At 42.3% G+C, this 230,686-nt stretch carries 224 protein-coding genes, 1 tRNA gene, 1 riboswitch and 5 other annotated features (2 of these 231 cut by a window edge); of the genes, 47 read left to right on the top strand and 178 right to left on the bottom strand.

The features are described 5' to 3' along the window. From ACP7A0_RS06835 to ACP7A0_RS06780, 12 genes are all read right to left on the bottom strand, one after another. Positions 1–281 carry the 5' end (the start) of a peptidoglycan DD-metalloendopeptidase family protein gene (locus ACP7A0_RS06835; RefSeq protein WP_426004644.1) on the bottom strand. The gene continues 511 nt to the left of window position 1, outside the view, so the window shows 281 of its 792 coding nt (coding positions 1–281); the start codon lies at positions 279–281; its stop codon lies beyond the left edge, outside the window. Positions 282–390: 109 nt separating this feature from the next. Further along, complete coding sequence (gene minD / locus ACP7A0_RS06830) at positions 391–1,194, bottom strand: septum site-determining protein MinD (RefSeq protein ID WP_003216504.1); 804 nt, start codon at positions 1,192–1,194, stop codon at positions 391–393. 2 nt (positions 1,195–1,196) lie between these two features. After that, entirely contained in the window at positions 1,197–1,880 is a 684-nt protein-coding gene (minC, locus tag ACP7A0_RS06825) for a septum site-determining protein MinC (protein WP_034661644.1), read from the bottom strand. A 54-nt stretch (positions 1,881–1,934) separates the two neighbouring features. Next, on the bottom strand, positions 1,935–2,453 hold the full coding sequence (gene mreD / locus ACP7A0_RS06820; protein ID WP_106042555.1) for a rod shape-determining protein MreD: 519 nt from the start codon (positions 2,451–2,453) through the stop codon (positions 1,935–1,937). Next, positions 2,450–3,349, bottom strand: coding sequence for a rod shape-determining protein MreC (gene mreC, locus ACP7A0_RS06815; RefSeq protein WP_003216396.1), 900 nt, complete (start codon positions 3,347–3,349; stop codon positions 2,450–2,452). Before mreC ends, mreD begins: the two co-directional genes overlap by 4 nt. Before the next feature lie 27 nt (positions 3,350–3,376). Then, complete coding sequence (locus tag ACP7A0_RS06810) at positions 3,377–4,396, bottom strand: rod shape-determining protein (RefSeq protein WP_012010766.1); 1,020 nt, start codon at positions 4,394–4,396, stop codon at positions 3,377–3,379. Positions 4,397–4,486: 90 nt separating this feature from the next. Next, positions 4,487–5,161: a RadC family protein gene (radC, locus tag ACP7A0_RS06805; protein ID WP_034662037.1), complete on the bottom strand. Its 675-nt coding sequence runs from the start codon at positions 5,159–5,161 to the stop codon at positions 4,487–4,489. A gap of 48 nt (positions 5,162–5,209) precedes the next feature. Beyond that, a complete protein-coding gene (locus tag ACP7A0_RS06800; protein WP_034661651.1) occupies positions 5,210–5,779 on the bottom strand; it encodes a Maf family protein in 570 nt (189 codons plus the stop codon). A gap of 177 nt (positions 5,780–5,956) precedes the next feature. After that, positions 5,957–6,976, bottom strand: a complete 1,020-nt coding sequence (locus tag ACP7A0_RS06795; RefSeq protein WP_426004640.1) for an SPOR domain-containing protein — start codon at positions 6,974–6,976, stop codon at positions 5,957–5,959. Positions 6,977–7,144: 168 nt separating this feature from the next. After that, complete coding sequence (locus ACP7A0_RS06790; RefSeq protein ID WP_426004638.1) at positions 7,145–7,864, bottom strand: prepilin peptidase; 720 nt, start codon at positions 7,862–7,864, stop codon at positions 7,145–7,147. Between the two features lie 147 nt (positions 7,865–8,011). Then, positions 8,012–9,310, bottom strand: a complete 1,299-nt coding sequence (locus tag ACP7A0_RS06785) for a bifunctional folylpolyglutamate synthase/dihydrofolate synthase (protein ID WP_426004636.1) — start codon at positions 9,308–9,310, stop codon at positions 8,012–8,014. A gap of 71 nt (positions 9,311–9,381) precedes the next feature. Beyond that, positions 9,382–12,024 (bottom strand): valine--tRNA ligase, encoded by a 2,643-nt coding sequence (locus ACP7A0_RS06780; RefSeq protein WP_426004634.1) that lies wholly within the window; start codon positions 12,022–12,024, stop codon positions 9,382–9,384. Positions 12,025–12,083: 59 nt separating this feature from the next. After that, positions 12,084–12,313: a binding site (T-box leader), on the bottom strand. A gap of 168 nt (positions 12,314–12,481) precedes the next feature. Here ACP7A0_RS06780 and ACP7A0_RS06775 point away from each other — a divergent pair. Then, complete coding sequence (locus tag ACP7A0_RS06775; RefSeq protein ID WP_003216497.1) at positions 12,482–12,670, top strand: hypothetical protein; 189 nt, start codon at positions 12,482–12,484, stop codon at positions 12,668–12,670. A 46-nt stretch (positions 12,671–12,716) separates the two neighbouring features. Here ACP7A0_RS06775 and ysxE read toward each other — a convergent pair whose 3' ends face one another. The 8 genes from ysxE to hemA form a co-directional block, all read right to left on the bottom strand. Next, positions 12,717–13,748 (bottom strand): spore coat protein YsxE, encoded by a 1,032-nt coding sequence (gene ysxE, locus ACP7A0_RS06770; protein ID WP_342689809.1) that lies wholly within the window; start codon positions 13,746–13,748, stop codon positions 12,717–12,719. 37 nt (positions 13,749–13,785) lie between these two features. Continuing rightward, on the bottom strand, positions 13,786–15,243 hold the full coding sequence (locus ACP7A0_RS06765; protein WP_095285525.1) for a LysM peptidoglycan-binding domain-containing protein: 1,458 nt from the start codon (positions 15,241–15,243) through the stop codon (positions 13,786–13,788). A gap of 133 nt (positions 15,244–15,376) precedes the next feature. Next, positions 15,377–16,669, bottom strand: coding sequence for a glutamate-1-semialdehyde 2,1-aminomutase (gene hemL / locus ACP7A0_RS06760; protein WP_106038030.1), 1,293 nt, complete (start codon positions 16,667–16,669; stop codon positions 15,377–15,379). Between the two features lie 27 nt (positions 16,670–16,696). Beyond that, positions 16,697–17,668, bottom strand: a complete 972-nt coding sequence (hemB, locus tag ACP7A0_RS06755; protein WP_034661673.1) for a porphobilinogen synthase — start codon at positions 17,666–17,668, stop codon at positions 16,697–16,699. Beyond that, positions 17,665–18,456 carry a uroporphyrinogen-III synthase gene (locus tag ACP7A0_RS06750; protein ID WP_034661676.1) on the bottom strand — a complete coding sequence of 264 codons (792 nt, stop codon included), beginning with the start codon at positions 18,454–18,456 and terminating at the stop codon, positions 17,665–17,667. The genes hemB and ACP7A0_RS06750 overlap by 4 nt, the downstream gene beginning before the upstream one ends. Then, positions 18,453–19,388, bottom strand: a complete 936-nt coding sequence (hemC, locus tag ACP7A0_RS06745; protein ID WP_034661679.1) for a hydroxymethylbilane synthase — start codon at positions 19,386–19,388, stop codon at positions 18,453–18,455. Before hemC ends, ACP7A0_RS06750 begins: the two co-directional genes overlap by 4 nt. Before the next feature lie 41 nt (positions 19,389–19,429). Beyond that, positions 19,430–20,260 (bottom strand): cytochrome c biogenesis protein, encoded by an 831-nt coding sequence (locus tag ACP7A0_RS06740; RefSeq protein ID WP_034661681.1) that lies wholly within the window; start codon positions 20,258–20,260, stop codon positions 19,430–19,432. 7 nt (positions 20,261–20,267) lie between these two features. Continuing rightward, positions 20,268–21,635: a glutamyl-tRNA reductase gene (hemA, locus tag ACP7A0_RS06735; RefSeq protein WP_012010780.1), complete on the bottom strand. Its 1,368-nt coding sequence runs from the start codon at positions 21,633–21,635 to the stop codon at positions 20,268–20,270. 242 nt (positions 21,636–21,877) lie between these two features. On the opposite strand from hemA, the gene ACP7A0_RS06730 reads away from it, so the two are divergent. After that, on the top strand, positions 21,878–22,363 hold the full coding sequence (locus tag ACP7A0_RS06730) for a hypothetical protein (RefSeq protein WP_034661687.1): 486 nt from the start codon (positions 21,878–21,880) through the stop codon (positions 22,361–22,363). 45 nt (positions 22,364–22,408) lie between these two features. Here the strand turns inward: ACP7A0_RS06730 and yihA are convergent, their stop codons facing one another. The 14 genes from yihA to ilvE all read right to left on the bottom strand — a co-directional run bounded on the left by yihA (position 22,409) and on the right by ilvE (position 40,754). Continuing rightward, positions 22,409–22,996, bottom strand: a complete 588-nt coding sequence (gene yihA / locus ACP7A0_RS06725) for a ribosome biogenesis GTP-binding protein YihA/YsxC (RefSeq protein WP_034661689.1) — start codon at positions 22,994–22,996, stop codon at positions 22,409–22,411. Beyond that, positions 22,993–25,317, bottom strand: coding sequence for an endopeptidase La (gene lon / locus ACP7A0_RS06720; protein ID WP_095285529.1), 2,325 nt, complete (start codon positions 25,315–25,317; stop codon positions 22,993–22,995). The genes yihA and lon overlap by 4 nt, the downstream gene beginning before the upstream one ends. A 171-nt stretch (positions 25,318–25,488) precedes the next feature. Next, positions 25,489–27,150, bottom strand: coding sequence for an ATP-dependent protease LonB (lonB, locus tag ACP7A0_RS06715; protein WP_426004628.1), 1,662 nt, complete (start codon positions 27,148–27,150; stop codon positions 25,489–25,491). A 136-nt stretch (positions 27,151–27,286) separates the two neighbouring features. After that, positions 27,287–28,552: an ATP-dependent protease ATP-binding subunit ClpX gene (gene clpX / locus ACP7A0_RS06710; RefSeq protein ID WP_012010785.1), complete on the bottom strand. Its 1,266-nt coding sequence runs from the start codon at positions 28,550–28,552 to the stop codon at positions 27,287–27,289. A 251-nt stretch (positions 28,553–28,803) separates the two neighbouring features. After that, positions 28,804–30,078, bottom strand: coding sequence for a trigger factor (gene tig, locus ACP7A0_RS06705; protein ID WP_060596897.1), 1,275 nt, complete (start codon positions 30,076–30,078; stop codon positions 28,804–28,806). A gap of 239 nt (positions 30,079–30,317) precedes the next feature. After that, entirely contained in the window at positions 30,318–31,325 is a 1,008-nt protein-coding gene (gene ddcA / locus ACP7A0_RS06700; RefSeq protein ID WP_034661697.1) for a DNA damage checkpoint antagonist DdcA, read from the bottom strand. Positions 31,326–31,450: 125 nt separating this feature from the next. After that, positions 31,451–32,050 carry a 3-isopropylmalate dehydratase small subunit gene (leuD, locus tag ACP7A0_RS06695; protein WP_095285531.1) on the bottom strand — a complete coding sequence of 200 codons (600 nt, stop codon included), beginning with the start codon at positions 32,048–32,050 and terminating at the stop codon, positions 31,451–31,453. A 13-nt stretch (positions 32,051–32,063) separates the two neighbouring features. Continuing rightward, entirely contained in the window at positions 32,064–33,479 is a 1,416-nt protein-coding gene (leuC, locus tag ACP7A0_RS06690; RefSeq protein WP_034661700.1) for a 3-isopropylmalate dehydratase large subunit, read from the bottom strand. A 40-nt stretch (positions 33,480–33,519) separates the two neighbouring features. Next, a complete protein-coding gene (gene leuB / locus ACP7A0_RS06685) occupies positions 33,520–34,617 on the bottom strand; it encodes a 3-isopropylmalate dehydrogenase (protein WP_095285533.1) in 1,098 nt (365 codons plus the stop codon). Positions 34,618–34,635: 18 nt separating this feature from the next. Next, a complete protein-coding gene (locus ACP7A0_RS06680) occupies positions 34,636–36,189 on the bottom strand; it encodes a 2-isopropylmalate synthase (RefSeq protein ID WP_034661703.1) in 1,554 nt (517 codons plus the stop codon). Beyond that, positions 36,176–37,204 carry a ketol-acid reductoisomerase gene (gene ilvC, locus ACP7A0_RS06675; protein WP_034661704.1) on the bottom strand — a complete coding sequence of 343 codons (1,029 nt, stop codon included), beginning with the start codon at positions 37,202–37,204 and terminating at the stop codon, positions 36,176–36,178. The genes ACP7A0_RS06680 and ilvC overlap by 14 nt, the downstream gene beginning before the upstream one ends. Before the next feature lie 18 nt (positions 37,205–37,222). Further along, a complete protein-coding gene (ilvN, locus tag ACP7A0_RS06670; protein ID WP_034661705.1) occupies positions 37,223–37,741 on the bottom strand; it encodes an acetolactate synthase small subunit in 519 nt (172 codons plus the stop codon). After that, positions 37,738–39,462, bottom strand: a complete 1,725-nt coding sequence (gene ilvB, locus ACP7A0_RS06665; RefSeq protein WP_282068205.1) for an acetolactate synthase large subunit — start codon at positions 39,460–39,462, stop codon at positions 37,738–37,740. The genes ilvN and ilvB overlap by 4 nt, the downstream gene beginning before the upstream one ends. 122 nt (positions 39,463–39,584) lie before the next feature. Then, positions 39,585–39,831: a binding site (T-box leader), on the bottom strand. 8 nt (positions 39,832–39,839) lie between these two features. Beyond that, positions 39,840–40,754, bottom strand: coding sequence for a branched-chain-amino-acid transaminase (ilvE, locus tag ACP7A0_RS06660; RefSeq protein ID WP_003216381.1), 915 nt, complete (start codon positions 40,752–40,754; stop codon positions 39,840–39,842). A 432-nt stretch (positions 40,755–41,186) separates the two neighbouring features. Between ilvE and ACP7A0_RS06655 the strand changes: the two genes are divergently transcribed. Continuing rightward, positions 41,187–42,230: a lactonase family protein gene (locus tag ACP7A0_RS06655; protein WP_066030584.1), complete on the top strand. Its 1,044-nt coding sequence runs from the start codon at positions 41,187–41,189 to the stop codon at positions 42,228–42,230. Positions 42,231–42,311: 81 nt separating this feature from the next. Here the strand turns inward: ACP7A0_RS06655 and ACP7A0_RS06650 are convergent, their stop codons facing one another. The 11 genes from ACP7A0_RS06650 to ACP7A0_RS06600 form a co-directional block, all read right to left on the bottom strand. Then, a complete protein-coding gene (locus ACP7A0_RS06650; RefSeq protein WP_034661711.1) occupies positions 42,312–42,734 on the bottom strand; it encodes a YkvA family protein in 423 nt (140 codons plus the stop codon). Positions 42,735–42,829: 95 nt separating this feature from the next. Further along, positions 42,830–43,996, bottom strand: a complete 1,167-nt coding sequence (gene dltD / locus ACP7A0_RS06645; RefSeq protein WP_066030583.1) for a D-alanyl-lipoteichoic acid biosynthesis protein DltD — start codon at positions 43,994–43,996, stop codon at positions 42,830–42,832. Beyond that, a complete protein-coding gene (gene dltC, locus ACP7A0_RS06640; RefSeq protein ID WP_024423191.1) occupies positions 43,996–44,232 on the bottom strand; it encodes a D-alanine--poly(phosphoribitol) ligase subunit 2 in 237 nt (78 codons plus the stop codon). The genes dltD and dltC overlap by 1 nt, the downstream gene beginning before the upstream one ends. A 21-nt stretch (positions 44,233–44,253) precedes the next feature. Further along, positions 44,254–45,438: a D-alanyl-lipoteichoic acid biosynthesis protein DltB gene (dltB, locus tag ACP7A0_RS06635; protein ID WP_106039622.1), complete on the bottom strand. Its 1,185-nt coding sequence runs from the start codon at positions 45,436–45,438 to the stop codon at positions 44,254–44,256. After that, positions 45,435–46,940 carry a D-alanine--poly(phosphoribitol) ligase subunit DltA gene (gene dltA / locus ACP7A0_RS06630; protein ID WP_106048512.1) on the bottom strand — a complete coding sequence of 502 codons (1,506 nt, stop codon included), beginning with the start codon at positions 46,938–46,940 and terminating at the stop codon, positions 45,435–45,437. Before dltA ends, dltB begins: the two co-directional genes overlap by 4 nt. A gap of 14 nt (positions 46,941–46,954) precedes the next feature. Further along, positions 46,955–47,104 (bottom strand): teichoic acid D-Ala incorporation-associated protein DltX, encoded by a 150-nt coding sequence (locus ACP7A0_RS06625; RefSeq protein WP_024427820.1) that lies wholly within the window; start codon positions 47,102–47,104, stop codon positions 46,955–46,957. 276 nt (positions 47,105–47,380) lie between these two features. After that, positions 47,381–47,716: a DUF4288 domain-containing protein gene (locus tag ACP7A0_RS06620; RefSeq protein WP_060596905.1), complete on the bottom strand. Its 336-nt coding sequence runs from the start codon at positions 47,714–47,716 to the stop codon at positions 47,381–47,383. Between the two features lie 18 nt (positions 47,717–47,734). After that, a complete protein-coding gene (locus tag ACP7A0_RS06615; RefSeq protein WP_060596906.1) occupies positions 47,735–48,205 on the bottom strand; it encodes a hypothetical protein in 471 nt (156 codons plus the stop codon). A 175-nt stretch (positions 48,206–48,380) separates the two neighbouring features. After that, the gene (locus tag ACP7A0_RS06610) at positions 48,381–48,590 is read right to left on the bottom strand and encodes a DUF4241 domain-containing protein (RefSeq protein ID WP_060596907.1); all 210 of its coding nucleotides are present in this window, start codon (positions 48,588–48,590) and stop codon (positions 48,381–48,383) included. Next, complete coding sequence (locus ACP7A0_RS06605) at positions 48,571–49,023, bottom strand: DUF4241 domain-containing protein (protein WP_060596908.1); 453 nt, start codon at positions 49,021–49,023, stop codon at positions 48,571–48,573. Before ACP7A0_RS06605 ends, ACP7A0_RS06610 begins: the two co-directional genes overlap by 20 nt. Positions 49,024–49,359: 336 nt before the next feature. Next, complete coding sequence (locus tag ACP7A0_RS06600; protein WP_060596909.1) at positions 49,360–49,539, bottom strand: hypothetical protein; 180 nt, start codon at positions 49,537–49,539, stop codon at positions 49,360–49,362. 232 nt (positions 49,540–49,771) lie between these two features. On the opposite strand from ACP7A0_RS06600, the gene ACP7A0_RS06595 reads away from it, so the two are divergent. Next, positions 49,772–49,960, top strand: a complete 189-nt coding sequence (locus ACP7A0_RS06595; RefSeq protein ID WP_095285538.1) for a hypothetical protein — start codon at positions 49,772–49,774, stop codon at positions 49,958–49,960. A 154-nt stretch (positions 49,961–50,114) separates the two neighbouring features. Here ACP7A0_RS06595 and ACP7A0_RS06590 read toward each other — a convergent pair. The 10 genes from ACP7A0_RS06590 to ACP7A0_RS06545 form a co-directional block, all read right to left on the bottom strand. Then, positions 50,115–50,188: transfer RNA gene (locus ACP7A0_RS06590), tRNA-Arg, on the bottom strand. Between the two features lie 120 nt (positions 50,189–50,308). Continuing rightward, positions 50,309–50,833, bottom strand: coding sequence for a YfcE family phosphodiesterase (locus tag ACP7A0_RS06585; protein WP_426004619.1), 525 nt, complete (start codon positions 50,831–50,833; stop codon positions 50,309–50,311). Between the two features lie 14 nt (positions 50,834–50,847). Beyond that, the gene (locus ACP7A0_RS06580) at positions 50,848–51,450 is read right to left on the bottom strand and encodes an XTP/dITP diphosphatase (RefSeq protein ID WP_095409231.1); all 603 of its coding nucleotides are present in this window, start codon (positions 51,448–51,450) and stop codon (positions 50,848–50,850) included. A gap of 10 nt (positions 51,451–51,460) precedes the next feature. After that, a complete protein-coding gene (rph, locus tag ACP7A0_RS06575) occupies positions 51,461–52,189 on the bottom strand; it encodes a ribonuclease PH (RefSeq protein WP_060596912.1) in 729 nt (242 codons plus the stop codon). 151 nt (positions 52,190–52,340) lie between these two features. Beyond that, entirely contained in the window at positions 52,341–53,402 is a 1,062-nt protein-coding gene (locus tag ACP7A0_RS06570; protein ID WP_034661739.1) for a GerMN domain-containing protein, read from the bottom strand. A gap of 101 nt (positions 53,403–53,503) precedes the next feature. Then, on the bottom strand, positions 53,504–54,322 hold the full coding sequence (gene racE / locus ACP7A0_RS06565) for a glutamate racemase (protein ID WP_106042597.1): 819 nt from the start codon (positions 54,320–54,322) through the stop codon (positions 53,504–53,506). A 7-nt stretch (positions 54,323–54,329) separates the two neighbouring features. Next, complete coding sequence (locus ACP7A0_RS06560; protein ID WP_003216546.1) at positions 54,330–54,770, bottom strand: MarR family winged helix-turn-helix transcriptional regulator; 441 nt, start codon at positions 54,768–54,770, stop codon at positions 54,330–54,332. Positions 54,771–54,919: 149 nt separating this feature from the next. Continuing rightward, complete coding sequence (gene gerE / locus ACP7A0_RS06555) at positions 54,920–55,144, bottom strand: spore germination transcription factor GerE (RefSeq protein WP_003184172.1); 225 nt, start codon at positions 55,142–55,144, stop codon at positions 54,920–54,922. A gap of 205 nt (positions 55,145–55,349) precedes the next feature. Beyond that, positions 55,350–56,666, bottom strand: a complete 1,317-nt coding sequence (locus ACP7A0_RS06550) for a CitMHS family transporter (protein WP_212040739.1) — start codon at positions 56,664–56,666, stop codon at positions 55,350–55,352. Between the two features lie 151 nt (positions 56,667–56,817). Next, the gene (locus tag ACP7A0_RS06545) at positions 56,818–57,678 is read right to left on the bottom strand and encodes a LysR family transcriptional regulator (RefSeq protein ID WP_060596953.1); all 861 of its coding nucleotides are present in this window, start codon (positions 57,676–57,678) and stop codon (positions 56,818–56,820) included. Positions 57,679–57,814: 136 nt separating this feature from the next. Between ACP7A0_RS06545 and ACP7A0_RS06540 the strand changes: the two genes are divergently transcribed. After that, positions 57,815–58,945 (top strand): 2-methylaconitate cis-trans isomerase PrpF family protein, encoded by a 1,131-nt coding sequence (locus tag ACP7A0_RS06540; protein WP_375566084.1) that lies wholly within the window; start codon positions 57,815–57,817, stop codon positions 58,943–58,945. 27 nt (positions 58,946–58,972) lie between these two features. Here ACP7A0_RS06540 and ACP7A0_RS06535 read toward each other — a convergent pair whose 3' ends face one another. From ACP7A0_RS06535 to ACP7A0_RS06515, 5 genes are all read right to left on the bottom strand, one after another. Next, the gene (locus ACP7A0_RS06535) at positions 58,973–59,692 is read right to left on the bottom strand and encodes a biotin--[acetyl-CoA-carboxylase] ligase (protein ID WP_375566086.1); all 720 of its coding nucleotides are present in this window, start codon (positions 59,690–59,692) and stop codon (positions 58,973–58,975) included. Positions 59,693–59,770: 78 nt separating this feature from the next. Then, the gene (locus ACP7A0_RS06530; RefSeq protein ID WP_426004613.1) at positions 59,771–60,232 is read right to left on the bottom strand and encodes an acyl-CoA thioesterase; all 462 of its coding nucleotides are present in this window, start codon (positions 60,230–60,232) and stop codon (positions 59,771–59,773) included. A gap of 121 nt (positions 60,233–60,353) precedes the next feature. Further along, entirely contained in the window at positions 60,354–61,118 is a 765-nt protein-coding gene (gene sdhB / locus ACP7A0_RS06525; RefSeq protein ID WP_060596956.1) for a succinate dehydrogenase iron-sulfur subunit, read from the bottom strand. Between the two features lies 1 nt (position 61,119). Beyond that, positions 61,120–62,880, bottom strand: coding sequence for a succinate dehydrogenase flavoprotein subunit (gene sdhA, locus ACP7A0_RS06520; RefSeq protein WP_012010817.1), 1,761 nt, complete (start codon positions 62,878–62,880; stop codon positions 61,120–61,122). 37 nt (positions 62,881–62,917) lie between these two features. Further along, entirely contained in the window at positions 62,918–63,526 is a 609-nt protein-coding gene (locus tag ACP7A0_RS06515) for a succinate dehydrogenase cytochrome b558 subunit (RefSeq protein ID WP_047945318.1), read from the bottom strand. 280 nt (positions 63,527–63,806) lie between these two features. Here ACP7A0_RS06515 and ACP7A0_RS06510 point away from each other — a divergent pair, with 280 nt between their 5' ends. Beyond that, entirely contained in the window at positions 63,807–64,250 is a 444-nt protein-coding gene (locus ACP7A0_RS06510) for a YslB family protein (protein ID WP_034661763.1), read from the top strand. Between the two features lie 166 nt (positions 64,251–64,416). On the opposite strand, the gene ACP7A0_RS06505 is transcribed toward ACP7A0_RS06510, so the two are convergent. The 15 genes from ACP7A0_RS06505 to zapA all read right to left on the bottom strand — a co-directional run bounded on the left by ACP7A0_RS06505 (position 64,417) and on the right by zapA (position 81,304). Continuing rightward, complete coding sequence (locus tag ACP7A0_RS06505) at positions 64,417–65,646, bottom strand: aspartate kinase (RefSeq protein WP_060596957.1); 1,230 nt, start codon at positions 65,644–65,646, stop codon at positions 64,417–64,419. A gap of 140 nt (positions 65,647–65,786) precedes the next feature. Beyond that, a riboswitch (Lysine riboswitch) is annotated at positions 65,787–65,964 on the bottom strand. A 63-nt stretch (positions 65,965–66,027) separates the two neighbouring features. Continuing rightward, positions 66,028–67,800, bottom strand: coding sequence for an excinuclease ABC subunit UvrC (gene uvrC, locus ACP7A0_RS06500; protein WP_426004610.1), 1,773 nt, complete (start codon positions 67,798–67,800; stop codon positions 66,028–66,030). A 139-nt stretch (positions 67,801–67,939) separates the two neighbouring features. Continuing rightward, a complete protein-coding gene (gene trxA, locus ACP7A0_RS06495) occupies positions 67,940–68,254 on the bottom strand; it encodes a thioredoxin (protein ID WP_007501629.1) in 315 nt (104 codons plus the stop codon). A 245-nt stretch (positions 68,255–68,499) separates the two neighbouring features. Next, positions 68,500–69,978: an alpha-N-arabinofuranosidase gene (locus ACP7A0_RS06490; RefSeq protein ID WP_066030577.1), complete on the bottom strand. Its 1,479-nt coding sequence runs from the start codon at positions 69,976–69,978 to the stop codon at positions 68,500–68,502. A 75-nt stretch (positions 69,979–70,053) separates the two neighbouring features. After that, complete coding sequence (locus ACP7A0_RS06485) at positions 70,054–71,031, bottom strand: electron transfer flavoprotein subunit alpha/FixB family protein (RefSeq protein ID WP_106036944.1); 978 nt, start codon at positions 71,029–71,031, stop codon at positions 70,054–70,056. 44 nt (positions 71,032–71,075) lie between these two features. Then, complete coding sequence (locus ACP7A0_RS06480) at positions 71,076–71,849, bottom strand: electron transfer flavoprotein subunit beta/FixA family protein (RefSeq protein ID WP_060596961.1); 774 nt, start codon at positions 71,847–71,849, stop codon at positions 71,076–71,078. Between the two features lie 31 nt (positions 71,850–71,880). Next, complete coding sequence (locus tag ACP7A0_RS06475; RefSeq protein WP_060596962.1) at positions 71,881–72,660, bottom strand: enoyl-CoA hydratase; 780 nt, start codon at positions 72,658–72,660, stop codon at positions 71,881–71,883. 26 nt (positions 72,661–72,686) lie between these two features. Continuing rightward, on the bottom strand, positions 72,687–73,271 hold the full coding sequence (locus ACP7A0_RS06470; RefSeq protein ID WP_003216590.1) for a TetR/AcrR family transcriptional regulator: 585 nt from the start codon (positions 73,269–73,271) through the stop codon (positions 72,687–72,689). 168 nt (positions 73,272–73,439) lie between these two features. Then, a complete protein-coding gene (locus ACP7A0_RS06465) occupies positions 73,440–75,161 on the bottom strand; it encodes an AMP-binding protein (protein ID WP_060596963.1) in 1,722 nt (573 codons plus the stop codon). A 101-nt stretch (positions 75,162–75,262) separates the two neighbouring features. After that, a complete protein-coding gene (locus ACP7A0_RS06460; protein ID WP_066030575.1) occupies positions 75,263–75,718 on the bottom strand; it encodes an immunity 63 family protein in 456 nt (151 codons plus the stop codon). A 162-nt stretch (positions 75,719–75,880) separates the two neighbouring features. Beyond that, positions 75,881–76,285: a DUF350 domain-containing protein gene (locus ACP7A0_RS06455; protein ID WP_007501637.1), complete on the bottom strand. Its 405-nt coding sequence runs from the start codon at positions 76,283–76,285 to the stop codon at positions 75,881–75,883. Between the two features lie 14 nt (positions 76,286–76,299). Then, positions 76,300–78,657 carry an endonuclease MutS2 gene (locus ACP7A0_RS06450; RefSeq protein WP_426004748.1) on the bottom strand — a complete coding sequence of 786 codons (2,358 nt, stop codon included), beginning with the start codon at positions 78,655–78,657 and terminating at the stop codon, positions 76,300–76,302. Positions 78,658–78,678: 21 nt separating this feature from the next. Further along, the gene (polX, locus tag ACP7A0_RS06445) at positions 78,679–80,391 is read right to left on the bottom strand and encodes a DNA polymerase/3'-5' exonuclease PolX (protein WP_066030574.1); all 1,713 of its coding nucleotides are present in this window, start codon (positions 80,389–80,391) and stop codon (positions 78,679–78,681) included. A gap of 114 nt (positions 80,392–80,505) precedes the next feature. Continuing rightward, on the bottom strand, positions 80,506–81,039 hold the full coding sequence (locus tag ACP7A0_RS06440; RefSeq protein WP_426004605.1) for a CvpA family protein: 534 nt from the start codon (positions 81,037–81,039) through the stop codon (positions 80,506–80,508). Between the two features lie 7 nt (positions 81,040–81,046). After that, on the bottom strand, positions 81,047–81,304 hold the full coding sequence (gene zapA / locus ACP7A0_RS06435; protein ID WP_012010831.1) for a cell division protein ZapA: 258 nt from the start codon (positions 81,302–81,304) through the stop codon (positions 81,047–81,049). Between the two features lie 179 nt (positions 81,305–81,483). Here zapA and rnhC point away from each other — a divergent pair, with 179 nt between their 5' ends. Continuing rightward, positions 81,484–82,362, top strand: a complete 879-nt coding sequence (gene rnhC, locus ACP7A0_RS06430; protein WP_045210067.1) for a ribonuclease HIII — start codon at positions 81,484–81,486, stop codon at positions 82,360–82,362. Between the two features lie 40 nt (positions 82,363–82,402). Here rnhC and pheT read toward each other — a convergent pair whose 3' ends face one another. The 3 genes from pheT to ACP7A0_RS06415 all read right to left on the bottom strand — a co-directional run bounded on the left by pheT (position 82,403) and on the right by ACP7A0_RS06415 (position 86,987). Beyond that, on the bottom strand, positions 82,403–84,817 hold the full coding sequence (gene pheT, locus ACP7A0_RS06425; RefSeq protein ID WP_106039636.1) for a phenylalanine--tRNA ligase subunit beta: 2,415 nt from the start codon (positions 84,815–84,817) through the stop codon (positions 82,403–82,405). A gap of 15 nt (positions 84,818–84,832) precedes the next feature. Continuing rightward, a complete protein-coding gene (pheS, locus tag ACP7A0_RS06420; protein WP_034661794.1) occupies positions 84,833–85,867 on the bottom strand; it encodes a phenylalanine--tRNA ligase subunit alpha in 1,035 nt (344 codons plus the stop codon). Positions 85,868–86,243: 376 nt separating this feature from the next. Beyond that, a complete protein-coding gene (locus tag ACP7A0_RS06415) occupies positions 86,244–86,987 on the bottom strand; it encodes a TrmH family RNA methyltransferase (protein ID WP_066030572.1) in 744 nt (247 codons plus the stop codon). Positions 86,988–87,100: 113 nt separating this feature from the next. On the opposite strand from ACP7A0_RS06415, the gene sspI reads away from it, so the two are divergent. Next, positions 87,101–87,322 carry a small acid-soluble spore protein SspI gene (gene sspI / locus ACP7A0_RS06410; RefSeq protein WP_003216243.1) on the top strand — a complete coding sequence of 74 codons (222 nt, stop codon included), beginning with the start codon at positions 87,101–87,103 and terminating at the stop codon, positions 87,320–87,322. A 41-nt stretch (positions 87,323–87,363) separates the two neighbouring features. On the opposite strand, the gene cstA is transcribed toward sspI, so the two are convergent. Further along, positions 87,364–89,160, bottom strand: coding sequence for a carbon starvation protein CstA (gene cstA / locus ACP7A0_RS06405; RefSeq protein ID WP_106061209.1), 1,797 nt, complete (start codon positions 89,158–89,160; stop codon positions 87,364–87,366). Positions 89,161–89,512: 352 nt separating this feature from the next. Then, positions 89,513–90,601, bottom strand: coding sequence for a M42 family metallopeptidase (locus ACP7A0_RS06400; protein WP_060596968.1), 1,089 nt, complete (start codon positions 90,599–90,601; stop codon positions 89,513–89,515). Positions 90,602–90,782: 181 nt separating this feature from the next. Between ACP7A0_RS06400 and ACP7A0_RS06395 the strand changes: the two genes are divergently transcribed. Next, a complete protein-coding gene (locus tag ACP7A0_RS06395; protein WP_003216690.1) occupies positions 90,783–91,187 on the top strand; it encodes a hypothetical protein in 405 nt (134 codons plus the stop codon). A 17-nt stretch (positions 91,188–91,204) separates the two neighbouring features. Here the strand turns inward: ACP7A0_RS06395 and ACP7A0_RS06390 are convergent, their stop codons facing one another. The 8 genes from ACP7A0_RS06390 to ACP7A0_RS06355 form a co-directional block, all read right to left on the bottom strand. After that, a complete protein-coding gene (locus tag ACP7A0_RS06390) occupies positions 91,205–91,471 on the bottom strand; it encodes a DUF1294 domain-containing protein (RefSeq protein ID WP_106031200.1) in 267 nt (88 codons plus the stop codon). A gap of 63 nt (positions 91,472–91,534) precedes the next feature. Then, entirely contained in the window at positions 91,535–91,894 is a 360-nt protein-coding gene (rplT, locus tag ACP7A0_RS06385) for a 50S ribosomal protein L20 (RefSeq protein WP_003216409.1), read from the bottom strand. Positions 91,895–91,925: 31 nt separating this feature from the next. Continuing rightward, entirely contained in the window at positions 91,926–92,126 is a 201-nt protein-coding gene (rpmI, locus tag ACP7A0_RS06380) for a 50S ribosomal protein L35 (protein ID WP_003216324.1), read from the bottom strand. Between the two features lie 24 nt (positions 92,127–92,150). Then, on the bottom strand, positions 92,151–92,666 hold the full coding sequence (gene infC, locus ACP7A0_RS06375; protein ID WP_024718649.1) for a translation initiation factor IF-3: 516 nt from the start codon (positions 92,664–92,666) through the stop codon (positions 92,151–92,153). A gap of 71 nt (positions 92,667–92,737) precedes the next feature. Beyond that, positions 92,738–92,869: a sequence feature (ribosomal protein L20 leader region), on the bottom strand. 129 nt (positions 92,870–92,998) lie between these two features. Beyond that, positions 92,999–93,694, bottom strand: coding sequence for an antiholin-like protein LrgB (gene lrgB / locus ACP7A0_RS06370; RefSeq protein ID WP_170966027.1), 696 nt, complete (start codon positions 93,692–93,694; stop codon positions 92,999–93,001). Between the two features lie 14 nt (positions 93,695–93,708). Beyond that, positions 93,709–94,152: an antiholin-like murein hydrolase modulator LrgA gene (gene lrgA / locus ACP7A0_RS06365; protein WP_060596969.1), complete on the bottom strand. Its 444-nt coding sequence runs from the start codon at positions 94,150–94,152 to the stop codon at positions 93,709–93,711. A gap of 137 nt (positions 94,153–94,289) precedes the next feature. After that, positions 94,290–95,027 (bottom strand): LytR/AlgR family response regulator transcription factor, encoded by a 738-nt coding sequence (locus ACP7A0_RS06360; RefSeq protein WP_034661809.1) that lies wholly within the window; start codon positions 95,025–95,027, stop codon positions 94,290–94,292. Beyond that, entirely contained in the window at positions 95,024–96,781 is a 1,758-nt protein-coding gene (locus ACP7A0_RS06355; RefSeq protein WP_106042614.1) for a sensor histidine kinase, read from the bottom strand. The genes ACP7A0_RS06360 and ACP7A0_RS06355 overlap by 4 nt, the downstream gene beginning before the upstream one ends. 175 nt (positions 96,782–96,956) lie before the next feature. Here ACP7A0_RS06355 and ACP7A0_RS06350 point away from each other — a divergent pair, with 175 nt between their 5' ends. Beyond that, positions 96,957–97,736 (top strand): HAD family hydrolase, encoded by a 780-nt coding sequence (locus ACP7A0_RS06350; RefSeq protein WP_106061203.1) that lies wholly within the window; start codon positions 96,957–96,959, stop codon positions 97,734–97,736. A 54-nt stretch (positions 97,737–97,790) separates the two neighbouring features. Here ACP7A0_RS06350 and ACP7A0_RS06345 read toward each other — a convergent pair whose 3' ends face one another. The 20 genes from ACP7A0_RS06345 to ACP7A0_RS06250 all read right to left on the bottom strand — a co-directional run bounded on the left by ACP7A0_RS06345 (position 97,791) and on the right by ACP7A0_RS06250 (position 120,261). Next, positions 97,791–98,711 carry a methyl-accepting chemotaxis protein gene (locus ACP7A0_RS06345; protein ID WP_060596972.1) on the bottom strand — a complete coding sequence of 307 codons (921 nt, stop codon included), beginning with the start codon at positions 98,709–98,711 and terminating at the stop codon, positions 97,791–97,793. Positions 98,712–98,879: 168 nt separating this feature from the next. Further along, complete coding sequence (gene thrS / locus ACP7A0_RS06340; protein WP_034661816.1) at positions 98,880–100,820, bottom strand: threonine--tRNA ligase; 1,941 nt, start codon at positions 100,818–100,820, stop codon at positions 98,880–98,882. Positions 100,821–100,865: 45 nt separating this feature from the next. Then, positions 100,866–101,113 (bottom strand) — a binding site (T-box leader). A 43-nt stretch (positions 101,114–101,156) separates the two neighbouring features. Next, complete coding sequence (ytxC, locus tag ACP7A0_RS06335) at positions 101,157–102,026, bottom strand: putative sporulation protein YtxC (protein ID WP_106061201.1); 870 nt, start codon at positions 102,024–102,026, stop codon at positions 101,157–101,159. Positions 102,027–102,086: 60 nt separating this feature from the next. Further along, positions 102,087–102,725: a TVP38/TMEM64 family protein gene (locus ACP7A0_RS06330; RefSeq protein ID WP_060596974.1), complete on the bottom strand. Its 639-nt coding sequence runs from the start codon at positions 102,723–102,725 to the stop codon at positions 102,087–102,089. A gap of 33 nt (positions 102,726–102,758) precedes the next feature. Next, on the bottom strand, positions 102,759–103,688 hold the full coding sequence (dnaI, locus tag ACP7A0_RS06325; RefSeq protein ID WP_106037010.1) for a primosomal protein DnaI: 930 nt from the start codon (positions 103,686–103,688) through the stop codon (positions 102,759–102,761). A gap of 17 nt (positions 103,689–103,705) precedes the next feature. Continuing rightward, entirely contained in the window at positions 103,706–105,127 is a 1,422-nt protein-coding gene (locus tag ACP7A0_RS06320; RefSeq protein ID WP_106031196.1) for a replication initiation and membrane attachment family protein, read from the bottom strand. A 102-nt stretch (positions 105,128–105,229) separates the two neighbouring features. Next, on the bottom strand, positions 105,230–105,688 hold the full coding sequence (gene nrdR / locus ACP7A0_RS06315; RefSeq protein ID WP_003216720.1) for a transcriptional regulator NrdR: 459 nt from the start codon (positions 105,686–105,688) through the stop codon (positions 105,230–105,232). Positions 105,689–105,692: 4 nt separating this feature from the next. Beyond that, positions 105,693–106,079, bottom strand: coding sequence for a hypothetical protein (locus ACP7A0_RS06310; protein WP_060596976.1), 387 nt, complete (start codon positions 106,077–106,079; stop codon positions 105,693–105,695). A 185-nt stretch (positions 106,080–106,264) separates the two neighbouring features. Further along, on the bottom strand, positions 106,265–106,645 hold the full coding sequence (gene speD, locus ACP7A0_RS06305; protein ID WP_003216492.1) for an adenosylmethionine decarboxylase: 381 nt from the start codon (positions 106,643–106,645) through the stop codon (positions 106,265–106,267). Positions 106,646–106,879: 234 nt separating this feature from the next. Further along, positions 106,880–107,902 (bottom strand): glyceraldehyde-3-phosphate dehydrogenase, encoded by a 1,023-nt coding sequence (locus ACP7A0_RS06300; RefSeq protein WP_426004594.1) that lies wholly within the window; start codon positions 107,900–107,902, stop codon positions 106,880–106,882. 172 nt (positions 107,903–108,074) lie between these two features. Continuing rightward, positions 108,075–108,680, bottom strand: coding sequence for a dephospho-CoA kinase (gene coaE, locus ACP7A0_RS06295; RefSeq protein WP_426004592.1), 606 nt, complete (start codon positions 108,678–108,680; stop codon positions 108,075–108,077). Between the two features lie 14 nt (positions 108,681–108,694). Continuing rightward, the gene (gene ytaF / locus ACP7A0_RS06290) at positions 108,695–109,327 is read right to left on the bottom strand and encodes a sporulation membrane protein YtaF (RefSeq protein WP_426004590.1); all 633 of its coding nucleotides are present in this window, start codon (positions 109,325–109,327) and stop codon (positions 108,695–108,697) included. 174 nt (positions 109,328–109,501) lie between these two features. Next, positions 109,502–110,335 (bottom strand): DNA-formamidopyrimidine glycosylase, encoded by an 834-nt coding sequence (mutM, locus tag ACP7A0_RS06285; RefSeq protein ID WP_106031193.1) that lies wholly within the window; start codon positions 110,333–110,335, stop codon positions 109,502–109,504. A 28-nt stretch (positions 110,336–110,363) separates the two neighbouring features. Then, positions 110,364–113,003, bottom strand: coding sequence for a DNA polymerase I (gene polA, locus ACP7A0_RS06280; RefSeq protein ID WP_095285560.1), 2,640 nt, complete (start codon positions 113,001–113,003; stop codon positions 110,364–110,366). Between the two features lie 255 nt (positions 113,004–113,258). After that, the gene (gene pnpS, locus ACP7A0_RS06275; protein WP_426004587.1) at positions 113,259–115,001 is read right to left on the bottom strand and encodes a two-component system histidine kinase PnpS; all 1,743 of its coding nucleotides are present in this window, start codon (positions 114,999–115,001) and stop codon (positions 113,259–113,261) included. Continuing rightward, the gene (locus ACP7A0_RS06270) at positions 114,994–115,722 is read right to left on the bottom strand and encodes a response regulator transcription factor (protein ID WP_012010858.1); all 729 of its coding nucleotides are present in this window, start codon (positions 115,720–115,722) and stop codon (positions 114,994–114,996) included. The genes pnpS and ACP7A0_RS06270 overlap by 8 nt, the downstream gene beginning before the upstream one ends. 186 nt (positions 115,723–115,908) lie before the next feature. Continuing rightward, on the bottom strand, positions 115,909–116,847 hold the full coding sequence (gene mdh, locus ACP7A0_RS06265) for a malate dehydrogenase (protein WP_034661844.1): 939 nt from the start codon (positions 116,845–116,847) through the stop codon (positions 115,909–115,911). Positions 116,848–116,881: 34 nt separating this feature from the next. Next, positions 116,882–118,153: an NADP-dependent isocitrate dehydrogenase gene (icd, locus tag ACP7A0_RS06260; protein ID WP_008346060.1), complete on the bottom strand. Its 1,272-nt coding sequence runs from the start codon at positions 118,151–118,153 to the stop codon at positions 116,882–116,884. Between the two features lie 149 nt (positions 118,154–118,302). Continuing rightward, the gene (citZ, locus tag ACP7A0_RS06255; protein ID WP_034661848.1) at positions 118,303–119,421 is read right to left on the bottom strand and encodes a citrate synthase; all 1,119 of its coding nucleotides are present in this window, start codon (positions 119,419–119,421) and stop codon (positions 118,303–118,305) included. Between the two features lie 375 nt (positions 119,422–119,796). Next, complete coding sequence (locus ACP7A0_RS06250) at positions 119,797–120,261, bottom strand: DUF441 domain-containing protein (RefSeq protein ID WP_375566111.1); 465 nt, start codon at positions 120,259–120,261, stop codon at positions 119,797–119,799. Between the two features lie 100 nt (positions 120,262–120,361). Between ACP7A0_RS06250 and ytvI the strand changes: the two genes are divergently transcribed. Next, positions 120,362–121,480: a sporulation integral membrane protein YtvI gene (ytvI, locus tag ACP7A0_RS06245; protein WP_375566113.1), complete on the top strand. Its 1,119-nt coding sequence runs from the start codon at positions 120,362–120,364 to the stop codon at positions 121,478–121,480. 25 nt (positions 121,481–121,505) lie between these two features. Here ytvI and ACP7A0_RS06240 read toward each other — a convergent pair whose 3' ends face one another. From ACP7A0_RS06240 to dnaE, 7 genes are all read right to left on the bottom strand, one after another. Next, the gene (locus ACP7A0_RS06240; RefSeq protein ID WP_034661850.1) at positions 121,506–121,895 is read right to left on the bottom strand and encodes an FxsA family protein; all 390 of its coding nucleotides are present in this window, start codon (positions 121,893–121,895) and stop codon (positions 121,506–121,508) included. A gap of 102 nt (positions 121,896–121,997) precedes the next feature. Then, positions 121,998–123,758, bottom strand: a complete 1,761-nt coding sequence (gene pyk / locus ACP7A0_RS06235) for a pyruvate kinase (RefSeq protein WP_066030563.1) — start codon at positions 123,756–123,758, stop codon at positions 121,998–122,000. 27 nt (positions 123,759–123,785) lie between these two features. Further along, positions 123,786–124,745, bottom strand: coding sequence for a 6-phosphofructokinase (gene pfkA / locus ACP7A0_RS06230; RefSeq protein ID WP_012010865.1), 960 nt, complete (start codon positions 124,743–124,745; stop codon positions 123,786–123,788). Positions 124,746–125,086: 341 nt separating this feature from the next. Beyond that, positions 125,087–126,064: an acetyl-CoA carboxylase carboxyl transferase subunit alpha gene (accA, locus tag ACP7A0_RS06225; protein WP_034661852.1), complete on the bottom strand. Its 978-nt coding sequence runs from the start codon at positions 126,062–126,064 to the stop codon at positions 125,087–125,089. Next, positions 126,049–126,924: an acetyl-CoA carboxylase, carboxyltransferase subunit beta gene (accD, locus tag ACP7A0_RS06220; RefSeq protein ID WP_034661853.1), complete on the bottom strand. Its 876-nt coding sequence runs from the start codon at positions 126,922–126,924 to the stop codon at positions 126,049–126,051. Before accD ends, accA begins: the two co-directional genes overlap by 16 nt. 304 nt (positions 126,925–127,228) lie before the next feature. Beyond that, the gene (locus ACP7A0_RS06215) at positions 127,229–128,461 is read right to left on the bottom strand and encodes an NAD(P)-dependent malic enzyme (protein ID WP_034661854.1); all 1,233 of its coding nucleotides are present in this window, start codon (positions 128,459–128,461) and stop codon (positions 127,229–127,231) included. 141 nt (positions 128,462–128,602) lie between these two features. After that, positions 128,603–131,938, bottom strand: a complete 3,336-nt coding sequence (dnaE, locus tag ACP7A0_RS06210) for a DNA polymerase III subunit alpha (protein ID WP_426004581.1) — start codon at positions 131,936–131,938, stop codon at positions 128,603–128,605. Between the two features lie 137 nt (positions 131,939–132,075). Between dnaE and ACP7A0_RS06205 the strand changes: the two genes are divergently transcribed. The 3 genes from ACP7A0_RS06205 to ACP7A0_RS06195 all read left to right on the top strand — a co-directional run bounded on the left by ACP7A0_RS06205 (position 132,076) and on the right by ACP7A0_RS06195 (position 133,212). Then, complete coding sequence (locus ACP7A0_RS06205) at positions 132,076–132,417, top strand: YtrH family sporulation protein (protein WP_034661856.1); 342 nt, start codon at positions 132,076–132,078, stop codon at positions 132,415–132,417. Then, entirely contained in the window at positions 132,414–132,917 is a 504-nt protein-coding gene (ytrI, locus tag ACP7A0_RS06200; RefSeq protein WP_060596986.1) for a sporulation membrane protein YtrI, read from the top strand. The genes ACP7A0_RS06205 and ytrI overlap by 4 nt, the downstream gene beginning before the upstream one ends. 109 nt (positions 132,918–133,026) lie before the next feature. Then, positions 133,027–133,212, top strand: a complete 186-nt coding sequence (locus ACP7A0_RS06195) for a hypothetical protein (protein ID WP_003216400.1) — start codon at positions 133,027–133,029, stop codon at positions 133,210–133,212. A gap of 51 nt (positions 133,213–133,263) precedes the next feature. Here the strand turns inward: ACP7A0_RS06195 and ACP7A0_RS06190 are convergent, their stop codons facing one another. Then, complete coding sequence (locus ACP7A0_RS06190; RefSeq protein ID WP_003216520.1) at positions 133,264–134,205, bottom strand: DHH family phosphoesterase; 942 nt, start codon at positions 134,203–134,205, stop codon at positions 133,264–133,266. A 147-nt stretch (positions 134,206–134,352) separates the two neighbouring features. Here ACP7A0_RS06190 and ACP7A0_RS06185 point away from each other — a divergent pair, with 147 nt between their 5' ends. Then, on the top strand, positions 134,353–134,655 hold the full coding sequence (locus ACP7A0_RS06185; protein ID WP_003216665.1) for a YtpI family protein: 303 nt from the start codon (positions 134,353–134,355) through the stop codon (positions 134,653–134,655). Between the two features lie 67 nt (positions 134,656–134,722). On the opposite strand, the gene ACP7A0_RS06180 is transcribed toward ACP7A0_RS06185, so the two are convergent. The 13 genes from ACP7A0_RS06180 to sppA form a co-directional block, all read right to left on the bottom strand. Further along, complete coding sequence (locus tag ACP7A0_RS06180; RefSeq protein WP_106031188.1) at positions 134,723–136,045, bottom strand: CBS domain-containing protein; 1,323 nt, start codon at positions 136,043–136,045, stop codon at positions 134,723–134,725. 145 nt (positions 136,046–136,190) lie between these two features. Then, positions 136,191–136,874 carry a metal-dependent hydrolase gene (locus ACP7A0_RS06175; protein ID WP_060596988.1) on the bottom strand — a complete coding sequence of 228 codons (684 nt, stop codon included), beginning with the start codon at positions 136,872–136,874 and terminating at the stop codon, positions 136,191–136,193. 66 nt (positions 136,875–136,940) lie between these two features. Beyond that, positions 136,941–137,696: an SDR family oxidoreductase gene (locus ACP7A0_RS06170; protein ID WP_008343153.1), complete on the bottom strand. Its 756-nt coding sequence runs from the start codon at positions 137,694–137,696 to the stop codon at positions 136,941–136,943. A gap of 177 nt (positions 137,697–137,873) precedes the next feature. Next, positions 137,874–139,247 (bottom strand): argininosuccinate lyase, encoded by a 1,374-nt coding sequence (gene argH, locus ACP7A0_RS06165; RefSeq protein ID WP_426004577.1) that lies wholly within the window; start codon positions 139,245–139,247, stop codon positions 137,874–137,876. Beyond that, positions 139,244–140,455 (bottom strand): argininosuccinate synthase, encoded by a 1,212-nt coding sequence (locus tag ACP7A0_RS06160; RefSeq protein ID WP_106050060.1) that lies wholly within the window; start codon positions 140,453–140,455, stop codon positions 139,244–139,246. Before ACP7A0_RS06160 ends, argH begins: the two co-directional genes overlap by 4 nt. 173 nt (positions 140,456–140,628) lie before the next feature. Further along, entirely contained in the window at positions 140,629–141,144 is a 516-nt protein-coding gene (locus tag ACP7A0_RS06155) for a MogA/MoaB family molybdenum cofactor biosynthesis protein (RefSeq protein ID WP_106042642.1), read from the bottom strand. A 106-nt stretch (positions 141,145–141,250) separates the two neighbouring features. Continuing rightward, positions 141,251–142,435 (bottom strand): acetate kinase, encoded by a 1,185-nt coding sequence (locus ACP7A0_RS06150; RefSeq protein ID WP_034661872.1) that lies wholly within the window; start codon positions 142,433–142,435, stop codon positions 141,251–141,253. A 229-nt stretch (positions 142,436–142,664) separates the two neighbouring features. Further along, positions 142,665–143,639, bottom strand: a complete 975-nt coding sequence (locus tag ACP7A0_RS06145; protein WP_212040750.1) for a class I SAM-dependent methyltransferase — start codon at positions 143,637–143,639, stop codon at positions 142,665–142,667. 88 nt (positions 143,640–143,727) lie between these two features. Next, a complete protein-coding gene (gene tpx / locus ACP7A0_RS06140) occupies positions 143,728–144,228 on the bottom strand; it encodes a thiol peroxidase (RefSeq protein ID WP_034321005.1) in 501 nt (166 codons plus the stop codon). A gap of 111 nt (positions 144,229–144,339) precedes the next feature. Beyond that, on the bottom strand, positions 144,340–144,792 hold the full coding sequence (gene ytfJ, locus ACP7A0_RS06135) for a GerW family sporulation protein (RefSeq protein WP_106050062.1): 453 nt from the start codon (positions 144,790–144,792) through the stop codon (positions 144,340–144,342). A gap of 14 nt (positions 144,793–144,806) precedes the next feature. Next, on the bottom strand, positions 144,807–145,496 hold the full coding sequence (locus ACP7A0_RS06130) for a DUF2953 domain-containing protein (protein ID WP_426004573.1): 690 nt from the start codon (positions 145,494–145,496) through the stop codon (positions 144,807–144,809). Between the two features lie 115 nt (positions 145,497–145,611). Continuing rightward, a complete protein-coding gene (locus ACP7A0_RS06125) occupies positions 145,612–146,133 on the bottom strand; it encodes an RDD family protein (RefSeq protein ID WP_426004571.1) in 522 nt (173 codons plus the stop codon). Positions 146,134–146,147: 14 nt separating this feature from the next. Continuing rightward, positions 146,148–147,149, bottom strand: a complete 1,002-nt coding sequence (gene sppA, locus ACP7A0_RS06120; protein ID WP_426004569.1) for a signal peptide peptidase SppA — start codon at positions 147,147–147,149, stop codon at positions 146,148–146,150. A gap of 445 nt (positions 147,150–147,594) precedes the next feature. On the opposite strand from sppA, the gene ACP7A0_RS06115 reads away from it, so the two are divergent. The 8 genes from ACP7A0_RS06115 (at position 147,595) to ACP7A0_RS06080 (ending at position 155,955) form a co-directional block, all read left to right on the top strand. Further along, entirely contained in the window at positions 147,595–148,398 is an 804-nt protein-coding gene (locus ACP7A0_RS06115; RefSeq protein ID WP_003216672.1) for an NAD kinase, read from the top strand. A 99-nt stretch (positions 148,399–148,497) separates the two neighbouring features. Next, on the top strand, positions 148,498–149,940 hold the full coding sequence (locus ACP7A0_RS06110) for a DEAD/DEAH box helicase (RefSeq protein WP_426004566.1): 1,443 nt from the start codon (positions 148,498–148,500) through the stop codon (positions 149,938–149,940). A 187-nt stretch (positions 149,941–150,127) separates the two neighbouring features. Beyond that, positions 150,128–151,183, top strand: coding sequence for a fatty acid desaturase (locus ACP7A0_RS06105; protein ID WP_060596995.1), 1,056 nt, complete (start codon positions 150,128–150,130; stop codon positions 151,181–151,183). Positions 151,184–151,299: 116 nt separating this feature from the next. Further along, entirely contained in the window at positions 151,300–152,436 is a 1,137-nt protein-coding gene (locus tag ACP7A0_RS06100) for a sensor histidine kinase (protein ID WP_060596996.1), read from the top strand. Beyond that, the gene (locus tag ACP7A0_RS06095) at positions 152,433–153,032 is read left to right on the top strand and encodes a response regulator transcription factor (RefSeq protein ID WP_060596997.1); all 600 of its coding nucleotides are present in this window, start codon (positions 152,433–152,435) and stop codon (positions 153,030–153,032) included. The genes ACP7A0_RS06100 and ACP7A0_RS06095 overlap by 4 nt, the downstream gene beginning before the upstream one ends. A 198-nt stretch (positions 153,033–153,230) precedes the next feature. Further along, entirely contained in the window at positions 153,231–154,151 is a 921-nt protein-coding gene (locus tag ACP7A0_RS06090) for an iron-hydroxamate ABC transporter substrate-binding protein (protein ID WP_106039682.1), read from the top strand. A 110-nt stretch (positions 154,152–154,261) separates the two neighbouring features. After that, positions 154,262–154,951: a response regulator transcription factor gene (locus ACP7A0_RS06085; protein ID WP_148660152.1), complete on the top strand. Its 690-nt coding sequence runs from the start codon at positions 154,262–154,264 to the stop codon at positions 154,949–154,951. Continuing rightward, a complete protein-coding gene (locus ACP7A0_RS06080) occupies positions 154,951–155,955 on the top strand; it encodes a sensor histidine kinase (RefSeq protein WP_426004563.1) in 1,005 nt (334 codons plus the stop codon). Before ACP7A0_RS06085 ends, ACP7A0_RS06080 begins: the two co-directional genes overlap by 1 nt. 70 nt (positions 155,956–156,025) lie before the next feature. Here ACP7A0_RS06080 and ACP7A0_RS06075 read toward each other — a convergent pair whose 3' ends face one another. Then, a complete protein-coding gene (locus ACP7A0_RS06075; RefSeq protein ID WP_342689154.1) occupies positions 156,026–157,279 on the bottom strand; it encodes an FtsW/RodA/SpoVE family cell cycle protein in 1,254 nt (417 codons plus the stop codon). Then, positions 157,270–157,614: a PadR family transcriptional regulator gene (locus ACP7A0_RS06070; RefSeq protein WP_060597001.1), complete on the bottom strand. Its 345-nt coding sequence runs from the start codon at positions 157,612–157,614 to the stop codon at positions 157,270–157,272. The genes ACP7A0_RS06075 and ACP7A0_RS06070 overlap by 10 nt, the downstream gene beginning before the upstream one ends. A 323-nt stretch (positions 157,615–157,937) precedes the next feature. On the opposite strand from ACP7A0_RS06070, the gene ACP7A0_RS06065 reads away from it, so the two are divergent. Both ACP7A0_RS06065 and ACP7A0_RS06060 read left to right on the top strand, forming a co-directional pair. Continuing rightward, positions 157,938–158,699 carry an ABC transporter ATP-binding protein gene (locus tag ACP7A0_RS06065; protein WP_012010889.1) on the top strand — a complete coding sequence of 254 codons (762 nt, stop codon included), beginning with the start codon at positions 157,938–157,940 and terminating at the stop codon, positions 158,697–158,699. After that, positions 158,689–160,626 carry an ABC transporter permease gene (locus ACP7A0_RS06060; RefSeq protein WP_106039681.1) on the top strand — a complete coding sequence of 646 codons (1,938 nt, stop codon included), beginning with the start codon at positions 158,689–158,691 and terminating at the stop codon, positions 160,624–160,626. The genes ACP7A0_RS06065 and ACP7A0_RS06060 overlap by 11 nt, the downstream gene beginning before the upstream one ends. 40 nt (positions 160,627–160,666) lie before the next feature. On the opposite strand, the gene ACP7A0_RS06055 is transcribed toward ACP7A0_RS06060, so the two are convergent. Next, entirely contained in the window at positions 160,667–162,019 is a 1,353-nt protein-coding gene (locus ACP7A0_RS06055) for an amidohydrolase family protein (protein WP_106039680.1), read from the bottom strand. Between the two features lie 104 nt (positions 162,020–162,123). Then, a complete protein-coding gene (locus ACP7A0_RS06050; protein ID WP_060597004.1) occupies positions 162,124–162,711 on the bottom strand; it encodes an NAD(P)H-dependent oxidoreductase in 588 nt (195 codons plus the stop codon). Positions 162,712–162,828: 117 nt separating this feature from the next. On the opposite strand from ACP7A0_RS06050, the gene ACP7A0_RS06045 reads away from it, so the two are divergent. After that, positions 162,829–163,275: a MarR family winged helix-turn-helix transcriptional regulator gene (locus ACP7A0_RS06045; RefSeq protein ID WP_106036962.1), complete on the top strand. Its 447-nt coding sequence runs from the start codon at positions 162,829–162,831 to the stop codon at positions 163,273–163,275. Between the two features lie 33 nt (positions 163,276–163,308). Here the strand turns inward: ACP7A0_RS06045 and ACP7A0_RS06040 are convergent, their stop codons facing one another. The 7 genes from ACP7A0_RS06040 to ACP7A0_RS06010 all read right to left on the bottom strand — a co-directional run bounded on the left by ACP7A0_RS06040 (position 163,309) and on the right by ACP7A0_RS06010 (position 169,712). Beyond that, positions 163,309–163,485: a hypothetical protein gene (locus ACP7A0_RS06040; RefSeq protein WP_162839365.1), complete on the bottom strand. Its 177-nt coding sequence runs from the start codon at positions 163,483–163,485 to the stop codon at positions 163,309–163,311. 15 nt (positions 163,486–163,500) lie between these two features. After that, the gene (locus ACP7A0_RS06035; RefSeq protein ID WP_095285575.1) at positions 163,501–164,253 is read right to left on the bottom strand and encodes a hypothetical protein; all 753 of its coding nucleotides are present in this window, start codon (positions 164,251–164,253) and stop codon (positions 163,501–163,503) included. 252 nt (positions 164,254–164,505) lie between these two features. Then, positions 164,506–165,120, bottom strand: coding sequence for a LysE/ArgO family amino acid transporter (locus ACP7A0_RS06030; RefSeq protein WP_106036963.1), 615 nt, complete (start codon positions 165,118–165,120; stop codon positions 164,506–164,508). Between the two features lie 131 nt (positions 165,121–165,251). After that, complete coding sequence (mbcS, locus tag ACP7A0_RS06025) at positions 165,252–166,832, bottom strand: acyl-CoA synthetase MbcS (RefSeq protein WP_106039678.1); 1,581 nt, start codon at positions 166,830–166,832, stop codon at positions 165,252–165,254. 225 nt (positions 166,833–167,057) lie between these two features. Continuing rightward, positions 167,058–167,270, bottom strand: a complete 213-nt coding sequence (locus ACP7A0_RS06020) for an alpha/beta-type small acid-soluble spore protein (RefSeq protein WP_024424829.1) — start codon at positions 167,268–167,270, stop codon at positions 167,058–167,060. A gap of 89 nt (positions 167,271–167,359) precedes the next feature. Then, the gene (thiI, locus tag ACP7A0_RS06015; protein ID WP_106039677.1) at positions 167,360–168,565 is read right to left on the bottom strand and encodes a tRNA uracil 4-sulfurtransferase ThiI; all 1,206 of its coding nucleotides are present in this window, start codon (positions 168,563–168,565) and stop codon (positions 167,360–167,362) included. Positions 168,566–168,569: 4 nt separating this feature from the next. Continuing rightward, positions 168,570–169,712, bottom strand: coding sequence for a cysteine desulfurase family protein (locus ACP7A0_RS06010; protein WP_426004556.1), 1,143 nt, complete (start codon positions 169,710–169,712; stop codon positions 168,570–168,572). Between the two features lie 200 nt (positions 169,713–169,912). Between ACP7A0_RS06010 and brnQ (ACP7A0_RS06005) the strand changes: the two genes are divergently transcribed. Together brnQ (ACP7A0_RS06005) and brnQ (ACP7A0_RS06000) are read left to right on the top strand one after the other, a co-directional pair. Next, the gene (gene brnQ, locus ACP7A0_RS06005; RefSeq protein ID WP_060597010.1) at positions 169,913–171,256 is read left to right on the top strand and encodes a branched-chain amino acid transport system II carrier protein; all 1,344 of its coding nucleotides are present in this window, start codon (positions 169,913–169,915) and stop codon (positions 171,254–171,256) included. 210 nt (positions 171,257–171,466) lie between these two features. Next, on the top strand, positions 171,467–172,810 hold the full coding sequence (gene brnQ, locus ACP7A0_RS06000) for a branched-chain amino acid transport system II carrier protein (RefSeq protein WP_060597011.1): 1,344 nt from the start codon (positions 171,467–171,469) through the stop codon (positions 172,808–172,810). 42 nt (positions 172,811–172,852) lie between these two features. Here brnQ (ACP7A0_RS06000) and ezrA read toward each other — a convergent pair whose 3' ends face one another. Then, a complete protein-coding gene (gene ezrA, locus ACP7A0_RS05995) occupies positions 172,853–174,556 on the bottom strand; it encodes a septation ring formation regulator EzrA (RefSeq protein WP_066030549.1) in 1,704 nt (567 codons plus the stop codon). Positions 174,557–174,896: 340 nt separating this feature from the next. Here ezrA and hisJ point away from each other — a divergent pair, with 340 nt between their 5' ends. Beyond that, complete coding sequence (gene hisJ, locus ACP7A0_RS05990) at positions 174,897–175,712, top strand: histidinol-phosphatase HisJ (RefSeq protein ID WP_060597013.1); 816 nt, start codon at positions 174,897–174,899, stop codon at positions 175,710–175,712. Here hisJ and refZ read toward each other — a convergent pair. Then, on the bottom strand, positions 175,682–176,347 hold the full coding sequence (gene refZ, locus ACP7A0_RS05985) for a forespore capture DNA-binding protein RefZ (RefSeq protein ID WP_060597014.1): 666 nt from the start codon (positions 176,345–176,347) through the stop codon (positions 175,682–175,684). The genes hisJ and refZ overlap by 31 nt on opposite strands. Positions 176,348–176,473: 126 nt before the next feature. On the opposite strand from refZ, the gene ACP7A0_RS05980 reads away from it, so the two are divergent. Next, positions 176,474–176,971: a GAF domain-containing protein gene (locus tag ACP7A0_RS05980; RefSeq protein ID WP_095285580.1), complete on the top strand. Its 498-nt coding sequence runs from the start codon at positions 176,474–176,476 to the stop codon at positions 176,969–176,971. Positions 176,972–177,271: 300 nt separating this feature from the next. Continuing rightward, positions 177,272–177,874 carry a 30S ribosomal protein S4 gene (gene rpsD, locus ACP7A0_RS05975; protein WP_034661940.1) on the top strand — a complete coding sequence of 201 codons (603 nt, stop codon included), beginning with the start codon at positions 177,272–177,274 and terminating at the stop codon, positions 177,872–177,874. Positions 177,875–178,109: 235 nt separating this feature from the next. On the opposite strand, the gene ACP7A0_RS05970 is transcribed toward rpsD, so the two are convergent. The 5 genes from ACP7A0_RS05970 to acsA form a co-directional block, all read right to left on the bottom strand. After that, positions 178,110–179,585 carry a BclA C-terminal domain-containing protein gene (locus tag ACP7A0_RS05970; RefSeq protein WP_426004552.1) on the bottom strand — a complete coding sequence of 492 codons (1,476 nt, stop codon included), beginning with the start codon at positions 179,583–179,585 and terminating at the stop codon, positions 178,110–178,112. A 283-nt stretch (positions 179,586–179,868) separates the two neighbouring features. Next, complete coding sequence (locus tag ACP7A0_RS05965; protein ID WP_060597016.1) at positions 179,869–180,432, bottom strand: cysteine hydrolase family protein; 564 nt, start codon at positions 180,430–180,432, stop codon at positions 179,869–179,871. 381 nt (positions 180,433–180,813) lie between these two features. Then, a complete protein-coding gene (locus ACP7A0_RS05960) occupies positions 180,814–181,392 on the bottom strand; it encodes an esterase/lipase family protein (RefSeq protein WP_374955746.1) in 579 nt (192 codons plus the stop codon). Positions 181,393–181,712: 320 nt separating this feature from the next. After that, positions 181,713–182,981: a tyrosine--tRNA ligase gene (gene tyrS / locus ACP7A0_RS05955; RefSeq protein WP_060597019.1), complete on the bottom strand. Its 1,269-nt coding sequence runs from the start codon at positions 182,979–182,981 to the stop codon at positions 181,713–181,715. 53 nt (positions 182,982–183,034) lie between these two features. Further along, positions 183,035–183,273, bottom strand: a binding site (T-box leader). A gap of 59 nt (positions 183,274–183,332) precedes the next feature. After that, a complete protein-coding gene (acsA, locus tag ACP7A0_RS05950; protein WP_066030543.1) occupies positions 183,333–185,057 on the bottom strand; it encodes an acetate--CoA ligase in 1,725 nt (574 codons plus the stop codon). A gap of 155 nt (positions 185,058–185,212) precedes the next feature. Here acsA and ACP7A0_RS05945 point away from each other — a divergent pair, with 155 nt between their 5' ends. Genes ACP7A0_RS05945 through ACP7A0_RS05935 form a run of 3 tightly spaced genes read left to right on the top strand, consistent with a single transcriptional unit; the run spans position 185,213 to position 187,683 of the window. Next, on the top strand, positions 185,213–185,845 hold the full coding sequence (locus tag ACP7A0_RS05945) for a GNAT family N-acetyltransferase (RefSeq protein ID WP_060597021.1): 633 nt from the start codon (positions 185,213–185,215) through the stop codon (positions 185,843–185,845). Positions 185,846–185,884: 39 nt separating this feature from the next. Then, positions 185,885–186,526, top strand: a complete 642-nt coding sequence (locus tag ACP7A0_RS05940) for a CBS and ACT domain-containing protein (RefSeq protein ID WP_106039675.1) — start codon at positions 185,885–185,887, stop codon at positions 186,524–186,526. Then, positions 186,523–187,683 (top strand): acetoin utilization protein AcuC, encoded by a 1,161-nt coding sequence (locus tag ACP7A0_RS05935; RefSeq protein ID WP_066030541.1) that lies wholly within the window; start codon positions 186,523–186,525, stop codon positions 187,681–187,683. Before ACP7A0_RS05940 ends, ACP7A0_RS05935 begins: the two co-directional genes overlap by 4 nt. Positions 187,684–187,724: 41 nt before the next feature. Here ACP7A0_RS05935 and ccpA read toward each other — a convergent pair whose 3' ends face one another. The 11 genes from ccpA to ACP7A0_RS05880 form a co-directional block, all read right to left on the bottom strand. Beyond that, positions 187,725–188,726: a catabolite control protein A gene (ccpA, locus tag ACP7A0_RS05930; protein ID WP_034665514.1), complete on the bottom strand. Its 1,002-nt coding sequence runs from the start codon at positions 188,724–188,726 to the stop codon at positions 187,725–187,727. A gap of 451 nt (positions 188,727–189,177) precedes the next feature. Beyond that, complete coding sequence (locus tag ACP7A0_RS05925; RefSeq protein ID WP_003217626.1) at positions 189,178–190,254, bottom strand: bifunctional 3-deoxy-7-phosphoheptulonate synthase/chorismate mutase; 1,077 nt, start codon at positions 190,252–190,254, stop codon at positions 189,178–189,180. A 217-nt stretch (positions 190,255–190,471) separates the two neighbouring features. After that, a complete protein-coding gene (gene ytxJ / locus ACP7A0_RS05920; RefSeq protein WP_034665511.1) occupies positions 190,472–190,795 on the bottom strand; it encodes a bacillithiol system redox-active protein YtxJ in 324 nt (107 codons plus the stop codon). Between the two features lie 33 nt (positions 190,796–190,828). Next, positions 190,829–191,299, bottom strand: coding sequence for a YtxH domain-containing protein (locus ACP7A0_RS05915; protein WP_034665507.1), 471 nt, complete (start codon positions 191,297–191,299; stop codon positions 190,829–190,831). A 26-nt stretch (positions 191,300–191,325) separates the two neighbouring features. Continuing rightward, complete coding sequence (locus ACP7A0_RS05910; protein WP_003217556.1) at positions 191,326–191,745, bottom strand: DUF948 domain-containing protein; 420 nt, start codon at positions 191,743–191,745, stop codon at positions 191,326–191,328. Positions 191,746–191,970: 225 nt separating this feature from the next. Further along, a complete protein-coding gene (gene murC / locus ACP7A0_RS05905) occupies positions 191,971–193,269 on the bottom strand; it encodes a UDP-N-acetylmuramate--L-alanine ligase (RefSeq protein ID WP_034665503.1) in 1,299 nt (432 codons plus the stop codon). Positions 193,270–193,572: 303 nt separating this feature from the next. Then, a complete protein-coding gene (locus ACP7A0_RS05900; protein ID WP_426004546.1) occupies positions 193,573–196,323 on the bottom strand; it encodes a DNA translocase FtsK in 2,751 nt (916 codons plus the stop codon). A gap of 196 nt (positions 196,324–196,519) precedes the next feature. After that, a complete protein-coding gene (gene ytpR / locus ACP7A0_RS05895) occupies positions 196,520–197,125 on the bottom strand; it encodes a YtpR family tRNA-binding protein (protein WP_060597024.1) in 606 nt (201 codons plus the stop codon). 16 nt (positions 197,126–197,141) lie between these two features. Continuing rightward, positions 197,142–197,954, bottom strand: coding sequence for a DUF1444 domain-containing protein (locus ACP7A0_RS05890; protein WP_413545073.1), 813 nt, complete (start codon positions 197,952–197,954; stop codon positions 197,142–197,144). A 19-nt stretch (positions 197,955–197,973) separates the two neighbouring features. Beyond that, entirely contained in the window at positions 197,974–198,294 is a 321-nt protein-coding gene (locus ACP7A0_RS05885) for a thioredoxin family protein (RefSeq protein WP_034665496.1), read from the bottom strand. Then, positions 198,281–199,309, bottom strand: a complete 1,029-nt coding sequence (locus ACP7A0_RS05880; protein WP_060597026.1) for a PTS transporter subunit IIC — start codon at positions 199,307–199,309, stop codon at positions 198,281–198,283. The genes ACP7A0_RS05885 and ACP7A0_RS05880 overlap by 14 nt, the downstream gene beginning before the upstream one ends. A gap of 200 nt (positions 199,310–199,509) precedes the next feature. On the opposite strand from ACP7A0_RS05880, the gene ACP7A0_RS05875 reads away from it, so the two are divergent. Beyond that, on the top strand, positions 199,510–199,956 hold the full coding sequence (locus ACP7A0_RS05875; protein ID WP_060597027.1) for a YtoQ family protein: 447 nt from the start codon (positions 199,510–199,512) through the stop codon (positions 199,954–199,956). A gap of 129 nt (positions 199,957–200,085) precedes the next feature. On the opposite strand, the gene ACP7A0_RS05870 is transcribed toward ACP7A0_RS05875, so the two are convergent. After that, positions 200,086–201,159 carry a M42 family metallopeptidase gene (locus tag ACP7A0_RS05870; RefSeq protein WP_060597028.1) on the bottom strand — a complete coding sequence of 358 codons (1,074 nt, stop codon included), beginning with the start codon at positions 201,157–201,159 and terminating at the stop codon, positions 200,086–200,088. 199 nt (positions 201,160–201,358) lie between these two features. Between ACP7A0_RS05870 and ACP7A0_RS05865 the strand changes: the two genes are divergently transcribed. Next, positions 201,359–201,673, top strand: coding sequence for a PepSY domain-containing protein (locus ACP7A0_RS05865; RefSeq protein WP_003217759.1), 315 nt, complete (start codon positions 201,359–201,361; stop codon positions 201,671–201,673). 43 nt (positions 201,674–201,716) lie between these two features. On the opposite strand, the gene ACP7A0_RS05860 is transcribed toward ACP7A0_RS05865, so the two are convergent. The 3 genes from ACP7A0_RS05860 to trmB all read right to left on the bottom strand — a co-directional run bounded on the left by ACP7A0_RS05860 (position 201,717) and on the right by trmB (position 205,094). Beyond that, a complete protein-coding gene (locus ACP7A0_RS05860) occupies positions 201,717–203,414 on the bottom strand; it encodes an NAD-dependent malic enzyme (protein WP_426004544.1) in 1,698 nt (565 codons plus the stop codon). A 73-nt stretch (positions 203,415–203,487) separates the two neighbouring features. Continuing rightward, positions 203,488–204,336: a YtnP family quorum-quenching lactonase gene (locus ACP7A0_RS05855; protein WP_106039670.1), complete on the bottom strand. Its 849-nt coding sequence runs from the start codon at positions 204,334–204,336 to the stop codon at positions 203,488–203,490. 116 nt (positions 204,337–204,452) lie between these two features. Continuing rightward, on the bottom strand, positions 204,453–205,094 hold the full coding sequence (gene trmB / locus ACP7A0_RS05850; RefSeq protein WP_106071938.1) for a tRNA (guanosine(46)-N7)-methyltransferase TrmB: 642 nt from the start codon (positions 205,092–205,094) through the stop codon (positions 204,453–204,455). A 188-nt stretch (positions 205,095–205,282) separates the two neighbouring features. Here trmB and ACP7A0_RS05845 point away from each other — a divergent pair, with 188 nt between their 5' ends. Next, positions 205,283–205,558, top strand: a complete 276-nt coding sequence (locus ACP7A0_RS05845) for a YtzH-like family protein (protein WP_095286138.1) — start codon at positions 205,283–205,285, stop codon at positions 205,556–205,558. Here the strand turns inward: ACP7A0_RS05845 and ACP7A0_RS05840 are convergent. From ACP7A0_RS05840 to thpR, 4 genes are all read right to left on the bottom strand, one after another. Beyond that, positions 205,555–206,355, bottom strand: coding sequence for a phosphotransferase family protein (locus ACP7A0_RS05840; protein ID WP_170938436.1), 801 nt, complete (start codon positions 206,353–206,355; stop codon positions 205,555–205,557). The genes ACP7A0_RS05845 and ACP7A0_RS05840 overlap by 4 nt on opposite strands. A 283-nt stretch (positions 206,356–206,638) precedes the next feature. After that, positions 206,639–207,568: a YegS/Rv2252/BmrU family lipid kinase gene (locus tag ACP7A0_RS05835; RefSeq protein WP_426004541.1), complete on the bottom strand. Its 930-nt coding sequence runs from the start codon at positions 207,566–207,568 to the stop codon at positions 206,639–206,641. Positions 207,569–207,616: 48 nt separating this feature from the next. Continuing rightward, on the bottom strand, positions 207,617–208,552 hold the full coding sequence (locus ACP7A0_RS05830) for a hypothetical protein (RefSeq protein ID WP_034665469.1): 936 nt from the start codon (positions 208,550–208,552) through the stop codon (positions 207,617–207,619). Positions 208,553–208,577: 25 nt separating this feature from the next. After that, complete coding sequence (thpR, locus tag ACP7A0_RS05825) at positions 208,578–209,129, bottom strand: RNA 2',3'-cyclic phosphodiesterase (protein WP_060597034.1); 552 nt, start codon at positions 209,127–209,129, stop codon at positions 208,578–208,580. Positions 209,130–209,223: 94 nt separating this feature from the next. Here thpR and cysK point away from each other — a divergent pair, with 94 nt between their 5' ends. Beyond that, a complete protein-coding gene (gene cysK, locus ACP7A0_RS05820; protein WP_060597035.1) occupies positions 209,224–210,153 on the top strand; it encodes a cysteine synthase A in 930 nt (309 codons plus the stop codon). A gap of 48 nt (positions 210,154–210,201) precedes the next feature. Here the strand turns inward: cysK and ACP7A0_RS05815 are convergent, their stop codons facing one another. Together ACP7A0_RS05815 and pepV are read right to left on the bottom strand one after the other, a co-directional pair. Further along, on the bottom strand, positions 210,202–210,828 hold the full coding sequence (locus ACP7A0_RS05815) for a Type 1 glutamine amidotransferase-like domain-containing protein (RefSeq protein WP_060597036.1): 627 nt from the start codon (positions 210,826–210,828) through the stop codon (positions 210,202–210,204). Between the two features lie 23 nt (positions 210,829–210,851). After that, positions 210,852–212,252, bottom strand: coding sequence for a dipeptidase PepV (pepV, locus tag ACP7A0_RS05810; protein WP_426004537.1), 1,401 nt, complete (start codon positions 212,250–212,252; stop codon positions 210,852–210,854). Positions 212,253–212,346: 94 nt separating this feature from the next. On the opposite strand from pepV, the gene ACP7A0_RS05805 reads away from it, so the two are divergent. Then, complete coding sequence (locus ACP7A0_RS05805) at positions 212,347–213,645, top strand: NCS2 family permease (RefSeq protein ID WP_060597038.1); 1,299 nt, start codon at positions 212,347–212,349, stop codon at positions 213,643–213,645. Between the two features lie 371 nt (positions 213,646–214,016). Further along, on the top strand, positions 214,017–214,238 hold the full coding sequence (locus ACP7A0_RS05800) for a DeoR family transcriptional regulator (RefSeq protein ID WP_008356419.1): 222 nt from the start codon (positions 214,017–214,019) through the stop codon (positions 214,236–214,238). 69 nt (positions 214,239–214,307) lie between these two features. On the opposite strand, the gene ACP7A0_RS05795 is transcribed toward ACP7A0_RS05800, so the two are convergent. Continuing rightward, positions 214,308–215,024 (bottom strand): pseudouridine synthase, encoded by a 717-nt coding sequence (locus ACP7A0_RS05795; protein ID WP_127687082.1) that lies wholly within the window; start codon positions 215,022–215,024, stop codon positions 214,308–214,310. Between the two features lie 16 nt (positions 215,025–215,040). Next, positions 215,041–216,663 (bottom strand): putative polysaccharide biosynthesis protein, encoded by a 1,623-nt coding sequence (locus ACP7A0_RS05790; RefSeq protein WP_034665449.1) that lies wholly within the window; start codon positions 216,661–216,663, stop codon positions 215,041–215,043. Between the two features lie 175 nt (positions 216,664–216,838). On the opposite strand from ACP7A0_RS05790, the gene ACP7A0_RS05785 reads away from it, so the two are divergent. The 4 genes from ACP7A0_RS05785 (at position 216,839) to ACP7A0_RS05770 (ending at position 220,628) form a co-directional block, all read left to right on the top strand. Next, complete coding sequence (locus ACP7A0_RS05785; protein WP_106039666.1) at positions 216,839–218,110, top strand: NAD(P)/FAD-dependent oxidoreductase; 1,272 nt, start codon at positions 216,839–216,841, stop codon at positions 218,108–218,110. Beyond that, a complete protein-coding gene (locus tag ACP7A0_RS05780) occupies positions 218,107–218,304 on the top strand; it encodes a hypothetical protein (RefSeq protein ID WP_375566162.1) in 198 nt (65 codons plus the stop codon). The genes ACP7A0_RS05785 and ACP7A0_RS05780 overlap by 4 nt, the downstream gene beginning before the upstream one ends. Before the next feature lie 140 nt (positions 218,305–218,444). Further along, positions 218,445–219,977, top strand: coding sequence for a glycine betaine transporter OpuD (gene opuD, locus ACP7A0_RS05775; protein WP_106031156.1), 1,533 nt, complete (start codon positions 218,445–218,447; stop codon positions 219,975–219,977). Positions 219,978–220,103: 126 nt separating this feature from the next. Beyond that, the gene (locus ACP7A0_RS05770; RefSeq protein WP_106036982.1) at positions 220,104–220,628 is read left to right on the top strand and encodes a CbrC family protein; all 525 of its coding nucleotides are present in this window, start codon (positions 220,104–220,106) and stop codon (positions 220,626–220,628) included. Between the two features lie 44 nt (positions 220,629–220,672). Here ACP7A0_RS05770 and ACP7A0_RS05765 read toward each other — a convergent pair whose 3' ends face one another. The 7 genes from ACP7A0_RS05765 to ACP7A0_RS05735 all read right to left on the bottom strand — a co-directional run bounded on the left by ACP7A0_RS05765 (position 220,673) and on the right by ACP7A0_RS05735 (position 225,957). Continuing rightward, a complete protein-coding gene (locus ACP7A0_RS05765; RefSeq protein WP_034665546.1) occupies positions 220,673–220,855 on the bottom strand; it encodes a sporulation protein Cse60 in 183 nt (60 codons plus the stop codon). Positions 220,856–220,958: 103 nt separating this feature from the next. Beyond that, a complete protein-coding gene (locus ACP7A0_RS05760) occupies positions 220,959–221,270 on the bottom strand; it encodes a rhodanese-like domain-containing protein (RefSeq protein WP_106061167.1) in 312 nt (103 codons plus the stop codon). A 54-nt stretch (positions 221,271–221,324) separates the two neighbouring features. Beyond that, on the bottom strand, positions 221,325–222,008 hold the full coding sequence (locus tag ACP7A0_RS05755; RefSeq protein WP_106036983.1) for a YesL family protein: 684 nt from the start codon (positions 222,006–222,008) through the stop codon (positions 221,325–221,327). A 24-nt stretch (positions 222,009–222,032) separates the two neighbouring features. Further along, on the bottom strand, positions 222,033–223,322 hold the full coding sequence (locus tag ACP7A0_RS05750) for a Gfo/Idh/MocA family protein (RefSeq protein ID WP_426004530.1): 1,290 nt from the start codon (positions 223,320–223,322) through the stop codon (positions 222,033–222,035). 17 nt (positions 223,323–223,339) lie between these two features. After that, entirely contained in the window at positions 223,340–223,864 is a 525-nt protein-coding gene (locus ACP7A0_RS05745; protein WP_426004528.1) for a lipoprotein YteS, read from the bottom strand. Continuing rightward, a complete protein-coding gene (locus ACP7A0_RS05740; protein ID WP_066030528.1) occupies positions 223,861–224,973 on the bottom strand; it encodes a glycoside hydrolase family 88/105 protein in 1,113 nt (370 codons plus the stop codon). The genes ACP7A0_RS05745 and ACP7A0_RS05740 overlap by 4 nt, the downstream gene beginning before the upstream one ends. Before the next feature lie 18 nt (positions 224,974–224,991). Further along, positions 224,992–225,957, bottom strand: coding sequence for an ABC transporter permease (locus ACP7A0_RS05735; RefSeq protein WP_034665423.1), 966 nt, complete (start codon positions 225,955–225,957; stop codon positions 224,992–224,994). 231 nt (positions 225,958–226,188) lie between these two features. Between ACP7A0_RS05735 and ACP7A0_RS05730 the strand changes: the two genes are divergently transcribed. Next, positions 226,189–228,489 carry a helix-turn-helix domain-containing protein gene (locus tag ACP7A0_RS05730; protein ID WP_106036986.1) on the top strand — a complete coding sequence of 767 codons (2,301 nt, stop codon included), beginning with the start codon at positions 226,189–226,191 and terminating at the stop codon, positions 228,487–228,489. A gap of 37 nt (positions 228,490–228,526) precedes the next feature. Here the strand turns inward: ACP7A0_RS05730 and ACP7A0_RS05725 are convergent, their stop codons facing one another. Further along, entirely contained in the window at positions 228,527–228,898 is a 372-nt protein-coding gene (locus ACP7A0_RS05725) for a winged helix-turn-helix transcriptional regulator (protein WP_003217763.1), read from the bottom strand. A gap of 157 nt (positions 228,899–229,055) precedes the next feature. Here ACP7A0_RS05725 and ACP7A0_RS05720 point away from each other — a divergent pair, with 157 nt between their 5' ends. Together ACP7A0_RS05720 and ACP7A0_RS05715 are read left to right on the top strand one after the other, a co-directional pair. Then, complete coding sequence (locus ACP7A0_RS05720) at positions 229,056–230,243, top strand: MFS transporter (protein WP_426004524.1); 1,188 nt, start codon at positions 229,056–229,058, stop codon at positions 230,241–230,243. Positions 230,244–230,256: 13 nt separating this feature from the next. Next, positions 230,257–230,686: the 5' portion of an aldo/keto reductase gene (locus ACP7A0_RS05715; protein WP_060597047.1), read on the top strand. It continues 410 nt past the right edge of the window; the window shows 430 of its 840 coding nt (coding positions 1–430); it begins with the start codon at positions 230,257–230,259; its stop codon lies off the right edge, out of view.

Below are 230,686 nucleotides of genomic sequence, written 5' to 3'. Positions count from 1 at the left end.
TGACCTTTAAATGAAATGGCTGCAATCAACACAAGGGACGCAGATAATAAACATTTAAGCACAAAAGCATTGGGGTTAAATAACGGATGCCGATATTTCTTCGGCTGGTGAGACAACGACTCAAAGGAAGACGACCCTGAATGCTTTTCTTCCTCTGTCAGCATGACCCATGGAGGGATATCTTCTTTTTTCTTGAAAGTCGTCTTCTTAGGTGGAGCAGCTGGCTGCTTCGTTTTGCGGCGCTGCGCAATTTTCTTTCGGTACTCGTCCACTCTTTTCATGAGATCACCCTTTACATACAAACAGTTTGTACATTTTATGTGACGACCTCATCTGATATGCAACAAAAAGACCGATTCTCATCGAATCGGTCTCATCTTACTTGAATGCTTATGCTCTTACACCAAAAAATGCTTTCAGCTTCGCAAACATTCCTTTGTTTTCATCTTCAAATGATTGAAGCGGAACAGATTCGCCTAGTACACGGCGGGCGATATTACGATACGCAATCGATACTTTGTTTTTAGCATCCATGACAATCGGTTCACCATTGTTTGAAGCCTTAATCACGTCATCATCATCTGCGACAATGCCAAGAAGATCAATCGATAAGTGATGTACAACTTCATCCACATCCATTGAATCGCCACTTTTCGCCATGTGTGTACGAATACGGTTGACAATCAAACGAGGTGGTTCGATATCTTCTTGTTCTAACAAGCCGATGATACGGTCAGCATCTCTCACAGCTGAGATCTCAGGCGTCGTCACGACAATTGCCTTATCTGCACCAGATACAGCATTTTTAAAGCCTTGCTCAATTCCAGCAGGGCAATCAATGACGACATAATCAAAGTCTTGTTTCAATGATTGAATTAATTCTTTGATCTGCTCCGGCTCTACAGCCGTTTTATCGCTTGTTTGAGCAGCGGGTAAAAGATACAAAAGATCCTCGAAACGCTTATCTTTTACAAGCGCTTGGTGAATTTTACATCTTCCTTCTACTACATCGACTAGATCATAAATAATGCGGTTCTCAAGCCCCATCACGACATCTAGATTCCGAAGGCCAATATCGGTATCCACTAGACACACTTTTTTCCCTTGAATTGCTAGTGCTGTGCCTAAGTTTGCAGATGTTGTTGTTTTGCCAACGCCGCCTTTTCCTGAGGTAATCACAATAGCCTCGCCCAATTTCACATTCCTCCCTCAAGCCTTGTCAGATTAGGTCTTATATGAGCCAATTGCTGCAGGCGTTCAATGATCATGTTGCCATCTATATCTAAATAAGCACATTCCATTTCGTTTCCATCTTCTTTTTGATCTGGTGCACGGTTAAACACTTGTGCGATGCGAAGCTGTGTTGGAATCATACGAGATGCCGCAATGACAGCTTGTTTATTCCCATTACATCCAGCATGTGCCACGCCTTTTAAAGCGCCGAGCACAAAAATATTTCCCCCTGCACGAATCGTTCCGCCAGGATTGACATCTCCTATTAATAAGAGATCTCCTTCGACATACAGCACCTGTCCAGAGCGCACAATTTTGGCTACAGAGGTAATTTCGGCCTCTGCTTTTAATCGTCTCGCCTCTTCAGTTGACATGACGTCACTTTCAATGGAGTGAATGACGAGATGTTCATTTTCAGAGACCGCTTCAGTCAAACGCATTTCCTGATCCTCTGTTAAATACCGAAAACCAAGCTTAATATGCACATTGACCTTATGCCCTTCTCTACCATCTGTATATTGCTCAAGTAAAAGAACCTCTCGCAAGCCAGAAAGAAGGTCATCAAACGAACAGTCATCATTTAACTGTAATGTTAATCCGTTTTTTGTACCTTTTATCGTCACATATTGCTGTTTTTGAGTTTTCAAGATGCTCACCTCAACAACATACTCATTTCGCCGTAATTGGACAAACTCCTGCTTTTATTCGTCGATCAGTCCTTGTTTCATATTGATGAAAAAGAGCCTAAGCGGCACAACAAGTATGAGAGACGCAGCAGTATTTAAAAGAATCGTTGGAATAAAGCGTTCGATGACATACGTATTAAACGGCATAATCCCTGATTGAATTGTCGCTTGAACGCCGTATACATAAAACTCCATCACGGAAACAGCAATAATCGACAGAAAGACGACCACTAGCATATTCGTTTGCAGAACTTTAAAGGCTTTCGCTAGCAAATAGCAGAGCGCTCCAAAGCCAAACATATGAACACCAAGTATGCCTGTATACGAAATATCATATAAAAGTCCAAAGATAAAACCGAAAATCACACCATATTTTTGATTCACAAAAGCAGTCATAAATACAAGTGCGAGTAAGATGAAATGAGGAGCTAAAATTTGATTGTCTGAAACAAATGGGAGCTTCACTAGATCGACAAAAATACTGTCAAATACGAAGATAAACAACATGACGAAAGCAAGAAGGACACGTCTCACGAGCCTTCCTCCTTCGTCAATTCAGATGCATCTGCCGTACTTGAGCTGCGATTCACCACAATCACGCGGTCTAAATTGTTGAGTTCAGCCGCTGGTTCTACATAAATGATTTTTGTCAGGCCGTAATGATCTGGCTCGATTTCACTCACCTTACCAATCGTCAAGCCTTGCGGGAATACGCCCCCTGCTCCAGATGTTTCAACAAGATCTCCTTTTTTGACATCTCCATCTGCATCAGATTTCAGAATATTCATTGTCAGCATTTTTTTCTTACTGTCATAACCGTTAATAATTCCGTTGAGTTCTTCTTTGCCCTTTTTCGCAAAAATTTTCGTTGAAATTCTATTATTTTGGTCCGTAGAGCTTAGCAACCTTACAGTTGAAGTAAAATTGTTGAGCTTATCACTTTCAATTTTCCCAATTAACGCACCACTCTCATTTGTGACCGCCATATCTTTGTCAACGCCTTGTTTTTTCCCTTTATCAATCATCACAAAGCTATCCCAAAGGGACGGGTTTCTCGCGATAACCGTTGATAGAATTGGCGTATAATCACGAATAGAGTTCACATATCCGAGCTGCTTGCGAAGCTTTTTGTTCTCATCTTCTAGTTCTTGAAGTTTCGCCTCATATTGAGTTTGTCCATCAAGTTTTTTTCGAAGACGCTCGTTTTCATCATATGTGTTCTTTAAATCTTGTACGTTCCCATAAATACCGGCAATAAATTGTGATGGTTTATGAAAGACACCTTGAAAAAAGCCTGTCGTATCCCCCACTAATTTTTCCGGCCATGAAGCACCTCTGCCGCTTTTCACTGAAAAACCAATCATGGCCACCAGTACGATGACACAGACAAGGAGCAACATTAATCTTTTATTCATAAAAAACTGCGGCATGTCTTACACCTCTTTATTTACGCCCGATTATCGATTATCTTTAGATTTTCCTTTGAACAAATGAATGTGCTCTAGTGCTTTTCCTGTACCGATTGCCACACAGTCAAGCGGGTCTTCAGCAATAATGACTGGCATCTTCGTTTCATCACTAATGACTTTGTCAAGATTACGCAGCAATGCACCGCCGCCTGTTAAAACGATTCCGCGGTCCATAATATCTGCTGCCAGCTCAGGCGGGGTTTTTTCAAGTGTCATTTTCACCGCATCGACAATTGTTTCCACCGTATCGCGAAGCGCTTTTGCAATCTCATCTGCCGTAATAGAGATCGTTTTTGGCAGACCTGTTAAAAGGTCACGGCCGCGAATATCCATCTCATCATGTACATCAGGCTGTGCAGAACCGATTTCCATTTTAATGGCTTCTGACGTACGGTCACCGATCATCAGGTTATACGTTTTACGGATGTAGCTGCTGATCGCATCATCCATTTCATCTCCTGCCACGCGGATCGACTGTGAGGTCACAATGCCGCCAAGAGAAATAATAGCTACCTCTGTTGTACCGCCGCCAATGTCTACAACCATACTTCCTGTTGGCTCCCATACAGGCAGGTTAGCACCGATCGCCGCAGCAAATGGCTCTTCAATCGGGTATGCGTCACGTGCACCAGCTTGTCTTGTTGCATCAATGACTGCACGCTCTTCTACAGCTGTAATACCAGATGGTACACATACCATCACGTAAGGTTTACGAGCAAAAAGCCCTTTGCCTTTTAATGCTTGATTAATGTAATATTTCATCATTGTTGCTGTCGTCTCGTAATCTGCAATGACTCCGTCTTTCATCGGGCGTAGTGCCACAACATTACCAGGTGTACGGCCAATCATGTTTCTAGCGTCATTTCCGACCGCCACTATAGACTTCGTATCAGTTTCCAAAGCTACGACCGAAGGTTCTCTTACAACAATGCCTTTTCCTTTAATAAAAACAAGCGTATTCGCTGTTCCAAGATCTATTCCAAGGTCTTTTGTACCAATTCCAAACATATGTATGTATCTTCCTTTCTTAAACCAAAATTCCCTTTAGGGAAAAACTCATAAACTCTATTATATCGTAAAACATTGAAAAAAAAAGTGTTACAAATACCCTTTTTCCTTCAAACTCACAAATTTTTGATCACCTATGACAAGATGATCAAGCAGCTGTATTCCAATCAGCTTTCCACATTCAAAAAGTCGCTGTGTAACTTCAATATCTTCCCTGCTGGGCGTCGGATCTCCAGATGGATGGTTGTGCACACATATAAATGAGGCCGCCGAACGTTTAAAGGCCTCTTTGAAAATTTCACGCGGGTGAACGATCGATGAATTCAGGCTTCCAATAAACACGGTATGTTTATGAAGAACTTGATTTTTGGTATTGAGATAAAGACAAACGAAATTTTCCTGTGTCAAAAATCTCATATCTTCCATCACAAAGTTCGCTCCGTCTTCTGGTGTGCGGATCACATAGCGGTTATCCGTCGTTTGATGGTGTAATCTAGTGCCGAGTTCTAAAGCAGCTAAAAGAGAAATCGCCTTCGCCTTTCCAACTCCTCGGATCTTCGACATTTCTTCAATTGAGGCTTCTTTTACAGAGCGAAGACCGCCAAATGTTTGCAGAAGTCTTGCGGAAATTTGGAGAACTGATTCTTTTTTTGTGCCTGTTCTTAGAAGGATCGCAACAAGTTCATGATTTGACAAACTGCTGGGCCCGTATTTGATAAATCGTTCTCTCGGTTTTTCATCATGAGGGAAATGCTTTAGCAGCATAGGGAAATCGTTCAGGATGACCACTCCTTTTAGAATTCCTTCCTGTCTTCAAAAAGGGGTGATTCCAAAGGTTTCAAGCACTCTGACTGTTTTCGCAATAGGTAGACCTACAACGGAAAAATAATCACCATCTATTTTTTGAACAAACAGTGCGCCTTTCCCTTGAATGCCATAGCTTCCCGCTTTATCAAGGGGCTCGCCCGTATTGATATAGCGGTCTATTTCATTTTGAGTCAGCGTCCAAAATGTCACTTCTGTCTGTTCATAAAATGTTTCTTTTCTATTCTCTGACTGAACCGTGACACCCGTCAAGACTTGATGTGTCTTTCCTGATAATAATTGAAGCATGAAAGCCGCTTCTTTCTTATCTTTTGGTTTCCCAAGACATTTGCCGTCAATTGCAACAATTGTATCTGCACCAATGATCACAGCTTTAGGATTTAATCTTTGAATATCATTTGCTTTTTGTTCTGCCAACCATTGGACGTTCTCAGCAGGAGAAAGGTTTCGATTTATTTCTTCTTTTAAATGACTTGCTTGAATGTCATAAGAAAACCCTGCTAGATCAAGCAATTCTTTTCTTCTAGGTGATTGAGATGCGAGAATCAATTGGTTCATGTTTGTTCATCCTTTCAGGGTTTAGCCTAAGAAGTAAGATACCCATTCATCCTAGCAAATGTACATCTTACCGACAATCTACGAAAATTCATTTTTCATGTACCTTCATCATTATGTTGGATGTAAAAGAAAAAAACTAGTCATTTTTTGACTAGTTTCGTTTCTAAAAAAATGATTTTACGTATTTAATTGATCAAGCAGTGCCTGCTGAGATTTCCAGCCGTTTTCAGCAGTTGGGTCATTTAATAGCTGCACAGCTTTTAGCAAACTGCTTTTAGCCGATGCGTCCGCTGTTTTGGCACTTTCAAGCTCAGAAACCAGCTGCGTGACTTCCTTTTGATCCACTTCATCGCCGGCAATCACTTTAGAGGATAATACAGATGCCTTTTCTATTAAACTAGTCAGCTCATCCGGTACTTGAAATGAGAGCTCCTTTCCTCCCCACGCCTCAAAGTGCTGATCGATCAGCTTCTTCCCTACAGCGCTTGTCATTCCCTGCTCTGTCGCAAGCCCAGCAATGACATAATATCCATCATCCATTGAGATCTTTTTCCCTGCATACCCTGCATCTTTTAAACTGCCAACTAAGTCATCTGCTCCTTTTTCAGAGGAAAATTTCCCAGCCTGTACAACAAAGGTTGACAAACTGCCAGAGGCACTTTTTTCATCGTTGTTCTCTTTTGATTCATCCGTAGTATCTGCTTTCGGCGCATCCCCGCCGGCTTTCATCGATGATTGATTTCCAGATCCAGATGCCGAGACACTGATATCTCCACCTGATGGACTTGGTGTACCATCTTGACTTAAACTAAGCGCAAACACCCCAAGGCCTGTCCCAAGAACCACCGCAAACACAATCGTTGTCATCACTCTCTTGAAGGGGCCGCGGTTTTTACCAAACTTCTGATCAAAGGAGCCTTTTTTCTTTTGATAAGGCGTGACGACCTTTGGATCAGAATGATAAATATGATCAGCTGCATCATCCCACTGGAAATCTTCTTCTTTCGGTTTAGACGAATCTTCCTGAGAAGCCGCTGTCTCCTGTTCCGACTGCCTCTTTTCCTCCCAATTCGAAAACGTCACTTGATCTTCTTGCTGTTTTGGCGGCTGATGATCATCTTCATGCAGCATTTCTTCCTTGCCATTAATATTGACCTTGAGCCCTTGTTTTTTTGCCTGCCTCTTTTTCACTGTCATTCCCCGCTTTCTGACATGTTTGTAAGAAAGACCTTTCTGTCCAATGAATCAGCGCGAATTTAACCCGTCCTTCTTTCTGTTTCACACTTTAACATAGCAGTAAAAAAAAAGAACAAGACTTTTGTCGGCAGGGCAAAAAAGTGTTCGCCAATTTTTTCATCCCTTCGACTAGTCAAATAGAAACAAGACAGGAGCACCAAAGAGATACAGCCAAAAAGAAAAAGCGATCGCAGGAACAAAGGGGAATGGCTCGTCTAATTGAAAGGAAAAGACCTTCGCATAGACCATTCCAGCGATACATGAGAGAAAAAGCATGAGGAGGAACGGCTTGAAGCCAAAGCAAAACGCAAGCAAACTGAACAGCTTCATATCAGCTCCGCCCATGCTATTTGGCTTAAAATAATCTAGACTAGAAAACAAAAGAATGCAACAAATCAGGGAAGCCGCTCCTTCCCAGTAGATAAGAAGCGGTTCCAGCGTGCGGTATATGACGAAAAGAGGGAAAAAGAAGAGAAACAGCTCGTTCGGCACCTTCATATAGAGAAGATCACTCACGACAGCAATCACGAATAAACTACAAAGAATCACAAGGAAAAGACCTTCAAACGAAAAACCAGCGATTCTATAAATGAACAAAAAAAGACCGCCTGACAGCAGCTCAACCGTTGGATATAGCCAAGACAACCGAGTGCCGCAATGTTTACAAGACCCCCTCCATACAACATAAGAAACGAGCGGGATCATCTCATGCAGGGAAAGCGGCTGTTTACAGACTGTGCAGTGAGAGCGAGGGAAGAGAATAGACCGCTTCACTGGCAGCCTTTCGCCAACGAGATGAAAGAACGACCCCATCGTGATGCCTGCAAGAAACAGAAAAATCTCAATCATATATGGTGCTCCTTCCGGGAATAAGATAGACCGGATTTTACCATGACCCTATCCACTAAAGCATCTAGTGAAAATATGATTTTCCCCCTTTTCTACATATAAAAAGAAAAAGACGCAGGAGGCATCAAAGCCATTTGCGTCTTTTCGTTACCCGATCATACGATTTCGTATATCTGAAATAAAATAAAGAGAGCCTGTCACAAGGAGCACCGCTGAAGGATCATCACTCTTTTTCTGAATCCATTCAAGCACTGCACGAGGATCATCATCATACGATTTTGCCTCTAACAGACTGCACGCATAAAGTTTTTCAGCTGATTCAGCTCTTGGAAAGTCAAACGAAACAAAATGAATAGATGAACTAACAGCTTCAAGCTTTTGAATCATTTGCTTGTACGGCTTATCCTTTAAAGCACTAAAACAAACATGCACTTGTTTACCAGAAAAATGAGCTTGTATCGTTTCAATTAAACGGTCGATTCCCTCTTCATTATGAGCGCCGTCTAAATAAACTGCTGGATGGTCTTTGACTTTTTCAAATCTTCCAGCCCAAACTGCATTCCGAATACCTTCATATACCTGTTCTTCTGTCACACTAATATAGCCTTCTTGCTCCAGCCATTCAATGAGTAGAACGGCAAGAGAAGCATTTTGCCGTTGATGCGTTCCAATTAATCCTGTTTCAAGCTGCGGATACTGCCTTTTTGATGTGTGTAACGTAAACCGTTCGCCTGTTTCTGTTGGCTGCTGCTCACCGAAGGTACAAGTATGCTGTAATGAGATGCATTCCGCATTCTTTTCTTTTGCGATGTTTTGAATGACCCCAAGTGCTTCCGGTTGATGAACTGCGGTGATCATCGGAATATTCTCTTTGATAATGCCCGCTTTTTCAGATGCAATTTGTTCAAGTGTGTCACCTAAAATCGCCATATGATCATGACCAATCGACGTAATCGCTGTTAAGATCGGTACGGCAACATTTGTTGAATCAAGTCTTCCGCCAAGCCCTGTCTCTAATAGGACAAAGTCTACTTGGTGCACATCGGCAAAATAAGCAAATGCACATGCGGTAATGATTTCAAATTCTGTTGCTGCGCCAAGCTCTGTTTGATCTAATTCATCAACAAAAGGCTTGATCTTATTCACCAAACTCAGCCATTCTTCATCCTGTATAGGCGCTCCGTTCACGCTGATTCGTTCATTGAACGTTAAAATAAACGGGGAGGTGAAGGTTCCGACCGAATAGCCTGCAGCCTGTAAAACGGAACGAGTAAACGCAATGGTTGAACCTTTTCCATTTGTCCCTGCAACATGCACCGCTTTTATGCGTTGTTCCGGATGGCCTAGTCTGTTCATCAGCCACTTCATTCTTTCAAGACCCGGTTTTACACCAAAGGCCAGTCTACTGTGAATCCACTCAATGGCTTCATGATAGGTTGTAAACAATGTCATCTCTCATTTCATACGAAATTTTCAAAAAAGACGACTCCATTGTGTTAGGAGCCGCCTTTTCAACCTTATGCTTTCAGCTCTTCAATACGCTTTTGAACAGCTTCGCGTTTTGCGACATAGTCACGTTCTTTCGCACGCTCTTCTTCTACAACACTTTCAGGCGCTTTTTTCATAAAGCCTTCGTTGCCAAGCTTTTTCTGGACGCGTTCTACTTCTTTTGTCAGCTTATCAAACTCTTTTTGCAGACGAGCAATTTCCTCATCTAAGTTAATTAAGCCTTCAAGCGGCAGAATGAGCTCTGCTCCAGAAATAACAGCCGTCATCGCTTTATCACTAGCTGGGACATCTGTGCCAATCTCAAGAACACTTGGGTTCGTGAAGCGCTCAATATATGAACGATTCTTCTCTAAACGTTCTTGTACATCAGATGTGGATGCTTTGATGTAAAGTTCGACTTGTTTGCTCATTGGTGTGTTTACTTCACTGCGAATGTTACGAACAGAGCGAATGAGTTCAACAAGCAGTTTCATGTCAGCAGAAGCTTGCTCATTTGAAAGCTCCGGCTTCACCTCAGGCCAAGCCGCTACAGTAATGGACTCACCTTTATGCGGAAGATGCTGCCAGATTTCTTCTGTTAAGAACGGCATAAACGGATGAAGAAGTCTCATCGTTTGATCTAATACGTACGCAAGGATCGAACGAGTCGTTTTCTTCGCTGCTTCATCTTCACCATAAAGTGGAAGCTTCGCCATTTCAATGTACCAATCACAGAAATCATCCCAAATGAAGTTGTATAAATGTCTGCCCACTTCACCGAATTCATACTTGTCAGCTAGCTGTGTGACACTTTCAATCGTTTCATTTAAGCGGGTTAAAATCCATTGGTCAGCGACTGATTTTTCTCCAGTCAAATCAAGTTCATCATACGTTAAGCCATCCATGTTCATTAAAGCAAAACGCGATGCGTTCCAAATTTTGTTCGCAAAGTTCCAAGTGGATTCAACCTTTTCAAAGCTAAAGCGAAGATCCTGACCTGGTGAGCTTCCAGTCGCTAAGAAATATCTTAATGAATCTGCACCGTATTGATCAATGACCTCCATTGGATCAATTCCGTTGCCGAGCGACTTACTCATTTTACGTCCTTGTTCGTCGCGGATCAGTCCATGAATCAGAACGTCTTTGAACGGTTTTTCTCCTGTGAATTCAAGACCCTGGAAGATCATGCGAGAGACCCAGAAGAAAATGATGTCATAGCCTGTAACAAGCAGGTTTGTTGGATAGTAGCGCTTGAAGTCTTCACTGTCTGCATCTGGCCAGCCCATTGTAGAGAAAGGCCAAAGCGCTGAACTAAACCATGTATCAAGCACATCGTTATCCTGTTCCCAGTTCTCCAGATCTTCTGGCGCTTCCAGTCCAACATATACTTCTTTCGTTTCTTTATGATACCAAGCCGGAATGCGGTGTCCCCACCATAGCTGACGAGAAATACACCAGTCACGGATATTTTCCATCCAGTGTAAATACGTCTTTTCAAAGCGGTCTGGAACAAATTGAACTTGGTCGTCCCCATTTTGAAGGTTGATGGCTTCGTCTGCCAGCGGCTGCATTTTTACAAACCATTGAGTAGATAAATAAGGCTCAACGACAGCTCCGCTTCGCTCACTATGACCAACTGAATGCATGTGGTCCTCAATTTTGAACAAAATACCCTCTTCTTGTAAATCTTTCACAAGCTGTTTACGGCATTCGAAGCGGTCCATTCCTTTGTATTGCAGTGCATTTGCATTCATTGTGCCATCTTCATTCATGACAAGAATACGCTCTAGCTCATGGCGGTTTCCAAGCTCAAAGTCATTCGGGTCATGGGCAGGTGTAATTTTCACAGCTCCTGAACCAAACTCCATATCGACATAGTCATCACCAACGATTGGAATCTCTCGGCCTGTAATTGGTAAGACCACTGTTTTTCCAATCAAATGCTGATAGCGTTCGTCATCAGGGTGCACGGCAACGGCTGTATCCCCAAGCATGGTTTCAGGTCTTGTCGTCGCAATTTCAATTGAACCCGTGCCATCTGAAAGCGGGTATCTCAAGTGATAAAACGCACCTTGAACATCTTTATAAATGACTTCAATATCAGAAAGTGCCGTTTTCGTCGCTGGATCCCAGTTAATGATGTACTCTCCGCGATAGATAAGTCCTTTTTCATACAATTGGACAAACACTTGGCGTACCGCTTTATTCAGACCTTCATCTAATGTAAAACGTTCACGTGAATAATCAAGACCAAGTCCCATTTTCGCCCACTGGCTGCGAATAAAGTCCGCATATTCTTCTTTCCATTTCCACGTTTCTTCCACAAATTTCTCCCGGCCAAGGTCATAACGGCTCACGCCTTCTTCGCGAAGCTTTGCCTCTACCTTTGCTTGGGTCGCAATACCGGCATGGTCCATTCCTGGAAGCCATAGAACATCATAGCCCTGCATCCGTTTCATACGCGTCACAATATCTTGAAGTGTAGAATCCCATGCATGCCCAAGGTGCAGTTTTCCTGTCACGTTTGGTGGAGGAATGACGACTGTATATGGATCTTTCGTTTTGTCATTTTGTGCTTCGAAGAATTTCCCTTCAAGCCAGTACGTATAGCGGTCTTTTTCAATCGCATTTGGATCGTACTTTGTTGGCATTTCTTGATTATTTGTTCCCATTTGTGTAACCTCCACATTTTTTCGGCTGATGAAACATAAAAAAAGCCTTTCCATCCTTATAAAAGGACGAAAAAGCTTTTTCGCGGTACCACCTTTTTTCATGGAACACATAGACGTGTCCCATACACTCTAAAGGATAACGGGGTTCTCCCGAATTTCTCTACTTGTTCATTCAAGAAATTAAGCTCACAGGCGACCTTCCAAACAAGTACATCCTAGGAAACCTTTCAGCTCATGGTCCCCCTCTCTTTAGGGTCTTGCTCGTACTCTTCCTGATCCACGCTTACGATATATCACGTTCATCAGCACATACTCATCTTTTATTTATATTACTAAATGCCTTTTGTTTTCGTCAATCATCTTTTCCGCTTTTCTTCTTCTTTATACAAATTGAGCAGGCACCCTTCCTACCTTTGCCCATATGATAATAACAAAATGAAGAAGGAGGGCGTTTGCTTTGAAGAAAATCAACCCTTACACACTTCCCCCCTGGCTGAGACAAATTCGGGCAGTTGCCTCCCAAGTCGTTCTACCGATTGCGATATTTCAAGGGTTTCGTACGATCATTTTCCCCACGACATTTGACGTCCTCATCCTAGGTATTCTGATTTTTCTCGCCTGCGCCTTTCACCTTGATTGGTTTTAAACACTCGCGCTTATGTACCGGCCAATATGAACACAAAATAACCTCGTCATTCCGCTGATGACGAGGCACTTTGTTCTTCTTCAAGCCGTCTAGCCTGCTCAATCTCATGAATCTTCATGACGATCGGCTCTGAATTTTTCATCTGCCAATACGCTCTTAACAGCCGCTGACAGCTTTCCATTTCATCCTGTCCGCCTGCTTCATAGGCTTTTACTGTATCAAACAGACCTTGCGGATAAGCAAGGTAACTAAGAAACAAATGCAGCTCTTCCTCCCGAAGAGGATTTCCTTTTTGGTACGTATAAAACAAGGAAGTGCATTCAGGACAAGACGTGGGATAGGTTTTGAATGTCCGAAAGTAAAAGGTCAGAAGGTCATAAATGGGGGCGGCTTTTTTAGACCGCTCAAAATTGGTGAAATGTCCTGTGCCCACATCATTATACAAAAAGTGATGAATCGACAGCTGCCCATGATTTAACACAACACGTGTTGTCTCTTGATCTTTCATTTCATCATGCCAATCTTCTAATCGTTCAAGCGCAAATTCGCTGGCAGACATCGCCTCTGAAAAATACATCGCAGCAGCCAGTTCAAATGGCGACATATACCAAGTCTGCTCTGCCCGCTCTATGAATCGTTCATACATGTCTTTCTCTGTTTCCCATTTGGTCTTAATTTGTGTGTAGTGCGCTTCTATCTCTTGCTCTGTGATATCCATCATCACTTCAGTCCGCTTATGAAGTCTTGCAATCTCTTGAAATAAATATTCATGTTTATCGTCCTGCTCTTCTCTCTTTTCATTCGTCAGCCACGGCATGAGATAGTATGCGTACTGGCTTTCTCGATGACTTGAGAAAAAAGAACCGCTCTTCGTCCGATAAATCGGCACAAAAGAGCGATAGCCCTTTGATTCTAGTTCAAGCATTTGCTCTGTAAACTGCATATGTCGACTGGCTTTTACTCGCTTTAGGGCAAATACGCCCTGCTTTGTATATACTTTGACGACAGCAGGACTGACAGGTTCAATGTATTCCGCCTCAAGCCCGTATTCGTATAGGATAGACTGGATTTCATCCACGTTCACTCACCACATTTTCTCGGTCGGTCATCGCTTGTTATGCATTGCTTTTTTGATATTCAGGAATATAAAGAATCTGCCCTTCTTCAAGCTCCGCATCAACCGATAATGAGTTTGTGCGAAGGAGCTGCTGCACATTCAACTGATATCGCTCACAAATAAGATCGACCGTATCTTCTTGCTGAACTATACATATTTTCATGCGAGAAAAATCTTCCTCCTCCTGCTTAGCAAATAGCTTTGTTAAATAAAGAGAGTTCTCACTGCCAGACGTTTCTCTCTCGTCATATTCAGGCTCCTCTTCTTCTTGAGCTGACTCATATACTTTTGGTGCTTCTCGTTCATATAACCGTCCGAGCTGGTTTGTATCATCCTGTTCCTGTTCCTCTTGCTCCTCTTCTACGTGGTAAGTGGGTGATTCAAATATTGGATACGGCTGAACCGTTTCTTCCAGCTCTTCGGCTGCTTCCGGATCTTTTCTCACTTCCACCTCAAAGAACGTATCTTCCCGCTTCTCTTCTTCTAAGAGCTTAGGCGGTTCAAAAAATGGTGGTTCTTGCACCTGATCTTCAGGTAAGGAGCGATAACCAAGCGCCACTTCTTCTTGGCTCTCCGTTTCCTCCAGTTCTTCCGATTCTTCCGGTTCTTCGGTTTCTCCCTCTTCTTCCCTACTCACCAGCTCTATCTCAATTTCTTCTTCCTGTTCTTCTTGCTGTTCTTCTTTCTCGGCGCGTGTGTCATGCTGTAATACAGCCTGTTCCTCATATTCTTGGCTCTCCGTTTCCTCCAGTTCTTCCGATTCTTCAAGTTCTTCGGTTTCTCCCTCTTCTTCCCTACTCACCAGCTCTATCTCAATTTCTTCTTCCCGTTCTTCTTCCTGTTCTTCTTGCTCGGCGCGTGTATCATGCTGTAATACAGCCTGTTCCTCATAGACCTCACGTTCATTGCCTTGCAGCTCTTCTTGTTCCTCATGCTCTGGCTGCAGCTGATAATCGTAGGTCACATCGCCATATTCTTCTTGAGGACGATGGACAAATTCATACGGCTCCTCTACAGGCGCTTGAGGCATTTTCTCGTCTAATAGACCCTCAATCGCCAGATCAGCTTGAATGGTGAGCAAACGATTTTCTGTCAGCTGGTAATCAAACGCATCAATAAACACAAACACATCATTTAAATGACTGATTTTATTCTTAGGGATGGTGATATCGACCGGGAATTGATGCAGAAGCTCCGCCGTTCCGTCTACTCTTACCTTCACCTCATCAGCTTCCCTGTATGATGCATAGGAACTCAATTCACCCAATAGCTCCTCTTGATTTATGTTGTATTCTCCTGTTAGCTCGAGTGAACCTCTAATCGAAACATAATCATTCACTTCTTGAACGAGAATGTCAGGATCGAGAGAAATTGACAGCAGCTCACTGACTTCCTGTCCGCTTTTGAAATAAATGGATTCTTCTACCGAAAACTGTAATCGATTGTTTTGAGACAAGTCGGTGTCCTCCTTTCATCTAATCCTTCAAAATAAAATTAGATGTCAATACAGATGTATGTGAGAGGCAGTGAAAATATGATTGGTTTTCAGCAACACAAAAAAGCCGATATGTCCCCATACCGGCTTTCGTTTATCGACGCAGTTTTTGAAATACCTTTTCCACTGTCTCAATCGTATATTCGATGTCTTCATCTGTATGAGCTGTTGACAGGAACAGTCCTTCGAATTGAGAAGGAGGAAGGAAGATGCCGTGATCCGCCATTTCCTTGTAAAATTCAGCGAATAAAGCGAGATCAGCGGTTTTTGCTTTGTCATAATTGACCACTTCTTCATTTGTAAAGAAGAATCCAATCATCGAACCCGCACGGTTAAACGTTAATGGAATTCCGTGTACTTTCGCCGCTTTTGAAATGCCTTCTTCCAGCCGGTCTCCTTTTCGTCTAAACTCTTCATAAGACTCAGGTGTCAGCTGTTTTAAGGTTTCTAAGCCTGCTGTCATCGCAAGAGGGTTACCAGATAACGTTCCTGCTTGATAAATTGGACCGCTTGGTGCAATTTGTCTCATGATATCCGCTCTTCCGCCATAAGCACCGACCGGGAGACCGCCTCCGATCACTTTACCAAGGCACGTCAGATCAGGTGTGATGCCAAAATAGCCTTGCGCGCAGTGATAATCCACACGGAAGCCAGTCATGACCTCATCAAAAATGAGTAAAGCTCCGTATTGCTCCGTGATGTCTCTCAGCCCTTGTAAGAAACCTTCTTGCGGAGGAACAACCCCCATATTTCCTGCAACCGGCTCGACAATGACACCTGCAATATCGTCTCCAAACTCCTGAAAAGCAACTTGAATGCTCTCTAAATCATTGTACGGCACTGTGATCGTGTTGCTTGCAGTCCCTTCAGGTACACCTGGGCTATCTGGAAGCCCTAGCGTTGCGACACCTGAACCCGCTTTAATGAGCAAAGAATCGCCGTGGCCATGATAGCAGCCTTCAAATTTCACAATTTTATTTCTGCCTGTAAAGCCGCGAGCTAGACGAAGTGCACTCATGGTCGCCTCTGTACCAGAGCTGACCATACGAATGACTTCGATGGAAGGAACTCGCTCTGATACAAGCTTAGCTAATTCATTTTCAACTAACGTGGAAGCACCAAAGCTTGTCCCCTGTTCCGCAACTCGTTGAATACTTTCAACCACACGGTCATTCGTATGCCCTAAAATTAGCGGTCCCCATGATAAGACATAATCGATGTATTCATTTCCATCAATATCATATATCTTGGCGCCTTTGCCTCGTTCCATAAAAATCGGGTCTGTGTTAACTGATTTAAATGCACGCACAGGGCTGTTGACACCACCAGGCATTAAATGCTGTGCTTCTTCAAATGCTTGCTTTGATTTTTCATAGCTACGTCCCATTTCAACGTCCTCCTGTCTATCCGTTCTTTATTCTGAGAGCCATTTGGCTGCATCTTTTGCATGATACGTAATGATAAGCTCTGCTCCTGCACGTTTCATGCTTGTCAGCATTTCAAGAACAAGCTCTTTTTCAGAAATCCAGCCATTTTGAGCAGCGGCTTTGACCATTGCATATTCTCCGCTCACATTGTAAGCAACAACAGGGAGTGTAAATTCATTTTTGACATCACGCATAATATCTAAATAAGAAAGGGATGGTTTGACAATGAGGAAATCAGCCCCCTCTTCTACATCAGACTGCGCTTCTCTGAGTGCCTCTAAACGGTTTGCAGGGTCCATTTGGTATGTTTTACGATCTCCAAACTGCGGTGTGCTATGCGCCGCGTCACGAAACGGGCCGTAAAAAGCACTTGCATATTTCACAGCATATGACATGACAGGTACATGAATAAAGCCAGCTTCATCAAGTGCCTCACGAATGGCCACAACAAATCCATCCATCATATTGGAAGGAGCAATGATATCTGCACCTGCGCGCGCTTGGCTAACAGCTGTTTTCGCTAAAAGCTGAAGAGATTCATCATTTAAAATTTCACCATCTTCAACGATGCCGCAATGTCCATGATCTGTATATTGGCATAAGCAAGTGTCTGCAATGACCACAAGTTCTGGGAAATGCTTTTTGATCTCAAGCGTCGCTCTTTGAACAATGCCATGGTCGTGATACGCCTCACTGCCCACATGGTCTTTATGATCTGGAACACCAAATACAATAATTGATTTGATGCCTAGGTCGACTAGTTCTTGGACTTCTTCTTTTACAAGGTCCACTGAAATGTGATAAACACCCGGCATTGAAGGGACTTCTTTTCGGACATTTTCTCCCTCTACAAAAAAGATCGGATAAATGAAATCAGATGGTCTTAAAAAGGTTTCTCTGACTAATTCTCTCATTCCTGCGCTTGTCCGCAGTCTGCGGTGTCTGTTAAATTTCATCATTGGTTCAACTTCCTTTCAGATAAACGGCACATCAATTCAAGCATTCCGTCTATCGTATAAGTATCTGGGGTTTCAGAAGAAATCCCGTATTGAAGCAGTGCCTCTTTTGTCAGAGGACCGATCGTCACAAAACAGGTGCCAGAAGCAGCCAGCTTCGCTGCATCTGCCTCCATGGCATGCATAAATGAATGGACAGTGGATGAGCTCGTAAATGTAATAAAATCAAATGATTGCTTCGTCATCGCCGTTTTGAGTGCGGCAATACCTTCCTCATCCTTGACGGTTTCATATAAAATCCATTCCTTTACTTCTATGCCAAGCGGAATGAGGGTTTTCTTCACGACATCTCGAGACAGGTGTCCTTTTGCTACAAACACACGCTCTCCTGGACGCACATGGTCAAGTAACGCATCTGCGAGCTCTTCCGCTATGAATCGTTCTGGTACCACATCCACCTTCAAGCCGTGCTGCTCAAGATAGGCAGAGGTTTTCTCACCTACAGCAGCCACTTTCAAATGCGATAAACTCTTATGTAAATGATGGTCCTTTATGTAGCTCAGAAAAAAAGACGCACCATTCACACTCGTGAAAACAAGCCATTGGCTATTTTCTAAGTCCTTTAAAAAGGCCTGCGCTTTTTCTTTTGTGAGCGTAGGCTCAAACCTAATAAGAGAGGTTAAAACAGCATGGCCGTTCAGCTCTTCAATCTTTTGCTGAAACACACCCGCTTGACGTTCATTTCGAGTGACAAGCACCGTCTGTCCGTGAAGCGATTTGCCTATGGTCATTGGGAGGACAGATCCTTTTTCACCTTGTCGATTAAATCCTTTGCTCCCTTATCAGCCATCTGCTTCGCACATGCTGTCCCAATTGCCTCAGGGTCAGTGCCTGATACAGTTTCTCGAATAATCGTGTGTCCGTCAGCAGATGCCACAAGACCCGTCAGTTCAATTTCATCACGCTCATTCATCGTTGCATAGCCAGCGATCGGCACCTGACAGCTGCCATCCATTTGTTTGAGGAAGGCTCTTTCAGCGAGAACCGTTTTCTTCGTATATTCATTCGTAAATTGAGCGAGGAGCTGCAATAGCTCTTCATCATCCCCGCGGCACTCAATCGACAAAGCGCCTTGGCCAACGGCGGGCAGGCAAGTCTCAGGAGATAAAAATTCCGACACAACCTCTTTGCTCCATCCCATTCTGGACAGCCCAGCAGCCGCTAGAATAATGGCATCATATTCTTCATTTTTCAGCTTTTCCAATCTTGTATCAATGTTTCCTCGAATCCATTTAATTTCAAGGTCTGGTCTTTCCTGAAGAAGCTGGGCACTGCGCCGTAAGCTGCTTGTTCCCACAACAGCACCCTTCGGCAGTTCATGAAGACGCAGATGATCCTTCGAAATAAGAGCGTCCCTTACATCTTCACGCTCAGGAATACAGCCAATGACTAAACCTTCAGGAAGAGCAGCCGGCATATCCTTCATACTGTGAACCGCCATATCGATGTCATGATTCAGCATCGCCTGTTCAATTTCTTTGACAAACAGTCCTTTTCCGCCAACCTTTGATAAGGTCACATCTAAAATTTGATCACCCTTTGTCACAATCTCTTTTATTTCAAAAGAATAAGAAGGGTTTAGTTCAGACAGCTTTTGAATAACCCATTTTGTTTGTGTAATTGCAAGCTTACTTCTTCTAGAACCTACTTTAATTGTACGCAATACGTCTTCCTCCCGACAATGCCCTTTAGACTCATCACTATTTATTGAAACCAATGAAAGGTTGATAAGCTACCAAGCAGAAAATAATTGATCATCAGCACAATGAATGAACCGACATTCCACAGTGCCACGATTTTGCCCTGCATATTTCTCACCAATCTGATATATAAGTAAAAGCCGTATAAAAACAGCATAATAAACGAACCAAGCACCTTTGCATCTGTCCAGTACAACGTATCATACGAAATATATGCCCAAATGATGCCAAGAATCAAACTAAGCAAGAGCATTGGCACACCAATAATGTTTAATACGTACGCCATATGATCAAGCTTCGATAAATCTTCAATTCTCAGAAGCCATTTTCCCCATTTTTTCTTTTTCAGCAAACGATATTGAAAGAGATAGAGAAGGGAGAAAGCAAATGAAAGTGAAAAAGCACCGTATGATAAAATCGCCATCGTAATATGAATCACAAGCAGTTCACTCGTCAGCTTCCCCGTTAGTTCTGCTGAGTGGAGATCAGATGGTGTAAAGGTGTGAATCGCCATCATGGAAAAACCGATGACATTTGTAAAAAAGACAATAAATTCAACACGCAATACTTTTGTGAGAACAAGTGAAAGTGTCACAAGCACCCACGTATAAAAATATAAACCCTCTGCTACATTCAACACAGGGAATCGGTCTGTTTCCATCATAATATAGAACATGTAGACTGTTTGCAGCAGCCAGACAATAGAAAGCAACCAGAAAGCCATTTTTCCAGCCTTCCGGTTGTGTTGAAGAAAATCTATGAAATAGAACAAGACACTTAGAGCATAGATCAAGGTCGTCGCTTCGCCTAGTCTCGCTACAATGGATTCCATCATCGCTTAATCACTCACTGGCAACTGTAGCAAAGCCTTGTGCCATATTTGGTTTGAACAGCTGAAATGACCCTTGCTCCACCTGTACAGGCTCCACCTTTTGCTCTTCATCTTCAACCTGTAAATCAAAGATTTCTTTGAAGAGTAAAAGTTTTTCCTCTGCATTCGGCTCCGCGGCAATTTCTTTTGCCTTTAAGATAGGATCTTTCAGCATTTGATTAATAATGCTTTTCGTATGTTTATTTAATAGCTTCATTTCACGGTGTGTGAGGTTCGGAAGCTTTCGTTCAATACTCTGCATCGTATCCGCTTGAATCGTCAGCGCCTTTTCTCTAAGTGCAGAAATGACAGGAACCACACCAAGCGTATTCAGCCATTGCTTAAATTCCACAATTTCTGCTTCAATGAGGAGCTCAACCTGCTCAGCCACCGCACGGCGCTCTTTTAAGTTGGCTGCCACGATGCCCTCAAGGTCATCAATGTCATACAAAAAAGCACCTTCTACTTCAGAAATAGCTGGATCTAAATCACGGGGCACAGCAATATCCACCATAAATAGAGGTCTGCCCTTCCGCTTTTTATTCGCACTTTCGACCATTTCCTTTGTAATGACAAATTGTTTCGCACCAGTGGAGCTAATTAAAATGTCCGCTTCGGATAATGTTTTTTCCAATTGGTTTAAGCTTTTAGGCTCTCCTGAAAAACGACCCGCCAATTCTTTTGCTTTCTCATACGTTCGATTGATGACCGTTACTTGACCAATCCCTTGACCTTGAAGGTTTTGAGCCGCTAGTTCGCCCATTTTACCCGCACCAAGAATCAGGACATGTTTATCAGAAAGACGTCCAAAGATTTTTTTTGCAAGCTCGACAGCTGCATAGCTGACAGACACGGCATTAGACGCAATGTCTGTTTCCGCATGAGAGCGTTTTGCAACGGTGACCGCCTGTTTGAATAAATAATTGAAAACGGTACCAATGGTCTTCTCCTCTTGAGCTACTTTAAAGCTAGAGCGCACTTGACCAAGTATTTGTGTTTCGCCAATCACCATGGAATCAAGTCCACAAGCCACACGGAATAAATGCTCAACCGCTCCATCATTTTCATAGAACTTCAAATAAGGAGAGACATCTTCTTTTTCTAAACCGAACCAATCGGCTAAAAATCTTTTTATATAAAACCGTCCAGTATGAAGCTGATCTACCACTGCGTAGATCTCTGTTCGATTACATGTTGAGATGACGATATTCTCTAGAATGCTTTTTTCTTCTTTAAGCTTGGACATCGCTGTTCCGAGCTCGCTCGGTTCAAAGCTCAGCTGTTCCCGTATCTCAACAGGGGCTGTTTTATAATCTAAACCCACAACAAGAATATGCATAACTTCAGCTTGCACCCCCAACGCCCTGTCTAATTTATAATAATTACAATATAGAATTTATTATTTATAATGATTATAACATATATTCATTTTTAACTGGATGAAAATTGTGAACAGATTTCAAAAATGTTGTGATATAGTAGAAAAATGTTCGACACTAATTATGCCATATCATCACTTCAAGCAATTTACCAGATTTGGCGCGTGCGGACAAATGATCTGCTTAAAAGAAGGTGACATCTTTGAAGAAGAAATCCATTTTGCTGCCGCTCACTTTGCTGGCTGTAGCGCTATATGCCATTCTCTCAGGAGGTCAATTTGACATTTGGAAGGATCAAGAGAAATGGTATACACTCATACTGCTTTTTGGCCTTGCTTTCTTATATCAAGGAAAGAAGGAGCAAGAAAGCGCTCATGTGTTTATCGGTATGCTTATGACGGGCCTTTCGCTACACTTTATTCTTCAGCCAAAATTAGACCACTGGCCAGACACATTTACGATGATCGTATTCATCGTTGGACTTGCACTCTTTGTGAAATCATCTCAGAAAAAAGAATATCGTATTGAAAGTGTTGTTCTCATTGCACTCGGTCTGTTCCTTTATTTCTTTCAGCAAATTACAAAACAGCTAAGTTCCCTTTCGATCCCTACTTCCGGTTTTGAATTGTACTGGCCTTATGTACTGATTGCTGTCAGTCTCCTCTTATTATTTTTAAAAAGGAAATAACTTATACAATAAAAAGGCATCTGTCCATGACAGATGCCTTTTCTTTTAGCTGTTAATCTTCGCAAGGATGGCATTCCAGGCTTCGTCTTTTCCCTTTTTCGTTTCAGAAGAGAACAGGACTAGTTCATCTGATGGGTCAATGTCGAGTGTCTGTTTGACGACTTTCGCATGTTTTTCCCATTTGCCTTTTGGAATTTTGTCCGCCTTTGTTGCGATGACGATTACGGGAACTCCGTAATATTTCAGGAATTCATACATGTTCACATCATCTACTGATGGCTTATGACGCAGGTCCACAATTTGGACGACTGCTTTTAATTCTTCACGCATTGTAATATACGTTTCGATCATTCTCCCCCAGGCTTCGCGCTCTGTCTTTGATACTTTAGCAAAGCCGTAGCCTGGAACGTCCACAAAATGGAGCATATCATTGATGATGTAGAAATTAAGCGTTTGAGTCTTACCTGGTTTAGAAGACGTACGCGCTAAATTTTTACGATTAATCAATGAGTTGATGAACGAGGACTTCCCAACATTTGATCGTCCAGCAAGAGCGATTTCAGGCAGTCCCCCGCTCGGATACTGCTCTGGTTTTACCGCACTAATGACGATATCTGATTTTGTTACTTTCATCTTCCCTCTCCTACCAACGCTTTCTCAAGCACCTCATCTAAATGTGAGACCGGAATAAAGGTTAGTCCTTCTCTCACACTTTCAGGAATATCATCAATATCCTTCTCGTTGTCCTTTGGAAGAATAATGGTTTTCAGTCCTGCGCGATGTGCGCCTAATGCTTTTTCTTTTAGTCCGCCAATTGGAAGCACTCTTCCTCTTAACGTAATCTCTCCTGTCATACCAACCTCTTTTGACACAGGTCGTCCTGTGAGTGCTGATACAAGAGCCGTCGCAATGGTGATACCAGCTGATGGCCCGTCCTTTGGAACCGCACCCTCTGGAACATGGATATGAATATCATGCTTTTCATTAAAATTAGGATCAATGTTCAGTTCATCTGCTTTCGAACGAATATAACTGAATGCCGCCTGTGCAGATTCTCTCATGACATCACCAAGCTTCCCTGTTAACAAGAGCTTGCCTTTACCCGGTGAGAGTGATACCTCAATCGACAAGGTGTCTCCGCCAACAGTGGTATACGCAAGTCCTGTGACAACCCCCACTTGGTCTGTCGTTTCAGCCTGGCCATAACGGTAAAGTCTTTTTCCGAGAAATTCAGATAAGTTCTTTTCCGTCACCGTGATGCGTTTGCGGTCTTCAGCCACAATCGCTCTTGCCGCTTTACGGCATATTGCCGCAAGCTGACGCTCTAATCCACGAACACCCGCTTCTCTTGTGTAATAGCGAATCGTATCATAAATCGCTGCTTCACGAAGCTGCAAGTTCCCTTTCTTTAATCCGTGCTCCTTTAGCTGCTTCGGCAGAAGGTGATCTTTCACAATTTCTGCTTTTTCAACCTCTGTATACCCTGCAATCGTGATAATCTCCATTCTATCACGAAGTGGACCTGGAATGGTTGCTAAATTGTTGGCAGTGGCAATAAATAGCACCTGAGACAAATCAAATGTTTCTTCAATATAGTGATCGCTAAAGTTATGATTTTGCTCTGGGTCTAAGACTTCGAGCATCGCAGAAGATGGATCGCCTCTAAAATCAGAGGACATCTTATCGATTTCATCTAAAAGGAACACCGGATTCATCGTTCCTGCCTTGCTCATCCCGCGAATGATACGGCCAGGCATCGCACCTACATACGTTCTTCTATGTCCACGAATCTCAGACTCATCACGCACACCGCCAAGGGAGATACGGATAAACTTTCGGTCAAGTGATTTGGCAATAGATTTGGCAAGTGACGTTTTCCCTACCCCAGGAGGCCCTGCTAAGCAAAGAATCGGTCCTTTTAATGAATTGGTCAGCTTCTGTACAGCAAGATATTCAAGCACCCGTTCTTTGACCTTTTCCAGCCCGTGATGCTCATCATCTAAAATTTCACTTGCAAGCTTTAAATCTAGACGATCTTCTGTATAAATGCCCCATGGAAGATTGATCAGCCAATCAATATAATTTCGAATGACAGAGCTCTCAGCAGAGCTTGAAGGAATTTTTTCATAACGGTTCAATTCTTTGAGCGCTGTTTCACGAACAGAATCCGGCATGCTCGACTCTTCGATTTTAGACATTAAAGAACTGACTTCGCCAGTTTTCCCTTCCTTGTCTCCAAGCTCCTTTTGAATGGCTTTCATTTGTTCACGCAAATAATATTCTTTTTGCGTACGTTCCATTGAACGTTTCACGCGCTGCCCGATTTTCTTTTCAATCTCCAGTACTTCTTTTTCATTGTGTATTAAGCTGATGACCCGGTTCAGCCGTTTTTTGACATCCACTGTTTCCAGTACTTCTTGTTTGTCCTTTAATTTGAGCGGCAGGTGAGAAGCGACGATATCTGCCATTCTCCCTGGTTCCTCAATATCCGTCACTGTTGCATATGTTTCAGCTGAGATTTTTTTTGAAATTTTTATGTATTGATCAAAGTGATCTAACAATGTGCGCATGAGTGCTTCTGCTTCTGCGTCCTTTAATTCTTCTTCTGCCAATTCTTTTATGTCGACGGACGTATAGTCCTCCAGCTCTACGTATGATTCGATCTGCGCTCGATTCAAGCCTTCAACGAGTACACGAATCGTTCCATTTGGCAGCTTCAGCATTTGTTTAATTTTTGTGTAGGTGCCGACTTTGAAAATTTCCTCTTCACCTGGTTCATCTATTGAAATTTCCCGCTGTGTTGCTAGAAAAATCATATGATCGTTCATCATCGCCTGTTCTAATGCTTGAACAGACTTCTCGCGTCCAACGTCCAAATGCAAGACCATTGTTGGATAAACAAGTAAACCTCGCAATGGAAGGAGCGGAACATTCTTTTTGATTTCATCTGCCATGTTGATTGACACCTCCGTCACTAGTATGAATCATTATAATATACCTGTTTCAGTCTTGTACAATGTAAAAGACTTGAGAAATGTTGATCTTACCGTAGTATACCCTTTCTTTTTATCATGAAAAAGAAAAAAAGATCTATTTCACTAAAAAATCCCCATATGTGATGGGGATTAAACAGATTTACTTTTCATTTCGTCTTCTAGTCCATCTTTCTTCTCGTCTGGCGGGTTGACCAAACACTGATCCAGCACTTCTTGGAAGTGCTTCACAGGCACAATGGTGACCCCTTCAATCTCTTTTAAGATCGACTGCTGGTTGTCATAAGGAATAATGACAGTTGTGGCACCAGCTTGTTTCGCTGCCTTAATCTTCGGTATCACACCGCCGATCGGCTTCACCTGACCCTGCAATCCGATTTCACCCGTCATGGCTGTTAGATGATCGATCGGGATTTGATGTATGGCTGAGAAGATCGCGGTCGCCATGGCAATCCCAGCAGACGGTCCATCAATAGGGGCACCGCCTGGAAAATTAATATGGATGTCATATTCATTTGTCCGAATGCCTAAATTTCGAAGCACCGTTAATACATTTTCAACTGACCCTTTGGCCATACTTTTTCGTCTAATGGATTTCGACTGATTGCCAATGCTTTCTTCTTCTGCAATGTTTGTAATGTTGATACTGCCTTTTTCAAGCGCCTTACAAATGTTCACTTCAATCTCAAGCAGGGCGCCGCTGTTTGGTCCATAAACGGCCAGTCCATTGACTACCCCCACTTTTGGCTTTTCTGGTACTTTTTGTTCATATCTTGGTGTCAGCTGGCTTGAATGAATGACCCATTCTACATCTTCGATCGTGATGTCTTTTCGGTTTTCCGTGACAGCCATACCAGCGGCAATCTGCACCATGTTGACCGCTTCACGTCCATTTTTCACATAGGATGTTAAAAGGTTCAGCCCTTCATCACTTAATTCCTTTTGAATTTTTTGGACAGCCTTGGCAGCGACGATTTTCAGTTCATGCTGGTCAAGGTCCTTAAAGAAAATTTCGAGACACCTTGACCGGATCGCTGGTGGAATTTCGTCAGGTGTTCTAGTCGTGGCACCAATCAATCGAAAATCAGCCGGAAGCCCATTTTGGAAAATATCATGAATGTGATTGGGGATTTGGGTATTTTCTTCACTGTAGTAGGCACTGTCTAAAAAGACTTTCCGATCTTCAAGCACTTTGAGCATTTTGTTCATTTGGATCGGATGCAGCTCGCCAATTTCATCGATAAACAGAACCCCGCCATGAGCATGTGTGACGGCTCCTTGTTTTGGCTGCGGAATGCCTGCCTGTCCCATTGCTCCAGCCCCTTGGTAAATCGGGTCATGCACAGAACCAATGAGCGGGTCTGCGATGCCTCGTTCATCGAATCTCGCGGTTGTCGCATCGAGCTCTACAAAGACCGCATCTTTTTTAAACGGAGAATCAGCGTGACGCTTCGCTTCTTCCATCACAAGACGGGCAGCGGCTGTTTTACCGACTCCCGGTGGTCCGTAGACGATGACATGCTGAGGGTTCGGCCCGCATAGTGCCGCTTTTAGTGCACGAATGCCGTCTTCCTGCCCTACAATATCTTGAAACCCCTTTGGCCGGACTCTCTCTGATAAAGGTTCACTCAGCTTGATTGACCGCATCTTTCTGAGTGCTTCCATTTCTTTCTTTGACTCTTTGTCTATCGTCACCTTTTGTGTGCGCTGATTTTGCAGTAAGTTCCAAAAGTACAGCCCGATGACGATACCAAAGAACAGCTGTATGAATAATACGATTCCTGTCCAGCTCAATCGGTGCTCCCTCCTTCATCTATCGTATGTATTGGTTTCTGTCTGCTAGTATTTCCTAGAGCTGGACGGAATAAACACAACTTCCACGATAAATAAAAAACTCCTGAATCAAAAAGATTCAGGAGTGAGACTACCCTTATGCAGATGTTTTCGTATCTTTATTGACGACTGTGCCGTCCTTTAACACAAGACGCGGCGACTCGCCATCGGCAACCGTTGCACCAGTGATCACACATTTTTCAATATCATCACGTGATGGAAGGTCAAACATCACATCAAGCATGATGCCTTCAATGATTGAACGTAGACCACGAGCTCCTGTTTTACGCTCAATTGCTTTTTTCGCAATTTCGCTAAGAGCATCTTCTTCAAACTCAAGCTCTACATCATCAAGCTCAAGCATTTTTGTATACTGCTTAACGAGCGCATTTTTAGGCTTCGTCAAGATCTCTACAAGTGCTTTTTCATCTAACGGCTCTAGGCTTGCAATAACCGGTAGACGGCCGATGAATTCCGGGATTAAACCGAAGCGAAGCAAGTCTTCTGGGAGTACTTTTGATAGAAGAACTTCTTTTTCAAGATCTTCGATTTTATTTTCCGCACCGAATCCAATGACTTTTTGACCTAAGCGGCGTTTGATGATTTGCTCAATGCCGTCAAAGGCTCCACCACAAATAAAGAGGATATTTGTTGTATCGATTTGAATGAATTCTTGATGAGGATGCTTACGTCCACCTTGAGGCGGTACACTAGCGACAGTCCCTTCAAGAATTTTCAATAGCGCTTGCTGAACACCTTCCCCAGATACATCACGAGTGATAGAAGGGTTTTCTGATTTTCTTGCTACTTTATCGATTTCATCGATGTAGATAATGCCTTTTTCCGCTTTTTCTACATCATAATCGGCTGCTTGGATCAGCTTTAGTAAAATATTCTCTACGTCTTCACCAACATAACCTGCTTCAGTTAATGATGTTGCATCTGCAATCGCAAATGGCACATTTAAAATACGAGCAAGCGTTTGAGCAAGTAAAGTTTTACCGCTTCCTGTTGGCCCAATCATAGAGATATTACTTTTCGAAAGCTCAACATCATCAATCTTGCTGTTGGAATTGATCCGTTTGTAGTGGTTATACACCGCTACAGCTAAGGATTTCTTCGCATTTTCTTGTCCGATGACATATTCATCAAGAATCTCCCGAATTTCATGAGGCTTCGGAACATCCTTGAATTCAACTTCTTCCTCAGTGCCGAGCTCTTCTTCAACTATTTCCGTGCAAAGCTCGATACATTCATCACATATATATACGCCAGGTCCTGCGACCAGTTTACGCACTTGATCTTGCGTTTTTCCGCAAAACGAGCATTTTAATTGACCTTTTTCCTCGTTGAATTTAAACATTCTTTCACCCCTTATTCTTCTTCACTTGCCTGTAGCTAACAGTCAGCTACCTTTCTGGGTCCAGTATGTATGCATTTTACCATACTTTCCTAAAAGACGGTAATGATGTGTTTCTAACACTGCACATTGAGATATGTATAACAGAAAGATGCGACTTACACTATCGTTTCCAAAAGAAGCGATGATAAGTCAAAAATTGTACAAAACAAGGCACGAGTCACTCGCGCCCTGTTTTATTATTATGCACCATATTAACGGTTTTCTACAAGAAAATCAATTGCTTTGCGAACTTTTAGATCTTCTTTCATTGCGTCAGTAGATCCGATCGCTTGTTTGATATTTTCAATTGGCATGTTGTATGCTTCAGCCATTTTTGAAAGTTCTTCTTCTACTTCTTCATCAGACACTTGTAAGTTTTCTGCAGCAGCAATTGCTTCAAGTGTTAGGTTAGATTTCACGCGTTTAGCAGCATCTTCTTTCATTTGCTCTTTCAGCGCATTTTCATCTTGTCCTGAGAATTGGAAGTAAAGCTCAAGGTTCATTCCTTGCATTTGAAGGCGTTGTTCGAATTCTTTCATCATACGGTCTAGCTCTGTGTCAACCATCGCTTGAGGGATGTCAACTTCCGCATTTTCAGAAGCTTTCTCCACTAGCTCTTCACGAAGTTTACCTTCTGCTTCGTTTTCTTTCGCTTCTTCAAGACGTTTCTTCGTTTTTTCAGTTAGTTCAGCAAGAGTTTCTACTTCTTCATCAGCATCTTTCGCGAACTCATCGTCAAGTGCTGGAAGTTCTTTTGCTTTGATTTCGTGAATTTTCACTTTGAATACAGCTGGTTTACCTGCAAGGTCTTCAGCATGATATTCTTCTGGGAAAGTGACTTCTACGTCTTTTTCAGCGCCTGCTTCAAGACCAACTAACTGCTCTTCGAAACCAGGGATGAATGAACCTGAACCTACTTCAAGAGAGTAGTTCTCAGCTTTTCCGCCTTCGAATGCTTCTCCATCAACGAATCCTTCGAAATCAAGAACAACTGTATCGCCGTTTTCGATTGCGCCTTCTTCTTTGACAACAAGCTCAGCTTGACGGTTTTGCATGCCTTTTAACTCTTCTTGTACATCTTCATCAGTGACAGTTGCGTCGTCTTTTTCTACGTTAAGACCTTTGTAGTCACCAAGTTTCACTTCAGGCTTCACTGTTACTTTTGCAGTGAAGATTAAGCTTTCGCCTTTTTCGATTTTCTCAACATCGATTTCAGGGCGGTCAACTGGCTCGATACCAGCTTCATCGATTGCTTTTGGATATTCAACTGGAAGAAGAATATCTAATGCATCTTGATAAAGAGATTCTACACCAAAACGCTGTTCGAAAAGACCACGTGGTACTTTCCCTTTACGGAATCCAGGGATCGATACTTGCTTGACAACCTTCTTAAACGCATCATCAAGTGCTTTGTTAAATGTTTCAGCATCAACTTCTACAGTTAGGACGCCTTCGTTACCTTCTTGTTTTTCCCATTTTACTGACATGTGTGTTTCCCTCCAAAAATCTATTCAGATTGTGCGTTGTTACATTCTAAAGCATCATAAAGACTTCGTCCAATCAAAAACCACGCACGCCGCTCAAGAAGCGGTATTATGTATACAACATTTGACTTGATTATACATATCGTCTTTCAACCGTTGGAATCTACAACTGCACGATATATGCACAAATACAACCATTATATTATAACATAACAAGTCCGTCTTTCAACTAAATCGACAAATTACAAATAAGAAATTTCTTCAATATCTTTCAGCATTGTGCAAGCTTCTCTCAGCTCTCGTTCATTAAATTCATACAATAGATGCAATTCTTCGAGGTCAATCTCAATCCCGTGCATTTCATAGCCGACTTTATGAAGTGCTGCTGCCCAAAGATTCGGATCTGTGTATTTAGGAAGAAATGGATAAAGCACAAATAAGTGCCGGCGCCATAACTCTTCCACGCCTTGGTAAAGGGTTGGGTTCTCATTGCCGAGTGTGTCATCGAGCTTACGAAGGACTTGCTGAAGCAGCGGCATCTGCTCTGGCTTAACAGCCTCAGAAGGAACAAGCGTTAAAGAATCACCGAATTTCGTCACATGAACCGGCTTTGCCACATCATGATCTGACAGAAGCTGCAGGATTAATGATTTGACCAAAGGGTTTCCATCAGGCTTTTGTAAGATCGTATTTAATAGACCCATGTGTGGTGTGATGTTCCGGTCTTTCAACGAATGGATGAACTGCACCTGCTCTTCTGGCCGCTCAAGCATATCATCTATATTGATTTCACCGGCGCCATCCTCATCTTCATCTAAAATCTTTTCAGGTGATTCGATCATTTTTCTGCTAAATTCGAGCAGCTTGTAAAAATGCTCCGCGCTTTCTGCTGGAAGGTGATTTTCCTCAAGTACTGCCTCAATTGTCTGCTTCACTTCTTCATATTCTTTCAGCTGAATTAAGATCGTCATATACACTTGAAGCACGGTGAAGTAATGACCATATCCCTCATGCAACATCTTTTCACAAACACGCTTTGCATCCTGCAGCTCGCCCAGCTCCAGAAAACAAATCGCCATGCCGAGGTGAATATCGGATTCTTCATCGTCATCATAAGATTTTGCTTCTGAAAACAAGTGAAGCGCCTCTTGATACTGTTTATCTTTTAATGCTGCCATTCCTTTTTCAATCAGTCTTTCTTTCAGACCAGGAAACAAAATGACATTATCTTTCTTCTTGTCATGTTTCATGCTTACGTTCCTTTCGGGCGCATATTTTTTATCAGTTTACCAACGAAGGTTAGTAAACACAAGTAACGAGAGGTTTTCATGCAAAAAAGAAGCCGTCACACCTCGGGCGGACGGCTTCTTGTTGTTTACGCACGCAGCCAGCTGCTGCGCTTTTCTTCAAATGCTTGAATGTCATCTTCTAGTAGTAAAGTTAATGAGATCTCATCATAGCCATTCAGGAGCATTTCTCTCCAGTGAGGATCCACATCAAAAGGAGTGATATTCCCTTCGTGATCTTCTATTTGCTGTTTTTCAAGATCAACCGTCATCTCATACCCTTTGTTCTCATATGACGCAGCGAATGTTTTCCACACATCATAATCAAGACGAATCGGAAGCATCCCATTTTTAAAGCAGTTTTGGTGAAAAATATCTGCGAATGATGGTGCGATGACAATTTTGAAACCATAATCATCAAGTGCCCAAGGGGCATGTTCCCTTGATGATCCGCAGCCAAAGTTTTCTCCTGCGATCAAAATGGATGCTCCTTCATAAATCGGCTGATTCAGTTCGAAATCAGGGTTTGGGCTGCCATCGGCTAAATACCGCCAGTCGAAAAAGGCAAACCGGCCATATCCTGTTCGTTCAATTCTTTTCAAAAATTGCTTCGGAATAATTTGATCTGTATCTACGTTGATACGGTTAAGCACAGCGGCTTTCCCTTTGTGTGTGACTAAAGGCTCCATCTATGACAACTCCTTACACGACTGTTTTCTCTTGATTAAACTTCCTGACATCGACAAATCGGCCATGTATTGCAGCCATTGCAGCCATTGCCGGGCTGACAAGATGCGTTCTCGCACCTTTTCCTTGACGTCCCTCAAAGTTACGGTTTGATGTGGATGCGCAGCGTTCGCCTTCTGGTACCACATCGTTATTCATGCTAAGACACATACTGCAGCCAGATTCTCTCCATTCAAATCCTGCTTCAAGGAAGATTTCATGAAGACCTTCTTCTTCTGCTTGCAATTTGACGCTTTGAGAGCCAGGCACGACAATCGCTCTGACATGATCAGCTACCTTTTGTCCTTCTATCATAGAAGCTGCTTGGCGTAAATCAGTCATTCTTGAGTTTGTACATGAGCCGATAAACACATGCTCAATCGTAATATCTTCAATACGCTGATGCGGATGAACACCCATGTATTCGTACGCACGAATCGCTTCTTTTTGATCATCCTCTTGTGCAAAATCCTCAGGCCCTGGGATCGACGCATCTACAGGCAGCACCATTCCTGGGTTAATTCCCCATGTGACCATTGGTGAAATCTCATTCCCATCTAAAACAATCGTTTTATCATAGGTTGCACCTGGATCTGTTTTAAGTTCTTCCCATTCTTTAATCGCTGCTTCGAAGTCTTCTCCCTGCGGTGCATATTTGCGGCCGCGGCAATATTCAAAGGTGACTTCATCAGGTGCAATCAATCCTGCTCTTGCACCTGCTTCAATCGACATATTACAAACCGTCATGCGTTCATCCATCGTCATGTTTCTGAATACTTCCCCAGTGTATTCAATCACATAACCTGATCCGAACTTCACGCCATGCGCACCAATGACTGCTAAAATGACATCTTTGGCCGTTACCCCTTTTTGCAGCTTTCCGTCTACTCTAATTTCTAATGTTTTCGGACGCTGCTGCCAAAGCGTTTGTGTGGAAAGTACATGTTCAACCTCACTTGTACCGATTCCAAAAGCAAGTGCACCAAACGCGCCATGAGTTGATGTATGACTATCTCCGCAAACGATTGTTTTCCCTGGAAGTGTCAACCCAAGCTCCGGTCCAACAACATGGACGATCCCTTGGTCTACACTGTGAAGGTCAGCTAGACGGACGCCAAATTCAGCACAGTTGCGCTCTAGAGCACTCACTTGTTTTTTAGCAATCTCATCTTTGATCACAAATCGATTCACAGTCGGGATGTTGTGATCCATGGTCGCAAACGTGTTTTGAGGTCTTCTCACCTTGCGCCCTTTTTGTCTTAATCCTTCAAATGCTTGAGGTGATGTCACTTCATGCACCAAATGCAGATCAATATATAAAAGGTCTGGTTTCCCCTCGCCGCTTTTGACAACGTGCTGATCCCATATTTTTTCGATGATTGTTCGAGGCATAACCCTTTTCCTCCCTCTACCTAATTCCACAAGATTCTATTTATACAATTGTTTTCACGCGCTGCTTGAGTGCGTCTACAACTGCATGAGTGATTTCTTCAGTTGTTTGATACGTTCCCTCTTTTGCCGATAAGTCCTTTGTTCGTTTGCCAGAGGCAAGAACAGCTTCCACAGCTTCTTCTATTGCAGCCCCTTCTTCTTCTAATGCAAAGGATGTTCTAAGCAAGCTAGCTGCCGACAAAATGGTTGCTAGAGGGTTTGCGACGTTTTGCCCCGCAATATCGGGTGCTGAACCATGAATCGGCTCATATAAATGGAGGCCAGTGCTTGATAGACTGGCAGATGGCAGCATACCGAGTGACCCAGTAATCATTGAAGCCTCATCACTTAAAATGTCACCAAACATATTCTCTGTCACAATGACATCAAATTGAGCAGGCTTATAAATCAGCTGCATGGCGGCATTATCAACGAGCATGTGCTCATATTCGACGTCTGGATATTGAGAAGCCACTTCTTCTACCGCATCCCGCCATAGTTTACTAGAAGCAAGAACATTCGCTTTATCCACAGACGTTACTTTTTTCCGTCTCGTTAAGGCCATGTCGAATGCTTCTTTTAATACACGGACAATCTCTTCCTTTGTATAAAGAAGCGTATCAACCGCAGCTTCTTTTCCTTCTTCATCCGTGTAACGCTCGCTTGGTTCACCAAAATAGAGACCGCCTGTTAATTCACGAACGATGACAAAATCGACTCCGCTAATGTGATCCTGTTTTAACGGTGACGCCTCGCTTAAGCTATCGAACACTTTGACAGGACGGATGTTTGCAAATAAGTCCAGTTGTTTACGAATAGCGAGCAAGCCTTTTTCCGGACGAAGCTCTGGCGGGTTTTGATCCCATTTTGGTCCGCCGACTGCTCCTAATAAAATCGCATCAGCGCTCTTGCATACATCAACCGTTTCTTTTGGGAGCGGATTGTTTTTTTCATCTATTGCGATACCGCCAATGAGCGCCGTTTCGAATTCGAATTCGTGTTGAAATTGAGCCGCTGTCTCTTTGAGGACAGCGACCGCTGATGTCACTACTTCCGGTCCGATTCCATCGCCGGGCAAAAGTGCAATTTTCTTTTTCATGAGAACCTACCTCCTTTCCTATGAAATCGCGTGATGTTTCTCAATTTCAATGAGATTTGATTTAAAGATTAAATGCCTGTTTACTGCATTGACGTAGGCTTTCGCCGATGCTTCCAGCACATCTTGCGCCACACCGCGTCCAGCTGTTTCTTTTCCTTCTATTGAAACAGTGACATATACTTCCGCTAGTGCATCTCTGCCTTTTCCATTCGATTGAATACGGTAGTCTAGCAAATGAATTCTTTCCTCCATACAACGCTCCAGCGTGTTGTACACAGCTTCTACACTGCCTGCGCCTGTAGCTGCTTCTTGAATGACTTCCTGCGTTTCTTGATTTTTCAGAGAGACCGTTGCTGTTGGCATTTGTTCTGTCCCATAGTGCACTTGAAGACTTTCAAATTCGTAGCCAATTTTTCGGTCTGCTACTTTTTCTTCTAATATAATAGAGATCAAATCATCATCAGTTATTTCTTTTTTCTTCTCCGTCAAGTTCTTGAAGGTTTCGAAGAACTTATTGATTTCTTCTTCCGTTAGTTTAAATCCTAGCGTTTTCATACGATCTTTAAACGCATGTCTTCCGGAGTGTTTTCCAAGGACTAGTACATCTGTTGTCACACCGACAAGCTCTGGAGAAATGATTTCATAGGTTGTTTTTTCTTTGAGGAAACCATCTTGGTGAATACCTGATTCATGTGCAAAAGCGTTGTTGCCAACGACTGCTTTATTGCGCGGTACAATCATTCCTGAGTATTTGCTCACTACATCACTTGTACGCTTAATTTCATTCAATTGAATCGTTGATTCGACCTGGTAGAAGTCTTTTCGAATATGAAGAGCGACTGCAATTTCTTCTAAAGCGGCATTTCCTGCACGTTCTCCAATTCCATTAACAGCCGTTTCAATTTGATTTGCTCCATTTTCAATGGCAGCAAGTGAGTTTGCTACAGCCATTCCTAGATCATCATGACAGTGAGCAGACAAGTTGACGCGGTCGATATTTGGAACGTGTTCCTTCATATATTTAAAGATATTGCCGTACTCTTTTGGCGCTAAGTATCCAACTGTATCTGGCAAGTTAATGACACTTGCCCCAGCGTCAATGACCTTCTCTACAATTTCTGCTAAGAAAGCTAGATCTGTACGACACGCATCTTCTGCGGACCACTGGACAACCGGAAAACGTTCTTTCGCGTATTTCACCATTGAGACAGCCTGTTCTACGACTTCTTCACGTGTTTTCTTTAGTTTATGCTTCAGATGAATATCAGAAGTAGCGATAAAGATATGAATTCTTGGTTCCACTCCATCTTTTAACGCTTCCCATGCAGCATCGATGTCACCTTTCACACATCGTGCAAGACCAGCAACTGAACAGTTTTTGATCGTTCTAGCAATTTCTTGTACGCCTAAGAAATCCCCTCGGGATGAAGCGGGAAAACCCGCTTCAATGATATTAACCCCAAGGCGCTCAAGCTGCTTTGCAATGATTAGCTTTTCTTGTGCATTTAAGTTCACTCCTGGTGATTGCTCTCCATCTCGAAGTGTTGTGTCAAAAAAATTAATTTTCCGCACCGACGCTCACCGCTTCCTTTTTCTTTCCTTGTTTGACGAAAGGCATCATTTCACGAAGCTTTCTTCCGACGATTTCAATTTGGTGCTCATTTTCATTTGCATTGATCGCATTGAAACGTGGACGATTCACTTGGTTTTCAACAATCCATTCTTTTGCAAATGTTCCGTTTTGGATATCAGTCAAGACGGCTTTCATAGATTCTTTTACGTTTGCATCCACAACACGCGGTCCTGATACGAAGTCACCCCATTGTGCTGTATCAGAGATTGAATATCTCATGCCTTCTAATCCTTCTTCATACATAAGGTCAACAATTAATTTCAGTTCATGCAGACACTCGAAGTATGCAAGCTCTGGCTGATAACCAGCTTCTGTTAACGTTTCGAAACCTGCTTTCACTAGTGAAGTAAGACCTCCACAAAGGACCGCTTGCTCACCGAATAGATCCGTTTCTGTTTCTTCTTTAAATGTTGTTTCAAGAACGCCCGCTCTTGCTCCGCCGATCGCTTTTGCATAAGCAAGTGCTTTGTCTTTCGCTTGGCCAGATACATCTTGATAGATGGCAAATAGGGCAGGTACACCAGCGCCTTGCTCATATGTTCTTCTCACAAGATGTCCTGGACCTTTTGGAGCCACAAGATACACATCTACGTCACTTGGAGGAACAATTTGATGAAAGTGAACGTTGAATCCGTGTGCGAAAACAAGTGAGTTGCCTGCTTCTAATTGATCTTTGATTTCTTCGTCATATACTTTCTTTTGCTGCTCATCTGGTAGTAGTACCATGACGACATCTGCTTGTGCTGCCGCTTCTTTTACTGTGAATACTTGATGGCCGTCTTCTTGTGCTTTTGTATAAGATCCGCCTTTTCTCACGCCGACGATCACATCTACGCCGCTTTCTTTTAAGTTCAATGCATGTGCATGACCTTGTGATCCATACCCAATGATAGCAACCTTTTGACCATTTAATACGTTTTCTTGAATATCACCGTTATAATATACTTTTACCATTTGACTCTCTCCTTTTGTTTAGACAATTGAAATTGTTTTATTTGATTGCGGCTTTTGCTGATTATCTCTCGCAAAGGCCGTGGTGCCAGTTCTGGCGACTTCTTTAATGCCGTATGGCTTAAGTAATTCAATGAGTGCTTCAATTTTTGAAGACTCACCTGTCACCTGAATGACGACACTCTCTCTGCTTACATCTACAATAGAAGCTCTAAACGGTTCAATGACCCCTGTGATCTCCATTCTAGATGCCGGTGCAGAAACGACTTTTATCAAAGCCAGCTCTCGCTGAACGATTGATTGGTTTGTAATGTCTGTTACTTTCAGAACATCGATTTGTTTGTTCAGCTGTTTTGTCAGCTGTTCGATGTCTTTCTCTTGGTCTACATGGACGACGAACGTGATGCGTGATACATCTTGAATCTCAGAATGGCCGACCGTAATGCTTTCAATGTTGTAGTGTCTTTTGGTAAAAAGGCCAGTGATTCGGTTCAGTACGCCTGATCGATTTAATACAGTCAACACAATAATTCTTTTCAAGGTTTCACCCCCACCATCTCATGAAGTCCTTTCCCCGGTGCGACCATCGGGAATACTTTTTCATCTCTCGCTACATTGACATCGATGAAAACAGGCTCTCTAGAGGTTAACGCTTCTTCAAGCTTTTCTTTCGCCTCTTCGTCTGATGAGATTCTGATTCCTTTAATGCCATAAGCTTCAGATAATTTAACGAAGTCTGGCTGCTCTGAAAATTTAGAATATGAGTAGCGTTCTTCGTAGAAAATTTCTTGCCATTGTCTTACCATTCCAAGGCTGTGATTATTCAGAACAATCACTTTCACTGGAAGGTTCAGCTCACGGATAACGGCAAGTTCTTGCAAGGTCATTTGGAAACCTCCGTCTCCTAAAATCGCCACAACCGTTGCCTCTTGATCAGCCAGCTGAGCGCCAATGGCTGCCGGTAAACCGAAGCCCATCGTACCAAGGCCGCCAGATGTGACCCACTTATCTGCATTTTCAAATGGATAGAACTGCGCTGCCCACATTTGATGCTGTCCGACATCAGTTGCCACAATGGCTTCACCTTTTGTGAATTGATGAATGTATTCAATCAGCTTTTGAGGCTTAAAGCCCTCTGCTTCGTTTTCAACGTACCAGAGTGGATATTCTTCCTTCCACTCATCTAATTGGTTTTTCCATTCATTTGATTCCCCTTGCTTCCCGTCTTGCTTGATCAGCTCTTCAAGGACTAGCTTACTGTCTCCAACAACCGGGATATGGGTATGAATGTTCTTGCCAATTTCCGCTGGATCGATATCAATATGTGCTACCTTCGCATGTTTCGCAAAGTGATTGAGGTTGCCAGTTACCCTGTCATCAAATCTTGCACCGATTGAAATGAGCAGATCACATTGGTGAAGGGCCATATTCGCCGCATATGTGCCATGCATACCAGCCATCCCTAGAAATAGAGGATGCTTTGCTGGGAATCCGCCAAGTCCAAGCAGTGTATGAGCGACTGGGATTTGCTGCTGCTCTACATACTGCCTTAATTCTTCAGATGCTTTGCCATGAAGAACGCCAGCTCCTGCTAGAATGACTGGTTTCTTCGCTCTGCTTACAGCTTCTACTAATTTGCGAATTTGCAAATAGTTCGGCTCGACTTTTGGCTGATAACCAGGTAAATCAATTGGCTGATCGTATTCAAACGTTCCTTCAATGCCTGCCACATCTTTTGGAATATCAATCAAGACTGGACCAGGTCTGCCTGTTGTTGCGATGTGGAACGCCTCTTTAATGACACCCGGTAATTCCTCTGGATTTCTTACTTGGTAGCTGTGCTTTGTGATGGGCATTGTGATGCCGAGCACGTCTGCTTCCTGGAAAGCGTCTGATCCAATGACTGAGGTTGCCACCTGTCCTGTGAAGACAACAAGAGGAAGTGAATCAATCATTGCATCTGCAATTCCTGTGACAAGGTTTGTCGCTCCAGGTCCTGATGTTGCAATGACAACACCCGGTTTGCCAGATACTCTTGCGTATCCTTCTGCTGCGTGAATCGCTCCCTGCTCATGCCTTGGCAGGACATGAAATAAACCAGAATCATAAATTTTATCGTAGATCGGTAAAACCGCTCCGCCTGGATATCCGAAAATGACTTCTACTTTTTCTCTTTTGAGTGCTTCAATTAACATGAGTGCACCGTTCATCGTTTGTGGTGCTTTAGATGTTTCCGTCTCCACTTGTACATTTGTCCCCATTTGATTTCCTCCTCTTTGTCTTGCTTCAGTCAAGTCTTTTCACCCTTTTCTATTCAAGATCGAGATTTTAGACCATATAAAAAAGCCTTCTCACCCCACAATGACACTACTTTTCACTAGGTCAAAGGGGCGAAAAAGCTTTGTTTTTCGCGGTACCACCCTTGTTCACGGCAAAATCTGCTGCCGTCTCATGGACATCTTTCATCCATTTTGGTAACGAGTGAGCAATGTCACTCGGTCTGCCCTACTATCATTTCAAGCAGACACTCAGAGGTGAGTTCACTTTAGAAAGTAACACCGGTTTCCAGCTACCACCGGCTCTCTGTAGATACTGACTCTAAAGCTACTAGTCCTCTTCAACGTTTATCGATATCTATTTAGCTTGCGTGAATGTTTTCATCTGTAAATACGACTTTTTCTCCTTCTTCAACCACTCGCTTGCGGAATTGTTCAAGAAGTTTGTTTGTGTGGACCCCAGGTTTCCCTTCACCGATTGTACGGCCGTCAACCTTTACAACAGCGATCACTTCGGCTGCGGTTCCTGTCAGAAAAACTTCTTCTGCTGTATACACATCGTGCCTTGTGAATGGTTCTTCTTTCACTTCGTAGCCTAAGTCCTCCGCAATCTCCATGATGGCATTTCTTGTGATGCCTTCAAGAGCGCCGATATAACCTGGCGGTGTATAAAGCTTACCTTTTTTATAAATAAACACATTGTCTGCAGAACCTTCTGCCACGTACCCTTGATCGTTCAGCATCAGCGCTTCACTCACACCGGCCATATGGGCTTCGATTCGGACAAGGATGTTATTCAAATAATTTAATGATTTCACTTTTGGGCTCAGTACATCGGGACGATTTCGTCTCGTCGGTACCGTTACAATATCAATACCCGTTTCATATAGGTGCTTTGGAAAGATGGCCAGCGGCTCTACAATGATCACTGTGTTGGCTCTCCCGCAGTTGTTTGGATCTAAACCAAGATCACCAGCTCCTCTTGAGACAACAAGACGAATATAGGCATCCTTTAGGCCGTTCCTTTCAACTGTATGAATCATTTTTTCCGTGAGTTCCTCAAGTGAATATGGAATGTTCAGCATAATGGATCTGGCGGAATCATACAGGCGGTCTAAATGTTCTTTCATTCGAAAGATATTTCCGTTATACACGCGTATCCCTTCGAACACACCGTCACCATATAAGAAGCCATGATCATAAACTGAAATTTTTGCATCCTCTTTTTTCACGAGTTCATCGTTTAAAAAGATCCACTGTTCCTTTTGGTCTTCCATTTTCAGTGAGCACCCTCTCTTTCAAGCAAAAAGTAGTTGAATTTTCAGACACTTTTTATTGAAGCCTCTCACGCTTGCTCTGCGTGTTTGTTTAGCTTTTGTTGAACCCATCTTACGCCGCTTTCCATACAGTGTCAACAGCATTTTTAAAATTATTAGACAATTTAGACTAATCAAAATTAAATGTATACGCTTACACCTTTGCTAGACAAGGAATGAAAAAACTTAAAATTTTTTGTATTTTTTCTTCAATTTATTTAGTTTACCTGAACGCTTTTCTTTTGAGAAAACGTTTGTCATATTTTTTCACATCGTTTTTAATGAATACTGGTAGATTTCAACGCTTTTGATTTTCTTTCGGCATGCCTTTCTAAAGCGTTTTCCTATGAATTTATGATAGAATGAGAGCATCTTATAGAAGGAGGGCAATACATGGCTAACATCAGAGGTTATATCGGAACATATACAAAGGGAGACAGTAAAGGCATTTATACTTTCACATTAAATACGGACAAGCAGCAGATCGAACAAGTAAAAGTAGCTGCTGAACTTGAAAATCCTACATATTTAACCGTCTCAGATTCTCAAAAATTTGTGTATTCTGTTGTGAAAGAAGGATCACAGGGCGGCGTGGCTGCGTATCAAATTGATGCAGAAACCGGCACACTTCGTTTCATCAACCAAGAGCTTGCCGATGGCGCTTCTCCTTGCCACGTCAGCGTGGACAATCAAACAAAAACAGCTTTTACAGCAAACTATCATAAAGGAACAGCAGAGATGTATGAAATCGATGCTGAAAATGGCTCAGTCATCCGCACGCTGTCACAGGCGCAGCATGAAGGAACTGGACCAAACGAAGACCGTCAGGAAAAACCGCACACTCACTTTATGGGTCTGACACCAGATGAACAATTTGCAGTGGCTGTTGACCTTGGGACAGATGGCATTTATACGTATAAGAAAGAGGGCGGCAAACTCGAGCTCGCTCATACATTTGAAACAAAACCAGGCACCGGTCCTCGCCATATCACATTCCATCCAACGAAACCTGTGGCATATGTGATGACAGAGCTAAGCTCAGAGGTGATTGTGCTTCGTTACTTTGAAGATGGTCATTTCGAAGAGATCCAAACGATCGCAACCATTCCAAGCGACTTTACAGAGAACAATCAAGGCAGTGCCATTCACGTCTCTTCAGACGGGCAATTTGTTTATGCAGGAAACCGCGGACATGACAGCATTGCGATTTTTAAAGCAGACGCCGACGGCCAATTAAGTCTTGTCGAGATTGCTTCATCTGAAGGAAACTGGCCTAGAGACTTTGTGCTTGATCCAACTGAAGAATTCCTCGTCGGTTCAAACCAAGAATCTAGCAACCTAGTGTTATACAAACGCGACAAAGAAACAGGACGACTCACTGTCTTACAATCAGACATCACTGTTCCTCATCCAGTTTGCGTGAAATTTTTAGGATAATGAAAAAAGCCTCCGTTTTGGGGGCTTCAGCTTGTTGACAAAGGGCTAAAATGATTTTTATTTTAGCCCTTTGTCTTCTTTTCAGCGTGCAGACGGCATCCCGCCATCTTCAAGCTTTTGATCAATAAGAGACGTATCGGTTTTTTCACCGAACCATTTTGACAGCCTGTCCTTCGCTTTTCCTTTCACATCATCATCAATGTACATCGCTACTTGGAGCAGAGCAAATGTGATCGCTCCTAAATCATCTGTGTAGCCGACACCAATCAATGTATCAGGGATGAGGTCAATAGGAAGGATAAAGTATCCGAGTGCCCCAATAATAAGGGTTTTTGCTTTGACAGGCACTTCGGGTTTTTGCAATGTATAGTAAAGTAATAGCACAGCATAGACAAGAGAGACACCAGCCTTTTGTGCCGTCTTTTTTAACTTTTCCCAAAAGGCATGATCATTAAAATGCTTCTTCGAACGCTTTAATAGTTCTTTTTTCTCAGAACGGTTCATCATATCGCCTCCATCTACAGCATAGCCCTTTTCCCTTCGTTATACAAGATATCCGCCGATTCGACAAACAAAAAGCAGCAGAAAGCTGCTGCATTCTACTGCTCTTTGTAAAACTTTTCGATCGCCTTATCGATGTAGACCCATCCTTTATAAGACACATGAATTGTATCTTTAAAGAAGTAAGGATCGTATTCATGTTTAGTCAAATCTGCGACTTCATACCCATTATCTCGAATTTGACGATTGATTTTCTCATAATACTCTGTACGCCCCTCTTTCGGGAAACCGGTATAATCATACCATTTTCCATTGACAGGAATCGTCACAAACAAAGGCTTCGCCCCTGCCTGTTTTAAAATATCCAGCATGATTTGAAAATCTTTGTATTCTGGTGATTCCGCATAAGAGTGGTCTTCACGAGAATCTTTCATCTTTTTCATGATCGGTTTCAGCTTGCGGTCAAATAGTTTTTGATTAATATAAAACGGGTTGTTCCCTGCTTTTTCCGCACCTAAGACACTTGCTTCTTTTTCAAGCTCAGTCCATGTTTTTCCTTTGACAGAAGGAGACGGATGAAGCTTACGCTCTTTCCCCGATCCAATTGTATAGTACATGTCTTTCTTTTGAAGCATGCCATAATACATTTTTGCAATAGGAGAAATCGCGCCATAAGCGAATTTGTTCCCAGAAAGCTCTGCTTTAAAAAGTTCTGTGATGACCATGTCGTTCTTTACAGCTTTAAACGTCATGATTCTCTTGATCAGCTCTTTTTTCACAGCTGGATCAATTTCTTTATTATAAGCGAGATTAAGCGCTTGAAGCGCTGAATAGTTCGGTGCAAAGTGATTCTCGTCTGATCCCCATTTCACAAACCACTGCGGGGACACGATAAACACAAGCTTCTTCCCTTTTAATTCATCCATATGCGATGCGAAGTTCATCGCATGAATTAATGATTGTGACCCACCTTTTCCAATAAGATAAGGTGTAAACCCTTGAGGATTCTCATGAAAGAAATTCGAAGGGTGATATGGATCAAAACGTGATAGTTCAGAAGATCCATAGATCGGCAAATAAGTTGGATCTTTTAGCATTTCATCTTGTAAATAAAGCCCCTGAAACATCCCTGGATCTAATTCTGTGGCTGACTTTTGTAATTTGTCTTTTGGGATCAGATGTGAGAGCCATGCATTTGGTACAAGAAGAACACCAATGAATAGAACAGCCGCTAAAATAAGCGGCCCAAAAAAACGCTTTTTCATTACTTCATCTCTGCCAGCTGCTCAGCAATGTGATTCGGTGTATCCCACACATCACGATCGAACTCTGTAATCGGAACAGTGATTCCGAGCTGACTTTCAATTGCCATAAGCAGTTCTACTGTACCAAATGAATCTAGAAGACCTTCTTCAAAAATTGCAATCTCTGGATTTTCTTTCACAACGTCGTCCTGACAAACCTCTGCAATAATACCGTATACTTGATTTTTAAATTCCATAATTTTCTACTCCCTTAATGATTAATGATGAAATGGTTTTCCTGAAAAAATATAAAATCCGAAACAAATCACATGGAATGTAATAATGATCGACACAATCATTGTGACCTTATTATCCGGCCACCACTTGTGCTTTTTATTCCATTTCTCAAATAAATTGTAACCGGACATCACAACTGCGTGATATAGTCCGTAAATAATATATTGAAGTGCTAGACCATGCCAAGCACCCATCAATAGAAAGAGGACAAAGTACCCAATATTTGATACAGCCATACGGTTCTTGATCCACTTCTTTTTTGTCATAAAGAACACAAATCTCATAAACACGTAGTCTCTGAACCAGAAGGAGAGGGACATGTGCCAGCGATTCCAGAAGTCTTTAATGTTCCGGCTGATAAACGGTTTGTTAAAGTTTTCTGGTGATTTAATGCCCATCATATAACTCACACCAACAGCAAATGCTGTATATCCAGCAAAGTCAAAGAACAAATACATACTGTACGCATACATATACGTTAACTGTTGAACAAAGTGACTGCTGCTAATGTGATGAATATTCATGAGAATATACGTGTGAATCAGATAACCAATAATGAACTTATATAAGAAGCCGATAAAAATTTTATGAATACCGGCGTATAGAAGATCACTGTACGCTTCCTTTTCAGGCGGCGTATCCATATCCTTTTCAAACCGGCGGTAACGATCAATCGGACCTGATGAAATCGTCGGGAAAAAGACAATGAAATAGACCAAACGATGAATCGGAATTTTCTTCTTAATCAAGCCGTCTCTTGTCTCGATAATTAACTGGACACCTTTAAATGTTAGGTACGAGATTCCTAAAAAGCTCAGCCAGTTCATTGGCGGCGGTTGATGCGGCTGATGAGTTAAAAAGAACGGTAAAATCTTCGATAGCACAAGCGGCAAAATAGATGCCACCACTGCCATATAGAAGACAGACGCTTGATTCGCCTTCAGCCGGTACGAAAGGTACAAGCGGATGATCAAGATTTGCCACACTGTAAACAAGAAGAGCAGCAATGCGCCATGTGCATCCTTTGAGAAAATAAGCGCGAGCGCCACAACCGTTGCAAACATGTTGTAGCCCTGCATTCTTTTGCCGCGAAGACCAAGAATGATCGTCGGCAAAAGAAGAACACCAATTAGAATGAAGAAAAAGAATGAACTAAACGGAATCATAGAAGAACCTCTTTCGCGATTCTTTTACGGTCAACCTTCCCGTTTGGCGTCATGTACAGCTGCTCAAGATAGACAAACTTTCTTGGAATCATGTACGCAGGCAGTGAATCCGCCATTTCTTTCTTAATTGCACTTGTCAGCTGATATTCTTTTTCAAAAGAATGCGCTGCTGGAACAATGGCTGCAATTAAGTACTCCACATGACCGTTTGGCTGGAACGGCACAATCACACAAGCATTGACATACGTTGTCTCGCTCACATGATATTCAATTTCTTCAAGCTCCATTCGGTATCCATGCAGCTTAATTTGATAGTCCAGACGACCGTGGCATGTAATCAAACCATCCTGCGCCACACCTGCATCACCTGTACGGTAAGCAGGGCGTCCTTCGTATTCAAAGAACACTTTATCTGTTAAGGCTTGTTCACCTAAGTAGCCTCTCGTGACGCTTGGCCCTACGATGACAATTTCCCCTTTTTCACCATCAGGAAGGGTCTTGCCTTCTTCATCTAAAATGACGATATCTGTATCCGGTTTGGCGTAGCCGACTGGTAAAGAATCGTGCTGATCAAGAATCGCCTGCGTGACTTCAATCGATGTGATCGCAACAGTTGCTTCAGTCGGACCATACGTATTAAAGACCTGCGCTTTTGGAAAACGCTCAAGGAGCGCACTTGCTACAGATACAGGAAGTGCCTCTCCGCAGAACAAGAAGACTTTCAGCTCTGGTAAAAGCTCCCCTGTAAAGGAAGGGTCCATTAAGCACATTTGCACAAAGGAAGGTGTTGATGTCCACACTTCAACGTCAGATTGACCAAGTGCTGCAAACATATCCTTCGGCTTATTCACTAGATCTTTCACTAAACAGTACAGAGTACCGCCTGATTGAAGCGCTGGATACAAATCCATCACTGATAAGTCAAAAGAAAACGGTGCTTGATTTAAGAATGTGCGCCCCTCACCAATTGGGAAGTCTCGGCACATCCACTCTGTAAAGCTTTCTAAATTATTGGCTGTTACCTGAACGCCTTTCGGTTTTCCGGTACTGCCAGACGTATAAATGATGTAAAAAACATCATCCTGTTGAACCCACTGCGAGGATGGCGGTGCTTCTTTTTCAAGAGCTAAAAGAGATGCCGCACTTTTCACTTCAATGTGTTCTTCTACATCTAGTACATTCTGCTCATTTGCACAAATCAACAGACTGGCTTTTGAGCTTTCAATAATTGAGACGATACGCTCGGCAGGGATTGAGATGTCGACCGGAATATAAGGTCTGCCTGATTTCACACTACCTAAGAAAGAAATCAGCATCTCTGGCTCCATATGACCGTATACAATGACAGGTGCACTGCCAGTTGCGACTGCATCGATCGCACCAGCCATTTGGTCTGATAGATGCCAAAGCTCATCATATGTGATCGAAGCATGTTGAGAAACAAATGCTGGCTGTGTTGGTTTCGTTTGTTGGTATTCATGAATCGTGTGTAATAGTTTCATAGTTTAATCTCCAATTAAAAATCGTTGTAAATGAATGATCCCGTATTTGCTGTATGGAATCCGTAAATAAAGAACAATAATAGCAAAATAAGTAAGTAAAAACTCGTATATCCTATCCATTTTACAGACTTATTTTCTGATAGCTTTTTGAATAGCATATTGATAACCTCTTTTCTTTTGACACTTATAGAGACGCATGAATCATTAAAAGAGTTTCATACCAAAACATAAAAATTTTAAGAAATCATGAAAAAAAGATGTCGAATCGATAAACGTGTCTTTAGGCAAAGCTGTCTTATTGTAACAAAGATTTAATGTATTTGAAATGAAATTCAAGTTTAAATTTGCCTTAAAATTGTTGAAAGCTGTCGAATAAACGTAAAAGCCACCTAGTTTGCCTAGATGGCTTTGATTTCAATTACATTGAATTTGTGCGAATTTTATTTATCTAGAGAATATCTTTCAATAGCTTCTTCTGGAGACGTTTCTTTATCAAACACAAGATAACGACTATAAACTTCTTTTAGATGTACTGATTCTTCTAAATTATCTACTAATTCAAAGGTATCTAAAATTGCAACTACTTTGTTAGTAGTCATTCCACCCTCTGAATTTTCATAAGTTTCTTCTGGAAAGTTTTCGTGTATGATACTTTCAATTTCATCTGGTTTTTTTGTTTTTATTAGAAAAATTCTCTCTTCAAATATTTTTTCAGGGCTTAATCGTGGCGAAGTTGTTGATTCAAATAAAACTTTTACAGAATAAATATCGTACATAAATTATCACCTTTCATTTCATTTTTTCTTAAATCTGTTGTCTGTTAACAGTTTTTTAGCTTTTTTAGCATTCTTTTTTCCCTTTTTTGCGTCTTTGTTGATTTGTTCTATCGTTTTATTTAAGTATTCACTTGGAAACTCTTTTCTGATTGACCCTTTTCTATTCTTAGAGATGAATTGGTCTGCTGTCATTTTATGATGTTTGACAACTTGAGCCTCCCAAGAGTTTGAAGAAAATATCATACCACCTACAATGACAGCACCAGTTGCTAATACTGCAGCTTGTCCTAACCCTGGAATAAAGAAGAAAGGAAGTGGGATGGCAAATTTAGTTTCTGCAAGTTGATCAGGATTTAATTCTCCTTCAGATGATACAAAATCATTTGTGTTAATTACAACAGTTTCATTTTCTGATGCCTTTGCTGGTGCTTGTAAAACAAAGGTAAATACGGATAGAGCTAATAGTGTGGAAATTATTTTTTTCATCATGTTAAATACTCCTTATAGTTTATTAGAAATTTACTTGAATAAAGATATTATATTATATTAATTAGATTTTCAACAATTTTAAGGTAAATTTAAGAAAATTTGTTTTATATTAACGTCTCTGTAAATATTTCCTCCATTATATCTTGATAAAACCCATAGTTTCATGGGTATCTCATCAATCCATTATAAAAAAATCCGTCACAAGACAAGTGGGTTCTCCGTTTTGATCTATCCCCCAAAAGCTTGGATACATCCCGTCACCGAAGCCTGTTGTAAACATGGCAATGTCCACTTTGTCATGAAAACGGGTGACGAGCCAGTCCCATGTGTGCTTGTAGTTTTGCGCAAGAGCTTCTGCAAATTCCTCATAAAGATAAAAAATCATTGTCCTCTTTATATCGCTTATCCTCATAGGCTTGTAAATATAGTGCTGCTTCCGCATCCATGAAACAGCCCATACCCGTATTCACACCGTAGCCGAAGAACTCATCTTTTGTTAATTGAACGGGTTCCTGACCTGCTCTTGTGGCAAGCTCCCATTCTATTGCTTGCTCGTTTGTGAACTTGATTATTGCATAGGCGACGCGTTCGTCACCGCTTTCTAATCGCTTAACCATAAGTAGAATAGGATATTTTCCCGGATGAACCTTCTTAGAAAAAGATTGGTCTCCCTCTGAAACAAAAGGATCACAGACAACGATATGACCGCTTGTGATCTCGATATGTCCTAACTGTTTGACAAATAATTGATCACCTTCTGAGCTGCTTTTGTTCTCTCCATTTTCAAAAATTAAGTTTGTTGGATCGATGTTGTACAAGGGATCATTCCTTTCATTATTTTTCTGAGACGTTTGAGATTATGTATTTTTCAATTTCAAAGCATGATCATCCATAGAACATCCATTTCCAGTATCAACTCCATACCCTGAAAAGAATTTCCCCTGTAAATCGCTTTCTATCTGTCCATTTGATAATGCAAGCTCTCACTTAACACTCGCTTCATCTTCTCCTTCTACTATACACCTTAATTTTTTTAGTTGGAGAAAGAATATTCTCTCTTTTGAATATTTACCGCTTTGCAATGTCTTTTTCATTAGTTAAAAATAAATGGAAGGTTAATTAAAAAACACCCTTCCAATGGAGGGGCTGTGTTATTAACTATTTTCTTTGGAATATTTTTTTATCAATGTTTCGCTAATCCTGCTTACGATATAGATCGCAACCGCTAAAATCAGCATCAACGGAAACATGCTTAACCGATCATCTGCAACATAAACAATGATCCCCACAATCACAGCCACTACGATTGCCGTTAAAAAATGCTTCACCGCCATCTCACCCCTTTGTATAAATCATATACATTTTATTACACAAAAGGTTCAATTGAAATAATTTCCACAAAATCGGATATACGCAAGTCTAGATTGATTTCGACCACAAGCAGCAGTGGGTTTCCTTGTTTCGTCTAAAAGCGTGTTGCTCCCCTTCCTTATATTGTTCGTATAATCTCTATATGCTAAAATTAACTAAAATACCTAAATAATGGATCAACCGAGAGGTCCTTCAATGACACAGCAAAGCAAGCCATCCAAAACGTTATTAATTACTTTACCCGGGGCTATTATTGCCCTTGTGATGATCTTAGGGAAAATTGATACACCTGTAACAAATGTTTTATTTTATATTGTGGCTTTTAGTGTTATGGGTTTAGTGGTTTCGAGCTTAATAAAGGACTACAAGAAAAAGAAAAATTAACTCTTCATCTAGGGAACTGTTGTTTATGCAGCTCCCTTTCTTTTGGTATACACTTTCAAAATTCTAATTTAAAGCAAAAGCTAAACTTAAATTTCAAAACAAAAAAAAGCCTGAAATCCTTTCATACCAAGGATTTCAGGCTTTTAAAATAGTACGTCCCAGGAGAGATTCGAACTCCCGACCGACGCCTTAGAAGGGCGTTGCTCTATCCAGCTGAGCTACTGGGACATGTTGTTATGTAGTGTTCTGGTGGTGAGTACCTCACCGACAAGATTTATTATATTACTATTGTTCTTTAAAGTCAACGGTTTTTCGAAAGTTTTTTCATAAGGGGCAAATGCTGCACCCTTATGAAATACCTTCCAATGTGACAGTATTTTCGAGGTTTTGTATGACCTGACCTTCGTCTGTGAAAAACTGTACGTTCGCTTCGCTTCCATCTAGTGTCAGTATAGCATAGCTGCGCTCTTTACGCATTCTTGGCAGGTGCACGCTGCCCGGGTTAATGAGCAGTTTTCCTCTCAGCAGCTCACTGCCTGGGATGTGCGAGTGGCCAAAGCAGATAATGTCTGCGCCTAGCTCTTCTGCACGGTAGTAGACTTGAAGCAAGGATTGTTTGATGCCATGCAGATGTCCGTGAGTGAGAAATAGTTTTCCGCCTCCATCAAGTGGGAGCAGGAGCTCTTCTTCAAAATCGCCCATAAAGTCACAATTTCCTTTGACGACTTTGTATCCTTCGAGTGCTGGGTGGTTCGTTTCGAGTTCTGAATCTCCGCAGTGAATCATCATATCGACTTCATCCGCGTGCCGTTTGGCAATGGTTTGAAGTTCGTCTGTGAGTCCATGACTGTCACTCATGATGAGTATCTTCATGGCTTCATTCCCCCTTATTCATTTGCGTCTAGCAGTGATGAAAGCTTTTGAAGCGCGACCGCTCGATGGCTGATCTTGTTTTTCTCCTCTGGTGATAATTCGGCCATCGTCTGGTCTTTGTCTTTGACGATGAAAATGGGGTCATATCCGAAGCCGTTTTCGCCGATTGGTTCCTCTGCGATGAAGCCTTCTACTGATCCTTCTACCGTCTTTGTTTCTTTGCCCGGTATGCTGACAGCAAGGGCACATCTGAATCTGGCTGTGCGGTCTTCTTTTTCAATTCCTTGAAGCTCGCTCAGCACTTTTTCCACATTCTCAGCATCGTCTTTATGCTCACCAGCGTATCTCGCTGAATATACGCCAGGTTTTCCGCCAAGATAGTCAATCGACAAACCGGAATCGTCTGCAATGACCATTTCACCTGCTTTGGCTTGAATCGCCTCGGCTTTGATGATGGCATTTTCTTCGAAGGTTTGTCCTGTTTCTTCAATCTCTTCAGTAAAGCCGATGTCTGCTAGTGTTTTGACCGTGAATCCTTTTGGCTCAAGAATGGCTTTGAATTCTTTCGCTTTGCCCGCATTGTGCGTTGCAATGATGGCTGTTTTCATCCTGATCAAACCCTTCTTTTTATTCGATGACTTCTCCTGTCACTGCTTTTTGCTTTTCGATTAATTCTTTGATGCCCTTTTCGGCTAAATCAAGCAGTCCGTTTAGCTGTTCTCTTGAGAATGTCGCTTCTTCGCCTGTCCCTTGAAGTTCAACAAAGCGTCCAGCGCCTGTCATGATGACATTCATATCTACTTCAGCTGAAGAATCTTCTTCATAATTTAAATCTAACAGAAGACCCTGCTGAGAATCAATTCCGACGGATATCGCCGCTAAATAATCAGTGATCGGGTTTTCTTTGATAACTCCTTCTGCTCGAAGCTTTTGAATCGCAAGTGTCATGGCGACAAAAGCACCGGTAATAGATGCTGTGCGTGTTCCGCCGTCTGCTTGAATGACATCACAGTCAATCCAAATCGTGCGTTCGCCAAGCTTTTCTAAGTCAACGACTGCACGGAGTGCTCGTCCAATTAAGCGCTGAATCTCCATTGTACGTCCTGTCACTTTTCCTTTAGAAGATTCTCTCATCGTTCTTTGTGCGGTTGCTCTTGGAAGCATGCTATATTCTGCTGTAATCCAGCCTTTTCCTTCTCCTCTTAAAAAAGGAGGTACACGGTCTTCGATGGATGCGTTACAAATCACCTTCGTATTTCCCGATGAGATTAAGACAGAGCCTTCTGGATGCTTAATGTAGCCTGCCTCTATTTCAACTTTTCTTAATTCGTCATATTGTCTTTCATCTAATCTCATGATTTACCTCCATTACGATATACATTCCGCGCGGGTGCCAGCGGGGTTCTCCTACTAACTTTGACAACCTAGGCTCGTTCTAATCGCTTGGAATAAAAAAGAGGCAGCGAATATGCATGCCTCTTTTTCTCCATTATATCAATGTGTGCCGTTAAAAACTACCTGTATTCACTTGTTCTGGTCTTGAAACCGGCTTTGTCAGCTCTGCTCCTTTTTCGTTCACAAGCTCAGCCTTGCCGTTTACCTTAACCGATACACTTTTGACGTCCGGCAGCTCTGTTAATGTGAGCACAATGCTATCAAGAACTTTTTGTGAAATGACCTTTTTCTTTTCATCTGCACTGCCAAAAATGGATTCGTTGAAATCAAGTGTCACATGTCCGTCTTTTACTTTCGGGACATCATTCAGCTTTACATCTTGATCAAAGTCTGTGAGCAAATGGCTTTTTTTGCTTGGTCCAGAGACGAGCTCATCAATGGCTGCTGTAATCGGATCATCCTCGTCTTTTGGCGCTCTTTTGGTCACAGGAACATAGTACGTCTGTTCATCAGATTCAGCTAAGTAGTAAACCGTCACTGGCTTTGTCGATGTCATATCAGCGGCAGCCTCGTGCTGAATATTTATACCGTCTTCTCTGCTTAAATCATCGGAGATCGGTGTACCGTTCACAGGCATTTCTTTTAGTTCATGTCCATTCATTTTCAATTTGACTTTGGCGACAGAATCAAACTGCGTTAACGTCCAAGTGACAGATTGCAGGATGCGCTGTTCGTCTTCTTTTTTATAGTTTTTAAATTCATTTGAAAAATCCACTACGGCCGTTCCGTCTTTAATGTCGACAGATACGCTCGTGTCGGCCGGCAAAACAGCTCGGAACCCATTTGGCATGAGGTTAGAAATCGGTCCTCCGTCCACGAGATATTCAAGGGTTTGTTTGGCACTTCCTTCGTTTTTCGGCAGCGGAATGGATTGAGAGACGACATACCCGTTTTTATCAATTAAATATAATTCTCTCATGACTGTATCTGCCTTCTTCTCTTCTTTTCCTTCTTTGGCTGTTTGTTTATCTTCTTTATTTTCTTTCACATATGTGACGTTTTGTGGCGGGTCAATCTCTGTTTTCGCTTGGTCTGTTTGAAACAATCCGCATCCTGACAAAAGCATGGCTGACGCGATACACGTCACAGCTGCTGTAGATCCTTTTTTCAGCATACTTCACCCTCCTCTAGTAGTTTGTACTACTATGTATACGAGCTCCTCATGTGGATTAGACCCTTTTCATAAAAAAATAACCCACCTCAAGAAGAAGCGGGTTATTGCTGATAGACCTGTTCAAGTGATACGGTTTCGACCTTCCCTGGGAGGTAGCCAAACCAGTCACGAGCGATGTTTTGAAAATTTTGCTGCTGCCCTGTTGTATAAAATGTATGAACAGGTGCTTCTTGAGAAGTGTTTAACAGCCCTTTATACGAAAGAATCGTACTGGCTTCTCTAGCTGTTTCATCCCCTGATGAAATAATGCTCACATCACTGCCCATAAAGCGCTGAATCGGCTCTTTTAAAATCGGATAGTGCGTGCAGCCAAGAATGAGCGTATCAATTCCTGTTTCTTTCATTGGTTCAAGGGAATCTTTCACCACTTCATCTGCTGTCTGATCTAAAAACGTACCGCTTTCCACAAATGGGACAAGCAGCGGACATGCCAGACTTTGAACCGCTAGTCCTGCTTTTAGGGATAGCAGTGCTTCTTTGTATGCCTCGCTTTTGATCGTATTGGCTGTACCAATGACACCAATCTGCTGATTGTTTGTCACCTTGATGGCTGTACGGGCGCCGGGCTGAATCACGCCAATGACCGGAATATCAAGCGTTGCTTTGATTTCATCAAGTGCGATCGCCGTCGCTGTGTTGCATGCGATGACGAGCATTTTAATATGGTGATGTCTTAATAAGTAGTGTGCCATTTCCCAAGTATATTGAAGAACCTCTTCTTCTTTCCGCGGGCCATACGGACACCGTTTTGTATCGCCTACGTAAATGATCTTTTCTTTTGGCAGTTGTCTCATGATTTCCTTTGCAACGGTTAAACCGCCGACGCCGGAATCAATCACGCCGATTGGTTGATCCAACAAAATCGCCTCATTTTCTTTTCATTTGCTGCTGTAGTTTCGTTAAGGATTGGTTGAAAACGATGGCTTCTTCTTCTGAGAAAGCCCCTAGAAGTTCACTGACGTATTCTTGGCGTTTGACAATCACTTCTTGAATGATCCGCTCGCCTTCAGGTAATAAATGAATGCGAACCACGCGGCGGTCAGAAGGATCTTTTACTCGTTCAACAAGTTCACTTTTCTCCATTCGATCAATTAAGTCGGTGGTTGTACTGCAAGCCAAATACATCTTTTGTGATAGCTCACCTATTGTCATATCTCCGAATTCATAAAGCCACTGAAGCCCTACAAATTGAGGAGGTGTAATCGTATATTGATTCAGGATTTCTCTGCCTTTTTGCTTAATAATTGCAGCAATATGGCGCAATGATTTCTCAATCTCTGCTACATGGTCGAACTCATTCGTTTCCATTTCATTGATACCTCACTATAGCATCTCACTTTGATTAAAACGTACATTCCTATTTTCCTCGTTTTTCAGAGAAAATGCAAGAAGAGACTCATGGAAACCATATAGAAATAACCGGTTCCTCCCTAGTGTGGAAGGAAAACCGGCTGACTTTAGAGCTCTAGCTCACCCATACGCAGAAGCTCGACGACGGCCTGTGAACGACCTTTGACTCCTAGCTTTTGCATGGCATTCGAAATATGATTTCGAACAGTCTTTTCGCTAATAAAAAGCTCGCTTGCAATTTCTTTAGTTGTTTTATCTTGGACGAGCAATTCGAATACTTCTCTTTCTCTTTTGGTTAATAGCGGCTTGGATTGAAACTCTTTCTCCTTCAAGTATTGTAACCCTCCTTGCTAAGGTGAGAGCTCTAGTCTCTATAGAATGGGATTCTGTATAGTCGAGATATCATATGCCGGGTGCCCGAGGTAGGTGACGTTAAAATCGAGAATTCCCGCATATGAGCGTCCAATTTGTGCGCTTTTATCAGCACAAAAAAGGACGAGTCTCCTATCCGAGACATCGTCCTTTTCATACACGTATTTAAAAGATAGAAATGGCTCCTGTTAACAAAGCGATCAATGTTGTAAAAAGGGCTGTTAACACAGTCCACAGCAGTGCGTATTTTTGCAAATCGCCAATATCTTTGTTCAGCATACTGACAAGAAGCAGCGTTGAAGCCACAAGAGGGCTCAGCAAGTGAACAGGCTGTCCTATAATAGAGGCACGTGCAATCTCCACCGGATCAATTCCGTATGCTGCGCCGGCTTCAGCCAAGATTGGCAGCACTCCGAAATAGTAAGCATCATTTGAAAGAACAAATGTAAATGGCATACTCGTTAAAGCGACAATGAGTGGAAAAAATGAGCTGTAGGAATCCGGAATCATGTAAATGACCAAATTAGCAATGGACTCCACCATTTTTGTCCCCGAAAAAATGCCTGTGAAAATTCCTGCTGCAAACACAAGGGTAATGACCGTTAAGGCATTTCCTGCATGCGATAAAATTCGCTCGCGCTGATCTTCAACCTTTGGATAGTTGATCATGAGAGCGATGACAAATCCAATTAAGAAGAGTACAGGTATTGGTATAATATCTAGGACTAGTGTCGCCATCACCGCAATCGTCAAGAAGAAGTTAACCCAAATGAGGTTGGGTCTTTTCATGTCTTCTACTCCATCTTCGATTGACGCTGCCAATTCAGGGGAGATCGAGGCCTCTTCTTTGTACTGAATCTCTGCAACCCCAATTCGTTTCCGCTCTTTTTTTCCAAGCACATACGCAGTAAAAAGAATAAAAAGACCGCCTCCAACCATTGTTGGAAGTAATGGAATAAAAAATTCACCAGCATCTAATCCAAGCGCCGCGATGGCACGGGTTGCCGGACCGCCCCAAGGCGTCATTCCGCTCATAATTCCTAAAGACAATAATGAAATCGTTCCTAAAATTAATGGGTTCATCCCAATTCTTAAGAAAAGTGGCAGCATTGCTGATACGGTAATCATATAGGTTGTTGTTCCATCACCATCTAAAGCAACAAGCATAGACAAAATCGCTACCCCAAAAGCAATTTTGACAGGATCACCTTTCACAATACGTAAAATGAGTTTAATCAGAGGATCAAACAATCCAGCATCCAGCATGACACCAAAGAATAAAATCGCAAATAACAGTAAAGCAGCTGATGGTGCAACAGTTTTCAGTCCATCAAGCATCATGTCCCCTAATCCTTTGTTAAAGCCACCGATCAATGCAAATATGATAGGTACAACGGTTAGAGCCACCACCGGATGCATACGTTTCGTCATAATGAGAAATGTAAATGTCAAGACCATCAAGATCCCTAAAATAGCTAGCACTTTATATCCCTCCATCCTCTTCTTTACGCGATCAGCAAGCGCCCCTTTGCACTTGCGATGAATGTTAGCGCTTTCTATTTCAAGGATATAATAGCTCTTTTTATAATGAAAATATTGATTTTTTCGTATATTCTATAAAATTCTTTTATAATCAACCTTGCTGACTTCTTAAAAACTCAATGAATGCTTTCACAACAGATAAATGAAGGGAGTCTGGCTGGTACATAAGCCATGTATCTCTTAAAACGGGCTGTCCATCTTTATACGAAAGACCTTTTACAAATAGCTCATCACTTGGTCTGAGGCAAATTTCTGGGACAATGGCATAGCCTAAACCATGCTTGACCATCTCTTTTGATGTATCCTGACGGTCTGTCTCCATCGTCACAAGCGGAGGCATTGTGAACGTTTCCTGCCACCATCTGTTAATCAATCGTTTTAATGAACTATCTGTATGATAGTCAATGAGCGGCAGCTTTGGGAGGTCTTTCAGCTGGATTTCTGATTTTGAAATGATACAAAGCCGCTCTTTATCGAGCAAAAACCGCTCTCCATTCCAGTCGTAATCCCCTCTTAAAATCCCTAAATGGACACTTGATGTGCCTAATAAGTCCATGACTTTCGTGCTCCAGCCTGTATTTACCATAAATTGAACATGTGGATACTGCTTAGAAAATTCTTTTAAAATTTCTGGCAGCTTATACTGAGCAAAGTTACTTGAGACCCCTAACCGAATTGTCCCTTTGACCTTTTTTTGCATATTCAGCATGCCATCTTTCGTTTGTTGGAGCTGTTTGAGCATGTCATTTGCGTATTTAGCCAAGTACTCGCCCTCTGACGTAAATTCGATTCCTCGTTTTCTTTTAAAGAAAAGCTTCATATCAAACTCCTCTTCAAGCTGTTTCAATCGATAGCTTAAGGCAGGCTGAGAGACAAATAATTTTTCTGCCGCTTTTGTGATGTTCTTTTCTTCATAAAGCACCTTTAGAAACCGCCAATCTTTTTCATCCATTTTATGCCCTCCTTTTTTACTAATTATAAAATATTTTTATCGATTATTCTCAAAATAATGTATTTAACTTATTTCTTATTATACTTTACCATTTTGATTAGATAAACAGTTCATTAAAAAATTGAGGGTGAGAGTAATGAGAAAAGTTCCAATCACAATCATGCGAGGCGGTACAAGTAAAGGGGTATTCATTCAAGCAAACAATGCACCATTTGAACACGATGAGCTCGAGGCATTTCTACTAGACATTATGGGCAGCCCTGACCGGTTGCAGGTCGATGGAATCGGCGGCGGTAATTCTTTAACAAGCAAAGTGGCCATTATCGATAAAGCCATCCGCCCAGATGTGGATGTGAACTATACATTTGCACAAGTCAGCATTAATGAGAGATTTGTCGACTTTAAAGGAAACTGTGGGAACATCTCATCAGCTGTTGGACCATATGCCATCATTAAAGGACTTGTTCAAGCGGTCGAGCCCATTACGACTGTACGTATCCTCAATACCAACACAAATAAAGTCATTACAGCAGAGGTCGAAGTCGAAAATGGAGAAGTAAAATTTGAGGGACAGGCAGAAATTCCAGGAGTAAAAGGGACAGGTTCTCCCATTTATTTATCTTTTGAAAATCCTGAAGGTGCTGTCACAGGTAAAACCTTTCCGACTGGAAACAAAATTGATACGATTCAAACAAAGTTTGGAGAGATTCCCATCTCGATTGTTGACATTGCAAATCCAATTGCCTTTATTCGTGCCAAAGATATTCAATTAAAAGGAACTGAATTGCCTGAAGAGTTTACAGACGAATTATTGGATGATTTAGAAGAAATTCGTTCTATCGCTGCTGAAATGTGTCACTTTGCACCAAAAGAAAAGGCGACATTACAGTCTCCAGCTGTTCCAAAGCTTGCGCTCATTAGCGAGCCTGCTGATTATGTAGATACTAATGGAATCTTGAGAAGAGCAGCCGATATGGACATCATCGTTCGTATGCTATCGATGCAAAGACCGCACCAAGCACTTGCCATTACCGGCTCTGTCTGCGTGACAGCCAGCTGTTTCTTGGATGAAACGCTTCCGGCTCAGCTGTTTAAAGGGCATGACGACACACTTCGTATTGGGCATCCTGCTGGTATTATGCAAACTGAAATTGACATCTCTCAAAACAGAGTCAAAGTCATTCGAACCGCAAGAGAAATTCTAGACGGGGTTGTCTTTACAAAACAAGACTATATCGTGCAGCCTCAGATCAAAAGAGAAGCCTAAAGCAGACGAGAACATCGTCTGCTTTTTTTAATGTTGAAGCGGGGCATCAATATCTCCAGCAGAATGAGCTTTTATCTGCCCTTTCTCATCTTTTAACTGGAGATGACCGTAGCGATTGACTCCGCAGCAAATGCCTTCTTCCCATGTTTGTTTTTCACGATCTAACGAAATGCGAAGGGGCTTGTTGAGACGATATAACCGTTTGTTATAGAGGGCAGTCAGTGCTTCAAACCCTTCATTCTGCCAGCGTGAATGGTATTTTTCAAAAGCCGCTGCCAGTTCTTTCACTAGCTGATCGGCTTTCACCTCTGTCAGCTCTGATAAGCAAATGGTTTTGTACGGGACATGCTCCGGCTTCGTCTCTACATTGATGCCAACACCGATATAAATGGAACTGCGGTCTGCTTCAATTAATGTGCCGGATACCTTTGCTTCATTAATGAGAATATCATTAGGCCATTTGATCGCCAGCTGATCCTCCGCTCTCATGAGTGGTTTCAGCACATCATAGATTGCTAGTGCTGTCAGCGGGGCGATCGTTGACTGGTTGGAGAGTTCTGCTGGCGGTAAGACTGTCATGGTCACCGCCACATTCCCTAAAGGTGTTTCCCACGGCCTGCCGAGTCTGCCTCTTCCTGCTGTCTGCTGGCGTGCATAGACAGCAAATGAGGGCTTTTCTCCTTGCTGCATGAGCCTTTTCGCTTCATTATTTGTACTATCAATGGTGTCATATTGAAAAATCTTCATGTGTTCTCCTCTTGTTTCTTGTTGATATGATGCTTTTATTATAACAAAATGAAGCGTGCATGTTGATGAGCCAGCATATTACTCATTTCGCTGCGCCTGAAACGTCTCTTTTTCTTCCTCTGTAAACGGGACAGATGCGCCTGTGTCTTTACTAATTTGCACCATGGTGACTGAGCCTGTAAAGCAAGGTTCCTGCTGCTCATTTTCTCCTAAATAATGAAGGATGAGTGAGCTTGATCCGACCTTTTCCGGCTTGACATACACACGAAGCCTCTCCCCAATCTCTACCTGCTTGATGTAATCACATTGCAGGTTTGCGACGACTGTCATGGTCTCTCTCACACGTTTCATCCGTTTATCAACAATTCCCGTCTTTTGAAAAAAGGCAATTCGTGCCTCTTCAAAATACACAAAAGGGGTGACATTGTTCATATGGCCAAACATATCCGTTTCTGAAAAACGAACGGTGGTTTCGACATAAAATCGAAAGGATGCCCTCCACTCTTCAAACGGTTCTTCAATATATGACGGAAATCTCACTTGATCATCTCCTTATTTGGAAACAAAACGCCTCTCCCGTATTGGAAGAGGCGTTTGTTTATATGTTGCATCCAGCCCCTTAAACACTCATCATAATTGGCAAAGAGGACTGAATGTGATGTTATTCTGCGTGATCGCTTCCGAAGAAGTTACGGAATGCTTGTAAAGTTGTATCTCGGTTAAGTGCTGCAATTGACGTTGTCAGCGGGATTCCTTTCGGACAAGCCTGCACACAGTTTTGGGAGTTCCCGCAGTTCGCAAGACCGCCGTCCCCCATAATTTCTTCTAGACGGTCAGACTTATTCATCGCACCTGTCGGATGTGCGTTAAATAAACGGACTTGTGAAAGCGGTGCAGGGCCCATAAAGGAAGACTTATCATTCACGTTTGGACAAGCTTCAAGGCAGACACCACATGTCATACATTTAGAAAGCTCATACGCCCATTGACGTTTTTTCTCAGGCATTCTTGGTCCAGGACCGAGATCATATGTGCCATCGATCGGTACCCATGCTTTCACCTTTTTCAAGGAATTGAACATCCGGCTTCTATCAACCTGCAAGTCTCTCACAACCGGGAATGTCTTCATCGGCTGAAGACGAATCGGCTGATCTAACTGATCGATGAGTGCTGTACATGACTGGCGCGGTGTTCCATTAATGACCATGGAACAAGCTCCGCACACCTCTTCAAGACAGTTCATATCCCAGTTAATCGCTGTTGTTTTTTCCCCTTGTTTATTGACCGGGTTCCGTCTTATTTCCATAAGGGCGGAAATGACGTTCATATTTGGGCGGTAAGGGATTTCGAATTCTTCATCATAAGGCTTTCCATCTGCTGTATCTTGACGTGTGATAATGAATTGAATCGTGTTTTTTTCACTCATCTTATTTCTCCACCTTTTTCTTCGAGTAATCTCGTTTACGAGGTGCAATTAACGATACATCGACGTCCTCATAGTGGAATGCAGGCTTTTGATTTTTCCCTTTGAACGTAGCCATCGTTGTTTTTAGGAATTCTTCATCGTTTCTCTCTGGGAAATCCGGTTTGTAGTGTGCGCCTCGGCTTTCATTCCGGTTGTATGCCCCGATCGTAATGACTCTTGCCAGCTGAAGCATGTTGTCAAGCTGACGTGTGAAGGCAGCGCCTTGGTTGCTCCATGAAGCTGTATCGTTGATGTTAATCTGCTTGTAGCGCTCCATTAATTCTTCGATCTTCTGATCTGTTTTTAAGAGTTTGTCATTGTAACGAACAACTGTGACGTTATCCGTCATCCATTCTCCAAGCTCTTTATGAAGCACGTATGCATTTTCTGTTCCGTCCATGCTGAGGATGTTGTCCCATTTCTCCTGCTCTTTCTTCACAGCGCTGTCAAATGTTGCAGAAGATAGGTCTTCCGCAGATTTTTCAAGGCCGCTAATGTACTTGACCGCATTTGGTCCAGCGACCATCCCGCCGTAAATCGCAGAAAGCAGTGAGTTTGCACCAAGTCTGTTTCCGCCGTGCATAGAGTAATCACATTCTCCGGCAGCGAATAGACCTTTGATATTCGTCATTTGATCATAATCAACCCATAATCCGCCCATTGAATAATGAACAGCAGGGAAAATTTTCATTGGAAGCTTACGCGGGTCATCACCCATGAACTTTTCATAGATTTCAATGATGCCGCCAAGTTTAATATCAAGTTCTTTTGGATCTTTATGAGAAAGATCGAGGTATACCATGTTCTCTCCGTTGATGCCAAGCTTTTGCTCGACACATACGTCGAAGATTTCACGCGTTGCGATATCACGCGGTACAAGGTTCCCGTATGCTGGGTATTTTTCTTCAAGGAAGTACCAAGGTTTCCCGTCTTTATATGTCCAAACACGTCCGCCTTCACCACGAGCCGATTCACTCATGAGACGAAGCTTGTCATCTCCAGGGATCGCTGTTGGGTGAATTTGAATGAATTCTCCATTTGCGTAATGAGCACCTTGCTGATAGACGATGGATGCAGCAGATCCAGTGTTGATCATCGAGTTCGTTGATTTACCGAACACAATTCCAGGACCACCAGTTGCCATGATCACTGCATCTGAACGGAAGGATTCAATTTCCATTGTCGTCAAGTTCTGCGCGACAATGCCTCGGCATACTTCCTCGTCATCTAACACAGCGCCAAGGAATTCCCAGCCTTCATATTTCGTGACAAGCCCTGCTACTTCATAGCGGCGAACCTGCTCATCTAGTGCATATAATAGCTGCTGACCTGTTGTAGCTCCAGCAAATGCTGTACGGTGGTGCTGTGTTCCCCCGAAGCGGCGGAAGTCCAGTAATCCCTCTGGTGTTCTGTTAAACATGACACCCATCCGATCAAGTAAGTGGATAATGGACGGCGCTGCTTCACACATTGCCTTTACTGGCGGCTGGTTCGCTAAGAAATCTCCGCCATACACCGTGTCATCAAAATGCTCATAAGGTGAATCCCCTTCACCTTTTGTATTGACCGCTCCGTTGATTCCGCCCTGTGCACAGACAGAATGCGAACGTTTCACAGGTACGATTGAAAATAGTTTAACAGCTGTTCCCGCTTCTGCTGCTTTGATAGTTGCCATGAGACCAGCTAAGCCGCCTCCGACAACGATGATGCTAGAATTACTCATTGTAGCCCCTCTCCCTCTTCTACTAATCTATTTCCTCTTAAACAAAAGCGAAAATTGCTCTTAGCCCTACATATGAAAGCGCTATAAATATACCTAATGTCACATATGTGGAGATTCTTTGTGAGCGTGGTGAAACAGTAATTCCCCAGCTGACAGCAAATGACCACAAGCCATTAGCAAAGTGGAAAATAGTAGATAAAACGCCGACAATATAGAAGCCTAGCATAAATGGAGAGCTTAAAATATTCGCCATCATGTCATAGTTCACTTCAGCTCCAAGCTGAGCTTGAATTCGTGTTTCCCATACGTGCCAAGTGACAAAAATTAATGTGATGATACCTGAAATCCTTTGCAGTCTGAACAACCAGTTTCTTAAGTAACTGAAGCGAGACGTGTTGTTTTGTGCCGTAAAGGCTATGTACACCCCATAAACAGCATGATAGATCAGTGGTAAGAAAATCACGAACAGCTCAAGTGCATATCTGAATGGAAGCTGTTCCATAAAGTGTGCAGCTTTGTTAAACGCCTCTGGTCCATTCGTCGCAAAGTGGTTAATCACTAAGTGCTGTACTAAAAATAGACCGACCGGAATGACGCCAAGCAAAGAATGCAATCTCCGATAAAAAAATTCTTTGTTCCCCGACATTACTTTACCCCCTAGTAAAAAGTGCAATTGCTGAAAATTGTCTTACCCCCGCTTCTTTCAATTGTAAGCACTTTATTCAAATTTATTGACAATTTCATTTTACTCCTATGTCAAAAAAGCGTCAAGAAACCGCGTACATAAATTAAAATTTTCCGAAATTTAAAAGTTTTAAATCAAAATTCGTTTTACTACAATAAGAATTTCTTAGACTTCAGGGAAAACTCTGTCATCATATGCTTACATAAGCTATAATAAATTGTTGAAAGAGGGGAGCCGTACAATGAATAAATTCGAATCTAACTTAGAACAGCTAAAAGAAATTGAAGTCAATGGATTTGCCTACGAGCTGATACGCGAAGTTCTGCTGCCTGATATTTTGGGTCAGGATCATTCATCTATGATGTATTTTGCGGGTAAACTGCTTGCTCGTAAATTTCCTCAAGAGTCATGGGAGAAGATCCCCGAATTTTTCCATGATGCCGGATGGGGAACGCTCACGATGGTCCATTCGAAAAAACAGGAAATTGAGTTTGAGCTCGAAGGTCCACTTGTATCAAATCGAATCACCTATCAAAAGGAGCCATGCTTTCAGATGGAAGCAGGTTTTATTGCTGAACAAATCCAGCTTCTCAACGAGCACGTGGCTGAATCTTATGAACAAGTGAAAAAGCGTGCTGATAAAGTCATTTTAACCGTTAAATGGGATTTAAGAGACCCTAGCTAACACTCTTTATGAAAGGCGCGGACTTCAGGTCACGCCTTTTTGTTTGCCTTCTTCTATCATAGCATACTTAGTGAATGGGTTTACGCACGTTTTCCTTTCTTGTATGCGGCGGTTTCGAATATAAAAAAGAGGAGCACTCTTTTAAGAGATACACCTCCCTGCCTGTTTAAGAATGGGCAGCTACCTTTGATAAATCAAACGCATCATGCAGCGCTTCAACTGCTTTGACCATATCATCTCGGCCAACCACTGTTGAGACTTTGATTTCAGACGTACTGACCATTTTCACTTGTATGTCTTTTTCCGCTAACACAGCGAACATTTCAGCGGCTACTCCTGGATTTGAGACCATACCAGATCCAACGATAGATACTTTGGCTAATTTACTTTCTGTCTCGATCTGCTCGTAGCCAAGCGCTCCTTTATACTCTTCTAATACTTCAACTGTTTTGGACAAATCATCCGTTTTCACAGAGAAAGAGATGGACGTCTGATTGGTGCTTGTGACGGACTGAATGATGATATCGACATTGATATTTTGCTTCGCAAGCGTCGTAAAGATGGTCGACAATGTGGTGAGGCCGCTTGAAAGACCGCACACCGTCACGCGTGTAATCTGATCCTCAAATGCAATGCCTCTGACGACTAAATTTTGTTCCATGGATGATTCCTCCTCAATTAACGTACCCGATTCATTTTCAATACTAGAACGGACTTCTAGTGGGACTTGATAATTTTTTGCAAATTCAACAGCTCTCGGATGCAAGACGCCAGCTCCTAAATTAGCCAGTTCGAGCATCTCATCGTATGAAATACCTGCAAGTTTCCGCGCGGATGGTACATAACGCGGATCTGTCGTAAACACTCCTGGTACATCTGTGTAAATATCACATTTATCAGCCTTTAATGCGGCAGCAAGTGCCACAGCCGTTGTATCTGATCCACCGCGTCCAAGTGTTGTGATATGTAAGTCATCTGCAATTCCTTGGAAGCCAGCTACAACAACGACTTTCCCCGCACTTAATTCCTCTTTTATTCTTGATTCATCAATATCCACGATTCTTGCGTTACCATGTACTTGCTCTGTTTTCATACCAGCCTGCCAGCCTGTAAAGGAAATGGCATCATAGCCTTTTGCTTGCAGCGCCATCGTTAATAAGGAAATGGTCACTTGCTCTCCAGTTGCGAGCAGCATATCCATTTCTCTTTTGCTTGGATGATCTGTGAGTTCTTTCGCTAGGTCTACTAGAACATCCGTAGATTTACCCATTGCCGACACAACCACAACCACATCATGTCCGGCCTCGCGTTCAGCGATGACTCTCTCTGCGGCATTGCGAATTTTTTCTGTTGATCCAACGGACGTTCCGCCAAATTTTTGTACAATTAGTCCCATGTCTACCACCCTTTTTCAAAAGATCACGTGTGAGAGAAGAGGCAAGAAGCGGCTTTGGAGACTGCCTGCTCACTGCAAATAAAAAAGCAATGAGAGAACAGATCTCCCATTGCTTTAAAATCATCATTAAACGATGCAAACAATGAGATAGCCCTCCAAGAAATATATTCTTGACAGCCCTACATTTCTTCAATGTACAGCCAGCGAATAAAATGAGTGGATTTTATTCACTTCGGCGACGCTCCCCTTTCAGCCCTCTTCCTAGATCCCATCGATCTCTGAAGGCTTACTCTTGAAGTTCGCACCTCTATCTTCAACAAACAACACGTTCATTTATTAAATTTAGTCACAATCTTAACAGACTTTTGGAAAAAGTACAATCTATTTTTTTAATGCTTCCATTAAAAGTTCGGCCGTCTGTTTCGGGATGCCAGCCTCCTGAAAGTCTTGGATAGAGGCTTCTTTCATCTTTTTCACAGAGCCAAAATGTTTAAGAAGCTGTTTTTTACGCTTTTCTCCGATACCTGGTACATCGTCTAAAATAGATTGAAATGCATTTTTTCCGCGCAGCTGCCGGTGAAAGCTAATAGCGAACCGGTGCACTTCATCTTGAATGCGCTGCAATAAATAGAAGGCCTGGCTATTCCGCTCCAGCGCAACAATTTCAAGTGTATCTCCCATCATGAGATTCGAAGTTCTGTGTTTTTCATCTTTCACAAGACCTGCCACTGGGACAGACAGATTCAATTCATTTTCAAGCACATCTATCGCTGCATTGATCTGTCCCTTTCCTCCGTCAATTAAAATTAAATCTGGCAGCGGCAGCTCATCCTTTAACACGCGGGTATATCGCCTTCTAATGACTTCACGCATCGATGCATAATCATCTGGCCCTGTGACGGTTTTAATTTTGTATTTTCGGTATTCCTTTTTATACGGCTTCCCGTCCTGAAAGACGACCATGGCAGAAACCGGGTCTGCACCTTGAATATTCGAGTTATCAAATGCTTCAATCCGGTACGGCATATAAATATTTAGTGCATCCCCAAGCTGCTTCACCGCACCAATGGACCGCTCTTCATCACGCTCAATGAGCGAAAATTTTTCTTTTAAGGCGATTTTGGCATTTTGATGGGCAAGTAAAAGCAAATCCTTTTTCTTTCCTTTTTTCGGCTGATGAACGTTCGTCTCGAGCAATTGTTCAATCATCTCTTGATCTACGCTGTCTGGCACCAAAATTTCCTTCGGCAGAAAGTGATTGTTCTTTGCATAAAATTGCCCCATAAACGTGAGGAACTCTTCCTCAGGGTCTTGATACATAGGAAATAGGCTGACATCGCGTTCAATCAATTTCCCCTGCCTGATGAAGAAGACCTGGACACACATCCAGCCCTTGTCATAGGCATATGCAAAGACATCTCGATCTGATAAATCGCTCATCGTCATTTTCTGCTTTTCCATCGTTGAGTCGATGTAAGCGATTTGGTCTCTCAGTTCTTTTGCCCGTTCAAACTCTAATTGTTCGGCGGCTTCCTGCATCTTTTCGTTTAGTTCTTTTTTGATTTGCTGATGCCCTCCGTTTAGAAACCTTGTGATTTCGTCCACGAGCTGCTTATTCGTTTCTTGAGAAATGTCATATACGCACGGCGCGAGACATTGTCCAAGATGATAATATAGACAGACGCGATCAGGAAGGGTTGCACATTTTCTCAGTGGATATAAACGGTCGAGTAGCTTCTTCGTTTCTCTGGCTGCTTGTACGTTCGGGTATGGTCCGAAATATTTCCCTTTGTCCTTTTTCACATTGCGGGTGACGATCAGCTTAGGATGCCGTTCATTCGTAATTTTAATAAAAGGATACGTTTTGTCATCCTTAAGCATGACGTTGTATTTTGGGTCGTATTTTTTGATTAAATTTAGCTCTAAAATGAGTGCCTCGATATTAGAAGAGGTGACAATGTATTCAAAGTCCTCAATTTCACTGACAAGCCGCTGCGTTTTGGCGTCATGAGATCCCGTGAAATAAGAGCGCACTCTATTTTTTAAGACCTTTGCCTTTCCCACATAAATGACTGTATTTTGTCGATCTTTCATTAAGTAGCAGCCTGGTTGATCTGGCAAGACCGATAGCTTTTCTTTGATCAGTTTGTTCATATTTTCATCCGTCCTTGTTTTCCTCTTTCACTCCTTCTAGTGTATCACGAACATTTGTTTTATACCATGTTGAAAGAAAAGCGGCTCTCGTCTTTACGAGAACCGCTTCAGTGAGTATGCCACTCGGGCATAGACAGGTTTATAGATGTTTGTTGACAAGTTCAGCAAGTGCTTCTTTTGGTTTGAAACCAACAGATGTTTCTACCACTTCACCGTCTTTTAAAACAAGAAGTGTTGGGATACTCATCACGCCGTATTTACCAGCAGTTTCTTGGTTATCGTCTACATCAATTTTTACAATTTTCATTTTGTCGCCCATTTCTTGATCAAGTTCTTCAAGAACTGGAGCAATCATTTTACATGGTCCGCACCATGGTGCCCAAAAGTCCGCAAGAACAACACCTTCTGCAGTTTCTTGTGAAAATGTTGCGTCAGTCGCTTTTACGATTGCCATTATTCATTCCTCCAATGTAAATTATGCTTTTTAGTATAGCATCTACCAATGTGACTTGCGAATGAAATGCTTACGAATCATTTTTTATGAAATGAATTAAAAAACAAACCGTACAATCGCACCAATGACAACAATTGCACCGATAATCATGAGAATCGTTCTAAGCATATAAATAACTCCCTTTCCGCTTCATTTACAATGTATGATGCCCCAACATCCTGCTCATCAAACATCTAAATATGCGATCAAGCCAGATCGACCGTGATCATCACCACCGACATTGGCGGCAGATCTATGGTCAATTCACCGGGTTTTACAGCAAATTGCTGAAACTCTGCTGGCTGGACAGCATGAGGATCGTCAAATGTGTTGTGCGCATTCATGCGGTCCGCTGTCAGCACGCGGCCCGTGACTTTCGTTTGAGCATCCAAACCTTCAATGGCAAGGGATACTTCGTTTTGTTCATGCGGATTCAGGTGACAGAAGCTAATATGCATCTTATCTGACGAACGCGAAGCTGACACACTAACCTGAGGTATTTTTTCTCCTCTGCGTTCATAAGGCGTTGACACAAACTCCACTTCAAGTGCTTCTTCCTCTTGATGCACTTGAAACATGTGAAACACATGATACGTAGGCGTTAGGAGCATCTTTTCGTCTTCCGTTAACACCATTGCTTGCAGAACATTGACCGTCTGGGCAATATTCGCCATATGAATCCGCTGGCAATGACGATGAAATATATGAAAATGCAGAGCACAAACAAGGGCGTCTCTTAGTGTGTTCTGCTGATACAAAAACCCAGGATTTGTCCCTGGCTCTGGGTCATACCATGTTCCCCATTCATCAATAATCATCCCGATTCGCTTGTCTGGATCATAACGATCCATGATCTCTCCATGATCCACGACAAGCCGTTCCATCTCATAGGCTTTTTTCAACGTGATAAACCATTCATCCTCATCAAATTCAGTCGCTGACCCTTTTTTCTCCCATGTACCGGGTACAGTGTAGTAATGCAAACTGAGTCCATCCATCCAAGGTGCGGCCCGCTCCATTAATACTTTTGTCCAATTCACGTCATTTGAATTTGCGCCGCACGCGATTTTGTATATCGTCTGACCCGCAAACTCTCTCACATACGTTTGATAACGTTTATATAAATCAGCATAGTATTCAGGCGTCATATTCCCGCCGCAGCCCCAGCTTTCATTGCCTACACCAACATAGGTCAGCTTCCAAGGTTCTTGTTTTCCATTTTGAATACGCCAATCAGACATAGGTGTTCCCTTTGGAAATGTAATATACTCGACCCATTCTGCTAATTCTTGAACAGACCCGCTTCCCACATTCCCGCAAATATAAGGCTCACATTCAAGCAGCTCACACAATTTCATAAATTCATGCGTACCAAATGCATTGGATTCAACCGTGCCGCCCCAATGAGTGTTCACCATCGGTTTTCGTTCACTGAGATCACCTACACCATTTGCCCAATGATACTCGTCTGCGAAGCAGCCGCCTGGCCACCTAAGCACCGGAATATGTAATGCTTGAAGAGCCTTTAGCACATCCGTACGAATCCCCTCAATATGATCAATCGCTGAATCTTTTCCTACCCAAATCCCGTCATAAATCCCTCTTCCTAAATGCTCTTGAAAGTGTCCATAAATGTGTTTAGAAATACGTCCGATCACGTCATTGACTTTTACTGTCCCCTTCACTTGTCAACCGCTCCTTTGTTTATTGATTACATACAAAAAAACCCAGAATACCTAGGCATTCTGAGTGTATGAGCGTTACGAGTGGATATTCATCTTTTTTAACTCTTCATTCAAAAGCGGTACCACTTCAAACAAATCACCGACGATTCCATAATCGGCAATTTTGAAGATCTCGGCTTCTGGGTCTTTGTTAATCGCCACAATGACTTTACTGTTAGACATTCCGGCTAAATGCTGAATCGCCCCTGATATCCCGCACGCAATATAGAGATCAGGTGTGACGACCTTACCTGTTTGCCCAATTTGCAGGGCATAATCACAGTAGTCTGCATCACAGGCGCCACGCGAGGCACCGACTGCTGCGCCCAGCGTTTCGGCGAGTTCATTCAGTGGTTCAAACCCTTCCTTGCTCTTGACCCCGCGTCCCCCGGCGACGATGACCTTTGCTTCAGATAAATCTACACCTTCTGACGTTTTTTTAATGACTTCCTTCACAATCGTTCGCAGGTTCTGAATATCGACAGAAACCGGTGTAATTTCTCCGCTTCGTGAGGCATCCCGCTCAAGAGGTGCCACGTTGTTTGGCCGTATGGTCGCCAAAAGCAGACGATCTGTTGAAATCACTTTTTCGAAGGCTTTACCAGAGTAAATCGGTCTAGTGAAAACGAGGTGTTCTCCGGTAACGCTTACATCAATCGCATCTGAAATTAGGCCAGTCTGCAAGCGTGCAGCTATTTTCGGCGACAAGTCTTTTCCGATAGACGTATGGCCAAAGAGTACGGCATCTGGGTCAACCTGATCTAATATCGCTTGAAGCGCCTGCGCAAAACCATCTGATGTATAGTATGAAAGGTGCGGATGCTCCACAATCATGACATGATCCGCTCCATAGTAAAGCAGTTCATTCGCTAGGTCTTTGACGTCTTCCCCTATTAACACGCCAATGACTTCACCGCCATCTGCCACTTGATGAGCGGCAGCAATGGCTTCAAATGTCACATTTCTTAATTTACCGTCACGACTTTCTCCAAGTACAACAACTTTTTTACTCATCTTTCAAGTTCCCCCTTGTTCTCGTGATATCGTAAAGCGGATGTTTAGATGACCTTTGCTTCGTTTCTTAGTAGATCTGTCAGTTCTTTGACTTGATCCTGAAGCTCACCGCTGAGCACCTTGCCACCCTCTTTTTTCTCCGGTAAGAAACGTTCAATTGTTTTGATTTTATATGGCACATCGTCTTCATCAAGATCTAAATCATCAAGTTCCACTTCTTCTAAAGGCTTTTTCTTTGCCTTCATAATGCCTGGTAATGATGGATAGCGAGGCTCATTGAGTCCTTGCTGGGCAGTGACGACAAGCGGGAGCTCGGCAGAAATTACTTCCACGTCACCTTCCGCATCTCGTTCAATCGAAGCAGAGCCTCCGTCAATTTGAATACTTGTAATCGTTGTGACATATGAAAAGCCAAGTAATTCAGCAAGACGCGGGGCAACCTGTCCAGAGCCCCCGTCAATTGCCACATTCCCTGCTAAAATTAAGGAAGCCTCTTTGTCTTTTAAATAGTGGTAAAGAATCGTAGAAGCTGAATATTGATCCCACTCTTCTAAGTCGTCTTCCACATTTAATAAAACGGCTTGATCGCAGCCCATAGCGAGCGCTGTTCTCAGCTGCTTCTCCGCATCCTCACTGCCAACTGTCACAACGGTCACTTCTCCCCCGTGCTCGTCACGAAGCTGGATGGCTTCTTCTATGGCGTACTCGTCATAAGGATTAATAATGAACTCTGCTCCATCTTCTTGAATTGCACCAGACTGAATGGAAATCTTCTCTTCCGTGTCAAACGTACGCTTCATCAAAACAAATATATTCATCCATTTCTCCCCCTTGTGTCGTTCTAATCCCTTATTCCCCTTTAAAATTCGGTTTGCGCTTTTCGATAAAGGCTTGGATACCTTCTTTAGCATCATTCGATTGGAAAATCTCACCGAACTTTTTGGCTTCCAGTTTCATTCCGCCATCATATGAATACAATTTTGTTGCGTTCAATAAATCCAGCACATACTCGAGTGATTTTGGGCTTTTCGTTGCAAATTTTGCCGCAAGTGTTTTGGCTTCTTCAAGCGCCTCTTCCTCTGTTTCTGCCAGCTTTGAAACAAGTCCGCAGGCGAATGCTTCTTCACCTGTAATCGGTTCAGCTGTACCCATCATTTCCAGAGCTTTAGCCGAACCAACATAGCGCGGCAGGCGCTGCGTGCCGCCGAATCCTGGAATGATGCCGAGGTTTAGTTCCGGCAGTCCAAGCTTCGCATCTTTTGTTGCGATTCGGATATCACAAGACATTGCAAGCTCAAGGCCCCCGCCTAATGCAGCTCCGTGAATCGAGGCAATGACTGGTTTTGGACATTGCTCAATCCGTTCAAAGACCTGCTGCCCTCTGTCTGCAAGGCTTGAATAGTCAGACTCTTCCTGTAACGTCGTAAATTCCTTAATATCAGCACCTGCTGAGAAAAATCTACCTTCTCCGTGGATCACAATGGCTCTTACTTCTTCATTTTGTTCGAGCTGGTCAAACATGTCATTTAGCTCGGTGAGCAGCTGAGAAGATAAGGCGTTTGCTGGTGGATGCTGAATCGTAATAAGTGCTGTCTGTCCTTCATGATGTAAGGTGAGTATCTTTTCCATGTCAATCATCCTTTTTCAAAATGTCTTTAAGATTGATGTATTCCGTTTAAGAGTAGATCACGTACGTTTTCTGCGAGTGCAGGAAGATCATATTTTTGATCATTCATGACCCATGTTGTAGCGGTCTCATCAATCGTCCCAAATACCATTTGTCTCGCTAAGCGGACATCTAGATTTTGTCTAAATTCTCCTGTTTTCTTTCCTTCTGCTAAAATCGACTCGAGCATATTTAAATACCCTTTCAGCACCTCATTGATTTTTTGCCGCAGCTCAAGGTTTGACTGCCTGAGTTCGAGCTGTGTCACAAGAGCCAAATGATGATTTTGCGCAAGCATACGAAAATGCTCCTCAATGAGCAGTAAAAGCTTTTCTTTCGCCGACGGTTTCTTTTGAATATCTGTTTCCATCCGTTCGATGAATTGTCCCATTTTTTCTTTGAACAATGAGATCAAAATATCCTCTTTATTTTTGAAATAAAGATAAATGGTTCCGTCTGCTACCCCTGCTTGTTTCGCAATCTTTGAAACTTGTGATTGATGATAGCCGTTCTCTGCAATCACCACAACTGCTGCATCAATAATTTGCATGTACTTCGGTCTTTTCTGCTTCAATGTGCTTCGTCCCTTTCTGAATTGAATGAGTATTCATTCATAACTTCATGTTAAAAAGAAACGAGCGATTTGTCAAGTGATCTTCTTGTTTCTTTTCCACCTTTAGCATAACAGAGCAGGCGGTCAACATTCAAATCATCCGGCCGGTGGACCGGATGATGCAGACCGCTATGTTTTCGGTTGATCGGCAGGCGTTTCAGATGAAGAAGCGTGCTTTCTTTTTTCTTCTTCAATTAATACTCTGCGCAAAATCTTCCCGACGGCTGTTTTAGGCAGTGATTCTTTAAATTCATACACGCGTGGTACTTTAAATGAGGCAATTCTCGTCCTGACAAAGCGATCAAGTTCGTCCTCTGTTAAGTAGGCATCCTTTTTCGGCACAATAAATGCTTTCACTGTTTCTCCTCTGTACGGATCTGGAATACCTGCGACGACGACTTCTTGTACAAGCTCATGCTCATAAAGGGCTTCTTCGACCTCTCTTGGGTAAATATTATAGCCGCTCGCTATGATGACATCTTTTTTCCGGTCGACGATATAGAAAAAACCGTCCTCATCCATATACCCTATATCTCCGGTGAAAAACCAGCCATCTCGTAATACAGCCGCTGTCTCCTCTGGCTGATTCCAGTATCCCTTCATGATCTGCGGCCCTTTGACAATGATTTCTCCATGCTCATATGGTTCTTTTAGGCCTCCAGTTTCCTCGCAATAAATACCGGCATCTGTATTAGGCCACGGACAGCCAATGCTGCCTGTTTTGTTCGCTCCCCATAAAAAGTTAGCATGGGTGACGGGTGAGGTTTCTGAAAGTCCATACCCTTCCACTAAGCGTCCTCCTGTTAATTTTTCAAAGCTTTGTTTGACTTCTACAGGAAGTGCCGCTGAGCCGCTTAGACATGCAGTGATGGACGACAGGTCATACTTTTCAATGTTCGGATGATGCAGCAAGGCGATATACATTGTTGGTGCGCCTGGAAATAGCGTCGGTTTCTGTTTTTCAATGGTTTTGAGGGTATCTGCGACATCAAAGCGTGGAAGAAGAATCAATTGATGCCCTTCTTTGACAGCAAGGTTTAAGACGGTCGTCATTCCGTAGACATGAAAAAACGGAATGATGCCGAGGATGCGTTCTTTCCCCCTGGTCGTTTTGTACATCCAGGAAGCGCACATTTCAGTATTCGCTAAAATATTTTCATGTGTGAGCATGACCCCTTTTGGTAAACCGGTCGTTCCGCCGGTATATTGCAAAACAGCGACATCCTCTTTCGGCTCAAAGGCAAGTGCGGGAATTTGCTGTTCACCTGCCGATTCTTTCGTGATCTGCGAGAAGTGATGAATGGTGTCATTTTTCTCCACTTGGATGACCATTTTATTTTTTCTTCTTTGCACAATAGGAAACAGTATGTTTTTCGGGAATGGTAAATAATCTTGTAGTTTGGTAATGATTAAGTGTTCCATACTTGTCAGCGCTTTCATTTTATAAGCCTTTGGATACAACAGATCTAGCGTGATCAGCACTTTGGCGCCGCTGTCCTCCATTTGATATTCCAGTTCTTTCTCCGTATAAAGCGGGTTTGTTTGAACAACGATGCCGCCTGCTATTAAAACAGCATAATAAGAAATGACCGATTGAGGGCAGTTCGGCAGCATGATCGCTACTCTGTCGCCTTTTTTTACGCCAATTTTCATCAGATGACTGGCTAGTTTCAATACGTCTTTTTGCAGCTGTTCATAGGTGATGTTCTTTCCTAGAAAATGAATGGCTGTATGCTCAGGTGCAGCCTCTGCGGAGCTGAATAAGTAAGATTGTAATGTTTCATTTGGGATGGTGAGTTCGTGGGGAATTTGATTCGGGTAATGCAGAAGCCAACGTTTATCTGACTGCATAAAAACCCTCCTTCCTGAACTTTCGTACTATTTTATTATAGCAAACTTTTCCTTAGGACAGTTTGCTTTTTTCTAATAGAGCTTGGTTCAATTGCACACGTTTACTTTTTCGCCGGTGTTTCTATAGAGGCTCTTTTTCCTTCATGATGCCACTGTTCATATAAACCGCCGATTGCACGAAATGACTCGTTGACTCTTTCCACGATCTGTTGATGGATACTAGGGTCATTCGGTAAATGCGTCTGGATGTTGTCGACTTGATGCTTCCTCATCATGTCAATGTAAACCGTGAGAAAAATGGTGTCTTCTAAAATCCAGTAAATAACTTCATCCGCCACTTTTGTTCTTTTATGCAGCATTTTCATCCCTCGTTCATATTGAATGAGGATATAACCACTCGAATCGATCTGAATATAGGGACTCAAATCATCAAAAAATCCTGACGTTTGAAATGGACGTGCAATATACGGTTCGTATATGTCTCTTGGAAGGGATGTCATTTGAAGACAAGTATCAATGCGCTTGATCAGTTCGTCTTTTTGCAGAATGTGCTTCATGTCATTCGCCGCCTTTGATGAGATAAAAGCTGCCAAGGGGTTCCCTGACAGCTTTCTAACGTTGTTTTTTTCATTTCACAGGAACAGATAAACGGCACCAATGACCGCAAAAGTGCAGGCAACTACGATTAATACTTTTGCTAGCTTTTCCATGTCGTCTCCTTAAATGCCGGCTGCTACTACGTAAGACAGCCCAACTGAAATGATGAGTGAAATAAACCCGACCGCTCTATTATCATTTTCAATCTCTTTGTCTACTTTAAATCGCGGTGTTAAAAATTCAAAAATGAAATAGCTGACAAGCAGCATCACAAAGCCGTATACGCCCCATCCAACCATTTGAAGAAGGGAATTGTGCTGTGCGATGGAATGCTGAAACACATTCGCAATCCCAAAGATCTTCCCGCCTGTTGCCATAGCAACAGCTAAGTTTCCCCGCTGGATCTCTTCCCAGTTTTTATAGGAGGTGACGAGTTCAAAAATGGTTAGAAATAAGACGAGACATAGGACGGCCACGCTGTAATAGGCGGCAATTTCCACAAGTTCATTTTCCCAAAAGGCTTTCATGCGTTTTCTCCTTTTTACTTTAATTCGACGATGGTGACGCCTGATCCTCCCTCACCTTGTTCGCCAAAACGAGCATTTTTCACACTTCGGTGCTGTTTCAGTAATTCCTGAACCCCTTTTCTGAGGGCGCCAGTTCCTTTTCCGTGAATAATCGACACGCGCGGATAACCAGCTAATACAGCATCATCTAAATATTTTTCGACTCTGCTTAAGGCATTTTCATAACGCTCTCCTCTTAAATCGAGCTCAAGCGAGACATGATAGTCTTTCCCTTTGACTGCCGTGATGGCTTTTTCTTGCTTAAATTCAGGTGCTGATTTGATAAATTCCATGTCTTTTTCTTTTACCTTCATTTTCAGAATGCCCATTTGGACACTCCATTCTTTGTCACCTGTTTGTTCAAGCAGCGTTCCTTTTTGCCCGAAGGTGAGCACTTTGACTTCGTCGCCTGACTTCAGCTGTCTTACTGCTTTTTTCGCTGGCTCTGGCTTTTTCTTCCGGTCAAACTCAGGGACCGCTTCTTCAAGACGCTTTCTCGCATCGATGAGTTCATGCTCTTTGAATGAGCGGTGCTCACTTTTTATCGAACGCAGCTCTTGAATGATATCTTCTGCTTCTTTTGATGCTTGTTCAATTTTCTCTTTCGCTTTATGTTCAGCTTCTTCGAGCAGTTTGTCCTTTTGCTCATTCCATTCAAGAATTTGTCTTTGCAATTCTTTATGAAGCTTTTCTGCTTCTTTTCTATAGACTTCTGTCTCATGCAGTTCTTCTTCTGCTTGTTTCTTGCTATCTTCTAATGACGCAATCATTTGGTCTACTTCATTATGCTCTGCATGCATATCTGCTTTTGCCCGGTCTATGAGGTGGTCAGGCAAACCAAGACGTTTGGAAATTTCAAATGCGTTACTTCGTCCAGGCACACCGATGAGCAGGCGGTACGTTGGTGATAAAGTTTCAATGTCAAACTCCACGCTTGCATTCGTGACGCCTTCCCGGTTATACCCATATGCCTTCAGCTCGGGATAATGAGTCGTTGCGATGACGCGTGCATTAGTTTGATGCACTTCATCTAAAATGCTCATCGCAAGTTCCGCACCTTCAGCTGGGTCTGTTCCTGCCCCTAATTCATCAAATAACACGAGTGAGTTAGATGTCAAATGCTTTAAGATATCTACAATATTGACCATATGAGATGAGAACGTACTCAAGCTTTGTTCAATGGACTGTTCGTCTCCAATATCAGCAAAGACTTGGTCGAACACAGCCACTTCAGAGCCTTCTTCAACTGGAATATGGAGGCCCGCCTGTGTCATCAGCGTCAGAAGACCCAGCGTTTTTAAAGTAACTGTCTTCCCCCCTGTATTTGGTCCAGTAATCACGATCGTTGAAAAATCTTTGCCGAGCTCAATATCATTTGCGACAACTTGATCCCGAGGCAATAGAGGATGTCTTGCTCGTTTTAAATAGATCTCTCCTTGATCATTCACAGCAGGCTTTGTGGCTTTTTCTGCCTTTGCATATTTAGCTTTAGCAAAAATAAAATCTAGCGTCTGCAGCTCCTTTACATTGTGAAGCAGTTCCCCAATGTGCTCTGACACGCTCTCTGTCAGCATTTGGAGGATCTTTTCAACCTCTTGCTTCTCTTTTAAACGGGTTTGCTGCAAGGTGTTATTTACATCCACGACCACTTGCGGCTCAATAAAAAGTGTTGCCCCAGATGATGATTGGTCATGAACAATTCCGCCGTAATTCGAGCGGTACTCTTGTTTCACCGGAATAACAAACCGATCATTACGAATGGTGACAATTGTGTCTGACAGCATTTTCGAAGCCGATTGTGAACGAATCATCGATTCTAATTTATCACGAACCTTTGATTCTAGTGAGCGTAATTGAATGCGCAATGAACGAAGTGCAGGGGTTGCATGATCAAGCACTTCTCCATTATCACCAATACAGCTTTCGATTTCTTTTCTGATTTCAGGCAGTAATATCAGCGTCTCAGCATATGTATGAAGGCGCGGTATGTCTACTCCATCTTCATACATGGACGTGAGAAAGTGCTTCATATTTTTCACCGCATATAATAGTCCTGCGATTTCCATCAGCTCAGATGGGCTTAATGTACTGCCGATTTCTGCCCGTTTAACTGCGCGTCTAATATCCGTTAACCCGCCAAATGGCGCAGACCCCTTTAAGCGAATCACATCTTGTGCTTCTGCTACCTCTTCCAGCAAATGCTGAATGGTTTCTATATCCGTCAGAGGTGTTAAATCCTGCGCTCTTTCTTTTCCTAATGTGGATGCGGTATAGGACATCACTTTTTCTTTTACTTTATGAAATTCTAATGATGCTAACACTTTTTGTTGCAGCATGGTCCAGCCTCCTAACGACTACCTGTCACGCGTTAAAAACTTTTTGATCTCGTTTAGAGTAAAAGTATTCACGACATTTGCTTTTGGTGTCCAGCCTTTTCTTGCAGCTGTTACACCGACTTCCATATGTTCCAGCATGGCGATGTTGTGCGCATCTGTATTGATCATGATGTTCACACCCGCTTCATTTGCTTTCATTAAATGCTCTGTTTTCAAATCAAGTCTTGACGGATTACTGTTGAGCTCAAGTGCAGTGCCCGTTTTCTTCGCAAGCTCTATGAGCTGATCTATATTTAGGGCATAGCCATCCCGTCTGCCGATCAAACGGCCTGTTGGATGTGCAATTAAATCGACATGCTGATTTCGCAAGGCATTTTCAAGGCGTTCCATAATGACTTCCTCCGGCTGAGAGAAGCTAGAATGAATAGACGCAATGACAAAATCCATGTCTTTTAAAAAGTCATCATCATAATCTAACGATCCATCCGGCAGGATATCCATTTCGACCCCTTTGAAAATGTGAAAATGCTCGAATTCCTGATTAAGCTTGTCAATTTCTTTAGCTTGCAGACGCAAACGTTCTTTTGTTAAACCGTTGGCTACTTTTAAATATTGCGAGTGGTCTGTAATGGCCATGTATTCATAGCCTTTTGCGATACATGCTTCCGCCATTTCACGAATAGAGAATGCTCCGTCACTCCATGTCGAGTGCATATGAAGGTCGCCTTTGATATCTTTCAGTTCTACAAACTGCATACTTTCTTTATACGTATCAATCTCCGCTCCGGTTTCACGAATTTCTGGCGGAATGAGCGGAAGTTGAAAATGCGCATAAAAAGCGCTCTCGTCTTCAAACGTTTTCACTTCTCCAGTTTCAATCGTTTCCACACCATATTCGCTAATGCGCTCTCCGCGTTCCTTCGCAAGCTGACGCATTCGAATATTGTGATCTTTTGATCCAGTGAAATGGTGCAGCGTAGTCGCGAATTGGTCTGATGTCACAAGCCGGAAGTCCACACTGATCTCAAAATCAAGGGCAAGAATGACAGATACCTTCGTATCACCGCTTGCGATGACATCTTTCACATCATCAAGTGCAACGAGCTGCTCTCTGACTTGCTCAGGATCATCTGTCGCAATGATATAATCTAAATCTTTTACGGTTTCACGTGCACGTCTTAAACTGCCAGCTCTTGAAAAACGGATGATACCTTTCGTCTCTTCAAGCGCATGATCAATCCGCTCTGCCACATCTAATGCAAAGCCAATTGGCAGTCGTTCCGGCTGCTTTCCCGCTTCCTCAAGAGCCGCGAGAATCTTTTCTTCTGTTTTTTTGCCAAAGCCAGCAAGTGCTTGTACCTTTTCCGCTTCGCATGCTTCTCTTAGCGACTGTGCATCGTGGACGCCAAGCTCTTGGTAAAGCTTAGCGATCTTCTTCCCGCCAAGTCCTGGTAATTTTAAGAGCGGGACAAGTCCTTCAGGCACTTCCTTTTTTAATTGTTCGAGTGTTTCTGATTGTCCTTTTTCAATATACTCAGTGATCACAGCAAAGGTTCCTTTTCCAATGCCGGGTAATGCTAATAGATCATCTATTTGAGAAAGGCTGCGGTCATCTTGTTCCAGTGCCGCCGCTGCTTTACGAAAGGCAGAAATCTTAAAAGGATTATCTCCTTTCAGCTCCATATATACTGCAATTGTTTCAAGAAGTTTGATAATATCTTTTTTATTCATCTCTCATCCTCCAGCCGCTTTGGCATCTTCCTTTATAAATATACAAACTTTTCCTTCATCCTACAACTTTCTGTCATGGAATGAGAAAAAACTTCTCCAAGAAAGGAGAAGTTTTTAAACTCCATACGTCGTCCATAAGTCTTTGACAAGACTGGACAGATAAGGGGTATTGCCTACGATCACATCTGCTAATATGGATGTGCTCATCATTGTTTGCAGTGCATCGACTGGAAGTAATGCAGCGACAAACAAGAGAATAAACACAAATAGATAGGTTTCAAGAAATCCTAAAACACCGCCAAGCAGTTTGTTGACCTGCTTAATCACAGGTATACTTGCAATGGTTGTGAGCAATCCGCCAATGATGGCGAGCAGGATTTTGGTCAAGATAAACAGAATGATAAACGCAATGGTATTATAATAAGCTGTTTCTAGATTCCCACTAAAGAAAGCGAGCTGCGCTTGACCGCCGCTAAAATTAGGCGCTGGAATCCACGTAAGCTGTGGTGCAAGTGACTGATAAAACATGGAAGCCACTAAGATAGAAACAACAAAGCTGATCAATTTAATCAATTGAAGAATAAACCCACGTTTTAGACCGACAAGCGTTCCCATAAGAAGCAAAAACAAAATGATGATATCGATCACGGTAATTTCATTCCTTTTCTTTAAGCTGAATCTCTAGTTTTTCGTATTGCTCTTTTAATTTCAAGTAGTCGTGGACGACATTGACTGCTGTCAGTACAGCTAATTTGTTTATATCAAGGTATGGATTTTTTTCATTTATTTCTCTCATTTTATCATCAACAATTGAAGCAACGTGTCGCATATGCATCTTCGTTTCTTGACCGATGATCGTATAGGACTGTCCGTAAATCTCAACTGTTGTTTTCGTTTTACCGCCGTCAGACAACGTTTCTCCTCCATTCCACGAGAATCCTAGTCTCTATCATAACATGTTTAGACATTGAATGGAAAGACGAGCCCTTCCCTGTTATGGTACACTTTAGAAATCAATGATATCAAGGTAAAAAGGAGTTATCCACTGTGCCCCAATCCGTCTTAAAAGCAACATCAGAAGACCTTAAAAAGATGAAGAGCGCGTATGCGCACCACTTAACTGATACTTTACCACCAGGCGCCCTTTTTCAAGCAAAGGTTCCTGGCTGTACGATTACAGCCTATCGATCTGGAAAAGTGCTGTTTCAAGGACAAAAGGCAGAAGCTGAAGCCAGTCAATTCAGCCATTTAAAAGCAGCTGATACGAAAAGTCAAAAAGCACCTGCTGTCACAAAATACAGTCCGCCGTCAGGAATTGCTTCTATGTCCGTCATCGGTTCAGATGAAGTAGGAACAGGTGATTATTTTGGACCGATGACGGTCTGTGCCGCCTATGTTGATGCCAGCCAGCTTGCTCTCATGAAAGAGCTTGGCGTAAAAGACTCAAAAGGTCTAAAGGACCCGCAGATTATCAATATTGCCAAAGATCTCATCAAAACCATTCCGTTCAGCCTTCTCGTGCTCCGAAATGAAAAGTACAATGCGATGCAGGAAAAGGGCATGAGTCAAGGAAAAATGAAGGCGCTGCTTCATAACCAAGTCATTACCTCTGTGCTAGAAAAACTAGACGGGAAGCAGCCCGAAGCTATTTTGATTGACCAATTTGCAGAACCGGGCATTTATTTCAAGCATCTTGCAGGGAAAAAAATCATTCGGGAGCGGACGTACTTTAGCACAAAAGCAGAAGGCATTCATTTGTCAGTTGCTGCGGCTTCCATTATTGCAAGGTACGCCTTTTTAATTGAAATGGATAAGTTGTCAAAAGCAGCAGGCTTTGACATTCCAAAAGGAGCCGGTCCTCATGTGGACAAGGCGGCAGCGAAGCTCATCAAGCTGCACGGCGAAGATGCTTTACGTCAATTTACAAAGCTGCATTTTGCCAACACACAAAAAGCGAAAAAATGGTTATAAAAAAGAGCTAAGGCCCATAAGGCCATAGCTCTTTTTTTCTTTAACCGCGCAAGACGGCTTGATACGTATCTTCTAATGCTTTCAATACTTTTGTATGAACAGCCGTCACTTCTTCCTCTGTCAATGTTTGCTCCGGATTTAAATATTGGAGAGAGAATGCAACGGATTTTTTGCCTTCTTCCATATGTTCACCCTCATACACATCAAAGACGGATAGGTCTGTCAATAAATCCCCGCCTGCCTCATAGATGACCCGCTCCAGCTGTCCGCTTGAGATATGCTGATCTACAACAAGTGCAATATCTCTTGTCACAGCAGGGAATCTCGGAATCGCTGTATATTTCATATCCTTCGATTCAGACGTCATCACATCTGTTAAATCAAACTCGAAGACATATGTTTCTTTTAAATCTAATTCCTTTTCAATGACTGGATGGAGAGCAGCAACAAACCCAATCACTTTTCCATTTAAATGAACATCTGCTGTACGGCCTGGGTGAAGACCCTCACGTTCTGCTTGAACATATGTGATTTGGTCTGATACACCAAGCTTTTCGAACAGACCTTCAGCAATTCCTTTTGCTACATAAAAATCGACGGCTTTTTTCTCGCCCTGCCAAAGATTTTTGTGCCATAAGCCTGTCAACGCACCAGCCACATGCTCTTTTTCCACTGGTTTTTCTCCTTCAGCTTCTGCTAAGAACACAGAACCCGTTTCATAAAAACCAAAGGAATCAGCTTGTCTTGCCAAGTTATATGCAACAGAATCCAGTAAGTTTGGCAGTAGACTTTGTCTGAGCACACTTCGTTCTTCACTCATTGGCAGGGAAAGTCTCGTTTTATAAGCTGGATTCAGTGCAAAAGCTGTAGACTTATGCTGATTTGTCAATGAATACGTGATCGCTTGAGAAAGACCTGCGCCTTCTAAGAAACGTCTGACCTTCCTGCGCTTCACTTGGTACGGCGTGAGACCGCCAACTGTACCAGCTGTCGCAGGCAGTGTAGACGGAATATTATCATAGCCGTATAATCTGGCAACTTCTTCAATGAGGTCTTCTTCAATCGTGATATCCATTCTACGAGAAGGAACCGTTACGACAAGAACGTCATTTGATTCGCCCACTGTAAAACCAAGTTTGTTGAAAATTTGCATCATATCTTTTTTTGAAATGCTCATGCCAAGCACCTTATTCACACGCTCAGTTGATACGTGGATGACATTCATACTTGCTTCAAGGTGGTTTTCCTCCACAGTCCCGCTTAGCACTTCACCACCTGCATAGAGACTGATCAATTGCGCTGCTCTTTCGGCTGCAGGTTTTGTACGCTGCGGGTCAAGTCCTTTTTCAAATCGTGTGCTTGATTCACTGCGAAGCCCTAAGTCTCTAGATGCTTGACGGACCGTTTGACCGTTGAAATATGCCGCTTCTAAAAGAATCGTTGTCGTCTTATCACGCACCTCAGATTCAAGACCGCCCATGACGCCTGCTACAGCGTGCGCTTTCGTCCCATTAGTGATCACTAGATGCTTTGATGACAATGTACGTTCTTGTTCATCCAGTGTTTGAATGATTTCGCTATCAGACGCTTTACGTACGACCACCTGCTTTGAACCAAAGCGGTCATAATCAAATGCATGAAGCGGCTGACCGTATTCAAGCAGTACAAAGTTTGTAATATCGACGACGTTGTTAATTGGTCGAATGCCTGCATTCATCAATCTTGTTTGAATCCAAAGCGGTGCTGGTCCAACCTTTACATTTTTAATGATCTTCGCTGCATAAAGTGGATTTGCTTCTTGATCCTCAATTTTCACAGAGATATAGTCTGCTGCTTTTTCTGAAGAGGTGTCATGTGCTGTATCAGGAAGTTTGATGTCTTTCCCTAAAATGGCTGCAACCTCATAGGCAACACCTAGCATATTCAGGGCATCCGCACGGTTTGGTGTTAAACCAAGCTCAAGTACTGCATCGTCTAATTGAAGTGCCTGAAGGGCATCATCTCCGGGTTTGACGTCATTTGGGAAAACAAAAATGCCTTCTGCATATTCCTTTGGTACGAGTTTGCTTTCTACGCCTAATTCTTGCAGAGAACAAATCATGCCATGAGACTCTTCGCCACGCAGCTTTGCTTTTTTAATTTTAAAGTTCCCTGGAAGGACTGCGCCAACCGTTGCGACGGCCACATATTGTCCTTTATCCACATTCGGAGCCCCGCAAATAATTTGCACTGGAGCGTCTTCGCCGATATCAACAAGACATTTGTTTAATTTATCCGCATTTGGGTGCTGTTCACGCTCAATGACATGTCCAACGACAACCCCTTTAATGCCTTCTCCTTTATATTCAACGGCTTCCACTTCAATTCCGCTTCTTGTGATCTTTTCTGCTAATTCATCCGGCTGAATGCCTTCTAAATCGACATAGTCTTCTAACCATTTATATGAAACAAACATGTTGATTTCCTCCTCTTAGTCCTGCTTGAATTGCTTTGTGAATCTAATATCATTTGTGTAGAAATGGCGAATATCATCAATGCCGTATTTTAGCATCGCAATACGTTCAACACCCATTCCAAAAGCAAAGCCTTGGTAAGTTTCTGGATCAAATCCGCTCATTTTCAGGACATTTGGATGAACCATCCCTGCTCCTAAAATCTCAATCCATCCTGTTCCTTTACATACAGAACAGCCCTTTCCGCCGCATTTAAAGCAAGACACATCCACTTCGACAGATGGTTCTGTGAATGGGAAAAAGCTTGGACGGAGTCTAATTTCACGATCTTCACCAAACATTTTTCTTGCGACTGTCTCAAGCGTTCCTTTTAGATCACTCATGCTAATATTGTGATCGACAACAAGGCCTTCAATCTGCATGAATTGATGTGAATGAGTCGCGTCATCACTGTCTCGTCTATATACTTTCCCAGGGCAGATGATCTTCACAGGACCTTGTCCTTTATATTTTTCGAGTGTACGTGCTTGAACTGGTGACGTTTGTGTTCTCATCAGTGTATCCTCGGTAATATAGAAGCTGTCCTGCATATCACGTGCTGGATGCTCCTTTGGAAGATTCAGCGCTTCAAAGTTATAATAATCCGTTTCTACCTCAGGACCTTCCTCAACGGTATAGCCCATACCAATAAATAAATCTTCAATATCTTCGACAACAATCGTTAATGGATGTCTTGCCCCCATTTTGATTGGACTTGCTGGCAATGTGACATCGATCGTTTGAGATGCAAGTTTTTTCTTCACTTCTTCTTTTTCCAGCTGCTCATTTTTTTCAGCAATGGCATTTGCAATCTGCTCTCTTACTTCGTTTGCGAGTGCGCCCATTTTCGGTCTTTCTTCTGCGGAGAGCTTGCCCATTCCACGAAGCACCTCTGTGATCGGGCCTTTTTTCCCTAAATATTGAACACGAATGTCATTAACTTCTTTGAGCGAGCTAGCTGCTTCAACCTTCGCTATCGCCTCTGTTTCAAGCTGTTTTAACGTTTCTTGCATGAGTGTAATCCTCCTTTTGATATACAAAACCGCCTGGATAAACGGCTGTTTGATCGTTTGAAGACAATAAAAAAACCCGTCCCTCTAAAAAAGAAGGGACGAGTTGTGGTCGCGGTACCACCCTTGTTGAGCACAAATGCATGTGCGAATAAGCTTCATTGACATAACGGAATCAAACGAATCCGGTTCACCTTTACGCAAAGCTTGCGGTCCCGGTGACAACTCCAGAGGTGAATTCCTGTTTCAGCATTCCTTAAATGCACTTTCAGTCTACGATGCATTCTCCCTATAAGGACGCTCCTTGAAACAATCTTCCTCTATCATGGTTTTTAAAATATTAGTTTCATTATAGTGAAAATAAGCGCATGTTGCAACACTATCCACGCAAATGATAGACGAGAACAGCTGCTGCAACAGCCACATTTAATGATTCTGCCTGACCATACATCGGCACATATAAATTCTGGTCTGTCATTTGCAGAATCTCTTGGTCAATCCCTGCTCCTTCATTGCCAACAATTAATGCAAAAGGACCTTCTGCCGTTACGCTTCTATACGCTTTCGCATTTTTCAAGGCGCTTCCGTATACAGGTATGCCTTGCTCCTTACATGCTTGTATTGCCTGCTGAAGGGTTTGCTTTAAAATTGGCAGGTGGAAATGCGATCCTTGTGCTGAACGGAGCGTTTTTCCGTTAAACGCATCGACTGTTCCATCACCTAAGATTACAGCATCAAGACCAGCGGCATCTGCTGTCCGAATGAGTGTGCCTAGATTTCCTGGGTCCTGCACTGCATCTAACAGAAGAAGTCGTTCATACTTCTTTTCTTCAAATACAGGAACTGTACAAACCGCCGCGATGTGCTGAGGCGTTTCCGTTTCGGTCATGGCAGAAAAGGCTTCTTCGCTCAGTTCATAAAGTTCAATGTCAGGATCGATATGAGAAGGAAGCTTATCAGGCGATGTGACCATTAATTCTTTCACAACTCCGCTCTTCAATGCTTCTTCGACTAAGTGTATTCCCTCAACGAGAAACAGCCCCGTTTTCGTACGTTCTTTTTTCGTATGGAGCTTTTTCCACTGTTTGATGTTTGTGTTTTTAGCTGATTCTATATATTTCAAGCGATTTTAACTCCTTTAAATATCATGAATTTATTATATCTCATGCACACTACATAATAAACCTGTCTTTGAGACAGAATAGGGCTATTACCATCAAAAAAGGAGTGTGGGCAATGGATTTTAATTTAAGAGGCGCAGTCATTCAAAATATCACTGGCCATAATCAAGAGCAGCTTGAACATACGATTTTAGATGCCATTCAAAGCGGCGAGGAAAAAATGCTGCCAGGCCTTGGCGTGTTGTTCGAAGTGCTATGGCAAGAAGCATCAGAAAACGAGAAGAACGAGATCCTCGAGACACTAGAGCAAGGCTTAAAGCCTCATCAGCAGCAATAAAAGAAGCCGGTTTGCTTATCACAGCAAACCGGCTTTTTCATTTAGCCAGTGATCGGTGTTTCCATCCGAAGTGCTGGATCACGCCAAATTTCGACCCATTTTTTAATTGCAAACACAATGATCACAAATCCTAAGATCAGCATGATAATTGACAGCACCGCATTCAGCACGCTGTAACCTGATGCCTCAGGATTAAGGTATACATTTGCTACCATCCAATAGCCCGCATAATTCACTGTCACATATAAGTAGGCAAGTGGAATTAAACAAGTCAGCATATATCGCCTTTTATCTGCAATTTTTAATACAACGGTTGCCCCGATGATTAATCCGACTGATGCCATTAACTGATTCGAAACCCCAAACAGCGCCCAAATGGACCCGATGTCTCCAGAGTAAAGCAAGTATCCCCACATAAAACACGCAAGCGCACTTGCAAATACCGACCCAGGTACCCAGTCATTTCGTTTAAGCGGTTTATATGCTTCGCCAAAGAAATCTTGAATCAAATAACGCGCCACACGCGTTCCAGCATCAATAGCGGTTAAAATAAAGACAGCTTCAAACATAATGACGAATTGGAAAAAATAAGACGCCAAATGACTAAAGAACGGAATTCCCGTAAAGATATACGCCATCCCTACAGCTAATGTCACAGCTCCACCCGTTCTTCCTTCTAAATCAAGGCCAATTTCCTTACTCAGCTGCGGAAGGTTCTCGACACTCACCCCGAGCGTTCGGAACACTTCTGGCGTACTGTTAATCGCAAAATAATCTCCTGGATGAAGAGCCGTAGCGGCAATTAACGCCATAATGCCAACTAGACATTCTACTAGCATTGCGCCAAAAGCGACAGGCTTCATATCGCTCCAGCGGTCAAGCATCTTAGGCGTAGTCCCTGACCCAACAAATGCGTGGAAACCAGATATGGCCCCGCAAGCAATGGTAATCGAAATAAAAGGCCAGACAGGACCAGCTAAAACCGGGCCTCCTCCATTCACAAACTCCGTAAAGGCTGGGAATTGAATCGTTGGATTGACGACAAAGATTCCGGCAATCAGTGCGATAAAAACACCTATTTTCATAAAGCTACTTAAATAGTCCCTCGGTGCGAGCAGCAGCCAAACCGGCAATGCCGCAGCAAAAAAGGCATAGATCGGCAGGGCAAGAGCAAGCGTTTTTGTATCAAGTGTTAAAAGATCACCAAGTGCCGTTCCTTGAATATTCGGCCCAAGGAATACACCAACCATCAGCAAAATAAATCCCGCAGTTGTGGCAAGTTTTAAATTGCCTGTCTTTTTATAATAAAGACCAACCCCCATCGCAATTGGAATCGTGATTCCGACTGCAAATGTTCCCCAAGGGTTACGTTCTAATGCATGAAGCACAACCATAGACAGTCCTGCCATTGTGATCGTAATGATAAACAGCATCGCAAGCCCTGTACAAAATCCTGCTACAGGTCCTAGCTCTTCCTTTGCTACCTCTGATAATGATTTCCCCTTTTTTCGCATCGACGCAAATAAGACGACAAGATCATGTACAGCTCCGCCAATCACTGCGCCAATTAACAGCCAAAGGAGACCCGGTAAATACCCAAATTGTGCGGCTAAAATCGGACCCACTAACGGACCGGCAGCTGCAATCGCAGCAAAGTGATGCCCAAATGTGACCCATTTATTGGTTGGCACATAATCTTTCCCGTCCTCTAATGTGTGAGCCGGTGTAGGATGATCGTCTGTCACCTTTAAGACCTTGACCATCATAAATGTGCCATAAAGACGATAGGCAATCGCTAAAATACACATAGATGCTATGACAATTGTAACCGCATTCATTTAACCATCCCCTTTGCACAAACAATTTGTTACAAATATAACATAAATTGATTGATTTTTCTTTCTTTTAAAACCAAGTTGACAAATAAGAATAATGTGTTTATTCTTAAGGTAGCTTCACCTACTTCCATAAACTCTCTTTTGACAGGGCGTTCTTTAGGCTCTGTCCTTTTTATTGCTTTCATCTTACAAAAATAAAAGCCAGATCACATGTGCCTTATTCACTAGAATATTTTTTCTTCTTCTGCCAAAAACAGTTCTTTTGGCGTAACTTAAAACGACAGTTCATTTCCTGGGAAATTCAATGAAATAAAAAAAGCCCTTCCCCTATACTGAGGAAAGGCATTCTTACTTAAGAACCGTACGTGATCTGTTCAACCGTTTTTTGATCAAGTCTTTTGATCACTTCTGTTAAAAGCTTCACTGCATTTTCATAATCATCTCGGTGAATCATCGCTGCATGGGTATGGATATATCTGCTTGGTATCCCGATCGATAGTGATGGCACACCATGACCTGTTAAATGGATACCGCCAGCATCTGTCCCGCCGCCAGGCATGGAGTCATATTGGTAAGGAATGTTCAACTCATCCGCTGTTTGGACAACAAAATCCCGAAGCCCTTTATGAGATACCATCGAAGCATCAAATACAACAATCGTTGGCCCTTTGCCAAGTTTGCTTGTTGCTTCTTTTTCAGTAATACCCGGCGTGTCTCCCGCTACACCAACATCAATGGCAAATCCAATATCAGGCTGGATTGTTGCCGCTGCTGTTTTGGCACCACGCAGGCCAACTTCCTCTTGTACAGTTGCAACACTGTAAGCAATATTCTCATGCTGAGCATTGTGTAAGTTCTTCATGACATCAATCGCTACTGCACAGCCGATACGGTTGTCCCATGCCTTTGCAAGGAGCATTTTTTCATCATTCATCACTGTAAACTCAAAATAAGGAACGATTTGATCTCCAGGCAGAACGCCCCACTCCATTACCTGTTCTTTGCTTGATGCACCAATATCAATAAACATATCTGTAATCTCAATCGATTTTTTTCGAGCTTCAGGTGACAAGACGTGCGGCGGCTTTGAGCCAATCACACCTGTAATGTCTCCCTTTTTCGTCACAATGGTGACACGCTGCGCGAGCATGACCTGTGACCACCAGCCGCCGACTGTTTGGAAGCGAATGTAGCCTTTGTCATCAATTTTTGTCACCATGAATCCTACTTCATCTAAGTGACCAGCGAGCATAATTTTAGGTCCGTTTGCGTTTCCTTCCTTCTTAGCGATTAAGCTGCCAAGGCGGTCACTAGAGACTTCATCTGCATATGATTCTATGTATGTCTGCATGACTTTTTTGACATCACGTTCATTTCCTGGAATCCCTTTTGCATCCGTTAGGTCTTTCAGCATAGTTAATGTTTGATCTAGCTTTGTCATTCCATTTATCCTCCTTTATCTTCATGGTGCATTCTTATTATACAAAACCTCTTTCGTTCAATACGATCTTTTTATGAATATTTTTTCGTTTAACGAAATATTTTTTTAAAAAAAGTTGAAACCTTTTGGGCTTTTCATTCGTAGTACATCAGATAACGGTATATTGGAGGTGCATCCTGTCATGTTTGTAATCCTCATTAGACTTGCTCTTGTTGCACTGCTTGTCTACATCTTCTACATGGCGGTAAAATTCTTCTCAAATCCGAGAAGAAAGCTGAAACAAGCACAATTAAAAGAAGGCTTTTATTTTATGGACGAACAGCAAAATGCGCGCAAAAATTTTAATTTCGTCTATAAAGGTGTCTTGTTTGAAGGGGAGAAGCATGTTCCTTCTAAGGATCATCCTCTGTTTGTCCACTCCATTTACGTTTGGACGGAGTCACCCGAGAAGCTAAGTGAATTTACATTAGAAGACTTTGAAAAATTGGAGGAAAACATTATCGAACGTTATCCTCAAACAAAAATTGATTGGGATCAGCCCATTAAAAAAATCAAACAAAAAAAAGGAGCAGACACGCCGTCTTGATGGCGTCTGCTCCTTTTTCAGATGAACTTTATATATCCTAATATGATCAACTGCACGATGATTAACACCGGCATGCCCATTTGAAAGGCAGGATGCTTTGTTTTATGACGGAAATACTGCATCCCTAGATACGATCCAGCAGCCCCAAAAAGCACGGCAGCACTCCATAAGTGCGCCTCTGAAATTCTCCATTTATGTGCTTTTGCCCGGCGCTTGTCCTCTCCCATGAGAAAAAAACCATAGCCATTTACCAAAATCAGCAGTAGAATCAGCGCGATATTCATTCATTTCACCTCACATGATGAGCAAAAAAGATCACCCCTCGACGGAATGATCTTTTATATGACTTACTTGTCTAGTTGTGCTTTTGCAGCATCAGCAAGCTGATTGAATGCACTTAGGTCATTCACAGCAAGGTCAGCAAGCATTTTGCGGTTTACTTCGATACCAGAAAGCTTTAGGCCATGCATTAAACGGCTGTAAGAAAGACCGTTCATACGAGCTGCAGCATTGATACGAGTGATCCATAGTTTACGGAAGTCACGTTTTTTCTGACGACGGTCACGGAAAGCGTAGTTTCCAGATTTCATCACCTGTTGGTTTGCTACTTTGTATAATCTATGTTTTGAACCGAAATAACCTTTTGCTAATTTAAGAACCTTTTTACGACGCTGACGCGACACAGTTCCGCCTTTTACTCTTGGCATTGTAATTCCCTCCTATGATTCCTATTCCAAATTACTTGATGTTTGCAAGTTGTTGTTTGATACGTTTGAAATCTCCAGCACTTACGATTGCGCTCTTACGCAATTTACGTTTTTGCTTTGTAGATTTGTTAGCGAACAAGTGACTTGTGTACGCATGAGAACGTTTAAGTTTACCAGAACCTGTTTTTTTGAAACGTTTAGCAGATCCGCGGTGAGTTTTCATTTTTGGCATTGGATGTTTCCTCCCTCTGTTACTTTACTTTTCGACTTTTGGTGCAAGCATGAGGAACATGCTGCGTCCGTCCATCTTAGGTTTTGTTTCTACTGTTGCTACTTCAGCGCAAGCTTCAGAGAAACGGTCTAACACGCGCTGTCCGATTTCTTTATGCGTAATCGCACGGCCTTTAAAGCGGATAGAAGCTTTTACTTTATCGCCCTTTTCAAGGAATTTGATTGCATTACGGAGCTTCGTGTTAAAATCATGTTCATCGATTGTCGGGCTCAACCGAACTTCTTTTAAGCTAATGATTTTTTGATTCTTACGTGCCTCTTTTTCCTTCTTCTGCTGTTCGAATCGGAACTTACCGTAGTCCATGATTCGGCAAACAGGTGGTTTTGCATTTGCAGCAACTAACACAAGGTCAAGATTGGCTTTCGTAGCAATTTCCAGAGCTTCCTGGCGGGTTTTAATCCCCAGCTGATCGCCATTTTGTCCGATCAAACGAACTTCACGCGCACGAATACCTTCATTAACTAATTGATCTTTGCTAATAGTGAGCCACCTCCATGAGATTTTGAATTGAGTTCACAATTCATTTTGACCATTTCGTTGTATGTTTTACAGGCAAACAAAAAGTGTGGGCATATAAAACACCCACACTGCGAACATTTGCATGAAAAAATAAATGTACGGTCAACCTGTCAACTACAAACACGTGTCAATCAGGTGAGAAGCGGGTGCTTCTGCTTGTGATATCTATTCAATTCGTTAATTATTCTACACAATTTTCATTTGTCCGTCAAGTAACCGAACTCTTGAAACAACTTTTTCATTTTAGCATGATTAAACGAATTGGGCAAGGCTTTTTCAAAACAATGACACCATCAAAGAATGAATTGCATAAAGATTGGGATGACAATGACGGTCACAACTCCTACGACCACAACGGCGATACTTGCCATGGCTGCTTCCACTTCACCCATCTCAATCCCAACAGAGACGCCAAGTGCATGTCCTGATGTACCGAGTGCAAGCCCTTTTGCCACTGGATTTTTAATTCGAAACCATTTTAAGAAGAAAGCACCTAGTGCATACACGATGACTGCATTAAATATGACCGCAAAGGCTGTGATATCTGCAATTCCGCCAATATCCTTTGCAATCGGAAGAGCAATTGCTGTCGTCGCTGCCTGTGGGAGCATACTTTTCATTACAGCCGCATCAAGATGAATTCCTTTTGCTACGACATACACAATTGTAATGGAACAAAGTGATCCTACAAAAATAGCGGATAAAATCTGCCACCAATATTTTTTAAGTAATGCACGCTGTTTATAAAGCGGAATAGCGAAAGCAATGGTCGCAGGCTCTAAGAAAAACTTGATAATCTTGCCGCCCTCATTATAATCTGCATAGGAAAAACCGCCAATTTTTAAAAATAAAATGCCTAACACCATGGCCACAAAAAGTGGTGTGAATAAGAAGAAGCCTTTTGATTTTTTAAATAAGAATGTACCGATTCCAAAGGCGACTAATGAGACGACTATACCAAAATAAGGACTCATCGTACTTGTACCCATCTTGCTTTCCTCCTTTAATGCGTACTTGAAGCTGGTTTATTAGAATGAGAAGGAGTCGATTTGCTCTCCTTTGTCTCTTTATGTTTCTGTGGTTTTTCTGATAATTGCATGAGAAGCTGCGAGAATAGCCCTGTCGCTGCTAGTAACATAATCGTTGCAATGATAATGACACCGACGACTTGCACACCTACTTCTTGCATGACACCTAGTGATTGAATAACCGAGATACCAGAGGGAACAAATAGAAAGCTAATGAGCCCTGTCAATGATGTACCTAATTGCTCCACCTGCTCCAGTTTGACGATTTTCGTTGTCAGCAAAACAAATAATAGAACCAGACCAATCACAGATGCAGGCATCGGAATTGGTAAATACATTGAAATGAGATTAGAAACGAACATTACGGTTGCAAAGATAAATGCTTGAGATAGAAATCCATATACTTTAGTGGCACTCATGCCCCTTCACCTCTTTCTTCGACTGCCCTCAGTATACGGCATGAAATAAATGAATGAAGCGTTTACAACCAAACTCGCCGGATTCAATGAATGAAATGCAGAAAACGAGTATTGAAATACAAACAAAAAAAGCCGTCCTACTCTAGCAGGAGCGACTTCTTTAGTTCTTTGGCGTAAGTACGGCTGACAGGAATAATCGACCCGTCTGTCATATGCAGATTATACGTCGAATTAAACCACGGCTGTACTTCTTTCATATGAGAGGTGTTCACGATATAGCTTCGATGAACCCTCATAAAGTAAGCCTCAGGCAGTTTCTTTTCAATGACCACAAGCGGTTCTGTGACCTCATACATGTGATCCTTTGTTTTCACGACCTTTTTCCCCTCACTGAGCCCTACATACATGATCTCTTCAACTTGCAGGATGACAATTGAGTCATCGACAGAGATGGCTAATTTTTGCTGATGGGGTATTTTCTCATCTGACAGCTGGTGCTCTTGCGTCTCAACAGATTTCCACTTTTTAAACTTTTGGATCGTTTGCAAAAGCCGCTCTTCATCAAATGGTTTCGTTAAGTAATCAAGCGCACTTACCTCAAACGCCTTCAGCGCGTATTGATCAAAGGCTGTCGCAAATACAATCGCTGGCGGATCAGACATCCGGTTGAGCCTTTTGGCAATATCAAATCCATTCTCACCAGATAAATCAATGTCTAAAAAGAGCAGGTCCGGCTTATGATCCACCATCCGGTCAAAAGCTGATTCTATATTTTCTGCTTCCTCTATTTGAACATCCTCTTTCGTTCTGCGTAATAAGTATTTTAATTCGTCTCTTGCTAACACTTCATCATCTACGATTAATACGTTTATCAACGAAAATCATCCTTTTTTACATAGTCCATTGGAATGCGAAATGAGATGTCAGTGCCTTGGCCGCTATGAATGGATAAAGCGGCTTGTCTGCCAAAAATCCCTCTTAACCGCTGATCTAAATTAAAAAGAGCCGTACCTGTTCCTTCTTTGGATTCAACAGGCGCTTTTAATAACTGAGCCATCTTGTCATTCTCGATTCCCTGTCCATTATCAGTCACTTTCATATAAACATGCCCATCTTTCATCAAAGCAGAAACGACGACTTCACAACTCGTTTGATGTTTAGGAAAAGCGTGTCTCACTGCGTTTTCAACAAGCACCTGAAGCACAAATGGAGGAATCATCACCTGCTCCAGCTCCTTTTCAATTTGAAAGGCCACATGGTATTTATTTGGAAACCTCGCTTGTTCAAGCGACAAATATGCCTCTACATGCTGAATTTCTTTATGCAGCGGAATCAGCAGCTGGCGGGCGCCTTGCAAATTAGACCGGAAATAAATACTCAGCTGCAGCAGCAGCTTCCTTGCCATCTCTACATTCGTTCTGCACAAAACAGAGATGGTATTAATGGCGTTAAATAAAAAGTGCGGATTCACTTGCGCTTGAAGCGCTTTGATCTCTGCATCTTTCAGCAGGCGGCTTTGGGTTTCTGCCTCTCCAAGTTCAAGCTGTGTGGAGAACAGCATCGCCAAGCCTTCTGCAAGCTCCTCTTCCACCCTGCTTAATCCGACCGGAGAATTGAAATACATTTTTAATGTTCCGATCGTTTGACCATTGGAGGTGAGGGGCAGCACAATCGCTGCTTGAAGCGGGCAATGAGTGACTGAACAATTGATTTCGTCTTTCGAATGCGCCTTCATAATTTTGCCGCTCATCAATACTTGTTTCGACAGCCCTGTAATTAGGCTTTTCGATGGAATATGATGATCCGTCCCATCACCGACATGCGCTAAAATCTTTTCTGTATCGGTTAAGGAGACCGCATCTGTTTCTGTTAATCGATGAATGATCTCCGCCACACTTTTACATGACTGTTCATTTAACCCTTGGCGGAAAAAAGGCAGCGTTTGATCGGCGATCGAAAATACGCGGTGTGTCTGCATCGCCTTTGCCTGCTCTTCTTGCCGAATGACTGACTGTAAAATCGATAAAAAGATAAAGCTGCCAATTCCATTCACAAAAATCATCGGCAGGGCAATAATACTCACAAGCCCCCAAGCATCAGCAAATGGCTTTGCAAATAGAAGGATAATGATCATCTGCAAGGATTCCATTGCCACACCAAAAAGTGCGGCTTGGCGAGGTGTCACCATTCGATTCTTCCGTTTAAACCTGCTGCCGACATAGCCTGCAATCACACCGGCTAAAATCGAAGAAATCGCACAGCTGAGTGCCGTGCTCCCTCCGAGTGAATAGCGATGAATTCCAGCTAGAAGCCCTGCACCAATGCCAACAAACGGCCCTCCTATCAATCCGCCCATTTCGATCCCCATGATTCTCGTATTGGCGATCGAGCTTGATGAGCCAAGATGATAGGAAAACTCATGATTCATGACCATCTGCTGCTGGATTTCAATTCCTGTGTAATTGCTGATAATACTAAAAGAAGCAAAAATAAAGACAAGGACTGCCTTTTTTCGAAACCCTTCATTATGAAGCAATAGATTGCGAAAGCCCTTCACATGGGCAAGCACAAACCCTAAAATAACGATGATCCCCACACGCTCGATCATCATAATAATTAAATGAAGCAAACCGGCCACCTCAATTGATGTATGTTATATCTACTGTCTTTCTATTCTATCATGTGCGGTCAATGATCCAAGATCTCTCAAATCTTTTCTTTATTGCCCTCATCTTCTATTGTAAAATGAACATGAGCCGTCACTTGCAATTGAAGGTAACACATACATAACAAGGGAGAAGATCATGAAAGCCGTATTTTTCGATTTAGATGATACTTTGCTTTGGGATGAAAAAAGCATTCACACAACTTTTCAGGAAACATGCCGCGAAGCGGAAAAGAAATATGGACTGAATCCAGCAACATTTGAACAGATTGTACGTGAAGAAGCAAGAAAGCTGTACTCTTCCTATGAAACATATGATTATACTGTCATGATCGGAATTAATCCTTTCGAAGGACTGTGGTCAAATTTTAGTGAACCGATTAGCGAAGGCTTTCAAAAGCTGAATGCCCTTGCACCAGAGTACCGCAAGAACGCTTGGACCAATGGCTTAAAAGAAGCAGGAATTGACGATGAGGCATTTGGACAATATTTGGCTGATTTCTTTGCAGCAGAGCGGAGAAAACGCCCATTTGTCTATGAAGAAACGTACCCTGTTTTAGACCGCCTGAAAGGCAGCTATGAATTGCTCCTTTTAACAAACGGAGATCCTAGTCTTCAAAAAGAAAAACTGGCAGGTGTTCCTGAGCTTGCACCTTATTTTAATGAAATTGTGATTTCGGGAGATTATGGGAAAGGGAAACCTGACCCTGGCATCTTTGAGCACTGCCTTCAGCTGTTAAATCTAAAAAAAGACGATGTGATCATGGTTGGAGACAATCCAAAAACAGATATTCTTGGGGCATCTCGCGCTGGGATTCAAACCGTTTGGATCAATCGACATGGCAAGAAAAATGAAACAGATGTAACGCCAGATTATGAAATCAAAGACTTACATGAATTGTTTGATATATTAAAATAGAACACAAAAACCACCCTTCTCCTGACGAGATTGGGTGTTTTTTGTGTTCTCAAACTACACAATTGCCGCTAGACTTTGTGCTTGCCGGTCTAAGCCGCGGGCTGCTTCTCCTACATTCACAAATTCCTCGCTTGCCTGCTTCACAAGATCATGGTTTGTAAACACGGTTGTCTTGGCCCGGCTCGTTCCGCTGCTGACCTTCTCTACTTCTGCATGAATCGCCTTTACATATTGATCTACTTTGACGATCGCTTCTTTTGAATCAGTTGCAAGCTTTCGAATTTCTGCCGCCACCACACTAAAGCCATTTCCATAGGAACCCGCATGGGCAGCTTCTATCGCCGCATTTAATGCAAGCAGCTGAGTTTGTGAGGAAATGCTGTTAATCGTTGCAGCAATGGAGCTGATGGACTCTACCTGCTCTGTTAATCCTTCTAGTAAGCTCATATTTTGATCTGTTTCGTTTGCTATATGATCAAAGGAGACTTTGACTCTTTGACTATGCTGGATGCCCACTTCTGCACGCTCCATTAATTTCGCAGACATCTCCTTTAAGTCGTCTACGACCTGTTTCATCGTGTTTTCTCTCTCTGTTATGTCTGTTGCGACTTTCACAACACCCACTACGTGCCCCTCTTCATTGCGGACAGGTGTATATGTCGCTTCAAGCCATAAGCTATCACCATTCTTCGTCGTCCGCTGCACCTTTTCCTGAAAGATTTGACCCTCTTTCAAACGCTTCCAGAACATGTGATAGCTTGCGTGTTCTGCAATATGCGGAGGACAGAACTGTCTATGTTTTAAACCGATCAACTCTTGCTTCGAATATCCCATGGCTTTTGCAAAAATATCATTGACCCATAGAACTTCACCTGTCACATCAAATTCAATCATCGCCAGTGAGTGTTCCAACGCACGAAGAACTGCTGACCGCTCCAATAGTTGTGATGATAAAGTGTTTGTTGTTTGCATCATCGCTTTCATTCCTCCAATTTGTCTCGAACCAACAGTACATATTTACCCATACTTTCGTACTATCTAAACGTATCATTCAAGGAACTGGATCACCAGTGGAGAATTTTTTTCAAATAGAAAAAGCCAGTGATCTCAAGAGAAAGATCACTGACTGCTTCATTGGAAGTATTATTTTTTTGCTTCTGCTACTGCATGTTTCACAAAGGCTTCAAGATCCATTGTTTCTGAATCTTGCTCTCCGTATTTTCTTACATTGACAGCGCCATTTTCAGCTTCTTGATCTCCGACGACTAGCATGTACGGGATCTTTTGCATTTGCGCTTCTCTAATTTTGTATCCAATCTTTTCATCACGGCTGTCAAGCTCTACACGAAGGCCTTCAAGCTGCAAACGTTCTTGTACTTTTTTCGCATAGTCTAAATGGACAGACGGTGAAACCGGGATGACTTGGAATTGTACAGGTGCCAGCCATGTTGGAAGGGCTCCTTTGTATTCTTCAATTAAGAAGGCAACAAAGCGCTCCATTGTAGAGACAACACCTCTATGAATCACGACCGGACGATGATGCTTGCCATCTTCTCCGATATAGGTGAGATCGAAACGCTCTGGTAGTAAGAAGTCAAGCTGTACAGTAGACAATGTCTCTTCTTTTCCAAGAGCTGTCTTGACCTGTACATCAAGCTTCGGACCATAAAATGCCGCTTCTCCTTCTGCTTCATAATAATCATGACCAAGCTCGTCCATTGCATCCTTTAGCATCGATTGCGCTTTATTCCACATCGCATCATCGTCGAAATACTTCTCAGTATCTTCTGGATCACGGTAAGATAAGCGGAATGTGTAGTCATTCAAGCCAAAGTCTTGATACACTTCTTCAATTAAGCGAACTGTACGAATGAACTCTTCTTTGATTTGATCTGGACGAACAAAGATATGTGCATCGTTTAATGTCATCCCGCGAACACGCTGAAGGCCGGATAAAGCACCTGACATTTCATAGCGGTGCATTGTACCAAGCTCTGCAATACGAATTGGCAATTCACGATAGCTATGCGGCTCGTTTTTGTAAATCATCATATGGTGCGGACAGTTCATAGGACGAAGAACAAGATCTTCGTTATCCATTTCCATCACTGGGAACATGTCTTCTTGATAATGCGCCCAGTGCCCTGAAGTTTTATACAATTCGACATTCGCAAGAACTGGTGTATACACATGCTCATAACCAAGACGTACTTCTTTATCGACAATGTAACGCTCAATAACACGGCGGATCGTTGCGCCTTTTGGCAGCCAAAGCGGTAGACCTTGACCTACCTTTTGAGAGTTCGCAAACAGTTTCAGCTCTTTTCCTAGTTTACGGTGATCGCGTTCTTTCGCTTCTTCAAGCAGGCGTAAGTGCTCATTTAAATCTTCTTTGCTGAAGAAAGCTGTACCGTAAATACGCTGAAGCATTTGATTGTTGCTGTCACCTCTCCAGTATGCACCCGCAAGGCTTAACAGCTTAAACTCTTTGATTTTCCCTGTTGATGGCAAGTGAATGCCGCGGCAGAGGTCAAAGAATTCACCCTGCTCATAAATCGTCACGGCTTCACCTTCTGGAATCGCCTCTAACAGCTCAAGCTTCAATTGATCACCAATCGCTTCAAAGCGTTTTTTCGCTTCTTCTCTTGTTACTTCAATTCGCTCAATTGGCAAATTGCTGTTAATGATTTTTTTCATTTCTTTTTCAATCTTAGGTAAGTCTTCAGGTGTGATGGCAACATCGATGTCGACATCATAGTAGAAACCATTTTCGATCACAGGACCTACGCCAAACTGGACATGATGCTCTTTTCCATAAAGACGTTTGATCGCCTGTGCTAGCAAATGTGCTGTGCTGTGGCGCATAATGTCGAGTGCTTCTTCACTTTTATCTGTGATGATCTCGATTGTTCCACTTTCTAATAGCGGCGTACGCAGATCTATTTCTTTGCCGTTCAATTTACCGGCAAGCGCTTTTTTCTTTAGGCCCGGGCTAATTGATGCCGCGATGTCTTCTGTTGTAGCTGTTTTGTCAAACTCCTTGACTGCTCCATCTGGAAATGTAAGTTGAATTTGTTCTGACATCTCTGGTCACTCCTTTTTTTGGCAATATAAAAACCCCGCCCCCTGGAAAGGGACGAGGTTGAATAAACGGAATCGTGGTTCCACCCTTTTTCCCGTATTTGCAGCTTACGTTTTCATAAGCAAACACGGCTTGTGGTTCGATAACGGGAATTCCCGTCAGCCATTACTAAAAAGTTCACAGCTGATGTTCAAAGGTGGTAAAGCAAATGGTCCTCTGCTAGGAAGCTTTCAGCCGCGGCTTCCCTCTCTTTAAGCGGGTGTTCATTTGTTCATGTCCTTATCAATACGGTCTCTGTATGAAGTTACACCGTATTATAAAACGTTTTTTCGTGAAAATCAAGAAAGCTTTTCACTTTTCTGTTCCAAATGGTCATGTACAAATTGAACATTCTGTTCTTGAAATGAATGAGCCGGGAATACCTCGACCCTTTCTTGAAAAATATTTTGAATGGTCTGCACCATCGAGTGACCCGTATCATTTGTAAATAGGTCAATCTTTTGCGGCGCTATGGATACGAGTGGTGCAATCAGCTGCGAATCAATATACATTGGATGCTCTCTTACAAACTGTCTGTCTATGTATTGTTTTTGATCACGCTCAGAAGCGTACCGAAATTCCCAAATCATCAGGCGGTCCTGATGCACAACATGTACTTTTTCGAGCTTCGGTTCTTTTGCCATCACATAGTCTCGAAGGGATTGAATGAAGTTTTGATATTCTTGTTCCATTTTGTATTCTTCAATGGAGACTTCAACATAGTTCTTCAGCCTCCTGTCATACTCTGACAGTCTAAATGTCATAAATGAACCAATTGAAAAAATACCTTGCTGTAAACAAATGGTCTCAAGCTCCTTTGTTAACAGGGCTTCTCTTGACGGTTCTTGATGAATGCCGGGAATATCATCTAAATCCCCGTTCATAATACTGTGGGCGATTGAAAGAATTTGGTGCTGCTCTTCAGGATCTTTAAATAAATAGGTGTTTTCAAGGATGTTGCGCATGCGCTCATTTTCTTTGCATTCCAAAAAAAAGTGAACCAGTAATGGCCGCACAATGGGCTCAAGTCCTTCTTCTGATTCCTTCGCCTCTATGAGAAGCCGGTCTTTCCCTTGTTGAATTGACATGTGATGCCGACTGTCCAAGTGTTCAGCAAGATGTAAAAAAGCGGCGGTATCATATTCATCTTCAAAGATTATTTCAAGCATGTTTGTCCCCCCTAACGACATCTGTTACATATATATGGGGGAAACATAAAAAATAGACGCCTAAAATAAATCAGGCATCTTTCTTTTTAAAATGAGCGGAACGGAGATAAAGATCAGATAAATCAAACAAACGATCACTAAGGCGGCATAATTGCCGCTGACAAAGCTTGAGCCAAGGACATTTAATGCAACTGTACCCGGTATTAAGCCTAAAAAAGTAGCTGCCGTGAATGCACGATAATTCGCACGTGAAACTGCTGCCGCATAGCTGACAAAGTCAAAATGGATCGGGGCAATACGCAATAACAAAATATAAAGAAACCCATGCTCCTGAATGCGGGATGTCACCGCTCTCAGCTTCCGGCTGCTTGATTCTCTGCCTTCCTTTTTTGCACGAAAGGTTGTGGCAAGCAGGAAGGAGCCTGTTGCTCCGGCGGTAGCACCAACGAGGGCATAAATCGTCCCAAGAACACTGCCGAATGCTAAACCTGCTGCCAGCGAAAAGACCGTAAGTGGGACGAGAACAAACGGGCGAAAAAGAGATAAGAACAGAAAAACAAAGGGAGCCAGCAGCCCAAATTGAAGCACCCAATTCTTCACATCTTTCGGCGCCAGCTGAAGGTGCTGTTTGTTCAGCCACCAAAGTAAAGCAGCGAGACCTGCAATCACGAGAAAAAGCAGCCATTTTCTTTTGTTCATTTCATTTGCTCCTCCTTCAGGTGATAGACGCTTTTATAAATGACGGCGGTTTTCTCCTTCGAGCAAGACTGCCTCTGCTAAATAAAGAATCCGTTCCATTAAACGAGCGGCTTTGACCTCTTCTTTTTCCCCGCGCTGTGAGTACGTAAAGTGATGTTTCAGTTCACTTGGTGAGAAATTAGAAGAGAAGAAAGTCGGCAGCTGCTCTGCCATACGGTATTGTAAGATCGTTCCGAGCAGTTCATCTCGAACCCAGCTTGTCATCGACTCTGCCCCAATATCATCAAGCATTAAAATAGGGGTGGATTTGACCATGTTCAGCTTTGCTTCCAGTGTATGATCGGCTAACGAATTTTTTAACTCTCTCACAAATTCAGGCACGTACACTAGGAGAGATGGGTATTCCTTCTCCGCTAGCTGCTGCGCAATGGCTGCCAGAATATACGTTTTTCCTACTCCAAACTTTCCGTGTAAATATAAGCCCTTCCCTTTGCCCGTCTCATCATAGCTTTGCAGGAATTGACCTACTTTTTGAATGACTTCCTGTCTTCCCACAACGTTCAGATCAGTGAACGTCGCTTGAAGAACATTTTGCGGAATGTACATGCTTTTCATAAGCTCTTGCTGTTTTTTCTGTCTATCGAGCCGCAGCTTGACTGGGCAGGGGGAATATTCAATATCAATACTCTGACCTTTGATCACAAGCTTCGGGTGATACCCGTCTAAAATCGCATTGACGTTCTCTTCATCTAAGCAATATGAACAACCCTTCGACTGCTGCACATATTCAAAAAGCCGGTTCAAGCTACGATTGATCATGTCTTCGTGTATGTCTTCTTGATGCTCCTGTAAAAAGGCCCTTACATCTTCATCAGATAACACACTCTCTTTAATCTGGTTGTATCTCACACGAAAATCTACTCGTCCTTTTAACTGTTCAAATGAACGACCGATCGGTTTCATCCCCATCTCACCTCACCTTAATGTGCATTGTACTTTTTCATATTTTTAAACTGATCTAACAGTTTTTCTTTTTCTCGTTCGAGGTCTTCTGTCGACAGACTGTCTGTTTGTTCTTTTGCCGGCTGTTCTTTCGTTTCAGTTTCTTTCATCCAGTCAGGAAGCTTCTCTTCTCGGACAACTTTCCCTGATCCATATGTGCTGCGCTGCTTTTTCTGCTGCGCCCACTCTGTCATTTGCTTGTTCTCTTCTTTGGCAATTTTCATGGCTGCCGCTACGGTTTTAATTTTCTTTCTCACCCAATGAGCGGCGATTTTTTGCATATATGTTTTCGACAGCTTCATATCTGTTTTCAGTAATGTATAGTAGATCAAAACGTTCATGACACCTGGCTCTAGCTGCTGCTCGAGCATAATATCTTCGACAATTCTTAAGTCGGCATACGTTGGCTCAATGCCGTCTGCCATATCTTTTAGCAGCTCCCGAGGCGAAATATGATCGAGCTTTTCAATCAATTTCGCATCTGGCGTATCTGCTAGCGCTTTTGAAGCATCTTGACGCAGGTGTCTAGGCTGTTTTTGATCAATGAGTTTTGGCTGCTCGCCTCTGTATTCAATTTGGTACCAGTCTCTTGCGGCTTTTCTCAGCTCTTCTGTTGAGATCATTTGATCCGAACCGCAGGCGCCTGCTACAATATTTTGCATTTGAAGCGGAGTGATGCCGTATACAACGGCTAACTTCTTAATGGTTTCTTTCACCTGCTTTGTCAAAGCCTTTCTTGGAATCATCATATCAGACATGCCCGCTAACAATAGATCGAAATCAAAGGATTCGTCTGAAAGCGGAGCCGGCTGACTCGATCCAACGGTCACATATTCATAGCCCTGATCAAGTGATGACGCCCGATTGATTTCTTCTGTCATCCTGCGTTCACCTGGCTGCAATACGTGAAAGACTTCTTCAAACGACCGCGAGATGTTCTTTGCCTCTGCAGGAACACCTGGATAAGAAAAATAATCACGAAGCTGCATATATTTTGCTTTCTCTACACGATGGTACAGCAGGACATTCAGCATACCATCCTGGAAAAACTCATCTGGTCTTAGCGGCGGCACAAGCTCATATGTAAACAGTCTGCCTTCTTCCGTTTCCTGTTCATATGTGCGGAGTAAACCAATCGCTTCAAGCTTTAAACGTTCCTCAAAAATATCATTTAAATTCGTTTGCAGCATGACCATGAGCTGCCGATGAGGTGCAGGTTTTCCCCACATACGATTTTGTTCCAGCTCTCCCCACAGCGTCATGTATAAGCTGAAAGCGGACATGCCAATAAGCGGCTGATATAAAAGAGTGATGAGCTGTCTATCGATGTCACCGAGCAATGAAGCGCTTTTGACGACATACGGATCGACGGCTAGCACTTCCTTCCAATGCTCTGTCATATGCTGATCCTCCCCATGAATTGCAATTGTTTCTATTGTACACCCTTTTTGCGTTTTACGCTTTACGCAGGAAAAAGAGCGTGAAGAATCTTCAGCTCTTTTTTAGCGTTCTTTCTTTAATAAATCTTTTAATTCATCAATAAAGACGTTGATATCTTTAAACTGCCGGTAAACTGAGGCAAACCTGACGTAAGACACTTCATCAATTTTTGCCAGCTCGTCCATCACCATTTCACCTACAAGCTCACTTTTCACTTCTGACATGCCTTGATTACGCAGTTCTTTTTCGATGTTAAAGCAGACATCCTCCAGCTGCTTTAAAGCAACAGGACGCTTTTCACACGCTTTAATGAGTCCTCTCAGCATCTTTTCGCGGCTGAATTCTTCTCGAATCCCTTCTTTTTTCACCACAATCAGCGGTAATTCTTCTAATTTCTCAAACGTCGTAAAGCGATACTGGCAGCTTTCGCACTCTCTTCTACGACGGATGGATTTCCCTTCATCTACTGGTCTTGAATCAAGCACCCTTGTGCCAAGGTGCTGACATGTGGGACATTTCATTTCATCAGCTCCGATCTATTCTTGGAAGTTGTTTGTCTAGTTCATCATAAAGGGACAAAACGGCCTTCTGACTATAACCAAAATCTGTTGGCAGGACCGTTTCTGTTGTCACATTAAAATCGACAGCTGTTTCAAAAGGACGAATTGAAATGACAGTCGCTACGAGAAAGGCTTTTTTCGGCATTCTGATGTTTGCGCTGATTTCACCTCGTTCTGCTGAAACAGATGTCACTTGATAGGAATCGTTTCGGGAAAGCATGGCTTCCACCGCTTGAAAAACTTGTGCATTCGTCATTTTGTAGTAATGGCTTTTCAGTTCTGACACTGGATGCTCGTCAGATGTTTCTGTATGGTTTGACATGAACCGTTTGAACTTTTGTCCTAAAGTCATATACGTATCCCCTTTGCCATAATGCCTCTTCTTTATTTTATAAAAAAAACCTTTGTTTTCCTAGAACAAAAGTATAGACAAGTTGGGGAATGTTGGATTTTGTATATCAAAGAAATATAAAAAGGAGCATAACACAAAGGCATTTCAATGCTTTTGGCCAGCTCCCATTGCAATCTTTTTTATGTTTACAGTGCTTTGGCTTGTGCCTGTTTCACTTGTACAGGTCCCATGCCTCGAGGAATTTCGATGTTTTCTCTTGTTTCGGCACCTAATTCATCTCCGATATGATCTGCTGCGATATTCGGATCTAGGTCGCCGCAAGTATAAACATCTATGCTCGCATAACCATGTTCAGGAAAGCTGTGAATTGTCAGATGAGATTCAGAAATAATGACAACTCCACTTACTCCTTGAGGTGCAAATTTGTGAAAAGCAACCTCTCTTACTTCAGCTCCTGATTTCAAAGCTGCATTTACAAACGTTTTTTCAATAAAATCCATGTCGTTCAGTTTATCACAGTCGCATCCCCATAGCTCGGAGATAACGTGACGTCCGATTGTTTCCATCATGGACCCCCCTTAAACAAGAATGAAAGAGTGAAGTTCTAAGCAGCCGGACCGGACATATACCACGGGGGAAAGTTAGTCCAAAGAGGTCCTAACCCTTTAAGTATACCCGAATGAGTCTGCGAACAAGAAGTTCACGAAAAATAGTATACTTTGTTTAGACCCATTTTGCAAGCTGTGTTTTCAATGGGATTTTCTCTCATTTCTTGAAAAGGGACGTTCGTCTTCTTCATTTCAAACAGCAGAAAGCTCTTTCATCTGCGAACCGACAAACTTCACAAGATCCACCACTCTGCATGAATAACCCCATTCATTGTCATACCATGCAAGAACTTTTACTTTTCTATCCTCCATCACCATCGTTGTCAGTCCATCCACGACAGCTGAATAAGGATTCGTGTTAAAGTCTGTAGAAACAAGCGGCTCATCCGTGTAATCTAAAATACCGGCTAGAGAAGTTTTTGATGCATTTGAGAAGGCTGCATTTACTTCTTCTGCTGTGACATCTTTTTTCAAGTCGACGACAAGATCAACCATCGATACATTGGAAACTGGCACGCGCAGTGCAAGTCCATGCAATTTCCCTTTCATGTGCGGCAGCACTAAAGAAAGCGCTTTAGCGGCACCCGTCGTAGTTGGAATGATGGACTGAGCACACGCTCTAGCCCGGCGCAAATCCTTATGCGGGTTGTCGATATTTTTTTGATCATTTGTATACGCATGAACCGTTGTCATTAAGCCGTTGTCGATGCCGAATTCATCATCTAACAATTTAACAACTGGTGCTAAACAGTTTGTTGTACAAGATGCGTTTGAAATAATGACGTGCTTTTCAGGATCAAGATCATCTTCATTGACACCCATCACAATTGTAATGTCTTCATTTTTACCTGGAGCTGTGAGTACGACCTTTTTCGCTCCTGCATCTATATGGCCCATCGCTTGTTCTTTTGAATTAAATTTCCCTGTTGCTTCTATGACGATATCAATCCCAAGCTCTCCCCATGGAAGCTGCTTTGGGTTTCTGTCATTGAGCAAAAGCACTCTTTTCCCATTTACAATCAGTGCGTCATCTTCTGCTGTCACATCGCATTCGTAACGTCCATGATTTGTGTCATATTTAATTAAATGTGCTAGCGTTTCGGCAGGATAGCTTGCGTTCACCGCTACAATTTGAATTTGATCATCAAGCATTGCTTTTCTGAAGACCATGCGTCCAATTCTGCCAAACCCATTGATCGCTGCTTTTACCTTCATGAACAGGTCACTCCTCTATTATGTGTTATACTCAATAAATTTATTTATGAAATTAGTATATCACATTAGAATGTAATTGCCAGTATATAAACGTATATTTTCTAAAAAGGGCTGTTCTTTTCAAAGGAAATAAGAATAAAGCATAAAAAAAGAAGAGTACGTGTATGTACTCTTACTTATCTGTATGTTCCCATTCATTTAATATGTTCTGCAATTGCTTTCTGATAAAAGCGAGATCTTGTGTGTTTTCTATCACGCGGTCTGCTTTTTTACATTTCTCCTCAAGAGACTGCTGAGAGTGAATCCGATTCAGCGCTTCTTCCTCGCTGAGGTCGTTTCGCTTCATGAGTCGTGATAGCTGTAATTCTGGTGTTGTATACACCACAATGATGCGGTCGACGAGACTTTCCAGCTGACTTTCAAATAAAAGCGGGATATCAAGGACAACGAATGTTTCTTGGCTGTTGATCCCTTGATCTCGCTGCCTGAGCATTTCCTTTCGCACTTCTGGATGTACGATCGCATTCAGCTGCTTTCGTTTCTCTTCATCAGAAAAAATAATGGCTCCCAGCTGCTGCCGGTTCAGCTCTCCATTTGGCAGGAGGACACCCTCACCAAAGGTTTGAACGATATGATGAAGGGCGGGTGTTCCTTTGGAGACCGCTTCTTTTGCAATCACATCTGCGTCCACCACCCGGATGCCCTGCTCTTTTATCATCTGCGAGACTGTGCTTTTTCCGCTAGCAATCCCGCCTGTTAATCCAATGACAAGCGTCAATTGATTTCCTCCTTTTACAGCTTCCAAACCCCAATTAATATGAGCAGAATCCCTGGTAAGCATGCGAGTTTATTGATCCAGCGCCAATTTGCCAAGTAATGACCGGCACGCAGCCCGATACACACAAAAAGTGAGCTCATCACTGCCACCGTGATACTCATAACAATTGGAGAAAAGCCAAGAATCGCTGCGCCAATCCCTGCGCCAAATGCATCAATGGATAAAGCAATTCCAAGAAGTACCGCTTCCATTCCATTAATCGTCCCAGATCGGTCAATATCTGCACTTGTCGGCTTTCTTAAAATGTGAATGACAAGCCCAAGCGATTGTACTTCCACATTGAGCAATGTCTTTTCATGAAGAAGCAAATCACGCTCTTTCGCTGGTTTGTAAAATTGATACAGGACCCAAAGGCCAATGGCAATTAAAATGCCTCCCCCCAGTTTATCGGTCACTGAGACAGGGAGAAATGTCGTCAGCAGGCTGCCAATCAGCATAGAAATGAGCAGCACAATCCCTGAGCAGCATGCAATAATGACGATGGCTTTAAATGGGATCCTCATTTTGCGAAGCCCATACGTAAAGCCTACAGAAAAGCTGTCGATGCTGACTGCAATAGCTAAAAACAGGAGCGAAATCGAAATCATACCTGAACTCTTCCTTTCTGTTCATGCAACGATGATCAAGAGTCTCTAGGCGTCCTTAGACTCTTCTTCACTATATGAAGAGCAGGTGGGCTGTGTGTCAGTCTACACCTTGCTGAAAAATGAATGTTTTTTATCGTATGCATAGCAAAAAGGAAGCATGCTCATGGCTAAACTTTATTGAGGACGTTTTTGGCAGGTCACACAAAAGTGCGTGCCGCGCCCTCCGACCACTGTTTTCTCGATGATGCTTCCGCATGTTTGGCAAGGCTCTCCCCGCCGGTCATATACAAGAAGCTGCAACTGAAATGTTCCAATATCTCCTTGTGAGTTGATATAAGAACGAATCGTGCTTCCTCCCGCATCTACCGCTACTTGAAGCGTATCGATGATCTGTTTGTGAAGCACTTTGCAGGATTCCTGGCTGAGCTGATTCGCTTTCGTTTCTGGATGAATACCTGATTTAAACAGGACCTCATCTACGTAAATGTTACCAAGTCCTACGACAATCTTTTGATCAAGCAGTGCTGTTTTAACCACGCGGGTTGTTTTTTTCAATTGCTCCCATAAATACTCAGGAGTGAACTGTTCATCAAATGGTTCATATCCCAGCTGAGAAAGCGGGAGTTCCTTTTCCTCTTCACCCGGCTGAAATAAATGCATCGTGCCAAATTTACGCACATCATGGTACCGAAGCTCAGTACCATCTGTAAACGTAAAGACGACGTGTACGTGTTTATCATAAGGCTCATGCGCTTCATGTACACGGTATTTCCCTTCCATCCTTAAATGGGAGACCATCACATAATGGTCTAAATGAAAGAGGAGGAACTTCCCTCTTCTTTCAATGGTTTGTATGGTTTCTCCTACCATTCTTCTTGCGAACTCTTCCGGCTCCCCAGGACGTTTGATGATGTTTGGCCATTTGATATCGACCGTTTCAATCGTCTTTCCTTCGACTAACCGCTTGAGAGTGCGCCGGACGGTTTCAACTTCTGGTAATTCCGGCATGCTCCTCGCTCCTTTTTCTCTCTATTATTTATTTCGCATCGTACCAAGATGGACCTGAAGCAAAATCAACTTTTAGCGGCACATCAAGCTGAAGTGCGTTTTCCATGACTTCAGGAACAATCTTTTCAAGGATGGCGATTTCTTCTTTCGGCGCTTCGAAGATCAATTCATCGTGCACCTGTAATAAAAGATTTGCCTGCAGGTTTTCTTCTTTGAGCCTTCGCGCCATATCAATCATCGCTTTTTTAATAATATCAGCTGCACTGCCTTGGATCGGTGTGTTCATGGCTGTTCGTTCTGCAAAGCTTTTGATATTAAAATTACGGCTTGTGATATCCGGGATATACCGTCTGCGTTTGAGAAGCGTCGTGACGTAGCCTTTTTGTTTCGCTTCCTGGACGATTTCTTCCATATAGGTTTTCACGCCTTTAAAGCTTGTTAAATAGCGCTCGATAAATGCGGCTGCTTCTTTTCTTGTGATCCCAAGGTTTTGAGAAAGTCCATAATCGCTGATTCCATATACAATACCGAAGTTTACCGCCTTGGCTTGTCTTCTCATAGCGGAAGTCACTTCTTCTTCTGAGACATGGAACACGTCCATCGCTGTTTTCGTGTGAATGTCCATGTCTTGCGTAAACGCTTCGATCAAATTCTCATCTTGTGAAATATGAGCGAGTACACGCAGCTCGATTTGTGAATAGTCAGCTGCAAACATGAGCCAGCCTTCTTTTGAAGGAACGAATGCTTGACGAATCTTCCGTCCTTCTTCTAAACGAATCGGGATGTTTTGAAGGTTTGGATCTGTTGAGCTTAATCTTCCTGTTTGGGTGAGTGCTTGATTAAACCTTGTATGCACTTTATGAGTATCCTTACGCGTTACTTTCATTAACCCTTCCACATAGGTCGATTGCAGCTTTCCAATTTGCCTGTAGTGCAGAATGGATCGAATGATTTCATGCTTATCTTCAAGCTTTTCAAGCACATCTGCAGACGTCGAGTAGCCTGTTTTTGTCTTCTTGATAATCGGCAGACCTAATTTTTCAAATAGGATGACGCCAAGCTGTTTAGGAGAATTGATGTTAAACGTTTCTCCTGCTAAGCGGTGAATGGTTTCTTCATATTCTTTGAGTTTTTTCGTTAATTCTTCACCCATTTTCTCTAGGCGCTCTATATCTACCTTTACTCCAAGAGATTCCATTTCACCTAAGATGAGTGCTAGCGGCAGCTCTAAATCTTCATATAGTTCATGCTGATCATTTTTTTCTAATGCTTCTAATGTTAAATCATGCAAGGCTGAGATCGCCGCTGCTTTTCGTCCAAGATGTTCTTTCAGTTCATCTTCAGGTGGAATCGCCTGCTTTGCTCCTTTTCCGTATACTTTTTCATCAGAAAGAGCGATATTCAGACCATATTCCTTCGCTACACTCGCGACGTCTTCGTATGATTTCTGCGGGTTGACGACATAGGAAGCGAGCAGAACATCATTATCAACACCTTTTAGATCGACATCATGCCATCTCAGGGCGACAACTGCTCTTTTTGAATCAAAGACCCATTTTTTCTTCGTTTCATCCTGTACCCATTCTTTAAATGCTTCTGATTGAAGCGCATCTTCTTTCGTGATAAAAAACGCACCATTTTCATTATGGATCGCAAAACCGATCAAATCCGCTTCGTGATAATTATCTCCAAGCTGTTCTACCACAAGGGCTGCATGATCTGTCAGCATGTCGTCCCCTGCAGCTGTCATTTTTTTCACTTCTAATGCATCTACTTCGACCTGTTCATCTGTTTCTGGTGCTTCTCCAAGACGCTCTAGCAGCGTTTGAAAGCCTAGTTCTTTATAAAGAGAGATCACTTGATCCATGTGAGGGCCTTCGTATGCGAGATCTTTGCTTGACACATCAATAGGTGCTTCTACAAGAATCGTCGCCAGCTCTTTACTCATGACTGCTTGTTCTTTATATTCTTCAAGTTTTTCTTTTAGCTTTTTCCCGCTCACTTCATCAATATGTTCAAGCAGGTTCTCAACTGTTTCAAACTGCTTTAACAATTTAATCGCTGTTTTTTCGCCTACACCTGGGACGCCTGGGATATTATCTGAGGAATCTCCCATCAACCCTTTCATATCAATGATTTGATCTGGTCGCAGGCCATATTTTTCTTCAATATGAGCAGGTGTGTAATATTCTACTTCTGTGATGCCTTTTTTCGTAATAGCCACTGTCGTATGATCTGTTGAGAGCTGTGTTAAGTCCTTATCTCCTGAGAAGATTTTGACTTCAAAGCCGTCTTTTTCTGCCTCGACAGCCAATGTACCGATAATATCATCTGCTTCATATTGAGGAAGCTCGTACCTTTTCACCTGATAGGCATCTAATAGTTCACGGATGAACGGCATTTGTTCTGATAGCTCTGGCGGAGTTTTTTGTCTTCCACCTTTATATTCTTTAAATGTCTCGTGGCGGAATGTTGTTTTTCCCGCATCAAATGCGACGAGCATATGGGTAGGCTTCTCGTCCTCCAGCATCTTCATTAAGATCATCGCAAAGCCATAAATAGCATTTGTATGTACGCCTTTATCATTTGATAATAGCGGCAAAGCAAAGAAGGCTCGATATGCGAGGCTGTTTCCATCCACTAACACTAATTTCTTTTTGTCTGTCATGTTTTAATCCTCCATCGGCTGAGCCATCTCAGCCGTCTCTTTCACACATTGTATCTTCATTTTATCAAAGTTTATTTTGAAAAGAAAATAGTCGAGCCTGCACAAAAAAGGGACGAAAACAACAAGTGTTTTCGTCCTTCCAAAATTGGCTCCTTGGATGAAGGGGTTCCTATTCATCCTATCAATGAATGTTTAACAAAACATGAATTCATTGTAAAGATCATGTAAATTTTAACGTGACTTTCCTTTTTTTCTCTAAGTCGATTTCAGGCTCACTGTAAAAGTCGTTCCTTTGCCTTGTTTGCTGTGGACAGAAATCGTTCCTTCATGCGCTTCCACAAGGTGTTTGACAATGGCAAGACCAAGACCTGTACCGCCTGAATTCCTGCTTCTATCTTTATCAATTCGATAAAATCTCTCAAATATTCTTGGAATCTCGCTTTTCTTCATGCCGATTCCTGTATCTGCTACATCAAATTCATAGGCACCTTTCCGCGGTCTTGCTGAGATGGTAACACTTCCTCCCTCTGGTGTATAGGTCAGGGCATTATTGACGAGATTGAGGAAGATTTGCTTTAACCTTAGCGGGTCTGCCATAACATAGACCGGTTCTTTCGGGACACGCACTTGTAATTGAATACCTTTTTCTGCTGCCTTTTGTTTTAACAGCACTTCAATCTCTTGAATGATTTCTGTCGCATTGGCTTCTTGAATATTCAGCTTGAAGTGCTGCTGTTCAATTTTAGAAAGATCAAGTAAGTCTTGAATCAGCGTTTCTAGACGGACACTCTCTTTTAAAATGATAGAAAGGAATTCTGTCAGTGCTTCTTTGTCATCAATCGCACCATCAAGAAGGGTTTCAGAAAATCCTTTAATCGACGTAATCGGTGTTTTTAATTCGTGAGACACATTGGCGACAAAGTCTTTTCGCATCTGCTCCAGCTGCTTTGTTTCTGTCACGTCATGAAACACAAGGACAATTCCTTTCCATTCATCGTCTGTACTTAAAATGGGTACACCATCCACTTGGAAGTAGCGGCGTTCAATGTCAACGGCTAGACGTAAAAACTTCCGCACCTTCGTTTCTGTCATGAAAATTTCGTCAATTAATTCGATAATCTCTTCATGTGTAAACGCTTCGTGATACAACTTGTGCATGTAAATATGCTTTTGGACTTTAAACTGCTTGCGGAAGGTTCGATTGACTAGGTGGATATAACCCATCTTATCAATCAAAATAATCCCCGCTCCAATATTTTCAATGACCGTTTGCAGCCGGTCTCTCTGCATTTCACCGGCACTTGTCATTTCTTGAAGACTTCCTGCCAAACGCTTCATGGAAGTATTCAGTTCACTTGTTTCAATCATCAACTCTTCATAGTTATTCGTATCATAGTTCCCGCGTTCCAGCTGTTTGGCTACCTTTGTAGCATAATCAATTGGTTTCACATATTTCATCGACATGCGGAACCCAAAGAAAACGATGATGATAATCGCCGAGCCAAGACAAAAGGCTAATGCAAGCCAGAGCTGGCCGTCAATTTCATTTAAAGGCTCGTATGACGCATGGAGAAATAAATAACCCGCTGGTTCGTTTTGTTTCAGGATCGGGACAGCATAATGAAACAGCGCATCCTTCTCATCGTCAATGACGACCCCTTTTGTTTGGAAACGTTCATTGTTCAGCGTGTTTCGAATGATGGCCCTTTGTTCTGCTTGACCCGTTGTATGTATGATATTCCCCTTCAGGTCCACAATCGACGCATTCATATCAAAATGCTGCTTTGCCTGATGTAGGACCTCCTTGTTTTGCTTCGCCTTCAGATCGTCACCATTCATGGAAGACAGGAGGAAGCTCGATTCCTTTTCCATTCGTTCCGTTAATTTGGTTTCATAGAAAACATGGAACATGTGGTCCAAGAAAAGACCAAGTGCCACAAACACAATAAAAAGGAGAAAAATGAGTCCCGAAAACAGACGGGTTCTAATTTTACTCATTTGGCTTTGGCTCCTCCAATTTGTAGCCTAAGCCGCGAATCGTTTTAATGTATGTTGGTTTTTTCGTGTTCTTTTCAATTTTGTCCCGCAAGTGGCTAATATGGACATCCACAATACGAGTGTCACCTGCAAAGTCATAATTCCAAACGGCACTTAACAATAAATCACGCGTGAGGACACGTCCTTTATGCTTCGCCAAATAAAGCAGCAGTTCAAACTCTTTTGGTGTGAGCTCTAGACGTTCTTCCTGGAAATAGACTTCGTAGTGTTCTGGTAAAATGCGCAGTTCACCAATTTTGATTTGGTCTGCAATGATCTCTTCCTTCTCCTCTTGCGTGGGGGCAGGCTGAGATTGCTGTGCTCTTCTCAAGATGGCTTTTACCCGAGCACCCACTTCTCTAGGACTGAATGGCTTTGTCATGTAATCATCGGCTCCAAGCTCAAGGCCTAGCACCTTATCAAATTCATCGTCCTTTGCTGTCAGCATTAAAATAGGGAACATCATTTTTTGAATTCTCAGTTGTTTGCACACTTCAATGCCGTCCATCTTCGGAAGCATTAAATCTAATACAATGAGATCAGGCTGTTCACTTGCTGCTTTTTCAAGCGCTTCTTCCCCGTCTCTTGCTGTGACGACATCATAGCCCGCTCTTTCAAGGTTATAGCTTAGAAGTGTTACAATCGATTCTTCATCATCCACAACTAATATTTTTTTATTCATGTTGTGCCTCCAATTAGTGATTTCCCCTGCATCCGTTTTTTGTATCTTATGTGAAAAGCGAGAAGTCATGCTTTCTCTTTCATTTTAACGAAAGCTTAACAAGAGGACAATTTAAAATTTCGACAAGATTTGTTTTGTAAACAAAAAGAAGACTCCTCATGAGAGAAGCCTTCTTTTTTATTCATATTAAGACAATACTTTCATGACATTCTTAACAGATTCAACAGAACGGTCAAGCTGACTTCTTTCTTCTTCTGTCAGCTCAAGCTCGATGATCTTCTCAAGACCGTTGCCACCTACGATTGTTGGTACACCTAGGTAAATGCCTTCGTAGCCATATTCACCTTCAAGGTAAGCAATCGTCGGCATGACGCGGCGCTGATCTTTAAGGATCGCCTCAACCATTTCGACTAGTGAAGCAGCAGGAGCATAATATGCACTACCGTTACCTAATAGGTTCACGATTTCGCCGCCGCCTTTTCTTGTTCTTTCAACAATTGCATCAATTCGATCTTTTGGAATCAATGTTTCAAGCGGGATACCGCCTGCATAAGAGTAACGAACAAGAGGAACCATGTCATCGCCATGTCCACCAAGTACAAAGCCCGTCACATCTTTAACAGATAGGTTTAATTCTTGAGCAACAAACGTACGGAAACGTGCTGTATCAAGAATGCCCGATTGTCCAATGACTTTTTCTTTTGGTAATCCTGATTCTTTATAAACTGCATACGTCATTGCATCAACAGGGTTTGTTAACACAACAATGATGGCTTCTGGAGAATATTTAACGATTTCGCGTGTCACACTGCGCATGATTTTTTCATTTGTTGACACGAGATCGTCACGGCTCATTCCCGGCTTTCTTGCAATTCCCGCCGTAATGACCACGACATCAGAACCGGCTGTATCTTCGTAGTTAGAAGTTCCTGTAATGTTTGCATCGAAGCCTTGAACAGGACTTGCTTCCAGCATATCAAGTGCTTTCCCTTTTGTTGGGTTCTCAAGCTGCGGGATATCGACTAATACGACGTCCGCTAATTCTTTTTGAGCCGTTAGAAATGCTGTAGTTGCTCCAGTAAAGCCTGCTCCGATGACAGATACTTTTTTACGCTTGTTTGCCATTTCCTTTTTCCCCTTTAACTTTAAAGTTTAAGAATCAAGACAAGTTTTTGATGAGCTCGTCAGCAAACTCAGAACATTTCACTTCTGTTGCGCCATCCATTAATCTAGCAAAATCGTAAGTGACGACTTTTGATGCAATTGTTTTTTCAACAGATTGAATCACTAGATCAGCTGCTTCCTGCCAGCCAAGGTGCTCAAGTAAAAGCACGCCTGATAGAAGAACAGAAGATGGATTCACTTTATCAAGACCAGCATATTTAGGTGCTGTTCCGTGAGTCGCTTCAAAAATAGCGTGTCCTGTTTCGTAGTTGATGTTCGCACCTGGTGCGATACCAATTCCACCAACTTGTGCTGCAAGAGCATCAGAGATGTAATCTCCGTTTAAGTTCATTGTTGCCACAACATCGAACTCAGCTGGACGAGTTAGGATTTGTTGAAGGAAAATATCTGCAATGCTGTCTTTGACAATAATTTTGCCAGCAGCTTCTGCTTCACTTTGCGCTTTGTTTGCCGCATCTTTTCCATCTTGTTCTACAATACGATCATATTGTGCCCATGTAAAGACCTTGTCTCCAAACTCTTTTTCAGCCACTTCGTAGCCCCAGTTTTTGAAGGCACCTTCTGTAAATTTCATGATGTTTCCTTTGTGAACAAGCGTCACAGACTTACGGCCTTGGTCGATTGCATATTGGATAGCCGCTCTGACAAGGCGAGAAGTTCCTTCTTCAGAAACTGGCTTGATTCCGATACCTGACGTTTCTGGGAAACGGATTTTGTTTACACCTAATTCGTTTTTCAAGAAGTCAATTAACTTCTTCACTTCGTCTGATCCTTTTGCATACTCGATACCAGCATAGATATCTTCTGTGTTCTCACGGAAGATGACCATATCTGTGTCTTCTGGACGTTTCACAGGAGACGGTACGCCTTGGAACCAGCGAACTGGACGTAAGCATGTGAATAGATCAAGCTCTTGTCTAAGTGCCACGTTTAATGAACGGATTCCTCCGCCGATTGGTGTTGTCAGTGGTCCTTTGATCGCGATTAAGTATTCACGAATGTCTTCAAGTGTTTGCTCAGGAAGCCATTCTCCAGTTTTATTGTAAGCTTTCTCACCTGCATATACTTCTTTCCAAGTGATTTGTTTTTCACCTTTATATGCTTTTTCTACAGCTGCTTCAAGTACTCTTGATGCTGCTTTCCAAATGTCAGGACCGATTCCGTCCCCTTCGATAAACGGGATAATTGGATTATTTGGTACATTCAATACGCCGCCAGTAACTGTAATTTTTTCGCCTTGTGACAATGATATTACCTCCCAGGTTATGTAGTGAATATTTGAAACTTCTTGGCTTGATGTCTGCAAGCGAAGAAGTTTTTCACGTGATTCGTTTTTTGTTGATATAGAGGCTGATTGGCCTTCCTGAGGATCAGCCCCCGCTTATTCTATAAACATTAGTCTCTTTCACTGATCGGAACAAAGGTTTGAAGATCAGGTCCAATGTAGTCAGCTCTTGGACGGATGAGACGGTTGTTGTCATACTGCTCTAGAATGTGAGCAATCCATCCAGAGAATCGGCTGATCACGAAAATTGGTGTAAACAAGTCATGATCAATCCCAAGACTGTGATATACAGATGCAGAATAAAAATCAACATTTGGTGGAAGATTTTTCTCTGATGTCACGATTTCCTCTGCGCGAACAGACATTTCATACCATTTCGGCTCGCCAGTGAGGTTTGTTAAACGCTGGCTCATTTCTTTTAGATGCTTTGCACGCGGGTCACCTTGACGGTATACGCGGTGGCCAAAGCCCATAATTTTTTCTTTCTTCTCTAGCTTACCATGAATATAGGAATCTACGTTTTCAACTTCGCCAATTTCTGAAAGCATCTTCATCACGCCTTCGTTGGCTCCGCCATGAAGTGGTCCTTTCAGCGCACCGATAGCCGCTGTTACACCAGAGTAGATATCTGATAGTGTAGCAACACATACACGTGCTGTAAATGTCGATGCGTTTAATTCATGATCCGCATGTAGAATGAGTGCCTTATCAATTGCCTCAATTTCTACTGGTGACGGCTCTTCGCCATTTAGCATATACAAGAAGTTCGCAGCATAGCTGTATTCTTCTTTTGGCTGTACAGGCTCAAGTCCCTTTCGAATGCGTGAAAACGTAGCGACTAGTCCAGAAATTTTCGCCTGTAAACGAATGGCTTTTCTGTAATTCGCTTCTTTGTCCATAATCTCTGATTCGTCATCGAGTAAACCTAGTAAGGATACCGCTGTACGAATCGCAGACATTGGATGAACCCCGTCCAGCGAATACGATTTAAAGTGCTCAATGATTTCTTGCGGAATGTGAGCATTTTCATTGAGCTGCTGTTTTAACTCACTCAGCTCTTGCTCATTCGGCAGCTTTAAGTGCCATAACAGGTAGACAATTTCTTCGAATGTAGCTTTTTCAGTTAAATCATCGATATTGTACCCTACATAAGTAAGAGTATCATCAATAATTGAGCTTACGGATGAAGTTGTTGCCACAATACCTTCAAGACCTCTTGTTGCTGTCATGTTCAATCTCCCCTTTTTAAAAAGATTCCCCTTCGTTGCAGAATTCTCGCTTTTTGAAAGCGCTATCCAATCCGAATAAGACGGCAGGTTCAGAAAAGAAAATGCTTACATTTACCTATACGGTTAGAGCGCTTTTAGCCTCATATCTCTTGTGTGATCAATGAGTTCAAAATTAAGCCTATTCCCATTATAAACAATAATCAGACATTTGTTAAATGTTTAACTATAATTTTTTTTGATATTTTTTTTTCCAGTCTTCCATATAAGGCATGGAATAAAGGGATTTTGCTTCTTTTATTATATTTAATTATGTTTTTTTGCAAAAGCTCACGCAAGAAAAAAATAAAAAAGAAAGTGGCATGAACCACTCTCTTTTCAACCGCTGAAAAATTTCACAGTCTGCATCGCCAAATAAGCAATTCCTGCTCCGATCAGCGGACCGACAGCCACACCTTTAAATAAGCTGACTGCCAAAATTGTCCCGAACACAAGCGCTGCCGTGATATGCGGATCATTTTCGAGTAGCACAATACCGTTTTTTGCGATTAATGCTACTAATATACCCGCCCCAAGTGCAATCCAAGCATAAGAAGATTTCATGGCTTCTCCAAGCTGCTTAAATCCAATGTCACCTGTTGCAATAGGAACAAGCACAGCAATTGTAATGACGGTGACACCCCAATTGATGCCTTTTGATTGGAGAACCGGGAAAATTTTTTGATCCAAACCAATCAGCTTAATCGCAATCAGCACAGAAACCGCTAAAATTAATGAATTGTTCTTTGCAATAAGTGCAATAACGAGTAAAAGAACCAAAAATAAATTTGCTTGAGTAAACATACGCCGCCCCTTCCTTTCTTTTTATTGCGACCTTTTCATATTACTAATCTTTTTGAATAAAATGAAGTATCGGACATGCTTGTTTTTTGGAGGGGATTGTGTGAATCACACCTATATGGCCATTTTTCTGCGAAGTTTGATGATGATCAGCATTGCTGTATTTGCGGTTGTCTTTTTATATCAGTCTTTTCCTTTTTTATATCCTTTTTGGATTGCACTTATTGTATCCTGCCTGATTCATCCTGTCGTATGCAAAATAGAAGAGATCACCGGAATGCCGAGAGGAATTGTAGTAGTCATTGTACTACTGCTCTTTTTAGTGGCAGCAGCCGGTTTCATCACACTCTTAGTAGCAGAAATTATTTCAGGAAGTGCTTATTTAGCAAAGGTTCTGCCTGGACACCTTGATCAAATGATTGGTATTGTCGAACGGTTTTTTACAGATAAGATTCTGCCTTTGTACCATGATGTCACCGCCCAATTTAATACGCTTCAAGCAGGTCAAAAGGAATCGATTTTAGGACAAATCCAAGCGCTAGGCGATGAAGCTGCCGCAAAAATAGGGACTTTTCTTTCAAAAACGCTCGAGCTTATCCCGGCTTTTTTAGGTCTTTTGCCTGATGCAGCCGCAACCCTTTTGTTTTCTGCACTGGCGACTTTTTTTATCACGAAAGATTGGTTTACGTTAAAAAAATATGGCTCTCGTATCTTTCCCGCAAAATGGAGGCAGCATACACGCGCCATTTTATCTGAAATCAAAAAAGCCATTACCGGTTTTATGAAGGCGCAGCTTCTGCTTGTTGCTATGACCATCGGCCTCGTCGTCATTGGGCTGATCATCTTAAAAGTCGAGCATGCCTTTGTCATTGCTTTATGTATTGGGTTTGTCGATTTACTTCCTTATATCGGGAGCGGTACTGTTTTTCTGCCTTGGATCATTTACTCCGCTATGACAGGAAACCTTTCACTCGCTATCGGGCTCGGCATTTTGTATATTGTCGTGCTCATTCAAAGACAAATTTCAGAGCCAAAAGTCTTAAGCAAGTCCATTGGGCTTAATCCTTTAGCAACGCTTGTGGCATTATTTGTCGGGTTAAAATGCTTTGGTTTTCTTGGACTTGTCATTGGTCCTGCTTCCCTTGTCGTGTGGCAGGCATTTCGTAATGCAGGTGTTTTTAGAGATATCTATCAATACATTCGGTACGGCATGCAAAAGTAAAAGAGACCTTGAGCTCAAGGTCTCTTTAGCGAATAATCGTATAGCGATTGCGATTAGACATGTTTCTAAGCCAGCGTTCAAAGAGCGGCTTGATTTGCTTTCTCGTCATCGGAATGAGTAGCAGCGCACCAATGATATCCGATAAGAAGCCGGGAATGAGCAGCAGCAGACCGCCAATCAGAATGCAAAAACCATCGACAATCGTTACCCCTGGCATTTTGCCATATTGTAAATCTCTCTGCACTTTTTGAAAAGCTTCGATTCCTTGCTTTCTTGCAAAATAAGCACCTAGTGCACTCGTGAGTACGATCATCAGCATCGTTGGCAAAATGCCAATGATTTTACTTGATATTAAAAATAAACTGATTTCCAATGCAGGGAACAGAATCAATAATAGTAGCAAATATTTTTTCAACCATATCACCTCATGGGGTATCTTTCATCGAAAGCTGTTTTACTTTTTTTAGTGTAACATAAAAAAAGAGAGGAGTCAGATAACTCCCCTCGTGTGTATGATTTAAAGGACGCTTGCACGGCCTTTGTAGATCGCTCCGCGTGCCGGATCTACTGTGATCTCTTCGCCTTCTTTTAGCAGTGTTGTTGCGCTGTCAAGACCCACAATCACTGGAATACCAAGGCTGAGTCCAACGACTGCTGCATGGCTTGTTAAGCCGCCTTCTTCAGTGATCAAGGCAGATGCTTTCTCTAAAGCACCCATCATATCACGGTCTGTACAGTTTGCGACAAGAATCGCCCCATCGTACATTTTTTCGTCTGCTTCTTTTCCGCTTTGTGCAATGACAACCGGTCCAAATGCAGATTTACGGCCAATTCCTTGACCTTTCGCAATGATATCACCAACAACATATACTTTCATTAAGTTCGTTGTACCTGTTTCACCAACTGGCACACCAGCTGTAATGACGATTAAATCGCCATGTCTCACATAGCCCGTTTCGATCGACTTCTCGACTGCATTCTCAAGCATTTCATCAGTAGACGTCGTTTTTGATCCGCTCTTTGCAAATACACCGAATACGAGAGACAGCTTTCTTGCTACTGATTCGTTTGCTGTGACCGCTACGATTGGTGCTTTTGGTCTATATTTTGAAATCATTCTCGCTGTATGACCGCTTTCCGTAGGTGTCACAATCGCTGCCACGTCAAGCTTCATCGCTGTATGTGCAACAGATTGACCGATGGCATCTGTAATGCTGACTTCTACTTCTTCGCTTCTGCGAGAAAGAATTGCTTTATAGTTGAGTGCATCTTCTGAACGTGATGCAATGTTATGCATCGTTTGTACAGCTTCCACTGGATATGTTCCTGCTGCTGTTTCACCAGAAAGCATAATCGCATCTGTGCCATCAAAAATGGCATTTGCCACGTCACTTGCTTCCGCACGAGTTGGACGAGGATTACGCTGCATGCTATCAAGCATTTGGGTAGCTGTGATGACAGGTTTGCCTAAACGATTGCATTTTTTGATCAGCATTTTTTGAACAAGCGGTACTTCTTCTGCCGGGATCTCTACACCAAGATCTCCACGCGCAACCATCAAACCATCTGATACCTCAAGGATTTCATCGATGTTATCAACACCCTCTTGGTTTTCAATCTTAGGAATGATTTGAATGTCAGCCGCATTATTCTTTTCAAGAAGCTCACGAATTTCAAGCACATCAGAAGCTCGTCTAACAAAAGAAGCAGCGATGAAATCGACGCCTTGTTCAATTCCGAACAGAATATCATTGGCATCCTTTTCTGTAATACCTGGCAAGTTCACACTTACACCTGGTACGTTTACACCTTTTTTGTTTTTGAGCGTGCCTGTATTCATGACTTTTGTGACGATTTCTTTGCGGTCCATGTTAATTTCTTTCACTTCTAAACCAATAAGACCATCATCTAATAGAATCGTTGAGCCCACTTCTACATCATGAATTAAATCTTCATACGTCACACTAATTTTTTCCGTATTTCCAACAATGTCTTCCATACTCACGATAAGATCTGCACCAGCGACTAGCTCAATTGAGCCGTTTTCAACTGTACGTGTACGGATCTCTGGACCTTTTGTATCAAGAAGGATCGCAATGTCCTTGCCTAATGTTTTACCTGCTTTACGAATGTTTTCAATGCGTGCACCATGCTCTTCAAAATCTCCATGAGAGAAGTTTAGTCTGGCTACATTCATTCCTGCTTCAATCAATTCAGTCAGCTTTTCAATGGTTTCACTTGCTGGACCGATTGTACAAACGATTTTTGTCTTTCTCATTACTGTTCCTCCTAAGGTCTTCTCGTTTTATATAGAGAGCTCTTGTGAAAGTCGGTACATATTTTGGTCGACTGTATGTTTTTTATCTAAGATATCTAAAATATCGTGGTGAACGAGTTCGTTGCTTTGAATGCCCACACAGCGTCCGCCTTTTCCTTCAAGAAGAAGTTCTACTGCGTATGCTCCTAAACGGCTTGCCAGTACTCGGTCAAATGCGCTTGGAGAACCTCCGCGCTGAATATGTCCTAAGACAGATACACGGGTTTCAAGGCTTGTCTCCTCTTCAATCCGCTTACCAAATTCAACACCGCTGCCTACGCCTTCTGCGACGATAATGATACTGTGCTTCTTGCCGCGCTCGTGCCCTCTTCTTAACCTCGCAATAATTTCATCCATGTCATAGTCTGCTTCAGGAATCAAAATAGATTCGGCTCCGCCTGCAAGACCTGACCAAAGAGCAATATCACCAGCATGTCTTCCCATTACTTCCACTACGTATGTACGTTCATGAGATGTGGCTGTATCACGAATTTTATCAATGGCGTCAATGACTGTATTCAGTGCTGTATCAAAGCCAATAGTGAAATCAGTACCTGGGATATCGTTGTCGATTGTACCCGGGACACCTACACATGGAAAACCAAGCTCAGTTAATTTCTTCGCTCCCATGAATGAACCGTCTCCGCCGATCACAACAAGTCCTTCAATACCGAATTTTTTTAAGTTCTCAATGCCTTTTTCACGACCTTCAACTGTCTTGAATTCAGGGCATCTTGCCGTGTAAAGTTTTGTTCCTCCACGATGAATGATATCGCCAACTGAACCTATTTCAAGTTTCTCAATTTTACCGTTAATTAGACCTGAATATCCATTATAAATACCGTAAACTTCAACATTATGGTAAATCGCTTTCCTTACAACTGCGCGCACAGCTGCATTCATTCCTGGGGAATCCCCACCGCTCGTTAAAACTCCTATACGCTTCATCTTTTTCACCTCAGAGACCATATATGAATTAAACATACCATTTCCACTGCTTGAAAACAATCATGAGCAAAACCGGATGTTTTCAATACGTATTTCTAAAACCGTACTTATTATACAATTAAATAAACCGTTTTTAAACAAAAGTTAAGAAAGTCATGAAAGCAATTCTTTCAAAAACGAGGAAGATCGATCCTTCTAAAGCTTATCATATCAAGGTTTTCAGACGTTTCAAATTTTATGAAAACAAAAGAAAATTATTTTCAAATAGCGCTTACATGAGGACGGTTTTCATGAAAAAGGGTGAAAAAAATAAACGCCAGCCAAAAAGGCTGTACGTTTATTTAGTTTACCCCAATATATTGATTTTCAACCGATACTTTCCCGATTGCTTTGTATTTTTGATATCTTTGTTCGACTAGTTCTTCAGGTGTTAGTTTGAGCAAAGATGTAAGTGACTGTTTTAATGTTTTTTTAATGTAGGCTGCTTGTTGTTTCACGTCTCGATGTGCTCCACCTTGCACTTCTTTAATAACATCATCTATAATATCTAATTCTTTTAGGTCTGGAGCGGTAATTTTCATTGTCTCTGCAGCTTTTTTCGCAAGTGATGAGTCCTTCCAGAGCAGTGCTGCTGCACCTTCAGGTGAAATCACTGAATACGTTGAATTCTCTAGCATGTATAGGTGGTTTCCTACGCCTAAGCCTAGTGCGCCGCCACTTCCGCCTTCTCCGATGACAATACAGACAACCGGTACACGAAGTCCTGCCATTTCGAATAGGTTTTTCGCAATTGCTTCACTTTGTCCGCGTTCTTCAGCTGCTTTCCCAGGATAAGCTCCTTTTGTATCAATAAAGCAAATGATCGGGCGATTAAATTTATCTGCTTGTTTCATCAAGCGCAGCGCTTTACGGTAGCCTTCTGGATGAGGCATTCCGAAATTTCGGCGCAAGTTTTCTTTTGTGTCTTTTCCGCGCTGATGGCCAATGACTGTGACAGGAAGCCCTTTAAACGTGGCGATTCCTCCAACAATGGCTTCATCATCACCATAGAAACGGTCACCATGACATTCGAAAAAGTTGTCAAACAGCTCTTGAATGTAATCGAGAGTTGTTGGACGCATCGCATGACGAGCAATTTGCACTCTGTCCCACGGCTTTAAATTTGTATAAATGTCTGCTTCAAGCTTGCTCAGACGTGTTTCAAGGCGCTCAATTTCTGCACTTAAATCCATTTCTGAGTTTTGTGTGAACTTTTTCAGTTCATCAATTTTCGCTCGAAGTTCAATGACAGGTTTTTCAAATTCTAGTTCTCCAGCCACTCTCGTTCACCTCCTGTGCTGTGTAATGCTAAGATTCGGCCTAGTGTTTCTTTCATCTCTGCACGGTGAATGACAGCATCCAATTGACCATGCTTCATTAAAAATTCAGCCGTTTGGAAGTCCTCTGGCAGGTCTTCACGAATGGTTTGTTCAATGATTCTACGGCCTGCAAACCCAATTAAAGCACCAGGTTCTGCAAAGTTGTAATCACCAAGAGAGGCGAAACTAGCTGATACACCGCCAGTTGTCGGGTTCGTCATCACAGAGATAATCAAACCTTGGTCCTCGCTGAACAGTTTTAATGCTGAGCTTGTTTTTGCCATCTGCATGAGACTGAGGATCCCCTCTTGCATTCTCGCTCCGCCCGATGCAGTAAAGATGATAAATGGCACCTTGTCCGCCTTTGCTTTCTCAATCGCCAGTGTGATCTTTTCACCAACAACCGAGCCCATGCTGCCCATACGGAACGTGGCATCCATGACAGCGATCACAGCACGCTGGCCTTCAATTTCACCTTGACCTGTGACAATGGCTTCATTCAAAGACGTTTTTTCTCTGTCTTTCTCAAGCTTTTCTTCGTAGCCTGGGAATCCGAGCGGGTTTTCTGAGATCAGGTGCCCGTTAAATTCTTCAAATGTGCCTTCGTCTACAAGGCTATCAATACGCTGCTTTGCATTCATTTGCAAATGTCTGCCGCAATTCATGCAAACACGTAAATTTTTATCTAATTCTTTGGTGAGCATTATTTTTTTACATTGCGGACATTTGGTCATGATGCCTTCAGGCACATCTTGGCTTGCCTGTTCAGAGGGTACAGATGCATATTTTTTCTTTTTACTGAAAATATTTTTGATTGACAAATGACTACCTCCCTTTTTGAAGGGTTTTTTCTTTACACGCACATCCACTATTATAGGACATGTCATAACTGTACCGAAACTATTGTACTTTTTTTGTCAAACGCTGTCATCCTTCATTCAATTTTTTCAATGGGGAATTGATGAGAAATGAGTATGTGTTTGGGGCGCTGAGCAGTTGATATATGTGAATTGTGAACGTCTACAAAAAAATATCATTCCGGATGAAAAAATTTTCGCGTAAGAGAGGAAATGGTGCACGTCTTTCCTCCAATTTCAGAAAGAACGTGCACACTTTTCCAATTGATTATTCGCCGATAATCGTTAATTTTCTTGTTTTTTCAGCGACTGCTTCTGGATCGACTTTGATTCTTGCAACGCCAGTTTCCATTGCTGCTTTTGCTACCGCTTTTGCTACCGCTGGTGCTACACGTGCATCAAATGGTTCAGGGATGACGTATTCAGCTGACAATTTCTCATCTGAAACAAGAGAAGCAATCGCTTCAACGGCTGCAATTTTCATTTCTTCGTTAATGTGAGTTGCACGTACATCTAATGCTCCGCGGAAAATTCCTGGGAATGCCAGTACGTTGTTCACTTGGTTCGGGAAGTCAGAACGGCCAGTTCCTACAACACTTGCACCTGCTGCATGTGCATCTTCTGGCATGATCTCTGGATTTGGATTCGCCATAGCGAAGATGACAGGATCTTTTGCCATTTTTCCAACCATTTCTTTTGTTAAAGCGCCTGCTACTGAAACCCCGATGAAGACGTCTGCGCCTTCAATGACTTCTTCTAATGAACCTTCTTTACGGTCTTGGTTCGTGAATTTAGCGACTTCATTTTTCACTGTATTCATACCGTTCGGGCGGCCTTCGTAAATTGCGCCTTTTGTATCACACATGATGATATCACGTACACCGAAATGATATAGAAGCTTGATAATCGCAATTCCCGCTGCTCCAGCGCCGTTTGCCACCACTTTGATGGAGGACATTGATTTTCCAGACAGTTTCAAGGCATTTACAAGTCCTGCTACTGTGACAATCGCTGTTCCGTGCTGATCATCGTGGAACACTGGAATGTTTGTCTCTTTTTTCAAGCGCTCTTCGATAATGAAGCAGTTTGGAGCTGCAATATCTTCAAGGTTGACACCGCCAAACGTTGGCTCAAGAAGCTTTACTGTTTCAACGATTTTGTCTACATCGTTTGTCGCAAGCGCGATCGGGAAGGCATCAACGCCCGCGAAGCTTTTGAATAATACAGCTTTTCCTTCCATTACTGGAAGAGATGCTTCTGCACCAATATTACCAAGCCCTAAAACAGCGCTTCCGTCTGTGACAACAGCGACCATATTGCCTTTCATTGTATAATCATACACTTTGCTTGTGTCGTCATAAATATCTTTACATGGTTCTGCAACACCAGGTGAGTAAGCCAAGCTCAAGTCTTTTGCATTTTTCACTTGTACTTTTGATTTTGATTCGAGTTTGCCTTGATTCTCTTTGTGCATATGTAATGCTTCTTCTCTTAATGACATGTGTAGAACACTCCTTCAAGTGGAAAATGATTTAATGAATTGCTAAGTTGATAAGCACATACTGGCAGTTTTAAATACACAGAATCTTTAAAATGATAACACAATAGGTGAATTTGTAAAACATATTCAGGTGATTTGTCATCATTTAATCACAACGTTTTGTTCACCGAGCAGCTCTTTTAACTGGAAAATCACAGCATGATCTGCATGAACCTTGTATGCATCTGGAAGTCTCACTGTCTTTTTTTGCTTCTCATAATACAAATAGACATCTGCTTCTCCGCTGTGCATCGAGATCACCCGCTTTACTTGCTCTAGCAGTTCCTGCATATGGTTTTCTTCTTTCACCCGAATGTAGACAGACTCTTTTCTTTGTGTGCCCATCTCTTCAAGCAGAACGGCTTCTTGCACGATGATTTGGCTGCTGTCATTTCTGACATCTATTCTGCCTTCAACATAAAGCATGGCGCCCTCCTCAAGTAAGGGGGACAGCTTTCTAAATTGCTCTGGAAAGACGACGCCTTCCATTTCTCCCGTTTCATCCCCAAATGTGACAAATGCCATCGATTGTCCATTTTTTGTCCGAATCGATTTCACTTTTGTCAAAAGACCACCCATTGAGATCTTTCGCTTTATATAGGAAGAAAGTCTGATGATTTCCACTGCACCATTCTCTCTTAAGCGATCTCGGTACGTTTGTACAGGATGATTTGATAAATATAACCCAAGTGCCTCTTTTTCAAATTGCAGGAGATCGACAAGCGGCAGTTCTTCTATCTCCGCATATTTTGGCTTAATGGAGAAGGTTGTATCCCCCAGAAAGTCCAGTTGATCATCTGGATTTAAAAATGACACGTGGTCTAATGCAATATCTATTGATGCCAATAACGAAGCACGATTTGGATAAAGCTCATCCATCGCCCCTGAAAAAATGAGCGCTTCAATCGTTTTTCGGTTGACACTCTTTGCTGATACTCTTGCGCAAAAATCAAATAAATCTTCAAACGGCTTTTCCTGTCTTGCCCTGTATATATCCTTTACAGCTGACACTCCGACATTTTTGATCGCTCTTAAGCTGTAGCGGATCTCCCCTTTTTCAACCGTAAATGGAAATTCACTCGTATTAATAGAAGGCTTCAACACAGATATCCCTTTTTCCTTTGCCTCATAGAAATATTGAGCGACTTTGTCTTCATTTCCAATCACACTCGTTAAAAGTCCGCACATAAAATATAACGGATAATGCGCTTTTAAGTAAGCAAGCTGAAAGCCAATCATGCTATATGCAACAGCATGGCTTCTATTAAAACCATAGTTTGCAAATTTGACGATTAAGTCATAAACGTCATTTGCAATGTTAACAGGATACTCCTTTTTTAGGCATCCTTCAACAAAATGGCTTCGCTCTTCATCAAGGACCTTTTTATCCTTCTTCGAAACTGCTCTTCTTAATAGATCTGCCTCGCCCAGCTGAAAGCCTGCCATCTTCGCCGCAATCAGCATGATTTGCTCCTGATAGACGATGACCCCATATGTGTCCTTTAAAATGTCATACAAATCAGGATGCGGATAAGAGACCTTGACTCTGCCGTGCTTTCGGTCGATAAAGAGCGGGATATTCTCCATTGGACCTGGACGGTAGAGGGCATTGACCGCCACGATGTCTTCTAAACTAGAGGGCTTCAGGCGTCTCAGCACCTGACGCATTCCTTGTGATTCAAGCTGGAAAATCCCAGTTGTATCTCCCGCTGATAACAATTCAAATGTTTTCTGATCTTCATATGAAATGTCACTAAAGTTAATGTGGACGTTTTCCTGTCTTTCAATCTGGTTTTTAATGGATTCAATTAAGGTTAAGTTTCTTAGTCCTAAGAAATCCATCTTTAAAAGTCCGAGATCTTCTAAATAATTCATCGCATACTGCGTTAAATACACACCATCATGGCCGTCTTGAATTGGAACGACCTCTGTCAGCGGCTCCTCGCTTAGCACAACGCCGGCTGCATGTGTGGAGGTATGTCTTGGCAAGCCTTCAACCTTTAAAGCGGTTTGAAAGACCTTTCGAAGCTCCTCGGATTGCTGGAGCATCGTTTTTAATTCAGGGGATGCAGCCACCGCTTCTTTCAGCGTCGTTCCTGGCTTTGACGGAATCAGCTTTGCAAGACGGTCCGCTGCCTTTGAATCAATCCCCATCACACGTCCGACATCTCTTAAGGCTGCCTTTGCTGCAAGTGTTCCAAACGTGACAATTTGTGCCACATGCATGTCTCCGTATTTGTCTTTTACATAAGAAATGATTTCATCTCTTCTCGTATCGGGGAAATCAATATCAATATCTGGCATACTGATTCGCTCAGGATTTAAAAAACGCTCAAACAACAGACCGTGACGGAGCGGATCAACATCTGTAATAAACAATACATACGCAACAAGTGACCCTGCTGCCGATCCACGTCCTGGCCCTGTGACAATGCCTTGATCATGGGCATACTTCATAAAATCCCACACGATGAGAAAATAATCACTGAAATTCATTTTTTGGATAATGCTCAGTTCGTACTCAAGTCTTTTCACATACGTATCATTTGAAGCAATCTTTCTTTGCTTCATCCCTTCTGCGCACACTTTGCGTAAAAACTGATCTGCTGTTAATTGATCAGGAGTCGGATAGGATGGGAGTTTTGTCTGCCCAAGATTCAAATCGACTTCACAGCGGTCTGCGATCTCCACCGTTCTTGTCAGCAGCTCCTCATCTTGCGCATACCATTCCTTCATTTCCTCAAGGGTTCTGAAATGCTTTTCTCCTCGGTCTTCCTCAATCTCTGACAGCTGCTGCCCTGCTTTAATGGCTTTTAAACACGTATAGGCGGTTTTGTCTTCTCGATTGATATAGTGGACATCTCCCGTCGCAACAAGAGGAATCTCCGCACTTTTTGAGACGTCCTTGAGTTTACCGGCAAGCGATTCGTTTTGCTGAAACGGCTGAAGTGCGATGTACACATGTCCCTCACCGAAAATATCTTTCAATTGTTTCGCCGCATCATGCGCTTCTTCTATCTGATCATGCTGAAGCAGCGTTTCAATGTAGCCGGAAACGCCTGGCGTGATGGCAATGAGCCCGCGGTGATAGCTTTTCATCCATTTTTCTTTCAGTCCAGCTTTAGATTTTGATTTCAGCACACTGCTGATTTTGATCAAGTTTTGGTAGCCTTCATTGTTTTTGGCAAGGAGTACCAAGGGATAAGCCTCTGTCTCTTGTTCATCTATGAAGACAGAAGCTGTTAAACCGATGACCGGCTTGATGCCATGTTTTTTACATTCCTTATAAAATTCAACCGTTCCATACATCACATGGTCATCGGTAAGAGCGAGCGCCTTGCAGCCAAGTTTTTTCGCTTTCAGCACGAGCTCCTTTACTTTTGCCGCACTGCTTAATAAGCTGTATCCACTGTGGACCTGAAGATGAACATAAGACATGCTTAATCCACTCCTTTCGTCTAAAGTCATTCTTTCATTATAAAACGCGATGCGGTGAGAAACAAATGTTCTTTCTTTTCTGTCCGTTCATACTTGTCCCGCACACACCATATATTGAATAGAGTGAGGTGGACACAATGGATGTGAAGGAAGCTTTTATTCCGAATTTTATTAGCTGTTATTTTATTGCTCTTGGGGTCATTTTGGGCGGTGCCATCATAGGTGGTGTTGGTGCTTATTTATCTGGTCAGCCGCCTTTATCCATTATTACGAGTCTTGCCAACCGTTTAAAGATTTGGGCGCTTGTCGCAGCTATCGGTGGAACTTTTGATGCCGTTTATAGCTTTGAAAGAGGCATTTTCGAAGGGAACACGCGTGATATTTTCAAGCAGATTTTATTAATTGTCTCTGCCATGGGCGGTGCGCAAACAGGTTATCTCATTATTACGTGGCTCACACAGGAGCATGTGTCATCATGAGGGTGCCGGAGCTGTACAAACGTCCAGGCTGGCAGCGTTTTTTTGCAGGGATGATGTTTGGCGCGATTGTGAGCTGGCTCATTTTCCTCTTTACATACGGAACCTTTCAGGAAAAGCAGGTGACACAGCTTAGAAGCCAGCAGCACCATATGGACAGTCTGAAAGAACAAATCACACTCTATCGGGAAGATTTGCATAAGTTAAATGAGGATAATAAGAAACGGCTGCTGATCCAAAGCGTAGATGTCCATCTCGTCAATCGTGAGCAATATAAAATCCCAGAGCCAGATACGCTGAAATTTGAAGATCAGGTCAAAGAGGATATCTCAGAGGTCATTACAAAGGATATTGAAAGTGTCTATAAAACAAAGGAATTATTAAAACGGACGGTGGAAAATAAAGAATATACCATTCGGGAAAAGGCATATCGCGCCAAAGTGACAGAGCTGACGATTTATACGAAGCTTTCACTTGAAGTGCGCATTTCATTTGCTGAATAAATGATCATGTGGAATTTTTATGAATTTCTGCCCTCAATGATCGCTTTTCCCTCATTATTTTTATACACTAAAAGTAGAACGAGATCTAAAACAGAAAGAGGTGAGGACAATGGAGGTTTACAGCTATCGTCAAATGGCACGAGACAAAGCAAGCCGGATCAAAGACGGCATGTGTGCTTATGCTGAGACAGAAATGATGGCTCATTTAATTAAAAAAGAATTAAAGCATCAAAATCTCCAAGCCTATGAAGATTCAACTGACATCGGCTGCTGGTTTATCCCTGTATGCAAGTAACCCTTTTCTCCATGACAAAAAAAGAGAGAGGGGACTTGAAGCCCCCCTCTCTCATGATGATGATTTACATACTTCTTCTAAATCACGCAAAATCTCATCTGCCACGGCCCAATCATAAATAGACGCACCAGCTGCAAGCGGGTGGCCGCCGCCATGATATTTTTTCGCAATGGTATTAATGACGACGCCTTTCGAGCGGAATCTGACACGAATCTGATCGTTTTCTTCCACAAAAAAGACCCATGCCTTAATCCCTGCAATATTTCCAAGTGTCCCAACAAGCTGTGAGGCTTGCTGCGCTGTTGTTTGGAACGATTCCAAAATATCCTGCTTAATGAAAACAGAGGCGACCCCATTCTCTGACAAAGAAATATGTTGAAAAATATAGCCATTTAATTTCACGACATTTAGGTCCGTCTCATACAATTGATTGAAAAGGTCTGAAGATGAAAATGGATATTCAATAAGTTCTCCAGCATATTTGAGCGTCTTTTTCGTCGTGTTTGGGAAAAGGAAGCGGCCTGTGTCTCCTACAATGCCGGCATAAATGAGTTCAGCCGCCTTTGTATTCAGCTGATATCCTTCTTCTTTCCCCTCTAAATACAATTCATAAATCATTTCGCTCACAGAGCTTGCCTCTGTATCCACCCAAAGCAAATCACCATACGGATCTTCATTTGGATGATGGTCAATTTTCATCAGCTTATCGCCCATTGAATAGCGCTGATCGTCAATTCTTGCTTGATTGGCTGTATCACAGACAATGACAAGGGCATCTTTGTACACGTCATCCGGCACCTCATCAAGTTCATACAAAAATGAAAGGGATGGCTCCGGGGTTCCTGTCGCATAAATATTTTTTTCTGGATAGGTGGCACGCAAGATTTCCGTAAGGCCGCACTGCGATCCATACGCATCAGGATCTGGTCTTACATGTCTATGAATGATGATGGTGTCATATAATGATATGGTTCTAATCAGTTCTTTTTTCATAAAAACTCCTTCTTATCCGATACTCTTTTTATTATTAAATCATAATCTATCCTGACGGAAAAGTGAGAAATAGACAATTTATTCTAGTAAGCAAGCCTATTTACGTTTAAAATAGGGTTGTAACCACTTACAATGGAGGCTTGGCACATGCTTGTTTTGATTGTGTTTATTATTTGTTCTGCCATGTTTTATTTATACTACAAAGCAAAGAATGTCCGTACGAACCGTCCAGTCGAAAAGAAATTCTGGTCGGCTAAATCCAGTATGGCACTTGGCTGCTTTGTCCTGCTCTTCGGTGTGAATCAATTATTTTTAAACCGCTCGTCACTCGCATTTGTCATTGGATTTATTTTTGTTGCTGTCGGTATCGGCAGTACGTGGGCTGGATATAAAGCCTACAAGCATTACCTTCCGCTCTTTTTAAAGGAAGGCGAAAAAGATCACGCATAATAAGAGAGAAGGGCTAAAATGATGTTTATTTTAGCCCTTTGTCATTTTTGTCATCGCCCTTTTACGATTATCCTCTCTCCATCAGCTGCACCATCAGCATCGCTTTCCCGACGATATTCGATTGATGATAAACCTCCACTTCCAGCTTTCCAAACTTGCGTCCTACTTCTAAAATATTTGGCTTGATCTGTATCGTGGATTCCATTTGAACCGGTTTTAAGAAGTAGACAGAGAGACTTTCGACAATCAGCTCCCCTTTTTTATGAGACTTTAAGAAGCGGTTGGCGGATTCAATTAAAATTTGCGTGAACACTCCATATGAAATGTTTCCGAGCTGGTTTGTCATTTGGGGTGTGACCTCATATTGATACACAGCATCTGCCTTTGGCTTATCTGTATCGGTATCTTTAAAGCCTCTTGAGACAACATCATCCAGTTTTTCGCCGACCTGCGGCTGCTTTTGAATCATTTGAAGCGCCTTCAGCACATCCTGACGACTGATCATCCCAATTAGTTTCGCATAATCATCTACGACTGGCAGCACCTCAATGCCTTCCCATACCATCATTTGAGCAGCAGAGGCGACAGAGGTTTTTCCAATGACTGTCAGCGGATTTTTCGTCATCACCTTTTCAATCGGTGTAGAGCGGTCATGCCCCGCGATATCCTTTGAGGTGAGGATTCCGTGAATTTTCATTTGGTCGTCTGCGACCGGAAAACGGCCATGGCCAGTTTCATAATTCTTTTCATACCATTTTTCAAGCTTATCCTCTGGTGATAAATACACCGTTCGTTCGATCGGCGTTAAAATATCTTCCACAAGCACAATCTCTTTTTTTATGAGTTGGTCATAAATGGCTCGGTTTATGAGAGCTGCTACGGTAAATGTATCGTAGCTTGTCGATAAGATCGGCAGCTCAAGCTCATCTGCGAGCTGAATGATTTCATCATCTGTTGAGAAGCCGCCCGTGACCAGCACAGCTGCTCCTGCCTCTAATGCTTGTCTGTGTGCATTGATCCGGTTTCCGACAATCAGCAGGTTTCCAGCTGCCGTGTAGCGCATCATCGCATCAAGCTCCATCGCACCGATGACAAATTTGTTTAATGTTTTATGTAAGCCCGTTCGTCCTCCAAGCACCTGTCCATCAATAACATTGACCACTTCTGCATATGTCAGCTTTTCAATATTTTCTTTTTTCTTCTGTTCAATCCGAATGGTACCAACTCGTTCAATGGTACTGACGAATCCTTTATTTTCAGCATCCTTGATGGCCCGGTAAGCGGTCCCTTCACTCACTTTCATTTCTTTCGCAATACGCCGGACAGAAATTTTCTCTCCAACATCTAATGAATCAATATACGATAAAATTTGTTCATGCTTTGTCGCCAATCCCGTTCACCCTTTTTGTTTTCAGCGTTTTCATCTATGTTTCATTATAAGGGCAGGAGGCTTTTAATAGCAATTTGTCTTTTTCAGCACGATACACGTAAACAAAAAAAGCCGGCATTGGAATGCCGGCTTTTTGCTATGTTGATTAAATCTCAATCGATTCTCCGCTGTTTAACACATGACCAACGCCGCCATGCAGGCTGTCTGCAAATGCATGCGGGTCCTGTTCAATCGGCGGGAATGTGCTGTAGTGAATCGGCACGACCTGCTTCGCCCGAAGCCATTCGGCTGCGATTCTTGCATCGTCCGGCCCCATCGTGAAATTATCACCGATCGGAAGGAATGCAAGCTCAATATGATTCAGCTCACCGATCAGCTTCATATCTGAAAAGAGCGCAGTGTCTCCAGCATGATAAATCGTTTTGCCCTCTGCAGTAAATAAAATACCTGATGGCATGCCTGTATACGTAATCGTTTTTGCATCTTCATCAATGACAGCTGAACCATGGAACGCTTGCGTGAGCTTGACTTTACCAAATTCAAACTCACGTCCGCCGCCGATATGAAGCGGGTGCGTTTTCACCCCTTGCCAGCTTAAATAAACGGCAAGTTCGTTTGGCGCGACAACGAGCGCGTCATTGTTTTTAGCGATTTCAATGGTGTCACCGAGGTGATCTCCATGCCCATGTGTCAGTAAAATGACATCCGCTTTGACATCTTGCGGCTTGATATCTGTGTGTTTATTTCCTTTTAAAAATGGATCAATCCAAATATGGTATCCGTTTGTTTCAATGTGTACGACTGAATGTCCGTGATATGTAGCTTTCATGTGAGTATATCCACCTTTCGAATTTGATCTCATTTCATCTATTCCCTGTATAAAAAGCTGAAAAACTTAATGTCTGTGAATGACGTTAAGACCACCTGTTGCTTCAATAACGGTCCCTGTAATCAGGTCTGAGCGGTCATCGCATAAAAATGAAATGATGCGCCCTATATCCTCTCCAGTACCAGACCTGCCAATAGGCGTTTCATCGTCTTTGATCTGGCGTGCTTCTTCTATTGTGGATTCTTTCATGTCTCCAACGATTTTGCCTGGACAAACCATATTGGCTGTGATGCCGTTTTCGGCTTCTTCTATCGCAATGGTTTTCGTCAATGACGCCAGCCCCACTTTTGCCGCTCCGAAGGCTGATCTGTGCATCCAGCCTGGTGCATGGTCTGCTCCTTGGAAGCCATACGTGATAATGCGGCCAAAGCCTTGTTTTCTCATCATGGGGATGACCATTCGGAACAAATGGAACACAGCAGATAGGTTGCCTTCCATCATTTGATACCATTCATCTTCAGAGTAATCCGCTAGTTTCTTACGTTCAAAAATATAAGGTCCAGCATTGTTAATCAAGGCATCGATCCGCCCAAATCGCTCTGCTGCCAGCTCTACCATGTTTTTTAAATCTTCTTTGTTTGTCACATCTCCTTGGACAAATTGAAGCTTTTCTTCGTATTCCTGCAATTCTTCTTTCATCTGCCGGACAGCTTCATCATCACTTCGATAATTCACTGTCACAGAATACCCCATATTCAGTAAAGACTCGGTGACTTTCCTGCCAAGTCCCTTAGAACCCGCTGTTATTAATGCGTGTCGCACACAATCTCCTCCTAAAGCAAAGGTTGCAAGTTCACATGTTTCTTATCTTTACTTTACTATAAACCAGCATCTGGCGCACTTATGAACCCTTTCTGCTATCATGTTCTCCAAGGAAGAGGATTCTCCTTTCTGACAGCAAAAAAACCATCCGCATCATACGAATGGTTTTTTGACGTGTTACGCTAGGCAGGCTTTTGCTTTTTCTAAAGCGAGCTGAATTTGTTTAAATCCAGTTCCACCTGCACTTGTTCTTTTTTCAACAGCAACATACGGATCAAGAACGGTGTAAATGTCTTCTTCAAAAAGATCGCTCGCTTCTGTGAATGTTTCAAACGGAAGATCACTTAAGTAGATGCTTTTTTGAATGCATGTATACACGAGCTTGCCAACGATTTCGTGTGCTTCACGGAATGGCATGCCTTTTTTCGCTAGGTAGTCTGCCACTTCGGTCGCATTTGAGAAATCTTCTTTTGTTGCCTTTTTCATGACATCTTCGTTCACTGTCATTGTTTGAATCATGCCTGTGAAGATTTGCAGGCTGCCAGCAAGGGTTTTTACTGTATCAAACATGCCTTCCTTGTCTTCTTGCAGGTCTTTGTTATACGTAAGCGGCAAACCTTTCATAATGGTGAGAAGCCCCATTAGGTTGCCATATACACGGCCCGTTTTTCCGCGGATCAATTCTGCCATATCCGGGTTTTTCTTTTGCGGCATCATGCTGCTTCCTGTTGCATATGTGTCATCAAGTTCAATGAATTTGAATTCTTGAGAGCACCATAAAATGATTTCCTCACAAAGACGTGAGAGATGCATCATCACAAGGCTGCTATTAGACAAAAACTCTAAAATGAAATCCCGATCACTCACGCCATCAAGGCTGTTTTCGTAAATATGATCAAAGCCAAGCAGCTCTGCTGTATATTCACGATCAATCGGAAATGTCGTTCCTGCTAACGCTCCGCATCCAAGTGGAGACACGTTAATTCGCTTCAAAGAATCTTGAAAACGCGCTTTGTCACGTTCAAGCATCCAGAAATAGGCGAGCATATGATGAGCAAAGGAAATAGGCTGTGCACGCTGCAAGTGCGTATATCCTGGAAAAATCGTTTCAACATGCTGTTCTGCTTTTTCCACAAGCACTGTTTGAAAGGAAGAGATCAGTTCAATGATATGCTCTACTTGGTTATTCAAATATAAATGCATATCGGTTGCAACCTGATCATTCCGGCTTCTCGCTGTGTGCAATTTGCCGCCAAGCGGACCAATCTCATCAATGAGCATTTTTTCAAGGTTTAAATGGATGTCCTCATAATCGACTGAGAATTCCAATTCATCTGCCTCTGCCTTTTTCATGAGCGTATTCAGTCCATCTTTGATGGCAGCGGCCTCGTCATCGCCCAGGACACCGCATGTATTCAGCATACTTGCATGAGCAAGGGAGCCGGTCAGATCTTCTTTGACTAATTGTTTGTCGAAATGAATGGACGCGCCAAACTCATCGACCCATTTTTCTGGTGTTTTTTGAAATCGGCCTCCCCAAAGCTTTTTCATGCTTTAACCTGCTCCTTTTTATTCACGATGCTGTTTACTTTTGTTGGTAAGCCCCAAAGATTAATAAATCCTACCGCAGCATCATGATCGAATTCATCTGCTTTTGTGTATGTCGCTAGATTTTCATCATAAAGTGAATATGGTGATTTACGTCCTTCTACAATGGCATGGCCTTTAAATAGTTTCACACGTACAACACCTGTTACGTTCTGTTGTGTTTCTTGTAAGAAAGCATCTAATGCTTCTTTAAGCGGTGAGAACCATAATCCGTTGTATATTAATTCAGCCATTTTTTGTTCAACGATTGGCTTAAAGTGTGCGACTTCTTTCACTAGTGTTAAATCTTCAAGCTCTTTATGCGCTTTTAGAAGTGTGACAGCACCTGGGCACTCGTACACTTCACGAGATTTGATGCCCACAAGACGGTTTTCAACGTGATCGATTCTGCCAACCCCATGCTGACCAGCGACTTCATTTAAATGAAGGATGAGATCAGATAATGAATACTGAATACCATCAATAGCTGTTGGTTTTCCTTTTTCAAACGTGATTTCAATGATTTCAGGTGTGTCAGGTGTTTTTTCAAGTGGCGTCGTTAAATCATATGCTCCTTCTGGCGGCGCAGCCCAAGGGTCTTCTAAAATGCCGCACTCGTTACTTCTGCCCCAAAGGTTTTGGTCGATTGAATATGGGCTGTCTAAGTTAATCGGAATTGGAATACCATGTTTTTGTGCATAATCGATTTCTTCATCACGAGACCATTTCCACTCACGCACTGGTGCAAGAACTTCTAGGTCTGGATTCAACGCTTTAATGGATACTTCAAAACGGACTTGGTCGTTTCCTTTTCCAGTACATCCGTGCGCAACCGCTACTGCATTTTCTTTTTCTGCGACTTCCACTAATTTTTTAGCAATAAGCGGACGAGATAATGCAGATACAAGCGGATATTTTCCTTCATACATCGTGTGTGCTTGTAAGGCAGTTAGTGCAAATTCCTCTGCGAATTCTTCTTTTGCGTCAATCATGTAAGACTGAACCGCTCCGACTTGAAGTGCTTTTTGTTGAACGAATGCTAAGTCTTTTCCTTCACCGACGTCCAGGCAGCAAGCAACGACTTCGTACCCTTGCTCTTGTAACCATTTAACTGCAACAGAGGTATCAAGACCTCCGGAATATGCTAATACGACTTTTTTATTTTGTGACATGATTGAAAAGCTCCTCTCGCTTGTTTTGATTCTGTGAATGTTTTTTGCATAAAAATAAGTTTTAATTTATAAACATGCATTTAGTATGTATACACTGTAACAAGGAAAAATTGTTTTTTCAACCCCTTTATGAAAAAAACTCCGCCAAATTTTCTTGGCCGAGTCATTTTGGGCTATTTTTGATCCTTTTCAAGCTCTCGTAAGACGTGAGGAAGCTCTGGAATCATGAGTTTTGTCATGGCTAAACGAACAGCTCCAGTAGAGCCTGGTGTGGCAAAGACGGCTTTCTGGTTGACGACACCTGCCGCTGCCCGGGACAAGATAGCGGCTGAACCGATGTCTTCTGTATAGCTCAGCATACGGAAGATTTCGCCAAAGCCAGGCAGCTCCTTGGAGAAAAGCGGGGTGATCGCTTCAATGGTGACATCCCTTGCGGCAATCCCTGTCCCCCCGTTTAATAAGACGGCATCTATTTTCGGTTCGCTTGTTCCCTCTAGCACAGCGTCTTGGATCGCTCCAATGTCATCTTTTACAATATCGTATGCAAGAATGAGATGTCCCTGTTCTTTAAGCAAATCAATCATCAGGCGGCCGCTTTTATCTGTTTCTTTCGTTCTTGTATCACTGACCGTAATGACTTTTACATAAAGCCTCTCTTTCGCCTCACGTTTATGCTCTGCAACGCTCATTTTTCACACCGCTCCCTTTTGCTTCGTATTGGACAACATTATAGCATGCTGCTTTTAACAGAAAAAAGCTCTTTTCCTTATTGGAAAAGAGCTTCTTCATTTTTGATTATGCTAAGCGCATAACGTCTCTTGCAATCATTACTTCTTCGTTCGTTGGAATGACGATCACTTTTACAGGAGAGTGCGGGTAGCTGATGAATGCTTCTTCGCCTCTCATGTTGTTAAGAGAAGGATCCCAGTAAACGCCCATGAATTCTAGACCACGAAGTACACGAGCTCTTACTTCTGAACTGTTTTCACCGATTCCAGCTGTGAAGATGATCGCATCTACACCATTCATTCTCGCTGCATAAGAACCGATATATTTATGAATACGGCTTGCAAAAATATCAAGAGCTACTTCTGCACGGTCGTTTCCTTCTTCTGTTGCTTCTTCGATATCACGAAGGTCACTTGATAGACCAGACACACCTAATAGACCACTCTTCTTATTCAAAGTAGAAAGTACTTCTTCAGCTGTATGTCCTGTTTTCTCCATAATAAATGGAATAAGGGCAGGGTCAATGTTACCTGAACGTGTACCCATTGCAACACCCGCAAGCGGTGTGAAGCCCATTGAAGTATCGATTGATTTTCCGCCTTCAACTGCTGCGATACTTGCACCATTTCCAAGGTGGCAAGAGATCAAACGAAGCTCTTCAAGAGGACGGCCTAATAGCTCTGCTGCACGCTCTGTTACGAACTTATGGCTTGTCCCGTGGAATCCGTATTTACGAATACCAAAGTTTTTGTAGTAGTCGTATGGAAGGCTGTATAGGTAAGACTGCTCTGGCATTGTTTGGTGGAAGGCTGTATCGAACACAGCAATCGCTGGTACGTCAGGCAGAATTTGTTTGAATGCTTTGATTCCTACAACGTTTGCAGGGTTATGCAGTGGTGCTAGCTCTGAAAGCTGATCAATGTCATTGATGACTTCATCTGTTAAAAGAACAGAGTCGCTGAATTTCTCTCCGCCGTGAACGACGCGGTGTCCTACGCCATCAATTTCATTAAAGTCTTTGATGATGTTAAATTCAATTAGTTTTTCAAGCAGCATTTTGACCGCTACTGCATGATCTGGAATATCTGTGATTTCTGTTTTCTTTTCTCCATCTACAGAAATCGTGAAGATACTGTTGTCCATTCCGATTCTTTCAACAAGGCCTTTTGTTAAAACGGTTTCTTCTGGCATGTCGAACAATTGGAATTTAAGAGATGAGCTTCCTGCGTTGATTGCAATAATTTTAGACATTCCTGTCGCTCCTTTTACTCAGTTGTTATATAAGGTTTCACGTTTTTTCCGGTGCTATATTCAACCTGTTTGACGGGTCTTTTATAGTTTAACGATAAGTCCGAAAAATATCTGACTTTTTCATTTAAACATTGAAAACTTTGCATTTCAAGTGCACCTTCAAACTGTTACCGCTTACATCGATAAGTCGTTATTTTCTGAATAATAAAATAGCCAGACATCACTCTGGCTATTCTTTCGTTTCTTTTTCTTCTATAAACCACTGGTCTAATTTTCTCATCACACCCACCATGGCTTCCTTCTGTGAGAAAGAAGGCAGATTGGCAAACAGCATCCGTTTTGGTGCTTCCAAGCCTTCCTTTTTCTTTTGCATCACAAACAAGCTTTTGGCGTGCTTTTTGTCTTTGAACATGGAGACAGGCAGCTGAATTAATGCATTCATATATGCATGATCTTTGATAAAATCCTTTAATTGCACGCTTTCTTTTCCTTCAAACAAATCGTTTGGAATGATGAAGAACAAGAAGCCGCCTTCTTTTGTATAACGAAGGCTTTGTTCAATAAATAAATAATGCGCAAAGGCATGTCCTTCTTTTGCCTTAAGTTCATAGTCTGCTGCACGTTCATCATTTGGATAATAACCAACTGGCAGACTGCATACAGTGACATCTACTGGTGAGATCAAAAGCGGCTCAAGGCTGTCTTGATGGAAAAGCTCGACTTCCTTCTCTTCTAAATTCGCCTGTGCCCATGCAATTTTAATGAGTACATCATCAATTTCAGAGGCAAAGCCGCGCTTTGTTTCTGCAGTGAGATTGTTTAAGACAGCAAGCAGTAAGTTCCCTGTTCCCGCTGCTGGATCAAAGACAACAAGCTCTTTTTGTCCTTCTAAAAATTTATTCACCAAATAGCTGACAAACAGCCCGATCGTATCTGGGGTCATCTGACGATTTGGATGGGAAATATCCTTTTGTCCTTTCAATACGGCGAGCTGAAACGCTTTACGAATCTGCTCATGATCATAAGAAGCAAAATCTGCTTTCTCTATTAAATCCTTTAGTAAACCGTCTCGATCATTTGCTTGGAAAAAGGCTTCTCCTGCTTCAGCCAATGCTTCAATATAGGAAATGCTTTGGTCCTTTTTTAATCGAATAGAAGCTGTATCGAGCAGCTCGAAAATCGTACTTACTTGATCTTTCTGCAATGCTTTTCTCTCCTCGCTTTGTTAAAAGCTATATCTCCTCATTGAAAAGAGCCCCAGTATGAAGCCGGAGCTCTTGTCGATGCTGCTTTTATAACAGTGATTTTGCAGCTTCAATGGCTTTTTCATAATTTGGGTGATTCGTTGCTTCGCTTACGTATTCAGTGTAAACCACTTTTCCGCTCGGGTCTAATACGAAGACTGCGCGCGCCAATAAACGCAATTCTTTCATATATACTCCGAATGCTTCACCAAATGACATATCTCTGTGATCAGATAATGTTTCGACATTTTCAATTCCGTTTGCTCCGCACCAGCGTGCTTGTGCAAATGGAAGGTCTGCACTAATTGTATAGATATTGACCGGACCTAAACCGGCTGCCTCTTCATTGAAACGTCTTGTTTGTGCGTCACACACACCTGTATCAATAGAAGGAATCACTGAGATGATCGTCACTTTTCCTGTTAAATCTGAAAGTGAAACTTCCCCTAGTGAGTTCGTTAATACCGTGAAATCTGGAGCCTGCTCGCCTACTTTCACTTCATTTCCTACAAGCGTGACAGAACTCCCTTTAAATGTGATCGATGCCAAAACAATTCCTCCCTTATCAAATGTATGGTTCTATCATAGTAGAGAAAGCAAAAAACTGCAAAGCCTAATCGTCACTTTTGAAAAAAAGTTAACTGCAGCGCAGCTAACTTTTTAAAGGTCTATGTCATCTAGTTTTCGTTCTTTATGACGGTTCTCCCGTTCATCCTTCTTAAACATGTGCTGAAGACGTTCAATTGCTTGAGGAGCAGAATCCAATATTTTATCAAGCAGATGTGTATGTTCATCCAAATGAAGCATTCGAACGCCGTTTGTTCCGACAATTAAGAAGGCGATTGGTGTAATAGACACACCTCCGCCGCTTCCTCCGCCAAATGGGAGTCTCGGTTCTTTTCGTTCTTGTTCATCAGAACGTTTTTCTTTCTTTTGGTTCCCGTTAAATTCACTGCCGCCGGCTGCAAATCCAAAACCAACCTTTGACACAGTGAGGATGACACTGCCATCAGGGGTTTCGACTGGATCGCCGATGATCGTATTCACATCTATCATTTCTTTTAAGTTTTCCATCGCTGTCTTCATAAGACCTTGGATTGGATGATCTGCCATTTTTGGGTTCCTCCTTAAACAGATGATTCATTCTTCGTTGCTTGAAGAGAGGCACTTTTTCTCGCCTTTCTTCCTTTTAACCAATGGACAAGTAAACGAATGGCTGCAAGCATAGCATGTCCAATACGAAAATAAGCTATACATGTAAACTGGGTTTGTGACACATTATGCTGAAAGGCGGGAATCACCTCATATACCGGTTTATGCTTAAAGGTGAGATGCTCCTGCATAAAGGCAAGCAGTGCTCCTTTGACTGACCACACACCGCCGGCTGCTACACCTGTTAAAGCGGCGTCATGAAAGCCGATCCATGTTGACCAGTGGAACGATACAATTCTGATGTGAATGAAGAATTTACGCATGATCCGGTTTAAATCGACGATCTCTTTTGTGATGCGCTCCATTTGATGAAGGATTTGCTTCATATCACGTTTTCCCACTTTTTGATGTATGGATTCTTTTTCGTGACTAGGCGTTTTGGCGCTCGCCATTTTCTTTTCACGTATATCAATCGTGTGATCTTCTGGATTGACCCTCACCATCGGAATGTCTTTTTTGAGTCTGATGATTCCATATAAGGTGATGATCTTCAGTGCAAGGTGATCATTGTCATTTGCATGTGAATAATCCAGTGAAATGGTCACTTTCATGAAGATCAATAAGATCCCAAGGAACAAAAAAGCTGCGATCCAAACGTAAAGCACTGTGCTCACTTCCTCCATAACAAATGATGCTTCTCTACGATTATGGCTCTCATTCTGGATTTTATACCCAATCATGAAAAAAGAGTTTGACCGGTACCCGGCCAAACTCCTCTGATTATACGTTTGATTCTGTTTTTTCATATAAATGTTCATGGACGACCACCGTATCGGCAAAGTAATCATGAACCCCTTGCTTTTTCGGTGAGAACCCGACGACAGCATAGAGAACAAAGAGCGTATTAATGTAGCGACCTACAATCTCTCTAAAGAAAATGACATCCCATGCCAGCCTCTTCTCAGGCTGAAGCGAGACCACTTTGATCCCAAACACCATTTTGCCGAGTGTTTGTTGAAAGATTTTCGTCATGATGGCGAAATAAAGCAGGAATACAATCGTCGTTGTGACGGAAAATGGAGAAAACCATCCTCCTCCTTTGGACCAGCCGAACAGGCTAAAGATTGGAGAAACCGTCAAATGGTTGACACCCCAGACGACGAGCCAATCAAGAATAAACGCCCAAAACCTAATCCAAAAGCCTGCAAACGCCTGTGCTTCAATCACTGCACGTTTCGCAAGAGCCGGATTCGATTCTTCTTGGCTGCGGCTTTCGGTTACTTCATCGAATGTAGAATCCATCTATGATCCCTCCTTTATTTTGAATAGAGATACATCGGTTTAGACCCGTTTGAGCCAGCCAGTGTTTCTTTTAGATTGAGAAAATCAATTTCACTTTTAAAGAGTTTGCTTGCGCTCATATTGAAGAGAGAGTTCCAGCCAAAGCTTTGAGAATAGCTGATCACTGTCGCTCCTTTTAACCCTTTTTCATTTTTCTTCATTGCTTTGATTGCATCTTCATAATATCCTAGCTCATCGACTAATCCGTTCGATTTCGCCTGTGTTCCGTCATAGACCCGGCCATCAGCAATTTTCTTGACGTCCTGTTTTGACATGCCGCGTCCTTCAGAGATGACTTTGACAAACCCTTTATACGAGTTATCAACCATGCTTTGCATGATGTCGCGCTCATCTTTTGTCATATCACGATTTGGTGACATGATGTCTTTAAATTTTCCGCTCTTAATTGTTTCGTATTTAATACCTAAATTATCCGCCAGCTTTGAATAGTTCAAGCTTTGCATAATCACACCTAGCGATCCTGTTAATGTTTCAGGTGAAGCAAAGATTTTCTTGGCTGGAGTTGATACGTAGTAACCGCCAGAAGCTGCCATTGAGCCCATGGAGACGTAAATCGGCTTCTTCGCTTTTTTCACTTCTTCTAATTTTTTATGTATTTCCGCACTTTCATAGACACCGCCGCCAGGAGAGTTGACGCGCAGCAGTACACCTTTTACTGAAGCATCATCTTTCGCTTTTTCTAGTTCCTTGAGGAATGCACGATGATCATATCCTTCTCCGCCTAACAGACTTGATGCGCCGCCATTATCTTGAATGGTTCCATTAATCTCAAGAACCGCAATTTTCCCAGCACCGCTTCCATCCTCTAGTACCTTTTCTTCTATTTCATCCCCAAATTGATAGCTCATTTTATTGTCATTGAAGTTTTCGAACAAGGCCATCGTGACACTTATCACAATTGAAAATCCGAAAACACCTAGTGCAATGATTAACGCTACCCATCTTTTCGCATTCATCTTTTTCTCCTCCTTTTTGTCTCTCTTCATTGATACGAATATTCACATGAAATGTTTCACAGGAATTGTGGTTTTTTTACATTTCATTTCATCATATGATAGCACCTCTTTTCATTCACGATCAACTTTACATCGTCTCCTTTGAGATGCGCATGACGAAAAATTGGCTTTTTTATCCTCCCTCTGCATCTAATAGGCTAGTTCTAGACCACAACGAAACACCTAAACCACTCTTTCATGAGAAAGAAGCTATTCAATTATGCTCAAATCCTGCCCTTTTCGAATCCCTTACATTGACTCATTTCTAAAAACGAATGCCTTCATCATGCAGGTTTTTCTAATGTTTTTACTTTCATATGAAAAAAGTGTAAAATGTGAGCAAGGGTTCACATGTAAGCCCTTTATTATTGGAAAACTATTTTTGACAACAAAGGGGAGAACGTCAATGACAGACAATCGTCGCAATGTATTTTTCTTTTACAAAAAAGATCATGAATTGGATGGACACATTTCTTCTCTGGAGAAGCTCGCTACCGATCAAGGCTTTCAAGTCGTCAAGCGTGCAGAGGATGCCCATATTATTGCTTCAATTGGCGGGGATGGCACATTTCTTCAAGCAGTCCGCAAAACGAATTTCCGGGATGACTGCTTGTATGTAGGGGTATCAAAAACAGAGAATTCGCATCTATACTGCGATTTTTCATTAGAGCATTTTGATAAAATGATTGATGCCATGAACACTGAACAGATTGAAGTGAGAAAATATCCGATCATCGATGTAAGCGTTGACAGTACCAATCAGTTCCATTGCTTAAATGAACTGTCGATCCGCTCAAGCATTATTAAAACATTTGTGATCGATGTGTATATAGATGATTTCCACTTTGAAACATTTAGAGGAGACGGAATGATTATTTCTACTCCGACCGGCTCAACAGCCTACAATAAATCGGTAAACGGCGCCGTGGTTGATCCGATGCTCCCTTGTATGCAAGTCACAGAGCTTGCATCGCTAAACAACAACTCGTACCGTACACTGGGTGCTCCTTTCATCTTAAGCAGTGACCGCAAGCTAACGCTGAAGGTTGTGCAGGACGGAAACGATCATCCAATTATCGGACTTGATAACGAAGCGCTTGGCACGAAACACGTCAAACAAATTGACATCGGCCTTTCAGGAAAAGTCATTAAAACAGTGAAATTAAAAGACAACTCCTACTGGGAAAAAGTAAAACGCAGATTCCTTTAATCAAAAGCTCCTTTATGGGGCTTTTTTTCATGTCTTTTCATTCACGGTCATGGTTATGGTATGATGTCACAAGTATGAATGTACGAAAAGGAGAACACGATGACATTACAACAATTTGATCAATATCCATTAAGCAATGAATTAAAACAAGCGCTAAAAGCACTTCACTTCCATACACCTACACCTGTTCAGCACGAGACATTATCCGTTGCTTTTTCAGAGCAGGATCTGATCGTCAAATCTCAAACTGGCAGCGGCAAGACCGCAGCCTATGGTTTGCCGATTTGTGAAATGGTCGATTGGGCTGAAAATAAACCTCAAGCCCTCGTCCTCGTTCCAACACGAGAACTCGCCATGCAGGTCAAACAGGATCTCACAAGCCTTGGACGATTGAAACGAATCAAAGCCGCAGCCATTTATGGAAAAGCCCCTTTTCAAGCCCAAAAAGTAGAGCTTGCACAGAAAAACCACATTGTGTGCGGAACACCAGGCAGAATTTTGGATCACCTTGAGAAAGGTACTCTTTCATTAGAAAACCTCAAATTTTTCGTGTTAGATGAAGCGGATGAAATGCTGAACATGGGATTTATTGATCAAGTCTCTTCTATTATTCAGTATCTGCCGCCAAAGCGCATGTCAATGCTGTTTTCAGCGACCATGTCTGATGAGATGAAGAAATTGAGCGAACAGTTTTTACAATCACCAAAAGTGATTGAAATCGCACGCGCGGAAACGTCTGTACAACAAATCACCCACACCGTGATTGAAACGGAAGAAGAAGCAAAATTCTTCCTTCTTCAGCGTACGATCGTCATTGAAAATCCAGATAGCTGCATTATTTTCTGTAATACACAGGACAGAGTGAATGAACTCACAATGAAGCTGGACGAATGGGATGTGCCTTGTGACAAAATTCATGGAGGCATGAGACAGGAAGACCGCTTCGCTGTCATGGATGAATTCAAAAACGGTGAGTTCCGTTATTTGATCGCAACCGATATAGCAGCCCGGGGCATTGATGTCAGTGATATGACACATGTGATTCATTACGATCTGCCCTATGAAAAAGAGCGCTATATTCACCGAACAGGAAGAACTGGCAGAGCGGGGAAAAGCGGGAAAACCATTGCGTTTATGACCAAAAACGCAATGCCTCTGATTGATGAATTAAAGCAGGAAGCAGGTATTGATTTCCAGACGCAGCCTTATCCAACAAAGGAAGAAGCAGAGCAGTATGTAGAAAGCTTTGAAGAAAAGATTGAAACACCGATTCAAAAGGAAAATAAACAGGCAGGCGTTGAGAAGGATATTATGAAGCTTTATTTTAACGGCGGAAAGAAAAAGAAGCTGCGGGCCGTTGATTTCGTTGGGACCATTGCCAAAATAGAAGGCGTTGCCTTCGATGACATTGGGATTATTACCATTCAAGACACGAAAACATATGTCGATATTTTAAACGGCAAAGGCCCTCTTGTGCTGAATGCCATGCGCCATACAACCATTAAAGGCAAGCAGTTAAAAGTTCATGAAGCACGTTCATAAAGTGAAGGCTAAGCGCCTTTACTTTTTTATTTAAAATAAAATAAGCTTACAAACCTTGATACCGTCAGCCTTTCCGGCGTCCAACATGACAAATGTCATATCGAATACATGATGGGTGCTACTATGAGCATGACACCTTTCCTTCTATACTTTGAAGTAGAAAGAAACGGAAAGGACTTGAACGTTCATGACGACTTCAACAAACACACAGCAGCAAGCCACTTTAAGAAAACAAGTTGGCCAATTCTCTGGTGCTAATTCGAAAAAAAGTATCATTCAACTCTTTAATACATTTATTCCATTTTTGGGGCTTTGGTTTCTTGCCTATTATAGCCTGAACATCTCCTACCTTTTAACCCTCTTCTTTGCGGTTATAGCAGCTGGTTTTTTAGTACGTGTCTTTATTATTTTTCATGACTGCTGCCATCAATCCTTTTTTAAACAGAAACCGCTGAATCACCTGTTCGGTTTCTTAACAGGTGTACTCACCCTTTTCCCTTATCTTCAATGGCAAAGAGATCATTCGATTCACCATGCCACAAGCAGTAATCTAGACAAACGAGGTACTGGTGACATTTGGCTCCTGACAGTCAAAGAATATCAAGAAGCATCAGTATGGACGAAATTTCGCTACAGATTTTATCGTAATCCTTTTGTGATGTTTATTTTGGGACCGATCTTTGTTTTCCTGTTTAAAAACCGTTTCAACGTCAAAAATGCTCGTAAAAAAGAGCGCTGGAACACCTATTTCACAAACGTATCGATTGTTTTGTTGGCAGGAGCGACCTATCTCCTTTTTGGCTGGGAAGGTTTGTTACTTGTCCAAGGTCCAATCTTTCTGATTTCTGGATCAATCGGTGTATGGCTGTTTTATGTGCAGCATACGTTTGAGGATTCTTACTTTGAAGCAGATGAACATTGGAATTATGTGCAGGCAGCTGTAGAAGGCAGTTCTTTTTACAAATTGCCAAAACTTCTTCAGTGGTTAACAGGCAATATCGGTTATCACCATGTCCATCATTTAAGTCCGAGGGTACCGAATTATCATTTGGAGCATGCTCATGAGCATAGTGAGCCGCTTCAAAATGTTCCAACCATCACTTTAAAAACAAGTATTGAGTCAATGAAATTTAGACTTTGGGATGAAGAAACGAAAGCATTCGTTACCTTTAAAGAAGCACGGCAATCTAAGAAGATGACCGTCCCTGTCATTAAAGGAGACATTCTGAAGAAAAATGCATAATTGGTGCAAGCTCTTTCTTACACTAGAAGGAGCTTGTTGTCATTTACAGGATGCAACCATAAGTTGAATTTGATAAAGTAAGGAAAAAGAACGAAAACGGAAAAGGTGGCACACGGATGAAAAAACAGTTTAAAATTCAAAAATTGCATGGGATTTCTCCCTATATATGGGCCATTTTTTTCATCCTGCCCTTCTATTTTATCTTTAAGACCCCATCGACTTTAAGCATTGTGATCGGTATCATTTTAAACGTCGTCTTTTTTGCCGTCTATCGTTTTGCCTTTGTCTCAAAAGGCTGGGCTTTATATGTATTCGGTCTTCTATTGATTGCGATTTCTACTGGCTATGTGATGCTCTACAGCTACATTTATTTCGCTTTTTGCATCGCCTATTTCAATGGGCATATTAAAAGAAAAGTACCCTTTTATATCTTATACTATATTCATCTAGGGAGCGCTGCCATTGCGGTGAACTTTAGCTTGATTTTAAAAAAGGGATGGTTTCTCACACAAATTCCTTTTGTTGTGATCACACTCATTAGTGCCATTCTCCTCCCTCTCAGCATTCGAAGCAGGAAAGAACGTGAACGGCTTGAAGAGAAATTAGAAAATGCCAATGAACGGATCGCTGACCTTGTAAAAATTGAAGAAAGGCAGCGCATTGCACGTGACTTGCATGATACCCTTGGACAAAAGCTTTCTCTTATCGGTTTAAAAAGTGATCTTGCCCGAAAACTCATCTATAAAGATCCTGAACAGGCTCGTGCCGAGCTCAAAAGCGTCCAGCAGACAGCCAGAACGTCTCTGAATGAAGTGCGGAAGATTGTTTCCTCCATGAAGGGCATACGAATCAAAGATGAACTGTCGAACATACAGCAAATTCTCGAAGCAGCCGGAATTGAATTGATCTATGATGAAAAGGAAGCGCCAAAACACATCTCTCTTCTTAACGAAAACATTGTGAGCATGTGCATCAAAGAGGCAGTGACAAATGTCGTCAAACATAGTAATGCGACCATCTGTAAAATCACCATTCATCAAAAATCAAAGGAAGCCATCATCACCGTCGAGGATGATGGGACATTTAAAGGCGATTATCCTCCCTCTCAAACGAAGGGTCATGGCCTTTTAGGAATTAGAGAAAGATTGGAATTTGCAAATGGGCGCCTGCGTATTGAGACAAAGGACGGAACAAAGCTGATCATGAGTATTCCAAATGATTCAGCAGCAAAAGAAAAGGAGGGGATGAAATGATCAACATCTTTATCGCAGAGGATCAGCAAATGCTGCTTGGTGCGCTCGGTTCACTTCTTGATTTAGAAGACGATATGAAGGTAGTTGGGAAAGGATCGAATGGCCAGGATGCCATCGATTTTGCCAAAAAACACCCTGTTGATATTTGCTTAATGGATATTGAAATGCCAGGAAAATCCGGACTTGATGCAGCGGAAGAGCTCAAAGGAACAGATGTGAAAATCATCATTTTAACGACCTTTGCCCGCTCTGGTTATTTCCAAAGGGCGCTCAAAGCTGGCGTCAGCGGCTATATGCTGAAAGACAGTCCAAGTGAAGATCTGGCAAGTGCCATTCGCAGTGTGATGAAAGGGAAAAAGGTGTACGCCCCTGAATTAATGGAAGACTTATATAGTGACGAAAATCCTTTAACAGAACGAGAGAAATCGGTCCTAGAACTCGTCGCAGACGGCAAAAACACAAAAGAAATTGCTAAGGAACTCAGCATTAAAAGCGGCACTGTCCGGAACTACATTTCCATTATTTTAGATAAGCTAGAAGTGAAAAACCGCATTGAAGCCATTACACGCTCAAAAGAAAAAGGCTGGTTTAAATAAGAAAAAAGATCAGGACACATGTGCCTTGATCTTTTTTTCTACCAAAAATCCCCCTCTATTTTTTATCACCAACTATCAAAATGCAATTGACAACAGACCGCACTCCTATGATATGATATCCAAGTGATAATAATTATCATTATCACTCGTGCAATCAAATACCCGGCTTATGTGCCGATTTCAAAGGAGTCTACATTCATGAAGAAAATATTGTTCCCTCTGATGCTCATCCTTGTACTTGCGTTGAGCGCATGTGGCAATAGCAGCAGCTCTTCCTCAAATAAAGGAAATCAATCAACATCATCAGACAAGATTACATATCAATCTGAAAATGGCCCTGTGAAGCTGCCAGCGCATCCAAAACGTGTCGTTGTACTCGGTTCTTACACGGGTAATGTCATGTCACTAGGTGTGAACCTAGTCGGCGTCGACTCTTGGTCAAAAAAGAACCCTCGCTTCCAAAAGGAATTGAAAGATGTGGAAGAAGTGTCGGATGCCAATGTGGAAAAAATCATGAAACTAAAGCCTGATGTCATCATTGGCTTAAGCAATACAAAAAATGTAGAAAAACTAAAAAAAATCGCGCCAACAGTTTTGTTTACGTATAACAAAGTCGATTACCTTCAGCAGCATATTGAAATTGGAAAAGTATTAAACAAAGAAAAAGAAGCCAAAGCATGGGTAAAAGATTTTAAAGAACGCGCAGCTGAAGCTGGAAAAGAAATCAAAGCGAAAATCGGTGAGGATGCGACGGTTTCTGTGTTTGAAAGCGGCACAAAAGATCTTTACGTGTTTGGAGATGCATGGGGCCGCGGCACAGAAATCCTCTACCAAGAAATGAAACTAAAAATGCCTGAAAAAGTGAAAGAAAAAGCATTAAAGGCTGGCTACTATGCGGTTTCACAAGAGGTCATTCCTGAGTTTGCTGGAGACTATATGATCATAAGTAAAAACAGCGAAATGGACAATTCCTATCAAAACAGTGAAATCTACAAGTCCATCCCAGCTGTGAAAAAACATCGTGTGTATGAGGCAAATGCAGAAGAATTCTATTTTAATGATCCGCTCACACTCGACTATCAACTATCATTCTTTAAAAAGCACTTTTTAGGTAAATAAATTGAAGCAAGGGAGCCCTTCCCTTGCTTTTTTCTTGTCTGCTTCTAGCGGCAGCGCTTTTTTTCCGCTACAATTACATACAAGCGAATACAAAAAGTGTGGTGCTGGTTTTGTTTAAAATTTTACTGATTGAGGACGATACAACCCTCTTCCAAGAAATCAAAGAACGTCTAGTAAACTGGTCCTATGATGTTTATGGGATTCATGATTTTCAACAGGTGATGCAGGAATTCACTTCTGTTCAGCCTGATCTCGTCATTATTGATATACAGCTGCCAAAATACGATGGTTTTCACTGGTGCCGAATGATTCGGCATCATTCAAATGTACCGATCATCTTCCTCTCCTCTCGTGACCATCCTGCTGATATGGTCATGTCAATGCAGCTCGGTGCCGATGATTTTGTACAAAAGCCCTTTCACTTTGACGTGCTCATTGCCAAAGTCAGTGCCGTTCTTCGCAGGGTACATGATTACAATGCAGAACCTGCAAGCTTAAAGGTATGGTGCGGCGCTACGATCGACCTAGAAAAAAACACCGTCACAAATGATCACGGTGAAGTGGAATTAACGAAAAATGAACTGTTTATTCTCAAGGAATTGATTCAGCATAAAAATCATATTGTCAGCAGGGAATCACTCATTCAAGCACTGTGGGAGGATGAACGGTTTGTCAGTGACAATACACTCACTGTGAACGTCAATCGCCTTAGAAAAAAACTAGATGAGATCTCCCTTGGCACCTACATTGAGACAAAAGTGGGCCAAGGCTATCTTGCAAAAGAAAAGGATGATCAATGATGCTGCAAGCATTTTTAAAAGAACGAAGAAGCTGGATCCTGTTCTTTCTTAGTTTGCAGCTCCTCATTCTGTTTGTTGCTTATTTGGATACGACCATTCCACTGGCGTCTCTTTTTTATATTGTGTTATTATCTACGTTTTTCATGATCGTCTTTCTCTTTTTCCGATATCGTAAAGAAACGGCGTATTATGAGCGGCTGAAAGAATGGGATGATCATATTGATCATCAAATGCGGCTCACTCCATCTTCCCCATTTGAACAGCTTGTACATGATGCGACGTCAGAGCAAATTGCCCGCTATCGGCAAATGGCAGCAGAGCAGCAAATCGCCCTTGAAGAAGAGAAGGATGAATTGCTCTCATGGATACATGAAGTGAAAACACCTCTCACAGCGATGCACTTAATGATTGACCGCTTAACAGAGCAGCCGCTGAAATCGAATATGACGTATGAATGGCTCAGAATTCATTTATTACTCGATGCCCAGCTGCACCAAAGCAGAATACGTCATATCGAAAATGATTTATTTATTGAACAGCTTGATCTGCAAAGCATCTTAGCGAAGGAAATCAAAGCGCTCCAATCATGGTGCATGCAAAAAGGTATCGGCTTTGAACTCACGCTAGAAGAACGTCACGTATTAAGTGATACAAAATGGTTATCCTTTATGATCAGACAGGTGCTCACAAATGCAGTTAAGTACAGTCATTCGTCCGATATTGCCATTGAAAGCAAGCAAATGAATGACCAAGTGATGCTGACGATCACAGATCAAGGCAGAGGGATAGACCCAAGAGACCTGCCGCGTATTTTTGAAAAGGGTTTTACCTCAACAAGACATCACAATGACACCGCCTCAACAGGAATGGGGCTTTATTTAACGAAAAAAGGAGCAGACGCTCTTCATATCAAGATCGAGGTCAACTCCACGATAGACCAAGGCACAACCTTCACCTTCATCTTTCCGAAAAAGAATGATTTTGTGCATATTGCGAGCATGTGACAAAACATACGAATCAAAATCTCTTCGCATCTGGCTCACAAGCTAGTGCGAAGAGATTTAAGTATTTTATTTAAGAAATACTCCCCGCTTCTTGAGGAAAAATATCTCCCATCTGTCTACGTCTATAAATACCTAAAATCAGTCCAACAGCCATTAATTCTAGCAGAATATGAGAACCGCCATAGCTCATGAAAGGCATGGCCAATCCCGGAAAAGGCAACAAGCCAAAATTTGTGAAAATACTTAAGGTAAATTTGGTTGCAAACACAGCTGCTAAACCTGTCATTACCATTTTTCCATAAGTCAATTTCACTCCTTTTGCTGTATGAAATACTCTGTAAATAAATATAACAAACAACATGAGAGCCACCACTCCTGCCAACCACCCAAACGAATAAATGATATATGTAAACATCCAATCAGTATGAACCTCGGACATTGCAGAAGGAATGATTTGAAGCCCGTTTGAGCTGAATTCATGAACTGTATAAAAGTAAAGGCGGCTATCTCCTTGAAAAAGAGAAAATAATTCAACCACCAGATATAAACCACCTGCTGCTGCGAGCGGAATGATTTGCCTTAAACGTGCACTAGACACACACATCATCGTTAAGCACATGACAAAACAGATGATGGTCGCAGGAAGAAAACCAATTGCACTGATTAAAATAACTGGTAAAGCCATAATCCCCACTCCAAGCCAAGCTTTGAAATCATTCTCCCAATTCCAAGAGTGAAAAATACCTGCTAAAGAAACAGTCACAAGAAATGGTACAATCTCCGTCAGATTGATTGAGATATCGCTTAATCTTAAAAAAAGAATACCGTTTACTCTTATGCCAAAAACCATCGTCAGAAGCACCATTCCGAGCGTCCCGATGTACAAATGCCAAGAGTATTTCAATAAGCGCCGATAATCGAAAGAAAACAAAGCAAACATAAGCACTAGTCCAACTAAATAAAAGGCGAGACTTTTATAAAAAATATTCATGTCTTGTAGATTTGTAAACTCCGAATGAAACTGTAAAAAGTACATGACAAGCAGTCCGAAAGAACAAGCGGCTAACACAAGAAGAATCATTTTAAGATCCATTTGGGTTTTATGTGTTTCATGAAGCTGCGCTCCGAGAATGGCCGCATCCCCAATTTGTTCTATCGCTTGATCCACCGCCTCTTCTTCAGACATCCCAGCATTCATCGCTTCCTCTTTTAGCGTGTATAGATGATCCATAAGCTCAAGCTTTATATCCGTATGGACATCTTTATTTTTGATTCGTTTACAAACATTTTTGATATACTTCTCGAACTTTTTTTCTAATCCCATGCGATTTTCCCTCCGTTCAACACGCCATCGACTGCATTTTTGAAAACATCCCATTCTTCTTTCTTTTCCTTCATAAATGCTTTTCCTTGTTCATTTATTTTGTAATATTTTCTTTTCCGATTGCCATTCCCTTCGCCCCAGTAAGAGATAATGAATTCTTTCCCCTCCAAGTTGTGCAAAATAGGATAGATTGTTCCTTCTTTAAAGCTGAAAATCCCTTCAGACTTCTCCTCCAATGCTTTGATCATTTCATATCCATACATTGGCTTTTCATTTAACAAGCTTAAAATCAAGGTAGCTGTACTTCCCTTTAAAAGCTCTTTACTTACTTTCATTCCTGGTCACCCCTAATACATAGATTTACTATGCATACATTTGATATGCATAGCATACATGAATAAAATGACCATGTAAAGCTCCAAAACGTCATAATGCCAAGAAAAATCCAAGAAGATTGATACATAAGAATGAAAAACAGATAAAATGAATGTGTGATTAGCAGAAACGGAATTAAACAAAACTTGAGTACCGTTTAAAACAACAAGCATGTGACAACAATGTCACATGCTCGTCTGTTTTGTTCGCCAAATCGAAGGAAGTGCGGCGGGCTTCTTTTTATACTAGAGGTATCAATTAAATAGAAAAAGGGGATCGACAAATGAACATTTTAGAAGCTCGCAAAATATATAAAAGCTATGGAAATAAATTCAACAAACAAGAGGTGCTGAGCGGCATTGATTTGACCATTGAAGCCGGAGAATTTGTCAGCATTATGGGGCCATCAGGCTCGGGGAAAACTACCCTTCTAAACGTATTGTCCTCTATCGATCATGTATCCAGTGGATCGATTCGTATCGCAGATGCTGAGATGACACAAATGAAGGATCAGCAGCTCGCAGAATTCAGAAAAAAGCAGCTTGGCTTTGTCTTTCAGGATTATAACTTACTTGATACACTCACGGTCAAAGAGAACATCCTCTTGCCATTATCCATCTCCAAAACGCCGAAAAAAGAAGCTTTTGAACGTTTTCAACAGCTCGCGGAGGACATGGGCATCTATGAACTAAGAGACAAATATCCGAATGAACTCTCTGGTGGGCAAAAGCAGCGGACATCAGCGGTTCGTGCCTTCATTCATGAGCCGAGTCTGATTTTCGCGGATGAACCTACCGGAGCGCTTGATTCCAAATCTGCATCTGATTTACTCAATAAGCTGCAAGATTTCAATCGCAAACGAAAAGCGACTATTGTCATGGTGACACATGATCCTGTCGCAGCCAGCTATTCAAGACGCGTCATTTTTATCAAGGACGGACAAATCTATACTCAGTTGAATAAAGGTGCTTTAGAGAGAAAGATGTTTTTCGAGGATATTATGAAAACGCAAGGTGTCTTAGGCGGTGTGAAGCATGAACATTAATCAGCTCGTCTTCCGTAACCTGAAGAAAAATTTGAAGAATTACTATTTATATGTGTTTGCTCTCGTGTTTAGTGTGGCGCTCTACTTTTCTTTTGTTACCTTGCAGTACTCACCAGCACTTGATGATGTAAAAGGGTCCATTAAAGGCGGTGCGTCGATTAAAGCCGCTTCGGTACTGCTCATTGCCATTGTTGGGATCTTCCTGTTATATGCGAACAGCATTTTTATTAAACGACGAGGGAAAGAAATAGGTCTCCTGCAGCTCATTGGCATGACGAAACAAAAAATTGCCAAACTGCTCAATGCAGAAAATTTTATCCTATACGTGTTCTCATTGGCTGTTGGCATCATAGCTGGATTTATCGGTTCAAAGCTCATGCTGATGGTACTATTTAAAGTAACCGGCGTTAATGCCATCGCGCATCTGCATTTTTCAGGCATGGCCCTTCTGCAAACGCTCATTGTCTTTTTCATCATCTATGGATTAATTATGCTAAGAAATAGACGGTTTATTAGTAAACAGACAATTTTATCTTTGTTTAGAACCACGTCTTCTACAGAGCAGCGTGTGAAAAAGATCTCTGTGTTTGAAATCATCATTGGGGTTTTCGGTATTGTCTTGATCAGCTCAGGCTATTATATTTCTTCTCAGCTTTTTAGCGGCTCATATACGTCCATGCTTGAGTTATTTTCAGCAATGATTTATATTCTAGCCTCTGTCATTATCGGTACCTTTCTCTTTTATAAAGGCTCTGTTTCTTTCATTGCCAATATTGTACGGAAAAGAAAAAATGGCTATCTCGCCATTCATGAAGTCCTGTCTTTGTCATCTATTATGTTCCGATTAAAATCAAATGCACTGCTTTTAACGATTATTACAACCGTATCTGCTCTTGCCATCGGGTTGTTATCTTTAAGCTACATTTCCTATTACTCAGCAGAAAAAACGGCTGAACAACAGATTCCATCACATTTTGTCATGGGCTCAGAGAAAGAAGCCGATACCTTCACTCGTGCACTTTCTGACAAACATATTGCGTATGAAAAAAAGCAGTTCAAGGTCATTCAAGCGGATTTTGATGCACATAAGATCATGGATTCGGAATTACAAAGTTTGAATAAGAATCCAAGAGTCTTGACACTGCCTGTGATCAGTGAGAAAAATGCACCTAATATTCATGTAGAAAACAACGAAGTCATCTTAAGCGGCTACAGTGATTTATTGAAGAAATTCATGCCGATTCAAAGTTCAGGTGATGTGAAACTTCTCATCAAGAAGCCGCTTGATTTAAAAGTCATTGATATGAAGAAAGATTACATCATCTCTTACAAATTCACTTTTGGCGGTCTGCCTGTTGCCGTCGTCAGTCAAAATGTCTTTGAGAAGCTTGACCAGCAGAAAGATCCTAAACTGCAGCTTGAGAATAGTCAATATCATGCGGTCAATATAAAAGATGATAAAAATCTTGAACAAGCCAATGATGTGTTTACATCTTTAAAACTAGGTGACGACAGCATGTCTCAATTAGCTTCAGCTCAGCAGCAAAAGCAAACAATGGGACTGATGATGTTTGTGGTTGGATTTTTAGGTCTAAGCTTCCTTGTGACATCAGGCTGTATTTTATACTTCAAACAGATGAATGAAAGTGAAGAAGAACAAAGCTCGTACACGATCTTACGTAAGCTTGGCTTTACAGAGAAAGATCTATTAAAAGGCATTCGGCTCAAACAGCTATTTAACTTTGGAATTCCGCTCATCATCGGATTGCTGCACAGCTACTTTGCAGTTCAGTCTGGCTGGTTTTTATTCGGCGGTGAACTGTGGACACCAATGCTCATCGTCATGTCGATTTATACGGTTTTATATTCTGTCTTTGGATTCCTATCTGTCCAGTATTACAAAAAGGTCATTAAAGAATCCTTGTAATGAATTCCCCATAGGCCGCTGCCTATGGGGATATGTTTGTTTATGATGGAGTTGATTCAAACTTGTGCGATAGAATATGATCTCTTGCCGCATAAGCTTTGCGTTTGACCTCTTCTAGGTTCACACCAACAAGCTTTCCGCTTCGTTTCACTGCTTTTCCAGCCACATAGACAGAATCAACATTTGAAGGATGTGCCGTTTGGACAACCGCTCCAGCCGGATCTGTCATCGGCAGAAGATTCATGCTTGTCCGGTCGATCAGGATGAAATCAGCTTCTTTTCCAGGTGTGAGTGAGCCAATTTTATGATCAAGCTGTAATGCACGAGCCCCATTGATCGTTGCAGCTTCAAGCATTTGATGAGCAGAAATCCCAAGTTCAGGTCCTGGCATGATTCCCTCCATCAGCAATGATTGATTTTGAAGCGCGCGCTCTGCCTGAAGTCCGAATTTCATTTGAGCAAACAAATCTCCGCCTGTCGCTGTTACCACATCTACACCGAGCGTTGGAAGAACACCTTGTTCAATCGCAAGTCCTGTTACAGGATAACCGTGACCCATCATCATCTCAATTTCAGGTGTAATAGATATGGAGCTTCCGCTGTCTGCCAGCATCTTCATTTGATCCGCATCGATTGCATTGATATGCACCATGTTGAGGTCAGGTCCGAGTAACCCTGCTTTGTGAAGCCGCTCAATCGAACGATCCTCCGCTCCCCAATTCCCAAAGCCAATGTGCATACTGCATAAAGCATCTAGAGACCGGGCTGTTTCAATTTCAAATACTGAAGTCTCCCATGAAGAAAACTCTGGTCCACGAATCGCAAGCCCCATCGTCAAGAGCTGATCTGATGATTGAAAATGCGCTTTTTTCACGCGTGCTGCGTCCTCCATATTGGTGAGCGTGCTCTCCCTATCCCAATACTCAGCATCTCCAGAAGAGCCAAAAGCAAAAACAGCTCGAATGCCCGCATCTTTTAATCCTCCGATGAGCTCTTCTGTATGATCCATTGAATTGATCATCGTCCAGTCTAAACATGTGGTCACTCCTGCATCTAATGCCTCTAATGCCCCTAAATAATTTGCGATTCGATCATCGGATGGGCGTCTCATCGCACCATAGTTACCATAATAGATTTTGCTCAAATATGTCTGCAAAGACCAATCTGTGCCTATGCCTCTGATGACAGACTGCCACACATGACGATGTGTATCCACAAGCCCTGGCATGATCACCATATCGGACGCATCGACAATGTCAGCATCATTTGCTTCAATGAAAGGTCCGACCTCTAAAATGTGTGTCCCTTCAATTAATAAATCTCCCTTTTCTAAAAAACCTAAAGTTGGATCAAGTGTTAAAATCGCTGCATCTTTAAACAATGTTTTCTTCATCCATATCCCCCTTTTTATATGATGAGGAAGAGTTCCCCCACCCTCACTGTCATTTTAAAACATGAAAGGATCGAATTAGAAGAAAAGTGACTTCACCAACTGTTTTATGAGCTGATTTTTTTGAAATAGTTGTAGATACGTTTTAATTTGGCCTCATGTTTCCCTTTTGGGCTTTCCATCATGCCGAACTCAAAAAACTTCACAGGTTTGATTCCGACATATTGTAAGAGGGCTCTTTTCATTAACATCTTGTGTGCATTTTGCAAAAAGAATAAAGGGTAATTGGTTGGCCCTTGCATTGTCGATACACAAACAGCACTTTTTCCTTTTAACAGTCCTTCTGGAAGCAGCCCGCCTGTTTGACGGTAAGCAAAATTCGCAGCAAACATGCGGTCAATAAAGCCAATCAGCATGGCTGGCGGCCGCCCCCACCAAATGGGATAAACGAACACGATTTTATCTGCCCATTTGATCTTTTCCTGATACACCCGAATGTCAGGGTCCTTATGCATATCACGCCTTTTTTTCTCTTCATTAAAAATCAGCACAGGATCAAATTCTTCTTTGTATAAATCGATGATTTTCACTTCATGAACCAGTGGATTTTCTTCACTGCCTTTCATAATTTCTTTTAAAAAAGCACCATTTAAACTATTGTGATGAGGGTGAGTATAAATAATGAGTAGATTCATGTGTTGTCTCCTTTTGTTATCATTTGATAACTAAATGATATACCCCTCTTAATTAGTTGTCAAATGATAATTGTTTTTTGATAATAATTTTGGTATGTTACATAGGAGGTGATAAACATGAAGCATCCCCATTTCTTCAAGGAATTCGTAGCATTTGCTTCTACTTTTTCAGAGCTAAAACATGCCCTGATGAGCAAAGTCAAACCGGCTGACCTAACGACCTTACAATACTTAATTCTAGAGCAGCTAGCTGTCAGCGAACCGCTTACGCCTAGTGAAATTGCCGACTGTCAGCACATGTCTCTTCCAAATGTCAGCAGAGAACTAAAAAAACTGCACGAGAAACAATTCATTGCTAGAGAAGAAGACCGTGATGACAAACGAAAACATGTCATTAAGCTGTCTGACAAAGGCCGTGCTTGTATGAACGAAGTCTTCCAGCATATCGAAGGGATGCTATTAGACAGCCTATCTTCCTCGGATATAGAACAAATGGATGATATCGTACAAGCTCTCCGCCTATTAAATCAAACGATTTTCAAAAAAGGACCTAAAAAAGCATGAGCGTATCGCTCATGCAAAGGATTTTTTATTTTATTAATCAAGAGATGCTAAAAAATATGTAATGAGACCGACAATGGGAATGATCGGGATCATGAATTTCAATGTGGTACTGGTATTCTTATATAAATTCCATAGCAACACTGGTATACCAAATGTCAACGTATCAAAAACAGCAAGAACTATTCCCTTGCGCTGTTCTTTATGAGCCATTCTAAAAACCCCCATTTACCAAACTTTTTTCACACAATAACCGGCTAATCCTGCAGATATTCCTCCATTAATCACTGCGCATGCTATACAGCTAGCAGGTCCCGTTAAACAAATATAATAACACGCTCCTAAAACCATTGAACGTAGCGGAAGAGATTCATTCGGGCCGCTTTGCTTTTTTAAGCAGTTCCAAAACTTGTTCCAACTAAAACTCGTTTGAATTTCTGAATCATCTGCCTGGAAAATTTTTTTATTTAATTCCATCATATCTTGCTTTGCACCATTTTCACCATAGGTAAAAGATCCTTTTAAAAACTCCCCTTTTTGGTTGATATGGAACTTATTTTTCAATTTTCCATTTTGGAAGAAATATGAGTGCAAATTTCCTTTCTCATCGTATTCTGCAAGTTGAATATAGTAAGCTTTTATTTGGCTCAATGAAACTGAAATGAAGGAAACATTGTCTAACAGCTGATTATCTGACTTCTTCTTTTTAAGATAAAAGTAAACAACATCCGTTTCAGCAGCGTTCAGATGAACCGCTGCACTTTCTCCATTTAATAGATAACCTTTCTTTTGGGCTAATTCTTTTGCCTTTAAAAATTGAGAGCTTTTTTTTGCCTTTTTTATGAGTTTTTCTTCTGTTTTAACATTTTGTATCTTTTTAAAAGGCTCCTCCTCCTTTATGGTAATAGCTTTTCCTACAGGAAATTGTCCGAATAAAAGTGCTATAAACAATAGCACACAAAACATTTTTCTTAACTTCATCATATATCCTCCTTTAGCAAATTTCATAAAATTATAACCTCTAAAGGAAAATAATGTAATAGACCTTTTTGCCAATAAAACCCACTAGTGGTAATGTATCATATATCCTATTTCTTATCATTTCCTATAGGCAATTGAATGTGATCTTCCTCTTGCGATGATAGTGACACTGGCTGAGGAGCCTTTCCAATACACAAAAAAAGCGCCGGACCTTACCTTCCAAGCGCTTCTTTGCTTTATCCTCTATGTATTTTATAAAATCAATTGATACGCAATGTATAACGCGACAAGCCAGATCATGACCGCTGAAGCTTTATTGATACGGTTCATCCACTTGCCGTTTGTATCTAACTTCCCTAGCATCTTCCCTAAAAAAGCGAGCCCAATAAACCATAACCAGGACACGATGATACAGGCGAGTGTAAATGCCAGTTTTTCTGCCCCGCTATATTGAAGCGAATTTGTTCCAATCACACCAATTGTATCAAGAATGGCGTGGGGATTTAAAAGTGAAACTGAACAGGCAAAGACAATTTGCTTTCTCGCAGGCATAAATTCCTGCTTCTCTTTAGCATCTGTTGATGAGCTTGTGTTCCACACGGACCATCCCATATAAACTAAAAAACAAAATCCAATGATATAAAGACCGATTTGCAGTACAGGAATGGTGAACACCACAACAGAAACCCCAATGACAGCTAATGCAATTAATAGTGTGTCACAAAGAGCAGCAGTGATAACGACAGGTAAGGCCTGATATAATCGCGGCTGAAGCGCTCCTTGCTGAAACACAAATACATTTTGTGCGCCCAATGGTAAAATGAGACCAAAGGCAAGCACAATTCCATGAATGATGGCAATGAACATCTTCTAACATTCTCCTTTTCCAGCAATTCTTACACATTTTATCATAGAACATCATGACCGCTTCCAGCGGATTTGATTTTCCGTAAAAAAAAGCGCTGGATGCTTCCATCCAAACGCTTTTCGTTTATTCATCATGATCCTTTTCGTGCAAGCTCTCTTTCTCTCAGCTCGACACGGCGGATTTTCGCTGACGGTGTTTTTGGCAGTTCGTCAATGAATTCAATTTCTCTTGGGTATTTGTAAGGTGCTGTTGTGTTTTTCACATGTGTCTGCAGCTCTTTGATCAGCTCATCACTTTGTGCTGATCCATCACGCAGGACGACATATGCCTTCACAATTGATCCTCTGATTTCATCTGGACTAGCCACAACCGCACATTCTTTGACTGCTGGGTGTTTGATCAGTGCATCTTCTACTTCAAACGGCCCAATGGTATAGCCTGAGCTGACGATGATATCATCTCTGCGGCTTTCAAACCAGAAGTACCCATCTTCGTCTTTTTTCGCGCGGTCACCGGTAATAAAGTAATTTCCGCGGCGCTGCGCTTTTGTACGCTCTTCATCTTTGTAGTATTCCTTAAATAACGCCGGCGTTTCGAGATGGACCGCAATGTCACCAACTTCTCCAGGAGCGCATACGCTACCGTCCTCATCAATGATCTCGACTTCGTTGCCAGGTGTTGGTTTTCCCATACTGCCTGGCTTGATGTCCATTCCTTTTAGCACCCCTACGAGCAGTGTGCTTTCTGTTTGGCCATAGCCATCTCGTACTTCTATATCAAAATGCTTTTTGAATGTATCAATGACTTCACGGTTCAACGGCTCTCCCGCAGAAACGGCACTATGCAGCTTTGGCAGCTCGTACTGACTCAAGTCATCTACTTTCGCCATAAAACGATATTCTGTCGGCGTACAGCATAGGACATTGATTTCATTTTTTTGAAGCAGCTCTAAGTACGTATTTGGATTGAATTTCCCTCCGTATACAAAGCCTTCTGCGCCACTTCCTAACACAGATAAGAGAGGGCTCCACACCCATTTTTGCCAGCCTGGCCCTGCTGTCGCCCATACTTTATCTCCCTCATTAATAGAGAGCCATGCTTTGGCAGCTGTGCGTAAATGTGCATACGCCCATCCGTGTGTATGAACAACCCCTTTTGGATGACCTGTCGTACCAGATGTATAGGATAAGAACGCCATGTCTGTACGTGTTGTTGGAGCCATTTGCAGCTCACTTGATTGTTGATCCTTTTGCGCTAGAATATTTGTCCAGCCATGATCGTTTTCACCGATTGAGAATGTTTTAAAATCGTTTGGCTGATTGGTTCCGTCGAACGATTGAATGAATGAAGAGTAAACAATCGCTCCCTTTGCTTCTGCATGTTCAATTCGGTAATCTAAATCTTTTGCACGCAGCATTTCTGAACAAGGAATGACGACCATTCCTGTTTTCAAAATTGCTAAATAAATGCTGTATGCCTCTAGCATGCGCGGCACCATCACAATGATTTTATCGCCTTTTTTAAAGCCTGCATTTAATAATACATGACCAATTTTATTTGCTTCTTCCACTAAAGCTGCATACGTCACATGCGCTTCGTGGCCATTTCCATCCTGCCAGTGCAGGGCTATTTTCTCCTTGTCATGACTGAACGCTTCAATCTCACTGACTAAGTTATATTGTTCTGGTGCAATTAAGTCTTCTCTTTTCATGGTACAGCTCCTTTTAGCCTCTTTCTATGAAACGAAACATGTTTCAATTTACCTATTCTAACACTCATAACTGAAAAATGCTTGAATTAGGACCTACTCCTAGTATTATGCCATAATTTTTTTCATTCGTCTTCTTTTTTAGAAATATTCAAACTATTTTTATGTACAAAAAGAAAAGAGCGGGAATGATCCCGCTCCTAAGCCATAACTTTTTAATTGTGTGTCTTAGAAAGATCCGCCACCCATATGTTGTTGAGCGTAAGATACAAGACGCTTAGTGATTTCTCCACCAACTGATCCGTTAGCGCGAGATGTTGTTTCTGCACCAAGGTTTACACCGAATTCAGAAGCGATTTCGTACTTCATTTGGTCGATTGCTTGTGCAGCGCCTGGTACTAGTAATTGGTTAGAACTGCTTTGTCTGTTTTGTTGAGCCATGTGTTCTCACCTCCTTGTGAATATAGAATGTGTAGAAACACATGACTTCATGCGATTGATTTTATGGTAATTATTATGAAATTTTTATTTTAGAATAAATCAGCGAATTCGTCTGCCGCTTTCTTCTCATTTGTGACGATGATCGTTTCCATTTGATCCACTGCCTCGTCGAGCATCGGCTCGAAATCAGCAAAGCTTTCGTAGCGTTCTACTTTCTCAAGCTTTGGTTTTGTTTTAGGAGATGGCGGCGTAAAGATCGTGCAGCAATCCTCGAAAGGCTGAATACTTGTCTCGTAAGTGCCAATTCGTCTCGCTTCATCAATAATGTCATTTTTATCAACAGCAATGAGCGGTCGAATGATTGGTGTATTGGTCACATGGTTAATCGCATACATGCTTTCCAGTGTCTGACTTGCGACTTGTCCAAGGCTTTCACCCGTAATAATCGCAAGAGCATCACGCTTCGCTCTTATTTTATCAGCTATTTTCAGCATCATTCTTCTTGTTGATGTCATCGTATAGTTTTCAGGTACTTGTTTGTGAATCAGCTCTTGAATTTTTGTAAAAGGAACGATGTGAAGCTTCACTTCGCCTCCATATGCTGCTAAGCATTCTGTAAGATCAATGACCTTTTGCTTGGCACGTTCACTTGTATATGGGGGGCTAAAGAAATGTACAGCCTCAATTTGAATCCCGCGTTTCATCGCTTGATAGCCGGCAACTGGGCTGTCAAAGCCGCCTGAAAGCATGAGCATCGCTCTTCCGCTTGAACCAACCGGCAGGCCGCCAGCACCCTTGACATCTTTAAATGTAATATACGTCGCATGTTCTCTTATTTCAATGCGCAAATGTACATCCGGCTGTTTGACATTGACCGTTAAGTTTTCCGTATTCTTCAGCACATGTCCGCCAATTTCGCGGTTCATTTCATTTGAATCAAGTTCAAATTGTTTATAAGAGCGTTTCGTTGAGACCTTAAATGTATTTCCTTGTTCATATACTTCCTGTACCGCTGTGAGTGACGCTTCTTTGATGGCATCGAGATTTGTCTCACATTTCACCGCAAGACTAAAGCTTTGAATGCCAAATACACTTTTGAGCTGTTCTGAAATCGGTTCAGGATCTTCTCCGTTCAGCATGATCGTGATGCGGTCTCTGTCAGATGCATACTTTAATGCTTCAAAGTCTTTCAATACAAACCGGATATGCTGCCTTAGTTTTTCAATAAATTTCTTTCTATTCTTCCCTTTTGTTGAAATCTCACCAAAACGGACTAAAATATGATCATATTTCATGCTGTTATCTCATTCCTTTTAGTTTTTTTACACTTTGTGCGATCGATGTGATGATTTGCGGCGCTAGCTCTGGTCCTTGTCCAAATGTCAAACTGATTCTCATACTGCTTTTGGCCACTTCTTCTGCTTTCCCCATCGCTAGCAGCACACGGCTTGGCTCTTTTTTCTTGGCTGAGCAGGCAGAGGTTGTCGAGACATACATGCCTTCTTTTTCAAGCATATGGAGAAGAACCTCGATTTGAATACCTGGCACTGAAAAATTCACAATGTGCGGCGCACTTTGCGTCAGCGGTGTGTTGATGACAATACCTTCTATTTCTCCAAGCTGTTTTTGCAGCTGCGTTTTTAAGTTAAGCATTTCATCATGATAATTTTTCAGCCGTTCGAATGATTGTTTCATGGCTTTTGCTAAGCTGACAGCACCAGCAGGGTTTTCAGTACCTGACCGTAGTCCTAATTCCTGCTCCCCTCCTGTGATGAAAGGGGCAAGCACAACATCTTTTTTTAAAAAGAGCGCTCCTGTCCCTTTTAAGCCATGAATTTTGTGGCCAGATATCGTCAAAAGATCCACATCCAGCTGTTTATTAAGTGCTACTCTGCACATTCCCTGGACCCCGTCGACATGAAAAAGGGCATTTTCGGCATGCTCACGAATGATGCCAGCAGCTTCTTCAATCGGCTGGATGGCACCCGTTTCGTTATTGACATGCATCATGCTGACCAGTACTGTATCAGGGCGTAGCACTTCTTTTAAATGATTCATATCAGCATGGCCATGCTCATTTACTTGAATATAGGAGATATCAAAACCAAATAAAGCCTTCAGCTGTTCAAACGATTCGATGACAGAGGGGTGTTCAATTGCTGTTGTCACAATATGTTTCCCCCGGTTCATTTTGGCTAGAGCTGCTCCTTTAATGGCAATGTTATTTGCTTCTGTTGCGCCAGAATTGAAAATAATCTCATATTGTTTCAATCCTGTATAGTGAAGCATTTGTTTTCTCGTTTCACTTAGCAGCCGGCTGGCATCAATTCCGAGCTGATGAAGCGAAGACGGATTACCAAAAAAACGCTCACTCACTTGCTGATATACTTGTAAAACCTCTGGATAAGGCTTGGTTGTTGCACTATTATCAAGATAGATCATATTGTAACTCCTTACAAAAAGCTTAAAAAATAAATGCATTTATATGTTACCATAATGAAGTCAGACAGAGAATTTTCTGAAAATGGCAGTTGACAACTTTTCATTTTCACTATATCATCCATAGTGCAATTGTCACACGATCATCAAAATTGTCAGAATATTTTAATTTGACACACTACACTGATTAAGGAGGAACTATTTTGAAAAATAGTTTAAGTATAAAAGAGACGCTAGCCATTGGTCTAATGCTTTTTGCATTATTCTTTGGCGCAGGAAATATGATTTTCCCACCTGTTCTTGGACAATATGCGGGTGAGAATGTATGGCTTGCCATCGGTGGATTTTTACTCACAGGAGTAGGTCTTCCGCTTCTAGGGGTGATTGCAGTCGCCCTTACAGGTACCGGTGCAAAAGGCCTTGCGGATAAAGCGCACCCAAAATTCGGGACCATCTTCACCGTTATTCTGTATTTATCCATCGGACCATTTTTCGCTATTCCGCGAACTGGTACGGTTTCATACGAGATAGGATTAGCTCCATTTCTGTCAGGGGCACAGTCCACTTCATGGGTACCACTATTCATCTTTACCGTTGTGTTTTTCACTATTTCATACTTGCTTGCTTTAAATCCTTCAAAGCTGGTTGATCGAATTGGTAAAATTTTGACACCGATCTTATTAACTGTTATTGCCATTATTGTCATTAAAGCCATTGCTACGCCAATGGGAATGATCGGTGCTCCTGATGCAACATATGAAGCAAACCCGCTCTTCACTGGATTTTTAGAAGGCTATAAAACAATGGATGCTCTTGCTTCTATCGTATTTGGGATCGTCGTGGTGACGGCTGTTAAGGAAAGAGGCATCACGGAGCGTAAATCTCTTGCAGCGGCTTGTATTAAAGCAGGACTCGTGGCAGCTGTTGGGCTGGCATTGGTGTACATTTCACTTGCTTATGTGGGTGCTTCAAGTCCCGATGCGACGGGAATGGTTGGAGCAAATGACGGCGGCAAACTGCTTTCACTTTCTGCCAACTTTTTATTCGGTTCTGCTGGAAACATTGTACTTGGCGCAGCCATTTTATTCGCTTGTTTAACGACTAGTGTTGGACTTATTTCATCCTGTGGGGAATATTTTTCAAAGCTCATCCCTAGCCTTTCTTATCGCACAGTCGTTCTAATTGTTTCTTTATTTAGTACACTGGTTGCAAACCTTGGTTTGGCACAAATTATCTCTCTATCTGTTCCAGTTCTTGTGACAATCTATCCACTGGCAATTGTCATTATTTTATTGTCATTCCTTGATCGCTGGATTAACGGAAGAAGACTCATTTATATCGTATCTCTTATCTTTACTGGTTTCTTTGCCATCATTGATGGATTATTAGCTGCCAAAGTGAACCTCGGTGACTTGCCTGACATCTTAGATTCAATCGTACCGTTTTACGATTTAGGCATTGGCTGGATCTTACCAGCTATTATCGGTGCTGTGGTTGGTTTACTTATTTCGATGTTTACCAGCCCGCCCAAACAGCTCGCCTCATAGTCATAAACCGAAACATCCCCTTCTTCATTGGAAGGGGATGTTTTTTATTGTTCTCCATATACTAAAATAGAAAAATTCATGACTTTTGTACGAAAACACATGTTGACATCAGGCGTACATCCTTTATAATTAGTGAATGTTAATGATGAACGGTTACTTAGCAACTAATTAACAGAATATTTCAACATAATAATGGAGGCTTTAAATGCAATGAAGGCAACTTTGTCGACGAAAGATACAGTTATTATCGGTTTTATGTTATTTGCTCTATTCTTCGGCGCCGGAAATATGATTTATCCACCAGAGCTTGGGCAATATGCTGGGCAAAATGTGTGGAAAGCAATGGGCGGATTTTTATTAACAGGTGTCGGTTTACCTCTTCTAGGGATTATTGCGATCGCTTTAACAGGTCGAGATGCGAAAGGATTAGCTGATAAAGCTCACCCAGCTTTTGGAACAGCGTTTACCGTCATTTTATATTTATCTATTGGGCCGCTTTTCGCTATTCCTCGTACAGGAACGGTTTCATATGAAATTGGTGCATTACCCTTTTTAGCAGGTGTACCAGCTTGGCTCTCACTTCTTTTATTCACACTTGTCTTTTTTGGTATTACATATTATCTTGCTCTAAATCCAACGAAGATTGTGGATCGTGTAGGGAAAGTGTTAACACCAATTAAATTTACGATTATTTTTATTATTATTGTCAAAGCCATTTTAACGCCGATGGGCGCCGTTGGCACACCTGATGTATCCTATAGCAGCGGATCATTTTTCAAAGGATTTCTAGAGGGCTATAAAACAATGGATGCTCTTGCTTCTATTGTGTTTGGGGTTGTTGTCATCAACGCCATTAAAGGACGCGGTGTGACAAGTAAAAAGGCACTGACTTCTGCTTGTATCAAAGCGGGTCTGATTGCAGCTTGCGGATTAACATTTGTTTATCTATCTCTTGCTTATTTAGGCGCTTCAAGTACACACGCCATTGGTTTTGTTGGAGATGGCAGTAAAATCTTGGCTCAGTCTTCTCAATTCCTATTTGGCAGTTTAGGAAATATTGTGTTGGGTGCCGCGATTACGGTTGCTTGTTTAACAACAAGTATCGGTCTCGTTACATCATGCGGAGAGTATTTCTCAAATTTATTACCTAAACTTTCTTATAAAATGGTCGTAACACTAGTGACATTATTTAGTTTTATCATTTCAAATTTTGGACTTGCTCACATTATCGCTTTCTCTGTACCGGTTTTAACTGCGATTTATCCGCTAGCGATTGTCATCATTGTGTTATCGCTGGCAGATAAATGGCTTGGTCAAAGAAGACCTGTTTATGTCCTTACTTTGATTTTAACTGGCTGCGTCAGTTTGTTTGACGGCTTAGTAGCAGCGAAACTCCCGATTGGACCAGTGGAGGATCTCTTTCAAACGATATTACCTTTATATGACCTTGGTATTGGCTGGGTTGTTCCTGCTATTTTCGGAGTGGTCATTGGGTTCGTTCTTTCTCTTTTCACTTCTTCTGCTTCCCAAAAGCGGGAGAAACAAGCATCTTAACAGAAAAAAGCTGAAGTCCTGTAAATGGACTTCAGCTTTTTTTTATTGGTGCTGATACTCTTTTTCTTGCTGAGCTAACAGCTTCTGAACGGCTCCGGGTGATGCTTTTTCAACAGCCGCTGCTGCTACATCAAATGATCCGTTGTAATCGTAGGCATAGAATCTTCGTTCTGCCTCTTTTAGTTGTTCTGAAAGAATATGGTTTTGGCTTCTAAAACGATTGCCGTATTGAATGATTCGTTCAATTTGGTCCACTTTACTGAGCATTTCTTCTGTCTCATCCGCAACATTTCTGACTGTGTCAGAGGCTTCTTTTAATTGTTGATTCACTGCCGGCATGTTGAGCGGCAGGTTTTCCAGCTGCTCATGCACTTGCTGGATCATCTCCTGCGCTTTTTCAGCCCGCTCTTTCATCTCAGCAGGTACACCTGGGATATTGCTTTTATGCAGCTGGCGGACTGTATCTGTCAGCATGGTTTTGAGCTCAGCCAGTGTTTCTCTCGCTTGTAATTCTTCTTTTCTTAATGATTGTAGATGACCTTTAAATGTGTCATGCAATGCTTTTGCATCATCGATAAAGGTCTCCAGCTGATTGATTTCATCCATTAATAATGAATATGCCACGTGGTCACGATCAAGCTTCTCGCGGATTTGTTTCATCAGCTTTTCAATTTCTTCTAAACGTTTTTCGAATGCTTTCTGTTGATCGAGCTCTCCTGCTGTCAGCTTGTAGCTTTCTTTCACAAGAGCCGTTTCTGCCTTTGTTTGTGTGTGATCTTGTTCAAGCTTCTCGAATGCTTCTGTGAGCTCAGGCATTTTGCTTTTGATTTCCTGACCTGCTTCTACTTCCGCCTCCAGCTGATCATACAGCGTCTCAATCGCATCATTGATCATTTGCAGAATGCTTGATGCCTCTTCTAAATTGAGTTCATCAATGAGCAATTTTTCCGCTCTCGCAAGCTGTTTGTTTAAAGTCTCCAGCTCTTTCGTGATCTGGATGTGCTCCAGCTTGTAGCCTTTTTCTGTCATTTCTTGATATCCGTCTTTCAGCTTCGTCAGCTGACCTGGTACGGTTTGTTTGCAGTCTGCAATAAGCTTTGGTACATCATTGATATATAGTTGAAGCTGGTCGAGTCTGCGGTCTTGCTCAAGCAAAATCTTTCTTGCCTTCATGTAGTTTCCGTTTTCTGTTTCTTCCTCGTACTGCTTGATCCCTTCCCAGGCCTCATCTAAGTCCTGCTCCATTTTGTCATAAAGGGTGCCATATAAATGGCTGTACGCAAGCAGATTTTTTCGAACTGTTTGATATTGCTCTTTGACCTTTTCAATGTCCTTGCGATTTTGCTCCTCGCTTGTGACAAGGTCTGCAATTTCTTTTAAAATGTCTTCAATGTTCGAATCAGCAGCACTCAGCAAGTCCTCAATGTGCGTAAGAACCTGCTTGGCTTTGGAGAATCGATATTTATCAGAATACTCTTCTGCATCATATAATAGCTCCTCTACCTTTGGAAGATGGGCTGTGACGATATCGTCCCACTCTGCACGCCATCTTTCAAAAAATTGCTCTGTTTCTCCGGTCATTTTTAAATGTTTGATTTTTGAAATTTCTTCTACAATTGATCTGTTTAAAATTTCAATTTTCCATGCTTCCAATCGGTCAATCTCTTTATATATATTTTTTCGCAGGAAATAACCGACTGAAAACAAAGCAAGCAAAATGACAATTAAACCGATGATAAACTCCATAATGAGCCCCCTTGTTGTGATCTAAGTGATGTCAGGGTAAAAGTGTCCCGAGTAGACCTGAGAACCCTTTCGTGTCCGCTTTGCATTTGTCTTTTTATAAACAGGATCGTATGTTTTCCAATACCATCCATTCACGGTTTTATGTATGTTTTTCAAGAAAGTATTTGAGCGCTTTCTATCATTTGATCACACGTATCCATGTGACCTGCTTTTATGTATGCGGAAGCTGTCGTTTTCATTGTTATTATGATACCATGTAACCAGCATTTTTGGTCATGATTTTTCATTATTTTCGCTGATAAACATCACGTTTTTCAAAATATCGACAAGAGGTGACGACATGCTGAAGCAGGATGCACATCTACATACACCGTTTTGCCCGCACGGCTCGCTTGATTCATTTCATTCTTATATTGAAAAAGCCATCAAAAAGGGATTTGATTCCATAACCTTTACCGAGCATGCCCCTCTGCCTCCATCGTTTCGAGATCCAACACCAGAGCAGGATAGTGCCATGAAGCTCCAAGAACTTGACTCGTATATAACGAAATTGGATCAGCTGAAACAGGAATACAAAGGCCAATTAATAGTAAAAACTGGGCTTGAGGTTGACTATATCAAAGAGTATGAAGAGGAAACAAGTGCCTTTTTAGACTGCTATGGTCCAGAACTAGACGATAGCATTTTATCTGTTCACTTTCTTCCTGCTGGCGATGATTATATTTGCCTTGATTTTGACGAGCATGCCTTCAAGCAGCTAATAAGCGCCTATGGCAGCATCGAACAGGTCTATCAAAGCTACTATGACCAAATTCATTCTTCTATTCTATCATCTTTAGGTCGCTATAAGCCAAAGAGAATCGGTCATATCACCCTTGTGCAGAAATTCAAACAGCTTTTCCCATTTGAGATGCCGCCTGAACTTTGTCAAAAGGTCACCCTTTGTCTTGAAGAAACGGCAAAAAAAGGCATGTCCTTAGATTTTAATACATCAGGTCTTCGTAAAACATATGCCAGAAGTATCTATTTAGATCAATGGATGATTGATCTTGCAAAACAGAAAAAAATTCCGCTCATATTCGGGTCTGATGCCCATCAAGCGGAAGATCTCGGATATGCTTATGATCAATTCGAAGACATCATGAGTTTTAAGTGAGAATCTAATGCCGGCTTTTTTGGTTCTAGTAAATGATGAAGCGAGCGGCTTAGTTCCTTAAAATACATTTGATAGAAATATGGCTCATTTGGATTCAAATAAAGCACCTCCGTTAAATATTGCGGCTGTAAATAGGGCATCATGAGTAGTGATTTCAGTTGAATCATAAACGATGAGAGTGAGAGCTGCTCACAAATCACATGGGTGCTTTTTCCTTTTTCAATAATGAGCTGAAACAAATATTTTTCTTTTGTTAAATAGGTCGACATTATTTCTCTAATGAGCGTCGAATCAATCGTCACCTCTCGATAAACGAAACGGGTTAATTGACGGTGCTTGTGCTGATAAGATAAAATATCAAAAACCACATGAAGTAAACATTCTTTTGCGTGACGAGTTTCCATGTGATGGATATGTGATTCAATCATGTGAATATAGCCTTCATAAAAATCGGATACAAGCTGCTCAAGCAGCCCTCCTTTTCCTTGAAAGTAATAAGATATGTGGGCAACGTTGACGTTTGCTTCCTTCGCAATCTCACGGACAGAGGTTCCAGAAAATCCTTTTTGGTTAAAAAGTCTGATGGAAGCTTCAATAATACGGTCTTTTGTTTGCACGGTTGTTGATGTTTTCATCCGCTCACCCCTCTTCATGTGTACATACTTCAAGATAAAGGCGGAAGTTCCTTTTACAATTGCTCGACAAATCCCACATGTGAGACGCAAGTTATGTATTTTTGAGATAGAAAGTAGGAGATTTTCATGTTTCATGTCGAAAAACAGTCTGGCGATCCATCAAAAGACTATCAATTGCTTGTTAAACAGGTAGAAGCCATTACAGATGGTGAGCCTGATCTGATTGCCAATTTGGCAAATGCTGCGGCGCTATTGTATCATTCACTCCCAGAGGTCAATTGGGCTGGATTTTATTTGGCTAAAGGGGGCGAGCTTGTGCTCGGACCGTTTAACGGACTGCCTGCATGTGTGCGCATCCCGTCTGGAAAAGGCGTTTGCGGTACTGCGTTTGCAACAGGTGAAGTCCAGCGTATCGCTGATGTGCATGCATTCCCTGGACATATCGCATGTGATGCAGCATCGCAATCTGAAATTGTCGTTCCGCTCAAGGTAAATGGACAGATCATTGGGGTACTCGACATTGACAGCCCCGTGAAAGACCGTTTCAGTGAAATAGATGAAACCTACTTAATTCAATTTACCGAGGTGCTCCAAAAGGCGTTATCCATCTCTACAGATGCGTAATCTTGCAAAAAAGCAGGCACATTGTCTGCTTTTTTATTTTTCTTCGCATAACGTGAAGCGTCACGTCTGCCTCTAAATAGGTTGACTTCTCCTATCCAGCGTCATATAATAGAATTTGTGTGAAATATGGCAGCCTTTTTGTTCGGCTTTTTTGTATCATTTTGTTCCTTCTATTTGAAGGTGCATCTTGTAACTCCCTGCTGCTGGAGCGAGGATGCATGAAAACATAATGACGGAAAAGACAAAGAACAGACGGTTTTTATTTTTCACAAATAAAAACAAATAAGGAGGAGTCACATTATGGCTCGCTATACAGGTCCAAGTTGGAAGATTTCCCGCCGTTTAGGCATTTCATTAAGCGGAACAGGTAAGGAACTTGAAAAACGCCCTTACGCTCCAGGCCCACATGGTCCAGGACAACGCAAAAAACTATCTGAATACGGTTTACAATTACAAGAGAAGCAAAAGCTTCGTCACATGTACGGTGTCAACGAACGTCAATTCCGTACACTATTTGACAAAGCTGCTAAACTTCCTGGTAAACAAGGTGAAAACTTCATGATTCTTCTTGAAACTCGCCTTGACAACCTAGTATACCGTCTTGGCCTTGCTCGTACTCGCCGCCAAGCTCGTCAGCTAGTCAACCATGGTCACATCCTTGTTGATGGAAGCCGTGTAGACATCCCATCTTTCTCTGTGAAACCAGGTCAAACGATTGCTCTTCGTGAGAAATCTCAAAACCTTGCAGTTGTGAAAGAATCAGTTGAAGTAAACAACTTCGTTCCTGAATATCTTTCTTTCGATGCTGAAAAGCTTGAAGGAACTTTCACTCGTCTTCCAGAGCGTTCTGAATTAGCGCCTGAAATCAGCGAACAACTAATCGTTGAGTTCTACTCTCGTTAATTTCATTACTCTCTTAAAGAGAGATCAAACAAACCCTAGAGACCTTGATTGTTCAAGGTGGTCTAGGGTTTTTTGTTTGTATTCTCGTATGAACAAATGAATTTAAAACATATAATGGGAAACAGACTATGCACAAGACGAGCACCGGGCAAGACTTCCAAGAAACGGCTGAAAAAAGATATTCAAATGAAAAGGTCCTTTTGATTGCTTCTAAAAGCACCTCTAAACATTTAAGTTAGTCTAATTTTTTAATAATAATAGAAGCGTTCACATTTGTTTGGGTCCCTCCTGCTAGAGTTTGAAGAGTAACTGCTGCTGCAGAAGTATGGTTTACAAGAGTAAGCGTGTCACCCGCTGCTAGAGCGAGGATGGCCTGACCGTTATTCTGTTGAGTGCCAGCTCCTGAACCATAAACTGTGTTCGTCACAGGAGCTCCATTTACAAATAGAGTGAATTGATTTGGCTCTACGCCAGAAACTGAAAAAGTAACCTCATAGTTTCCTGGATTGGTCACTATAATTTGAGAAGTTCCAGGGGCATGTGTAATACCAGGAGTAGTAATTCCAGTTGAGTCAAAAATCACCGGGGCTTCTAAAGCTACTGTTTGAGCACTTAGATTGTATACATATGCAAATTCAGCTAGCCCTGCACCTGTGACTCCCGTGGCTCCTGTTGGACCGGTCGCTCCGGTATCTCCTGCGGCACCTGTGACCCCCGTTGGACCGGTTGCTCCGGTATCTCCTGCGGCACCTGTGACCCCCGTTGGACCGGTCGCTCCGGTATCTCCCGTGGCTCCTGTTACTCCCGTTGGACCGGTCGCTCCGGTATCTCCTGCGGCACCGGTTACTCCCGTCGGACCGGTCGCTCCGGTATCTCCTGCGGCACCTGTGACCCCCGTTGGACCGGTTGCTCCGGTATCTCCCGTGGCTCCTGTTACTCCCGTTGGACCGGTCGCTCCGGTATCTCCTGCGGCACCTGTGACCCCCGTTGGACCGGTTGCTCCGGTATCTCCTGCGGCACCTGTTACTCCCGTCGGACCGGTCGCTCCGGTATCTCCTGCGGCTCCTGTTACTCCCGTTGGACCGGTCGCTCCGGTATCTCCTGCGGCACCTGTGACCCCCGTTGGACCGGTCGCTCCGGTATCTCCTGCGGCACCTGTTACTCCCGTTGGACCGGTCGCTCCGGTATCTCCCGTGGCTCCTGTTACTCCCGTTGGACCGGTCGCTCCGGTATCTCCTGCGGCTCCTGTTACTCCCGTTGGACCGGTTGCTCCGGTATCTCCTGCGGCACCTGTGACCCCCGTTGGACCGGTTGCTCCTGCGGCTCCCGCTGGACCAGTCGCTCCGATATCTCCTGCGGCACCTGTTACTCCCGTTGGACCAGTCGCTCCGGTATCTCCCGTGGCTCCTGTTACTCCCGTTGGACCAGTCGCTCCGATATCTCCTGCGGCACCTGTTACTCCCGTTGGACCGGTTGCTCCTGCGGCTCCCGCTGGACCGGTCGCTCCAGTATCTCCTGTTACTCCCGTTGGACCGATGGCTCCTGCAGCTCCTTGAACCCCTCGTAATCCCCGTGGCCCTCGTCGCCCTACAATTAATTTTGTATGACAAATGATGCAACAGTTTGATTTTGATAGTTTATGTTTACAATAAGGGCATTTTTTATACTTATCACAACCCATCAGTTGTTCATCTCCTTTATCATTATTCATATGTTACATCCGTAAATAGGTGCAGATAAGTAAAACGTACAAAGAATAAAAAGATAATCGTAGAATAAACATAATTTGCTAGAGTCTTCCAAAAGTCTTTTGGTTGTGAAAATTTGATTGTATTTTGCGCTAAATTTGTCTATGGTTTTTTCATGATGACTAGCCAGTCTCAAGAAGCTATTCAAAACCATATAATCTATCATGAAAAAAATCCCCTAGAATTCCAGAGGATTTTTTTGTTCCATGGTTCTCTCAAGTATTATTAAGCGTATAACGATATCTTTTATTTTACCATCCAATTACTAATCAATTGATCTGTTGTCATGACAGTAGCAAATTCATCATGCAGTGTTGCAAGTGATAGCCGATGAATCATTTCGGGATCATAATATGTACCGTTTTGATCTGTTAGTCCAAAGGCGGCAACTGCATCTGAGATAAGGTACGTATCAAAGCCTAGATTGCCGCTCATTCTTGTTGTCGTTGACACGCAGTGAGGGGTTGTCAATCCTGTGATCACGACCGTGTTAATATGGTTTGACCTTAACTGTTCCTCCAAGTTTGTGCCAATAAAGCTACTGTTGACTTTCTTTCGTATCACCGTTTCTTCCTCTAGCGGTTTGGCGATATCTTTGAAGAGATGCCCTTCATTTGCCGGATGAAATAAGGAGTCCGGCTTGTCAGATGTATGCTGAATATGAATCACTGTCCAGCCTTTCTCTCTCCAAAACGTCAATAAACGACTGATATTTTTCTCTGCATCTAGATTATTTCGTTCTCCCCATTTTTCATGCTCGAACGCCTTCTGTACATCCACAATGATCAAAGCCTTTTGATTCTTTTGCACAAACGCCCACCTCCGTAGATTCTCATTTACTACATGTAGTGTAAGGAATGGTGATCCATTTGTACATGCTTTTAATGATGTTTTGCCTATTTTTGCATCAAAAAAACAAACCACACACTGGCAACGATGTAATAGATACCAATGATCGATGTACAGTTGGACATCACCTCGCCTATTTGAACTGATTTAACAAACTTCATCCAGATGAAATAGATGAGGAGAAATGAGCACGGATAATAGGGGAAATATCCTAAAAAATATTGCTTGAGTTTTTGTGTCATCATTTTACCTCCATTATAACCTTCTTTCATCATCTAGCAGCTGTCATATGTCCGATGACATCAAAAAAAGACAGCACAAGTCGCTGTCTTCTTTCATTTTTTAATTCGTATTCTGTCCCCCGCCATTCAGTCCTTCTTTGATATAGCCTTTGACTTGGCTTGAAGCTAATAGACCGATGTGACCAACCCCGTGAATGAGGACGTTTCTTGCGCCAATTAAACGCGAAAGGCTGTTGACGACGATAAGATCGGCTGAGCTATAGACAGAGGTGTAAAGGATTTTTTGATTTGGATCGGTGCCTGGTAATGCTCTGAGTGAAACGAGTCCATTCGCTCCACCAAGTGTGACGACGTTTTCTATTTTATCGCCGCCGTCTAGATTCTTAATATAGTATAACGTGTTCGCCCCGCCCATACTATGCGCCACAATATCTACTTTTTTGGCACCCGTTTTGTCTAGCACATCTTTGACGAATCTGGATAAACGCGGACCATTGTTGCGATTATTACCTGTTTTGTCTATGAAATCGATAGCAAATAATTGGTTTCGATCCCATCCTTGTGATACCAAGTAACTTTTAATCGAAGCAAAGTTATAAGACGCACCGCCCATGCCATGTACCATCACAACCGGATTATGCTCAGCCGCTTTGATCTCTTTTGGCTGGATGAAGGCCATTGAACCTATCACTAATGCAAGTGCAACAAGAATTTGTAAACTCTTTTTCTTAAAACGAATCACTTTCATTCCCCCTTATTCATCTTATTCGAACTCTATTTTATATAAGAAAAATATGTCAGAAAAGTGAACAAGGCACTGTTTGTTCAATCAATTTATAGAAAATAAATAATGAAAAAGCACCTTTGACTTTCTCAACGCCAATGCCAAAAGACTAGACAAAGTCTCTTTGAACAGTCTATTAGACTCTTCAAAGAGCACTCATCTCTCATTTTGCATAAAAAAAGCAGCCGGTTATCGCGGCCGGCTGCACATCGTTCTTATTTGTAATTCACAAGGAAGTATTTCTTTTTCCCTCTTCTTAAGACGGTAAATTGGTTTTCAATTCGGTCTTCAGCTGAAAGGACGTAGTCTTTATCGGTTTGTCTCTCTCCGTTGATGGAAACTGCACCATTTGTGATGTCTTCACGTGCTTGACGTTTTGATGGAGACAGCTTTGATTCAACAAGGACATCGACAAGTGTTAATTCTTCTGTGCTGCTTTTCTCCATTGATGGAACATCTTTAAAGCCTACTTTGACTTCTTCGGCTGAAAGAGATTTGATCTCGCCTTTGAATAGCGCATTTGAGATGTTGACAGCCTGTTCTAGTGATTCACGGCCATGTACAAGTGTCGTGACTTCCTCTGCTAGACGGCGCTGTGCTTCACGCTTTTCAGGTGCTGTTTGCACTTTTTCTTCGTACGATGCGATCTCTTCTTTCGATAAGAACGTAAAGTATTTTAAGTATTTCACGACGTCACGGTCATCTGTGTTGATCCAGAATTGGTAGAACTCATAAGGAGACGTCTTTTCTTTATCTAACCAGATGGCGCCGCCTTCTGTTTTACCAAACTTCGTGCCATCTGCTTTAGTGACAAGCGGCATCGTTAGACCGAATGCTTTTGCCCCTTCTGCTTCAGACTTACGGATCAGCTCAAGTCCAGATGTGATATTTCCCCACTGGTCGCTTCCACCGATTTGCAGCTTACAGTTTTCATTTCTGTAAAGGTTTACGAAATCTAAAGATTGCAGGATGACGTAGCTGAACTCTGTGTACGAAATCCCTGTCTCAATCCGTGAGCTGACGATATCTTTTGCCAGCATGAAGTTCACACCGAAGTTCTTTCCAATATCACGAAGGAACGTGATGACATTCATTTGGCTGATCCAGTCGTAGTTATTCACGATAACGGCTGGGTTCTCGGCTGCTTCAAAATCAAGAAATTGTGACAGCTGTCCTTTAATTTTCTCTGTCCATTGTTCTACGATTTCTGCAGGGTTTAGTGAACGCTCTGCTTTTTTGAAGCTAGGATCGCCGATTAGTCCAGTCGCGCCGCCAACAAGGGCAATCGGGTGATGGCCCGCTTCCTGGAATCTGCGTAATGTTAAAATTGGCAATAGATGACCAATGTGCAAGCTGTCAGCTGTCGGATCAAAGCCGGAGTAAAGCTTGATTTTTTCTTCTGCTAATAATTTTGTTAAACCTTCTTCATCTGTTTGCTGCTGAATTAATCCTCTGAACGATAACTCTTCCATCAATTGACTCATATCCAATTCTCCTTTTTTTACAATTCAACATAAAAAACGCCCCTTCGAATGAACGAAGGGACGATATATATCGCGGTACCACCCTGCTTAAAAGACAACAAATCACGTCTTTTCACTTACACTGATAACGGACAGATCCGTTCTTTCACTAATCAGGGCAGCATGCATGCTCCTTTTCGTAAAAGCGGTTCGTGAGGGTAATTCGAATACCTCTTTGTACTGACTCGCACCAGCCGTCAGCTCTCTTGGACAGGGAAAGATAATTCTACTGAATCTCAGTCAAAACCTTTACATATTCAACTAATGTCATTTTAAACATACTTTTGGTATCAAGTCAACTGATGAAAAAAATTAATCTTCCATTGTCGATAGGTCGCCAGCCGGTAAATTCAGCTCCCACGCCTTTAGCACACGTCTCATAATTTTTCCGCTTCGCGTTTTAGGTAGTTTGTCTTTAAACTCAATTTCTCTCGGTGCCGCATGTGCAGCGAGTCCTTTTTTCACAAACGTACGAATCTCTTCTTTCAGCTCATCTGTCGGCTCATATCCACTTCTGAGCGCAATGAATGCTTTAATAATTTCACCGCGGACTGGATCTGGTTTTCCAATGACACCAGCCTCTGCAATGGCCGGATGTTCGACCAGCTTACTTTCCACCTCAAAAGGACCAACCCGCTCTCCTGATGTCATGATCACATCATCGACACGTCCCTGGAACCAAAAGTATCCGTCTTCGTCCATATAAGCTGAATCTCCTGAAACATACCAATCTCCCGGCATAAAGTAAGATTCATATTTTTCAGGATTGTTCCAGATCGTATGCATCATAGACGGCCAGCCTTTTTTGATGGCGAGGTTGCCCATCCGGTATGGCGGAAGTTCATTTCCGGCATTATCGACAATCGCCGCTTCTACGCCTGGAATCGGTTTCCCCATTGAACCTGGTTTGATGTCCATGCATGGATAATTACAAATCAGCTGTGCACCGGTTTCAGTCATCCACCAAGTGTCATGAATTCGTTTGCCAAATACAGCGTCTCCCCATCGGATGACTTCTGGATTTAGAGGCTCACCTACACTTAACACATGACGGAGCGAGCTGAGATCATATTTTTGAATGAGGTCATCTCCTGCTCCCATCAGCATTCTAAAGGCAGTCGGAGCACTGTACCAAACGGTCACACCTAGTGATTCAATGGTTTCATACCACGTATCAGGGTTAAACCTGCCGCCTAAAATGACATTCGTCGCCCCATTTAACCATGGTGAAAAAATGCCGTACACTGTGCCTGTTACCCAGCCTGGGTCAGCTGTACACCAGTAGACATCGTCTTCTTTCAGATCAAGCACCCACTTACCGGTCTGGTCTTGCTGCACCATTGCGCCATGGACATGCAGCACACCTTTTGGCGTACCTGTGGACCCTGACGTGTAATGAAGCAGAAAGCCGTCTTTTTCATCCATCCATTCAATCTCAAGGTTCTTTGCTGCCTGCTCAAACGCCTCTTCGTAATGGATTGTCCGAACGCCATCGACGTCTTCCTTTTCACCGCCGACAATGATGACGGATTCAAGCTTCGGAAGCTCTGCAAACGGAATTCGTTCAAGCAGATCCGGCGTTGTCACAATGACCTTCGCCTCACTATTTTCTAAACGGTCTTTGACCGCTCCTTCCATAAATGCCTCAAATAACGGACCAACGATCGCACCAATTTTGACTGCGCCAAGCAGAAGAAAATAGAGCTCAGGTGATCTTGGCATAAAAATAAATACGCGATCCCCTTTTTGCACATGCGCCTTTTCTCTGAATAGATTTCCCGCTTTATTTGTGTTGATTTTCATATCCCTGAACGTATACTTTTCATCACGCTGTGAATCTTTGTAGTGAAGCGCCACCTTGTTCTTACGAAACGAGTCCGCATGTCTGTCAATCGCTTCATAGGCTGCATTTATGTTTCCTGTTTCATACCACGAGAAGTTTTTTCTTGCTTCCTCCCATGAAAATTCTTTGTATGCCTGCTCATAATCATTTAAATGATAGTCCCCTTTTACTGATGGCAGCGTTTCCAATTTCATCAAACAGTCCCCCTTTGCATACGTTTACAATGACCATTATAGTATAGATGACTTTTTTTCTCAATTTTTAAAAAACTTATGGTGAAACCGTTTTAATTCTTGCAAGTTTTAAGATAAAATAGAGACGACTCACTAGAATTTGAGGCGGTGGATACGTGGAGCATCCTAAAACTTATTATTCAAAAACCATTGAGCAAGAAACAGGTTCCATCCTTATTGAAGGTCCGGTACCTGCACCAGAGCTTGCGAACTATACCTTTCATGAAGGACTGACGGCATTTCGCACGCCTGAGGAACAGAAACAAGCACTTGTTGAAATAGCAGACCTTCCAGAAGGACGTATTATCATTGCAAGAATGGATGAGCTTGTCGTAGGCTATGTCACGTATTTGTATCCTGATCCGCTTGAGCGCTGGTCAGAGGGTAACATGGAAAATTTAATCGAGCTTGGCGCGATTGAGGTCGCTCCTCCATTTAGAGGCTGCTCACTTGGCAAGCATTTACTTGATGTGAGCATGATGGATGAGCAAATGGAGAATTATATCATCATTACAACTGAATATTACTGGCATTGGGATTTAAAGGGGACAAAGAAAAACGTGTGGGAGTACCGCAAAATGATGGAGAAAATGATGAACGCAGGCGGTCTTGTCTGGTTTGCAACAGACGAGCCAGAGATTAGCTCACATCCAGCCAATTGTTTAATGGCCAGAATCGGGAAAAATGTGAGTCCTGATTCGATTGAGCGTTTCGATCGTCTTCGCTTCCATCAACGCTTTATGTATTAACGTTCAATTCGTTTTTTTGGCAAAGGGGATTGGTAAACAATGATGATTGAACAAATTATGGAGCGTGATGTGGTCACGCTGCGAAAAACCGATACGATTGAAGAAGCCATTCAAAAAATGAGTGCACATCACATTCGGCATATTCCGATCGTATCTGATCAAGGTTCTGTCATTGGGATGGTGACAGATCGGGATATTAAAAATGCCAGTCCAAGTATATTTGAAACAGAAAAAAGACAGCTCTTTATTCAGCGTCCTGTTGAAGAGATCATGGTATTAGAGACGATCGCTGCTCATCCGCTTGATTTCGTTGAAGAGATTTCAAGTGTCTTTTTTGAACACGGAATTGGCTGCCTTCCAGTGGTGAGACGAGGCAAGCTCGTAGGCATTATCACAAAGACTGATTTGCTTCGTACGTTTGTCAGACTGACAGGTGCAGATCAGCCTGGGTCACACTTAGAGGTTGAAGTGGACCAGATGACAGAAGGCCTCGCAGACATTACGGCCATTTTAAAGGAGCAGCATATTCAAATGCTGAGTGTGCTCGTGTATCCGCATGCAAATGAAGCTTCTAAAGTGCTCGTATTCCGCCTTCAAACCATTCATGCAGATCATGTGACGAAGCTGATTCGTGCAAAAGGCTATAAGGTGCTGTGGCCAATGGAGCAGACGATCAAATGAAGGAAGCGACCTTTGTTTTTTCACCCTCTTTTCAAACGTACCAATTTCACCAAGACCATCCCTTCAATCAGCTTCGTGTCTACTTAACATATGATCTTCTTCAAAAAATGAAGGCGTTAACAGATGATGAGATCGTCGCACCGCGTATGGCGACACTGGAGGAATTAAAGCTCGTCCATACAGCCGATTATATTCAAGCTGTGCAGCGGGCTAGTGAAGGAAAGCTCTCTACAGCAGAGGGTGAACGCTACGGCCTTGGCACGGAGGATACACCGATGTTTGCAGGTATGCATGAGGCAGCTTCTCTCCTTGTTGGCGGGACATTAACAGCCGTTGACCAAGTAATGATGGGACACTCGCAGCATGCACTCAATCTTGGCGGCGGACTTCACCACGGGTTTAAAGGACGTGCATCTGGCTTTTGTATATATAATGACAGCTCCGTGGCCATTCAATATATTCAAAAGACATATGGTGCAAGAATTTTATATATTGATACAGATGCCCATCATGGAGATGGTGTACAATTCAGCTTCTATGACGACCCAGAGGTCTGTACGGTCTCTATTCATGAAACGGGGCGCTACTTGTTCCCTGGAACTGGACAAGTACAGGAAAGAGGTCACGATAAAGGCTATGGCTACGCTTATAATATTCCGCTTGATGCATTTACAGAAGACGAATCGTTCCTCGAAGCATACCGAACAGCAGTGACTGAAATTGCTGCTTTTTTTAAACCAGATGTGATTTTGACGCAAAACGGCGCGGATGCACACTACTATGATCCGTTAACCCATTTATCTGCCACCATGAAAATATATGAGGAAATTCCTAGACTTGCCCATGAGTTAGCGCATCAATATTGTGATGGCAAATGGATTGCTGTTGGCGGAGGGGGATATGATATTTGGCGTGTCGTTCCAAGGGCATGGAGCCGGATTTGGCTTGAGATGAAAGGCATCACACCGCCGGCTGAACTGCCTCAGGACTGGGTTCAGGCTTGGCATAAACAATCGCCTGTCAGCCTGCCATCGACATGGGGAGACCCTGACGATTTATATCCACCGATCCCAAGAAAAGCAGAAATCACAGAAAAGAATGCTCAAACTGTAGAAAAAGCACTTATGCCTGTAAGAAGAGAAAAGAAAAATGCATAAGAAAAGCAGGCATTCACTAATGTGTAAGCCTGCTTTTCGTTTTATTTTGTTGATTGTCTTTCTTCAATTCTGTGCGGAAGCTCAACAATTTGATCGTCCACTTGTTCTTTGTTCATCAGCTTTGTCAGCAGTCTCATTGCGACAGCGCCAATATCATAGGTCGGCTGAACAACTGTTGTCAGCTGAGGACGCACCATGAGAGAAAGTCTCGTGTTATCAAAGCCAATCACTTCTAAATCCTCAGGAATCGATACGCCTCTATCTTGTGCTCCGTGAATGACACCTAGCGCCATTTCATCGGTAGCCGCAATAACAGCTGTCGGCTTGTCAGACTGCTCAAGTAAATGAGCAAGTGATTCAATTCCAGAATCATAGGAGTAATCGCCTTCAGCGACGAGCGCATCGTCAAATGCGATGCCCGCTTCTTCAAGCGCACGCTTATAACCTGCAAGCTTTCTCATAGAGTTAATCGGTTCTGACATTGGGCCGGATACGAAGGCAATTCGCTTATGTCCTTTCTCAACTAAAAGCTGGACTGAATCATAAATCGCTTGCTCGTAGTTGATATTGACAGATGGTGTTTGAGCCTGCTCTTCAACAGATGCTGCAAGAACAATTGGCACAGGAGAGCGCTTAAATTCTTCAACAAGCACATCTGTGATGTTTCCGCCCATAAAGACAATCCCATCTACTTGTTTACCTAGCATTGTATTTAATAGATGAAGCTCTTTATCGGTATTTTGATCTGAGTTGCTTAAAATGATGTTGTACTTATACATCGTGGCGATATCTTCAATTCCGCGAGCAAGCTCCGAATAGAAGATACTAGAAATATCAGGGATGATCACCCCAACTGTTGTAGTTTTTTTACTTGCAAGGCCTCGTGCCACAGCATTCGGACGGTAGCCAAGACGATCAATCGCTTCAAGTACCTTTTTTCTTGTTGTTGGTTTTACATTCGGATTACCATTCACTACGCGTGATACCGTTGCCATACTTACATTTGCTTCTCTTGCTACATCATATATTGTAACATTATTCACATAAATCACTCCTTCAAATACACTTCATATCTATAGCATTCACCAATTGGATAGAGACATGTCAGATACGAGGAAAATAATATCCTATTTGTCATTAAAACGATGAAAAGAGACACATAATTTTTCAATCTACATCAAAATGACATTCTTTTATGAAATTATACACGTTTTTTCACCATATGAAAACGTTCCCTTTCTTTTTATAACTAAATTAAACAAACTTTAATGAGCTTGTTACCTGTAAATTGAATCATATTTCATGAAAAATCGCCGAGAACGTCAGCTATGACAATGATCTTAGCAGATTCTATCGAATTTTAAAAATGAAAACATTGTGAACAAGCACTTTTGAGGCTTGTAATGTGCTCTTTTCCTTTCATTCCCAATCTCCATCATATTTTATCCATAGAAAAACCGCCGGGCAGTTATCCGGCGGCTTTTCTATCTATGATTACGCGTGAATGTTGACAAGTGGTCTTAACGCATCTAACCATTTTTCGAATTGAGGAATGTCCATTTGCTGCGCTGAGTCAGATAGAGCAACAGATGGATCTGGATGCACTTCTGCCATGACACCGTCTGCTCCAATCGCAAGAGCTGCTTTCGCTGTTGGAAGGAGAAGATCTCTACGTCCAGTTGAGTGCGTCACATCAACGAATACTGGTAAATGTGTCTCTTGTTTCAAGATTGGCACTGCAGAGATATCAAGTGTATTTCTTGTCGCTGTTTCGTATGTGCGGATACCGCGCTCGCAAAGGATGATTTGGTCATTTCCTTGGGCGATGATGTATTCAGCTGCATTGATGAATTCTGAAATAGTCGCTGCAAGACCACGCTTTAAAAGAACTGGTTTCTTCACAGATCCGGCTGCTTTTAATAGCTCGAAGTTTTGCATGTTCCGTGCACCAATTTGGATGACATCGATATGCTCAATCGCTTCTTCAATATGAGCAGGATTGACGATTTCACTAATGACAGCAAGACCGTATTCATCCGCTACACGCTTTAGAATTTTTAGACCGTCTACACCAAGTCCTTGGAAATCGTATGGACTTGTGCGAGGTTTAAATGCACCTCCGCGAAGTAGTTTTAGTCCTTGCTGTTTCGCTGCTGCCGCAACTTCTGCGACTTGCTCGTAGCTTTCAACAGCACATGGTCCAACGATGAAGCGCTGTTTCCCATCACCGATCGCTTCTCCATTGATGTTCACGATTGTATTTTCCGATTTTTTCTTACGAGAAACAAGAAGTGCTTTGCTGTGGTCATCTTCTTGAAGCTCTAGACCTGCTTTGAAAATCTCTTTGAAAATATGCTGAATCGTTGAGTTTTCGAATGGTCCATCATTTGCTTCAAGAATTTGGTTCAGCATTGTGCGCTCTCTGACAGGATCATAACGGTTGACACCTTGCGCTTCTTTCGCCTTTCCAATTTCTTTTACAATGCTTCCTCTTTCATTGATCAGTTTTAAGATTTGAAGATTTAGTTCATCTGCCTGCTGTCTCAATTGTTCTAGTTCATTGTTGCTCATTTTTGTCATCCTTTCCTCTGCCTGTTCTCGCTTTTTATTTTTTCATTCTCTCATGATAGGGTTTATTATAAACAAAGATTTCGGAATTGTCACGAAAATTTTCTTTATTACCCAAACGCTTTTAAGCGATAAAGTATTATGTGTAAGATTATAGCATACTTTTGGTTGAAGTAAACCTTTTTTTATAAAAAAACGTCAGCAATTGCTGACGTTTCTTCTACAGATTATGTTCAAGCGCTTCTTTTGTAATGCTTGAGTGAGATGCATGCCACTTCACTTTTCCACCGCTAAAGACGAGTGCCTGGGGACTTTCGTGCTTTACCCCCGACTTTTCAGTCACATAGGATGAAAGCTCTCTTGTGTTTTGGATTTGCAAGAAATAAGTTGGCACGTCTTCATGTGCAGACGCAAATGCTTCAAACTCTTGAAAAGCCGCTTGGCTGATCGGACATGTCAAACTGTGCTTAAAAAAGACAAACGTCCCATCTTGATTCGTTAGTTGATCAAACTGTTCTTCTGTTTCAATGAGTTGTTTTGACATGATGTTCTCCTTCTTCACTCCGAGCAGTGAGAGTTAGCCTTTAGTCGATTGTTCTACTTTTTCTTTGACATCTTTGATGCCATCTTCAATTTCTGATTTCGCTTCTTGTGCTCGTACTTTTGCTTCGTCTGCTACATCTGAAGCTTCATTTGCTAGGTCAGCTGCTGCATCTTCTGCTTCACTTTTCACATGATTAGCTTTTCCAGCTGCACGCTCTTTTATGTCTTTCACTTTGTCTAAAATCTGGTTTGACTGTTCTGCTACCAGTTGGGACAATTCAGACGTTTTATCTTTCGCAATCGTCACATATTCAGTGCCTCTTTCTTTTGCATCTGTTGTGAGGCGATCTGTTTTTTCTTTTAAAACATTCGCTTGGGTGTTCAAATCATCGCGAAGCTCTTTCCCTGACTTCGGTGCTAAAAATAAGGCTGTTGTTGCACCAACAATTCCACCAATAAGTGTTCCGATCAAAAAGTCTTTGCTATTGATTCCGTCTTTGCTCATGATTATTCCTCCTATGCGAAAATGGTTTATTTTTGGTGTTTTCGTTGTTTCCATTTTTTATAAATTTCAAGTGCTGCGTTACTCCAGCTTACCACATCCGTGACTTTTTCTTGATTTCGTTCAACGGATGAAGAAACTGCACCAGCTGCCTGCTTTATGCTTGTATTAAATTGGTTGATCGAGCCGCCAATTCCCTGCACCGCATCCACAACTGTGTTGAGTTTTGCCGATTTGTCTTGAATATCTTCAGCAAGCTGATTCGTCTTATGTAGCAACTGTGTCGTCTCTGTGGTGATCCCTTGCATCTGACCTTCAAGACCTTCTAAAGTTGATGCAACATTCTTTAATGTCAGCTGTAAGGATTTTAATGTTTTGGACAAATAGATGACAAGAATGAGGAAAGCAATTGCGATCAGTGCAACGCTTAGATATAGAATAATAATCATCTGATACCTCCTTTGCTGCGGGCATATGCAATTCATTACCCTCTCGTTGTATCATTCAAACATCGCCTAGAATGACCGATTGAATAATAATTCTACACTTATTCGCTGATTCCTGTCCACAGCGAACGAAAAAAAGCGGAAGATGTTGACACATTTAGCCCCTTTGTCACATTTTATTCAAAATAAAAAAAGTGCCGATCAAAACGGCACTTTTCCTTTAAGCATTTATACAGCGACTTTCTCATAAGCACGCAGATATTTTTGAATGTCTCCTGCTCCCATAAAGATCAGAATCCCATCTTCGTGCGCTTTCAGCACAGATGTATCTTCTTCCGCAATCAATTGGGCCTGCGGGATTTTTTCTCGTAAATCTTCGATACTCAGCTTCCCAATGTTTTCACGGGCTGAACCGAAAATATCGCATAGGTATACATAGTCCGCTTTTTTCAGACTGTCAGCAAATTCACTTAAGAATTGCTGTGTACGTGTGAAGGTATGCGGCTGGAAGACAGCGACAATATCACGGTCTGGATATTTTTGACGTGCTGCTTCAATGGTGACTTCAATCTCCGTTGGGTGATGGGCATAGTCGTCAATTAAGACCTGCTCACCGACCACTTTTTCATTAAAGCGGCGTTTCACCCCGCCAAATGTCATTAGTGCCCCTTTGATGAGCTCTACATCAATGGCTTCATAGTGACATAATGCAATCACAGCTAATGAATTGAGGACATTATGATTTCCGTAGGCAGGAATGTAGAAGGTATCATAAAACGTATTGCGTACAAATACATCAAATGTAGTGCCTTCCGTGTTTTTCACAACATTGCGTGCTTGGAAATCATTTTCTTCATTGAAACCGTAATACACAACAGGTACCTTCGCTTGAATCTTGGGCAGATGCTCATCATCACCGCAAGCGATAATGGCTTTTTTCACTTGAAGCGCCATGTTTTGAAACGCATCAAACACGTCGTCAATGTCCGAGAAATAATCAGGATGATCAAAATCAATATTGGTCATGATCGCATAGTCTGGATGATAGCTGAGGAAGTGTCTGCGGTATTCGCATGCTTCAAATACAAAATACTCGCTGTTTTCTTTCCCCATACCAGATCCATCACCGATTAAGTATGAAGTTGGTTTCGCTGATTGCATCACATGGGCAAGCAGTCCTGTTGTCGACGTTTTACCATGAGCACCAGTAATCGCAACGTTTGTGAATGAATCCATGTATTCTCCAAGGAATTTATGGTAACGAATGACAGGAATCCCTTCAGAAAGGGCACGTTCAATCTCAGGGTGTGTATCAGGAAATGCATTACCTGCAATCACGGTCATCCCTGGCTGAATATTATCTGGGTCAAATGGAAGAATTTTAATATTTCGTTCTTCTAATGCTTTTTGTGTAAAGATATGTTTTTCGATATCCGATCCTTGGACAGTATACCCAGTATCATGAAGAATTTGGGCCAGTGGACTCATACCTGTCCCTTTTATTCCAACAAAATGATAAACAGTCATAATTGTACCTCCAACAAACGTCTATCTGACTTACAGTATATGACGCTCATTTCAATTTGCAACTTGTGATTTTCGCCTCTAGCGGCTCACAGATCGCAGCTCCAAATAAAGATTTTTTTCCGATCTTCCTATTCTAATCAATATTAACTATGATTAGTATCCGACAACTTTCCTATTTCTAACACCTGCTTTCGCTCATTTTACATAAAAAAGCGTTCTGACAGGCATACGAAAAGCGTCCAATTACAAAATTGCACCTATGTGCTATCATACCATGTTTATAAAAAAAATGAAGTGGTTTGTTTAGATCAGCTGTTCTAAGTCACTCAGTGTCATAAGGACTTCCCTTGGCTTACTGCCTTTTGCACCAGAGATCATGCCCTCGCGTTCCATCATGTCGATCAATCTGGCTGCACGATTGTAGCCAATTCTAAATCTTCGCTGCAAACTCGATGTACTAGCGCTATTCTGCTCAATCGCAAAACGGCAGGCATCCATAAACAATTCGTCTTCATCTGTAATCGCAGAGCCTTGGAGCATTAATTCCTCCTGTTCGAAAAGGAACACTGGCTTACGCTGTTTTCTTACATGTGCCACTACTTGATCAATCTCACGGTCTGATACAAAGTTCCCTTGCAGCCTCGTCGGCTTGCCGGAGCCATTTTCTAAGAAAAGCATGTCTCCTTTTCCGAGAAGCTTTTCTGCACCTGCCATGTCAATGATCGTTCTAGAATCTACCTGACTTGAGACAGAGAAAGCAATTCTTGTTGGGATATTGGCTTTAATGAGACCTGTGATGACATCGACAGAAGGTCTTTGTGTCGCAATCAATAAATGAATGCCGCATGCTCTTGCTTTTTGTGCGATTCGGCAAATGCTTTCTTCGACTTCATTTGGTGCGACCATCATTAAATCAGCGAGCTCATCGATCACAACGACAAGATAAGGTAGTTTTTCACCCATTTGTTTTTCTTTGACAAGCTCATTGAATCGTTTAATTTCTCTCACGCCAGAGTGTGCAAACAGTTCGTAGCGCCTTTCCATTTCATCCACTACCCATTTCAGAGCGGCTGTCGCTGTCTTGGCATCGGTGATGACAGGACTCACGAGATGCGGAATGTGATTATATGGCGCTAATTCAACCATTTTAGGGTCGATTAAGAGCATTTTTACTTCATCTGGTGACGCTTTAAACATTAAGCTCACTAAAATGGTATTGATACAGACACTTTTTCCTGACCCTGTTGCTCCAGCAATTAAGCCATGCGGCATTTTTTGCAGATCAACCACAACAGGCTGGCCGGATATATCTAATCCGAGTGCTGCTGTTAAGGGTGATGGATTGTCTCTAAATGCACTGCTTCTGATCATCTCTCGTAAGAAAACCATTTTACTGTGAAGGTTCGGCACTTCGATCCCGATCGTGTTCTTTCCTGGAATCGGTGCTTCGATTCGAATATCTTTTGCGGACAAACTGAGTTTAATATCATCTGATAGGTTCGTGATTTTGTTCACTTTGACACCTGGTTCTGGATGTACTTCAAACCTTGTCACAGAAGGGCCTTGCGTGACATGAACCACACTTGCTCTGACATTGAAATTTTTCAGCGTGGCATTGAGCAGCTCTGCCCGCTCTTTCACCCATGTCCCGTCCTCTTCTTTTTGAGCTGGAGGTACGTCTAAAAGGGCGAGACTTGGGAAAACATACCCTTGTGCATCTGCTGCTTTCTTTTGCCCTTGCACACGCTGATCACTTTTTAACATCATGACGTTAAAAGGAACCGTTGAGGTTTGTCCGCTTGTACGTTGCGTCTGCGGAGCTGCTTGTTTCGGTCTTTCTTCCTTGACTTTATGCACTTGTTCTTGCTTTTCTTGCTGCTCTATGACAGGTTCTGCTGGTTCAGTAGCGGTCTCATCGTCTGCTACTTGTTCTATTGGCATCATTTGATCTTCTACTATTTCAGCTTCTTCCAACAATTGGTCTTCTTGCAGATCATGCTTAGCGACTGGCTCAGCTTCTTCAAATGCTGCCGCTGGCACTTCTTCTTGATGATCTTCTATGGAATCAGCTTCTATTTCCGCGACCGGTTCTGCTGGGATGTCTTCTGTTACCTCAACTTCTTCTGCCGGCATGTCTACTTCCATTTCAATTGCGGGATGTGTGTCTTCTGCTGTTTCGAATGTCAACGGTTCTATTTCCTCCGTATGATCTACAAACTGATGTACCGGCTCGCCTTTTATTTCTTCGTCATCGCTTGAGACATCCTGTTCCGGCTCAGCCTCTACCGGCTGTTCTTGATAAGCTTCGGCCTCCTGATTATGTAAGTCAGCTTCAATATGGTCTTGAGGCTCAGAAAAGGCTGGCTCTTTTTCCTCTGTTTGAATGAAAGGCTCGTCATTTAAACGCTCCATCGTCGATTGAACGTGATCCTGATAAGCGAGTTCCTCTTGCAAAGTAAGCGGGGTCACGTCTGTTTGCATGTCCACTCTTTCTTCTGCTGGGGCTGAAACCGTTTCTTCCATACGATTTTCTTTCCGTATTGACGGAATGTTCATTTGCTGTCTGACATTTCGTACACGCTCTGCCTCTTCTGATAACAGGGTGACACGCTGCGCTGTTTCTGCTGCTTTCATTTGAACAGGAGATGATTCTTCTTTCGCTTCTGTTCGTTTTGGACGCATATCCTGATGATAGCCATAGATCGGTGATGGAATTTGCTCTGTTTTGAATGGCTTTTTATTGATGTCAGGCTGCACCGTTTGTTTTGGCTCATAGGTCTTCTGCTTAGCCTTTGGCTTGCTTGGCTTTGCGCGTCTTCTTTCCTGCTTCACTCCGTCACGCAGAGGTTCATCTGGAACGAGCGGAAAGCGGAAGTTGCCTTTCGGATATTCATAATAGACTTTTGTATCTTCAATTTTTTTATATTCTTTATGCTGTTCAAAAACTGGCTGCGTTCGTGCAGCTGGACCTTCATTAGGTCTCACAGCTTTTTCTTCTTTCTTTTCTTCTTCTCCTAAAAATACACTAAAAAATTTATCTAACCAACTCATCATTTATCACTCACTTTAACTCCCCTTACGTTTTCTTGGGCGATTTTTAGTATACCATTGCTTTTTCATGCAGAAAAGCGAGAAAAGTGCTGCTCTTTGCTATTTGTGCTGTCTGTAGATGAAAAAAAGTCACTAAGTACGTACTTAGTGACTTTTGGTATAACACATTCTTCGCTCCTATGTGCCCGTTTATGGGAGGTTACGCTTTAAAGGGTTCGCCAGCTTGGTGGCTTCCCTCTAGAACAAGAATCCCTTTTTCAGCAGGCGCGTCTGGAAGATCTAGTTCTTTTGCTGAACAAATCATTCCGCTTGATGGAACACCTCTTAGCTCAGCATCTTTAATGACCAAACCGCTTGGCATCACCGCACCAACCTTCGCAACCACGACATATTGCCCTTGATCAACGTTTGGTGCACCACACACGATTTGTAATGTTTCATCGCCAACATCTACTTGGCAAATGTTTAATTTATCTGCATTCGGATGCTTTTCTTTTTCCTTCACATAACCGACAACAAATTTTGGTGATAGATCCACGGTCAACGTTTCACTTACACCGTTGCGGTTTAAAATTTCGTTGATATCTTGAACAAGTGTTTCAGATAGCGGTACAGATCCGTTTTCTTCAATTTTCATGTAAGTGGATGCGTTGAAGATATTAAAACCTGTTGTTTCTTTTGTTTCTTGATTGAAGATTCTTACGACATCTCCAAACCTCTCATGACCTACTTCTTCTCTCGTCACATCTTTCAATGAAATAAGGAGTGTGTCGCCTACACCTTCTGCATTATAAAAAACGTTCATTCTTCAAAATTCCCTTCTACTGCTGTTTTGGTCTGCTTTTAGCAAGAATAAAGATCGGTTCAAGCTTGCCCTCGTCATATAAAAATGACAATGCGGTAATCGGAACCGTGCCGCTGGCGAAGAAGCTCATCGACATCTGTCCTAAAATATCATAGCCTGATTCATTGCGAACATCTGCAATGATGAATACATCTTGATGGGGAACAGAAATGGCCATATGTCCTTCTATTTTTTGCGCGTATTCTTGTAAAATCGATTCATTTAAAAGTCTGCTGGCATCATATCCGTCATTCGCACGGAAGAAATAAAACCGATTGCCTGCAACTTCATCCATTTTCACCACAGTTTCAAGTGAGCGGACATTGAAGCTTGCAGTTTCCCTAATTCGCTCTTTTGTCCAGTTTTCCTTTTGAAGCATTTTCTCATCAATTAATCTGTAGGTGCTTCCAAGGTCAAGTGCGTAGAAGATTCTCGTTTCAGCTGTATGCTCATCAAAAACGAGGGGAATGCCATCACTTGATGTCTCAGGAAAGGAAGTGGAACGAATGACAGGATAGATCTGCTTTTCTTTTCCTGAGATGTGCTGCGCTTCGCCTTTCATGGCACTTAGCGCCTCTTTCACATAGTAAACGATCTCATCTAATGTTTCATCAGGCTTTACTTCCCACTTTGCAATGATTGGCGGGAGCTCTAGTGTAATACCTTTACTTGTTTGTTTATCTTCAATACGAAGCGTATCTTTTTCTCGGTCAAACTGGTGTGACCAGCTGTCATTTGTCAGACGGCTTTTGAGTTCGTTCGCAAGCTGTCTTGATGTCATTTTTGCCATGATTTAGACCCTCCTTTCATTATTTAGAAAGAGAATCTGTTAAAAATGCTTCAATCTCTTCCTTCGTCTTACGATCCTTGCTGACAAAGCGGTTAACCTCTTGTCCATTTTTAAAAACTAAAAAGCTTGGAATGCCGTAAATTTCCCACTCTGCGCAAGTGTCAATGAACTGATCTCTATCCACATAGAAGTACTCAAATTCTGGGTAGTTTGCTTCAAGCTCTGGCAAGAATGGTTCGATAAAGGTGCAGTCCGGGCACCAGTCAGCTGAAAATAGCAATACTGTTAAGTCTTCTTGAATCACTTTTTGTAATTCTTCGTTTGATTCAATTTTTTTCATGTTTCATTCCTCCAGTTTGTATGGTTAAATCTCCGAATTGTATATAGCCTTTCTTTCTCATCCATTCTGATACTACCAAACTAATCACTGCCGGGCCAACGATATGCAAAAGAGCGATCGCCAGAAAAACGGATGGATGAAATCCCATAACGGTCAGTGTCATGAGCTGTCCAACGAGGCCGCTCGTTCCCATACCTGCCCCTGCCGCATTATTGACCATCCCAAAGCCAATAATACCAATTGGCGCGAGAATGAGGCCCGCAATCGTCGGCGGAATAAGGATAAGGGGATTTTTCACAATGTTCGGCAGCTGCAATTTTGACGTGCCAATGCCGACAGCAGCAAGACCGCCAAAACGATTTTCTCTAAAGCCTGCAGCGGCAAAGCCGACCATTTGAGCGCAGCAGCCAATCGTTGCAGCACCAGCCGCTGTTCCGCTTAAGTCAAGCATGAGCGCAAGCGCCGCACTTGAAATCGGTGAGCTGAGGGCAAGTCCAACAATGGTCGCTACTAGCATGCCCATGATCAGCGGACTTTGGTCAGTCCCCCACATGATGAGCCTACCAAGCCCTGTCATCATGGCTTCAATCCCAGGACCGATCAAAGCGGCGGTGAAAAAGCCAGTAATAATGGTGACAAGCGGCGTTAAAATAATATCAATTCTTGTCTCACCACTGACCAGCTTGCCGAGTTCCACACCAATTAATGCTGCGACAAAGCTTCCAGCAGGTCCACCAAGCTCTGCTCCTGCAGCACCTGAGACAACACTTGCAAAAATGATCAAAGGAGATGCATGTAAGCGATACGCAACGGCTACACCGATTGCTGGTCCCATGAGCCCCATCGCAAGTGTTCCCATTTTGATGATGAGCGGAAGTGATAACAGACCGCCTGCTGTTTTTAAAATCAGCCCTACCACTAATGTAGCAAATAGACCTAAAGCCATATAAGAGAGTGCATCAATGAAGTACACTTTTGGCGAAAGGGAGATCCCTTTTCTTTTCAAATAAGTCATCAACGTCGTCTTCCTGCTTTCTCATAGGAAAGACGAAGAGGCCTGTCCTTCCCATTATATGTAGTATTCTTACGATGAAAAATAGTCTCTACCATGAATATCATAATCATATTTTTTTTGCTTTATCAAGCACTTCTTGTGTAACATGAAAAGAAACAGGGCAAACCTTTACTAAGTTTGTACAAAAGGAGGAGATCGTTATGCAATTAACCGTCTATTTAGCAGGAGAAATTCATAGCCAGTGGCGTGATGAAATCAAGGAGAAAAGCCAATCGTTGAAACTGCCGGTGACGTTTGTTGGACCAATGGAGAATCATGACCGCTCAGATCACATTGGTGAGGACATTTTAGGTGAGCAGCCGAATGCCATTTTTAAAGATGATGCGGCTTCTGATTTGAACAATTTCCGTACTGAGATCTTATTAAACAAGGCAGACGTCGTCATTGCCCGCTTTGGTGAGAAATATAAACAGTGGAACACGGCAATGGATGCATCTGCTGCCATCACAAAAGGAAAACCTCTCATTTTGATCCGCCCAAAAGAACTGCACCATCCGTTAAAGGAACTATCAAACAAAGCGAATATCACTGTAGAAACCGTGAACCAAGCGATCAAGGCGTTATCTTACGTGTTTGAACAGCAATAAAAAAGGTGAAACTGCAACCTTTTTTCCTCTTTTCGAAACCTTTGCAGACCTGGCAATGAATGCGAGGTTTTGTCTACATATACACACTAAAGGCTGCTCTCATGAAAGAGGCAGCCTTTTCTATTACATTTACACCTGTTGATAAATAGAATCCACTGTACTTTGATCACAGTTTTTCACCAGGCGGACAATTAATTCTTTTGCCGCTGCGTAATCATCCACATGCAATACTGAATGACTTGTATGAATGTAGCGAGCGCACACCCCAATGACAGCAGAAGGCACACCTTGGTTGGAAATATGCACACGTCCAGCGTCCGTACCACCCGGTGATACGAAGTATTGGTATGGAATGCTGTTTGACTCAGCAGTATCGAGCACAAAGTCTCTCATCCCGCGATGCGTAATCATGGTTCGATCAAAAATACGCAGAAGTGCTCCTTTACCAAGCTGGCCGAATTGGGTTTTGTCACCTGTCACATCGTTTGCAGGGCTTGCATCTAAAGCAAAGAACAGATCTGGCTGAATCATATTCGCAGCTACTTCTGCCCCTCTAAGCCCTACTTCTTCCTGAACCGTTGCACCTGAATACAGATGACATGAAAGAGGTTCGTCTTTTATTTCTTTTAATAATTCAATCGCAAGTCCGCAGCCATAGCGGTTATCCCAAGCCTTCGCTAAAATCTTTTTAGGATTCGCCATAGGGGTAAAGACTGTTGCAGGCACGATTTGCTGTCCTGGGCGAATGCCAAGTTCTTTTGCCTCTTCTTCACTGTCTGCCCCAATATCAATGAGCATGTCTGATGGTTTCACAGGTTTGCTTTTTTGTTCTGGTGTTAGAAGATGAGGCGGTGTACTAGAGACGACACCAGGAATTGGTCCGTGAACGGTATGAACGTCGACACGCTGTGCCAGCATGACTTGACTCCACCAGCCGCCGAGTGTTTGGAAGCGTATCATCCCGTTCTTCGTAATGGATGAAACCATGAATCCCACTTCATCCATATGACCAGCCACCATGATTTTAGGTGCGTTCTCTGGTCCCTTGCGTACCCCAAACACACCGCCAAGACGATCCTGAATGAGTTCGTCAGAATATTTCTCAAGTTCCTTTTTCATAAAAGCACGCACATGGTGCTCATTACCTGGAGTTCCCTGTAATTCTGTTAAATTTCGGAAAAGCGACAATGTTTCTTCATTCATTCTACGGTTTACCTCGTTTCTATGTAATGACCATATATATTCCTATAAAAATAACACTCACTTTATACTATAAGAATTCTTTCGGTTTTCCAAGTATCTCTCCAGAAATTTTGAATATGCTTTCAAGTATTCGGATTCCTTAACATCAATGGACAAGTTTTGTATAATGGAAAAAACAGCAATACGGAGGTGCAGCACGTTGAAGTTAAAACATGTTCTGATTGGTGCGAGTATTGGCGTAGCCGCTGCAATTGTTGCAAAGAAAGTATTTTTCCCTACGTATATCTCGTCTGAAAAAGCATTAAAAATTGTGAAATCTGCTTTTAAACAGCGCGGCCCGATTGATGGCTCTTGGATTTATACTGTACCAGAACCGTATACCGTAAATGGTGAAACGATTGATGTGTACAAATCTGGCATTACTCGCTCAGCCTTTGGCGAGCTTGAACAGTACGAAGTCATGATTGATGCCAAAACAGGCATGATCGTTGATGTCATTGATTCTGTGGCTTGATAAAGAAAGCTTCGCAAAGGCGTGTCCTTGCGAAGCTTCTTTTTTATATGGCTTTGATTTTTTTGTACACAGGATGCCACATGGCGTCCTGTACAGCCTGAATGAGATCCTCAGGCGTTTCCTCTGCAATACCTTCATCGATCGCTGCTTGCGCCACACGGACAGCCACTGTCGCTGAAACAGTTCGAAGCTGATCCACACTTGGCAGCATCGCTGCACCCGGCTTTCCGACATTGACCATGCTGGCAATCGCTTCAGCACTCGCAACAAACATGCTGTCTGTTATAAGGCGGGCTTTAGACACAATCGTTCCAAGACCAAGCCCTGGGAACACAAGGGCATTATTCGCCTGCCCAATTTCATATGTCACGCCGCCATATTCGACAGGATCAAATGGGCTTCCCGTTGTCACAAGGGCGCGTCCTTCTGTCCACTCGATGAGATCTTCAGGCTTTGCTTCTGAAAGAGGTGTTGGGTTCGACATCGGTAAAATGGCTGGGCGCTCCACGTGTGACGCCATTTCTTTCACAATTTCCTCTGTAAATGCTCCTCCTACCGTCGAGGTGCCAACTAAGATGGTTGGTTTCGCCTGTTTGACGACCTCTAATAAATCAATGGAATGCTTAGGACCGTTACGGGCATAATCCTTTACTTCGTCAGAACGTCTTGCATATGGCTTTTGAAATGGCTGAATGTCAGGCGAATCATCTGTAAGCAATCCTGTTTTATCAATACACCAGAAATGATCATATGATTCCTCTTCTTTGACACCGTCTCTTACGAGAGCATCACGGATCTGCTCCGCTATGCCAATCCCTGCCGTACCCGCTCCGAAAATGACGATTCGGTGATCTTTCAGCGGAACCTTCGAAGCTTTTGCACATGCCAGAACCGCAGCAAGTGAAACAGCTCCAGTACCTTGAATGTCATCATTAAATGTACAAATACGTTCCTTATATTTTTCCAATATGGCTCGGGCATTTTTTGTCCCAAAGTCTTCCCAGTGAAGGAGTGCATTTGGAAAGGTTGCGCGGGCAAGCTCTACATATTGATCAATGAACCGAACATAACGTTCTCCTCGAACGCGAGAATGCTGATTTCCAACATAAAGCGGATCATTCAAGAGACTTTCCTGGTTCGTCCCGGCATCAAGCACAACGGCCAGCACGCGGCTAGGATCAATGCCTGCTGCGGCTGTATAAACAGCAAGTTTCCCGACTGAAATGGCAATACCGCCAACACCCCAGTCTCCAATACCTAAAATGCCTTCTGCATCTGTCGCAACGATTAAGTCAATTGATTCATCAACACCGTAAGAGGCAAAAATCTCTTCCATGCCTTCCAAATCATCAATCGATAAATAAAGCCCCCTTGGCTTTCGATACTCGTGGCTATAACGCTGAATGGCTGTTCCAACAGTCGGCGTGTAGACAATCGGCAGCATCTCCGCCAAGTGCTCATTTAGTAATTTGTAAAAAAGCACTTCGTTTCTGTCATGAAGTGATGTTAAATACACATTTTTCCCCAGTTCATCCGGCTGTGCCTTGAACTGCTCATATGCACGCTTTGCCTGATCCTCTAATGTTAAAACCTTAGGCGGTAGAAATCCCTTTAAACCAAGCTCTTCCCGCTCTTCCTTAGTAAATGCAACCCCTTTGTTTAAATAAGGGACGGACATGACTTCCATCCCTCTTAATGGTGTTTCAATGACATCACCATGTACACGATAAAATTGGTTCACCTGCACTCTTCCTTTCACAAGTTCATTTTGTCGTTATTTTGTGTGAAAGGCGAAAAAACATGCAGATGATCTTTTATCTTCCTGTTTCTCTTTTAACTTCATGTGTGATTTGCCCGTCTTCATCCCATTTTACAGCGCGGTAAATCGCATCATGATAAAACAAGTACCACGCATTTTTTTCTTCTGCAAAGGCCTGCCATTTTTGCTTAGCTGGAATCGAAGTCATTGGGTAATCATCATAAGCCAAGACCCATAATGGATTTTTATGAGCGTGTGTTGGCATGATATCAGCCAAATGAATCGCTGTTTCGCCCTGACTTGTGAGCGTTAAGATGCTATGGCCATTGCTATGACCGCCTGTATGATGCAGCCCAATGCCTTTTGTTACTTCGATGCTTTCTTCAAATGGCACCACTTGATCTGCTATAGGCTCCCAGTTTTCTTTCCAATATGTATTTCTTGAGCGGATGTTAGGCGCCCTCATTTCATCCCATTCGATTTTGGATGTGATGATTTTTGCCTGCGTAAAAACAGACACGAGCTCTTCTCCCTCACGTTTTGTCAGCCCGCTTGCATGATCGAAGTGAAGGTGTGTCATTAAAACGTAATCAATATCAGCTGGTTGCAGGCCGAGTGCCGCTAGCGATTGTTCCAATTTCGTCTCTTCTGTTACGCCGTAATTGCGTTTTTGTTTATCTGTCAGCTTCCCTGATCCGATGCCGGAATCCACTAATAAATGAAGACCATTCCACCGAATGAGGATCGGATCACACCGCAGTTCAATTTGATTGCGATCGTTCACCGGGTATTTTTTTGACCATAACGGCTTTGGCACTACACCGAACATCGCACCGCCGTCCATGTGTGTATCTCCCCCATTTAACCAGAACAGTTCCATGTCACCTATTTTCATTGTCTCCATTACTGTCATCCCTCCTTTTTCTATCGTAGCAAATACAGCTGAAAATCGCATGCATCAATCTTTTCATGAAAAAAGCTGACTGCAATTTTTCTTTGCAGCCAGCTTGATGTCACTTGTTAATCTGGAAATTTTACTTCTGATCGATAGATGGGTTGTCCCATAGACGAGAATTTTTCTTCGTATTCAGTCATCACATTTCCTTCTAATCCGTCCTTATGTAAATCTAAGCTTACATACGTTAAAAGAAGGCCATATGCAGAAAAACTCTTTAAGGAATATTCAAATAATCCGCGGTTATCTGTTTTGAAATGCAATTCACCACCTGGACGGAGAATATGTTCATATCGCTCTAAAAAGGCCTTAAACGTTAATCTGCGCTTTTCATGCCTTGCTTTTGGCCACGGATCAGAGAAATTCAAATACACCCGGGCAATTTCATTTTCCGCAAACACATCTGTCAGCGTTTCAGCATTAATGTTCAAAAGCTTTACATTTTCAACATCTGTCTCTTTGATTTTATCTACTGCTGTCACAATGACACTTTTAAATAATTCAATGCCAATATAGTTGATATCAGGATGAAGCTTGCCCATTCCAGCGATAAAACTCCCTTTTCCTGTCCCAACTTCGATATGGATTGGATGATCATTTCCAAACAGCTCATGCCATTTCCCTTTATATTGCTCGGGGCTAGCTAAGGCAATATGAGCATTTTCAGCTAAGTAATCATCCGCCCATGGTTTATGTCGCATTCTCAATTTGATACACCTCTATTTTCTTTACATTTTATCAAGATACCATGAAACATAAAGACCCGCAAGACAGCATCTTTATGCACATATGAAAAAGACCAGCCCTTCGCTTGAGCTGGTCTGCCGCATGTATAAATTGGGCGCTGAATGCACAGTTTAACCACATAAATGACACGCAGAAAAGGAGCATACGTATGGGATTAAACCGTCAACATCAGCTTCAATTAATCAAAGATATTTTAACCGATCACCAGTTGGATTGCTGCGGGACTGTTGCAGAATATGAACAGGTGGGACGTGTGATTCAATTAATGCTGGCAAAAGAAGACCTTGATGCCGACATTCGTCAATTATTAACAGATATTTATGATTACAGCCAAAAGGGTACTTCTGTCAGTTCAATTGATGCACATATCGAGGAGCATCAATCGCATTTGTCAGAGTGGGTCGAGAATATTCCTATGTCTTAATGGATGTTTAACCGCTTTAAGAGTGCGCTCAGCTCCGCTTGCACTTCTTGCTGCGCTTTTTCATTTCCTTTTCTTTTATGCCACACGACAAACGATACGGTTTCAGCGAGGACGTACCAATCCATACGTTTTCGCAAATTGTCCGTCAGCGGAGCACCGTACATCGAGAGCCAGCTTTCCCAGTTCTCTTCTTCAACATAATGGTATAAAAGTGGTCCAAGATCAATGGCTGGGTCAGCAATCATCGCCCCATCCCAATCGATCAAGTAAAGCTGATTTTCATCTGTCAGCAGCCAATTATTATGATTGAGGTCACAATGACACACGACCTTGTCCTCAAATTGGACTGCCTCCACATGCTTCTCTAAGTACTGGATGGCACGTGTAATGTCTTGTGAATCGATTTGCTCTTTTAATATGGACTGTTTTAAATGCTTCAAAATGGATTCTGGGTGTAGAGCGTGCTTCTCTAATCTTTTCAGCATATCAAGCAATTCTTTAGATGTATGAATTTTTCTTAGCTGCTCTGCTACAGGACGGTCATTCATGTCCTTTGGCTTCAGCTCTCTGCCGCTCAGCCAGTGCTGCGCAGTGATGACATCCCCATTTTCCATCCGTTTTGTCCAGACAAGCTTCGGCACAATGCCTTCAGCTGACAAAACCGCAAGAAACGGTGACGTATTGCGTTTTAAAAATAGCTTTTGGTCATTGTGTGTTGCGAAGTACGCATCTCCCGTAGCGCCTCCAGCAGGAGAGATGTGCCATTCGCTACCTAATATTTGTCCCAACCAGTTCATATCAATTTTCAACCCATCATTTCTTAAAATATTTTAAATCTTGCTTTTTTAGTCGACAAAATTCAGCCGATTGAAGATCAATTGGCTGTTTCTTTTTTATTTATATGATCATAAAAACAAAAAGGACAGCTATTGAGAATGAGATGCTAAACAATAGCCGTCCTATAGATTTTATCGTTACCTTCTTATACTCGTCAAGCAAAACTAGAAAATCAGGACAAGAACCTTATGAAAAGGAAGGCTTTTTTCATGGTTTTTGACTAGGGCATTCACGAGAAGCCATTTAAGCACGTAATTTTAAGGAGCGCTCACTCGCCTTCACAAAGACAGGTGTTGCGCCGATCACTTCTCCATCTGCATGAAATAAGATTTTTGCATCTGCCTCCAAGTACGCTTCCTCGTGCTGATACAGGGTAACGCCCTTCATTCCAAGATGCCTTCGAAACACCATCGCACTTAAAAACAAGAGCACTTTGAATGGATTCAAATCTGTGACAACGATCGTTTGAAAGCCTCGCTGCCTCGCGCTCACTTCCGGCGCTGCTTCCAGCCCGCCTCCGTAATAGGGGTGATTGCATACAATCACAAACCACACTTGGCGAAAGACCTTCTTCTCATTTTCAATAAACAGCGCAAGGTCAAACGGCTTAAAGGACCATAAAGAATGGAGAAATGACAGCGGGTAGATGATAAACCCAAGTCCCAGCCGTTTCAGCCACTTTTTTCCTCTGAAATGCACTGTTTTCCTTAGCACATGCGCATCAAACCCAGCACCGATATGATTGAGAAAGAGAACGGATTGCGGGCTTTCTGCATGATCTTGAAAGGAGCCGAGAGAAAATGTTTTGGTGAGCATTCTCTTTTGCTTTCTCACTTCTTTTAGGACATCTTGACGATGGATGCCGAGGCCCTTCGCCGCATCATTCCAATGACCGGCGGGAACAAAGCTTAACTGCACATGATCCATTTCCTTTAAGCCATTCAGGACTTCATGAATGGTGCCGTCACCGCCAATGACAATCAGGCGCTTCAGCCTGTCATCTTGCATGGCGCTAATTTGTCTTGCCAATACTTCTGCATGACCTTCATGCTGGGTGAGAAACGATCGATAAGAGATCTCCACCTTTTGTAATTCTTTCTCTATGCTCCTCCATGTACGAAGTCCTTTTCCATGTCCTGCTGCTGGATTAACGATAAAGTACCATTCATTCATATATTAGCTCCACTCAGGTCTCATTTTTCGTGACCTTCCATTATGCCTTTAATCGAGCCATTCCTGCCTTCTTTTGCTGTCTGATTCACCATAAGCAAGCAATGCCTTTGTCGCCTTAAATTGCTGATGCTTTGTCGGCGCGGTATTTTTCCGCTGCTTTTCAAACCAATCTTCCGCCTTCTTCTTATCGACAACCTCCATCCCGTATGGAACTTCCGGTAAGTCAATATAAGAGGTTCTGCTGATCAGGATTTTTTTCACAGGAAGATCGACACCGCTTTGCTGTAAGATCTTTGACACGACGGTGCCAGAGCGCAGAAGGCTTGCGCAAGGATTCAAAACGGACTGAACAGCTTTCCCATTCGCCCGCTTTTCCCAAAAACGTTCCTTCGTTCCGATATATACACTGTCAGGCTCTGCCTCTAAGAAGGATAAACAAATCACTTCCAGCGGCGTAATAAGTACTGAACATAATTCCATCTCTGCTTTTTGAATGAGCAGCACCGGCTTATACATCACAAAATATGAATCCGGAAGCTGCCTAGCAAGCATACGCAGCTTTTCATCATACCGAATATGATGGGAGACGGTTGAAATGTGGGAAATCGTCGAGCTCGCCCATTTTAATTGAACATCGTATAGATGATCCTTAAAAAAATGAATGAGCTTCGTTTCATCGGTAGGAACGTTTGTAAAGACACCTTGCTCTATATCTGTCGGCTCGTTAAAAAGACTCAGGTCCCGTTCCTTTTTCATATCGGCTTCTTTTTGCTTTCTTTTTAAGGAGAATTTCTTTCTCTTTTCTTCCTCTTGTTCAGGCACTTGTTCAGAGATTTGGTCAAATGAATGCTGCGCCTCCTGTTTTGAAGCCTTTTTTAACTCGTCCCACCTTTGCTTTTTCAATCGAATGAATTGATTGATGTAGTGATGCGGGTCTTGTTCATATCGTGATATATAATCTTGAATTTTGATAATTTGCGCCATCTGCTGCTCACTCCAACTTTTAGAATCATTTATGTAGTGCAAATTGTTTGATTGCGTGATAACGCGGGGTTTCTTTCGGACGTATTTCAAATAGAGTCATACAAGAAACCTCTATCACGTATGGCTCTTTGCGTAAAGGCGCTTGTTCTGCAAAAGAGTGATCCGCGTTCCATTTTCGCGCAATCGTCATATGCGGATGAAACGGTCTCTTTTCAACAGGATGTCCTGCTGACAATACGGCTTCTTTCACCTTTTCTCTTAATTGCATGAGCGGTTCACTTTCATTAGGTTTTGCAAAAAAGACTCTCGGGCGCTCCTTCATGCCAAACTGTCCTAACTCATTCAGCTCTAGTGAAAATGCAGCGGCTTCATTTGAAAGGATATCAAGCAGCTCGATGATCTTTTTTAAACGCTCATCTGGAATGGCACCTAAAAAGATCAGGGTCACATGATAATCATCTGGTGCTGTCCACTTTTGAAAGGATAGTTCACTCCTTAGATCCATGTCTTTTTTGATTTGATGCGCAAGTTGTTCAGGGATGTGAATCCCTATAAAATAATGACGGTTTTCTGCCACAATATCACCTGTCCTTTTTTAACAAACTTTACGAATCCCCATTGATGATAGTATAACTAAAGAAATGCAGAATGAGAAGAAAGGGTGTCACATGATGAAGGTTGCACAAAATATAGCTGAGCTGATTGGCGATACACCACTTGTTAAATTACAGCGGCTTCAGCCAGACAATGCGGCAGCTGTTTATTTAAAGCTGGAATCATTTAATCCTAGCGGCAGTGTGAAGGACCGCGCTGCTTACAATATGATCGTCGAGGCTGAAAGGCAAGGAAAGCTTACAAAAGGAGCGACCATTATTGAACCAACGAGTGGGAATACAGGGATTGGTTTAGCCATGAACGCAGCAGCAAGAGGCTATAAAGCCATCCTTGTCATGCCAGATACGATGACAAAGGAAAGAATCAATATTTTGAAGGCTTATGGGGCGCAGGTCGTTTTAACCCCAGGAGAAGAAAAAATGCCAGGCTGTATTCGCAAGGCAGAGGAACTGGCGTCTCAAATTCCTCATAGCTTTATCCCGATGCAATTTGATAATGGGGCGAACCCAGATGCACATAGAGGCACAACGGCTGTTGAAATCATGGAAGCTGTAAAACAACTTGGAAAGCCAATTGGAGCCTTTGTCGCAACAGCAGGAACTGGCGGAACCATTACAGGCACCGGAGAGGAATTAAAGAAGGCATTCCCTCATTTGACCATACGTGTGGCAGAGCCGAAGGGATCTCCAGTCTTATCTGGCGGGAAACCTGGCAAACATAAACTTGTTGGCACAAGCCCAGGATTTATTCCCCATATTTTAAACGAGCATGTCTATGATGAGATCGTGCAAGTAAGCGATGAGGATGCGTACACCATCACACGTCAGCTTGCCCGGCTTGAAGGAATTTTAGTTGGTCCATCATCTGGTGCAGCCTGCTATGCTGCGATTGAAACAGCCAAGCAACTGCCGGCAGAACAAATCGTGATCTGTATGACAGCAGATACAGGCGAACGATACTTATCAAGTGATGTTTTTCAAGATTAAAAAAGGAACAGGGTCATGAATCCCTGTTCCTTTTTCTTCGTTTCAAGGTTAGGACGATTTGTCGGACTTCACCTCAGCCTGCTCCCCTGTGATGAGTAAAACCTGCTCATCAGTAAGCGGGCATAAATCGAGCGTCTGCTCAAACTGTTCCATGATTTGCTGCGCAGCCTCGCCTAAATAGGTATTGTACATATGCGGTACCGGATAGTAGCTTATCTCATTGAATCCTTGACATGATGAAAGTTCTGCTGCCTTCTGCCGATCATCCATCACGGAGATATATTCAATGCTTGGTGCCATGATGATACTCCCTGCGGACTCTCCGATGTACAGCTTGCCTTTATTGATTTCTTCTTTCAGCACGTCATCAAGACGATGCTTTCTTAATTCCTGCAGCAAATAGAAGGTGTTGCCTCCTGATACGTACATCACATCATTTTGTTCCATCATCTTTGTGATTTCTTCAGTAGACTGCTCAGCTATCTGAACGGTCTCTAGATGCATACCTAGTTGATGAAAGGCTTCTTTCGCTGCCTCCACATAGTGCGTGACTTCTTCCACAGCACTGGCTGTTGGAAAAAATGTCACGCGTTTTCCTTTTAATGATTCACCCGCAAAGTCAGATAAGAGAGAATAGCTGTCTTTGAATGAAGAGCATAAGAACATTTTTTTCACTGTGAATCCCCTCTTCTCTTTTTCTATTTTGCCAATTCATACATGGCTTGTGCATATAGAGCGGTTGCTCTTAGTAGATCATCGATTTCGATATATTCATCCTTCTGGTGTGCGCAATCTGGTCTGCCAGGGAATAGAGGACCAAAGGCAACGCCCGCTTCTAAAGATCTCGCATACGTTCCTCCACCAATGGCAATCAGATTAGCTGGATCTCCCGTTTGTTCCTCATATACCCGCTGCAATGTTTTCACAAGCGGATGATCTTTTGAGACGTGATGCGGAGGGCTGTCGTCAAATTTCAGAAGGGTGGCCCCTTTGATGCCTTCGATCCCTTTTTTAACGTCCTTGCCGTCTGCTGTCACTGGATAGCGGACATTTAATCCTAGCTTCGCTTCCTCGTTTTGTGTATAGCGGATCGTTCCAACATTTAAAGTCAAATCTCCGCTAATCTCATCTTTACAAGCAATCCCCAGCTTTTTCCCTCTTGTATCCTGATCAAATAAAGCGTTGATTTGGGAGGTAAAAGCAAGCCCGTCTTCATCTAACTCTTGTCCACATAGGAAATTGGCCATATGAATGCCCGCATTGATGCCATGCGCCGGCTCCATGGCATGAACTGATTCACCTTTTAATGTGAGATGCAGTCCGTCCGCTGCATTCTTTACCCCACCTGATAAATGATTGTGAGCAAGATAAGCTTCAAAAGCTGTTTTTAATGATTCAGCATCGTGATCTTGTGCAGCTGTCACAGTGGCAGCTGCCTCATCCGGCACCATATTCAGCCGCATACCCGATGTGAATTGCTTGAGCGTATAACGCTGATGATTTTCTGTAAGTTGATATGTAAATGACACGATGGCATCAATAATCCCTTTTTCAGCATGAATAATCGGAAAATCGGCATCTGGCGCAAATCCAATTTGCGGCATCGCCTCATGCTTGAAATAATGGTCCACACAGCGCCAATCACTTTCTTCATCCGTTCCAATGATCATTCGAATCTTTTTTGACAGCTTCATCCCTGTATCTTTTATCATCTTTAGCGCGTAGAAAGCCGCCATGGTTGGACCTTTATCATCAATGGCTCCTCGTGCAAACATTTTATTTTCTCTTATGTCCGCTGAAAATGGCGGGGTTGTCCAGCCATCACCAGCAGGCACAACGTCCACATGGCATAGCACACCTACAATGTCTTCGCCTTCTCCATATTCAATATGACCTGCATAGCCATCCACATTCTTGACTGTGAATCCTTCGTCTTCCCCTTTTTTCAACATATACTGAAGGGCCTGATCGACTTTTTCACCAAATGGCTTTCCTTCTTTTCTACCTTCTTCATCAAGGACACTTTCAATTTGCAAAAAAGATTGTGTGTCCTTAATTAAGTCGTCTTTTTTTCGTATCACTTCAGCTTCCCAATTCATTTTTCCATTCCTCCTTGAAAAAAGGTTGCAATCCACCCTTAAAACGAATATTATATTAATTGTTTTGTAATAATGTTCGTAAATGGAGGATTTTATGTTTCAGTTAAAAGAAAACCAAACCAACATAAAGAAAGAATTAATTGCTGGTATGACGACATTCTTTACCATGGTATATATTGTTGCCGTTAACCCAGGAATTCTTTCAAAAGCAGGCATTCCTTTTGACCAAGTCTTTACTGCAACAATTATCGCTGCTGTCGTCGGTACGCTCTGGATGGCACTATTTGCAAACTATCCGATTGCTATTGCACCAGGCATGGGGCTGAATGTCTATTTCACCTTTACAGTTGTCGGTGGCGGCGGCATCAGCTATCAAACAGCGTTCAGTGCGGTATTTGTTGCTGGTATACTCTTTATTATTTTATCGTTAACATCCCTTAGAAAACAACTGATTCAAGCCATTCCAGATAATTTAAAGTACGGCATTACAGCAGGAATCGGGCTTTTCATTGCATTTATCGGCCTCCGTCAGTCTGGGATTATCGCAGCTGACCCAGAAAATCTAGTGAAGCTTGGCAACTTAAGCTCGCCTGTTGTCATTTTAACGCTTGTCGGCTTAATGATCTCTGTTATTTTAATGGTTCTTCAAATAAATGGCGCTCTGTTTATCGGCATGTTAGCGACGACACTGATTGCGCTCGTAACAGGCCAGCTTCATTTCCCTAAAATGCTGATGGACATCCCTGCACTACCCGAAGGCATGCTGATTACAAATCCATTCGCTGCTTTTGGCGATGTATTCTCTCATCATTTATATGCTGTCGTCTTCTCCTTCTTACTAGTGACGATTTTTGATACAACGGGCACAATGATCGGAGTGGCTGAACAAGCAGGACTCATGAAAAAAGGCCAGCTGCCAAAGGTACGCAGAGCCCTGCTCGCTGACTCTGCTGCAACGACGATAGGTTCTATGTTTGGGACAAGCCCAACAACAGCTTATATTGAATCATCATCTGGGGTTGCTGCTGGCGGAAGAACTGGACTAACGTCTTTAACGGTCGCTGCACTGTTTATTGTGGCATTGTTTTTCGGCCCGCTCGTTCAAGCCATTTCTTCTTTACCATCCATCACATCACCTGTTCTCATCATTGTCGGGTGCTTGATGATGAACTCAGTGTCACGCATTCGCTGGAACGAGCTAGACGAAGCATTCCCTGCTTTTCTTGTGATCCTTTCCATGCCGCTGACATCTAGTATTTCTACAGGAATTTCACTTGGATTTATCTCATATCCCCTTGTGAAACTGGCAAAAGGGAAATGGAGAGAAGTACATGTACTTGTTCTCATCTTTGCCATTTTATTTTTCATTCAGCTCTTTTTCTTAGAAGGATAACAGAAACAAAAAAGGCACATTCTAACAAGGAATGTGTCTTTTTGAGATGAGTGAATTTTTTATTTTGTAAATTTTCTGTGTTTATTTTTTGGATGTTTGAATGTGACGGTATTCTCCATACCCCTTACGCCTATTGGGTTGTAACCGAATTCAAAACATGGTATATACCATGTTTCGATTCATGAAGACAAGTTAAAAAACACGTAAAGTTGACTTTTTGGTGGAACTAGATGCATAATAACGTGTATAATAGAATAAAACATTAAGAAACACGAACATTTACCATTGTTGCATGTCCTTATTTCGCAGTTTTAGTGTAGTAAGTTGTGGTTAGTCAAGTCCATCCGATCTTATTGATAGGGAGTGGTTTTTTGAAACCTTCAACAAACCGTATGATGACTCGAATTAAATCAGTTTATATGTTCATTCAAGAGAAAGGTCTTGTGACGACACAAGAGCTGGTTGATGAATTCGGGATCACACCTAGAACCATTCAAAGAGACTTAAACGTGCTTGCCTATAACGATCTTGTTCATAGTCCAAGCAGAGGCAAATGGGAAACAACGAGAAAAAAAGTGAAAATATCATCTTAAGCGTATAATGAACTGTCCATATAACAAAAAGACCCGGCGATATGCCGGTTCTTTTCTTTTATTCTACATTTATGGTCGATTGATTAAGCTGTCCAACTCTTCATCCGTCAATTCACGGTACTCCCCAGGCGCTAGATCTTCATCTAAAGAGACAGCCCCCATCGAGAGTCTTTTTAAAAAAATGACTTCATTTCCCACTGCTTGCGCCATCAGCTTCACTTGATGGTACTTTCCTTCAGTAATCGTTAAACGGATGCGTGTATCTTCGTTTTCATTCGCATCTACTTCAACCTTCGCCGGCTTCGTGCAGTAATCATCTAAAATGACAACGCCCTCTTCAAGGCGCTTGATGTCTTGATCTCCTAATGGGTATTTCAAATGAACTTCGTATGTTTTTGGCACATGCTTTTTTGGAGAAAGTAATTGATGAGCAAGCTGTCCATCATTTGTGAGGAGGAGGAGACCGACTGTGTCCTTATCCAGTCTCCCCACAGGAAATGGCTCCCTTGCGATATCCTCCGGCTCTAGTAAATCGACGACCGTTTCATCCCGCAGATCTTCAGTTGCTGAGATGACCCCGTCCGGTTTGTTCATCATTAAGTAAATGAATTCTTTATACTCTACACGCTCTCCGTGTACGAGCACTTCATCATTCGAGGGATCAACATGATCTTTCACCTGCTTCGCCACTTCTCCATTCACTGTGACCGCCCGTGCCTTGACCAGCTTCTTCACATCTTTTCTTGAACCAAAGCCGCTGCTAGCAAGCAATTTATCAAGCCTCATGAATATCCACCTCTTCTTAACTCTTTTTTCTTAAAAATTTCGGCATACGGCTGCCGAGTACACGCTCAAGTAATCCTACCTTATAAGACAAGAACAGATACACACCGCCGCCAGTGATCATTGAAATCAAAATGACGATACCCGCTTGTACAATTCCACCCTCATACGAAATCACTTGGCTCACAAGCTGACATGTCACATACGCCACAACAGCCATAATCGCCGTTAAAATACCAATGAGAATAAATCGTTTGAAAATCCTGCGGAACGAGTAGCCGGCATGGCGCTTAATCATGATAAACATATACAAGATGGACGCGCTATAGCCTAACGCAGTCGCAAGCACAGAACCATTTCCTTGCAGCCAGCTGATTAGCGGAATGTTCAGAACCGTTTTAATAATGATCCCTAACAACAGACTGACAATGGCGAATTTTTGTTTGTTAATTCCCTGCAAAATTGCTGCATTAATGGTGAATAAGGAAAACAATAACGCAACAGGTGCATACCAGAACAAAATTGACATCCCAATCTCAGGATGAACGGACGGATAGAAAAACCAATAAACCGGTCCAGCCAATGCCGAGATACCAAATGAAGCAGGCAGTACGAAAAATAAAATGACCTGCATCGTCTGATCAATTTGTCTATTGAGAAGCTTGTAGTTACGTGCTGTAAATGATTCCGTAATCGTCGGAATCAAGGTTAAGCCAAACGCTGTTGCAAGTGACACAGGAATCATCACGAGCTTCGGTAAATATAACGTCACAATGGACAATACCGCTGTACTAATATCCTGATGTCCTGATGCAATCATAGCTCTGTTAATGGTATTTGTATCAATATAAGAATAAATTGGAATCGCAAGTCCAACAAACACATACGGTGCCGCATAGCTAAACAGCTCTGTAAACATTTGTTTATAAGATAAGTCAGAGGAAGCACCTGTATTCGGCTGCATGGATAAGAGCCGGTCCTTGCGCTTCAGCCAATATAAATAAAGCGTGAATAAACCCCCAAATGCGCCGATAAGTGCTGCAAATGTGGCATATCCGACAGCGATGACAAGCCCGCCGTCAAGCACTTTTAAAATAATAAACGTTGCAGTTAATAGGAAGATGATTCTGACAAGCTGCTCAATCACTTGGGAAACAGCTGTCGGTCCCATCATGGAGTGTCCTTGGAAGAACCCCCGCACAAGACTCATAATAGGTACAACCAAAAGACCTAAACTGACCATCCGAATCACATATACCACTTGATCGACAGTCAAACCGCCTGTTTCATTCGATCCGCCAAGCTGAATCTTGGCAAAAATCGGTGCGGTCAAATATAAAATAGAAAAGGCGATAATCCCGGTGACAAGCATGACCGACATACCCGCCCTGAACATTTTCCTTGTTGTCTCATAATCGCCGATTGCATTATATTTAGAAACAAATTTTGATACCGCTGTTGGAAAACCAAGCGTAGCAATACTTAAAAAGATCGTATACTGATTGTATCCATATTGAAATAGCGCTCCACCAGTAGCTCCAACCATTGCGCTAAATGGAATTAAGTAAATCATACCAAGAATACGAGAGAGATAAGTCCCTATCGTTAAAACCAACGTACCACGAAGCAGTTTATTAGACATGCGCTTAACCACCATTTTTCTAATGAATATTCAACTTAACTATTTTACCACATCATTTCGACGCACAGGTAACAAATCCAATACAGAAGGCACAAAACCAATCAATTCATATTTCAGCCTTCCCCAATTTTCGTTATAATAGAGGAATGACTGAAAGTAGAAAGAGGAATGTAACATGAAACATTATGATGTCATTGTCATTGGCGGTGGACCTTCTGGACTGATGGCCGCGATTGCATCAGCAGAGCACGGAGCGACTGTTCTGTTAATTGACAAAGGAAACAAACTTGGCAGGAAGCTCGCCATTTCTGGCGGTGGACGCTGTAACGTCACCAACCGCCTTCCAGTAGAAGAAATCATCAAGCATATTCCCGGAAACGGCCGTTTTTTATATAGTGCATTTTCTGAGTTCAATAACGAGGATATTATTTCGTTTTTTGAAAACCTCGGCATTGAACTTAAAGAAGAAGACCATGGACGTATGTTCCCTGTCTCAAACAAAGCACAATCTGTTGTGGATGCCCTTTTAGACAGGCTCCGCAACCTCAATGTCACCATTCGAACGAATGAAAAGATTAAAACAGTTCTGTATCAAGACGGACAAGCAGCTGGAATTGTTACAAATAATGATGAAAAAATTTCAAGTAACGCCGTTGTCATTGCTGTTGGCGGAAAAAGTGTGCCGCATACTGGTTCTACTGGTGACGGCTATGCATGGGCAGAAGCCGCTGGTCATACGATTACAGAGCTCTTCCCAACAGAAGTACCGGTCACATCAGATGAGCGCTTTATTAAAGAAAAAGTGCTACAAGGTCTTTCTTTAAGAAGTGTGGCTGTCAGTGTTTTAAATAAAAAGGGGAAACCCGTCGTCACACATGTCATGGATATGATTTTTACTCACTTTGGCTTATCCGGCCCAGCTGTTCTTAGATGCAGCGGATTTGTTGTGAAAGAATTGAAAAAACAGCCGACTGTTCGTCTGCAAATAGACTTATATCCGAAGCTTAATGACGAAGATCTGTTCCAAAAGCTTCATCAAGACCTAAAAGATGAACCAAAAAAAGCCATTAAAAATGTCCTAAAGTCTTGGATGCAAGAACGCTATTTATTGTTTCTGTTAGAACGGAACGGCATAGATCCGCAAGACACATTTTCTGGACTTGCTAAGGACAAACTGCGCGCATTCGTAAATGATTGCAAACACTTTATCGTTCATGCGAACGGCACTCTTTCCTTAGACAAAGCGTTTGTCACAGGAGGCGGCGTTTCTGTGAAAGAAATTGAACCGAAGAAAATGGCGTCTAAAAAAATGCCCGGTCTTTATTTCTGCGGAGAAATTTTAGACATTCACGGTTATACAGGCGGATACAATATCACGTCAGCACTTGTGACAGGCAGGCTTGCCGGTATGAATGCTGCACTCGAAGCAAAGGAGAGATTTTCATGATGAGACGTGCACTTCCGATTATCCTAGCGGTTGTGATTAGTTTGACAGCCGCTGTTTTCTTGAAGCTATCAATTACCCCGTTAAAAGTCGCCATTGTTTTGGCGTTTACCATCTTCGCTGTTTGTTTAAAAGAATACGTCTACCGTCTTCGTAAACGAATTGAAGAAAAATCATCTTCACATTCCGATAGTTGATTAATGGAAGCAAAACATGTTACGGTAAAGTAGAGGTCGAGTGAGAAGCTCGCCTCTTTTTGTTTGAAATTAGTTGAGTTAGGGGATATTAAGCAAAATCCTCTGCTTAAACGTGTAGAACAACAGGAGAGTGAGATGGTGTGAAAAACGTATCAAGTGTATTTTGGATTGTGATTGCGATCACATTTGTTGCCGTCATATGGGGAGCTTTTTCTCCAGAAACACTGCAAAATGTCACAGATCAAATTCAAACATACATTACAAATGACTTTGGCTGGTATTACTTGTTAGTGGTGTCACTGCTCGTCGGCTTTTGTCTATTCTTTATCTTTAGCCCAATCGGGAAGATTACGCTAGGAAAACCTGGGGAAGAGCCTGAATTCGGCTTATTTTCTTGGTTTGCGATGCTATTTAGTGCCGGTATGGGAATTGGTCTTGTTTTTTACGGAGCAGCTGAACCGATCAGCCACTATGCCATACAGTCACCAACGGGTGAAACTGAAACGGCGCAGGCCTTCCGAGATTCCCTTCGATATACATTTTTCCATTGGGGGCTTCATGCATGGGCTATTTATGCCATTGTTGCACTTTGCATTGCTTACTTTAAATTTAGAAAAGATGCACCTGGCTTAATTAGTGCAACGTTGCAGCCAGTTTTAGGAAATAAAACGAATGGATGGATCGGAAAAACCATCGATTGTATTGCGGTATTTGCAACTGTTGTTGGTGTTGCGACAAGCCTAGGATTAGGTGCGGCACAAATAAACGGGGGATTGAATTACCTGTTTCAAATTCCGAATGCTTTTAGCACACAATTGATCATTATCATGATTGTGACGGTGCTTTTCCTTGCATCTGCTCTAAGCGGGATTGGAAAAGGCATTAAATATTTAAGTAATATCAACATGGTATTAGCAGCTGTTCTGATGTTTTTCTTACTTTTGGTAGGTCCAACTGTTTTTATCTTAAATTCATTTACTGACTCGATTGGGCAATACTTATCCAATATCGTTCAAATGAGCTTCCGTCTATCTCCAAATGATCCTGAGAAGAGAGAATGGATTAATGGATGGACAATCTTTTATTGGGCATGGTGGATTTCTTGGGCACCATTTGTCGGAATCTTTATCGCAAGGGTGTCACGCGGACGAACGATTCGAGAATTTTTACTAGGTGTCTTAGTGGCTCCTTCTATCCTAGTATTCCTATGGTTCTCGATTTTCGGTGTATCTGCGATGGATTTACAGCAAAAGAATATTGTCGATGTTGCAGGTCTTTCAACAGAAACAATGCTCTTCGGTGTACTAAATGAATATCCGCTGGCGATGATCACATCGATTCTAGCACTCATTTTAATCGCCATATTCTTTATTACATCGGCTGATTCAGCTACATTTGTGCTTGGAATGCAGACAACCTACGGATCATTGAACCCTTCTGGCAGTGTCAAAGTCAGCTGGGGTATCATCCAATCTGCTGTTGCTGCCGTGCTTTTATTTTCAGGGGGACTTGGAGCTCTTCAAAATACAGCCAAGCTCGCAGCCTTGCCGTTCTCCGTTGTCATTATTTTGATGATTGTCTCACTGTACAAGTCACTGAATGATGAACGAAAAGCTATCAAGCAAGCCAACAAAGTCAGTAAACCACGAAGTCCAAGAGTAAAAAAAGCATAATCTCAAGCGAAAAAAGCCGTTCCTCATCCGAACGGCTTTTTTCTATATAGACAATTTAAGATTGTTGCAAGCTTGAGGATTCCTGTAAAATAATGATGAAATCATTTCTACATAATGGAGGTTTTTATGACGTTACCTACATTCAAGTACAACCCAGATCCAGTTTCGTTAAACGTGATCAAAAAAGAGCATACGACATGTCCTGTTTGTGAGAAAGAAAGAGATTACGTGTATCATGGTCCATTTTATACTGTTGAAGATGTGGAAGGAATTTGCCCTTGGTGTATTAAAGATGGATCAGCCGCTAAAAAATACGATGGCATCTTTCAAGACGATGCAAGTTGTGATGACGTCGATCAAGAGGAATATGTAGATGAACTGATCTTCAGAACACCAGGCTATCGCGGCTGGCAGCAGGAATATTGGTTAAGCCATTGCGGAGATTTTTGCGCAATCGTCCAGTATGTCGGATGGAAAGAGATAGAACATTTAGAGGAAGAACTCACAGAAGATATCGAAGACATTTGCAGCGGCGGGGGATTAACGAAAGAGAACCTAAAACAATGGCTCGTCAACGGAGGAGACTTGCAGGGCTACCTCTTTCAATGTGTTCACTGCAAAAAGCATCGTTTATATATTGACGCTAGCTAATCAAACAAAAAGGGCCCTTCAAACAGGTCCTTTTTTGATGCCGTCTATTTTTTATATAAAATGAGTGCAGAAAAACAGTAGAGCTGTTCTCCTCCCTGCTCACAGATCACCGCTACATCGTACTTGATATCAATGATTTGGTCGTCATCCATTCCTTTTAAAAAAAGATTGATTTCGCTCTGCAAATCTTTTTCGTGTTCTTCATCAAATACAGCTACCTTTAGCACATATGCCACTCTCCCTTCTCTCGCTACTCTATCTTTATGCATATAAGGGCGGGCATATGAACAAAAAAGCCTTTCATCTCAAAGATGAAAGGTCGGACTTCTTTTACAGCTTCGGTTTTGTTTCTCCTGTCCAAGCAAGCATCCCGCCAATGACATTGGTCGCTTGATAGCCTTGGTCTTCTAGGAAATAGCAGACATTTTCACTACGTTTACCGGAGCGGCAAATAATATAATATTCCTGCGTTTGATCGAATGCATCCAGCTTCTTAGGGATATCTCCCATTCGGATGTGGACAGCTTCTGGAATCATTCCTTCTGCTACTTCCTCGTCCTCACGCACATCAACAAGCTGAATGGCTTCTTCTTGCTCTAGCTTTTGTTTTAATTCTTCTATTGAGATTTCTTTTACTGACACGACGCTCATCTCTCCTTTTAATCACGGTGACACCATTATAGCAAATGATTCACATCACTGTGTATTCACCCGCTTCGATTGAAGGAAAGACGGCAGACGTTTCTTCACTTCGGCTGTCTGCTGATCACTTTCAAACTCTACCTTTTTGAATACTTGATAGGCCAGCCACATGTGGCCATAGGCGAGTATACTCACACTAAAGAACGGCACGATTCCCGGCAAATAAGCAAAGAGAACAAACAGCAGAGCCGAGAAAACGAGCATACAGAGTGTATATTGCAAATATGAGATACCAAGCAAAAGAGAGAATTTCAGATAGAGACGTTTTTTCCAATCATAATGAGCCAGCAGCGGAAAAATATAAAACAAGCTCACAACAAAGAGAAAACCAAAGATATAAATGGCAAAACGAAGCACATGCAAAAACCAGCTCGTTGGATAAATAAACGCAAGGTCTACATATATAATCGTCCCTATGATCAGCAGCGCCACTCCAATTAAGTTAGAGCGTACAAACTCCTCACGATACACCTTCCAAAAAGTCCGGAAAACGCTGACTTGCTCATGCCCTTGTATCCACTTTCTCATCACTGAAAATAGCGCAGTGGTCGCAGGCATCAATCCAAAGATCCCAAGCCCCAGCATGGTGAACAGCAGCCATAGCAAATTCGTATAGGCAAGTCTCATCACCCACTCACACATTCGAAGCATTCTGCTCATTGAACCATCATGATCCATCTCTTTCCCCTCCTCTCTTTCTCATTACACCGTCTCTTTTTGAAACAATTCTTCTATTTCAATTGGGCGCTTCTCTGCAACAGACCGCCACATGCCTTCCCCAAGCGCAATCGAATAAGCACCAGCCTCTGCTCCTGCTGATATGTCATAGTGAATTAAAGGATCTTTTCCTATAAATAAATCGGCCAGAAGCAGAGGGTCTCCGCCGCCATGTCCCCCTGGCTGTTTCACGACTTCAATTGTCTCTTTTGCCCCAAACATCGGATAATAAGAAATCGTCTGTTCTGGGAATTGAAAAGGAATTCTTGATGGCACATGAAACTCATTTGTTTCAATACGCCCCTTCGTCCCATTAATGGCAAGCCGGTATCCTTCATATGGCGCTGAGAATTGAATTGAATAGCTGAGCAGAGCCCCTTGGTCATATGCCACTGATGCCACATATGTATCCTCAATGTCAATTTCCTGATCAAAAATACAGGCGTCTGGGCGATAATTTGAGTACTGCTGAGACTGCTCCTTACTGGATTCGATATGGTCGTCCTCGACCTTTGAGCGTTCTACCCGCGGATTCCACCTTGCTTCATAATGACATGTATCCTTCACATGACATGTTCCGCAATATCTGTTTTCTCCCCCCTGCAAGGGATTCCAAGGACTTTCATTTCCGTAATAGTTCAGCGCCCCATAGGCAAATACTTGCTTCGGCTTTTGATTGATCCACCAATTGACCAAATCAAAATGATGCGTCGATTTATGAATGGATAGTCCGCCAGAGAATTGTCGCGTTCGGTTCCACCTTTTGAAGTAACTAGCGCCATGATACGTATCAATGAGCCAGCTCAGTTCAACAGATGTGACCCTTCCAATCTTTCCTTCTAAAATGAGTTCTTTGATCTTTCGATGAAATGGATTGTAGCGATAATTAAAAGTGACTGTGACCTTCCCTTTACTTTCCTTTTCTTTTTCCATCACTTTTTTGGCGTCTTTTGCTGTTGTGACCATTGGCTTTTCAGTGATGACATCGAGATCATGGTCAAGTGCCTGCAAAATATACGTGACATGTGTGTCATCCCGGCCTGCCACAATGACGATATCTGGCTTTGCTTCCTTCACCATTTGATCAAATGCACCTGCATGAAAGAACGAGATGCCCCGCAGTGATGGAAAACGCTCCTGACAAAGTGTATACCGATGATGATCTATATCTAGGAGCCCTGTAATCTTGTAATGCTCATTGAAATCCTCTGTGAGCGGTTTAATAAACATATTGAACGCACGATGACTGAGTCCGCAAACTACGACCCGTTTCACAGTCCCCACCTCTTTTTCTATCGATTTTCACGAAGCTGTTTCATGAGAGACAGCGCCTCATTGGACTTGTAAGCATACACAGGAATAAAAGCGACCATATCTCGGTGTAATTGAAAGGTATAGCCGTTTAGCTTTTTTGTGCCTTTATTGACTTGAACCGCATAATCGACCGTTTTCCCTGTCTTTTGGTCCTCGACCGTATATGGTCCTGCCGCTTGATCATCTACGCCCATTTCTTCAAGCAGCTGAAAGCTTTCAGGATCATCATATGTTCTAAACATTTCTTCCGGGACAAGCATGATGTCCCCCTCTTTTGCGGTAATTTCAACAAGAAGCTTTTCAGGAATCGCCGGAAAGATGTAGACGCTATAAGACTCTTGTTCTGTCTGAAAAGCCTTCTCGACTAATTGATCCTTCATCCCCTTTGACATGTCAGAAAAAATCAGAACATCAATACCGTTTGTTTTCCCTTGGCAGGCTGACAAACAAAGGGCAGCGATGAAGCTGAGGAGCCATACCGCACCCCTTTTTCGCCTCTTCATGCCTTCTGAAAAACAGACAGCTTCTCTAGCTCAGTTAACGCCATAATAAAAGCGCCTGCCCCGTGCAAGTCATTTGTGCTTCGCTCTCTTTCAACGTAGTAATCATAAAATCCAGCAGATGTTCCGATACAAATATCATTGATGGTAAAATCACCGTTTTCTGTCTCAGCCGTCTTATGATGAATTAAGCCTTGGTATGCTTTCACCACATGATCGACATAACGAAGGCTGACATACCCTTCATTCATGGCTTTTGCCATGGCGTACATGAATAAACACGATCCTGAGCTTTCAAGCCAATTGTCGCTATGAGTACCTTTATCAATGATTTGATGCCAGAGACCTGTGTCTTGATCCTGGTACTTGGATACACTTTCCAGCATGTCTGTCAGCGTTTCCTTCCAAACCTTTCGTCCCTCATGCTCTTCTGGCAGATCCTCGATCATATCTGCTAATGCAAGGACATACCAGCCAAACGATCTTGCCCAAAACTCGGGGGAACAGCCAGTCTTTTGATCAGCCCATGGCATCACTTTTCGTTCGTCCCACGCGTGATAGTACAGACCTGTTTTTTCATCTTTTGTATGCTTTCTCATGAGATACTCTTGATGGATCACCATATCCACCAGTTCCTCTTCACCTCTCAGCTTTGCATACTTTAAGGCAAAAGGTCCTCCCATGTAGAGACCATCCAACCACATTTGATAGGCATAATTGTCTTTATGCCAAAACCCGCCCTCAGATGTGCGATTCAATGTGCGGTAAAGCCCCCGAAGCTTCTCCGCTGCCAGCACATACCGCTTCTCTCCCGTCCGTTCGTAAAGAGGGAATAAAATGAGCCCTGCTTGGATCGCATCAAGCTCATCTCTGCGAAATAACAGGTTTCCATACTCATCAATGAGCGAATCTGCGTAGCTTTTCACATAATTAAAATACGTCTCGTTCTTCGTTGCCTCATATAGCTTCATCACACCGCAAAGAAAAACGCCTTGATGATAATGCCATCTTCCAGCTGGAGGCAGCTCAATTGGTGTATGCGCTTTCATAATTGTTTGTGCTAATTTCTCTGCATGCTCAAGTGGTGATCCCTTTTCAGTCGATAATGTCATTCTTCTTCATCTCCCTTTTTAGTAAATACCTTCTTCCCCGAATTTCTTCGCTAAACGGTTCGCCAGCATGACCAAAATGAGTCCAACGGCTGCTTTAAATAGACCAACAGCGGTACTATAGCTGAATTGTCCTTGCTTAAGACCAGCTGTATAGACGTACGTATCAAAGATTTCTGCTACTTCCCGGTTCGTTGCATTGAGTAATAAGTAGACATGCTCAAAGCCAAGCTCTAATGTGTCACCAATTTTCAAAATAAGCAGAACGACAATCACACTTTTAATGGCAGGAAGAGTGATGTGCCACATTTGTCTCAGTCTGCCGGCTCCATCCATTTTTGCTGCTTCATATAGCTGCGGATCTACCGCTGTAATCGCCGCAAGATAAATGATCGTCGACCAGCCTGCTTCCCGCCAGATCACCTGTAAAATGTACATGGGTCTGAACCATTCCTGACTAAGGAGGAAGTTAATCTTTTCCCCTCCAAAGAAAGCAATCAATTCATTGATTAACCCGCCATCTACTGTTAACAAAACAAAAGATAAGGACACGACAATCACCCATGACATGAAGTGAGGAATGTATATCATGGTCTGGACAAATTTCTTAAACAATGCCAATCTGACCTCGTTTAAAAGCAGGGCCAATAAGATCGGAATCGGAAAGAAAATCACGACATTCATGGCAAATAAAATCAGTGTATTTTTTAATAAGATAAAAAATGTTGGTTCTGTAAACAATCGAATAAAGTGTTTGAAGCCAACCCACTCACTCCCAAGAATACCGAGAAACGGCTGGTAATCTTGAAAGGCAATGATAAGCCCCCACATCGGCACATATTTAAAGACAAGAAAATAAATGAGCCCTGGCAAAATCATTACATACAAAAATTTTTGACTAAGCAATTGATTAAGTAAGCGCTTTCTCTTTTCTTTTTTCAAAGCTGCCGCAGGCATACCCTTGGCAGTGACATCCTCTGTTTTCATAGATAAAGCCTCCCCTCATGCTGATGCATGTGTTAACTGTATCTTAAGGATGAAAAATCCGTCTACAATCATATCATCAGATCATATTTACTTAGGGGAAGCTACTCAAAACGTTACATAAAACATAAGAAAATGATCCTAATCTCAGAAAATGATTATTGACAAACCTACCAAATTTTTGGATTAATAAATTAAGGGGAAAAGATTGTTCTGTTTGAAATGGGGGGTTTTATGAAAAGAAGGCAGTATAAATTTTATTACAAGCTTGTGACGTTTTTTTTCGTGCTTAGTACGATTCCTGTCATCATTGTCGGTATTTTTTCTTATCAGCATTCGCAAAAAACCGCACTCGAAAATATCTCAAATGAAAAGCTGGACAGCGTCAAACAAACGCAATCCAATATTGAGCATATTTTAAAAACAGTGGATCATTCTCTCACTCACTATGTCAGTTCGCCGCCTCTCCTTCAAACACTGGCAGAACCTTTAAATCCAGACCAATTCCAGCTTTATAATCAAGTACAGCAGGAACTAAACTACCTGCAAACCTTTGACACCGATCTTTCCAATATTACACTCGTGAGTAAAATGGAAGACTGGTACATGAACAATTCGGGACTTTATCATGTCACAAGCGGAGACCAAGAGAAAGCGCTCACCTCTTACCTCAATATACCGAGTCATTCCAGCTGGGCACTTGAAGAGAATAATCCACTTGTTGCGACAAAAGAAGGAAAGGCCTCCTTTTGCAAATACAATGTGAACTTAATCAAACAACTCCCTATGAACAGTGTCCAGAAAAAAGGGATCGCTGTCGCCAGCATTCCGAGCTGCACGATTGCTGACAATATGCCTGACTTCTCTCAATCTGACAGTATGTTTGTCATTGATACAAACGGAAAAGTGCTGCTACATAACCGCAAAGAACAAATTGGTGAATCCTTGAAGAATCAAGAGCTCGTCAAGCATGTCCTATCACGTGAAGAACGATCAGGTCAATTTAACATGAAGATCGAGGAACTAGACTATCAAATTACGTTTCAAAAATCAGACTATAACGAATGGACGTACTTATCCTTTGTTTCCATTCCAGAACTCAAGGCACAAACGAAATCAATTGGGTGGATCACTTTTATTATCTGCTTTATTTTGTTAGCGCTTTCATTACTATTTTCATGGTTTGGGTCCAGACATTTTTATAAACCAATCCGCTTGTTATATGAGTCCTTTGCACGCAATGAATCCTTTTTGCAAAAACAGCCTTTTCAAAATGAATTTGAGTTGATTGAGTCGAGTATTAAACAAATGAAGGATCAAAACAATGATTTAGAGGAACGTATTGAGCAGCAAGTCACGCACCTTCAGCAATACTTTATGGTGCGGCTATTGCTCGGAAAGCTGACAGAAGAAGAAATTAACAACCGGTTCCAAAGTTTGGGATTCCCTCAGGGCTGGTCTCATTTATCCATGCTTGTGACCCAAATCGATACGTTAAAAGGAACACCTTATGAAAAAAAGGATGCTGACTTGCTGTTATTTGCCATCAATGGACTGATCGAGCAGATGATTCCGCAAGATGAGCACCTTCAGCCAACGGTTGTCAATCAGCATCAAACGACGATTATCTTGAATCACTCAAAGTCAGATGAAGAGTTTACTGAATATTTAAACCAATTAGCGGAAACTATTCAGCAGCGCATCGAGGAAGAGCTTGGTTTATCGATCAGCATCGGGATCAGCCGCCAGTTTAAGGAGCTCACGATGGCGAAACAGGCTTACATTGAAGGAAAAGAAGCCTTAAAATACAGGCTCAAAGCAGAGAAAAAATCCATTATCTTATATGAACATATTCAGCAAGGAAAAACGTTTAAAACCCATTTTCCAAAACAGCTGCAGCATGATTTATTCGATGCGATGAAAGCAGGTGATCAAGGCAAGGCGGATCATTATTTACATGTGCTTCTGCAATCCATTTTCTCTAAAAATGCTGGACCGCATGAATACCATATCGCTCTCGCCCGTTTTTTAAACAATTTGATTGAGCTGATGCATTTGCTTGGCATTGAATTATTTGAGGTCGAAGACAACAAAATGCTGTATGATACGATTTTTGAATTTAAAACCTTTGAAGATACCGAAGCATGGCTGAAACATGAGATCATTCGGCCGATTATTGACCAGCTAGGTGCACGTGAGGACTCACAATACAAAAACATCTCAGAGAAAATCATTCATATCATTCATCAAGAATTCGACTCAGATCTTACATTGGATGAAATCGCCACACGCTTGCATTACAACCCCAATTATTTAAGCAGTATTTTTAGAAAGGAAATGGATATCTCCTTTAGTGAATATCTCTCGTCCTACAGACACCATGTCGCCAAAAACTGGCTCGTGGAAACCGATATGTCCGTCAAAGAAATTTCGGAAAAACTGAAATATAAAAATCCGCAAAACTTCATCCGTTCCTTCAAAAAACTAGAAGGCACGACCCCTGGCAAATACCGCGACCACAAAAAAGGCACATAAGACAAAAAGTCCCGCTCGCACAGGAAGCGGGACTTTTTTATTTAAATTGTTCATTTAAAATGCTGTCTTCCAGCACTGAAAGCGGCTCTCCGTACACACGTTCAATATGAGCTGCTCCCCAATCACAAAGCGCATTCAGAATTCTTTCGAGCGACTGTCCGTATTCACTTAATTCATATTCCACTTTAGGCGGTACTTGCTCATACACAATTCGGTTAATCACCCCATCACTTTCAAGCTCTCTCAGCTGTTGTGTAAGCATTTTTTGTGTGATGTTTGGCATGAGCCGCTTCAATTCACTCGTGCGTTTTTTTCCATGTGTTAAATGACATAAAATCACGCACTTCCACTTCCCGCCAATGACCTCAAGGGTCGCTTCCACTGAGATATTATATTTTTTCTTTTCCATCAAATCCTCACTCCTCTTTGTGCGAACAGGCACTTTTTAGTACCTATATTACAAAAAAGTACGTACTTTTTTTTTCGTCATCTATGTTAGATAATAACTCTTGCCGATCGGCTTCGTCTATCAAAATGTCATCATAGAAGGATGTGAACACTTATTCATGAAGAAAAAGCAAAACCACTTTGCCCTTCTCGCACTAGCCATTAGTGCTTTTGCTATAGGAACCACTGAGTTCATTAGTGTCGGTCTTTTGCCGATGATTTCAGAGGACTTTGGAGTGAGCGTCAGCCAGGCGGGCTGGACCGTCTCTTTATATGCACTTGGTGTGACATTCGGCGCGCCTATTTTGACTTCTCTGACTTCAACGATGAAAAGAAAGACATTGCTATTGCTCATTATGCTCGTCTTTTTGATTGGAAATACACTAGCCACGATTGCTCCGACTTTTTCAGTGCTATTAATCGGACGGGTCATTTCAGCCTTATCCCATGGAATCTTTATGTCCATCGGCTCTACGATTGCTGCAAGCCTTGTAGTGAAAGAAAAACGGGCAAGTGCGATTGCCTTTATGTTCACTGGATTAACAGTTGCTACTGTGACGGGCGTGCCATTTGGGACATTTCTTGGCCATGAGCTCGGCTGGCGGACGTCATTTGGTGTGATTGTCATCATTGGTCTGATCGCACTGATATCCAACTATTTTCTTGTTCCATCTCAATTAAAGCAAGGCGTGAAAACATCATTTAAGGATCAAGCTGTCTTATTAAAAACAAAAAGAATCTTGCTTCTATTTGTCATTACAGCAACAGGATACGGAGGAACCTTTGTCGTCTTTACGTATTTATCCCCTCTCTTACAGCATGTGACAGGTCTTGCGCCTGGGGCGGTGGCCTTGATCCTGCTTTTATACGGGATCACGATCGCAGCCGGAAATGTCATTGGCGGAAAGGCTGCTAATGAGCAGCCAATGAAAGCACTGATTTACATGTTTATCATCCAAAGCATCATTATGTTTACCCTTAGCTTGACTGCTGGATTCACGGTGCTAGGCATTGGAACCGTCATGCTGATGGGACTGTTTGCTTTCATGAATGTGCCTGGATTGCAAGTAGCTGTCGTTGACTTTGCAGAAAGATACACACCAGGAGCAGTCGACGTCGCTTCCGCTATGAATATCGCTGCCTTTAATGCCGGTATCGCCATCGGCTCATTTTTAGGCGGCATCGTGACAGATACTCTTGGGCTTGTGCATACAGGCTGGGTCGGCGGCATCATGGTCCTTATCGCAGCAATTCTCACGATGATTAGTTTTCGAATGGAACAACAAGAACAAAATCAAACCATCTAAAGGAGTTTTCAATATGAACCATTTACAAAGTACAAAAACATTAAACAATGGGATCCACATGCCAGGATTTGGTCTTGGTGTATTCAAGGTTGAAGATGGCGCAGAATTAATAGACGCCGTCAAAACAGCCATTCAATTAGGCTATCGCAGTATTGATACAGCGGCTATTTACGGAAATGAAGAAGGTGTTGGACGAGGCATACAGCTTGGTTTAGCAGAAACAGGACTGCGCCGCGAGGACCTCTTTGTGACATCAAAAGTGTGGAATGCCGATTTAGGATATGAATCTACCCTAAACGCATACGAAGAAAGCTTGAAAAAGCTTCAGCTTGATTATCTTGATCTGTATTTAATCCATTGGCCGGTTGAAGGAAAATACAAAGAAGCTTGGCGTGCACTGGAAACCTTGTATCGTGAAGGAAAAGTCAGGGCCATCGGAGTGA

This window comes from Bacillus sp. DWP3-1, from assembly GCF_049896565.1.
In the GTDB taxonomy this organism is placed as follows: Bacteria; Bacillota; Bacilli; order Bacillales; family Bacillaceae; genus Bacillus.
This window is presented reverse-complemented; position numbering and strand designations above follow the sequence as displayed.

What these genes read in the sequence shown, in the direction of transcription:
- ACP7A0_RS05740 (WP_066030528.1), bottom strand. Translation starts at nt 224,973, where the DNA reads ATGACATTATCGACTGAAAAGGGATCACCACTTGAGCATGCAGAGAAA.
- ACP7A0_RS06750 (WP_034661676.1), bottom strand. Translation starts at nt 18,456, where the DNA reads ATGACCATAGGCAAATCGCTTCACGGACAGACGGTGCTTGTCACTCGA.
- pyk (WP_066030563.1), bottom strand. Translation starts at nt 123,758, where the DNA reads ATGAGAAAGACAAAAATCGTTTGTACAATCGGTCCAGCAAGTGAAACC.
- ACP7A0_RS05970 (WP_426004552.1), bottom strand. Translation starts at nt 179,585, where the DNA reads ATGAATAATGATAAAGGAGATGAACAACTGATGGGTTGTGATAAGTAT.
- ACP7A0_RS06475 (WP_060596962.1), bottom strand. Translation starts at nt 72,660, where the DNA reads ATGGAAAAGATACTCACCTTACATCATGAAGGACAGACAGCACTTATT.
- ACP7A0_RS06485 (WP_106036944.1), bottom strand. Translation starts at nt 71,031, where the DNA reads ATGAGTAAAAAAGTTGTTGTACTTGGAGAAAGTCGTGACGGTAAATTA.
- ytxJ (WP_034665511.1), bottom strand. Translation starts at nt 190,795, where the DNA reads ATGTCAAAACAACTCATTGAAACAGAAGAACAGTTTGATCAACTAACG.
- ACP7A0_RS06080 (WP_426004563.1), top strand. Translation starts at nt 154,951, where the DNA reads ATGCTGCAAGCATTTTTAAAAGAACGAAGAAGCTGGATCCTGTTCTTT.
- dnaE (WP_426004581.1), bottom strand. Translation starts at nt 131,938, where the DNA reads ATGTCTTATGTTCATCTTCAGGTCCACAGTGGATACAGCTTATTAAGC.
- ACP7A0_RS05755 (WP_106036983.1), bottom strand. Translation starts at nt 222,008, where the DNA reads ATGGATCATGATGGTTCAATGAGCAGAATGCTTCGAATGTGTGAGTGG.
- ACP7A0_RS06185 (WP_003216665.1), top strand. Translation starts at nt 134,353, where the DNA reads ATGCTTGTTTTGATTGTGTTTATTATTTGTTCTGCCATGTTTTATTTA.
- ACP7A0_RS06390 (WP_106031200.1), bottom strand. Translation starts at nt 91,471, where the DNA reads ATGAATATCGCGCTGATTCTACTGCTGATTTTGGTAAATGGCTATGGT.
- ACP7A0_RS06585 (WP_426004619.1), bottom strand. Translation starts at nt 50,833, where the DNA reads ATGAAGATACTCATCATGAGTGACAGTCATGGACTCACAGACGAACTT.
- ytxC (WP_106061201.1), bottom strand. Translation starts at nt 102,026, where the DNA reads ATGCTTGAAATAATCTTTGAAGATGAATATGATACCGCCGCTTTTTTA.
- pfkA (WP_012010865.1), bottom strand. Translation starts at nt 124,745, where the DNA reads ATGAAGCGTATAGGAGTTTTAACGAGCGGTGGGGATTCCCCAGGAATG.
- ACP7A0_RS06300 (WP_426004594.1), bottom strand. Translation starts at nt 107,902, where the DNA reads ATGAAGGTAAAAGCAGCGATCAATGGGTTTGGCAGAATTGGACGCATG.
- ACP7A0_RS05980 (WP_095285580.1), top strand. Translation starts at nt 176,474, where the DNA reads ATGTTTCATGTCGAAAAACAGTCTGGCGATCCATCAAAAGACTATCAA.
- dnaI (WP_106037010.1), bottom strand. Translation starts at nt 103,688, where the DNA reads ATGAAACCGATCGGTCGTTCATTTGAACAGTTAAAAGGACGAGTAGAT.
- acsA (WP_066030543.1), bottom strand. Translation starts at nt 185,057, where the DNA reads ATGAAATTGGAAACGCTGCCATCAGTAAAAGGGGACTATCATTTAAAT.
- ACP7A0_RS06155 (WP_106042642.1), bottom strand. Translation starts at nt 141,144, where the DNA reads ATGAGCGTTGCAGAGCATAAACGTGAGGCGAAAGAGAGGCTTTATGTA.
- ACP7A0_RS05790 (WP_034665449.1), bottom strand. Translation starts at nt 216,663, where the DNA reads ATGTCTAATAAACTGCTTCGTGGTACGTTGGTTTTAACGATAGGGACT.
- ACP7A0_RS06330 (WP_060596974.1), bottom strand. Translation starts at nt 102,725, where the DNA reads ATGAACAAAAGAAAATGGCTGCTTTTTCTCGTGATTGCAGGTCTCGCT.
- dltC (WP_024423191.1), bottom strand. Translation starts at nt 44,232, where the DNA reads ATGGAATTTAAAAATCAAGTATACGGTATTATTGCAGAGGTTTGTCAG.
- polX (WP_066030574.1), bottom strand. Translation starts at nt 80,391, where the DNA reads ATGAATAAAAAAGATATTATCAAACTTCTTGAAACAATTGCAGTATAT.
- citZ (WP_034661848.1), bottom strand. Translation starts at nt 119,421, where the DNA reads ATGACAGCAACAAGAGGTCTTGAAGGTATTGTGGCAACAACTTCATCC.
- ACP7A0_RS06205 (WP_034661856.1), top strand. Translation starts at nt 132,076, where the DNA reads ATGGATGTGAAGGAAGCTTTTATTCCGAATTTTATTAGCTGTTATTTT.
- leuB (WP_095285533.1), bottom strand. Translation starts at nt 34,617, where the DNA reads ATGAAAAAGAAAATTGCACTTTTGCCCGGCGATGGAATCGGACCGGAA.
- ACP7A0_RS06310 (WP_060596976.1), bottom strand. Translation starts at nt 106,079, where the DNA reads ATGACTTTAGGACAAAAGTTCAAACGGTTCATGTCAAACCATACAGAA.
- ACP7A0_RS06090 (WP_106039682.1), top strand. Translation starts at nt 153,231, where the DNA reads ATGAAGAAAATATTGTTCCCTCTGATGCTCATCCTTGTACTTGCGTTG.
- ACP7A0_RS06600 (WP_060596909.1), bottom strand. Translation starts at nt 49,539, where the DNA reads ATGGCGGTGAAGCATTTTTTAACGGCAATCGTAGTGGCTGTGATTGTG.
- ACP7A0_RS06035 (WP_095285575.1), bottom strand. Translation starts at nt 164,253, where the DNA reads ATGAAGTTAAGAAAAATGTTTTGTGTGCTATTGTTTATAGCACTTTTA.
- ACP7A0_RS06250 (WP_375566111.1), bottom strand. Translation starts at nt 120,261, where the DNA reads ATGTTTACTCAAGCAAATTTATTTTTGGTTCTTTTACTCGTTATTGCA.
- clpX (WP_012010785.1), bottom strand. Translation starts at nt 28,552, where the DNA reads ATGTTTAAATTCAACGAGGAAAAAGGTCAATTAAAATGCTCGTTTTGC.
- ACP7A0_RS05720 (WP_426004524.1), top strand. Translation starts at nt 229,056, where the DNA reads ATGAAGAAAAAGCAAAACCACTTTGCCCTTCTCGCACTAGCCATTAGT.
- nrdR (WP_003216720.1), bottom strand. Translation starts at nt 105,688, where the DNA reads ATGAAATGTCCCACATGTCAGCACCTTGGCACAAGGGTGCTTGATTCA.
- uvrC (WP_426004610.1), bottom strand. Translation starts at nt 67,800, where the DNA reads ATGAACAAACTGATCAAAGAAAAGCTATCGGTCTTGCCAGATCAACCA.
- murC (WP_034665503.1), bottom strand. Translation starts at nt 193,269, where the DNA reads ATGACTGTTTATCATTTTGTTGGAATAAAAGGGACAGGTATGAGTCCA.
- ACP7A0_RS05835 (WP_426004541.1), bottom strand. Translation starts at nt 207,568, where the DNA reads ATGAATGAATGGTACTTTATCGTTAATCCAGCAGCAGGACATGGAAAA.
- ACP7A0_RS05880 (WP_060597026.1), bottom strand. Translation starts at nt 199,309, where the DNA reads ATGACTTATTTGAAAAGAAAAGGGATCTCCCTTTCGCCAAAAGTGTAC.
- ACP7A0_RS06790 (WP_426004638.1), bottom strand. Translation starts at nt 7,864, where the DNA reads ATGATTGAGATTTTTCTGTTTCTTGCAGGCATCACGATGGGGTCGTTC.
- ilvB (WP_282068205.1), bottom strand. Translation starts at nt 39,462, where the DNA reads ATGGGGACAAATGTACAAGTGGAGACGGAAACATCTAAAGCACCACAA.
- ACP7A0_RS06650 (WP_034661711.1), bottom strand. Translation starts at nt 42,734, where the DNA reads ATGAACCGTTCTGAGAAAAAAGAACTATTAAAGCGTTCGAAGAAGCAT.
- ACP7A0_RS06010 (WP_426004556.1), bottom strand. Translation starts at nt 169,712, where the DNA reads ATGATCTATCTTGATAATAGTGCAACAACCAAGCCTTATCCAGAGGTT.
- ACP7A0_RS06505 (WP_060596957.1), bottom strand. Translation starts at nt 65,646, where the DNA reads ATGGGACTAATTGTACAAAAATTTGGCGGAACGTCCGTTGGATCAACA.
- ACP7A0_RS06125 (WP_426004571.1), bottom strand. Translation starts at nt 146,133, where the DNA reads ATGGATTCTACATTCGATGAAGTAACCGAAAGCCGCAGCCAAGAAGAA.
- ACP7A0_RS05845 (WP_095286138.1), top strand. Translation starts at nt 205,283, where the DNA reads ATGGGATTAAACCGTCAACATCAGCTTCAATTAATCAAAGATATTTTA.
- ACP7A0_RS06095 (WP_060596997.1), top strand. Translation starts at nt 152,433, where the DNA reads ATGATCAACATCTTTATCGCAGAGGATCAGCAAATGCTGCTTGGTGCG.
- hemB (WP_034661673.1), bottom strand. Translation starts at nt 17,668, where the DNA reads ATGATGAAATTTAACAGACACCGCAGACTGCGGACAAGCGCAGGAATG.
- pepV (WP_426004537.1), bottom strand. Translation starts at nt 212,252, where the DNA reads ATGAATTGGGAAGCTGAAGTGATACGAAAAAAAGACGACTTAATTAAG.
- ACP7A0_RS06545 (WP_060596953.1), bottom strand. Translation starts at nt 57,678, where the DNA reads ATGGATGAAAAAGATTGGCGGTTTCTAAAGGTGCTTTATGAAGAAAAG.
- ACP7A0_RS06800 (WP_034661651.1), bottom strand. Translation starts at nt 5,779, where the DNA reads ATGAACCAATTGATTCTCGCATCTCAATCACCTAGAAGAAAAGAATTG.
- ACP7A0_RS06460 (WP_066030575.1), bottom strand. Translation starts at nt 75,718, where the DNA reads ATGAAGCACATTCTGCAAAAAGACGAACTGATCAAGCGCATTGATACT.
- ACP7A0_RS06050 (WP_060597004.1), bottom strand. Translation starts at nt 162,711, where the DNA reads ATGAATCTACTCATTATTTATACTCACCCTCATCACAATAGTTTAAAT.
- mbcS (WP_106039678.1), bottom strand. Translation starts at nt 166,832, where the DNA reads ATGAAAAGAGAAGACTTAATTGCACCAGAACAATATAACTTAGTCAGT.
- ACP7A0_RS06465 (WP_060596963.1), bottom strand. Translation starts at nt 75,161, where the DNA reads ATGCAGTCAGATAAACGTTGGCTTCTGCATTACCCGAATCAAATTCCC.
- ACP7A0_RS06570 (WP_034661739.1), bottom strand. Translation starts at nt 53,402, where the DNA reads ATGCTGAAAAAAGGATCTACAGCAGCTGTGACGTGTATCGCGTCAGCC.
- lon (WP_095285529.1), bottom strand. Translation starts at nt 25,317, where the DNA reads ATGGCAGATGAAATCAAAAAGAATGTTCCGCTCCTTCCATTGCGAGGT.
- cstA (WP_106061209.1), bottom strand. Translation starts at nt 89,160, where the DNA reads ATGAATGCGGTTACAATTGTCATAGCATCTATGTGTATTTTAGCGATT.
- ACP7A0_RS06780 (WP_426004634.1), bottom strand. Translation starts at nt 12,024, where the DNA reads ATGGGAACAAATAATCAAGAAATGCCAACAAAGTACGATCCAAATGCG.
- leuD (WP_095285531.1), bottom strand. Translation starts at nt 32,050, where the DNA reads ATGGAGCCTTTAGTCACACACAAAGGGAAAGCCGCTGTGCTTAACCGT.
- ACP7A0_RS05840 (WP_170938436.1), bottom strand. Translation starts at nt 206,355, where the DNA reads ATGAACTGGTTGGGACAAATATTAGGTAGCGAATGGCACATCTCTCCT.
- rpmI (WP_003216324.1), bottom strand. Translation starts at nt 92,126, where the DNA reads ATGCCAAAAATGAAAACTCACCGCGGATCTGCTAAACGTTTCAAAAAA.
- ACP7A0_RS05855 (WP_106039670.1), bottom strand. Translation starts at nt 204,336, where the DNA reads ATGGAGACAATGAAAATAGGTGACATGGAACTGTTCTGGTTAAATGGG.
- ACP7A0_RS05910 (WP_003217556.1), bottom strand. Translation starts at nt 191,745, where the DNA reads ATGATTATTATTCTATATCTAAGCGTTGCACTGATCGCAATTGCTTTC.
- ACP7A0_RS06270 (WP_012010858.1), bottom strand. Translation starts at nt 115,722, where the DNA reads ATGAATAAAAAAATATTAGTTGTGGATGATGAAGAATCGATTGTAACA.
- radC (WP_034662037.1), bottom strand. Translation starts at nt 5,161, where the DNA reads ATGCTGCTAAAGCATTTCCCTCATGATGAAAAACCGAGAGAACGATTT.
- ACP7A0_RS06560 (WP_003216546.1), bottom strand. Translation starts at nt 54,770, where the DNA reads ATGGAAACGAATGAGTTCGACCATGTAGCAGAGATTGAGAAATCATTG.
- dltA (WP_106048512.1), bottom strand. Translation starts at nt 46,940, where the DNA reads ATGAAACTATTACACACGATTCATGAATACCAACAAACGAAACCAACA.
- refZ (WP_060597014.1), bottom strand. Translation starts at nt 176,347, where the DNA reads ATGAAAACATCAACAACCGTGCAAACAAAAGACCGTATTATTGAAGCT.
- ACP7A0_RS05875 (WP_060597027.1), top strand. Translation starts at nt 199,510, where the DNA reads ATGCAATTAACCGTCTATTTAGCAGGAGAAATTCATAGCCAGTGGCGT.
- ACP7A0_RS06655 (WP_066030584.1), top strand. Translation starts at nt 41,187, where the DNA reads ATGGCTAACATCAGAGGTTATATCGGAACATATACAAAGGGAGACAGT.
- pheT (WP_106039636.1), bottom strand. Translation starts at nt 84,817, where the DNA reads ATGTTTGTTTCATATAAATGGTTAGAAGACTATGTCGATTTAGAAGGC.
- ACP7A0_RS05770 (WP_106036982.1), top strand. Translation starts at nt 220,104, where the DNA reads ATGACGTTACCTACATTCAAGTACAACCCAGATCCAGTTTCGTTAAAC.
- ddcA (WP_034661697.1), bottom strand. Translation starts at nt 31,325, where the DNA reads ATGAAACATGACAAGAAGAAAGATAATGTCATTTTGTTTCCTGGTCTG.
- ACP7A0_RS06150 (WP_034661872.1), bottom strand. Translation starts at nt 142,435, where the DNA reads ATGTCTAAAATTATTGCAATCAACGCAGGAAGCTCATCTCTTAAATTC.
- rplT (WP_003216409.1), bottom strand. Translation starts at nt 91,894, where the DNA reads ATGCCAAGAGTAAAAGGCGGAACTGTGTCGCGTCAGCGTCGTAAAAAG.
- leuC (WP_034661700.1), bottom strand. Translation starts at nt 33,479, where the DNA reads ATGCCTCGAACAATCATCGAAAAAATATGGGATCAGCACGTTGTCAAA.
- ACP7A0_RS06030 (WP_106036963.1), bottom strand. Translation starts at nt 165,120, where the DNA reads ATGTTCATTGCCATCATTCATGGAATTGTGCTTGCCTTTGGTCTCATT.
- dltD (WP_066030583.1), bottom strand. Translation starts at nt 43,996, where the DNA reads ATGAAAAAGCGTTTTTTTGGGCCGCTTATTTTAGCGGCTGTTCTATTC.
- ACP7A0_RS06190 (WP_003216520.1), bottom strand. Translation starts at nt 134,205, where the DNA reads ATGAAAAAAGAACTGATTAGAACCATATCATTATATGACACCATCATC.
- tyrS (WP_060597019.1), bottom strand. Translation starts at nt 182,981, where the DNA reads ATGAGTCAATTGATGGAAGAGTTATCGTTCAGAGGATTAATTCAGCAG.
- ACP7A0_RS06065 (WP_012010889.1), top strand. Translation starts at nt 157,938, where the DNA reads ATGAACATTTTAGAAGCTCGCAAAATATATAAAAGCTATGGAAATAAA.
- sspI (WP_003216243.1), top strand. Translation starts at nt 87,101, where the DNA reads ATGGATTTTAATTTAAGAGGCGCAGTCATTCAAAATATCACTGGCCAT.
- ACP7A0_RS06595 (WP_095285538.1), top strand. Translation starts at nt 49,772, where the DNA reads ATGACACAGCAAAGCAAGCCATCCAAAACGTTATTAATTACTTTACCC.
- ACP7A0_RS06105 (WP_060596995.1), top strand. Translation starts at nt 150,128, where the DNA reads ATGACGACTTCAACAAACACACAGCAGCAAGCCACTTTAAGAAAACAA.
- ACP7A0_RS06540 (WP_375566084.1), top strand. Translation starts at nt 57,815, where the DNA reads ATGAGAAAAGTTCCAATCACAATCATGCGAGGCGGTACAAGTAAAGGG.
- ACP7A0_RS05940 (WP_106039675.1), top strand. Translation starts at nt 185,885, where the DNA reads ATGATGATTGAACAAATTATGGAGCGTGATGTGGTCACGCTGCGAAAA.
- ytpR (WP_060597024.1), bottom strand. Translation starts at nt 197,125, where the DNA reads ATGAACGTTTTTTATAATGCAGAAGGTGTAGGCGACACACTCCTTATT.
- pnpS (WP_426004587.1), bottom strand. Translation starts at nt 115,001, where the DNA reads ATGAGTAAAATTAGAACCCGTCTGTTTTCGGGACTCATTTTTCTCCTT.
- ACP7A0_RS06455 (WP_007501637.1), bottom strand. Translation starts at nt 76,285, where the DNA reads ATGAAAGCCTTTTGGGAAAATGAACTTGTGGAAATTGCCGCCTATTAC.
- mdh (WP_034661844.1), bottom strand. Translation starts at nt 116,847, where the DNA reads ATGGCAAACAAGCGTAAAAAAGTATCTGTCATCGGAGCAGGCTTTACT.
- ACP7A0_RS06515 (WP_047945318.1), bottom strand. Translation starts at nt 63,526, where the DNA reads ATGTCGGGGAACAAAGAATTTTTTTATCGGAGATTGCATTCTTTGCTT.
- ACP7A0_RS06055 (WP_106039680.1), bottom strand. Translation starts at nt 162,019, where the DNA reads ATGAAGAAAACATTGTTTAAAGATGCAGCGATTTTAACACTTGATCCA.
- thiI (WP_106039677.1), bottom strand. Translation starts at nt 168,565, where the DNA reads ATGAAATATGATCATATTTTAGTCCGTTTTGGTGAGATTTCAACAAAA.
- ACP7A0_RS06100 (WP_060596996.1), top strand. Translation starts at nt 151,300, where the DNA reads ATGAAAAAACAGTTTAAAATTCAAAAATTGCATGGGATTTCTCCCTAT.
- rph (WP_060596912.1), bottom strand. Translation starts at nt 52,189, where the DNA reads ATGAGATTAGATGAAAGACAATATGACGAATTAAGAAAAGTTGAAATA.
- argH (WP_426004577.1), bottom strand. Translation starts at nt 139,247, where the DNA reads ATGAAAAAGCTTTGGGGAGGCCGATTTCAAAAAACACCAGAAAAATGG.
- brnQ (WP_060597011.1), top strand. Translation starts at nt 171,467, where the DNA reads ATGAAGGCAACTTTGTCGACGAAAGATACAGTTATTATCGGTTTTATG.
- hemA (WP_012010780.1), bottom strand. Translation starts at nt 21,635, where the DNA reads ATGCATATTCTTGTTGTGGGTTTAGATTATAAAACAGCCCCTGTTGAG.
- ACP7A0_RS05780 (WP_375566162.1), top strand. Translation starts at nt 218,107, where the DNA reads ATGATGAGACGTGCACTTCCGATTATCCTAGCGGTTGTGATTAGTTTG.
- ACP7A0_RS05785 (WP_106039666.1), top strand. Translation starts at nt 216,839, where the DNA reads ATGAAACATTATGATGTCATTGTCATTGGCGGTGGACCTTCTGGACTG.
- ilvC (WP_034661704.1), bottom strand. Translation starts at nt 37,204, where the DNA reads ATGGTAAAAGTATATTATAACGGTGATATTCAAGAAAACGTATTAAAT.
- sdhB (WP_060596956.1), bottom strand. Translation starts at nt 61,118, where the DNA reads ATGAGTGAAAAAAACACGATTCAATTCATTATCACACGTCAAGATACA.
- ACP7A0_RS05735 (WP_034665423.1), bottom strand. Translation starts at nt 225,957, where the DNA reads ATGAAAACAGAGGATGTCACTGCCAAGGGTATGCCTGCGGCAGCTTTG.
- dltB (WP_106039622.1), bottom strand. Translation starts at nt 45,438, where the DNA reads ATGATTCCGTTTAGTTCATTCTTTTTCTTCATTCTAATTGGTGTTCTT.
- ACP7A0_RS05890 (WP_413545073.1), bottom strand. Translation starts at nt 197,954, where the DNA reads ATGGCAAAAATGACATCAAGACAGCTTGCGAACGAACTCAAAAGCCGT.
- rpsD (WP_034661940.1), top strand. Translation starts at nt 177,272, where the DNA reads ATGGCTCGCTATACAGGTCCAAGTTGGAAGATTTCCCGCCGTTTAGGC.
- ACP7A0_RS06395 (WP_003216690.1), top strand. Translation starts at nt 90,783, where the DNA reads ATGTTTGTAATCCTCATTAGACTTGCTCTTGTTGCACTGCTTGTCTAC.
- ACP7A0_RS06740 (WP_034661681.1), bottom strand. Translation starts at nt 20,260, where the DNA reads ATGATGGAATCCATTGTAGCGAGACTAGGCGAAGCGACGACCTTGATC.
- lrgA (WP_060596969.1), bottom strand. Translation starts at nt 94,152, where the DNA reads ATGAGTGCCACTAAAGTATATGGATTTCTATCTCAAGCATTTATCTTT.
- ACP7A0_RS06215 (WP_034661854.1), bottom strand. Translation starts at nt 128,461, where the DNA reads ATGTCATTAAGAGAAGAAGCATTACATATGCACAAAGAGAATCAAGGC.
- ACP7A0_RS05935 (WP_066030541.1), top strand. Translation starts at nt 186,523, where the DNA reads ATGAAGGAAGCGACCTTTGTTTTTTCACCCTCTTTTCAAACGTACCAA.
- ACP7A0_RS05915 (WP_034665507.1), bottom strand. Translation starts at nt 191,299, where the DNA reads ATGAGCAAAGACGGAATCAATAGCAAAGACTTTTTGATCGGAACACTT.
- ytaF (WP_426004590.1), bottom strand. Translation starts at nt 109,327, where the DNA reads ATGATTTCGATTTCGCTCCTGTTTTTAGCTATTGCAGTCAGCATCGAC.
- trxA (WP_007501629.1), bottom strand. Translation starts at nt 68,254, where the DNA reads ATGGCAATCGTAAAAGCGACTGACGCAACATTTTCACAAGAAACTGCA.
- ACP7A0_RS06795 (WP_426004640.1), bottom strand. Translation starts at nt 6,976, where the DNA reads ATGACAGTGAAAAAGAGGCAGGCAAAAAAACAAGGGCTCAAGGTCAAT.
- ACP7A0_RS06350 (WP_106061203.1), top strand. Translation starts at nt 96,957, where the DNA reads ATGAAAGCCGTATTTTTCGATTTAGATGATACTTTGCTTTGGGATGAA.
- ACP7A0_RS06615 (WP_060596906.1), bottom strand. Translation starts at nt 48,205, where the DNA reads ATGATGAAAAAAATAATTTCCACACTATTAGCTCTATCCGTATTTACC.
- rnhC (WP_045210067.1), top strand. Translation starts at nt 81,484, where the DNA reads ATGAAGAGCGCGTATGCGCACCACTTAACTGATACTTTACCACCAGGC.
- ACP7A0_RS06510 (WP_034661763.1), top strand. Translation starts at nt 63,807, where the DNA reads ATGAATAAATTCGAATCTAACTTAGAACAGCTAAAAGAAATTGAAGTC.
- mreC (WP_003216396.1), bottom strand. Translation starts at nt 3,349, where the DNA reads ATGCCGCAGTTTTTTATGAATAAAAGATTAATGTTGCTCCTTGTCTGT.
- speD (WP_003216492.1), bottom strand. Translation starts at nt 106,645, where the DNA reads ATGGAAACAATCGGACGTCACGTTATCTCCGAGCTATGGGGATGCGAC.
- ACP7A0_RS06160 (WP_106050060.1), bottom strand. Translation starts at nt 140,455, where the DNA reads ATGTCACAAAATAAAAAAGTCGTATTAGCATATTCCGGAGGTCTTGAT.
- ACP7A0_RS05830 (WP_034665469.1), bottom strand. Translation starts at nt 208,552, where the DNA reads ATGGCGCAAATTATCAAAATTCAAGATTATATATCACGATATGAACAA.
- yihA (WP_034661689.1), bottom strand. Translation starts at nt 22,996, where the DNA reads ATGAAAGTAACAAAATCAGATATCGTCATTAGTGCGGTAAAACCAGAG.
- ytrI (WP_060596986.1), top strand. Translation starts at nt 132,414, where the DNA reads ATGAGGGTGCCGGAGCTGTACAAACGTCCAGGCTGGCAGCGTTTTTTT.
- hemL (WP_106038030.1), bottom strand. Translation starts at nt 16,669, where the DNA reads ATGGGACGTAGCTATGAAAAATCAAAGCAAGCATTTGAAGAAGCACAG.
- ACP7A0_RS06320 (WP_106031196.1), bottom strand. Translation starts at nt 105,127, where the DNA reads ATGACAGAGCATTGGAAGGAAGTGCTAGCCGTCGATCCGTATGTCGTC.
- tig (WP_060596897.1), bottom strand. Translation starts at nt 30,078, where the DNA reads ATGTCAGTAAAATGGGAAAAACAAGAAGGTAACGAAGGCGTCCTAACT.
- ACP7A0_RS06060 (WP_106039681.1), top strand. Translation starts at nt 158,689, where the DNA reads ATGAACATTAATCAGCTCGTCTTCCGTAACCTGAAGAAAAATTTGAAG.
- ACP7A0_RS06115 (WP_003216672.1), top strand. Translation starts at nt 147,595, where the DNA reads ATGACAGACAATCGTCGCAATGTATTTTTCTTTTACAAAAAAGATCAT.
- ACP7A0_RS06175 (WP_060596988.1), bottom strand. Translation starts at nt 136,874, where the DNA reads ATGAAAGCTACATATCACGGACATTCAGTCGTACACATTGAAACAAAC.
- polA (WP_095285560.1), bottom strand. Translation starts at nt 113,003, where the DNA reads ATGACAGACAAAAAGAAATTAGTGTTAGTGGATGGAAACAGCCTCGCA.
- ACP7A0_RS05745 (WP_426004528.1), bottom strand. Translation starts at nt 223,864, where the DNA reads ATGAAGAGGCGAAAAAGGGGTGCGGTATGGCTCCTCAGCTTCATCGCT.
- ACP7A0_RS05960 (WP_374955746.1), bottom strand. Translation starts at nt 181,392, where the DNA reads ATGGCCTTCATCCAGCCAAAAGAGATCAAAGCGGCTGAGCATAATCCG.
- sppA (WP_426004569.1), bottom strand. Translation starts at nt 147,149, where the DNA reads ATGAATGCGAAAAGATGGGTAGCGTTAATCATTGCACTAGGTGTTTTC.
- ACP7A0_RS05805 (WP_060597038.1), top strand. Translation starts at nt 212,347, where the DNA reads ATGTTTCAGTTAAAAGAAAACCAAACCAACATAAAGAAAGAATTAATT.
- ACP7A0_RS06345 (WP_060596972.1), bottom strand. Translation starts at nt 98,711, where the DNA reads ATGATGCAAACAACAAACACTTTATCATCACAACTATTGGAGCGGTCA.
- ACP7A0_RS05730 (WP_106036986.1), top strand. Translation starts at nt 226,189, where the DNA reads ATGAAAAGAAGGCAGTATAAATTTTATTACAAGCTTGTGACGTTTTTT.
- ACP7A0_RS06620 (WP_060596905.1), bottom strand. Translation starts at nt 47,716, where the DNA reads ATGTACGATATTTATTCTGTAAAAGTTTTATTTGAATCAACAACTTCG.
- ACP7A0_RS05885 (WP_034665496.1), bottom strand. Translation starts at nt 198,294, where the DNA reads ATGAAAAAAATTGAATCAAACGAAGAATTACAAAAAGTGATTCAAGAA.
- ACP7A0_RS06110 (WP_426004566.1), top strand. Translation starts at nt 148,498, where the DNA reads ATGACATTACAACAATTTGATCAATATCCATTAAGCAATGAATTAAAA.
- pheS (WP_034661794.1), bottom strand. Translation starts at nt 85,867, where the DNA reads ATGCAAGAAACGTTAAAACAGCTTGAAACAGAGGCGATAGCGAAGGTT.
- ACP7A0_RS06070 (WP_060597001.1), bottom strand. Translation starts at nt 157,614, where the DNA reads ATGAAAGTAAGTAAAGAGCTTTTAAAGGGAAGTACAGCTACCTTGATT.
- thrS (WP_034661816.1), bottom strand. Translation starts at nt 100,820, where the DNA reads ATGTCAGAACAAATTCAACTTACATTTCCAGATGGAGCAGTCAAGGAG.
- ACP7A0_RS05870 (WP_060597028.1), bottom strand. Translation starts at nt 201,159, where the DNA reads ATGAATGAAGAAACATTGTCGCTTTTCCGAAATTTAACAGAATTACAG.
- cysK (WP_060597035.1), top strand. Translation starts at nt 209,224, where the DNA reads ATGAAGGTTGCACAAAATATAGCTGAGCTGATTGGCGATACACCACTT.
- sdhA (WP_012010817.1), bottom strand. Translation starts at nt 62,880, where the DNA reads ATGAGTAATTCTAGCATCATCGTTGTCGGAGGCGGCTTAGCTGGTCTC.
- hisJ (WP_060597013.1), top strand. Translation starts at nt 174,897, where the DNA reads ATGCTGAAGCAGGATGCACATCTACATACACCGTTTTGCCCGCACGGC.
- ACP7A0_RS05900 (WP_426004546.1), bottom strand. Translation starts at nt 196,323, where the DNA reads ATGATGAGTTGGTTAGATAAATTTTTTAGTGTATTTTTAGGAGAAGAA.
- mutM (WP_106031193.1), bottom strand. Translation starts at nt 110,335, where the DNA reads ATGCCGGAATTACCAGAAGTTGAAACCGTCCGGCGCACTCTCAAGCGG.
- ACP7A0_RS06535 (WP_375566086.1), bottom strand. Translation starts at nt 59,692, where the DNA reads ATGAAGATTTTTCAATATGACACCATTGATAGTACAAATAATGAAGCG.
- ytfJ (WP_106050062.1), bottom strand. Translation starts at nt 144,792, where the DNA reads ATGGCAGATCATCCAATCCAAGGTCTTATGAAGACAGCGATGGAAAAC.
- ACP7A0_RS06020 (WP_024424829.1), bottom strand. Translation starts at nt 167,270, where the DNA reads ATGGCTCAACAAAACAGACAAAGCAGTTCTAACCAATTACTAGTACCA.
- ilvE (WP_003216381.1), bottom strand. Translation starts at nt 40,754, where the DNA reads ATGGAAGACCAAAAGGAACAGTGGATCTTTTTAAACGATGAACTCGTG.
- ACP7A0_RS06400 (WP_060596968.1), bottom strand. Translation starts at nt 90,601, where the DNA reads ATGACAAAGCTAGATCAAACATTAACTATGCTGAAAGACCTAACGGAT.
- ACP7A0_RS06040 (WP_162839365.1), bottom strand. Translation starts at nt 163,485, where the DNA reads ATGGCTCATAAAGAACAGCGCAAGGGAATAGTTCTTGCTGTTTTTGAT.
- ACP7A0_RS06075 (WP_342689154.1), bottom strand. Translation starts at nt 157,279, where the DNA reads ATGGGATTAGAAAAAAAGTTCGAGAAGTATATCAAAAATGTTTGTAAA.
- ACP7A0_RS05795 (WP_127687082.1), bottom strand. Translation starts at nt 215,024, where the DNA reads ATGAGGCTTGATAAATTGCTTGCTAGCAGCGGCTTTGGTTCAAGAAAA.
- ezrA (WP_066030549.1), bottom strand. Translation starts at nt 174,556, where the DNA reads ATGGAGTTTATCATCGGTTTAATTGTCATTTTGCTTGCTTTGTTTTCA.
- ACP7A0_RS06480 (WP_060596961.1), bottom strand. Translation starts at nt 71,849, where the DNA reads ATGAATATATTTGTTTTGATGAAGCGTACGTTTGACACGGAAGAGAAG.
- ACP7A0_RS05925 (WP_003217626.1), bottom strand. Translation starts at nt 190,254, where the DNA reads ATGAGCAACAATGAACTAGAACAATTGAGACAGCAGGCAGATGAACTA.
- ACP7A0_RS05725 (WP_003217763.1), bottom strand. Translation starts at nt 228,898, where the DNA reads ATGGAAAAGAAAAAATATAATATCTCAGTGGAAGCGACCCTTGAGGTC.
- ACP7A0_RS06045 (WP_106036962.1), top strand. Translation starts at nt 162,829, where the DNA reads ATGAAGCATCCCCATTTCTTCAAGGAATTCGTAGCATTTGCTTCTACT.
- ACP7A0_RS06610 (WP_060596907.1), bottom strand. Translation starts at nt 48,590, where the DNA reads ATGATTTTTTATCTTTATGAGGAATTTGCAGAAGCTCTTGCGCAAAAC.
- ACP7A0_RS06195 (WP_003216400.1), top strand. Translation starts at nt 133,027, where the DNA reads ATGGAGGTTTACAGCTATCGTCAAATGGCACGAGACAAAGCAAGCCGG.
- ACP7A0_RS06810 (WP_012010766.1), bottom strand. Translation starts at nt 4,396, where the DNA reads ATGTTTGGAATTGGTACAAAAGACCTTGGAATAGATCTTGGAACAGCG.
- lrgB (WP_170966027.1), bottom strand. Translation starts at nt 93,694, where the DNA reads ATGGGTACAAGTACGATGAGTCCTTATTTTGGTATAGTCGTCTCATTA.